At 67.1% G+C, this 226,570-nt stretch carries 213 protein-coding genes, 8 tRNA genes, 6 pseudogenes and 2 riboswitches (2 of these 229 only partly in view); of the genes and pseudogenes, 107 read left to right on the plus strand and 120 right to left on the minus strand.

The genetic code is table 11. The features are described from left to right. On the plus strand, positions 1-43 hold the 3' portion of the coding sequence (locus ACM608_RS13925) for a hypothetical protein (protein WP_419683959.1). The gene continues 218 nt to the left of window position 1, outside the view; the window shows 43 of its 261 coding nt (coding positions 219-261); its start codon lies beyond the left edge, outside the window; its stop codon occupies positions 41-43. A 72-nt stretch (positions 44-115) separates the two neighbouring features. On the opposite strand, the gene ACM608_RS13930 is transcribed toward ACM608_RS13925, so the two are convergent. From ACM608_RS13930 to hisS, 4 genes are all read right to left on the minus strand, one after another. Continuing rightward, positions 116-988, minus strand: a complete 873-nt coding sequence (locus tag ACM608_RS13930; protein ID WP_419685218.1) for a DUF4167 domain-containing protein — start codon at positions 986-988, stop codon at positions 116-118. Positions 989-1,263: 275 nt separating this feature from the next. Further along, positions 1,264-2,100 carry a peptide chain release factor N(5)-glutamine methyltransferase gene (prmC, locus tag ACM608_RS13935; RefSeq protein ID WP_419683960.1) on the minus strand — a complete coding sequence of 279 codons (837 nt, stop codon included), beginning with the start codon at positions 2,098-2,100 and terminating at the stop codon, positions 1,264-1,266. Between the two features lie 239 nt (positions 2,101-2,339). After that, on the minus strand, positions 2,340-3,419 hold the full coding sequence (gene prfA, locus ACM608_RS13940) for a peptide chain release factor 1 (RefSeq protein WP_419683961.1): 1,080 nt from the start codon (positions 3,417-3,419) through the stop codon (positions 2,340-2,342). 169 nt (positions 3,420-3,588) lie between these two features. Further along, complete coding sequence (hisS, locus tag ACM608_RS13945) at positions 3,589-4,818, minus strand: histidine--tRNA ligase (RefSeq protein ID WP_419683963.1); 1,230 nt, start codon at positions 4,816-4,818, stop codon at positions 3,589-3,591. Between the two features lie 89 nt (positions 4,819-4,907). Between hisS and ppa the strand changes: the two genes are divergently transcribed. After that, positions 4,908-5,477 carry an inorganic diphosphatase gene (gene ppa, locus ACM608_RS13950; protein ID WP_419683965.1) on the plus strand — a complete coding sequence of 190 codons (570 nt, stop codon included), beginning with the start codon at positions 4,908-4,910 and terminating at the stop codon, positions 5,475-5,477. Positions 5,478-5,631: 154 nt separating this feature from the next. Here ppa and ACM608_RS13955 read toward each other — a convergent pair whose 3' ends face one another. Beyond that, complete coding sequence (locus ACM608_RS13955) at positions 5,632-6,411, minus strand: hypothetical protein (RefSeq protein ID WP_419683966.1); 780 nt, start codon at positions 6,409-6,411, stop codon at positions 5,632-5,634. Positions 6,412-6,625: 214 nt separating this feature from the next. Here ACM608_RS13955 and ACM608_RS13960 point away from each other — a divergent pair, with 214 nt between their 5' ends. Continuing rightward, positions 6,626-8,554, plus strand: coding sequence for a M61 family metallopeptidase (locus ACM608_RS13960; protein WP_419683968.1), 1,929 nt, complete (start codon positions 6,626-6,628; stop codon positions 8,552-8,554). A 96-nt stretch (positions 8,555-8,650) separates the two neighbouring features. On the opposite strand, the gene ACM608_RS13965 is transcribed toward ACM608_RS13960, so the two are convergent. From ACM608_RS13965 to ispG, 3 genes are all read right to left on the minus strand, one after another. After that, entirely contained in the window at positions 8,651-9,139 is a 489-nt protein-coding gene (locus ACM608_RS13965) for an N-acetyltransferase family protein (protein WP_419683969.1), read from the minus strand. Continuing rightward, positions 9,136-10,029 (minus strand): DMT family transporter, encoded by an 894-nt coding sequence (locus ACM608_RS13970; protein ID WP_419683970.1) that lies wholly within the window; start codon positions 10,027-10,029, stop codon positions 9,136-9,138. The genes ACM608_RS13965 and ACM608_RS13970 overlap by 4 nt, the downstream gene beginning before the upstream one ends. A 363-nt stretch (positions 10,030-10,392) precedes the next feature. After that, entirely contained in the window at positions 10,393-11,517 is a 1,125-nt protein-coding gene (gene ispG / locus ACM608_RS13975; RefSeq protein ID WP_419683972.1) for a flavodoxin-dependent (E)-4-hydroxy-3-methylbut-2-enyl-diphosphate synthase, read from the minus strand. 364 nt (positions 11,518-11,881) lie between these two features. On the opposite strand from ispG, the gene ACM608_RS13980 reads away from it, so the two are divergent. Next, positions 11,882-12,796 carry an isoaspartyl peptidase/L-asparaginase family protein gene (locus tag ACM608_RS13980; RefSeq protein WP_419683974.1) on the plus strand — a complete coding sequence of 305 codons (915 nt, stop codon included), beginning with the start codon at positions 11,882-11,884 and terminating at the stop codon, positions 12,794-12,796. A gap of 56 nt (positions 12,797-12,852) precedes the next feature. On the opposite strand, the gene pal is transcribed toward ACM608_RS13980, so the two are convergent. The 8 genes from pal to pyk form a co-directional block, all read right to left on the minus strand. Further along, the gene (gene pal / locus ACM608_RS13985; protein ID WP_419683975.1) at positions 12,853-13,374 is read right to left on the minus strand and encodes a peptidoglycan-associated lipoprotein Pal; all 522 of its coding nucleotides are present in this window, start codon (positions 13,372-13,374) and stop codon (positions 12,853-12,855) included. 92 nt (positions 13,375-13,466) lie between these two features. Next, the gene (tolB, locus tag ACM608_RS13990; RefSeq protein ID WP_419683976.1) at positions 13,467-14,843 is read right to left on the minus strand and encodes a Tol-Pal system beta propeller repeat protein TolB; all 1,377 of its coding nucleotides are present in this window, start codon (positions 14,841-14,843) and stop codon (positions 13,467-13,469) included. Positions 14,844-14,854: 11 nt separating this feature from the next. After that, a complete protein-coding gene (locus tag ACM608_RS13995) occupies positions 14,855-15,748 on the minus strand; it encodes a hypothetical protein (RefSeq protein WP_419683978.1) in 894 nt (297 codons plus the stop codon). 92 nt (positions 15,749-15,840) lie between these two features. Beyond that, positions 15,841-16,281 (minus strand): ExbD/TolR family protein, encoded by a 441-nt coding sequence (locus ACM608_RS14000; protein ID WP_419683980.1) that lies wholly within the window; start codon positions 16,279-16,281, stop codon positions 15,841-15,843. After that, complete coding sequence (gene tolQ, locus ACM608_RS14005; RefSeq protein ID WP_419683981.1) at positions 16,281-16,979, minus strand: protein TolQ; 699 nt, start codon at positions 16,977-16,979, stop codon at positions 16,281-16,283. The genes ACM608_RS14000 and tolQ overlap by 1 nt, the downstream gene beginning before the upstream one ends. A gap of 10 nt (positions 16,980-16,989) precedes the next feature. After that, positions 16,990-17,430, minus strand: coding sequence for a YbgC/FadM family acyl-CoA thioesterase (locus tag ACM608_RS14010; RefSeq protein ID WP_419683982.1), 441 nt, complete (start codon positions 17,428-17,430; stop codon positions 16,990-16,992). A 110-nt stretch (positions 17,431-17,540) separates the two neighbouring features. Beyond that, positions 17,541-18,566: a Holliday junction branch migration DNA helicase RuvB gene (gene ruvB, locus ACM608_RS14015; RefSeq protein WP_419683984.1), complete on the minus strand. Its 1,026-nt coding sequence runs from the start codon at positions 18,564-18,566 to the stop codon at positions 17,541-17,543. A 188-nt stretch (positions 18,567-18,754) separates the two neighbouring features. Next, positions 18,755-20,212, minus strand: a complete 1,458-nt coding sequence (gene pyk / locus ACM608_RS14020) for a pyruvate kinase (RefSeq protein ID WP_419683986.1) — start codon at positions 20,210-20,212, stop codon at positions 18,755-18,757. A gap of 69 nt (positions 20,213-20,281) precedes the next feature. On the opposite strand from pyk, the gene ACM608_RS14025 reads away from it, so the two are divergent. From ACM608_RS14025 to ruvA, 6 genes are all read left to right on the plus strand, one after another. Then, positions 20,282-20,617, plus strand: coding sequence for a DUF1244 domain-containing protein (locus ACM608_RS14025; RefSeq protein ID WP_419683988.1), 336 nt, complete (start codon positions 20,282-20,284; stop codon positions 20,615-20,617). A gap of 69 nt (positions 20,618-20,686) precedes the next feature. Further along, the gene (locus ACM608_RS14030; RefSeq protein WP_419683990.1) at positions 20,687-20,929 is read left to right on the plus strand and encodes a DUF2312 domain-containing protein; all 243 of its coding nucleotides are present in this window, start codon (positions 20,687-20,689) and stop codon (positions 20,927-20,929) included. A gap of 4 nt (positions 20,930-20,933) precedes the next feature. Further along, positions 20,934-21,638, plus strand: coding sequence for a hypothetical protein (locus tag ACM608_RS14035; RefSeq protein ID WP_419683992.1), 705 nt, complete (start codon positions 20,934-20,936; stop codon positions 21,636-21,638). Positions 21,639-21,709: 71 nt separating this feature from the next. Beyond that, positions 21,710-22,453 (plus strand): YebC/PmpR family DNA-binding transcriptional regulator, encoded by a 744-nt coding sequence (locus tag ACM608_RS14040; RefSeq protein WP_419683993.1) that lies wholly within the window; start codon positions 21,710-21,712, stop codon positions 22,451-22,453. A gap of 223 nt (positions 22,454-22,676) precedes the next feature. Continuing rightward, complete coding sequence (gene ruvC / locus ACM608_RS14045) at positions 22,677-23,168, plus strand: crossover junction endodeoxyribonuclease RuvC (protein WP_419683994.1); 492 nt, start codon at positions 22,677-22,679, stop codon at positions 23,166-23,168. 108 nt (positions 23,169-23,276) lie between these two features. Beyond that, positions 23,277-23,876 (plus strand): Holliday junction branch migration protein RuvA, encoded by a 600-nt coding sequence (ruvA, locus tag ACM608_RS14050; RefSeq protein WP_419685220.1) that lies wholly within the window; start codon positions 23,277-23,279, stop codon positions 23,874-23,876. 66 nt (positions 23,877-23,942) lie between these two features. Here the strand turns inward: ruvA and ykgO are convergent, their stop codons facing one another. After that, positions 23,943-24,068 (minus strand): type B 50S ribosomal protein L36, encoded by a 126-nt coding sequence (ykgO, locus tag ACM608_RS14055; RefSeq protein WP_003046794.1) that lies wholly within the window; start codon positions 24,066-24,068, stop codon positions 23,943-23,945. Between the two features lie 121 nt (positions 24,069-24,189). On the opposite strand from ykgO, the gene ACM608_RS14060 reads away from it, so the two are divergent. The 4 genes from ACM608_RS14060 to ACM608_RS14075 all read left to right on the plus strand — a co-directional run bounded on the left by ACM608_RS14060 (position 24,190) and on the right by ACM608_RS14075 (position 29,061). After that, a complete protein-coding gene (locus tag ACM608_RS14060) occupies positions 24,190-24,951 on the plus strand; it encodes a metallophosphoesterase family protein (RefSeq protein ID WP_419683996.1) in 762 nt (253 codons plus the stop codon). A 63-nt stretch (positions 24,952-25,014) separates the two neighbouring features. Then, positions 25,015-25,635, plus strand: a complete 621-nt coding sequence (locus ACM608_RS14065; RefSeq protein WP_419683997.1) for a DUF4136 domain-containing protein — start codon at positions 25,015-25,017, stop codon at positions 25,633-25,635. Next, complete coding sequence (locus tag ACM608_RS14070) at positions 25,632-26,753, plus strand: M14 family metallopeptidase (RefSeq protein WP_419683998.1); 1,122 nt, start codon at positions 25,632-25,634, stop codon at positions 26,751-26,753. Before ACM608_RS14065 ends, ACM608_RS14070 begins: the two co-directional genes overlap by 4 nt. A gap of 79 nt (positions 26,754-26,832) precedes the next feature. Continuing rightward, on the plus strand, positions 26,833-29,061 hold the full coding sequence (locus tag ACM608_RS14075; RefSeq protein ID WP_419683999.1) for a hypothetical protein: 2,229 nt from the start codon (positions 26,833-26,835) through the stop codon (positions 29,059-29,061). On the opposite strand, the gene ACM608_RS14080 is transcribed toward ACM608_RS14075, so the two are convergent. Then, entirely contained in the window at positions 29,058-29,771 is a 714-nt protein-coding gene (locus tag ACM608_RS14080) for a dienelactone hydrolase family protein (protein ID WP_419684000.1), read from the minus strand. The two genes, ACM608_RS14075 and ACM608_RS14080, sit on opposite strands and share 4 nt — an antisense overlap. Positions 29,772-29,861: 90 nt before the next feature. On the opposite strand from ACM608_RS14080, the gene gpmA reads away from it, so the two are divergent. The 3 genes from gpmA (at position 29,862) to ACM608_RS14095 (ending at position 32,369) form a co-directional block, all read left to right on the plus strand. Further along, entirely contained in the window at positions 29,862-30,548 is a 687-nt protein-coding gene (gene gpmA / locus ACM608_RS14085) for a 2,3-diphosphoglycerate-dependent phosphoglycerate mutase (RefSeq protein WP_419684001.1), read from the plus strand. A gap of 271 nt (positions 30,549-30,819) precedes the next feature. Then, complete coding sequence (purE, locus tag ACM608_RS14090; protein ID WP_419684002.1) at positions 30,820-31,308, plus strand: 5-(carboxyamino)imidazole ribonucleotide mutase; 489 nt, start codon at positions 30,820-30,822, stop codon at positions 31,306-31,308. Next, positions 31,305-32,369, plus strand: coding sequence for a 5-(carboxyamino)imidazole ribonucleotide synthase (locus tag ACM608_RS14095; RefSeq protein ID WP_419684003.1), 1,065 nt, complete (start codon positions 31,305-31,307; stop codon positions 32,367-32,369). The genes purE and ACM608_RS14095 overlap by 4 nt, the downstream gene beginning before the upstream one ends. A 325-nt stretch (positions 32,370-32,694) precedes the next feature. On the opposite strand, the gene ACM608_RS14100 is transcribed toward ACM608_RS14095, so the two are convergent. Beyond that, complete coding sequence (locus ACM608_RS14100) at positions 32,695-32,997, minus strand: hypothetical protein (protein ID WP_419684004.1); 303 nt, start codon at positions 32,995-32,997, stop codon at positions 32,695-32,697. Then, positions 32,997-35,828 (minus strand): M16 family metallopeptidase, encoded by a 2,832-nt coding sequence (locus ACM608_RS14105; protein ID WP_419684005.1) that lies wholly within the window; start codon positions 35,826-35,828, stop codon positions 32,997-32,999. Before ACM608_RS14105 ends, ACM608_RS14100 begins: the two co-directional genes overlap by 1 nt. 128 nt (positions 35,829-35,956) lie before the next feature. Here ACM608_RS14105 and ACM608_RS14110 point away from each other — a divergent pair, with 128 nt between their 5' ends. The 3 genes and pseudogenes from ACM608_RS14110 to ACM608_RS14120 all read left to right on the plus strand — a co-directional run. Beyond that, on the plus strand, positions 35,957-37,594 hold the full coding sequence (locus ACM608_RS14110) for a M28 family metallopeptidase (protein WP_419684006.1): 1,638 nt from the start codon (positions 35,957-35,959) through the stop codon (positions 37,592-37,594). Positions 37,595-37,760: 166 nt separating this feature from the next. Then, complete coding sequence (gene clpB, locus ACM608_RS14115) at positions 37,761-40,340, plus strand: ATP-dependent chaperone ClpB (RefSeq protein ID WP_419684007.1); 2,580 nt, start codon at positions 37,761-37,763, stop codon at positions 40,338-40,340. A gap of 679 nt (positions 40,341-41,019) precedes the next feature. After that, a pseudogene (locus tag ACM608_RS14120) lies at positions 41,020-41,127 on the plus strand (PEPxxWA-CTERM sorting domain-containing protein); the annotation flags it as partial. Between the two features lie 1,426 nt (positions 41,128-42,553). Here ACM608_RS14120 and thiS read toward each other — a convergent pair. Next, complete coding sequence (gene thiS / locus ACM608_RS14125) at positions 42,554-43,558, minus strand: sulfur carrier protein ThiS (protein WP_419684008.1); 1,005 nt, start codon at positions 43,556-43,558, stop codon at positions 42,554-42,556. Between the two features lie 71 nt (positions 43,559-43,629). Here thiS and aroQ point away from each other — a divergent pair, with 71 nt between their 5' ends. The 7 genes from aroQ (at position 43,630) to aat (ending at position 48,324) form a co-directional block, all read left to right on the plus strand. Then, positions 43,630-44,070 (plus strand): type II 3-dehydroquinate dehydratase, encoded by a 441-nt coding sequence (gene aroQ / locus ACM608_RS14130; protein ID WP_419684009.1) that lies wholly within the window; start codon positions 43,630-43,632, stop codon positions 44,068-44,070. A 55-nt stretch (positions 44,071-44,125) separates the two neighbouring features. Then, positions 44,126-44,599 (plus strand): acetyl-CoA carboxylase biotin carboxyl carrier protein, encoded by a 474-nt coding sequence (gene accB, locus ACM608_RS14135; RefSeq protein WP_419684010.1) that lies wholly within the window; start codon positions 44,126-44,128, stop codon positions 44,597-44,599. Positions 44,600-44,602: 3 nt separating this feature from the next. After that, the gene (gene accC, locus ACM608_RS14140) at positions 44,603-45,955 is read left to right on the plus strand and encodes an acetyl-CoA carboxylase biotin carboxylase subunit (protein WP_419684011.1); all 1,353 of its coding nucleotides are present in this window, start codon (positions 44,603-44,605) and stop codon (positions 45,953-45,955) included. A gap of 29 nt (positions 45,956-45,984) precedes the next feature. Next, entirely contained in the window at positions 45,985-46,323 is a 339-nt protein-coding gene (gene arsC, locus ACM608_RS14145; protein ID WP_419684012.1) for an arsenate reductase (glutaredoxin), read from the plus strand. A 10-nt stretch (positions 46,324-46,333) separates the two neighbouring features. Next, the gene (locus ACM608_RS14150) at positions 46,334-47,062 is read left to right on the plus strand and encodes a ParA family protein (RefSeq protein ID WP_419684013.1); all 729 of its coding nucleotides are present in this window, start codon (positions 46,334-46,336) and stop codon (positions 47,060-47,062) included. 168 nt (positions 47,063-47,230) lie between these two features. Continuing rightward, the gene (locus tag ACM608_RS14155) at positions 47,231-47,479 is read left to right on the plus strand and encodes a GIY-YIG nuclease family protein (protein ID WP_419684014.1); all 249 of its coding nucleotides are present in this window, start codon (positions 47,231-47,233) and stop codon (positions 47,477-47,479) included. Positions 47,480-47,601: 122 nt separating this feature from the next. Next, the gene (gene aat, locus ACM608_RS14160; RefSeq protein WP_419685222.1) at positions 47,602-48,324 is read left to right on the plus strand and encodes a leucyl/phenylalanyl-tRNA--protein transferase; all 723 of its coding nucleotides are present in this window, start codon (positions 47,602-47,604) and stop codon (positions 48,322-48,324) included. A gap of 35 nt (positions 48,325-48,359) precedes the next feature. Here the strand turns inward: aat and ACM608_RS14165 are convergent. From ACM608_RS14165 to ACM608_RS14190, 6 genes and pseudogenes are all read right to left on the minus strand, one after another. Then, positions 48,360-48,593 (minus strand): annotated as a pseudogene (locus ACM608_RS14165) (DUF2155 domain-containing protein); the annotation flags it as partial. A gap of 167 nt (positions 48,594-48,760) precedes the next feature. Next, complete coding sequence (mlaD, locus tag ACM608_RS14170) at positions 48,761-49,258, minus strand: outer membrane lipid asymmetry maintenance protein MlaD (protein WP_419684015.1); 498 nt, start codon at positions 49,256-49,258, stop codon at positions 48,761-48,763. 2 nt (positions 49,259-49,260) lie between these two features. Then, the gene (locus ACM608_RS14175) at positions 49,261-49,653 is read right to left on the minus strand and encodes an NADH:ubiquinone oxidoreductase subunit NDUFA12 (protein ID WP_419684017.1); all 393 of its coding nucleotides are present in this window, start codon (positions 49,651-49,653) and stop codon (positions 49,261-49,263) included. 41 nt (positions 49,654-49,694) lie between these two features. After that, entirely contained in the window at positions 49,695-50,165 is a 471-nt protein-coding gene (locus ACM608_RS14180) for a DUF192 domain-containing protein (protein ID WP_419684018.1), read from the minus strand. 52 nt (positions 50,166-50,217) lie between these two features. After that, positions 50,218-50,823 (minus strand): cold-shock protein, encoded by a 606-nt coding sequence (locus tag ACM608_RS14185; RefSeq protein ID WP_419684020.1) that lies wholly within the window; start codon positions 50,821-50,823, stop codon positions 50,218-50,220. Between the two features lie 52 nt (positions 50,824-50,875). Beyond that, positions 50,876-51,439 (minus strand): RecX family transcriptional regulator, encoded by a 564-nt coding sequence (locus ACM608_RS14190; protein ID WP_419684022.1) that lies wholly within the window; start codon positions 51,437-51,439, stop codon positions 50,876-50,878. Positions 51,440-51,613: 174 nt separating this feature from the next. Between ACM608_RS14190 and ACM608_RS14195 the strand changes: the two genes are divergently transcribed. The 10 genes from ACM608_RS14195 to rplL all read left to right on the plus strand — a co-directional run bounded on the left by ACM608_RS14195 (position 51,614) and on the right by rplL (position 57,950). Then, entirely contained in the window at positions 51,614-53,362 is a 1,749-nt protein-coding gene (locus tag ACM608_RS14195; RefSeq protein ID WP_419684023.1) for a fatty acyl-AMP ligase, read from the plus strand. 96 nt (positions 53,363-53,458) lie between these two features. Further along, positions 53,459-53,815 (plus strand): DUF559 domain-containing protein, encoded by a 357-nt coding sequence (locus ACM608_RS14200; protein WP_419684025.1) that lies wholly within the window; start codon positions 53,459-53,461, stop codon positions 53,813-53,815. Continuing rightward, on the plus strand, positions 53,812-54,258 hold the full coding sequence (locus ACM608_RS14205; protein ID WP_419684027.1) for a hypothetical protein: 447 nt from the start codon (positions 53,812-53,814) through the stop codon (positions 54,256-54,258). Before ACM608_RS14200 ends, ACM608_RS14205 begins: the two co-directional genes overlap by 4 nt. A 129-nt stretch (positions 54,259-54,387) precedes the next feature. Next, positions 54,388-54,463, plus strand: a tRNA-Trp gene (locus ACM608_RS14210). 117 nt (positions 54,464-54,580) lie between these two features. Further along, on the plus strand, positions 54,581-54,781 hold the full coding sequence (gene secE / locus ACM608_RS14215) for a preprotein translocase subunit SecE (RefSeq protein WP_419684028.1): 201 nt from the start codon (positions 54,581-54,583) through the stop codon (positions 54,779-54,781). Positions 54,782-54,803: 22 nt separating this feature from the next. Then, a complete protein-coding gene (gene nusG / locus ACM608_RS14220; protein WP_419684029.1) occupies positions 54,804-55,343 on the plus strand; it encodes a transcription termination/antitermination protein NusG in 540 nt (179 codons plus the stop codon). A gap of 208 nt (positions 55,344-55,551) precedes the next feature. Next, positions 55,552-55,983 carry a 50S ribosomal protein L11 gene (gene rplK, locus ACM608_RS14225; RefSeq protein WP_419684030.1) on the plus strand — a complete coding sequence of 144 codons (432 nt, stop codon included), beginning with the start codon at positions 55,552-55,554 and terminating at the stop codon, positions 55,981-55,983. A 3-nt stretch (positions 55,984-55,986) separates the two neighbouring features. Beyond that, a complete protein-coding gene (gene rplA / locus ACM608_RS14230; RefSeq protein WP_419684031.1) occupies positions 55,987-56,694 on the plus strand; it encodes a 50S ribosomal protein L1 in 708 nt (235 codons plus the stop codon). 299 nt (positions 56,695-56,993) lie between these two features. Beyond that, entirely contained in the window at positions 56,994-57,509 is a 516-nt protein-coding gene (gene rplJ, locus ACM608_RS14235; RefSeq protein ID WP_419684033.1) for a 50S ribosomal protein L10, read from the plus strand. Positions 57,510-57,569: 60 nt separating this feature from the next. Continuing rightward, entirely contained in the window at positions 57,570-57,950 is a 381-nt protein-coding gene (rplL, locus tag ACM608_RS14240) for a 50S ribosomal protein L7/L12 (protein ID WP_419684035.1), read from the plus strand. Between the two features lie 63 nt (positions 57,951-58,013). Here the strand turns inward: rplL and ACM608_RS14245 are convergent, their stop codons facing one another. The 4 genes and pseudogenes from ACM608_RS14245 to ACM608_RS14260 form a co-directional block, all read right to left on the minus strand. Then, positions 58,014-58,670: a glutathione S-transferase family protein gene (locus ACM608_RS14245; RefSeq protein WP_419684036.1), complete on the minus strand. Its 657-nt coding sequence runs from the start codon at positions 58,668-58,670 to the stop codon at positions 58,014-58,016. A gap of 13 nt (positions 58,671-58,683) precedes the next feature. Further along, positions 58,684-59,367 (minus strand): PEPxxWA-CTERM sorting domain-containing protein, encoded by a 684-nt coding sequence (locus ACM608_RS14250; RefSeq protein WP_419684038.1) that lies wholly within the window; start codon positions 59,365-59,367, stop codon positions 58,684-58,686. A 102-nt stretch (positions 59,368-59,469) separates the two neighbouring features. After that, positions 59,470-61,601: pseudogene (gene ligA / locus ACM608_RS14255) on the minus strand (NAD-dependent DNA ligase LigA). Positions 61,602-62,018: 417 nt separating this feature from the next. Beyond that, positions 62,019-62,975: a L,D-transpeptidase gene (locus ACM608_RS14260; RefSeq protein ID WP_419684039.1), complete on the minus strand. Its 957-nt coding sequence runs from the start codon at positions 62,973-62,975 to the stop codon at positions 62,019-62,021. A 73-nt stretch (positions 62,976-63,048) separates the two neighbouring features. Here ACM608_RS14260 and ACM608_RS14265 point away from each other — a divergent pair, with 73 nt between their 5' ends. Next, entirely contained in the window at positions 63,049-63,438 is a 390-nt protein-coding gene (locus tag ACM608_RS14265) for a hypothetical protein (RefSeq protein ID WP_419684041.1), read from the plus strand. A gap of 121 nt (positions 63,439-63,559) precedes the next feature. Then, complete coding sequence (locus ACM608_RS14270) at positions 63,560-65,554, plus strand: TonB-dependent receptor family protein (protein WP_419684043.1); 1,995 nt, start codon at positions 63,560-63,562, stop codon at positions 65,552-65,554. On the opposite strand, the gene ACM608_RS14275 is transcribed toward ACM608_RS14270, so the two are convergent. The 3 genes from ACM608_RS14275 to ACM608_RS14285 form a co-directional block, all read right to left on the minus strand. Further along, positions 65,551-66,414 carry a PEP-CTERM sorting domain-containing protein gene (locus ACM608_RS14275; RefSeq protein WP_419684045.1) on the minus strand — a complete coding sequence of 288 codons (864 nt, stop codon included), beginning with the start codon at positions 66,412-66,414 and terminating at the stop codon, positions 65,551-65,553. The two genes, ACM608_RS14270 and ACM608_RS14275, sit on opposite strands and share 4 nt — an antisense overlap. Positions 66,415-66,494: 80 nt before the next feature. Continuing rightward, positions 66,495-68,150 carry a DNA repair protein RecN gene (gene recN, locus ACM608_RS14280; RefSeq protein ID WP_419684046.1) on the minus strand — a complete coding sequence of 552 codons (1,656 nt, stop codon included), beginning with the start codon at positions 68,148-68,150 and terminating at the stop codon, positions 66,495-66,497. Between the two features lie 199 nt (positions 68,151-68,349). Continuing rightward, positions 68,350-68,568: a hypothetical protein gene (locus ACM608_RS14285; RefSeq protein ID WP_419684047.1), complete on the minus strand. Its 219-nt coding sequence runs from the start codon at positions 68,566-68,568 to the stop codon at positions 68,350-68,352. A 163-nt stretch (positions 68,569-68,731) separates the two neighbouring features. Between ACM608_RS14285 and ACM608_RS14290 the strand changes: the two genes are divergently transcribed. The 5 genes from ACM608_RS14290 to gcvPB all read left to right on the plus strand — a co-directional run bounded on the left by ACM608_RS14290 (position 68,732) and on the right by gcvPB (position 74,306). Then, entirely contained in the window at positions 68,732-69,178 is a 447-nt protein-coding gene (locus ACM608_RS14290) for a hypothetical protein (RefSeq protein ID WP_419684048.1), read from the plus strand. Positions 69,179-69,372: 194 nt separating this feature from the next. Continuing rightward, positions 69,373-69,461: riboswitch (glycine riboswitch) on the plus strand. A 2-nt stretch (positions 69,462-69,463) separates the two neighbouring features. Further along, a riboswitch (glycine riboswitch) is annotated at positions 69,464-69,572 on the plus strand. Positions 69,573-69,629: 57 nt separating this feature from the next. Beyond that, positions 69,630-70,787, plus strand: coding sequence for a glycine cleavage system aminomethyltransferase GcvT (gcvT, locus tag ACM608_RS14295; RefSeq protein WP_419684049.1), 1,158 nt, complete (start codon positions 69,630-69,632; stop codon positions 70,785-70,787). Continuing rightward, complete coding sequence (gene gcvH, locus ACM608_RS14300) at positions 70,784-71,155, plus strand: glycine cleavage system protein GcvH (RefSeq protein ID WP_419684050.1); 372 nt, start codon at positions 70,784-70,786, stop codon at positions 71,153-71,155. Before gcvT ends, gcvH begins: the two co-directional genes overlap by 4 nt. A gap of 113 nt (positions 71,156-71,268) precedes the next feature. Beyond that, positions 71,269-72,636 (plus strand): aminomethyl-transferring glycine dehydrogenase subunit GcvPA, encoded by a 1,368-nt coding sequence (gene gcvPA, locus ACM608_RS14305; protein WP_419684051.1) that lies wholly within the window; start codon positions 71,269-71,271, stop codon positions 72,634-72,636. Beyond that, positions 72,633-74,306, plus strand: coding sequence for an aminomethyl-transferring glycine dehydrogenase subunit GcvPB (gene gcvPB / locus ACM608_RS14310; RefSeq protein ID WP_419684052.1), 1,674 nt, complete (start codon positions 72,633-72,635; stop codon positions 74,304-74,306). Before gcvPA ends, gcvPB begins: the two co-directional genes overlap by 4 nt. A gap of 228 nt (positions 74,307-74,534) precedes the next feature. Here gcvPB and ACM608_RS14315 read toward each other — a convergent pair whose 3' ends face one another. Next, a complete protein-coding gene (locus tag ACM608_RS14315; protein WP_419684053.1) occupies positions 74,535-74,852 on the minus strand; it encodes an endonuclease domain-containing protein in 318 nt (105 codons plus the stop codon). A gap of 253 nt (positions 74,853-75,105) precedes the next feature. Between ACM608_RS14315 and metK the strand changes: the two genes are divergently transcribed. The 3 genes from metK (at position 75,106) to ACM608_RS14330 (ending at position 78,818) form a co-directional block, all read left to right on the plus strand. Further along, positions 75,106-76,314: a methionine adenosyltransferase gene (gene metK / locus ACM608_RS14320; RefSeq protein ID WP_419684054.1), complete on the plus strand. Its 1,209-nt coding sequence runs from the start codon at positions 75,106-75,108 to the stop codon at positions 76,312-76,314. Positions 76,315-76,350: 36 nt separating this feature from the next. Beyond that, positions 76,351-77,769 carry an adenosylhomocysteinase gene (ahcY, locus tag ACM608_RS14325; protein ID WP_419684055.1) on the plus strand — a complete coding sequence of 473 codons (1,419 nt, stop codon included), beginning with the start codon at positions 76,351-76,353 and terminating at the stop codon, positions 77,767-77,769. Positions 77,770-77,846: 77 nt separating this feature from the next. Further along, positions 77,847-78,818, plus strand: coding sequence for an adenosine kinase (locus tag ACM608_RS14330; protein ID WP_419684056.1), 972 nt, complete (start codon positions 77,847-77,849; stop codon positions 78,816-78,818). Positions 78,819-79,017: 199 nt separating this feature from the next. On the opposite strand, the gene ACM608_RS14335 is transcribed toward ACM608_RS14330, so the two are convergent. From ACM608_RS14335 to ACM608_RS14360, 6 genes are all read right to left on the minus strand, one after another. Next, positions 79,018-79,094, minus strand: a tRNA-Asp gene (locus ACM608_RS14335). A gap of 57 nt (positions 79,095-79,151) precedes the next feature. Further along, positions 79,152-80,237, minus strand: a complete 1,086-nt coding sequence (locus ACM608_RS14340; protein WP_419685223.1) for an AI-2E family transporter — start codon at positions 80,235-80,237, stop codon at positions 79,152-79,154. Between the two features lie 288 nt (positions 80,238-80,525). Further along, complete coding sequence (locus ACM608_RS14345; RefSeq protein WP_419684057.1) at positions 80,526-82,022, minus strand: Ppx/GppA family phosphatase; 1,497 nt, start codon at positions 82,020-82,022, stop codon at positions 80,526-80,528. A gap of 202 nt (positions 82,023-82,224) precedes the next feature. Further along, on the minus strand, positions 82,225-84,399 hold the full coding sequence (locus ACM608_RS14350) for an RNA degradosome polyphosphate kinase (RefSeq protein WP_419684058.1): 2,175 nt from the start codon (positions 84,397-84,399) through the stop codon (positions 82,225-82,227). Positions 84,400-84,626: 227 nt separating this feature from the next. Next, entirely contained in the window at positions 84,627-85,232 is a 606-nt protein-coding gene (locus ACM608_RS14355; RefSeq protein WP_419684059.1) for an HdaA/DnaA family protein, read from the minus strand. Beyond that, positions 85,229-86,494, minus strand: a complete 1,266-nt coding sequence (locus tag ACM608_RS14360; protein WP_419684061.1) for a heavy-metal-associated domain-containing protein — start codon at positions 86,492-86,494, stop codon at positions 85,229-85,231. The genes ACM608_RS14355 and ACM608_RS14360 overlap by 4 nt, the downstream gene beginning before the upstream one ends. 60 nt (positions 86,495-86,554) lie before the next feature. On the opposite strand from ACM608_RS14360, the gene purM reads away from it, so the two are divergent. The 3 genes and pseudogenes from purM (at position 86,555) to ACM608_RS14375 (ending at position 89,184) form a co-directional block, all read left to right on the plus strand. After that, positions 86,555-87,646: a phosphoribosylformylglycinamidine cyclo-ligase gene (gene purM, locus ACM608_RS14365; protein WP_419684062.1), complete on the plus strand. Its 1,092-nt coding sequence runs from the start codon at positions 86,555-86,557 to the stop codon at positions 87,644-87,646. Then, positions 87,639-88,573 (plus strand): annotated as a pseudogene (purN, locus tag ACM608_RS14370) (phosphoribosylglycinamide formyltransferase). The gene purM and the pseudogene purN overlap by 8 nt, the downstream one beginning before the upstream one ends. After that, positions 88,570-89,184, plus strand: a complete 615-nt coding sequence (locus ACM608_RS14375; protein ID WP_419684064.1) for a hypothetical protein — start codon at positions 88,570-88,572, stop codon at positions 89,182-89,184. Before purN ends, ACM608_RS14375 begins: the two are co-directional and overlap by 4 nt. Before the next feature lie 181 nt (positions 89,185-89,365). Here the strand turns inward: ACM608_RS14375 and ndk are convergent, their stop codons facing one another. From ndk to ACM608_RS14400, 5 genes are all read right to left on the minus strand, one after another. Beyond that, positions 89,366-89,788: a nucleoside-diphosphate kinase gene (gene ndk, locus ACM608_RS14380; RefSeq protein ID WP_419684065.1), complete on the minus strand. Its 423-nt coding sequence runs from the start codon at positions 89,786-89,788 to the stop codon at positions 89,366-89,368. 80 nt (positions 89,789-89,868) lie between these two features. Then, entirely contained in the window at positions 89,869-90,321 is a 453-nt protein-coding gene (locus ACM608_RS14385) for a hypothetical protein (protein WP_419684067.1), read from the minus strand. Between the two features lie 41 nt (positions 90,322-90,362). After that, the gene (locus ACM608_RS14390; RefSeq protein ID WP_419685224.1) at positions 90,363-90,821 is read right to left on the minus strand and encodes a GNAT family N-acetyltransferase; all 459 of its coding nucleotides are present in this window, start codon (positions 90,819-90,821) and stop codon (positions 90,363-90,365) included. Next, positions 90,818-91,249: a DNA polymerase III subunit chi gene (locus ACM608_RS14395; RefSeq protein ID WP_419684068.1), complete on the minus strand. Its 432-nt coding sequence runs from the start codon at positions 91,247-91,249 to the stop codon at positions 90,818-90,820. Before ACM608_RS14395 ends, ACM608_RS14390 begins: the two co-directional genes overlap by 4 nt. Positions 91,250-91,352: 103 nt before the next feature. Further along, complete coding sequence (locus tag ACM608_RS14400; RefSeq protein ID WP_419684069.1) at positions 91,353-92,792, minus strand: leucyl aminopeptidase; 1,440 nt, start codon at positions 92,790-92,792, stop codon at positions 91,353-91,355. Positions 92,793-92,939: 147 nt separating this feature from the next. Between ACM608_RS14400 and ACM608_RS14405 the strand changes: the two genes are divergently transcribed. From ACM608_RS14405 to ACM608_RS14425, 5 genes are all read left to right on the plus strand, one after another. Further along, complete coding sequence (locus ACM608_RS14405) at positions 92,940-95,183, plus strand: LPS-assembly protein LptD (protein WP_419684071.1); 2,244 nt, start codon at positions 92,940-92,942, stop codon at positions 95,181-95,183. Between the two features lie 125 nt (positions 95,184-95,308). Further along, on the plus strand, positions 95,309-96,643 hold the full coding sequence (locus ACM608_RS14410) for a peptidylprolyl isomerase (protein WP_419684073.1): 1,335 nt from the start codon (positions 95,309-95,311) through the stop codon (positions 96,641-96,643). A 7-nt stretch (positions 96,644-96,650) separates the two neighbouring features. Next, on the plus strand, positions 96,651-97,634 hold the full coding sequence (gene pdxA, locus ACM608_RS14415; RefSeq protein ID WP_419684075.1) for a 4-hydroxythreonine-4-phosphate dehydrogenase PdxA: 984 nt from the start codon (positions 96,651-96,653) through the stop codon (positions 97,632-97,634). Then, positions 97,604-98,485: a 16S rRNA (adenine(1518)-N(6)/adenine(1519)-N(6))-dimethyltransferase RsmA gene (gene rsmA, locus ACM608_RS14420; protein ID WP_419684076.1), complete on the plus strand. Its 882-nt coding sequence runs from the start codon at positions 97,604-97,606 to the stop codon at positions 98,483-98,485. The genes pdxA and rsmA overlap by 31 nt, the downstream gene beginning before the upstream one ends. A gap of 12 nt (positions 98,486-98,497) precedes the next feature. Further along, positions 98,498-98,587, plus strand: a tRNA-Ser gene (locus tag ACM608_RS14425). A 7-nt stretch (positions 98,588-98,594) separates the two neighbouring features. On the opposite strand, the gene ACM608_RS14430 is transcribed toward ACM608_RS14425, so the two are convergent. From ACM608_RS14430 to ACM608_RS14450, 5 genes are read right to left on the minus strand one after another with little or no spacing between them, the layout of a single operon-like run. Further along, positions 98,595-99,470, minus strand: coding sequence for an oxygenase MpaB family protein (locus tag ACM608_RS14430; RefSeq protein WP_419684078.1), 876 nt, complete (start codon positions 99,468-99,470; stop codon positions 98,595-98,597). A gap of 58 nt (positions 99,471-99,528) precedes the next feature. Beyond that, positions 99,529-100,380: a sulfurtransferase gene (locus ACM608_RS14435; RefSeq protein WP_419684080.1), complete on the minus strand. Its 852-nt coding sequence runs from the start codon at positions 100,378-100,380 to the stop codon at positions 99,529-99,531. Continuing rightward, complete coding sequence (locus tag ACM608_RS14440; RefSeq protein WP_419684082.1) at positions 100,377-101,834, minus strand: ATP-binding protein; 1,458 nt, start codon at positions 101,832-101,834, stop codon at positions 100,377-100,379. Before ACM608_RS14440 ends, ACM608_RS14435 begins: the two co-directional genes overlap by 4 nt. 46 nt (positions 101,835-101,880) lie before the next feature. Continuing rightward, a complete protein-coding gene (locus ACM608_RS14445) occupies positions 101,881-102,270 on the minus strand; it encodes a four-helix bundle copper-binding protein (RefSeq protein WP_419684084.1) in 390 nt (129 codons plus the stop codon). 36 nt (positions 102,271-102,306) lie between these two features. Next, positions 102,307-103,059 (minus strand): hypothetical protein, encoded by a 753-nt coding sequence (locus ACM608_RS14450; protein WP_419684085.1) that lies wholly within the window; start codon positions 103,057-103,059, stop codon positions 102,307-102,309. Positions 103,060-103,167: 108 nt separating this feature from the next. On the opposite strand from ACM608_RS14450, the gene ACM608_RS14455 reads away from it, so the two are divergent. Continuing rightward, the gene (locus tag ACM608_RS14455; protein ID WP_419684087.1) at positions 103,168-103,737 is read left to right on the plus strand and encodes a ClpP family protease; all 570 of its coding nucleotides are present in this window, start codon (positions 103,168-103,170) and stop codon (positions 103,735-103,737) included. Here the strand turns inward: ACM608_RS14455 and ACM608_RS14460 are convergent. From ACM608_RS14460 to ACM608_RS14470, 3 genes are read right to left on the minus strand one after another with little or no spacing between them, the layout of a single operon-like run. Beyond that, positions 103,734-104,012: a DUF3325 domain-containing protein gene (locus ACM608_RS14460; RefSeq protein WP_419684089.1), complete on the minus strand. Its 279-nt coding sequence runs from the start codon at positions 104,010-104,012 to the stop codon at positions 103,734-103,736. The two genes, ACM608_RS14455 and ACM608_RS14460, sit on opposite strands and share 4 nt — an antisense overlap. Then, positions 104,009-105,550: a PepSY-associated TM helix domain-containing protein gene (locus tag ACM608_RS14465; protein ID WP_419684091.1), complete on the minus strand. Its 1,542-nt coding sequence runs from the start codon at positions 105,548-105,550 to the stop codon at positions 104,009-104,011. Before ACM608_RS14465 ends, ACM608_RS14460 begins: the two co-directional genes overlap by 4 nt. Further along, positions 105,547-105,912 (minus strand): hypothetical protein, encoded by a 366-nt coding sequence (locus ACM608_RS14470; protein WP_419684093.1) that lies wholly within the window; start codon positions 105,910-105,912, stop codon positions 105,547-105,549. The genes ACM608_RS14465 and ACM608_RS14470 overlap by 4 nt, the downstream gene beginning before the upstream one ends. 111 nt (positions 105,913-106,023) lie before the next feature. Here ACM608_RS14470 and ACM608_RS14475 point away from each other — a divergent pair, with 111 nt between their 5' ends. Continuing rightward, positions 106,024-106,203 (plus strand): hypothetical protein, encoded by a 180-nt coding sequence (locus ACM608_RS14475; protein WP_419684095.1) that lies wholly within the window; start codon positions 106,024-106,026, stop codon positions 106,201-106,203. A 4-nt stretch (positions 106,204-106,207) separates the two neighbouring features. Here ACM608_RS14475 and ACM608_RS14480 read toward each other — a convergent pair whose 3' ends face one another. Further along, on the minus strand, positions 106,208-106,393 hold the full coding sequence (locus tag ACM608_RS14480) for a hypothetical protein (protein ID WP_419684097.1): 186 nt from the start codon (positions 106,391-106,393) through the stop codon (positions 106,208-106,210). 664 nt (positions 106,394-107,057) lie between these two features. Here ACM608_RS14480 and ACM608_RS14485 point away from each other — a divergent pair. The 4 genes from ACM608_RS14485 to ACM608_RS14500 all read left to right on the plus strand — a co-directional run bounded on the left by ACM608_RS14485 (position 107,058) and on the right by ACM608_RS14500 (position 114,363). Next, positions 107,058-109,421, plus strand: a complete 2,364-nt coding sequence (locus tag ACM608_RS14485; RefSeq protein WP_419684099.1) for a GH12 family glycosyl hydrolase domain-containing protein — start codon at positions 107,058-107,060, stop codon at positions 109,419-109,421. A 123-nt stretch (positions 109,422-109,544) separates the two neighbouring features. Then, on the plus strand, positions 109,545-110,642 hold the full coding sequence (locus ACM608_RS14490; RefSeq protein ID WP_419684101.1) for a glycosyltransferase family 2 protein: 1,098 nt from the start codon (positions 109,545-109,547) through the stop codon (positions 110,640-110,642). A gap of 67 nt (positions 110,643-110,709) precedes the next feature. Continuing rightward, complete coding sequence (locus ACM608_RS14495) at positions 110,710-113,025, plus strand: WD40/YVTN/BNR-like repeat-containing protein (protein ID WP_419684103.1); 2,316 nt, start codon at positions 110,710-110,712, stop codon at positions 113,023-113,025. Between the two features lie 99 nt (positions 113,026-113,124). Continuing rightward, complete coding sequence (locus ACM608_RS14500) at positions 113,125-114,363, plus strand: O-antigen ligase family protein (RefSeq protein ID WP_419684104.1); 1,239 nt, start codon at positions 113,125-113,127, stop codon at positions 114,361-114,363. A gap of 5 nt (positions 114,364-114,368) precedes the next feature. Here the strand turns inward: ACM608_RS14500 and ACM608_RS14505 are convergent, their stop codons facing one another. Continuing rightward, a complete protein-coding gene (locus ACM608_RS14505) occupies positions 114,369-115,454 on the minus strand; it encodes an acyltransferase family protein (protein WP_419684106.1) in 1,086 nt (361 codons plus the stop codon). A gap of 204 nt (positions 115,455-115,658) precedes the next feature. Between ACM608_RS14505 and ACM608_RS14510 the strand changes: the two genes are divergently transcribed. Continuing rightward, positions 115,659-116,741, plus strand: a complete 1,083-nt coding sequence (locus ACM608_RS14510; RefSeq protein WP_419684108.1) for an acyltransferase family protein — start codon at positions 115,659-115,661, stop codon at positions 116,739-116,741. Between the two features lie 100 nt (positions 116,742-116,841). Next, positions 116,842-118,443: a glycosyltransferase family 39 protein gene (locus ACM608_RS14515; protein WP_419684110.1), complete on the plus strand. Its 1,602-nt coding sequence runs from the start codon at positions 116,842-116,844 to the stop codon at positions 118,441-118,443. Between the two features lie 64 nt (positions 118,444-118,507). Here ACM608_RS14515 and ACM608_RS14520 read toward each other — a convergent pair whose 3' ends face one another. From ACM608_RS14520 to ACM608_RS14530, 3 genes are read right to left on the minus strand one after another with little or no spacing between them, the layout of a single operon-like run. Beyond that, positions 118,508-120,616: a GumC family protein gene (locus ACM608_RS14520; RefSeq protein WP_419684111.1), complete on the minus strand. Its 2,109-nt coding sequence runs from the start codon at positions 120,614-120,616 to the stop codon at positions 118,508-118,510. A gap of 56 nt (positions 120,617-120,672) precedes the next feature. Continuing rightward, positions 120,673-122,028 (minus strand): outer membrane beta-barrel protein, encoded by a 1,356-nt coding sequence (locus tag ACM608_RS14525; RefSeq protein WP_419684112.1) that lies wholly within the window; start codon positions 122,026-122,028, stop codon positions 120,673-120,675. A 2-nt stretch (positions 122,029-122,030) separates the two neighbouring features. Next, entirely contained in the window at positions 122,031-122,603 is a 573-nt protein-coding gene (locus tag ACM608_RS14530) for a polysaccharide biosynthesis/export family protein (RefSeq protein WP_419685225.1), read from the minus strand. A gap of 203 nt (positions 122,604-122,806) precedes the next feature. Here ACM608_RS14530 and ACM608_RS14535 point away from each other — a divergent pair, with 203 nt between their 5' ends. Continuing rightward, entirely contained in the window at positions 122,807-123,937 is a 1,131-nt protein-coding gene (locus ACM608_RS14535) for an acyltransferase family protein (RefSeq protein WP_419684113.1), read from the plus strand. A gap of 22 nt (positions 123,938-123,959) precedes the next feature. Here ACM608_RS14535 and ACM608_RS14540 read toward each other — a convergent pair whose 3' ends face one another. The 3 genes from ACM608_RS14540 to ACM608_RS14550 are packed head-to-tail and all read right to left on the minus strand — an operon-like array spanning position 123,960 to position 126,003. Further along, positions 123,960-125,024 carry an acyltransferase family protein gene (locus ACM608_RS14540; RefSeq protein ID WP_419684115.1) on the minus strand — a complete coding sequence of 355 codons (1,065 nt, stop codon included), beginning with the start codon at positions 125,022-125,024 and terminating at the stop codon, positions 123,960-123,962. Next, the gene (locus ACM608_RS14545) at positions 125,018-125,560 is read right to left on the minus strand and encodes a glycosyltransferase (protein WP_419684117.1); all 543 of its coding nucleotides are present in this window, start codon (positions 125,558-125,560) and stop codon (positions 125,018-125,020) included. The genes ACM608_RS14540 and ACM608_RS14545 overlap by 7 nt, the downstream gene beginning before the upstream one ends. Continuing rightward, a complete protein-coding gene (locus ACM608_RS14550) occupies positions 125,548-126,003 on the minus strand; it encodes a UDP-N-acetylglucosamine--LPS N-acetylglucosamine transferase (protein WP_419684119.1) in 456 nt (151 codons plus the stop codon). Before ACM608_RS14550 ends, ACM608_RS14545 begins: the two co-directional genes overlap by 13 nt. Positions 126,004-126,239: 236 nt before the next feature. Between ACM608_RS14550 and ACM608_RS14555 the strand changes: the two genes are divergently transcribed. The 7 genes from ACM608_RS14555 to ACM608_RS14585 are packed head-to-tail and all read left to right on the plus strand — an operon-like array spanning position 126,240 to position 136,108. Next, positions 126,240-128,171, plus strand: a complete 1,932-nt coding sequence (locus ACM608_RS14555; RefSeq protein WP_419684121.1) for an acyltransferase family protein — start codon at positions 126,240-126,242, stop codon at positions 128,169-128,171. Further along, positions 128,168-129,292 carry a glycosyltransferase gene (locus ACM608_RS14560; RefSeq protein ID WP_419684123.1) on the plus strand — a complete coding sequence of 375 codons (1,125 nt, stop codon included), beginning with the start codon at positions 128,168-128,170 and terminating at the stop codon, positions 129,290-129,292. Before ACM608_RS14555 ends, ACM608_RS14560 begins: the two co-directional genes overlap by 4 nt. Further along, on the plus strand, positions 129,289-130,413 hold the full coding sequence (locus tag ACM608_RS14565; protein WP_419684125.1) for an acyltransferase family protein: 1,125 nt from the start codon (positions 129,289-129,291) through the stop codon (positions 130,411-130,413). The genes ACM608_RS14560 and ACM608_RS14565 overlap by 4 nt, the downstream gene beginning before the upstream one ends. After that, the gene (locus ACM608_RS14570; RefSeq protein ID WP_419684127.1) at positions 130,410-131,711 is read left to right on the plus strand and encodes an O-antigen ligase family protein; all 1,302 of its coding nucleotides are present in this window, start codon (positions 130,410-130,412) and stop codon (positions 131,709-131,711) included. Before ACM608_RS14565 ends, ACM608_RS14570 begins: the two co-directional genes overlap by 4 nt. Continuing rightward, positions 131,704-133,011 carry a hypothetical protein gene (locus tag ACM608_RS14575; RefSeq protein WP_419684129.1) on the plus strand — a complete coding sequence of 436 codons (1,308 nt, stop codon included), beginning with the start codon at positions 131,704-131,706 and terminating at the stop codon, positions 133,009-133,011. The genes ACM608_RS14570 and ACM608_RS14575 overlap by 8 nt, the downstream gene beginning before the upstream one ends. Continuing rightward, positions 133,008-134,000, plus strand: coding sequence for a glycosyltransferase family 2 protein (locus ACM608_RS14580; protein ID WP_419684130.1), 993 nt, complete (start codon positions 133,008-133,010; stop codon positions 133,998-134,000). Before ACM608_RS14575 ends, ACM608_RS14580 begins: the two co-directional genes overlap by 4 nt. Further along, a complete protein-coding gene (locus ACM608_RS14585; protein ID WP_419684131.1) occupies positions 134,000-136,108 on the plus strand; it encodes an acyltransferase family protein in 2,109 nt (702 codons plus the stop codon). Before ACM608_RS14580 ends, ACM608_RS14585 begins: the two co-directional genes overlap by 1 nt. 33 nt (positions 136,109-136,141) lie before the next feature. Here the strand turns inward: ACM608_RS14585 and ACM608_RS14590 are convergent, their stop codons facing one another. The 3 genes from ACM608_RS14590 to ACM608_RS14600 all read right to left on the minus strand — a co-directional run bounded on the left by ACM608_RS14590 (position 136,142) and on the right by ACM608_RS14600 (position 138,538). After that, a complete protein-coding gene (locus ACM608_RS14590; RefSeq protein ID WP_419684132.1) occupies positions 136,142-137,464 on the minus strand; it encodes a hypothetical protein in 1,323 nt (440 codons plus the stop codon). A gap of 1 nt (position 137,465) precedes the next feature. Then, complete coding sequence (locus ACM608_RS14595) at positions 137,466-137,729, minus strand: spike base protein, RCAP_Rcc01079 family (protein WP_419684133.1); 264 nt, start codon at positions 137,727-137,729, stop codon at positions 137,466-137,468. An 86-nt stretch (positions 137,730-137,815) separates the two neighbouring features. Then, positions 137,816-138,538: a WecB/TagA/CpsF family glycosyltransferase gene (locus ACM608_RS14600; RefSeq protein WP_419684134.1), complete on the minus strand. Its 723-nt coding sequence runs from the start codon at positions 138,536-138,538 to the stop codon at positions 137,816-137,818. 246 nt (positions 138,539-138,784) lie between these two features. Between ACM608_RS14600 and ACM608_RS14605 the strand changes: the two genes are divergently transcribed. Next, positions 138,785-141,358 carry a GH12 family glycosyl hydrolase domain-containing protein gene (locus ACM608_RS14605; RefSeq protein ID WP_419684135.1) on the plus strand — a complete coding sequence of 858 codons (2,574 nt, stop codon included), beginning with the start codon at positions 138,785-138,787 and terminating at the stop codon, positions 141,356-141,358. Positions 141,359-141,401: 43 nt separating this feature from the next. Here the strand turns inward: ACM608_RS14605 and ACM608_RS14610 are convergent, their stop codons facing one another. The 7 genes from ACM608_RS14610 to ACM608_RS14640 form a co-directional block, all read right to left on the minus strand. Next, positions 141,402-142,370 carry a UDP-glucuronic acid decarboxylase family protein gene (locus ACM608_RS14610; protein ID WP_419684136.1) on the minus strand — a complete coding sequence of 323 codons (969 nt, stop codon included), beginning with the start codon at positions 142,368-142,370 and terminating at the stop codon, positions 141,402-141,404. Positions 142,371-142,505: 135 nt separating this feature from the next. After that, positions 142,506-143,516, minus strand: a complete 1,011-nt coding sequence (locus tag ACM608_RS14615; RefSeq protein WP_419684138.1) for an LLM class flavin-dependent oxidoreductase — start codon at positions 143,514-143,516, stop codon at positions 142,506-142,508. Between the two features lie 111 nt (positions 143,517-143,627). Next, complete coding sequence (locus ACM608_RS14620; RefSeq protein ID WP_419684140.1) at positions 143,628-145,478, minus strand: phosphoenolpyruvate carboxykinase (GTP); 1,851 nt, start codon at positions 145,476-145,478, stop codon at positions 143,628-143,630. A gap of 304 nt (positions 145,479-145,782) precedes the next feature. Beyond that, on the minus strand, positions 145,783-146,808 hold the full coding sequence (gene queA / locus ACM608_RS14625) for a tRNA preQ1(34) S-adenosylmethionine ribosyltransferase-isomerase QueA (protein ID WP_419684142.1): 1,026 nt from the start codon (positions 146,806-146,808) through the stop codon (positions 145,783-145,785). 18 nt (positions 146,809-146,826) lie between these two features. Continuing rightward, positions 146,827-146,902: transfer RNA gene (locus tag ACM608_RS14630), tRNA-Thr, on the minus strand. Between the two features lie 44 nt (positions 146,903-146,946). Then, positions 146,947-147,273, minus strand: coding sequence for a hypothetical protein (locus ACM608_RS14635; protein ID WP_419684144.1), 327 nt, complete (start codon positions 147,271-147,273; stop codon positions 146,947-146,949). Continuing rightward, positions 147,270-148,583 carry a replication-associated recombination protein A gene (locus tag ACM608_RS14640; RefSeq protein ID WP_419684146.1) on the minus strand — a complete coding sequence of 438 codons (1,314 nt, stop codon included), beginning with the start codon at positions 148,581-148,583 and terminating at the stop codon, positions 147,270-147,272. The genes ACM608_RS14635 and ACM608_RS14640 overlap by 4 nt, the downstream gene beginning before the upstream one ends. Before the next feature lie 276 nt (positions 148,584-148,859). On the opposite strand from ACM608_RS14640, the gene ACM608_RS14645 reads away from it, so the two are divergent. Continuing rightward, a complete protein-coding gene (locus ACM608_RS14645; protein ID WP_419684148.1) occupies positions 148,860-149,462 on the plus strand; it encodes a PadR family transcriptional regulator in 603 nt (200 codons plus the stop codon). Beyond that, entirely contained in the window at positions 149,459-149,782 is a 324-nt protein-coding gene (locus ACM608_RS14650) for a DUF2218 domain-containing protein (protein ID WP_419684150.1), read from the plus strand. The genes ACM608_RS14645 and ACM608_RS14650 overlap by 4 nt, the downstream gene beginning before the upstream one ends. 465 nt (positions 149,783-150,247) lie before the next feature. Here the strand turns inward: ACM608_RS14650 and ACM608_RS14655 are convergent, their stop codons facing one another. Continuing rightward, on the minus strand, positions 150,248-150,817 hold the full coding sequence (locus tag ACM608_RS14655) for a TlpA family protein disulfide reductase (RefSeq protein WP_419684152.1): 570 nt from the start codon (positions 150,815-150,817) through the stop codon (positions 150,248-150,250). Positions 150,818-150,833: 16 nt separating this feature from the next. On the opposite strand from ACM608_RS14655, the gene argH reads away from it, so the two are divergent. The 9 genes from argH to ACM608_RS14700 all read left to right on the plus strand — a co-directional run bounded on the left by argH (position 150,834) and on the right by ACM608_RS14700 (position 157,594). Then, positions 150,834-152,201 carry an argininosuccinate lyase gene (argH, locus tag ACM608_RS14660; protein ID WP_419685227.1) on the plus strand — a complete coding sequence of 456 codons (1,368 nt, stop codon included), beginning with the start codon at positions 150,834-150,836 and terminating at the stop codon, positions 152,199-152,201. Then, the gene (locus ACM608_RS14665; protein ID WP_419684154.1) at positions 152,198-152,437 is read left to right on the plus strand and encodes a hypothetical protein; all 240 of its coding nucleotides are present in this window, start codon (positions 152,198-152,200) and stop codon (positions 152,435-152,437) included. Before argH ends, ACM608_RS14665 begins: the two co-directional genes overlap by 4 nt. Before the next feature lie 174 nt (positions 152,438-152,611). Beyond that, the gene (lysA, locus tag ACM608_RS14670; RefSeq protein ID WP_419684156.1) at positions 152,612-153,889 is read left to right on the plus strand and encodes a diaminopimelate decarboxylase; all 1,278 of its coding nucleotides are present in this window, start codon (positions 152,612-152,614) and stop codon (positions 153,887-153,889) included. A 139-nt stretch (positions 153,890-154,028) separates the two neighbouring features. Beyond that, positions 154,029-154,895, plus strand: coding sequence for a UTP--glucose-1-phosphate uridylyltransferase GalU (gene galU / locus ACM608_RS14675; RefSeq protein WP_419684158.1), 867 nt, complete (start codon positions 154,029-154,031; stop codon positions 154,893-154,895). 322 nt (positions 154,896-155,217) lie between these two features. Further along, positions 155,218-155,826, plus strand: coding sequence for an alpha/beta fold hydrolase (locus ACM608_RS14680; RefSeq protein WP_419684160.1), 609 nt, complete (start codon positions 155,218-155,220; stop codon positions 155,824-155,826). Positions 155,827-155,845: 19 nt separating this feature from the next. Further along, entirely contained in the window at positions 155,846-156,010 is a 165-nt protein-coding gene (locus ACM608_RS14685) for a hypothetical protein (protein ID WP_419684161.1), read from the plus strand. Between the two features lie 20 nt (positions 156,011-156,030). Beyond that, on the plus strand, positions 156,031-156,216 hold the full coding sequence (locus tag ACM608_RS14690) for an excisionase family DNA-binding protein (RefSeq protein WP_419684162.1): 186 nt from the start codon (positions 156,031-156,033) through the stop codon (positions 156,214-156,216). A gap of 113 nt (positions 156,217-156,329) precedes the next feature. After that, a protein-coding gene (locus ACM608_RS14695; RefSeq protein WP_419684163.1) for an IS630 family transposase occupies positions 156,330-157,276 on the plus strand; the annotation gives its coding sequence in 2 pieces (ribosomal slippage) (positions 156,330-156,666 and positions 156,666-157,276; 948 coding nt in all). A 144-nt stretch (positions 157,277-157,420) separates the two neighbouring features. Then, positions 157,421-157,594, plus strand: coding sequence for a YjzC family protein (locus tag ACM608_RS14700; RefSeq protein WP_419684165.1), 174 nt, complete (start codon positions 157,421-157,423; stop codon positions 157,592-157,594). A gap of 438 nt (positions 157,595-158,032) precedes the next feature. Here ACM608_RS14700 and ACM608_RS14705 read toward each other — a convergent pair whose 3' ends face one another. The 3 genes from ACM608_RS14705 to ACM608_RS14715 form a co-directional block, all read right to left on the minus strand. After that, positions 158,033-158,374 (minus strand): DUF6538 domain-containing protein, encoded by a 342-nt coding sequence (locus ACM608_RS14705; protein ID WP_419684166.1) that lies wholly within the window; start codon positions 158,372-158,374, stop codon positions 158,033-158,035. Between the two features lie 90 nt (positions 158,375-158,464). Next, positions 158,465-158,540, minus strand: a tRNA-Ala gene (locus ACM608_RS14710). 108 nt (positions 158,541-158,648) lie between these two features. Beyond that, on the minus strand, positions 158,649-158,963 hold the full coding sequence (locus ACM608_RS14715; RefSeq protein ID WP_419684168.1) for a TIGR02300 family protein: 315 nt from the start codon (positions 158,961-158,963) through the stop codon (positions 158,649-158,651). Positions 158,964-159,107: 144 nt separating this feature from the next. Here ACM608_RS14715 and aroA point away from each other — a divergent pair, with 144 nt between their 5' ends. From aroA to ACM608_RS14730, 3 genes are all read left to right on the plus strand, one after another. Continuing rightward, a complete protein-coding gene (gene aroA / locus ACM608_RS14720; protein WP_419684169.1) occupies positions 159,108-160,451 on the plus strand; it encodes a 3-phosphoshikimate 1-carboxyvinyltransferase in 1,344 nt (447 codons plus the stop codon). A gap of 179 nt (positions 160,452-160,630) precedes the next feature. Continuing rightward, entirely contained in the window at positions 160,631-161,527 is an 897-nt protein-coding gene (locus ACM608_RS14725; RefSeq protein ID WP_419684172.1) for a proline iminopeptidase-family hydrolase, read from the plus strand. A 2-nt stretch (positions 161,528-161,529) separates the two neighbouring features. Beyond that, positions 161,530-162,141 carry a (d)CMP kinase gene (locus ACM608_RS14730; RefSeq protein ID WP_419685228.1) on the plus strand — a complete coding sequence of 204 codons (612 nt, stop codon included), beginning with the start codon at positions 161,530-161,532 and terminating at the stop codon, positions 162,139-162,141. On the opposite strand, the gene ACM608_RS14735 is transcribed toward ACM608_RS14730, so the two are convergent. Continuing rightward, complete coding sequence (locus ACM608_RS14735) at positions 162,138-162,851, minus strand: GDSL-type esterase/lipase family protein (protein ID WP_419684173.1); 714 nt, start codon at positions 162,849-162,851, stop codon at positions 162,138-162,140. The genes ACM608_RS14730 and ACM608_RS14735 overlap by 4 nt on opposite strands. 554 nt (positions 162,852-163,405) lie before the next feature. On the opposite strand from ACM608_RS14735, the gene rpsA reads away from it, so the two are divergent. From rpsA to ACM608_RS14750, 3 genes are all read left to right on the plus strand, one after another. Continuing rightward, entirely contained in the window at positions 163,406-165,115 is a 1,710-nt protein-coding gene (rpsA, locus tag ACM608_RS14740; protein ID WP_419684175.1) for a 30S ribosomal protein S1, read from the plus strand. A gap of 143 nt (positions 165,116-165,258) precedes the next feature. Then, entirely contained in the window at positions 165,259-165,537 is a 279-nt protein-coding gene (locus tag ACM608_RS14745; protein ID WP_419684177.1) for an integration host factor subunit beta, read from the plus strand. 24 nt (positions 165,538-165,561) lie between these two features. After that, positions 165,562-165,647, plus strand: a tRNA-Leu gene (locus ACM608_RS14750). A gap of 17 nt (positions 165,648-165,664) precedes the next feature. On the opposite strand, the gene ACM608_RS14755 is transcribed toward ACM608_RS14750, so the two are convergent. The 3 genes from ACM608_RS14755 to hisI form a co-directional block, all read right to left on the minus strand. After that, positions 165,665-166,168 (minus strand): GAF domain-containing protein, encoded by a 504-nt coding sequence (locus ACM608_RS14755; RefSeq protein ID WP_419684178.1) that lies wholly within the window; start codon positions 166,166-166,168, stop codon positions 165,665-165,667. A gap of 135 nt (positions 166,169-166,303) precedes the next feature. Further along, the gene (locus ACM608_RS14760; protein WP_419684179.1) at positions 166,304-167,014 is read right to left on the minus strand and encodes an NAD-dependent deacylase; all 711 of its coding nucleotides are present in this window, start codon (positions 167,012-167,014) and stop codon (positions 166,304-166,306) included. Between the two features lie 5 nt (positions 167,015-167,019). Then, the gene (hisI, locus tag ACM608_RS14765) at positions 167,020-167,385 is read right to left on the minus strand and encodes a phosphoribosyl-AMP cyclohydrolase (protein ID WP_419684180.1); all 366 of its coding nucleotides are present in this window, start codon (positions 167,383-167,385) and stop codon (positions 167,020-167,022) included. A 95-nt stretch (positions 167,386-167,480) separates the two neighbouring features. On the opposite strand from hisI, the gene ACM608_RS14770 reads away from it, so the two are divergent. From ACM608_RS14770 to ACM608_RS14780, 3 genes are all read left to right on the plus strand, one after another. Next, on the plus strand, positions 167,481-167,756 hold the full coding sequence (locus ACM608_RS14770) for a hypothetical protein (RefSeq protein ID WP_419684181.1): 276 nt from the start codon (positions 167,481-167,483) through the stop codon (positions 167,754-167,756). A 181-nt stretch (positions 167,757-167,937) separates the two neighbouring features. Continuing rightward, complete coding sequence (gene purF, locus ACM608_RS14775) at positions 167,938-169,440, plus strand: amidophosphoribosyltransferase (RefSeq protein ID WP_419684182.1); 1,503 nt, start codon at positions 167,938-167,940, stop codon at positions 169,438-169,440. Continuing rightward, positions 169,440-170,150 carry an SDR family NAD(P)-dependent oxidoreductase gene (locus tag ACM608_RS14780; RefSeq protein ID WP_419684183.1) on the plus strand — a complete coding sequence of 237 codons (711 nt, stop codon included), beginning with the start codon at positions 169,440-169,442 and terminating at the stop codon, positions 170,148-170,150. The genes purF and ACM608_RS14780 overlap by 1 nt, the downstream gene beginning before the upstream one ends. Before the next feature lie 317 nt (positions 170,151-170,467). On the opposite strand, the gene ACM608_RS14785 is transcribed toward ACM608_RS14780, so the two are convergent. After that, complete coding sequence (locus ACM608_RS14785) at positions 170,468-171,370, minus strand: histone deacetylase (RefSeq protein WP_419684185.1); 903 nt, start codon at positions 171,368-171,370, stop codon at positions 170,468-170,470. 79 nt (positions 171,371-171,449) lie between these two features. On the opposite strand from ACM608_RS14785, the gene ACM608_RS14790 reads away from it, so the two are divergent. From ACM608_RS14790 to ACM608_RS14810, 5 genes are all read left to right on the plus strand, one after another. Beyond that, positions 171,450-171,534, plus strand: a tRNA-Leu gene (locus ACM608_RS14790). 23 nt (positions 171,535-171,557) lie between these two features. Beyond that, entirely contained in the window at positions 171,558-172,169 is a 612-nt protein-coding gene (gene folE / locus ACM608_RS14795; RefSeq protein ID WP_419684187.1) for a GTP cyclohydrolase I FolE, read from the plus strand. Positions 172,170-172,240: 71 nt separating this feature from the next. Then, positions 172,241-172,690 (plus strand): DUF1465 family protein, encoded by a 450-nt coding sequence (locus ACM608_RS14800; protein WP_419684189.1) that lies wholly within the window; start codon positions 172,241-172,243, stop codon positions 172,688-172,690. A 141-nt stretch (positions 172,691-172,831) separates the two neighbouring features. Then, positions 172,832-173,833, plus strand: a complete 1,002-nt coding sequence (gene wecB / locus ACM608_RS14805; protein ID WP_419685229.1) for a non-hydrolyzing UDP-N-acetylglucosamine 2-epimerase — start codon at positions 172,832-172,834, stop codon at positions 173,831-173,833. Between the two features lie 34 nt (positions 173,834-173,867). Beyond that, positions 173,868-174,086, plus strand: a complete 219-nt coding sequence (locus ACM608_RS14810) for a hypothetical protein (RefSeq protein ID WP_419684191.1) — start codon at positions 173,868-173,870, stop codon at positions 174,084-174,086. Here ACM608_RS14810 and ACM608_RS14815 read toward each other — a convergent pair. The 5 genes from ACM608_RS14815 to ACM608_RS14835 form a co-directional block, all read right to left on the minus strand. Next, a complete protein-coding gene (locus tag ACM608_RS14815; RefSeq protein ID WP_419684193.1) occupies positions 174,083-174,673 on the minus strand; it encodes a CoA pyrophosphatase in 591 nt (196 codons plus the stop codon). The two genes, ACM608_RS14810 and ACM608_RS14815, sit on opposite strands and share 4 nt — an antisense overlap. Next, positions 174,670-175,224 (minus strand): DUF1285 domain-containing protein, encoded by a 555-nt coding sequence (locus ACM608_RS14820; protein ID WP_419684195.1) that lies wholly within the window; start codon positions 175,222-175,224, stop codon positions 174,670-174,672. The genes ACM608_RS14815 and ACM608_RS14820 overlap by 4 nt, the downstream gene beginning before the upstream one ends. A gap of 49 nt (positions 175,225-175,273) precedes the next feature. Then, positions 175,274-176,028 (minus strand): IS5 family transposase gene (locus ACM608_RS14825; protein ID WP_419681115.1). Its coding sequence is split into 2 segments (ribosomal slippage): positions 175,274-175,684 and positions 175,687-176,028, totalling 753 coding nucleotides; the frame shifts between segments, so codons are not numbered across the junction. 331 nt (positions 176,029-176,359) lie between these two features. Further along, positions 176,360-177,502, minus strand: a complete 1,143-nt coding sequence (gene dapE, locus ACM608_RS14830; RefSeq protein WP_419684196.1) for a succinyl-diaminopimelate desuccinylase — start codon at positions 177,500-177,502, stop codon at positions 176,360-176,362. 162 nt (positions 177,503-177,664) lie between these two features. Then, complete coding sequence (locus ACM608_RS14835) at positions 177,665-178,339, minus strand: glutathione S-transferase family protein (RefSeq protein WP_419685230.1); 675 nt, start codon at positions 178,337-178,339, stop codon at positions 177,665-177,667. Positions 178,340-178,527: 188 nt separating this feature from the next. Between ACM608_RS14835 and ACM608_RS14840 the strand changes: the two genes are divergently transcribed. After that, positions 178,528-178,857 (plus strand): UrcA family protein, encoded by a 330-nt coding sequence (locus ACM608_RS14840; RefSeq protein ID WP_419684197.1) that lies wholly within the window; start codon positions 178,528-178,530, stop codon positions 178,855-178,857. Positions 178,858-178,910: 53 nt separating this feature from the next. Here ACM608_RS14840 and yihA read toward each other — a convergent pair whose 3' ends face one another. The 5 genes from yihA to rpmH form a co-directional block, all read right to left on the minus strand. Continuing rightward, positions 178,911-179,549: a ribosome biogenesis GTP-binding protein YihA/YsxC gene (gene yihA / locus ACM608_RS14845; protein WP_419684199.1), complete on the minus strand. Its 639-nt coding sequence runs from the start codon at positions 179,547-179,549 to the stop codon at positions 178,911-178,913. A gap of 168 nt (positions 179,550-179,717) precedes the next feature. Continuing rightward, positions 179,718-181,412 carry a membrane protein insertase YidC gene (gene yidC / locus ACM608_RS14850; protein ID WP_419684201.1) on the minus strand — a complete coding sequence of 565 codons (1,695 nt, stop codon included), beginning with the start codon at positions 181,410-181,412 and terminating at the stop codon, positions 179,718-179,720. A gap of 19 nt (positions 181,413-181,431) precedes the next feature. Continuing rightward, positions 181,432-181,644 (minus strand): membrane protein insertion efficiency factor YidD, encoded by a 213-nt coding sequence (gene yidD, locus ACM608_RS14855; RefSeq protein WP_419684202.1) that lies wholly within the window; start codon positions 181,642-181,644, stop codon positions 181,432-181,434. Further along, a complete protein-coding gene (gene rnpA / locus ACM608_RS14860) occupies positions 181,641-181,985 on the minus strand; it encodes a ribonuclease P protein component (RefSeq protein WP_419685231.1) in 345 nt (114 codons plus the stop codon). The genes yidD and rnpA overlap by 4 nt, the downstream gene beginning before the upstream one ends. Continuing rightward, complete coding sequence (gene rpmH, locus ACM608_RS14865) at positions 181,982-182,116, minus strand: 50S ribosomal protein L34 (protein ID WP_419685232.1); 135 nt, start codon at positions 182,114-182,116, stop codon at positions 181,982-181,984. The genes rnpA and rpmH overlap by 4 nt, the downstream gene beginning before the upstream one ends. Positions 182,117-182,280: 164 nt before the next feature. Between rpmH and ACM608_RS14870 the strand changes: the two genes are divergently transcribed. Further along, positions 182,281-183,789, plus strand: coding sequence for a YifB family Mg chelatase-like AAA ATPase (locus tag ACM608_RS14870; protein WP_419684204.1), 1,509 nt, complete (start codon positions 182,281-182,283; stop codon positions 183,787-183,789). 156 nt (positions 183,790-183,945) lie between these two features. On the opposite strand, the gene ACM608_RS14875 is transcribed toward ACM608_RS14870, so the two are convergent. From ACM608_RS14875 to ACM608_RS14905, 7 genes are all read right to left on the minus strand, one after another. After that, a complete protein-coding gene (locus ACM608_RS14875; protein WP_419684206.1) occupies positions 183,946-185,496 on the minus strand; it encodes a hypothetical protein in 1,551 nt (516 codons plus the stop codon). Positions 185,497-185,606: 110 nt separating this feature from the next. Then, on the minus strand, positions 185,607-186,362 hold the full coding sequence (locus ACM608_RS14880) for a TIGR02186 family protein (protein WP_419684207.1): 756 nt from the start codon (positions 186,360-186,362) through the stop codon (positions 185,607-185,609). Beyond that, complete coding sequence (locus tag ACM608_RS14885) at positions 186,359-187,273, minus strand: sulfite exporter TauE/SafE family protein (protein WP_419684209.1); 915 nt, start codon at positions 187,271-187,273, stop codon at positions 186,359-186,361. Before ACM608_RS14885 ends, ACM608_RS14880 begins: the two co-directional genes overlap by 4 nt. Before the next feature lie 20 nt (positions 187,274-187,293). Continuing rightward, complete coding sequence (locus tag ACM608_RS14890) at positions 187,294-188,286, minus strand: hypothetical protein (RefSeq protein ID WP_419684211.1); 993 nt, start codon at positions 188,284-188,286, stop codon at positions 187,294-187,296. Then, positions 188,283-189,668 (minus strand): glycosyl transferase family protein, encoded by a 1,386-nt coding sequence (locus ACM608_RS14895; RefSeq protein WP_419684213.1) that lies wholly within the window; start codon positions 189,666-189,668, stop codon positions 188,283-188,285. The genes ACM608_RS14890 and ACM608_RS14895 overlap by 4 nt, the downstream gene beginning before the upstream one ends. 70 nt (positions 189,669-189,738) lie before the next feature. Then, positions 189,739-190,422: a hypothetical protein gene (locus tag ACM608_RS14900; protein ID WP_419684215.1), complete on the minus strand. Its 684-nt coding sequence runs from the start codon at positions 190,420-190,422 to the stop codon at positions 189,739-189,741. A gap of 37 nt (positions 190,423-190,459) precedes the next feature. Further along, on the minus strand, positions 190,460-191,338 hold the full coding sequence (locus ACM608_RS14905; protein WP_419684217.1) for a hypothetical protein: 879 nt from the start codon (positions 191,336-191,338) through the stop codon (positions 190,460-190,462). Between the two features lie 133 nt (positions 191,339-191,471). Between ACM608_RS14905 and ACM608_RS14910 the strand changes: the two genes are divergently transcribed. Continuing rightward, positions 191,472-191,936 carry a DUF2721 domain-containing protein gene (locus ACM608_RS14910; RefSeq protein ID WP_419684219.1) on the plus strand — a complete coding sequence of 155 codons (465 nt, stop codon included), beginning with the start codon at positions 191,472-191,474 and terminating at the stop codon, positions 191,934-191,936. Positions 191,937-191,940: 4 nt separating this feature from the next. Here ACM608_RS14910 and ACM608_RS14915 read toward each other — a convergent pair whose 3' ends face one another. From ACM608_RS14915 to ACM608_RS14950, 8 genes are all read right to left on the minus strand, one after another. After that, positions 191,941-192,099 (minus strand): hypothetical protein, encoded by a 159-nt coding sequence (locus ACM608_RS14915; RefSeq protein WP_419684221.1) that lies wholly within the window; start codon positions 192,097-192,099, stop codon positions 191,941-191,943. Between the two features lie 3 nt (positions 192,100-192,102). Then, positions 192,103-192,588, minus strand: a complete 486-nt coding sequence (locus ACM608_RS14920) for a pyridoxamine 5'-phosphate oxidase family protein (protein ID WP_419684223.1) — start codon at positions 192,586-192,588, stop codon at positions 192,103-192,105. A gap of 65 nt (positions 192,589-192,653) precedes the next feature. Next, positions 192,654-194,306, minus strand: a complete 1,653-nt coding sequence (locus ACM608_RS14925; RefSeq protein WP_419684225.1) for an MFS transporter — start codon at positions 194,304-194,306, stop codon at positions 192,654-192,656. A 59-nt stretch (positions 194,307-194,365) separates the two neighbouring features. Beyond that, positions 194,366-195,028, minus strand: coding sequence for an SDR family NAD(P)-dependent oxidoreductase (locus tag ACM608_RS14930; RefSeq protein WP_419684227.1), 663 nt, complete (start codon positions 195,026-195,028; stop codon positions 194,366-194,368). Between the two features lie 82 nt (positions 195,029-195,110). Continuing rightward, positions 195,111-196,949: a translational GTPase TypA gene (typA, locus tag ACM608_RS14935; protein WP_419685233.1), complete on the minus strand. Its 1,839-nt coding sequence runs from the start codon at positions 196,947-196,949 to the stop codon at positions 195,111-195,113. A gap of 88 nt (positions 196,950-197,037) precedes the next feature. Then, positions 197,038-197,145: a DUF2474 family protein gene (locus ACM608_RS14940; RefSeq protein ID WP_419684229.1), complete on the minus strand. Its 108-nt coding sequence runs from the start codon at positions 197,143-197,145 to the stop codon at positions 197,038-197,040. Continuing rightward, complete coding sequence (gene cydB, locus ACM608_RS14945; protein WP_419684231.1) at positions 197,135-198,151, minus strand: cytochrome d ubiquinol oxidase subunit II; 1,017 nt, start codon at positions 198,149-198,151, stop codon at positions 197,135-197,137. Before cydB ends, ACM608_RS14940 begins: the two co-directional genes overlap by 11 nt. Continuing rightward, positions 198,148-199,581, minus strand: a complete 1,434-nt coding sequence (locus ACM608_RS14950; RefSeq protein WP_419684233.1) for a cytochrome ubiquinol oxidase subunit I — start codon at positions 199,579-199,581, stop codon at positions 198,148-198,150. Before ACM608_RS14950 ends, cydB begins: the two co-directional genes overlap by 4 nt. 150 nt (positions 199,582-199,731) lie before the next feature. Here ACM608_RS14950 and ACM608_RS14955 point away from each other — a divergent pair, with 150 nt between their 5' ends. Both ACM608_RS14955 and ACM608_RS14960 read left to right on the plus strand, forming a co-directional pair. Next, positions 199,732-200,991 (plus strand): L,D-transpeptidase family protein, encoded by a 1,260-nt coding sequence (locus ACM608_RS14955; RefSeq protein WP_419684235.1) that lies wholly within the window; start codon positions 199,732-199,734, stop codon positions 200,989-200,991. Between the two features lie 141 nt (positions 200,992-201,132). Continuing rightward, positions 201,133-201,765 (plus strand): murein L,D-transpeptidase catalytic domain family protein, encoded by a 633-nt coding sequence (locus ACM608_RS14960; RefSeq protein WP_419684237.1) that lies wholly within the window; start codon positions 201,133-201,135, stop codon positions 201,763-201,765. Positions 201,766-201,904: 139 nt separating this feature from the next. On the opposite strand, the gene ACM608_RS14965 is transcribed toward ACM608_RS14960, so the two are convergent. The 3 genes and pseudogenes from ACM608_RS14965 to ACM608_RS14975 all read right to left on the minus strand — a co-directional run bounded on the left by ACM608_RS14965 (position 201,905) and on the right by ACM608_RS14975 (position 206,899). Further along, a complete protein-coding gene (locus ACM608_RS14965; RefSeq protein WP_419684239.1) occupies positions 201,905-202,639 on the minus strand; it encodes a DsbA family protein in 735 nt (244 codons plus the stop codon). Then, positions 202,636-204,001, minus strand: a pseudogene (locus tag ACM608_RS14970) (M48 family metalloprotease). Before ACM608_RS14970 ends, ACM608_RS14965 begins: the two are co-directional and overlap by 4 nt. A gap of 153 nt (positions 204,002-204,154) precedes the next feature. Continuing rightward, positions 204,155-206,899, minus strand: coding sequence for an Rne/Rng family ribonuclease (locus ACM608_RS14975; RefSeq protein WP_419684241.1), 2,745 nt, complete (start codon positions 206,897-206,899; stop codon positions 204,155-204,157). A 537-nt stretch (positions 206,900-207,436) separates the two neighbouring features. On the opposite strand from ACM608_RS14975, the pseudogene ACM608_RS14980 reads away from it, so the two are divergent. Both ACM608_RS14980 and ACM608_RS14985 read left to right on the plus strand, forming a co-directional pair. Continuing rightward, positions 207,437-208,195, plus strand: a pseudogene (locus tag ACM608_RS14980) (N-acetylmuramoyl-L-alanine amidase family protein); the annotation flags it as partial. Positions 208,196-208,335: 140 nt separating this feature from the next. Further along, the gene (locus ACM608_RS14985) at positions 208,336-210,810 is read left to right on the plus strand and encodes a penicillin-binding protein 1A (RefSeq protein ID WP_419684243.1); all 2,475 of its coding nucleotides are present in this window, start codon (positions 208,336-208,338) and stop codon (positions 210,808-210,810) included. Here the strand turns inward: ACM608_RS14985 and ACM608_RS14990 are convergent. Genes ACM608_RS14990 through ACM608_RS15000 form a run of 3 tightly spaced genes read right to left on the minus strand, consistent with a single transcriptional unit; the run spans position 210,804 to position 214,346 of the window. Beyond that, positions 210,804-211,718 carry an alpha/beta hydrolase gene (locus ACM608_RS14990; protein ID WP_419684245.1) on the minus strand — a complete coding sequence of 305 codons (915 nt, stop codon included), beginning with the start codon at positions 211,716-211,718 and terminating at the stop codon, positions 210,804-210,806. The genes ACM608_RS14985 and ACM608_RS14990 overlap by 7 nt on opposite strands. Next, on the minus strand, positions 211,715-212,791 hold the full coding sequence (recF, locus tag ACM608_RS14995) for a DNA replication/repair protein RecF (protein ID WP_419684246.1): 1,077 nt from the start codon (positions 212,789-212,791) through the stop codon (positions 211,715-211,717). Before recF ends, ACM608_RS14990 begins: the two co-directional genes overlap by 4 nt. 43 nt (positions 212,792-212,834) lie before the next feature. Then, complete coding sequence (locus tag ACM608_RS15000; RefSeq protein WP_419684247.1) at positions 212,835-214,346, minus strand: hypothetical protein; 1,512 nt, start codon at positions 214,344-214,346, stop codon at positions 212,835-212,837. Between the two features lie 116 nt (positions 214,347-214,462). On the opposite strand from ACM608_RS15000, the gene putA reads away from it, so the two are divergent. Further along, positions 214,463-218,062: a trifunctional transcriptional regulator/proline dehydrogenase/L-glutamate gamma-semialdehyde dehydrogenase gene (gene putA, locus ACM608_RS15005; RefSeq protein WP_419684249.1), complete on the plus strand. Its 3,600-nt coding sequence runs from the start codon at positions 214,463-214,465 to the stop codon at positions 218,060-218,062. A gap of 8 nt (positions 218,063-218,070) precedes the next feature. Here the strand turns inward: putA and ACM608_RS15010 are convergent, their stop codons facing one another. The 5 genes from ACM608_RS15010 to ACM608_RS15030 all read right to left on the minus strand — a co-directional run bounded on the left by ACM608_RS15010 (position 218,071) and on the right by ACM608_RS15030 (position 220,215). Continuing rightward, a complete protein-coding gene (locus ACM608_RS15010; protein WP_419684251.1) occupies positions 218,071-218,409 on the minus strand; it encodes a YciI family protein in 339 nt (112 codons plus the stop codon). A gap of 22 nt (positions 218,410-218,431) precedes the next feature. Beyond that, positions 218,432-218,522 (minus strand) — tRNA-Ser (locus tag ACM608_RS15015). Between the two features lie 50 nt (positions 218,523-218,572). Beyond that, positions 218,573-219,064 carry a peptide-methionine (R)-S-oxide reductase MsrB gene (gene msrB / locus ACM608_RS15020; RefSeq protein ID WP_419684253.1) on the minus strand — a complete coding sequence of 164 codons (492 nt, stop codon included), beginning with the start codon at positions 219,062-219,064 and terminating at the stop codon, positions 218,573-218,575. After that, positions 219,061-219,771, minus strand: a complete 711-nt coding sequence (locus tag ACM608_RS15025) for a hypothetical protein (protein ID WP_419684255.1) — start codon at positions 219,769-219,771, stop codon at positions 219,061-219,063. The genes msrB and ACM608_RS15025 overlap by 4 nt, the downstream gene beginning before the upstream one ends. 186 nt (positions 219,772-219,957) lie before the next feature. Beyond that, complete coding sequence (locus tag ACM608_RS15030) at positions 219,958-220,215, minus strand: SWIB/MDM2 domain-containing protein (protein ID WP_419684257.1); 258 nt, start codon at positions 220,213-220,215, stop codon at positions 219,958-219,960. A 470-nt stretch (positions 220,216-220,685) separates the two neighbouring features. Between ACM608_RS15030 and ACM608_RS15035 the strand changes: the two genes are divergently transcribed. After that, positions 220,686-222,014, plus strand: a complete 1,329-nt coding sequence (locus tag ACM608_RS15035; protein WP_419684259.1) for a dicarboxylate/amino acid:cation symporter — start codon at positions 220,686-220,688, stop codon at positions 222,012-222,014. Between the two features lie 27 nt (positions 222,015-222,041). Further along, positions 222,042-224,309 (plus strand): NADP-dependent malic enzyme, encoded by a 2,268-nt coding sequence (locus ACM608_RS15040; protein ID WP_419684261.1) that lies wholly within the window; start codon positions 222,042-222,044, stop codon positions 224,307-224,309. Positions 224,310-224,660: 351 nt separating this feature from the next. Here the strand turns inward: ACM608_RS15040 and ACM608_RS15045 are convergent, their stop codons facing one another. The 3 genes from ACM608_RS15045 to ptsP all read right to left on the minus strand — a co-directional run. Beyond that, a complete protein-coding gene (locus tag ACM608_RS15045; RefSeq protein WP_419684263.1) occupies positions 224,661-225,569 on the minus strand; it encodes a tetratricopeptide repeat protein in 909 nt (302 codons plus the stop codon). Positions 225,570-225,628: 59 nt separating this feature from the next. Next, the gene (locus ACM608_RS15050) at positions 225,629-226,450 is read right to left on the minus strand and encodes a helix-turn-helix domain-containing protein (protein ID WP_419684265.1); all 822 of its coding nucleotides are present in this window, start codon (positions 226,448-226,450) and stop codon (positions 225,629-225,631) included. 104 nt (positions 226,451-226,554) lie between these two features. Continuing rightward, on the minus strand, positions 226,555-226,570 hold the end of the coding sequence (gene ptsP / locus ACM608_RS15055) for a phosphoenolpyruvate--protein phosphotransferase (protein WP_419684267.1). 2,261 nt of this gene lie beyond the right edge of the window; 16 of the gene's 2,277 nt are visible here — the last part of the coding sequence; its start codon lies off the right edge, out of view; it ends in the stop codon at positions 226,555-226,557.

The raw sequence follows: 226,570 nt of genomic DNA on the forward strand, positions 1-226,570 counted from the left end.
CATGAGCGCGGGCAGCGGCCATGACGACGAGATCGGGCACTGACCCCTGAAACGAGAAAGGGCGGCGACCCGATCCGGATCGCCGCCCCTTCAGGCTAATTATCGAACGAGGGTCTCAGACCTCGGCGACCGCCGCCTCGGCGCGCGGCCGGCGGCCACGGCGCGGGCGCGGGCGCGGAGCCTCTTCGGCGACATCGGTATCGTTCGCCTGGACCGGCACTGCGGGAGCAGCAGGCGCGGCCGGCGCCTCGGTGCGGACCGCGGGCGGCAGGCGATCGGCGTCGAACCGCTCGGGTGCGGCCTCCTCCGCGTCGCGCTTGCGGGGACGGCCCCGGCGCGGGCGAACGGTCTCGGACGGGATCGGCGCGGACTGCTCGGGATAGTCGAGCTGCTGCGGCTCCATGACGACGGGCAGTTCGGCCTGCTCGCGCGGCTTGGTCTCGACCCGCTCGCGGCGCTCACGCCGTTCGCCGCGCTCCGGGCGCTCGGCGCGTTCCGGCCGCTCGGCACGCTCCTGACGTTCGGGACGGTCCTGACGCTCGGCCCGATCCGCACGCTCGACCCGCTCGGGACGATCCTGGCGCTCGGCACGCTCCGGCCGCTCGGACCAGTCGCGGCGCTCCTGCCGTTCCTGGCGCTCGGGCTGCTGCTCGGCGGTCTCACCGCGGCCGTCCTCATCGAAGAAGTCGTCACTATCCGACATGTCATCGCGGTCGAAGCGGCGCGGCTGGTTGTCCTCGAACCGCGAACGGCTGTCGGCGAGCACGCGGAAGTAATGATCGGCGAACTGGAGATAATACTCCGTCATCACGCGATCGCCCTGCATCTGCATGTCGCGGGCGAGGTTCTTGTATTTCTCGTGCAGCTGGGCGGCATTGCCGCGCGCACGATTGTCGATCCGGTTGCCCTGCTCCGGGCGATTGGAGCCATTTTGCGGCCGAGCGCCGCCACGGCCGCGACGGCGGCCGTTCTGACGATTGTTGATCAACGCTTCGCTGTCCTCGTCACTGGTGGTCGGTTTCCGCCACTCCATCGTCCGGGCCATTCCCGGTCGTCATGTTGCACAGCCCCGGCGCACGGCCCCGCACCGGCGGAACCCTCGCCCTATCGTCAGCCGCCGATGATCGACGAGTGAGCAATGTGGGGTCGGCAAACGTGGGGTTTCGAGCAATCGCTGCTGAAAATACCCCCGTCCCGACTTTGCATGTAGGGCTTTGCAGGGCCGCCGCCAAGGGGAAAACGCCGGTCGCGGAGGTCGCGCGATCAATAATGGGACGAGGATGCCACCACGCAGCGCGTAATACCGGCAAGATCCTGACGCAGATCAGTCCGCAGCCCCTCGGCGTGCAGCAACACCGCCACATTCGCCGCCTGACCCTGCCCCACCTCCAGGCAGGCGATCCCGCCGGGCGCGAGATAGCCGCGCAGCAGAGGCGCGATCCGGCGGTAATCCTCCAGCCCGTCCGCCCCCGCATAGAGCGCGCCCGCCGGCTCGAACGCCGCCACCTGGCGCGGAAGATTCTCGCCTTCGCGGATATAAGGCGGATTGCACAGGATCAGGTCGAAGAACCCCTCCGCCGCGTCCCAGCCGCCCTCCAAGAAGGCGACCCTGTCATGCAACTGCAGCGCCCGCGCATTCTCCCCCGCAATCGCCAGCGCCTCGGCGGACTGATCCACCCCCACCCCATGCGCCTGCGGCCATTCCGCCAGGGCCGCGAGCAGCAGCGCGCCCGATCCGGTGCCGAGGTCGAGCACCGTCGCCGGCCCGGCCTTTCCGAAATGCTCGACCGCCGCCTCGATCAGCGTCTCCGTATCAGGACGCGGGATCAGCACGCCGGGCGCGACCTTCAGCTCGATCGTCCAGAAGGCGCGGGTGCCGGTGATATAGGCGACCGGCTCATGCGCCAGCCGCCGGTCGAGGAGGAGCGGGAAGGCGACGGGTGCGTCCGCCTCAAGCGCATCGAGGATCATCCGGTCGCGACTGACCCCCAGCGCGTGGGCCATCAGCAGCTCGGCATCGAGTCGCGGCGTATCCGACACCCCGGCCAGCACCGCCGCCGCCTCCCGCAAGGCCTCCGGGATCGACTTGGACTCACTCACGCGCCTACTCCGCCCAATTGCGACGACCCCAAACCCTCCATGGCCGTTCGCGCTGAGCCTGTCGAAGCGCCAGCACCACGCGCATCACAGCACTTCGACAAGCTCGGTGCGAACGGGCGGGTTGAAACACGGTGTCAACTCCAAGGCCCGTTCGGGCTGAGCCTGTCGAAGCCCCAGCACACCGCGTGTCACAGCACTTCGACAAGCTCAGTGCGAACGGCCGGGTGCAGGGAAGCCCCTCACCCATCCAGATTGGCCAGCCTCTCCGCCTCATCCTGCGCGATCAGCGCGCTCACCACCTCGTCCAGCCCCGGCCCTTCCAGCACCTCAGGAAGGCGATGCAGCGTCAGGTTGATGCGGTGATCGGTCACCCGCCCCTGCGGGAAGTTGTAGGTGCGGATCCGCTCGGACCGGTCGCCCGATCCGACCATCGACTTGCGCTCGCCCGCCCGCGCATTCGCCAGCTTCTCGCGCTCGGCCTCATAAAGCCGGGTGCGGAGAACCTTCAGTGCCTTGGCCTTGTTCTTGTGCTGCGACTTCTCGTCCTGCTGGATCACCACCAGCCCCGTGGTCAGATGGGTGATCCGCACCGCGCTGTCCGTCGTGTTGACCGACTGCCCGCCCGGCCCTGAGGAGCGGTAGACGTCGATCCGCAGGTCCTTCGCCTCGTCGATCTGGATGTCGACCTCCTCCGCCTCCGGCAGCACGGCGACCGTCGCGGCGGAGGTGTGGATGCGCCCGCCGCTCTCGGTCACCGGCACGCGCTGGACGCGGTGGACGCCGCTCTCGAACTTCAGCCGGGCGAACACGCCCTGGCCCTGCACGCTGGCCACGACCTCCTTGAAGCCGCCCAGTTCGGCCGCGCTGGCGGAGATCAGCTCGAACCGCCAGCCGCGATCCTCGGCATAACGCTGGTACATGCGGAGCAGATCGCCCGCGAACAAAGCCGCCTCGTCCCCACCCGTCCCCGCACGAATTTCGAGCATCGCCGGCCGATCGTCGGCGGCATCGCGCGGCAGCAGCGAGAGCGCCAGCCTGCGCTCGGCATCGGTCAGCCGCCGCTCATTCTCGTGCAGCTCCTCCGACGCCATCTGCCGGATCTCGTCATCGGCGTCCTTGGTCATCTCGGCCAAGCTCGCGGCCTCGTCCCGCAACCGCCGCACCTCACCCGCCGCCTCGGCGACCGGCTCGACCTCGGCATATTCCTTGGACAGGCTGACCATTCGGCTGGACTCCAGATCCGGCCGCGCCATCTCCGCCTGCAACTCGTCACGCCGCGCCTCGATCTGGCGAATGCGCTCTGGGGTGATGGTTACCACTGTTCCCTCTCCCCTTGCGGGAGAGGGTGGCCGCAGGCCGGGAGAGGGGTGCGCCGACGCCGGCTCGATGCCGGCGGCGGCGCGTGTCGCGCCGCACCCCTCTCCCTCCCATGCTGCGCATGGGCCCCTCCCTCTCCCGCAAGGGGAGAGGGGCAGAGTCCAGCGCCACTCACTTGGCAGTCACCAACGCCATCACTCGATCGAGGAACCCTGCATCGCCGCGCGGCGACAGGTGCAGCACACCATCCCGCAATCCAACGCTCAGGATCATCTGCGCGGGCACCTTCGCCGCCTTGTCGAAGCGCTTGCGCGGCGAGCCGGACATGATCGCGTCGGCCGAGAGACCCGCGCGCCGCAAAGAGGCCAGTGCCCTCACCGCCTCACTGGCAACCGCATCATCCTCAACGGCGATAATCACATCCAGCAGCTCCACCACCGGCTCTTCGATCAACATCGCCAGCCGCTCGATCCCCGCCGCCCAGCCGACCGCCGGCGTATGCGGCCCGCCCAGCGTCTCGATCAGCCCATCATAGCGCCCGCCGCCGAGCACCGTACCCTGCGCACCCAGCCGGTCGGTGACGAACTCGAACGCCGTATGCCGGTAATAATCGAGGCCGCGAACCAGCCGCGCATTGCGCGTCCACGCCACGCCCGCCGCATCCAGCCCCTTGGTCACGGCCTCGAAGAACGCGCCCGCCTCCGCCGACATCGACGCATCGATATCCGGTGCGGCATCCGCGATCGGCCGGTCGCGCGGGTCCTTCGAATCGAGGATGCGCAGCGGGTTCTTATCCAGCCGCGCCACGCTCTCCTCGGACAGCTCCCCGCGATGCGCCTCGAAATGCGCGACCAAGGCCGCCCGCCAGGCATCCCGCGTCGCACTGTCGCCCAGCGTGTTGAGCTGCAGCGTCACGCCATCGCTGACCCCCAGTTCGCGCAGCAATTGATCCGCGAACACCAGCAACTCGACATCAGCCGCCGGCTCGGCCGCGCCGATCACCTCGGCGTCGAGCTGGTGGAACTGCCGGAACCGCCCCTTCTGCGGCCGCTCGTATCGGAACAGCGGCCCATGCGTACCGACCTTCAGCGGCGCATATTGCTGCCACCCCTCGGTCAGGTACGCCCGCGCGATCCCGGCGGTGAACTCCGGCCTGAGCGTCAGCGAATCGCCGCCGCGATCCTCGAAGGAATACATCTCCTTCGACACCACGTCGGTCGTCTCGCCGAGCGAGCGGGAGAACACCGCCGTCGCCTCGAACACCGGCACCTCGATCCGGCCGAATCCGTACAGCTTGCGGACGCGCTCGAAGGTGGCAACCACCGTTTCGAAGCGGCGGGCGGCATCACCGATCATGCTCTGGGTGCCGCGGATCTGCTGCGGCGTCGTGGGCTTGCTCATACTGGCCGCGCCTCTAGCGGCTGCGGGCGAAACAAAAAAGGTCCGCACCGGCTTGAGCGCGTAACAATCTGGCGATACTGCACCGCACCATGAACATCGATCTTATCCCGATCGGGGACAACCCGCCGCACGAACTCAACGTCGTCATCGAAGTCCCGACGGGCGGCGAGCCGATCAAATACGAGTTCGACAAGAAGTCGGGCGCCTTGTTCGTGGACCGCATCCTGCATACGCCGATGCGCTACCCGGCGAATTACGGCTTCGTGCCCCACACGCTTTCGCCGGACGGCGATCCGCTCGACGCGCTGGTCATCGCGCGTTCGCCGTTCGTCCCCGGCTGCGTCGTCCGCGCCCGCCCGATCGCGGTCCTGAAGCTTGAGGATGAGGCCGGCGGCGACGAGAAGCTCGTCTGCGTTCCCTCCGACAAGACCTTCCCCTATTACCACGACGTCGCGGAAAAGGACGATTTGCCCGAGATCGTGATGCAGCAGATCGAACACTTCTTCACCCATTACAAGGATTTGGAGAAGAAGAAGTGGGTCCGCATCGGCGCCTGGGGCGACACCGCCGAGGCCAAGCAGATCATCCTCGAAGCGATCGCACTCGCCGAGGCCAAGAAGGCCGCCACTGGCACCGACGCAGGCGCAAAGCAGCTTTGACCATCATCCTCCCCCGCAAGGGGGAGGTGGCAGGCGCAGCCTGACGGAGGGGGAGGACAGGGATGTCTTCCACTGACGGGCGCACCGCCGCCCGCCCCCTCCGTCGCTTGTCAGCGCCACCTCCCCCTGGCTGGGGAGGATCACAGGGAAGCGCCTACTCCGCCGCCGCCCGCTTCTCCCCATAGGTGATCTGAATGCTCACCCACTCGCCCACCAGCCGGCGGGTGCCGACGCGCGGCGGGAGCACGCGGAACTGCCACGCCGCCTCCCGCACCGCCCGCGCGAAGCCGGACCCACGCGGGCTCTCCTCTAGCTCCACGCAATCCTCCACCCGGTTGTCCGCCACCGTGCGGCAGGCGATCAGCCCCCAGCCGGTCCGCGCCCGCACCTTCGGCAGGTAGAACGCCAGCTCCGCATTGGTCGGCTCGCGATACCAGTCCGCCCCGTAGAGCGGCTCGCCGTGCGGCCCCGAATGGCCGCCGGTCCCCGCCCCGCCCCCCGACGGCGGCGCACCACCGCCATCCGCACCGCCGCCACCGCGCGGCACCGAAGGCAGCCGCGACACATCCGTCGCCGCGAAGTCCGCGCCGCTCATTTCCAGGATCCCGAGCCCTCCGCCCTGCGCCTCCGCCGCCGCACTCTCCTTCGGCGCGGGTCGCGGGGTCGGCTGCGCGGCCGCGCGCGTTTCGGCCGCCGCCTTCACCGTGGCCTTCTGCGGCGAGGCCTCCGGCGTCGCCTCCTCCGCAGGCGCCAGATCGAAGGTGATCGTACCCCGCTTCACCATCGGCACGAAATGCTTCGCCGGCGCCGCGAGCGTCAGCAGCATGAGGAGCAGCAGCAGGTTGATCCCCACCGCCACCGCGATGCCCGCCACCCGCTCCCGGAGCGGCGGCTGACCGGGGTACGATTCGAGTTGGCGATCCGCCCGGTTCATCTGAGACGGGCCGTAGCTTCGCCGAAGGAAGACGGCAATCAGGCCCACCTTTCTACGAGCACCCGTTCGTGCTGAGCGAAGTCGAAGCATGGGCAGCCAACGCCGCGCCTTTCACCCGTCCTTCGACTACGCTCAGGACGAACGGGTGCGGGCTGGACGCGCCGCCCTGTGAACGGCAAACCGCATCATCCGAACGTCAGAACGAAAGCCTCCCATGACCGGCAAGCGCATCGCCTTCCTTCTCGCCGTCCTGCCCCTCCCCGCTCTCGCGCAGATCCCCGGCAACAGCGCGCCGACCCCCCTGCCGATCACCGACACCATCCCCGCCGCTCAGGACGTCGCCTATCCCGGCACTCTCCGGCTGGAGGTGGATGCCACCGACATTCAGCGCCGCATCTTCCGCGTGCGTCAGGTGATCCCTGTGGCCCAGGCCGGCAAGCTCGTCCTGCTCTATCCGAAATGGCTCCCCGGCAATCATCAGCCGGCGGGCCAGATCAACAAGCTCACCGGCCTGAAGATCACCGCAAATGGACAGCCCGTCCCCTGGGATCGCGACAAGGTCGACGTCTTCGCCTTCCACATCGACGTGCCGCAGGGCGCGACCGAGGTCGTGGCCGAGTTCCATTTCGTCTCCCCCACCACCGACAATCAGGGCGATCGCGTGGTGATGACGCCCGAGATGCTGAACGTGCAGTGGGAACGCGTGTCGCTCTACCCCGCCGGCTACTACACCCGCCGCATCCCCGTGGACGCCTCGGTCAAGCTGCCCGCCGGCTGGAAGGGCTTCACCGCCCTCGACGCGGCGTCCGCCCCCGATGCCGCCAACACCCTCCACTACAAGACCGTGCCTTACGAGGTGCTGGTCGACAGCCCGATGTTCGCCGGCAAGCACAGCCGCGTCGAAACGCTCGGCCCCGGCGTCCGCCTCAACATCGTCGGCGACGAGCCGGCGAACCTCAAGATGACCGACGATCAGCTGAAGGCGCACAAGGGCATCTACACCCAGGCGACCAAGCTCTTCGGCGCGCAGCATTACGACCATTACGACCTGCTGCTCTCGCTCTCGGACAAGATGAGCGGCATCGGGCTGGAGCATCACCGCAGTTCCGAAAACGGCGTCGACAGCACCTATCTGACCGACTGGGACCTGAACCTCGGCGACCGCACGCTCCTCACCCACGAATACACCCATAGCTGGAACGGCAAGTTTCGCCGTGGTGCTGACCTGTGGACGCCGGACTACCGCACGCCGATGCGCAACAGCCTGCTCTGGGTCTACGAAGGTCAGACGCAGTTCTGGGGCGAGATCCTCGCCGTCCGCGCGGGCATGTTGAGCAAGGAACAGGGCCTCGGCCGCCTCGCCAACCTCGCCGCCAGCTACGATCATCAGCCCGGCCGCCAGTGGCGCTCGGTCGAGGACACCACCAACGATCCGATCATGGCCGATCGCCCCCCGCTCGCCTGGCGCAGCTGGCAGCGTTCGGAGGATTATTACAGCGAGGGGATGCTCGTCTGGCTGGAGGCGGACGCGATCATCCGCCGTGGCACCGCCGGCCGCAAGGGCCTGGACGACTTCGCCAAGGCCTTCTTCGGCATTCGTGACAGGGATTGGGGCGAGGTCACCTACACCTTCGACGACGTGGTCGCGACGCTGAACGGCGTCTACGGCTACGACTGGGCGACCTTCCTCAACGACCGCATCTACAAGCCTGGCCAGCCCACCCCGCTCGCCTGGATCGCCGCCGGCGGCTACCGCCTCGACTATGTCGACGAACCGAACCCGGCGATGATCTCGCTCGAAAAGTCCGGCAAATATGTGAACCTCAGCTATTCGGGCGGCTTCAGCGTCGGCAATGACGGCAAGGTCTCGTCCGTCATCTGGGACAGCCCGGCCTTCAACCAGGGCCTGACGGTCGGCACGCAGATCGTCGCGGTCAACGACGTGGCCTTCGACGGCGACAAGCTGAAGGAGGCGCTCAAGGCCAACAAGGGCAAGGCCAACCCGATCCGCCTCCTCACCAGATCGGGCGACGTCTACCGTACGGTCGACCTGCCCTGGAACCAGGGCCTCCGCTACCCGACGCTGGTGAAGGTGGCAAAGGGCGACGGCACCCTCGACGCGCTGCTGGCACCGGTGAAGTAACAACCGACCGCCGTCCGCGCTGAGCCCAACCCCGTTCGCGCTGAGCCTGTCGAAGCGCCAGCACAGCACTTCGACAAGCTCAGTGCGAACGGACCATCACGCCGCCGCAGCCCCCGCCAGCGCGGTCATCGCCTGCCCGGTCAGCCGCCATGGCTGCCACCCCTCCGCCCGGATCGCCCCCAGCGCCCGATAGAAGTCCATCGCCTGCCGGTTCCAGTCGAGGACCGCCCACTCCATCCGCGCGCAACCGGCATCCACCGCATTGCGCGCCAGCACCTCGAACAAGGCGCGCCCGATGCCCGCCCGCCGCTCTTCCGGATCGACGAAGAAATCCTCCAGATACAGCCCCGGCTTCCCCGTCCAGGTCGAGAAATTGAAGAACCAAAGCGCCAGCCCCACCGGCCGCCCCTCGATCTCCGCCAGATCCGCGAACACCCGGCTCGCATTCCCGAACAACGCCGCGCGCAGCGACTCCTCGGTCGCTTCTACCGCCTCCGGCTCATGCTCGTATTCGGCGAGTGCCTGGATCAGGCGCAGCACTTCGGCCTCGTCGCCGGGCACGGCGCGACGGATGGTGACGGTCATAGAACTCCTTCGATCTGCGGCTGATGGTCGATCTTCCGCCGGGTGACGATCAGGCAGCCGAGGATGATGAACGCCGCCCCGGCCAGCGTGTAGACGGTCAACCGCTCGCCGAACACAAGATAACCGAGCGCCGATCCCCAGATGAACGCGGTATACTCGCTCGCGGACAGATACCCCGCCTCCGCCCGGCCATAGGCCCAGGAGAGCAGCATGGCCGACGTCGTCGCCATCGCCGCCGCCGCGACCACCCAGCCGATCAGGCGCGGATCGATGATCCAGTCGCCCATGAACGGGATCGCCAGCGACGTGCAGATCGCAAAGGCGAGGTTCTGGAAGAACGCGACCTCGACCGGCCCGGCGACCTGCGCCTGCTGCCGCATGATGACGAGGTTGAGGCCGTACATCACCGCCGACGCGAGCACCGCGATCGCGCCCAGGAACGCCTCGTGCCCGTAATGCCCCTGCCGCTGGCCGAGCATCACCACCAGCACACCACCGAAGGCGAGGCAGGATCCGAACACCGCCGCCCGCCCGACCCGCTCCTTCAGGATCAGCGCGCCCAATGCCACCGCGACCAGCGGCGCGACAAAGGCCAAAGCCACCGCCTGCGCGATCGGCACCCGCGCCAACCCCCAGAAGAACAGGATCGCGAGCACGCTGGCCAGCACGCCTCGGATCGCATGGATCCGCAGCGCCGCGCGGGCAGGCCAGCCCGGCCTTTGTGCCGCATAGAGCACCCCGCTCAGCACCACCCCCGCATAGGCCCGCCACAGGATCACCACCATCACGCCCGCAGCCAGCACGAGATGCTTCATCACCGCGTCCATGCACGCGAACACGGCGATGCCGAGGCAGGCGGCAAGGAAGGCGGTGGCGGGGCGGGTGGACACCGGAGGGCGTTAGCAGGATGAATTCGCTCTGCCAGCCAAACAAACATCCGTTCGTGCTGAGTAGAGGCTGAGCCTGTCGAAGCCTCGTACCGAAGCACCGCCTCGAACGCATACTTCGATACGGCACTTCGACAAGCTCAGCGCCTACTTAGGACGAATGGACTGTGGTGCAGGCAAAACCTACTCCGCCTAGCTTCAACCAGGCAAATGATATGCTCAATCCTCCCCCGCCAGGGGGAGGTGGCAGGCGCAGCCTGACGGAGGGGGAGGACAGGGAAGCGGGCAGAAGCGAAGGACACCGCCGTCCGCCCTCCGTCGCCTCTGGCGCCACCTCCCCCTTGCGGGGGAGGATCATCCGCAACCCTACTCCGCCGCCTCCGCGACAACCTCCGCCGCCGCGATCTCCGCAGCCTTGGCCTCCACCAGCCGCACGATATGATCGATCATCTCGCCATCCTGAATGGTGTGACTGGTGACGCCAGACAGGTACACCATGTGCTTGCCGTTGCCGCCGCCGGTGAGCCCAATGTCGGTCTCTCGCGCCTCGCCCGGCCCGTTCACCACGCAGCCCAGCACCGACAGCGACATCGGCACGCGGATATGCTGCAACCGGCTTTCCAGCGTCTCGACCGTGCGGATCACGTCGAAGCCTTGCCGCGCGCAGGAGGGACACGACACCACCCGCACCCCGCGCTGGCGGAGACCCAGCGCCTTCAGCATCTCGAAGCCGACGCGCACCTCCTCCTCCGGCTCGGCGGAGAGCGAGACGCGGATCGTGTCGCCGATGCCTGCCCAGAGCAGCGATCCCATGCCGATCGAGGACTTCACCGTCCCGCCGATCAGCCCGCCCGCCTCGGTAATGCCAAGATGCAGCGGGCAATCCACCGCGTCCGCCAGCCCGTGATAGGCGGCGACCGCCAGGAACACGTCCGACGCCTTCACCGCGACCTTGTATTCGCGGAAGTCGTGGTCCTCCAGGATGCGGATATGGTCGAGCGCGCTCTCGACCAGCGCCTCCGGACAAGGCTCGCCGTACTTCTCCAGCAGGTCGCGCTCCAGGCTGCCGGCGTTGACGCCGATCCGGATCGAGCAGCCATTGGCCTTGGCGGCGTTCACCACCTCCCGCACCCGGTCCGCCGATCCGATATTGCCGGGGTTGATGCGCAGGCACGCCGCCCCGGCATCCGCCGCCTCCAGCGCACGCTTGTAGTGGAAGTGGATGTCCGCGACGATCGGCACCTTCGCCGCCCGCACGATCAGCGGCAGGGCCGCGGTCGATTCCTCGTCGGGGCACGACACGCGGATGATATCCGCCCCCGCCTCTTCGCAACGACGGATCTGGTCGATCGTCGCGGCGGCATCGGCGGTCGGCGTGTTGGTCATCGTCTGAACCGTGATCGGCGCATCGCCGCCCACGGGGACATTGCCGACCATGATCTGCCGGGACTTGCGGCGCGCGATATCGCGCCAGGGACGGACTGAGGACATGAGGCCGATATACAGGCGGAAGGCGACAGATAGAAGGCCACCAAAATCCTCCCCGAGCTTGCTCGGGGAGGGGGACCGCTCGGCAATAGCCGAGTGGTGGAGGGGCCGCCGCGAAGACGGCGGTTGCACCGCCGCCCCTCCACCACGCCGCTGCGCGTCGCGGTCCCCCTCCACAGCTTCACTGGGGGGGATCTCATGTCTTCCAATGTAGGATTTTCTCTGCCACCCCCTTGGCCATGCGTATCCGCTGCACGCCGACCCGCCTTGCCCCGCCCCGGCAAGCCTCGCGCGGCAGGCGTTTCCCGCCGCCACGTAGCGTCAACTTGGCAAGCTTCCGCGACCCTCAGGCGTCGCGAATCACACTATGATTTGGACCCTGATGATCCACGGCGGATCCGGCAGCATGAAGCGCGGCAAGCTGGACGCCGCCCAGGAATGCGCCGCCCGTGCTGGCCTCGCCGCAGCCCTCGAAGCGGGCCGTGCGATCCTCGCCACCGGCGGCCATGCCCTCGATGCAGTCCAGGCGGCAGTCGAAGTGCTGGAGGACGATCCCGCCTTCAACGCCGGGCGCGGCTCGGTCTTCACCCATGAAGGCCATATCGAACTCGACGCCGCGATCATGGACGGCCGCGACCGACGCGCGGGTGCGGTCTCCAGTGTCACTCGCACGCGGCACCCCGTGGCGCTCGCCCGCACGGTCATGGACAAAAGCGTCCACGTCCTGCTGAGCGGCGCTGGCGCCGACGCCTTCGCCGAAGCGCATGGCGCAGAGCTGGTCGACAACCACTGGTTCGCCATCCCCGAACGCCGCCGCCAACTGGAAGAGCTGAAGGCCAGCGGCCGCTTCGATCTCGACATGAAATACGGCACAGTGGGTGCGGTCGCGCGCGACGCCGCCGGCCATGTCGCCGCCGCCACCTCGACCGGTGGCCTCACGGCCAAGCGCTGGGGACGGATCGGCGACTCCCCCCTGATCGGCGCGGGCACCTATGCCGACGATCGCGCGGGCGCGGTCTCCTGCACCGGCGCGGGCGAGTTCTTCATCCGCGTCGGCGTCGCCCACGAAATCTGCGCCCGCCTCCGCCTCGGAGGCGAGAGGCTGCAGGATGCCGTGACCTCCGTTTTGGGAGAAGTTGTGGAGTTGGGCGGCACCGGCGGCCTCATCGCCCTTACGCCAGGCGGAGAGGCCCATTGGCGTTTCACGACGCCCGGCATGTACCGGGGTCGTGTCAGCGACAGGGAGGAAGCGATCGTCGCGGTGTTCGGCGACGAGGGATGACGAAGAAAATCTATCAAAAATGCTCCCTGCCGATCACGGCAGGGAGCATGATCGGGTCAGTTGACCAGCACGGTCACCGCCCGGCGGTTCTCTGCCCAGGCGCTCTCGTCGGAGCCCTGCGCCGCCGGGCGTTCCTTGCCGTAGCTGATGGTGGAGACGCGGCCGGCCGAAATGCCGCGCGAAACGAGATAGTTCTTCGCCGCGTTGGCGCGACGGTCGCCGAGGGCGAGGTTGTATTCGCGGGTGCCGCGCTCGTCGCAATGGCCCTCGATCGTGACGGTCTTGCCGCTGTTGGTGGTCAGCCAGGCCGCCTGCTTGTCGAGGATCGCCTTCGCCTCGTCATCGACGTCGTAGCTGTCGGTGCCGAAGTGGACGGTGTCGGTGCCGGCGGTGCGCAGGAAGTCCTCGCGCGATCCAGGGACGATCCCGGTGCCGACATCGCCGGTGCCCGTGCCGCTGGTGTCCGGCGTGGAGGTGGTCGGGGGCGGCGGGGGAAGGTCGGCGGGCTTCTTCTTCGCGCAGCCGGCGGTCGCGATCAGCGCCGCGGCCAGAGCCAGCTTCATCGTCATCTGAGCCATATCGGTCTTCTCCTCTAACATCTCACCCTGATAACTGCACTCTTCAGCGCAGCAACACGTCCGTCAAGCAGGCTGCCGCCTGAATGTTGCATTTACGGCAACAACGGCGACCAGGCCGGATCCGATCCATCGAGCGGCGTCGGAATCCGCCGCTCGTTCACGCCGGTGAGGTCGACCGACCACAGGTCAGCCCGGCCGGAGCCCTGCGCGGTGCGGAAGAACATGATGACGCGCCCGTTCGGCGACCAGCTCGGCCCCTCGTCCTGCCAGCCATTGGTCAGCACCCGCTCGCCGGAGCCATCCGGCCCGATCACGCCGACGTTGAAGCCGCCGCCGATCTTTGTGAAGGCGATCAGGTCGCCGCGCGGGCTCCACACCGGCGTCGCATAGCGCCCGCCGCCGAAGCTGATCCGCTGCTGCGCCGACCCGTCGGGGTTCATGACATAGAGCTGCTGTGTGCCCGAACGATCGCTCTCGAACACGATCTTCGACCCATCCGGCGAGAAGCTCGCCGCCGTGTCGATGCCGGGCGCGGTCGTCAGCCGCTGCGGCACGCCACCGGTCGCCCCGATCCGGTAGATGTCGGTGTTCCCCGCGACGGACATCGAGAAGATGATGAACCGCCCGTCCGGCGAGAAGCGAGGCGCGAAGGTCATGTTCGGCTGATCCACCACCAGCCGGTTCCGCCCCGATCCGATGTCGTAGACGTAGATGCGCGGCCGGTTGTTCGTATACGCCATATAGGTGATCGTCTGCTGTTCCGGCGCGAAGCGGGGGGTCAGCACGATCGACTGGCCGTTGGTCAGGAAGCGGTGGTTGGCCCCGTCCTGATCCATGATCGCCAGCCGCTTGGTCCGCCGCGTCTTCGGCCCGGTCTCGGACACGTAGACGACACGGCTGTCGAAATACGGCCCCTCACCGGTCAGCCGGGTATAGACCGTATCCGCGCATTTATGCGCCGCCCGCCGCCAGGTATCCGGCTTCACCACGAATCCCTGCCGCGCCAGTTCCGACTGCGAATAGGTATCGTAGAGGTAGCAGCCGACCGTCAGCGTGCCGTCCCCGTTCGCCTGGACGAAGCCGGTGACCAGCGCCTGCGCCCCCGCCGAGACCCATGTGCCGTAATTGGGTGCGGTGACCTCCGGGTAAGCGACCGGCTGGATGCCCGCGGGTCCGATCGGCGCGAACAGGCCCGATCCTTTCAGGTCATTGGCGACGATCTCCGCCACCTTCTGCCCCATCAGCTGCGTATTCCCGGCGGCAGTGTCCGTCGGTGCCGGCGTCGGCATGACCGGCACCGCGATCGGCATCGGCTGCGAAATGCCGCCGGTGATGTCGACGCGCAGCCGCCCGCCGGTCGCGGCGGGTGCGGCGCTGGACGCGGGAACGTTCTGCGCGGCGGCGGGTGCCGTCAGCACAAGGGCAAGAACAGCCGCAACCCCGGCCTTGAGTGCAGAAACGTGACCCATTCTCTCCATCCTCAATTCAGCTGACTGGGGATGAACCCCATCTCGATCTCTTCCCAGCCACCTTCGTACAGTTCGGCGGGCAGCTTCAAGGGCGAGCATTTCAGGACGGCGGTGCGGCTCACCTCCGCCATGCGGCGCGCATATTGCGAGTTCGCACCGTTGACGCCGGTCTGCTCGGTCACCTGCGGCTGGCCGGATACCGTCCCGTCCCGGTTGAAGCGTAGGTTGAGCACGGTAACGATCTGCATCGCAGGCGTACCGCTGAGCGAACCCAGCTCATAACACGGCTGGATCTGCCGCTTGATCGCCTGCGCCAGCCCGTTCATCGCCGCGCCGGAAACGGCCGCCCGCGCCGTCTTGCCCTTGCCGGGGCTGACGCCGATGCCCTTCAGGAAATCCTTGCCAAGCCGCGATCCGGTCGCCTTCTCCTTCTTGGCGGCGGCATTGTCGCCCTTGCCCGCGGTCTGCGCGTCCTTGATGTCCTTCAGCAGGTCGGGGCTGAGCTTCGACTTCGCGGGCGCGGGCTTGGTGGGCGGCGTCGGCTTCGCCGGGGTCGGCTTCGGCGCAGGCGCCACCGGCTCGGGTTTCGGCTTGGGGGCCGGCGCGACCGCCGGCTTGACCGCAGGCGTCGGAGGGGCGGGCGTCGGCTCGACCTTGCTGACCGGCGGCGCGGCCTCCTCGGGCGGTCCCTCTTCCGGCGCCTGCGACTCCTGCGGCGCTTCGGTGGCGGGCGTTGGGGAGGCGGATTGCAGGCCGATCTTGTCGGTCAACTGCACATCCATGACATCGCGGATTGCCGGCAGCGGCTTCGACGCGAACAGCCCAACCGAGAGCAGCACGAGTAGCGCGACATGCCCAACAAAGGCAGCACCAAGACCGACGCGTTCACTGCGATCTAGGCTCACCGCACACTCCAACGCCGTTCCCGCTGAGCCTGTCGAAGCGCCATCACCGGCCCTTCGACAAGCTCAGGGCGAACGGAACCTGCGCTCACCAGTTACTTACCCTCGTCCGGCGTGGTCACCAGCGCCACCCGGTTCAGCCCTGCGCGGTTCAGCTCCCCCATCACCCGCATCACCCGCCCGTAATCGAGCGTCGTGTCCGCACGCAGGAAGATCTGCGGCCCGCCCTCCTTGTCGCCGCCGCGGCCCCGAATCACCTCCAACCGCTGCGGCAACTCGGCATTGGCGATCCGCTCCTCGTCGATGAACACACCGCCGTTCGAATCGAGCGTCAGCTGGATCGGCTTCTGCTCCTGCTCCAGCGCACCCGCCCGGCTGTCGGGCAGCTTCACCTCGACGCCGGCGGTCAGCAGCGGTGCCGCCACCATGAAGATGATCAGCAGCACCAGCATGACGTCCACCAGAGGCGTGACGTTGATCTCCGCCATCGGCGCGCGGCCTTTGCCCCCGCGCTTCGGCATGCCGCCCATCGCCATTAAGCGTCCCCGTCCAGTTCCCGGCTGAAGGTGGTGTGGACGCCGTCGGCGAAGCGGGTCAGCTTCGCCTCGATCTTGTTCAACTGGTGCGTCAGCCGGTTATACGCGATCACCGCCGGAATGGCCGCGAACAGGCCGATGGCAGTGGCGAACAAAGCCTCCGAAATGCCGGGTGCCACCACAGCCAGGCTCGTGTTCTGCGACGCCGCGATGTCGGTGAACGATCGCATGATGCCCCAGACCGTGCCGAACAGCCCGACGAACGGCGCCACCGACCCGATCGTCGCCAGCACGTTCAGCCGGTCGGACAGCTTGTCCATCTCCGCCGCGATCGACGACGCCATGACCGCGTTCAGCCGCTGCCGCGTTCCATCCCGGTCCAGCTTGCGCCCGCCGGTCGACAGCCGCCACTCGGCCACGCCGGCGCGGAACACCTTGGCGCTCGGCAGGTCGTTGTCGGAATGCTCCTTGTGGAAGCGATCGACATCGTCGGTCTTCCAGAAGGTGCGCTCGAACTCATCGTTTTTCTTCGACAGGCCGGACAACCGGGTGCCGTGGCTGAAGATCACCATCCAGGTCCAGACGCTCGCCGCCAGCAGGCCGAGCATGACCAGCTTCACGACCAGATCGGCGTGCACGAACAGGGCGATCGGGTTGAGCGTCGCGCCGCCGGACGCGGTGGGAAGGAAAGCTTCCATCAGTCTTCGTCTACCCCTTCAAGGCCTCGAACCTGGCAACCCAGTCCGCCGGCTGCCGCGTCGCGCGACCGTTGGCCAGAAACGCAACCGTCACCTCGGCGTTCGTCAGCAACTCATGCCCGCGCATGACTCGTTGCTGAACGACGACCGCCGAAGCGCGGATCCGCGCCACCGTCGAGACAACTAGCAGGGCGTCATCCAGTTGCGCCGGCTTCCTGTAGCGGATGCTGAGGTCCGCCACGACATAGCCGCCCAGCCCGGCCTCCAGCGCCGCCCGCTGCTCGATCGCGATCAGGCGGAGCAGGTCCGACCGCGCCCGCTCCATGAAGCGAAGGTAGCTCGCATGGTAGACGATGCCGCCCGCATCCGTGTCTTCGTAGTAGACGCGCAAGGGGAAGCGGTGCTCGGTCCCGGCGATGCGACCGGATGGGGGGAGGTCCAATTCAACCATCCTCAACACACACCTAACATCCGTTCGCGCTGAGCCTGTCGAAGCGCCAGCGCCACCCGCACCTCTGGCCCTTCGACAAGCTCAGGGCGAACGGCGCCGGTGGAGTGAATTCACCCATCGAACAACCCCGCCTGCCCGCCCTCCGGCATCGGCAACCCCAGATGCGTCCACGCCCGCCCGTTCAAACACCGCCCCCGCGCCGTCCGCGCGATCAGGCCGAGCTGGATGAGGTACGGCTCGATCACCTCCTCGATCGTATCGCGCGGCTCGCTCAATCCCGCCGCCAGCGTCTCCACGCCCACCGGGCCGCCGCGATAGATGTCGGCGATCATGTGCAGATAGCGCCGGTCCATCGCATCCAGCCCGAGCGCATCCACCTCCAGCCGGTTGAGTGCCGCATCGGCAACCGTCGCGTTCACCGTCTCTGCGCCCGCAACATTCGCGAAATCACGCACCCGCCGCAGCAGCCGCCCGGCGATGCGCGGCGTCCCCCGGGAGCGCTTCGCCACCTCCGTCGCTCCATCCGGCGCGATGTCGAGCGAGAGCAGCCGCGCGGCGCGGATGATCACCCGCTCCAGTTCTTCGACGGTATAGAACTGCAGCCGGATCGGTATCCCGAACCGGTCGCGCAGAGGCGTGGTGAGCAGGCCCTGCCGTGTCGTCGCGCCGACGAGGGTAAAGCGCGGCAGATCGATCCGCACCGAGCGGGCCGACGGCCCCTCCCCGATCATCAGGTCGAGCGCGCGGTCCTCCATCGCCGGATACAGCACCTCCTCGACGGCAGGCTGAAGGCGGTGAATCTCGTCGATGAAGAGGACGTCGCCATCCTCCAGATTGGTGAGCAGCGCCGCCAGATCGCCGGACTTCGCGATCACCGGCCCGGAGGTGGCGCGGAACCCGACCCCCATCTCCCGCGCGACGATCTGCGCCAAGGTCGTCTTGCCGAGCCCCGGCGGCCCGAAGAGCAGAACATGATCGAGCGCCTCGCCCCGCCCCTTGGCTGCCTCCACGAAGATCCGCAGATTGTCGCAAGCCGCCTTCTGCCCAATGAACTCGGCCAAGGTCTTCGGACGCAACGCCGCGTCGATGTCCTCCGGTCGCCGCGCGGCGGTCAGGATGCGGTCTTCGTCGCTCACCCACGTTCCCTAGCTGTTCCCGGTCGGTGATGACAATGCCGCGCACACATCCTCCCCCGCCAGGGGGAGGTGGCGCCGAAGGCGTCGGAGGGGGAGGACAGGATAGCCAACGACACCGCCGCCCTCCCCCTCCGTCAGGCTCCGCCTGCCACCTCCCCCTGGCGGGGGAGGATCACGATGATCCCCCCTTAGCTCTTGTGGCCCTTCAGCTCGTCGCCCTGCAGGCGCACGATGTGGAGGACGTTGGTCGATCCCGGCGTGCCGAACGGAACGCCGGCGACCAGGATCAACCGATCCCCGCCCTTCGCCACGCCGGCGCGCAAGGCCATGCGCTTCGACTTCGCCACCATCTCCTCGAAGCTCGCGACATCCTTCGTGTTCACCGCATGGGCACCCCACAGCAGCCCCAACCGACGCGCGGTCTGCAGCTTCGGCGTCAGCACGAGCAGCGGCACCGACGGCCGCTCCCGCGCGATCCGCCGCGCGGTCGAACCCGAGCTGGTGAAGCAGATGATCGCCGCCGCCGAGATCGTCCGAGCGATCTGCCCCGCCGCCTCGGCAAGGGCGTCCGCCGTCGTGGGGTCGGGGATCGTCTTGGTGAAATGGACACGGTCGCCATGCGCCGGATCCTTCTCCACCGCCGTCGAGATGCGGTTCATCATCGCGACCGATTCTTCGGGCCAGGCGCCCGCCGCCAATTCGGCCGACAGCATGATCGCGTCCGCGCCGTCATAGACCGCCGTCGCCACGTCGGAGACCTCGGCGCGCGTCGGCGTCGGCGTCGAGATCATCGATTCGAGCATCTGCGTCGCGACGACCACCGGTCGCCCCAGCCGCCGCGCGCTCTCCACGATCCGCTTCTGCAGCGGCGGCACGCTTTCAGGCGGCAACTCGACGCCGAGGTCGCCGCGCGCAACCATCACCGCATCGGCCAGCTCCAGGATCTCGTCCAGCCGGTCGATCGCCGACGGCTTCTCGATCTTGGCGAGCAGCGACGCCTTGCCGCCGATCAGCCGCCGTGCCTCGGCGACATCCTCCGGCCGCTGCACGAAGGAGAGCGCGACCCAGTCGACCCCCTCCTCCAGCGCGAAGGCGAGGTCGCGGCGATCCTTCTCGGTCAGCGCCGGCAGCGGCACGACCACGTCAGGCACGTTCACGCCCTTGTTGTTCGAGATCGCACCACCGACCTCGACGCGCGTGATGACGCGGTCCGGCTCCACCTCCTCGGCACGCAGCACGATCTTGCCGTCATCGACCAGCAGGCGTGCGCCCGGCGTCAGCGCCGCGAAGATCTCCGGATGCGGCAGCTCGACGCGGCTTACGTCACCCGGGGTGGTGTCGCGGTCGAGGGTGAAGCGCTCGCCCGTCTGCAGCTGCACCTTGCCATCGGCGAAGCGGCCGACGCGCAGCTTCGGCCCCTGCAGGTCGGCAAGGATCGTGCTCGGCCGCCCGACTTCCTTTTCCAACCCCCGGATCGCGGCGATCACCTTGGCATGGGTTTCGTGCGCGCCATGGCTCATGTTGATGCGGAAGGCGTCGGCGCCCGCCAGCATCAGGCTCCGGATCATCGCCGCATCGCTGCTGGCCGGGCCGAGGGTGGCAAGCACGCGGACCTTGCGGGTGCGGGGGGCGATCGGGTTGACCACGAAGTCTCCTCGGATACTGACAGCGCTCGCATAGCCCCCTGCCGTGACAGATCAACCTTGGAGCGTGAAATGAGTGCCATCGACGATCTCGACGACCGCATCGCCGCCGACGCCTTCCGCCGCCTCGTGGCGCATCTCCGCCATCGCGAGGACGCGGCGAACATCGACCTCATGGCGCTTTCCGGTTTCTGCCGGAACTGCCTGTCGGAATGGATCGAGGACGCCTCGGCTGCCGCCGGCCAGCCGATCGGGCGGGAGGAGGCGCGCGCCCTTGTCTACGGCGAGCCGTACAAGGACTGGAAGTCGCGCCAGCCCGACGCGTCGGCCGAACAGGTCGCAGCGATGGAGGAGAGCCTGAAGCGGAACGAGAGCCGCCCCGCCTGGACGCCGTTCGCCGGGGCCTGATGCGAGGGGGTTGAGGCGCGGGGCCGCCTCCCCTAGACGCGCCTGCCTGATTTCCGAGGGGACCGAATCATGAGCGACGGCAATGTTGCGGCCGACCAGCTGCGCCTCTTCATCGAACGCATCGAGCGGCTGGAGGAAGAGAAGAAGGGCATCGCCGACGACATCAAGGACGTCTACCTGGAGGCGAAGGCAAACGGCTACGACACCAAGACGATGCGCACCATCGTCCGCCTGCGCAAGATGGAGAAGAACGCCCGCGACGAGGCGGATGCGCTGCTCGAAACCTACCGCACCGCTTTGGGCATGATCTGACCGCATGGCGGGCGTCGCGGCGATCCGGCGGGCGGTGTTGTCCGACGCCGCACCGGCGAGGCTCGGCCTCGGCTGGTGGATCGCTGCGCTTGCCGTCACAATCGGCACCAACATCCTCGACTTCCTGACCGCACCGCGGCCCGGCGAGGAACTGACGGCGGCGTTCATCCCCGCCGCCCTCGTCCGTGTCGTTCTGGTGTTCTGGATCGGCTATCTGCTCGTCAGGCGGATGATGCGCGCCACGCCCGCGCAAGGCGATCGCTGGACCTTGCCCCGCTATGTCGCGCTGACCCTCGTCCTCGCGATCGGCTACGGCATGACGCAGAAGATCGCCGACCTCTCCCTCGGGCAGGAGAACCTCGCCAACCGCTGGCTGCTGATGCTGGCCGTCTCCGCCGCTTGGACGATCATCCTGATCCGCACCACAGCGTGGAGCGCGGCCCTGGCGGCCGGGCGCCGGTTTCGCGTCCTGCCCTCGCTCTGGCGGAGCCTGTCGGGCCGGCACTTCGCCCTGTCGGTCGTGTTCGCCCAGCTGATCCTGCCGCTGATCGCGATCCACCTCGCTTTGGCGCTGCTCAGCGTCACGCTCATCCTGCCGCCGCGCGCGCTGATCGGCATGGCGGTGGTCGACGGCGTCGTCTCCGCCGGGCAGATGGTCCTCACCGCCGCCCTCCAGCAGACCGCCCTCATCCTCGCCGACCGCCCCTGACATTGCACCGATCGGTGCGCTGGGGTTAGAGAGCGCGGCACCCGAATAAGCACAAGGACGAGCGACGGCACATGGCCGGCCATTCCAAATTCAAGAACATCATGCACCGCAAGGGTGCGCAGGATAAGAAGCGTTCGGGCATGTTCTCGAAGCTCAGCCGCGAAATCACCGTCGCGGCGAAGATGGGCCTGCCCGATCCCGACATGAACCCGCGCCTGCGCGCCGCCGTCAACGCCGCCAAGGCGCAGTCGATGCCCAAGGACAACATCCAGCGGTCGATCGACAAGGCGAGCCGGGGCGATGTCGAAAACTATGAGGAGGTCCGCTACGAGGGCTTCGGCCCGGGCGGCGTGTCGCTGATCATCGAATCTCTCACCGACAACCGCAACCGCACCGCCACCAACGTGCGCACCGCCGTCTCCAAGAACGGCGGCAATCTCGGCGCGGGCGGCTCGGTCAGCCACGGCTTCGACCGCCTCGGCCTCATCAACTATCCCGCCAGCGCGGGCGACCCGGAGAAGGTGTTCGAGGCGGCGCTGGAGGCGGGGGCCGAGGACGTCACCTCCAGCGAGGACGGCCACGAGATCTGGACGGCCCAGGCCGACCTCCACGAAGTCGCCAAGGCGCTGGAGCCGGTGCTCGGCGCGGCGGAAAGCGCCAAGCTCGCCTGGCGCCCGCAGACCATGGTCTCGGTCGGCGAGGACGACGCCGCCAAGCTCTTCAAGTTGATCGACACGTTGGACGACGACGACGACGTCCAGACCGTCTGGGGCAATTACGAAGTCTCCGACGAGGTGATGGAGAAGCTGGGATAATCCGCCGCACGCGAACGCGCGTAGTCTTGATCGGGATTTTAGCTCACGCGGAGGCGCGGAGACGCGGAGGCGTTGATCCCGGCGCGAAGCGCCTCCTCCATACCGCAATGGCAGGTGCCACCCGGGACAACTCTATAGCGCTTCGCGCGCCCCAGCCCCTTCTCCGCGCCTTCGCGCCTCCGCCTGAACCATTTCCCGCGTCTTCGCGCTTCCACCCCCACCCATGATCATCCTCGGCCTCGACCCCGGCCTCGGCACCACCGGTTGGGGCGTGATCGCGGCGGATGGCAACCGCCTGTCCCACATCGCCAACGGGCACATCCGCACCGATGCCGCCACCCCCCTCCCGCAGCGGCTCGTCACCCTTCACGCCGCGCTGACCGACCTCCTCCTCCAGCACCGCCCGGACGGCGCGGCGGTCGAGGAGGTGTTCGTCAACGCCAATCCGCGATCGACGCTGAAGCTCGGCCAGGCGCGCGGCGTGGCGCTGCTTGCCGCCGCCACTTCGGGGCTGACCCTCGGCGAATACGCCCCCACCCTCGTCAAGAAGGCGGTCGTCGGCACCGGCGGGGCGGAGAAGGCCCAGGTCCATGCGATGGTCGCCCGCCTCCTGCCCGGCGCGAAGATCGCCGGCGCGGACGCCGCCGACGCGCTGGCGGTGGCGATCACCCACGCGCACCACCTGGCGAGCGCCCGGGCGCTCTCCCGGCGTTGACCGGCACCCCGGACTTGTCCCGGGGTCCACCGTCGCGCATATCCGCCCTCCGGAGGATCTGGTCCACGGTGGATGCCGGAACAGGTCCGGCATGACGGGGCAGGCATCGTGATCGCGCATCTCACCGGAACCCTGGCCACCACCGCCGCCGACCATGCGGTGATCGATGTCGGCGGCATCGGCTATCTCTTCGGCGCCTCGACCCGAACCCTCACCGCCCTCGGCGCCACGGGAGAGCGCGTCACCGTCCATACCGAGATGCTGGTCGCCGAGGATTCGATCCGCCTCGTCGGCTTCGCCTCTGCCGGGGAGCGCGACTGGTTCCGCCTGCTCACCTCCGTCCAGGGCGTCGGCGCACGCGTCGCGCTGGCGATCCTCTCGATTCTCGACCCCACCGAACTGACCCGCGCCGTCGTGGCGCAGGACAAGGCGATGGTCGCGCGCGCCAACGGCGTCGGCCCGAAGCTTGCCGAGCGCATCGTCCGCGAGCTGAAGGACAAGGCGGGCGGCGCGATCGCCGGTGCCCCTGGCCTGCCGCCGCCGCCGGCCGGCACCGCCTCGGCGGACGCGCTCTCTGCCCTCGCCAATCTCGGCTTCCGCCCTGCCGAGGCGGCGGGCGCGGTGAAGGCGGCGGAGGAGGAACTCGGCCCCGGCGCGACGCTCGACGCTCTCGTCCGCATCGCGCTCAAGAAGGCGAGCCGGGCCTAACCCGAACAGCAAAAGGCCCCGGCTTTCGCCGAGGCCCCTCACATCACCACTGGGTGCAGCCCGGGCTTAGCCCTGGCGCGCCTTGAAGCGGCGGTTGGTCTTGTTGATGACATAGGTGCGGCCACGGCGGCGGATCACGCGATTGTCGCGATGCCGGTCCTTGAGCGACTTCAGAGAATTGCGAATCTTCATGGCCGGAACGCCTGCCCTGTTCTAAACATGACTTTAAAGGAGGCGCGTCCCTATGCGGCGGCGGGACACGAGTCAACCCGGCCATTTGCATCCCTCCGCCACGCCTATAGTTTAGAGACCGATGTTCGATTTCCTCAAGCGCAAGAAGCCGGCCTTCACCGCCAGTCTCCCTCCAGGCCGGCGGGTCTATGCCATCGGCGACATCCACGGCCGGCTGGACCTCCTCCTTGAGCTGTCCGGCCTGATCGCGCAGGACAATCGGGAGCGCGGGGCGGCGGAGACCGACGTCATCCTGCTGGGCGACCTGATCGATCGCGGCCGCGATTCCGCCGGCGTCATCCGCTTCGCGCGGGAGGCGCAGCCGCCCTGGGCGCGGCTGACGGCGATCAAGGGCAATCACGAGGCGTTCTTCCTCGACATCTACAACGGGAATATCGACCGCCTTGGCCCCTGGGTTGAATATGGCGGGCGGCAGATGCTGGAGAGCTTCGGCGTCAACCCCGATCTCCTCGACGATCCGGAGGCGAACCCCAAGGCGGTCCTCGCCGCCATGCGGGCGGCGATCCCCCCGGATGTCATCACCTGGATCGAGGCGATGCCGGTCGCGGTCAGGGTTGGCGACTACCTCTTCGTCCATGCCGGCATCCGCCCCGGCGTGCCGCTGGACGAGCAGTTGGAGGAAGATGCCCTCTGGATCCGCGAGGATTTCCTCGAAAGCCAGGCGGATCACGGTGCCACCATCGTCCACGGCCACACCATCGTGCCCAAGGTAGTCAACCGCGCCAACCGCATCGGCGTTGATACCGGCGCCTACCGCAGCGACCGGCTGACCGCCGTCGGACTGGAGGGCACGGAGCGCTGGTTCCTCCAGACGAGCTATTGACCGGACCCGCGATTGGAACTTGAAGCCGGGCGTCAGGTTAGTTGCTGGCACAATGGAAGGATGATGAAGGCGATGCGCGCGAAGATCATGGGTATCGCGGTGGTTGGCGCGCTTGCGCTGTCGGGCTGCGCAACGTCCGGCGGCGGCGGTGGACGCGCCGCTCCCGCGCAGGTGACCCGCTTCCACCTCGGCCAGCCGATCGCCCCCGGCAACGTCATGATCGAGCAGCGCGGCCAGGGCGCGATCTCCCCGCTTGAGTTCAAGACATATGCCGATGCGGTCGCGCCGGAGCTGACTCGTCTCGGCTTCACCGTCACGCCGACGCTGACCACGTCCGAACTGGTCGCCGTCGTCGATGTGCGGCGCGGCACGCGAGAGCAGATGGCGCAGCGCTCGCCGCTCACCGTCGGTCTCGGCGGCGGCAGCTATGGCGGCGGGGTCGGCCTGGGCGTCGGCACCAGCTTCGGCGTCGGCAAGAAGCGCGGCGGCACCATCGTCGTGACCGAGCTGTCCGTGCAGTTGAAGCGCCGCTCCGAAGGCACCGTGATCTGGGAAGGCCGCGCCTCGACCGAGGCCACTGCCGGCGCACCCGGATCGGAACCCGGCCCCGCCGTCGCCTATCTCGCGAATGTGCTGTTCCGGGACTTCCCCGGCGAGTCGGGCAGGACGATCATCGTCAAATGACCCTGTCCGTCTCCTCCGCCTTCGACAGCGGCAACATTCGTCTCGTCTCCACCCGTGAAGACGGCTTCGATCTGGAAATCGTCACCGATCACCAGTCCGACTTCTACCAATGGTTCCACTTCCGCGTGGTCGGCGGCGCGGGCAAGGCGCTCACTCTGCGCATCGTCAACGCGGGCGGCTCCGCCTATCCGGACGGCTGGCCGAACTACAAGGCCTGCGTCAGCGAGGATCGGGAAAGCTGGTTCCGCGCCGATACCGCCTATGAGGACAAGGTACTGACCATCCGGCACACGCCAGCCTCCAACAGCGTCTGGTTCGCTTATTTCGCGCCCTATTCGATGGAGCGTCACCACGATCTCGTCGCGGCGGCGGCGGGATGCGAGGGGGTGACGGTCGCCTCGCTCGGCAAGACGCTGGACGGGCAGGACGTGGACTATCTCAGCGTCGGCGAAGGGCCGCGACAGGTCTGGATGTTCGCGCGCCAGCATCCGGGCGAGAGCATGGCGGAATGGTGGATGGAAGGCGCGATCGAGCGGCTGACCGATCCGCACGATCCCGTCGCCCGCTCGCTGCGCAAGCGCGCCACCTTCCACCTCGTGCCCAACATGAACCCCGACGGCTCCCGGCGTGGCCATCTCCGCACCAACGCCGCCGGCGTGAACCTCAACCGCGAATGGCACGCCCCCACTACGGAGAGGAGTCCCGAGGTCCTCCACGTCCGCAACAGGATGGACGAGACCGGCGTCGACTTCGCCATCGACATCCACGGCGACGAGGCGATCCCCTACGTCTTCCTCGCTGGTTTTGAGGGCATACCCTCGCTGACCGAGCAGCAGGTCGCGAACTACGACGCCTATCAGAAGGCGCTCGCCCGGCGCTCGCCCGACTTCCAGTACAAGCACGGCTATGCCCGCGCGGGGAAGGGCAAGGCCAACATGTCCATGTCCACCAACCAGCTGGCCGAACGCTTCGGCTGCGTGGCGATGACGCTCGAGATGCCGTTCAAGGATAATGACGACCTGCCCGACCCCGTCCACGGCTGGTCGCCCGAACGGTCGAAGCTCCTTGCCCATGCCTGTCTCGACGCGCTGCACGAGATCGTCGAGGATCTTCGCTAACTACCTGTCGCGTTTACCTTTCGTAAGGCACGAATGGCTTAGGTGAACCCGCCCCAGCGCGTCGGGGCGGGGAGTCAGCGTGACCATCAAAGCGACCTACACGATCACCAACGAGATCGGGGCGAGCGCCGCCACGGTCGGTCAGTTGAAGACGATCACCACCGCCGCCTTCAACGAATGGGGCAAGGTCCTCGCCGGGAACGCGAACCTGAAGGTCAAGATCGATCTGGTCGCGAGCAATGCCAGCGGCCGGGCCGAGGCAACGTCCACCAACCTTTGGGTGAACGGCGCCAGCACGATCGCGCAAGCGACGCCCGCCTATCAACTGCGCACCGGCAAGGAGAGCGGTCAGGACTGGGACGTCTCGATCAGCATCACCGAGGATTATCTGAAGCTGCTCCACCTTGGTACATCGTCCAAGGTGCCGGCCGGCATGACCGATGGCCTCAGCGTCATGATGCACGAGATCGGCCACTCTCTCGGCTTCAACGGCTACGGCACCGACGACCCGTCGTACAAGACGGTCTACGACGATCATCTGACCAAGCCGAACTCGAAGGGCGTCTATTCCTTCGACGGTCCCAATTCGAAGGCGGTCTACGGAAAGACCGTGCCGCTCACCTTCAACAACTACACGCATTACGGCAATTCGGCGGACGAGCCGCTGCCCGGCGCGGACATGGTCACCGGCCTTATGAACGGCGTCCTCCTCTACACGGGCGTCCGCTACCAGATCAGCAAGCTCGACCTCGCGATGATGGCCGACATGGGCGTCGGCACGATCTACAACGACATCTTCGACCTGCCCTATATGGACGCCTTCACCGGCGGAAAGGGCAACGATACCTACCGGATCAGCGCCTCCACCGTGCGGATCAACGAGCTGAAAGGCCAGGGAACGGACAGCGTCTTCTCCAGCGCGAACTACACCCTGTCTTCCAATGTCGAGAACCTGACCCTCACCGGCAAGGCGACGAAGGGGACCGGCAACGGCTCGGCCAACACCATCACCGGCAACTCAGCCGCCAACACGCTCTCCGGCGGGGCGGGGAACGACAAGCTGTTCGGCGGCGATGGCAACGACACGCTGGACGGCGGAACCGCCGGGGACGTCATGACCGGCGGCAAGGGCAACGACACCTACATCGTCGAGAGCACCAGGGACGTCGTTGTCGAGGCGAAGAGCGGCGGCACGGATACTGTGAAGGCGTCGGTCAGCTACACGCTCGGCTCCAACCTCGAAAACCTGACCCTGACCGGCACCGCCAAGATCAACGGCACGGGCAACAGCTCCGCCAACACCATCACCGGCAACTCAGCCGCCAACACGCTCTCCGGCGGGGCGGGGAACGACAAGCTGTTCGGCGGCGATGGCAACGACACGCTGGACGGCGGAACCGCCGGGGACGTCATGACCGGCGGCAAGGGCAACGACACCTACATCGTCGAGAGCACCAGGGACGTCGTTGTCGAGGCGAAGAGCGGCGGCACGGATACTGTGAAGGCGTCGGTCAGCTACACGCTCGGCTCCAACCTCGAAAACCTGACCCTGACCGGCACCGCCAAGATCAACGGCACGGGCAACAGCTCTGCAAACACCATCACCGGCAACTCAGCCGCCAACACGCTCTCCGGCGGGGCTGGCAACGACAAGCTGTTCGGCGGCGATGGCAACGACACGCTGGACGGCGGAACCGGCGCGGACACCATGACCGGCGGCAAGGGCAACGACACCTACAGCGTCGAGAGCACCAGGGACGTCGTTGTCGAGGCGAAGAGCGGCGGCACGGATACTGTGAAGGCGTCGGTCAGCTACACGCTCGGCTCCAACCTCGAAAACCTGACCCTGACCGGCACCGCCAAGATCAACGGCACGGGCAACAGTTCCGCCAACACCATCACCGGCAACTCAGCCGCCAACAAGCTGTCGGGTGGCGCGGGCAACGACACGCTGTTCGGCGGCGCCGGCGTGGATACGCTGACCGGGGGCAGCGGCAACGACCGCTTCGTGTTCAAGGCCGGCGACACCGGCAGCACAGCGTCAAAGGCCGACCACATCACCGACTTCACGATGGGCGCGGACAAGATCGACTTGTCCGCCATCGACGCGCGGTCCGCCAGCGCCAGCAACGACAAGTTCAGCTGGATCGGCACCCGCGCCTTCGAAGGCAAGGCCGGGCAGCTCCACTTCGAGCATGTCGGAAAGGGCACCCTGATCAGCGGCGACACCGACGGCGACAAGCTGGCCGACTTCTTCATCCACCTCGACACCCAGGTCGCGCTGACCAAGACGGATTTCGTCCTCTAGGCGAAGATCTCGTTCAGGAAGGCCGTGAGCGCCGCCCAAGAGCGCCTGTCTGCGCTCTCCGAATAGCCGAAGCCCGGTCCGAGCCCCTTGCCGGGCGTGGTGAAGCTGTGGCCGGTATGGCCATAGGCGTGAAGCTGCCAGTCCGCCCCCGCCTCGGTCAGTTCCTTCGCGAGCGCCACGAAGCTGTCGGGCGGCGTCAGCGGATCGTCCCACCCCTGGCTGATCAGCAGCTTCGCCTTGATCGGCGCGTTCGGATGCGCGGGCGCGTCGAAGATCGCGTGGAACGGCGCAACACCCGTCACCTCGGCCCCGCTGCGGGCCAGATCGAGCACGCACTTGCCGCCCATGCAGTAGCCGAGCGCCGCCGTTCTGGACCCGTCGACACCGGGCAGCGCCTTGAGGACGGCCAGCGCATTCTGGAACCGCGCCTGCGCCGCCTTCCGGTCCGCCATCAGCTCGCCCATCAGCGCGGTCGCCTCCTCGGCCGTCGCGCCGGTGCGCCCGCCGCCATAGGGATCGGCCACCAGCACGACATAGCCCGCCTCCGCCAGCCGCCGTGCCTTGTCGACCTCCAGGTCACGCAGACCCCAGAAGGTCGGCGCGATCAGGATGCCCGGCGCCGGCCCGGTCACCGCATCGTCATGCACCACGCGGCCGACGAATGGCCCGCCATCGCCCTGATATTCATAGACCTCGACCGACACCGCCATATCCGAACTCCCGTTTTCCGCACCGCAGCAGGTGACGCGGCGGCGCTCGCGTTCTAAGGCTGCCACCCAGAAATGGGGAGACCAAACCGCATGCCGACGCTCGTCCTGATCCGCCACGGCCAGTCCGCCTGGAACCTGGAGAACCGCTTCACCGGCTGGTGGGATGTCGACCTGACCGAACAGGGCCATGCCGAGGCGAAGGCGGCGGGCGAGCTGCTGGCCGCCAAGGGCCTCGATTTCGACCTGACCTTCACCAGCCTGCAGACCCGCGCGATCAAGACGCTGAACATCGCGCTGGAGGCGATGGGTCGCCTCTGGCTGCCGGTCGAAAAGGACTGGCGCCTGAACGAGCGGCATTATGGCGGGCTGACCGGCCTCAACAAGGCGGAGACCGCGGCGAAGCACGGCGAGGATCAGGTGAAGGTCTGGCGCCGCAGCTTCGACATCCCCCCGCCCCCACAGGATGCGGACAGCGACTGGGATCTGTCGAAGGACCGCCGCTATGCCGGCATCACGATCCCCAACACCGAAAGCCTCAAGGACACCATCGCCCGCGTCCTCCCCTATTGGGAAGAGCGCATCGCGCCCGAGCTGAAGGCGGGCAAGCGCGTCCTGATCTCCGCCCACGGCAATTCGCTGCGCGCGCTGGTCAAGCACCTGTCGGCGATCCCCGACGCGGACATCACCGGCCTGGAAATCCCGACCGGCCAGCCGATCGTCTACGATCTGGACGAAGCGCTGAATGCGAAGGACCGGTACTACCTGTCGGAGCGCTAACCTCCGCCCGTTCCGCCCTGCCCTCTCCCTCGGCAACGTACCGTCCTCACCCATCCTCCCCCGCCAGGGGGAGGTGGCAGGCGCAGCCTGACGGAGGGGGAGGGCGGTGGTCAGCTCTGATCTTCGCGACACCGCCGTCCTCCCCCTCCGTCGCCTGACGGCGCCACCTCCCCCCTGGCGGGGGAGGATACATCCCGCCGATAGGCACGTGGACATCCCCGTAAAACGCGCTAGGAAACGGCGCTTCACTCGCTCCATGCCACGGGGAAGCATGTCGGACGTGTCGCCGCTGGTCGGCATCATCATGGGCAGCCGATCGGACTGGGAAACCATGTCCAAGGCGGCGGAAACGCTCACCAGCCTCGGCGTGCCGCATGAGGTGAAGGTCGTCTCCGCCCACCGCACGCCCGAACGCCTCTACGACTACGCCCGCTCCGCCGTCGATCGCGGCCTCAAGGCAATCATCGCGGGCGCCGGCGGCGCGGCGCACCTGCCCGGCATGACGGCATCGATGACCCGCCTGCCCGTCCTCGGCGTACCGGTCGAAAGCAAGGCGCTGAAGGGCATGGATAGCCTGCTCTCCATCGTCCAGATGCCGGCGGGCATCCCCGTCGGGACGCTCGCCATCGGCAAAGCCGGGGCCACCAATGCCGCCCTCCTCGCCGCCGCGATGCTCGCCAATGAGGACGCGGGGCTCGCCGCCCGCCTCGACGCATGGCGCGCCCGCCAGACCGAGGCGGTCGCCGAAACGCCCGAATGATCCCGCCCGGCAGCACGATCGGCATCTTGGGCGGCGGCCAGCTCGGCCGGATGCTCGGGCAGGCGGCGGCGCAGCTCGGCTACCACGTCCATGTCTACGCGCCGGAGGGCAACCCCTCCGCCGCCGACGCGGCGCGGGCCGTCACACGCGCGGAGTACGAGGACCAGCGCGCCCTCGCGGCCTTCGCGGAATCGGTCGACATCGTGACCTTCGAGTTCGAGAACGTCCCCTGCGCGACGCTTGAGAAGCTCGCCGCCTCGGTGCCGGTCTACCCGCCCGCCGCCGCCCTGGGGGTGACGCAGGACCGGCTCGCCGAGAAGGCGTTCGTCCGCAAGCTCGGCGGCTGCACCGCACCCTATGCGCAGGTCGACAGCCGCGAAGACCTGAGCTTCGCGCTTACCTCTCTCGGCGCCCCGGCGATCCTGAAGACCCGCCGCTTCGGCTATGACGGCAAGGGCCAGGCCCGCCTCGCCTCGCCCGCCGACATCGACGCCGCTTGGGCAGCGATCGGCCAGCAATCCGCGATCCTCGAAGGCATGGTCGAGTTCGACGCGGAGTTCTCCATCCTCCTCGCCCGCGGGCAGGACGGGGCGGAACGCTGCTGGGCGGCACCGCACAACGTCCACAAGGACGGCATCCTCGACAGCTCCACCGTTCCCGCGCCCGGGCCGATCCACGATCAGGCGCCGGTCGCCGCCGATCTCGCCGGCAACATCGCCGACGCGCTCGACTATGTCGGCGTCCTCGCCTGCGAGTTCTTTGCGACGGCAAACGGTCCCGTTTTCAACGAGATGGCTCCTCGCGTTCACAATTCCGGCCATTGGACGATCGAGGGTGCCGTCACCTCGCAGTTCGAGAACCACATTCGCGCGATCTGCGGCCTGCCCCTCGGCCAGACCGCGCTCGCCGCGTCGAAGGTCACGATGCACAATCTGATCGGCGAGGATGCCGGCCGCTGGAAGGATATCCTGAGCGAGCCCGGCGCGCACCTCCACCTCTACGGCAAGGGCGAGGCGCGGCCCGGTCGCAAGATGGGTCACGTCACCCGCCTGTATCGCTAGGGTCTACGCACCGGCATGTGTGTCGATCCGGACACAACATGCCGAACAGAATCCTATTCGCTTCCAATGTAGGAAAATAAGTGCTTCCCCGGCGTCGGCTCTTTCGATCGTTTATCATGCAGTCTCGCGCACGCGCGCATGTGCGAGCGCGCGCCCACCCGTTGTGGCAGGACTTTTGAGACTTTCCGCGCTCTGACGGAGGTTTTGGCCTGACCTTGGCCCGGCCTTCCGCGTGCCCTTACGTCATCCCAGCGAAGGCTGGGATCGCGTGGAACAAACCCACCCGATGCCAGCCTTCGCTGGCATGACGCCGTTGAGTTGACGCCTACGCCTTCCTCACGCCCGTCAGCGGATAGGTGCCATACCAGCCGGCCTTCACCACTCCGTCGATGCGGTCGCCCTCGACGCTCGCCTCGCAGTCGAGCCTGACCTTCATCGGCGAACTGACCTCCATCTCCCACCGCAGATCATCGCCTTCGACCCGGCCATCGGCAATGCGCTTGGAGCCGAGCGCGCCCGACACCTCGCCGCTGAACCGATCCCCCTCGACGCGCACCGTCAGGGTGAAGTCCTGCGCGCCGACCGGTGTCTTTGCCGAGCAGGCCCAGCTGCCATCCGCCGCCGACATCAGCGCGACTTTCCCATCTCGACGGGCAGGCCAAGCCCGTCCAACTGCGGGCGGACCTTCGCCGCATCGCCCACGACGACCCAGATCATGTTCTCCGGCCGGATCACGTCGCGCGCCGCCTTGTCGAGTGCCGGCGCGGTCAGCGCGCGGTAGCGTGCGGGAAGGGTGACGTAGTAGTCGTCGGGCCGGTCGAGCGTGATGTTGGTGACGATCGCCGACATCAGCGCGTCGCTGGTCTCGAACGATCCCGGCAGCGACCGGATCTGCCCGCTGACGGTGCGGTCCAGCTCCTCCTCGTTGACACCCTTGGCGGTGAGGAACTCCTTCATGTCGGCCATGATCGCCTTGATCGACTCACCCGTCTTGTCCGCCTGCACCGGGGCCGAGGTGTAGAACGGCACCGCCTCGCGGAAGAGCGGGGTGAGCGAGAACGCCCCATAGGCCCAGCCCTTGGTCTCGCGCAGGTCCATGTTGAGGCGCGACAGGAAACTGCCGCCCAGCACCTCGTTGGCGGTGGTCAGCGCGATTGTATCATCCGTGCCCTTCAGTGGGGTCACCACACCGGCGCGGATCACCGATTGCGGGCTCTGCGGCCGGTCGATCAGGACGATGCGCGGCACGCGGGCCATGCGGTCCATGGCGAAGACCTTCTTGCCCTTCGGCGCTGTGGGCGGCGTCCAGTTGCCGAAGCGTGAGTCGAGCAGCGGCTTGATCTCGGCCAGCGTGGTGTCGCCGACCACCACGATCTCCATCATGTCGGGCCGGATCCAGCTGTCGTGGAAGGCGACGAGATCGGCGCGGGTCGCCGCCTTCACGCCCTCTTCCGTGCCGGTGCCGGTGCTCGGCACGCCATAGGGATGCGACTGACCGAACAGCAGGCCGGGCAGCGTGCGGCGGGCGATCGTGCCCGGATCGGTCTTCTCAGCCGCGATCCCGGCCAGCACCTGCCCGCGCAGCCGCTCCACCTCGCCCGCCTCGAACGCCGGGTTGCGTGCGATGTCGGAAAGGAGGTCCAGCGATGGCGCGAGGTTCGGCTTCAGCGCGAACAGGGCGATGGTCGTCTTGTCCATCGTGGCGCCCACCCCGATCTCAGCGCCCAGCCGCTCTTTCGCCTCGGCAAGCTGCACCGAGTTCATTGTCTTGGTGCCTTCGTCGAGGAGCGACCGCATCAGCGCGCCGGTGCCGAGCTTCTCCCTCACATCGCCCGAATTGCCGCCGTCGAAGACCAGCGCCACGCGCACCGTCGGCACCGTGGTGCGACGCGCGAACGTCACCTTCACGCCGTTGGCGAGCGTCGCATGCTCCAGCGTCGGGAACTCAAGGTCCTTGATCTCCGCAACCTTCGGCATGGCGACGGCGGCGGTCATGCCGGAGGCGGCCGGGGCAGCCGCACCACCGTTCGCCGGATCGACATAGTAGCGCGGGGCCGAGGTCGCGGCGTTGCCGGCCATCGCATTGTCCTGTGCCGAGCGCTCGCCCGGCACCACCGTCAGGCGGAAGGCGGGGCGGGTCAGCCACTTCTGGAGCGCCGCCGTCACCTGCGCCGGGGTCGAGGCGGCATAGGCGGCAAGGTCCTTGCGGTACTTCTCGGGATCGTTCGAATAGACCTCACCCTCGGCCAGCGTCACCGCCTTGCCCTCGAAGCCGCCGACCTGCTCCAGCCCAGCGATCGTGCCTGCGACCTCCTTCATCGCGGCGCGCTGCACCTCGTCGGCGGTCGGCCCCTTGGCGATGTAGTCGGCAAGCACCTGGTCCAGCTTCGCCGCCACCGCCTTGGCGTCCGCCCCGTCCTTCACGTCGACGGTCACCTCGGCCAGCGAGATGTTCTCGAACTCCTGGATCGATGCGGCGACGCCCACCGCCGTCTTGTCCTGCCGCACGAACAGGTTGTTGAGGCGCGAGGAAGAGAGGCCGCCCAAGACCGCCATGCCGATGTCGAGCGGCACCGTGTCCGCGTCGTTCAGGCCCGGCACCACCCAGTTGCGGTAGATCCGGGTATTCGACACCGCATCGTGCATCACCTGATCGACCGGTGCCTTCAGCGACGGCACCGGAACCGCCGGGCGCGGCGTCTCCGGCCCCCGCTTGAATGCGCCGAAATACTTCTCGATCAGCGGCCGGGCGGTCCTCGCGTCGATGTCGCCGGCCAGCACGAGCACCGCGTTGTTCGGCCCGTAATGCGCCTGGAACCAGCCTTTCACGTCATCCAGGCTGGCGCTGTCGAGGTCCTTCATCGAACCGATCGTCGAGTGCTGGTACGGGTGCCCTTCCGGGAACAGCGCCTGCAGCTGGGCATATTCGACCAGGCCGTAGGGCTTGTTATCGCCCTCGCGCTTCTCGTTCTGGACGACGCCGCGCTGGTTATCGAGCTTCGCCTGATCGATCGCGCCGAGCAGGTGGCCCATGCGATCCGCCTCCAGCCAGAGCGTCTGCTCCAGCCCGCCGACCGGCACCGTCTCGAAGTAATTGGTCCGGTCGAACCAGGTCGTGCCGTTCAGGTCGGTGGCACCCATCGCCTCCATCGGCTTGAAGAAGTCGAAATTCGCATTCTCCGACCCGTTGAACATCAGATGCTCGAACAGATGCGCGAAGCCGGTCTTGCCCGCCGGCTCGTTCTTCGAGCCGATGTGATACCAGACGGACACGGCGACGACCGGTGCCTTGCGATCGGTGTGGACGATGACCTTCAGCCCGTTCGGAAGCGTGAAGCGCTCGTAGGGAATGTCCACCGTCTTCACGAGCGCCGGCAGCGCACTTGGCGCTGGGGCCTGGGCGATGGCGGTGGTGGACAGGAGCGTGGCGGCAAGGGCTGCGGTCAGCGAACGGATCATCGAAGGTCTTTCGAACGCGCCGCCGGACAGCGGCCAAGGATGGCGGTGGTTGTAACCGGCTGGATTAGGGTTGCAACACGGTTACGCGCCGGGGCACGAGAGTGGCAACGACACATCAGGGAACCTCCATGCGCCTCCTTACCCTCCTCGCTCTCACAACTGCTCTCGCCGCACCGCTCGCCGCCGAGACGCCCGTGTTCAGCGCCGACGCCTTCCGCAGCCACGTCGCCTTCCTCTCCGACGACCTCCTCGAAGGCCGCGACACCGGATCGAAGGGCTACGACATCGCCGCCCGCTACGTCGCGACGCAGTTCGAGGGGCTGGGCCTCAAGCCCGGCGGCGAGAATGGCGGCTGGTATCAGCAGGTGACCTTCCGCAAGGCTGTGGTCGCGGAGGGCAGCACGCCCAAGGTGACGATCACCGGCCCGGCGGGCGAAAAGAGCTGGGACAGCGGCACCGAGGTTGTCGTCTCTTCCAGCCTGAAGGAGGAGGCGCAGGACGTCTCCGCCCCGGTGGTCTTCGTCGGCTACGGCATCGTCGCCCCCCGCTTCGGCATCGACGACTACAAGGGCCTCGACGTTAAGGGCAAGATCGTCGCCTATCTGTCCGGCGAACCCCGCGACCTGCCGAGCGAGATCGCCGCGCATTACGGTGACGAGAAGGCCGCAACCGCCAGCGCACATGGCGCGATCGGCACCATCTCGCTCCCGACCGAGGAGAGTGCCAAGACCTTCCCGTGGAAGACGCAGCTCCGCTACGCCAAGTCGCCGAAGTTCATGTGGCTCGACAAGGCCGGCAAGGTCCATGACGAGGCCCCGAATGTCCGTGTCGGCACGACCTTGAACGAGACTAGCGCCGCCGTCCTCTTCGCCGACGCGCCAAAGACCTACGCCGCGATCCGCAAGGCGGCGAGCGCGAAGGGCGCCAAGCCGAAGGGCTTTCCGCTCAAGACCAGCATCCGCATTGAGCGCCGGAGCAGCTTCTCCCAGCTGACCAGCCCGGAAGTCATCGGCATCCTCCCCGGCACCGACCCGACTCTGAAGGCCGAATACGTCGTCCTGATGGGTCATCTCGACCATCTCGGCCTCAAGGCGGACGCGAAGGCCGGCGAGGACAAGGTCTATAACGGCGCGCTCGACAATGCGGCGGGCGTCGCCACCATGCTGGAGGCGGCGAAGGCGTTCGTCGCGTCAGGCAAGCCGCCGCGCCGCTCGGTGATGTTCATCGCCAACACTGCCGAGGAGCGCGGCCTGCTCGGCGCGCAGTATTTCGCCAACAACCCGACCGTGCCGATCGGACAGATCGTCGGGCTGGTCGACCTCGACATGCCGCTGATCCTCTACCCCTTCACCGACGTGGTGGCCTTCGGCGCCGATCACTCGACCGTCGCCAGGGCGGTGCAGCAGGCTGGCGCTGAGATGGGGGTCAAGGTCTCCCCCGACTTCATGCCGGAGGAAGGCATCTTCACCCGCTCCGACCATTACGAGTTCGTCAAGCAGGGCGTCCCCGCCATCCTGCTCGCCACCGGCCCTGCGAATGGCGGCGACAAGGTCTGGCCCGGCTTTCTCGGCGGCAACTATCACGGGCTGAAGGATGACATGAGCCAGCCGATCCTTTGGGATCAGGGTGCCTGCTATGCGAAGCTCAACTACCTGATCAGCCGCGATCTGGCCGACGCCGAGGAGCGACCGCTGTGGTATCAGGGCGACTTCTTCGGCGACCTGTATGCGCCGGGCAAGCCGAGAGCGGCGGCGGGGAAGCAGTAAGCCTGTTGGCTCTCCCATCGCTCCAAGGCCGTTCGCCCTGAGCCTGTCGAAGGGCCAGCGGTGGCGCTTCGACAGGCTCAGCGCGAACGGCGGGGGAGGTGCAGCACCCCCTTGCGTGACATAATTGTCACACCATATCGCGGTGGACCGAACAGGGGAGCAGACCTTGAACCTCGAGAAATTCACCGACCGCGCCAAGGGCTTCCTCCAGGCGGCGCAGACCGTCGCGATCCGCAACAGCCACCAGCAGATCGCGCCCGAGCATCTTCTGAAGGCGCTGCTGGAAGACGATCAGGGCATGGCGTCCGGCCTGATCGCCAAGGCGGGCGGCAATGCGAAGCGGGCGGCGAGCGAGACCGACCTGGCGCTCTCCAAGATCCCCTCGGTCAGCGGATCCGGCGCGCAGAACACGCCGGGGCTGACCAACGATTCCGTTCGCGTGCTCGACCAGGCGGAGCAGATCGCCGACAAGGCGGGGGACAGCTTCGTCACGGTGGAGCGGCTGCTGGTCGCGCTCGCTCTCTCGCTCAACACGGCGGCGGGCAAGGCGCTCCAGGCGGCGGGCGTCAGGCCTGAGGCGCTGAACGCCGCGATCAACGAATTGCGTGGCGGGCGCACCGCCGATACCGCGTCGGCGGAGGACAGGTATGACGCGCTGAAGAAGTTCGCCCGCGATCTCACCGCCGTAGCGCGGGAGGGGAAGCTTGATCCCGTGATCGGCCGGGACGAGGAGATCCGCCGCACCATCCAGATCCTCGCCCGGCGCACAAAGAACAACCCGGTGCTGATCGGCGAACCCGGCGTCGGCAAGACCGCGATTGCCGAGGGCCTCGCGCTGCGTATCGCCAATGGCGACGTGCCGGATGGCCTCAAGGACCGCCGCCTGATGGCGCTCGACATGGGCAGCCTCATCGCCGGCGCGAAATATCGCGGTGAGTTCGAGGAGCGGCTGAAGGGCGTCCTGGACGAAGTGAAGTCCGCCGAGGGCGACATCATCCTGTTCATCGACGAGATGCACACGCTGATCGGCGCGGGCAAGTCCGAGGGCGCGATGGATGCGGGCAACCTCTTGAAGCCCGCCCTCGCTCGCGGCGAACTGCACTGCATCGGCGCCACCACGCTCGACGAGTACCGCAAATATGTCGAGAAGGACCCCGCGCTGCAGCGGCGCTTCCAACCCGTCTTCGTCGGCGAGCCGACGGTCGAGGACACGATCTCGATCCTACGCGGCTTGAAGGAGAAGTACGAGCTTCACCACGGCGTCCGCATCACCGATGGCGCGATCGTCTCGGCGGCGACGCTCAGCAACCGCTACATCACCGATCGCTTCCTCCCCGACAAGGCTATCGACCTGATGGACGAGGCGGCGTCGCGGCTCCGCATGGAGGTGGAGTCGAAGCCCGAGGAGATCGAGAACCTCGACCGCCGCATCATCCAGCTGAAGATCGAGCGGGAGGCGCTGAAGAAGGAGACCGACACAGCCTCCAAGGACCGGCTTGCCAATTTGGAGCACGACCTGTCCCAGCTTGAGGAGCAGTCGGCGGCGCTCACCACCCGCTGGCAGGCGGAGAAGGACAAGATCAACGCCGAGGCGAAGCTGAAGGAGCAGCTTGACGCCGCGCGCATCCAGCTGGAGCAGGCGCAGCGGGCGGGCGACCTCGCCAAGATGTCCGAGCTGTCCTACGGCGCAATTCCCGCGCTGGAGAAGCAGCTGGCCGAGGCGCAGGCCGCATCCGAGGGCGCGATGCTGCGTGAGGAGGTGACGGCGGAGGACATCGCCTCGGTCGTCAGCCGCTGGACCGGCGTCCCCGTCGACAAGATGCTGGAGGGCGAGCGCGAGAAGCTGCTGGCGATGGAGGAGATCGTCGGCAAGCGGGTGATCGGCCAGTCGGACGCGGTGAAGGCCGTCGCCGCCGCCGTCCGCCGCTCGCGCGCCGGGCTGCAGGACCCGAACCGGCCGCTCGGCTCGTTCCTGTTCCTGGGGCCGACCGGTGTCGGCAAGACCGAGCTGACCCGCGCGCTTGCCGGCTTCCTGTTCGACGACGACGCGGCGATGGTCCGCATCGACATGAGCGAGTTCATGGAGAAGCACGCCGTCGCCCGCCTGATCGGCGCACCGCCGGGCTATGTCGGATACGAGGAAGGCGGCGTCCTGACCGAGGCGGTCCGCCGCCGCCCCTATCAGGTGATCCTGTTCGACGAGGTCGAAAAGGCGCATCCGGACGTGTTCAACGTGCTGCTGCAGGTGCTGGACGATGGGCGGCTGACCGATGGTCAGGGGCGCACGGTGGACTTCACCAACACGCTGATCATCCTGACCTCCAACCTCGGCAGCCAGTACCTCGCCAATCTCGGCGAGGACGATCCGGTCGAGAAGGCCGAGCCACAGGTGATGGAGGTGGTCCGCAGCCACTTCCGGCCGGAGTTCCTCAACCGGCTGGACGAGATCATCCTGTTCCACCGTCTCGGCCAGGCTCACATGGGCCCGATCGTCGACATTCAGGTCGGGCGGGTTCAGCGCCTGCTGAAGGACCGCAAGATCGCCCTGTCGCTGACCGACTCAGCGCGTGCGTGGCTGGGTCGGGTCGGCTACGATCCGGTCTACGGCGCGCGGCCGTTGAAGCGGGCGGTACAGAAGTACCTGCAGGATCCGCTGGCGGATGCGATCCTTTCCGGGACGGTGCGCGACGGCCAGGTGGTCACCGTGGACGAAGGCGAGGGACACCTGACCCTGAGTCCGCGCTGATCTCGTGGATGTAAATTCCCACGATTTTCGTTGTTAATGGCGCTCCGCTTTTCTTTGGACGGAGGCGGGCGCGCCTACATTCCGCTGCGCTGATGCTTCGCCGACAGCATTCATCATCGCCAATTCGATCCACCTTGGGCGTTATACGGATGAATGTTGCGTCAACGAATTGACTACTCCTCGTTTTTAGGAGACCTTAAGAAGAGATTAACGAATCGGGGAGCGCACCATGAGCATGATGAATCGCATACTTACGACCGCTAGCCTGTTGGCCATCGCGACCGTCGCGGTACCCGCTCATGCGGTGGTTCTGATCGAAGGCACCGGCCTCTGGTCGGCAGGAACGCCGACGACCGCGTACAGCGCGGTAAACAAGTCGTTCCAGTTCTCGTTCAAGGTCCCGAACCCCCTGGACGCGAACCCCACGGCGTCGATCAGCGACTTCCGCTTCTATCTCGACTCGGTGCTGGTCGCATCGGTGCCGACGAGCGTCGAGTTCTACACCTTGGCGGAGCGCGGACAGTTCAACCTGTTCTTCCCCGACACGACCGTCAGCATCTTCGGCAGCGACATCGGTTCGAGCGGCATGTTCACGACGCCCGGTTCATATGCGATCACCGCCGGTATCGCGAACGCCAACCCTGCGACGGGTGTTGGCTTTGTCACGGTGACCGACATCACGGCGGCGGTGCCGGAACCGGCGAGCTGGGCCATGATGATCGCCGGCTTCGGCCTGGTCGGTGGCACGATGCGTCGCCGCGTTTCGCGCGTCAGCTACGCCGTCTGACGTAAGTCTCGGTTTAAGAGAAGGCCTCGGTTCCTCTGGGAGCCGGGGCCTTTTCTTTGCTGTCCTTCTGCTGCTTGTTCTGCCGGCCTCGCGGGTTGTCGGAGCCAGGGCATGGCTTGTGAACCGGCGCGTGAGCGGCTGTTTCTAAATGCGGCCCGCTGGCGGCTCGACGGTCCGCCTGTATCCGTCCGCGCATTTCTTCCGCAGGGTTGGCACGCCGCTGCACCTCCACGTCCGCTATTATCGCCGGCGGCCATGAGGATCGTACTGCGGCTCGCGGTCGCCGGCGGTCGGGTCGTGCGTCCCGCGCCGGCAAAACGCGCTCCGCGACGCTCCGGCGATATCCTGCTGACGGTGCCCCTAGCTGCATCCCCCTGGTCGAGGCAGGCGGTGACATGCTTTTTCTTCTGCCGTCACCCCGGACCTGATCGGGGATCCCGCCGCCTAGGCGCGGTGAAGAAGCAGCCCCCCCCGGCTCAAGGCAAATCTGACCGTCAGTTCGTCCTGAGTAGAGGCTGAGCCTGTCGAAGCCTCATATGGAAGCATCCGCACAGGCGCTTCGATACGCCTCTTCGACAATCCTAGTGGCTACTCAGGGCAAGCGGGTGCCCGGTGCCTCCTGCATGCCGAGCGTAGCCGAGGCACGGATCACAAGCGGCTCGCCTCTTACTACCAATCGACTTCGCTCGAACAGAACGCTGGGTGCGGTCGGCTGGTCCAAGGCTAGGACGAGACGGCTTTCGACCGCCCGAGCGACAAGCACTACCAACTACCGTTTGCGCGGAGCCTGTCGAAGCGCCGGCGCTGGCCCTTCGACAGGCTTAATGCGAACGGCGTGGATTGTGCGACGCCCTTCTCCCCGCGGGCGTGACTCAATCCTCCGTTCGTGCCGAGCGTGGGCGAGGCGCGGGTGACGAGCGATACGCCTGCTGCCCGTCCTTCGGCGTAGCCTGTCCTCGGGTTCGGCGAAGCCGAAGCCCGAGGGTTCAGGACGAGCGGGCGGGGGCGGAAGGTCAGGCTAAGGTTTGACCGAAACGGCTCTCAGCGCGCGGAAAGTCTCAAAAGTCGCCCTTCAACGGGCAGGCGCGCGCTCGCACATGCGCGCGCACGCGAGAGGGCATGATAAACAATCGAAAGAGCCAGCAGCGGCTAAGCACTTATTTTCCTACATTGGAAGGATTTCTTCGAGTTGCTACCGCTGACGTCACGGACCATCATCCGCCGATTCCGCTTCTAATCGTACTTATATTGATCAGTATCAGCGGTATAATCGCCGCATACACTGTGCCTGATCGTTTTGGCTTAGCAGGGGCGCTGGCTTGGTTGCTACTATTCTGCGCAATGGTCGCAATTGGCCTTGTTCAGCTGGCTAGAAGACGCGATTAAAACTCGGAAGCGCGTGAGCGGAAGAGGCTGGGCCGCTCTTTTAGATCAACCCCGCCAGCGGACTCGACGGGTCCGCATACATCCGCCGCCCCATCCGCCCGGCACGATAGGCCAGCCGTCCCGCTTCCACGCCCGCCTTCATCGCGGCGGCCATGAGGATCGGGTCCTTGGCTTCGGCGATGGCGGTGTTCATCAGCACGCCGTCGCAGCCGAGTTCCATTGCCGCCGCCGCCTCGCTCGCCGTGCCGACGCCGGCGTCGACCAGGACGGGGACCTTGGCGCCCTCCACGATCAGGCGGATGGTCACCTTGTTCTGGATGCCGAGGCCGGAGCCGATCGGGGCGCCCAAGGGCATCACCGCCACGGCGCCGGCATCCTCCAGCTGCTTCGCGGCGATCGGATCGTCGACGCAATAGACCATCGGCTTGAAGCCTTCGTTGGCTAGAACCTCGGTCGCGCGGATCGTTTCGACCATGTTGGGATAGAGGGTCCGTGCCTCCCCCAGCACCTCCAGCTTGACGAGGTCCCAGCCGCCCGCCTCGCGCGCCAGCCGAAGCGTGCGGATCGCGTCCTCGGCGGTGAAGCAGCCGGCGGTATTGGGGAGGTAGGTGATCTTCTTGGGATCGATATAGTCGGTCAGCATCGGCGCCTTTGGGTCGGCGATGTTGACGCGGCGGACGGCGACGGTGACGATCTCGGCTCCGCTCGCCTCGACGGCGGCGGCGTTCTGGGCGAAGTCCTTGTACTTGCCGGTGCCGACGATCAGGCGCGATCGGAAGGTGCGGCCGGCGACCGTCCAGGTGTCGGCGTTCACCGGGGCTGCGTGGTCGCCGCCGCCGACGAAGTGGACAATCTCCAGATCGTCGCCATCCTCGACCAGCACCTGCCCGAGCGTGGAGCGGGGCACGACCACCATATTGCGCTCGACCGCGACCTTTTCGGGCACCAGGCCGAGCTCGCTCGCCAGCTGGGCGATGGTGATGCCGGCGGCGATCCGCTTGTGCTCTCCGTTCACCGAGATCGAGATGGTGCCGTCTGCGTGCATCGAACAGGAAACCTTTGGGGATCAGATGCACCTGTTTATAGGAAGCGCGACCGCCAACCGAAAGGCTCCGCATGGCCGACAAGCCCGTCGTCTACGTCCTGAACGGCCCCAATCTGAACATGCTGGGGCTGCGCGAGCCCGAGATCTATGGGTCCGACACGCTGGACGACATCGCCGGGCGTCTGGAGGATCAGGCGCGCGAACTCGGCCTTGAGATCGACATGCGGCAGTCGAACCATGAGGGGCATCTGGTCGACTGGATCCAGGAGGCGAATGCGAGGCAAGCGAAGGCCGTGCTGCTGAACGCGGGCGCCTATACCCATACCTCCGTCGCGGTCCACGACGCGATCAAGGGCGTGAGCGTGCCCGTCATCGAGGTCCACCTGTCCAACCCGCATCGGCGCGAGGCCTTTCGCCACATCAGCCTGGTGGGGCAGGCGGCCAAGGGCACGATCGCGGGCTTCGGCGCGCTCTCCTACACGCTCGCGCTGGACGCGGCGGCCAAGCTCTGACATTGGGGCGCGCTTCACCGACAGGTCTAAAAACAATCCAGGGAAACAGGTCCACATGACCGAAGACCGGAACGCGGGCATGCAGGTCGACGCCGATCTCGTCCGCCAGCTCGCCGAACTGCTCAACGACACCAGCCTCACCGAGATCGAGGTGCAGGACGGCGACCGCAAGATCCGCGTCGCGCGCATGATGAGCCAGGCCGCTGCGCCCGTCGCCACCTATGCCGCGCCGATGGCCCCGGCCGCAACCGCAGCGCCAGCCGCGACCCCGCCCGCCGTCTCCACCGCCGACCACCCCGGCACGGTGAAGTCGCCGATGGTCGGCACCGCCTATCTCGCGTCCAGCCCGGAAGCGGCGAACTTCGTCAGCGTCGGCAAGGCCGTCGCGGCGGGCGACACGCTGCTGATCGTGGAAGCCATGAAGGTGATGAACCCGATCACCGCCGCCAAGGCCGGGACGGTGAAGGCCGTGCTGGTCGAGAACGGCCAGCCCGTCGAGTTCGACCAGCCGCTCGTCGTCATCGAATAAGCAATGGCGATCAGCAAAATCCTCATCGCCAATCGCGGCGAGATCGCGCTTCGCATCCACCGCGCCGCGCATGAGATGGGGATCAAGACCGTCGCGGTGCATTCGACGGCGGATGCGGACGCGATGCACGTCCGGCTGGCGGATCAGGCGATCTGCATCGGCCCGCCGCCCGCCGCCGAAAGCTACCTGAACATCCCGAACATCATCGCCGCGGCGGAGATCAGCGGGGCGGACGCGATCCACCCGGGCTACGGCTTCCTCAGCGAGAACGCGAAGTTCGCGGAGATCGTGGAGGCGCACAACATCATCTGGATCGGCCCGAAGCCCGAGCATATCCGGACGATGGGCGACAAGATCGCCGCCAAGGCGTCGGCCGCCCAGCTCGGCCTGCCGCTGGTGCCCGGCTCCGACGGGCCGATCAGCGACATCGCCGAGGCGAAGAAGGTCGCGGAGGCGATCGGCTATCCGGTGATCATCAAGGCGGCGTCCGGCGGCGGCGGGCGCGGCATGAAGGTCTGCACCGCGCCCCACCAACTCGAAACCCTGATGCAGCAGGCGGGCAGCGAGGCGAAGGCGGCGTTCGGCGACGCCACCGTCTACATGGAAAAGTATCTGGCCGACCCGCGCCATATCGAATTCCAGGTGTTCGGCGACGGCCGTGGCAACGCCATCCATGTTGGTGAGCGCGACTGTTCGCTCCAGCGGCGGCACCAGAAGGTGCTGGAGGAAGCCCCCTCCCCCGTCATCACGCCGGCCCAGCGTGCGGAGATGGGTGGCATCGTGTCCAAGGCGATGGCCGAGATGGGCTATCGCGGCGCGGGCACGATCGAGTTCCTCTACGAAGACGGCGAATTCTACTTCATCGAGATGAACACCCGCCTGCAGGTGGAGCATCCAGTGACCGAGGCGATCACCGGCCTCGACCTCGTCCGCGAACAGATCCGCGTGGCGGAAGGCCTGCCGCTCTCGGTCACCCAGGAGGACCTGGAGTTCCGCGGCCATGCCATCGAATGTCGCATCAATGCCGAGGACCCGCAGACCTTCGCGCCCAGCCCCGGCCTGATCAAGGCTTTCCACGCGCCGGGCGGCATGCACGTCCGCGTCGATAGCGGCATCTACGCCGGATACCGCATCCCGCCCTATTACGATTCGATGATCGCCAAGCTGATCGTCTACGGCCGCGACCGCGAAGGCTGCCTCCGCCGCCTCCGCCGCGCGCTGGAGGAGTTCGTGGTGGACGGGGTGAAGACGACGATCCCGCTGCACCAGAAGCTGCTGGACGACCCCGAGTTCCAGGCCGGCGAATACACGATCAAGTGGCTGGAGCAGTGGCTGGCGCGAGAAGTGGCGGACTGAACCCTGCCGTTGGACGTGAGGGGAAGAGGATGAAAGCGACGATCTACCACAACCCGCGCTGCTCCAAGTCGCGCGAGGCGCTGGCCATCCTTAACGAGACGCCGGGCGTCGAGGTCGAGGTGGTCGAGTATCTGAAGACGCCGCCGACCGCCGCGAAGCTGCGCGAGTTGTATGCCAAGGCGGGGATCAGCCCCATCGAGGGGCTGCGCAAGGGAGAGGATGCGGCCAAGCCGTTTGTCGGCGCGGTGGATGATGCGATCCTCGACGCGATGGCGGCGAACCCGATCTTGATCGAGCGGCCGCTTGTCGAGACCGAAAAGGGTGTGCGCGTTGGGCGTCCGCCGGATAGGGTGCGCGAAATCCTCTAGAGGAGCGCTGGTGGCGACAATCGCGGTCTACAGTTCGAAGGGCGGAGTTGGGAAGACCAGCATCGCGGTCAACCTCGCCTGGGCCTCCGCCAGCCTGTCATCCCGCCGCACCCTGCTCTGGGACCTCGATCCGCAGGGGGCATCCACCTACCTTCTCGGTCTCGATCCGGCGGAGAGTGCGGCGAGCGAGGGCATCTTCGCGCGCGACGTCGATCCGTTCGAGGCGGTGCGGCCGACCGACATCGCCAATCTCGACATCCTGCCCGCCGATGAAGGCCTCGGCCATCTCGACAGCTTCTTCGCCGCGCTTGGCAAGAAGCGGCGGATGGCGCGGGTGATGGAAACGCTGGCCGGCAGCTACGACCGCATCATCCTCGACTGCCCGCCCGGCCTGACCGCGATCAGCGAGCAGGTGGCGCGGGCCGCCGACCTGATCGTCGCCCCGGTGATCCCCTCCCCCCTCGCCCGCCGCGCGCTGAACGACGTGATCGCGCGCTTTGCCCGGACGAAGGTGCGCCATGCCCCGATCCTGCCGGTGTTCAACATGGTCGACCGCCGGCGCGGGCTGCATCAGGCGGCGCTCTCCGAGCATCCGCAATGGCCGGTGATCCCGATGGCGAGCGCGATCGAGGCGATGTCCGCGAAGCGCCAGCCGATCGGGTGCTATGCGGCGGCATCACCGGCTGCCGAGGTGTTCGCGCGGTTGTGGCGGGGGATCGAGCGGCGGCTGGCGGGGTGATGGCTGCGTTGCGGTCAGTACTGGCGCTTCGACAGGCTCAGCGCGAACGAGTGGGGCGTATGTGGGGGGACTTGGTGAGAAGCGGACGGTGAGCGGCGGGGTGACAGACTTGCTCATCGCAAACACCACCTCCGTTCGCGCTGAGCCTGCCGAAGCGCCAGCGCTACGGTGAAACCGTTCTTCGCCTATATGCTGCGATGCTCGGACAGGAGCTACTATGTCGGCCATACCGATGACCTGGAGAGCCGGATTGCCGCTCACCAGCACGGAGCGGTTCCTGGCTACACCTCCACTCGGCGACCCGTCTTCTTGGTATGGCAGCAAGCATTCGGCACGCGGAGCGAGGCTTTGGAGACCGAGCGGCAGGTGAAGGGTTGGGGCCGCGCCAAGAAGGAGGCGCTGATTGCAGGTGATTAGAGCGTTATCAGCTTACTCGCACGCAGTCGGGATCAGCGTGGTGCTGGCGCTTCGACAGGCTCAGCGCGAACGGGGTTGGTGAATGGTGAGGTTCGATGACCCGCTCGCGTGATGCCCAACCGATGACCGTCATCGATCCCTCTCTCCTCCTCCGCGCCTATTCGGTCGGCGTATTCCCGATGGCGGATAGCCGGGATGCGCCCGACATCTACTGGGTCGAGCCGAAGCTGCGCGGCGTGTTGCCGCTTCACGGCTTTCACCTCTCCCGCTCGCTGGCGAAGGTGATCCGGTCGGATCGGTTCACGGTTACCGCCGATCGCGACTTCGCCGGCGTGGTGCGGGCCTGCGCGGAACGGCGGGAGGATCGGCCGGAAACGTGGATCAGCCATCCGATCGAGGACGCCTATCTGCAGCTTCATGCGCAGGGCCATGCACATAGCGTGGAGGTGTGGCAGGAGGGGGCGCTGGTCGGTGGGCTGTATGGCGTGACGCTCGGCGCGGCGTTCTTCGGCGAAAGCATGTTCAGCCGGGTAACCGACGCGTCGAAGGTGGCGCTCGCCTGGCTGGTCGCGCGGCTGATCGTCGGGGGTTATCGCCTGCTCGATTGCCAGTTCATCACCGATCACCTCGCCTCGCTGGGTGCGATCGAGATCGACCGGGCGACCTATGTCGGGTTGCTCGACTCGGCGTTGGCGGCGGGCGGTGTCGTGCCGGGCGTTTCGGATGGCGCCTCGGCCTCCGGTGTCGACTTCTTCGCCCTGGATGGTGCGCCCGACGAGACCGGCACCGTATCCGGCCCCATATCGGGGTGCCGCATCGTGCAGCTCTTGGGCCAGACGTCGTAGAGCGGGCTCAGCACCACGTTCAGCGACGGGCTCTCCTTGTAGAGCCAGCCGGAGAAGGCGCGCCGCCATTGTTCGTCCCGACCGCGCAGGTCCAGCTGGACGAAGGCTCCCGTCAGCTGCTCCGGCTCCCAATCCGCCGTCGTCTCGCAGGCGCGGAGGCGGACGATGGCGTCGCCGATCCGCACCGCCTGACCGGGGCGGAGGGTGAGGTCGCGCGACAGGCCGTTGCGCTTGTTGAGGAAGCCGAGCGTCGCGACGCGCTCGGCCATCGGCGTTTCCTTCTCGATCGGCTTGGGTGCGGCGGGCTTGGGCGCGGCCGGAGCCTCGGCAACCTCTTCTTCCGCGCCGTTCCCGGCTTCGCTCTGCAGGGCCTCCGCACCCTGCCAGGCCAACACTCCCGTCGCCGCAACGATGGTGGCGACGGCCACGCGGCGCTTCACGGCTGCGGCGCTTCCCCGGTCGCGTCGGCCTTCGGCGCGTCGCCGGTCTTGTTCACGAACTGGCCGATCAGCCCCATCATGTCGACCGACCCTTGCGTGTCGAGGATGGTGTCGCCGTCCTTGAGCGGGGTCTCCTCGCCGCCTGGCACCAACGCGATGTAGGTGCCGCCCATGATCCCTTCGGAGGTGATCGCGGCACTGCTGTCGGCCGGCACCTTCACGTCCTTGTCGATAGCGAGCGTCAACTCGGCCTGGAAGGACTTGGGGTCGAGCCTCTGCGCGGTGACGGTCCCGACGTTCATGCCGGCGATGCGCACGTCGGTGCCGACGTTGACGCCCCCGGCGCTGGGGAAGAGGGCGTTGACGTGGATCGCGTTGCTCTTGCCGGAGCCGCCCGCGAGGTTCCACGCGAAGACAGCGAACCAGACGCCGACCACCACGACGAGGAGGCCGATCACCGCCTCCGCGGCATTTTCACGAAACAGGCTTCGCATCGTTAGTTGGGGCTCCACGCCTCGTAATCGCCGGTCGCGGCGGCGCGCTTGCCGCCCATCTCCAGCGCACCGGACGGACGATAGGCGGCGGCCGTGCCGGTCATGTTCGGGGCCGGCGGCTGCTGCCATTCGCGCGGCGGCGGCAGGGCCTGATCCGGCGCCTCGTCGATCTGGTGGTGCATCCAGCTGAACCATTCGGGCGGGATGCGACTGGCGTCATTGGCGCCGCTGTAGATCACCCAACGCCGTGCCGGTCCCTTGCGGCCGGCCTTGGTCTGGAAATAGACGTTGCCGAGCGCGTCGGTGCCGACCTGCTCCCCATTGCGGCGGCTGAACAGGCGGGTGCCGATCGTGGCGCCATTCCACCAGGTGAAGATGCTGCTGAGCACGGACATGGCCTAGCGCTTAGCCGCGAATCGCGGAAACAAGCAACGGCTCATGCACCCGGTCCCGTAACGCGATCGCCCGGGGCGATGCCGAGCCGCGCCGCCTCTCCGCCGGCAATCTCCAGCACGGCGGCGACCGGTTCGGCGCATTCGATCAGGTCCAGCGACTGGGGCGTCGCATCGGGCGAGATCTGCGCGATGGTTCCGTCCGCGCGGATGAAGATGAGGTCGAGCGGGATCAGCGTGTTCTTCATCCAGAAGCTCGCCGGGCGGGGCGGGCTGAAGGGGAAGAGCATGCCGTGGCCCGGACGAAGGCTTGTCCGGTACATCAGGCCGCGCGCCTGTTCCTGCGGGGTTACCGCCAGTTCGACGTTGAACGCCCGGCTCTGCGTCGCGGTGGCGATGGTGATACGCGCGGAGCGGAGCGCAGCGGACGGCGGATCGGAAGACGGCTGGGCCTGTCCCGCGCTGCAGGCAGCAAGGAGCGCGCCGCCCAGGATTATCAGAAGCCGATGGTTCACGCCCACGCCAACATCCCTTGCGAGGCCCGGTTCCCGGGACACAGGCGAGGACTTACGCCTGATCCAGCACCACCGCCATAGGGCCCTTGCCGCCATCGGCGATGCGCGCCTGCAGCAACTGATTCGGCACAAGTTCGGTCAGGCCGGCGCGGCGCACCGTCTCGATATGGACGAAAATGTCCGCATCATCGTCCTCCCGCATGACGAAGCCGTAGCCCTTCAGCCGGTTGAACCATTTGACGGTTACCGTGACGAAGGGCCCGGCCTGATCCACCAGCGTCTGCGGATCGATGCGGTTCGCGCTGCGCGCCAGGATGAGGTCGGGATCCTCGCCGGTCGCGGTGCTCAGATCGAAGGCGAGGACCTTGCGCGCCTGCAGCCCGCGTTCCCGCCGCGCCGCGAGGCAGGAGACAGTCGCCCCCTCCGGCAGGCTGCGCCGGCCATGTTCGCGCAGAAGCGAGAAGTGGACGAGCACGTCCTCCTCCCCACTGGTCATGAAGCCGAATCCGCGCGTGATGTCGAACCACTTCACGCGGCCCGACATCTCGATCAGGTCCGGATCGCCCCCGCTGTCCAGACCCGCCACCGCCGCCGCCGTCACCGGATCAACCGGTGCGGCAAGACCATCCCCTCGATCATACCCCCACGCCCCTTCCAAAACAGGAATTTAGCACAGCGCACGGGGAGCGAAAGCAGAATCTTATCTTTAATTAACCGTCTTCGACCAAGTATTCAGCGTCGGGCGTGTCCGGTTCTTCGCCGGGGAGCGCCGAAGCCAGAAGTCGCGCGAAGTCACTCCGGTGCCCTGCCCGCAACATCGCCGCGATCCATCGCCGCTGATCGTCGCGATCACCCGCCTCCCGCGCGAATGGCCCGATGCGCCGCCGCCGGGCAAAGGCCAGTGCGGCCGTCCATGCCTCGCGCCCAGCCGTCGCCTTCACGGGCCGGGCGTCCTGCTCCTCGATCCCCGCCGCCCGGAGCGCCAGGCCGACGCGCGACGCACCATAACCCCGCCGCGTCAGCGATGCGCCGCGCGCTGCCGCGAAGGCTGCATCGTCGATGTAGCCGATCTCGGCCAGCCGCTCCGCCAATGCCGCCGGGTCGGGCAAACCCTCCCCCGCCCAGCCGCGTTCGCGCAGCTTGCGGTCGAGATAGGTGCGCAGCTTGGCGCGGGTGGTGCTGTAGCGACCGACATAGTTGATCGCCATCCGCTCCAGCCGCTCGCGATCGAGCGGCGGCGGATCGCCTCGTCCTCCCCGCACTCCAGCACCCATGCGTCACCCCCGTCACGATTGTGCCACAGTCGGGCCGGATTTTGAACGCGCGCCCCACCTAGCAAAAAACCTTGGGTTCGCTCTTTCGCGGAACGCGTGTGACGTTATTGAGACGAACATGGAACCGTGCCGATCGCACCCTTGGGGGCAGCGCACCGACACAGCAGGTAATGGATGACTGAGACCGCGGATATTTCACAGGCGCCAAGGCCGACCGCGACCGAAGACACGCTGACGCGCCGCTTTTCCGACTTCGTGACCTTGAGTGAGGCGCTCGATTATGCGGCGGGCGGCGTGCGCGGATTGAACTTCCACGACGCGCGCGGACAGCTTGCGCGTGCCTATCCGTTCGCCGAGCTGCGGCTGGACGCGGTCGCCGCCGCGCGCCGGTTCATGGCGGCGGGGCTGAAGCCGGGCGATCGCATCGCGCTGGTGGCCGAGACTGCGCCCGAGTTCGCCACCTTGTTCTTCGGCGCGGTCTATGCTGGCGCCTGGCCCGTGCCGCTGCCGCTGCCCACCTCCTTCGGCGCGCGCGACAGCTATATCGACCAGCTGCGCGTCCAGCTGACCAGCAGCGACCCGGCGCTGTTCCTCTATCCGGAGGAGCTGTCCGGCATGGCCGGCATCGCCGCCGAGGGCGCCTCGGTGCGCGGCATGGCGTGGGAGGCCTTCGCCACCCTGCCGGAATCCGGCGATCCGCTGCCCCAGGCGACGCCGGACGAGATCTGCTACCTCCAGTATTCCAGCGGATCGACACGCTTCCCGCACGGCGTCGCCGTCACCCATCGTGCGCTGCTCGACAATCTCGCGGCGCATGCTCACGGCATGGCGCTGGAGCCGAAGGACCGCTGCATCTCCTGGTTGCCCTGGTATCACGACATGGGGCTGGTGGGCTGCTTCCTCTCGCCGGTCGCGAACCAGGTCTCGACCGACTATTTGAAGACCGAGGATTTCGCCCGCCGTCCGCTCGCCTGGCTGGACATGATCAGCCGCAACGAGGGCACCTCAATCAGCTATTCGCCGACCTTCGGCTACGATATCTGCGCCAGGCGGATGTCCAGCCAGACCAAGGCGTCGGACCGTTTCGACCTTTCGCGCTGGCGGCTGGCCGGGAACGGTGCGGACATGATCCGGCCTGACGTGATGCAGGCCTTCGTCGACGCCTTTGCCGAGGCGGGGTTCAAGGCGTCGGCCTTCCTGCCGAGCTACGGCCTTGCCGAGGCGACGCTCGCCGTGTCGATCATGCCGCCGGGCGAGGGCATCGTCGTCGAACTGGTCGAGGAGACGCAGCTTTCCGGCGGCGAGAGCGCGCAGGGTCGCCCGCAGCGTTTCCGCGCGGTGGTCAATTGCGGCAAGCCCGTCCTCGGTATGACCGTCGAGATTCGCGAGGAGGACGGCACGCCGCTTCCCGAGAAGGCGATCGGCAAGGTCTGGTGCAAAGGCACCTCGGTCATGGACAGCTATTTCCGCGATCCGGAGGCGACCGCCGCCTGCCTGGTCGATGGATGGCTCGATACCGGCGACATGGGCTATCTGAGCGACGGCTATGTCTACATCGTCGGCCGCGCCAAGGACATGATCATCGTCAATGGCAAGAACCACTGGCCGCAGGACATCGAATGGGCAGTGGAGCAGCTGCCGGGCTTCAAGGCGGGCGACATCGCCGCCTTCGCGATCACCGCGCCGGGTGGCGAGGAGACGCCGGCCGTCCTCGTCCAGTGCCGCACCTCGGACCCGAACGAGCGCGCCCGCCTGCGCGACGAGATCCGCGAGCGGGTGCGCGCGGTGACCGGAATGCACTGCGTAGTGGAGTTGGTCCCGCCCCGCACCCTGCCCCGCACCAGCTCCGGCAAGCTCAGCCGGGCCAAGGCGCGCAACCTGTACTTGTCGGGAGAGCTGCGGCCCTACGATATTGCGGCGTAGGTTATCCGACTGATCCTCTGGTGAGATCATCCCCCGGAAAGGGAGGAGGACCGCCGCCCGAAGGCGGTGGTGGAGGGGTAGCGCGCCACATACTGCATGGCCCGAGGACGATGCGAAAGCGTGCAGCGATGCTCCGTACAACGGTGCCCTTGCCAGAAGTCCTTCGGTGGCAGGCATTGCGTCGGCGTCGTGGGGGTGCGGTTCCGCCGGCCACATCCAGCAGGACGCTATATCCTGGATTTATACTGCTCTGCGGTTCGCTTTTGCATCGAAGTGAAGGCGCGATGTGGACGCCTGTGTGCTTCACATCGCGCGCGCCGCCCGTGGAGACTACCCCTCCACCGCCTTCAGCGGTCCCCTGCCTTTCCAGGGAGGGATAGAGGCGGCTGCAATCAGCACGCTCATTTTCCCCTGTCCTACACGTCGCCCATTGCGCCACAGACTTGTCGATGACCAATTCGCCCGATCTCGCCCCGCCGCTCGCCTTCACGCCGGTCCCCTCTGCCACCAACCGCCGCGACGGGTGGACGCCGGAACGGCAGCTGGCGTTCATCGGGACCCTGGCGGAATGCGGCGTGGTGAAGGCGGCGGCGAGGGCGGTGGGCATGTCGGCGAAGTCGGCTCATCTGCTACGCCAGCGGGAGGGGGCGGAGGAGTTCGCCGCCGCCTGGGACCATGCGATCGGAGAGGGCCGGTCGCGTGCCTTCGCCCTCGCCATCGCGCGCGGCATCCACGGCACCGTCACGCCCGTCTTCTACAACGGCAAGCAGGTGGGCGAGCGGGTCACCTACGACAATCGCCTGATCCTCGCCGCCCTCCGCATCCATGTCCGCGACCAGCACGGCGCAGGCGCGCGGCCCGCACCGCTGCCGGGACATGCGCCGTGGGACTTCTGAGACTCCGGTTCCCGCATGGACGTATGGGGAACTTGATTACCTTTGCCCCCCGATCGCCATGACACCCGGCGCGGGCACCCCTTGCCTTGCCCCGCCCCCCCGGCTATGTGCGCCGCTCTCCGGACCCGGAGGAGTGTAGCTCAGTTGGTAGAGCATCGGTCTCCAAAACCGAGGGCCGTGGGTTCGAGTCCCTCCACTCCTGCCATCCTGCTGCCAAGGCAGGACGGATTTGGGTTCCGGGAATGACGAGAGGTCGGGGCGCCGCGGCAAGCGGAGGACGCCTTTGGCCTCTTGAAGTGTTTGTGCTGGAAGGCGGTTGAACGTGGCGAAGGTTGCTCCGGGCGAATTCATCCGGCAGGTCAGGGCGGAAACCGCGAAGGTCACCTGGCCGACGCGGCGGGAGACGCTGACCACGGCGATCTTCGTGCTGATCCTGACGACGCTCTTGTCGTTCTTCTTCTTCGGCGTCGACGCCGCGTTCCACCAGATCGTGCAGTTCCTGCTGTCACTGATCGCGAAGTAAGTTTCGGGAGACGAGTTCAGGCATGTCGCGCTGGTACATCATCCACGCCTATTCGGGCTTCGAGAACAAGGTGCGCGAGGCGATCCTCGCCGACGCGACCCGCCTCGGTCTCGATTCGCTCGTCGAAGCGGTCGAGGTTCCGACCGAGAAGGTGACCGAGGTCCGCCGCGGCAAGAAGGTGACTTCCGACCGCAAGTTCTTCCCCGGCTATGTGCTGGCGAAGCTCGACATGAACGATCAGGTCTATCACCTGGTCAAGAACACGCCGAAGGTGACCGGCTTCCTCGGCTCCTCGGGCAAGCCGCAGCCGATCAGCGAGGCGGAGGCCGCCCGGATCCTTAACACCAAGGAAGAGGCGGCAACCGCGGCCCCCAAGACCAAGATCAAGGTCGATTTCGAGATCGGCGATCAGGTCAAGGTGCTCGATGGTCCCTTCGCCAGCTTCAACGGCCTGGTCGAGGAGCTCGATTTCGACCGCAGCCGCGTCAAGGTCTCGGTCTCGATCTTCGGCCGCGCGACTCCGGTCGAGCTGGAGTTCGAGCAGGTCGAACGGGTCAAGTAACCAGGATTTCGTCACCCCAGCCCCTCGACTGCCTGCAAGGCAGGCGCTCGGGATAAACTTCGATCAAAGATCGAAAGCTGGGGTCGCTTGCAGCGGGCGCGCCCTCCTGCTGCACCAGATCCCAGCCTTCGCTGGGATGACGGATATGGGGCGAAGCTGCGGGAGGCCTCCGGCCGTCAGCACCGCTAAACTTGGAAGAGAGTGAAACATGGCAAAGAAGATTACAGGTTACATCAACCTGCATGTGCCGGCGGGCGACGCGAAGCCCGCGCCGCCGATCGGCCCGGCGCTTGGTCAGCGCGGCGTGAACATCATGGAATTCTGCAAGGCGTTCAACGCCTCCACGCAGGATCAGGACAAGGGCACGCCGATCCCGACGACGATCACCGTCTATGCGGACCGGTCGTTCAGCTTCATCACCAAGACGCCGCCGGCGACCTTCCTCATCAAGAAGGCCGCCAACCTGAAGTCGGGCTCCAAGGAGCCGGGCAAGGTGTCGGCGGGCAAGATCGCGCGCTCCAAGCTGACCGAGATCGCCCAGCTGAAGATGAAGGACCTGAACGCCAACGACGTCGATGCGGCCACCCGCATCATCGAAGGCTCCGCCCGCGCGATGGGCCTCGAAGTGGTGGAGGGCTAAGACATGCTGAAGCCGAAGAAGCTCACCAAGAAGGCCCAGGTTCTGGCCGCCGCCGTCGATCGCGAGAAGCTGTACGGCGTGGATGAGGCGATCGCGCTGGCCAAGGCCAATGCAACGTCGAAGTTCGACGAGACGATCGAGCTGGCGCTTAACCTCGGCGTCGATCCGCGCCATGCCGACCAGATGGTCCGTGGCGTCGTGACCCTGCCCAAGGGCACCGGCAAGGACGTCCGCGTCGGCGTCTTCGCGCGTGGTGCCAAGGCGGACGAGGCCCGCGCCGCCGGTGCGGAAGTCGTGGGTGCCGAGGACCTGCTGGAGACCGTCCAGGGCGGCACCATCGAGTTCGACCGCTGCATCGCGACGCCGGACATGATGGGCCTGGTCGGCCGTCTCGGCAAGGTGCTGGGTCCGAAGGGCCTGATGCCGAACCCGAAGCTCGGCACGGTGACCATGAACGTCGGCGAGGCCGTGAAGGCCGCCAAGGGCGGTCAGGTCGAGTTCCGCGTCGAGAAGGCGGGCATCATCCACTCGGGCATCGGCAAGGCGTCGTTCCCGGCGGAGGATCTCCGTGCCAATTTCGACGCGTTCGTCGACGCGATCGTTCGCGCGAAGCCGGCCGGCGCCAAGGGCAAGTACGTTCGCAAGGTCGCCGTCAGCTCGACCATGGGCGCGGGCATCAAGGTCGACACGACCGAAGTCGCTGGCGCGTAAGGCCTGGCTGTAGCCTATTGAATGTCGCGGCCTCTCGGTGTAGGGGCCGCGCCTTCTCCACCTTCGGGTGGGGTTCCGTCCGAGACAGCAGGTGGGGGTGATCTGGCCCTCTTAATGTCCTGCCTAGACGGGGAAGAGATTTGGCCGAGGCGCGTGCGATGCTGCTCCGGTCTGCCTGACGGGTCCGAACACCCGATCATCCAGGCGCTCCCCTCCCCTTCGGACTTTGCCGTTCGAGCATGTCGCTCGCGCGGTTCGATACGTCCGGTGCCCGTCATCGGACGAAGTGGAGTGAGGCAATGGATCGTTCTCAGAAGTCCGAGGTCGTATCCGAGCTGAATCGCACCTTCACCGAGACCAGCGTGGTGATCGTCACCCGCAATCTCGGCCTGACCGTGAAGCAAAGCACGGATCTCAGGAACAAGATGCGTGATGCCGGCGCGACCTACAAGGTATCGAAGAACAAGCTTGCCCGCATCGCGCTCGAAGGCACGTCCTACGGCTCGATCAGCGATCTGCTGACCGGTCCGACGGCGCTCAGCACGTCCGCCGACCCGGTCGCCCCTGCAAAGGTGATCGTGGATTTCGCGAAGGCCAACGACAAGTTGGAAATCGTCGGCGGCGCGATGGGCGATACGCTTCTCGACGTGAACGGAGTGAAGGCGCTTTCCGAGCTGCCCTCGCTCGACGAGCTGCGCGCCAAGATCGTCGGCCTGGTTCAGGCCCCGGCGACCAAGGTTGTCCAGATCGTCCAGGCCCCGGCCGGGCAGCTCGCCCGCGTCTTCGGCGCCTATGCGGCCAAGGAAGACGCATAAGCGTCGGTTCCCGATACCAACATCAACTGATCGGGGCGGACGCCCCACACGGAGACTATCATGGCAGACCTGCAGAAGCTTGTTGACGACCTTTCCGCGCTGACCGTCCTTGAGGCGGCCGAGCTTTCGAAGCTTCTCGAAGAGAAGTGGGGCGTTTCCGCCGCTGCCGCCGTGGCCGTTGCGGCCCCGGCTGGCGGCGCCGGCGGTGGCGCGCCCGCCGCTGAAGAGAAGACCGAGTTCGACGTGATCCTCACCGGCGACGGTGGCAAGAAGATCAACGTCATCAAGGAAGTCCGCGCCATCACCGGCCTGGGCCTGACCGAGGCGAAGACCCTGGTCGAGTCCGCGCCGAAGGCCGTCAAGGAAGGCGTGTCGAAGGACGAGGCCGAGAAGCTCAAGAAGCAGCTCGAGGAAGCCGGCGCGACCGTCGAGCTCAAGTAAGCTTCTTCGCTTCGGCGACAGAACGGGGGCGGTCCGGCGACGGGCCGCCCTTTTTCGTCTGGGCTAATCGGCCCAGTCGGGCACGCCGAGCGGGAAGAAGTGGCGGTACGGCCGCGCCTCATCGACCGTCCGGATGATCGAGGGGCGGGCGCGGAGGCGGCGGTAATAGTCGTTGAGCGCCGGGTGCGTGCGGTGGAACGGCTCCACCCAGTCGGCGTAGAACAGCGCGGGGGCAGCAGCGATGTCGGCCAGCGAGAAGCCGACGACGCAGGCCCATTCGCGACTGGCCAGCCGCTTTTCCAGGATGTCGTAGCTGGTGCGAAGGGTGGCGCGGGCGGCGGCGACGCGGGGCGGGCTCTTCGGCTCGGTAAAGCTGTCGGCGACGATCTCCTGCATCGGCACGGCGACATAGGCGTCGAAGAAGCGATCCCAGAAGCGGACGTCGAGCGCCGCCGCCGGATCGGCGGGGATCAGGCGGGGTTCGGGGCGCTTAAGATCGAGATACTCGACGATGATGGTCGATTCGGGAATCACCTCCCCCGCATCGACCAGCACCGGGAACTTGCCGTGCGGCCACAGGGCGCGGAACGCCTCCGCAGAGGCTGAATCGCCGAGGTCCACCAGCACGCGGTCGAACGCGACGTCCTTCTCATACAACGCGATCAGCGCCTTCCAGCAGAAGGCGGCGAACGGATGATAGTGGAGGACCGGCGCGCTCATCAGGCGAGCGGCGTCAGACCGCCGACGGGGCGAAGGCCTTGCGACGGCGGAGCGAGAGGCCGGTGAGGCCGAAGCCGCCGAGCAGCATCGCCCAGCTGGCAGGCTCGGGAACGGCCGCGACGCCGGGACCGGCCACGGTATATTCGATGCTGCCGACGAAAGCGCGCGGGTTGCTGGTGCCGCCCTGGAAGCGACCGGCGCTGCCCATGCCGCGATAGAGCGTCAGGTCCGTGTTGCTGGCCGCGGTCTGGCCGATCGCCGACGGATCGTTGCCCTGCCCGAAATAGCTCAGGATCGAGCCGGTCTGATCGAACCGGGCGGAGAAGATGTAGAAGCCATAGGTGCCGTTCGCATCGACCGTGACGTCGTCGAAGTCGAAGTTCACCGGCGTCGTCGCCGAATTGGACGTGACCGTCACGCGGCCGAGCGAAGTCCATCCATCGCTCGACGTGTTGTGCCCGACAAAGGAGCCGGCGCGATAGTAGATGTCGTACATGCCGCCCGGCATGACATAGGTGTTGAGCGACGTGAGTGTAACGTCCTTCGCGCCGACGCCGATGTCGAAGAACAGGCCGAGCGAGCTGTTGTTGGCCGCGCCGTCGGCGGAAGTAATCACCGCCGCTTTGGCCGGAACGACGGAGAGAGTCGCCGTGGCGACTGAGGTCAGCAGCATCTTTCGGAACACAAGCACCCCCATCAAGCTTCGTTACGCTGCCGCACTAACACCCGCCGGGATCCGGATCATGGTTAAGTTAAGCTATTGTAAACCATCTCTGTCCCGTGTTGACACGCGCCGCAATCAGGAAGCGGCCGCCACGATCGCGGCCCAGGCGGCTTCGTCGATCACCTCGATGCCGAATTCGGACGCTTTTGCGAGCTTCGAGCCCGCACCCGGCCCCGCGACGACGAGGTCGGTCTTCTTCGATACCGAACCCGCCGTCTTCGCCCCGAGCGCCTCCGCCTGTGCCTTGGCCTCGTCGCGGCTCATGGTTTCGAGGCTGCCGGTGAAGACGATGGTCTTGCCCGACACCGCCGAGTCGCGGGTTTCGTGGACGGTATCGGCAGGGGTGAGTTGGCCAAGCAGGTCGTTCACCGCGGCGTCATTCTGCTCCTCGGCAAAGAAGTCGACGAGGGCGAGCGCCACCTCCGGCCCCACACCCGGCGTCTCGACGATGGCCGCGAGTTCCTTGGCGGTCCGGGCGAGGAGCTTGTCGTCGCTCTCCCCCACGGCGCGGAGCATGGCGTCGCGGCAATCGACGGCGCGGCCGATCATCGCGCGGAACGCATCCCAGCTGCGATAGCGGCGGGCAAGGTCGCGGGCGGTGACCTCGCCGACATGGCGGATGCCGAGCGCGAAGAGGAAGCGATCGAGCGGCGGGTTCCGCTTGGCGTCGATCGCATCGATCAGGTTCTGCGCGGAGATGTCAGCCCAGCGTTCGCGGGCGAGCAGCCGGTCCTTGGTCAGGCGGAAGATATCGGCGGGGGTGGCGATCAGGCCGTCGCGAAAGAACGCCTCGATATTGGTGATGCCGAGCCCTTCGATGTCGAGGGCGTGGCGCGAGGCGAAATGGCGGAGGCGCTCGACCCGTTGCGCCGGGCAGATCAGCCCCCCGAACAGCGCCAGTCGACCTCCCCAGGCTCCCGCTCCGCCGCCGATCCGCACTCAGGGCATTCCGTCGGGAAGCGCCATTCGTCACGCGCTTCGGCGCGTGTGAGGTTATCGACAATCTGGGGGATGACGTCGCCGGCGCGTTGCAGGACGACGCGGTCGCCAGGGCGGACGCCCAAGCGCTCGATCTCGTCGGCGTTGTGGAGGGTGGCGTTGGTGACGACGACCCCGCCGACCGTCACCGGCTCCAGCCGGGCGACGGGGGTGAGCTTGCCGGTGCGGCCGACCTGTATGTCGATGGCGTTGAGAATGGTCTGCGCCTGCTGCGCCGGGAACTTGTGGGCGATGGCCCAGCGGGGTGCGCGGGCGACCTGGCCGAGGCGCTTCTGCCAGTCGATGCGATCGACCTTGTAGACCACCCCGTCGATGTCGAAGGGGAGGTCGGCTCGGCCCGCCTCAATTGCGCGGTAGTGAGCAAGTGCCTCTTCGAGCGTTTCGGTGCGGACGAAGGCGTCGGAGAGCGGCAGGCCGAACGCCTCGATCGCCTTCATCGCGCCGTATTGGGTGTCGGCGAGATCGGCGGAGACCTCGCCCCAGCCGTGGGCCAGGAAGCGGAGCGGGCGGCTTTTCGTGACGCTCGCATCCTTCTGGCGGAGCGAGCCGGCGGCGGCGTTGCGGGGGTTGGCGAAGCGGCGGGCCTCCTTGCCGGTCTCCGCCGCTTCGGCCGCGAGGCGGTCGTTCAGGGCGGCGAAGTCGGCCTTGGACATGTAGACCTCGCCGCGCACTTCGAGGATGTCGGGGACGGCACTCGCGGGGGTTAGTTCTTGCGGAATGTCTTTGATCGTCCGCGCGTTGGCGGTGACATCTTCGCCGGTGGTGCCATCGCCGCGCGTGAGGGCCTGGACGAGCGCGCCCTTTTCATAGCGGAGCGAGCAGGACAGGCCGTCGATCTTCGGCTCGGCGGTGAGGACCACGGGTTCGCCCTCGCCAAGCTTCAGGAAGCGGCGGACGCGGGCGACGAACTCGGCGACCTCCGCATCGGCGAATGCGTTGTCGAGGCTCAGCATCGGCCGGGCGTGCTGGACCTTGGCGAGGTGACCGGCGGGCGCGGCACCGACCTGGCGCGAGGGGCTGTCGGCGCGGATCAGGTCGGGAAAGGCTGCCTCCAGCGCGGCGTTGCGGCGCATGAGGGCGTCGTATTCGGCGTCGCTGATCTCCGGCGCGTCATCGGTGTGGTAGAGCCGGTTGTGACGCGCGATCTCGGCAGCGAGCGATTCAAGCTCGGCGGCGGCTTCGACGGGGTCGGTCGGGAGGGTCCTCACGCTGCGATACCGCGTCGGAAGTTTGCCAAGTTTACGCTACGTGGCGCGCGGAATCGTCCCCCGTGCGGCCCTGTCGTGCATGGTTCGACTGCCTGAGAGGCCCTGTCGAGTGGCAGCACTTCGACAAGCTCAGTGCCAACGGGGGTGGGGGACGGTTGGAGGGCCATGTCGAGTGACATGGCAAAGGATTTCCAACATTGGTAGTGTCCTGAAGTGGTCGCGTTTGCCGAGGTGAGATGGGTTCACGCGGAGACGCGGAGGCGCTGAGAGGGTTCGCGCGAAACCGCGCCTTGCACGATTTGCTTGAAGGCGCCGAAGGCGCGATCGCCCTCTTCTTCTCCGTGCCTTTGCGCCTTCGCGTGAACATAACAGCCGCGCCGCGATAGACCCCGGATCGAGTCCGGGGTGACGACTTACTCAGTTCCCCGCGCCCTCTATCACTGTGAGCTTCGCGCCGGTGCTGCCCGCGCGGAGGCTGTCGGGGGTGACGACCACCGTCGTGCCGGGCGTCAGGATCGCGGCGACGCGGGCGCGGAAGGTTTCGGGGATGTGAAGGCGGGCGCGCTCGTCCGTCGGCAGTTCGGCCCCCGCCCCCTCCTCCGCACCCGGCAAGGCGACGCGCAGCCAGTGGAAGCCGGCCGCATCCCGGTCGCGAAAGGCGTAGGCGGCGGGTTCGGTCACCGCGCCGTCGATCCGGACGGGCGAGATGCCGATGGTGACGCCGTTCCTGAGCACCAGCATCTGTTCGTCCGCGCCGCTGATGATGATCGAGACCGGACCCTGCGCGACCCCCGATTCCTCCCAGACCGGACGGTCGCTCTCGATCGTGGGCGGCGTGGTGCCGGGCTTCAGCATGGCGGGGGTGGGTGCCACGCGCGGCACCGCCGCCTCGGGCGTGATGATGACGGTGAGGCCGAGCCGGGTGACGCCGTAGAGGAGCTTGGCGAAGGCGAGTGGCAGGCGGACGCAGCCGTGACTGGCCGGATAGCCGGGGAGGTTGCCGGCGTGGAGGGCGATGCCGTCCCAGGTCAGCCGCTGCATGTAGGGCATGGGCGCGGCATTGTAGAGGTTCGACTTGTGGTCGACATGCTTCTGCAGGATCGTGAAGACACCAGTCGGGGTCTCATGCCCGGCCTTGCCGGAGGAGATTGTCGAGGCGGCGATCAGCACGCCGTTGCGGTAGACGAAGGCGAGCTGTCGGCGGAGGCTGACCACCAGGATGATCGGGCCGGCGGGTGCGACCTGCGGCGCCCAGAGGAACTGGCCCGGCTTGAGGCCGGCGATCTGCTCCGCCATTGTGACGGCGAGGGCGGGGGTGGCGAGGATGCCGGCGGCGAGGCCGGTGAGGAGCTGGCGACGGTCAAGAACGAGCATGGGGGCAGGATGGCGCGATTTACCCGCCCCGTCACCTATCGACCTCCCCGATGAGTCGGCCTAAGCGCGGGGCATGATCCGATCCGTGGCACGTCAGCAGACCGGCGCCCTGGCGCTGCTGCTGGTCGTGCTCGCGCTCGGAATGCGGGTGCTGATCCCGGCGGGGTGGATGCCGTCTGCCGACCGCATCGGGATCGAACTCTGCACCTCGGCCGGGCCGGTGACGGTGAAGATGGCCGGCCACGCCATGCACCACGGCAAGCACAAGCCGGCGGAGCGGATGGATCACCCATGCGCCTTTGCCGGTGCGGGTGCGGTGATGGTGGCACCGTTCGAGCCGGTCGATGCGGTCGTGGCGGCGTTCGTGGCGGTGCGGCTGTTCATGCTGCCGAGCGCCGTAGCGATCGGGCGCGGGCTGGCCGCGCCACCGCCGCCGCCGACGGGGCCGCCTTCCACCTTCTGACCGGTTTCGTCGCCCCAGCGGAGGCTGGGGCCGCTATCCGTATGAGCGCCTCAGGTCAAAGCGGCCCCAGCCTGCGCTGGGGCGACGGCTTTTGGCTTGGCGCCCGATCGAAGGTTTTCCCATGTCCATTCGCATTCTCGCGCGCGGCGTTTCCGCCGTCGCGCTTACTGTTGCCGTTCCCGCTCTGGCCGATGCGCCGGAGGATATCGTCGTCACCGGCCAGAAGCTGGCCGAGCAGGCTGAGGTCGAGATCAACCGGACGCCCGGTGGCGTCGATGTGGTGTCCGCCGGTGCCTTCGCCGACAAGCTGGCCGTCTCGCTGCGCGACACGCTGGCATTTTCGCCCGGCGTCTACACGCAGCCGCGCTTCGGGCAGGAGGTCCGCATCTCGATCCGCGGATCGGGGATCAGCCGCGGCTTCCACATGCGCGGGCTGATGCTGTTCCAAGACGGCATTCCCATCAACCTGGCCGACAACAACGGCGATTTCCAGGAGTTCGATCCGCAGGTGTTCGAGCGGATCGAGGTCTATCGCGGCGGCAATGCGCTGAAGCTCGGCGGATCGACACTGGGCGGATCGATTAACGCGGTGACGCCGACCGGGCGGAGCGCGCAAGGCATCGACCTGCGGGTGGACGGCGGAAGCTACGACACCATCCGGGGCAAGGCGGCGATCGGCTTCGCCGACGGGCCGGGCGACGCCTATCTGGCGGTTACCACCGACAATTCGGACGGCGACCGGGATCATGCCCGCCGTCACGCGATCCGCTTCACCGGCAATGCCGGGCTGCAGCTGAGCCCCGCCGTCGAGACGCGCGTGTACGCCAGCGTGAACCATATCGTGCAGCGCCTGCCGGGTGCCCTCACCCGCGATCAGGCGCTGGACGATCCCCGCCTGTCGCTGCCCGGCAACATCGCGGGCGACCAGCAGCGGAACATCGATTCGATCCGTCTGCAGAGCCGGACGCGGGTGGACCTGGGGCCAGGTGCGATCGTCTTCGGCGCGTTCCTGAACGACAAGCAGCTGTCCCATCCGATCTTCCAGGTGATCGACCAGAAGTCGGTGGATTACGGCGCGTTCGGGCGGATCGACTGGGATGCGGGCTGGATCCTCGCGTCGGCGGGCAGCACTGCGCGCTTCGGCCATGTCCAGGCGCGGCAGTACGTCAATGTCGGCGGGCGCAAGGGCGCGCGGACGGCGGATGCGCGGCAATCGGCACAAACGATCGACAGCTATGGCGAGCTGCGGGTGAAGCCGGTGCCGACACTCTCCCTGATCGCGGGCGGCATCCATACGCATGGCGAGCGGGAGGTGGACAACCGGCTGAACCCGCTGCGCAGCGGGCGGGCCGAGTTCGACAGCTTCTCCCCCAAATTCGGCGTCCTGTACGAGCCGCGCGAGGACCTGCAGCTCTTCGCCAATTACAGCCGGTCGGTCGAGCTGCCGGGCTATAGCGAGCTCAACCAGACGCCGTTCGACGCGAGCGCACCGGGCTTCGTCGATGTCGATCCGCAGAAGGCGTGGACCTTCGAGATCGGGACGCGGGGGACGATCGGCATCGCGCATTGGGACCTGACGTTCTACCGCGCGCGGATCCGGGGCGAGATGCTGCAGTTCAGCGCCGGGCGGGTGGACATACCGGCGGCGACGTTCAACGCCGATCGCACCCGGCATCAGGGGATCGAGGCCGGGCTGGACCTGGCGCTCGCACCCTGGGCGCGGCTTCGGCAGGTGTACCAGTATAACGACTTCCGCTTTCGCGGCGACGCGACCTTCGGCAACAGCCGTCTGCCGGTGGTCGCCAAGCACCTCTACCGCGCCGACCTGCGGATCGGGAACGAAGGGCTGAGCATCACGCCGAATATCGAATGGGTGCCGGAGGGTGCCTGGGCGGACTATGCCAACACCGCCAAGGCACCCGGCTATACCCTGTTCGGCATCGGCGCGGAGGCCATGCTGCGCGAAGGGGTGACGGTGTTCGTCGATGCCCGCAACTTGACCAACAAGCACGCGATCGGCGACATCTCTGCGGTGGTGGCGGCAACGGACGCGGCCGCGATCTACTATCCGGTGGAGCGGCGCGCCATGTACGGCGGGGTCAGGGCCCGGTTCTAAGCCGACGCCGTAAGGGCCTGGCGGCGGCGGAGCGTTAGGCCGGTAAGCAGGAAGCCTGTCAGCAGGACCATCCAGCTTGCCGGCTCCGGCACCGCCCGTGGCGGCTCGGCATCGACGCCGCCGCTGGCCGGCGGACGGGGGATATCGGGGAAGGTGATCGGGCCGCCCCCTGGCGCGCCGGGCCCTGCCGTCCCTGGTACGCCGGTGCCGCCGGGCTCCGGACCTTCCGAGATGCCCGGCCCACCGGCCCAGCCACTGCCCCGGCGGGAAGCGCCGCCATCGAGAGCGAGTGCCGCAAGTTGCACCAGCGGGCGCGTTCCGACGCGCGGCGCAGCCGGCGGGATCACCAGGCTCGCGAGATCGGACAGCGGCGCGAACCGGACGCCTTCCTTCAGGGCGAGCTCGAACGCCAGCGGCCCCTCGGCGGGCGGATTTCCGAAGACGGCCTCCTCGTCGGTCCTGCCCTCGATGCCTTCGAGGGAGGAGGAGGTTGCGGACGACGCCCGCTCACGCATCGCTGTCAGATAGGCGAGCACGCCTCCTCCATCATCGGCGTCTCCGTCGAGACGATCCTCCAGCGCGTCGCTCAGCACCTGCGCGGGCACCACGGCCAGCAAGGGCGGCTCGGCCATGGCGGTGAGACGGAACAGCGAGGGTATGGCCATGGCCAAGCCGACGAACAGGATGACGACGAGGAAGACGCCGGCGGCATACCGGGTCTTAAGCGCCTCCGCGCCTGCCGTATCGGATTGTGCGGCAATGGCGATCTTCATGCCGGCGGCCGCCAAAAGCAACAGAACAGCGAGGCCGGCGAGGGCAAGGATGACCGGCAATCCGCCTGGCGCCAGCGTCAACTTCATTCCCCTGCATCGCGGGTATCAAGCGCCCTTTTTTCGAGGACGGAAGAAATAGCTTGGCGGCCAGGAAAGTTCCACGCGGATCAGCCGCCGGCGAGAAGGCGTGCGGCCTGGGCGCGTGCCTCGTCCGTCACCTCCGCGCCTGAAAGCATACGGGCGATCTCCTCGCGCCGTTCGCCCGCGTCGAGCGGGCGGACGCCGGTGCGACTGACCTGACCGTCGCTGCTCTTGGCGATCAGCCATTGCCGGTCGGCTCGCGCCGCCACCTGCGGGCTGTGGGTGACGACGAGGAGTTGGGCCTTGCGTGCGAGGCGCGCGAGGCGGTCGCCGATCGCGCTCGCCACCGCGCCGCCGACGCCACGATCGATCTCGTCGAAGATCATCGTCGCCGCCCCGCCCTCTTCGGCGAGCGCCACCTTGAGCGCGAGGATGAAGCGCGACAATTCGCCGCCGCTGGCGATCTTGACCAGAGGCCCGAAAGGCGCGCCGGGGTTGGTCGACACCTCGAATTCCACACGGTCGCGACCATGTGGTCCCCATTGGCTTTCCGGCAGCGGCTCGACGGCGGTGCGGAAGCGGGCGGCGTCGAGCTTCAAGGGGGCGAGTTCGGCCATGACGGCAGCGTCGAGACGCAGGGCGGCTTCGCAGCGGGTGGCGGTCAGCGCGTCGGCGGCCTCGGTATAGGCGCGGGCGGTCTCGGCGAGCGCCTTTTCGAACGCGGCGATCCCCTCCCCGCCTGCCTCGATGCGCGACAGTCGGGCGGAGAGCTCCTCGGTCAGGGCAGGCAGTTCGTCGGGCTGGACGCGGTGCTTGCGGGCGAGCGCGCGGAGATCGAACAGGCGGGTCTCGACACGCTCCAGCCGATCGGGATCATAGGCCATCGCCTGCGCGGCGCGGGCGAGATGGTCCTCCCCTTCCGAGGCCTCGATCAGGGCGCGATCGAGCGCGGTCAACGTGGCGGCGAGCGCCTCGTGATCGTCGGACAGGCGTTCGAGGCGGCGGGTCGCCTGACGCAGGGCGGGGAGCGCGCCGTCAGGGCCGTCGAGCAGCGTCTTGATGTCGGCGAGATCCTGACCGAGCTTGGCCCCGCGCTGCATGGTGGTGCGCTCTTCGGCGAGGGTCTCCTCCTCACCGGGTTCCGCGCCGAAGCCGGTGAGTTCGGCGACGGCGTGTTCCAGCCATTCGCGGTCGCGCTCCGCCGTTTCCAGCTCTGCCTGTGCCGTCTCCAGCGCCTCGGCGGCCGAGCGCCAGTCGCGATGGGCGCGGGTCACGGCGGCGGTGTCGGCGCGGGCGAAGGCGTCGAGCAGGGCGCGGTGACCGCGCGGGTTGATGAGGCCGCGATCGTCGTGCTGGCCGTGGATCTCGACCAGCATCGTCCCGAGTTCACGCAGCAGGGCCACCGATGCGGGCTGATCGTTGACGGTCGCGCGGCTACCGCCGTCGGCGCGGAGGATGCGCTTGACGATGATCGGCTCGCCCGGATCGACTGTGATGTCGCTGTCGGCGAGGTAGGCCGTGGCGGCCGGCACGAGATCGAAGGTAGCGGTGACCATCGCCCGCTCGGCCCCGTGGCGAACGAGACCGCTATCCGCCCTTTGGCCGAGCGCGAGGCCGAGGCTGTCGAGGAGGATCGACTTTCCCGCCCCCGTCTCTCCCGTCAGCGCGCCGAGGCCGGGGGTGAAATCGAGATCGAGCGCCTCGATGATCACCACGTCGCGGATGGAGAGCCCGGTCAGCATGCGGGGGGTGAGATAGAACAAATGTGGGGTGGGGGGTAGGGGGCGGAACATCCTCCCCCGCCAGGGGGAGGTGGCAGGCGTAGCCTGACGGAGGGGGAGGACGGCCACAACGTGGAATTCAGCGGACACCGCCGCCCTCCCCCTCCGTCGCCTTTGGCGCCACCTCCCCCTGGCGGGGGAGGATTGAGGGTCACGTTTTTCAGATCACCGGGCTGATCGCCAGGCGAACCACCGCGATCGCCAGCACCACGAGGTTCAGGTTCCGGCCCTCGTTCCGGCTCGATACGATGCCGATGGCGACGCCGGCGAGAGGAAGCGGCAGGATCAGCCAGTTCGCCCAGCCGAGGAACGGCAGGAAGGCGACCAGCGCCATCAGCAGCGATACGACACCAAAACCCAACGACACGATGTTCAGCACGGAAGCACTCCTTATCCGGCGAATATGGCAATGGTGTATTGCTTATACAAGACACCTGTGAAAGGATGCTCTCGCCGACCGCCCGCACCGGCGCGATCGCTGGGCGTGATTAGTCCCCACGCCCGAAGCGGTGCGGGCGGGAGGCAACCTGTGGAGAGATCGAATGCGCCACACTGCTTTGCTGCTCCTCCCCTTAGCGCTCGCCGCCTGCGGCAAGCCCGATCCGGACGTGCCCGGCAACGGCACCTTCGCGATGGATGTGCCGGGGTTCAAGGCGAGCGTGCAGGTGCCGTCCTTCGGCGACATCAACGCCGCCATGGATATCAACGGCCTGACGCTGCACGAGGGCACCAAGATCGGCGGCATCAACGTGCAGGCGGGCGAGGACGAGAAGGGCAGCGTGACGATGCAGTTCGCCGATCCGACCGCCGGGCCGGCGGCGCTGATGGACTATTATCTGAAGCAGGCGGCGGAGCACGGGTTTGCGGTGACGGTAAAAAGCCCGGACGGGCTGACGCTGACCAAGGGTGACGACACCGTGCGGTTTACCTTCGCGCCGAAGGGTGCCGGCTCGACGGGCACGATGGTGGTTATGGACGGGTCGAAGTAGGCTTCTCCGTCCTCGGAACGTCCCTCACTTCCGTTCGCGCCGAGCCTGTCGAAGCGCCAGTGAGGCGGCCCGGCGCTGGCCCTTCGACAGGCTCAGGGCGAACGGCGTCGCAGAAAACGGCGTTGGAGAAGCCGCCCTCCGTTGACACGAATCAACCCCTCGGCCACCGTCCGCTCGTCGTCGGGGGCAACCCCGGTGGCCGCGCGGGAGAAGGTGGGCTTGCCTGCCGCCGAAGGAGCAACCGCCCCGGAATCTCTCAGGTCACAAGGACCGCGCGGGCATTCGTAACGACGCTCTGGAAAGCAGGGGGCCTTTCAGGCTCGCCTCACCGAAGGGGTAACCCCGGACCACGATCCGGGGGAAAGCTCTCAGGTTCCGTGACAGAGGGGGCAGCGATGCGTTGGGCCATTCGGGCCGCGCCGTTCGCTGTCCAATGTCACTGGAGATCATCGTGAGCGAGACCGACGACCAAGGCCCGCAGGAACCGCCCCAGCCGCTGCCGCTCGATACGTGGCACCGGGATCGCGGCGCGCGGATGGTGCCGTTCGCAGGCTATTCGATGCCGATCCAGTATGAGGGCATCATCGCCGAACATAATTGGACGCGCAGCCATGCCGGGCTGTTCGACGTCAGCCATATGGGGCAGCTCGCCTTTTCGGGCGAGACGCCAGACGTCGATGTCGCGGGCGCGCTGGAGGCGCTGCTGCCCGGTAACATCAAGGGCATCAAGCCGTATCGGCAGAAGTATTCGCTGCTCCTTGACGAGGAAGGCGGCGTGCTGGACGATTTGATGATCAGCCACCGGGGCGAGGAGCATGGCGGCGACTTCTACATGGTCGTGAACGGCGCGACGAAGTGGGACGACATCGCCCATCTTCGCGAGCATCTGCCCGACGACGTGGTGATGAACTTCATGGAGGATCACGCGCTGCTCGCCCTGCAGGGGCCGGAGGCGGGCGTGGCGCTGGCGCGGCTGGTGCCCGAGACGGCGGGGCTGTTCTTCATGGAATGCGGGCCGTTTCGCTGGGAGGGCCACGACATCTGGGTCAGCCGGTCGGGCTATACCGGCGAGGACGGGTTCGAGATCAGCCTGGATGCGGAGATCGCCGAGGCCTTTGCCGATGCGCTGGCCGCCCTCCCCGAGGTGAAGCCGATCGGCCTTGGCGCGCGGGATTCGCTGCGGCTGGAGGCGGGGCTGCCGCTTTACGGGCACGACCTCGACACGCGGGTGACGCCGGTGGGCGCGGGCCTGACCTTCGCAATCCCCAAGCGGCGACGCGAAGAAGGCGGCTTCATGGGCGCGGCCCGCGTGCTGAAGGAGTTGCAGATGGGTGCGCCCGCCCGCTGGGTCGGTTTCCGCATCGACGGCAAGGCCCCGGCGCGGGAGGGGGCGCATGTCTTTTCCGGCGATCTGCAGATCGGGACGCTGACCTCCGGCGGCTTTGCGCCGACGCTGGGCGCGCCGATCGCCGCCGGTTGGATCGCCACCAATTTCGCCGAGCCGGGCACGGCGGTCGAGATCGAGGTGAGGGGCCGGCGACTGCCCGCCACGGTCTCCGCCATGCCCTTCGTCCCCCACAACTACCATCGTCGCGGAGCCGCCAAATGACCGTCTATTTCACCAAGGACCATGAATGGATCTCGGTCGAGGGATCGACCGCCACCGTCGGCATTACGGACTATGCGCAGGCGCAATTGGGCGACATCGTCTTCGCCGAAGTGCCGCCCGCCGGCACCGCCGTCGAGAAGGGCAAGGAAGCCGCGGTGGTCGAGAGCGTTAAGGCGGCGTCCGACGTCTACGCGCCGGTGTCCGGCACGGTAACCGAGGCGAATGGCGAGCTGGAGGGCGATCCGGCGCTGATCAACACCTCGCCCGAGCGCGAGGGCTGGTTCTTCCGGCTGGAGCTGTCCGATCCGTCCGAGCTCGACGGCCTGATGGATGCGGACGGCTACAAGGCGTTCGTGGACACTCTCTGATGTCGTCGCCCCAGCGAAGGCTGGGGCCGCTGTGTTGTTAGGCGCGCCCTTCACGTCGATGCGATGCCAGCCTTCGCTGGCGTGACGGACAGGGTGACAGTCGAGGATTGACGATGCGCTATTTGCCCCTTTCCGATGCCGACCGTTCGGCGATGCTCGCCACGATCGGCGCATCGTCGATCGACGATTTGTTCGTGGATGTGCCGGAGGCGGCGCGGCTGTCCGGCCCGATCGCGGGCCTCGCACCCCATGCGTCGGAGCTGGCGGTCGAGCGGCATATGTCGGCGCTGGCGCGCAAGAATCTGGCGGCAGGGGATGCGCCGTTCTTCCTCGGCTGCGGGGCTTATCGGCATCATGTACCGGCGTCCGTCGATCACCTGATCCAGCGCGGCGAGTTCCTGACCGCCTACACGCCCTATCAGCCGGAGATCGCGCAGGGGACGCTGCAGTTCCTGTTCGAATTCCAGACGCAGGTGGCCCGCCTGCTCGGCACCGATGTCGCCAACGCGTCGATGTACGACGGGTCGACCGCCTGCTGGGAGGCGATCGGGATGGCGCGGCGGATCACCAAGCGCGGCAAGGCGGTGCTGTCGGCGGGGCTGCACCCGCATTACGTGTCGGTCGCGAAGACGATGGCGAAGTTCACGGGTGACGTGCTGGATTATGCGCTGCCCACGTTGACCGGCGGCGCACCGGGTGGCGACATGGCGCGCCTGCTCGACGCCATCGACGCGGACACGAGCTGCGTCGTCGTGCAGAACCCGAACATCCTCGGCCATGTCGCCGACCTGTCGGAGCTTGCGGCGGCGGCGCATGCCAAGGGCGCGCTGCTGATCGCGGTGGTGACCGAGCCGGTGTCGCTGGGCCTCGTCCGATCGCCGGGCGAGATGGGCGCGGACATCGTCGTCGGCGAGGGGCAGTCGATCGGCGTGGGCCTGCAGTTCGGCGGGCCTTATGTCGGCCTGTTCGGGTGCAGCGAGAAGTACGTCCGCCAGATGCCGGGGCGACTCTGCGGCGAGACGGTGGATGCGGAGGGAAAGCGCGGCTTCGTGCTGACGCTCTCCACCCGCGAGCAGCATATCCGGCGCGAGAAGGCGACGTCGAACATCTGCACGAACTCGGGCCTCTGCGCCCTCGCCTTCTCCATGCACATGACGTTGCTGGGCGAGACGGGGCTGCGGACTTTGGCGGAAATCAACCATGACAAGGCGTCAGCGGCAGCGGATGTGCTTGCGGCCGTGCCGGGCGTCGAGCTGGTCAACGATACCTTCTTCAACGAGTTCACGCTGAAGCTGGCGGGCGACGCGCGGACGGTGGTGCGCAACCTTGCCGACAAGGGCATCCTCGCCGGCGTCTCGCTGGGGCGGCTCTATCCCGACGCGGATGATCTGTCGGGCGGCCTCGTCGTTGCCGTCACCGAAACCACCACCGAAGAGGACGTCGAGACCCTTGCCTCCGCGCTCCGGGAGGAACTGGCATGAGCATCAACGCGAGCGGATGGAAGCCGGAGATGGGTGCGGCGGGTAGCGATCAGGCGGCGACGTTCACGGGCAATCGCGCGCTGATGCTGGAAGAGCCGCTGATCTTCGAGCGTGAGGATTACGGGCGGACTGGCGTGGACTTCGAGGACTTCATCCTCCCTGAGCGCAGCTCGGGGAGGGGGACCGCCGCCGAAGGCGGTGGTGGAGGGGCGGCGCAGCCGTCGCTTCGCGATACCGCTCCACCGTCCTCCGGACGATCCCCCTCCCCGAGCAAGCTCAGGGAGGAGCTGCTCAGAACCAAACCCATCAACCTGCCCGGTCTGACCGAGCCGGAGGCGGTGCGGCATTACACGCGGCTTTCGCGTCAGAACTACGCCATCGACCTGGGGCTGTTCCCGCTCGGTTCCTGCACGATGAAGCACAATCCGCGCCTCAACGAGCGGATGGCGCGGCTGCCCGGCTTTGCCGACATCCACCCGCTCGCGCCGCAGTCGACGGTGCAGGGCGCGCTGGAGGTGGTGCACCAGCTCGCCCATTGGCTGATCACGCTGACCGGCATGAGCGCGGTGGCGATGAGCCCCAAGGCCGGCGCGCATGGCGAACTCTGCGGCCTGCTGGCGATCCGTGCCGCGCTGGAGGCGCGGGGTGATGCGCGCTCGGTGGTGCTGGTGCCGGAGAGCGCGCATGGCACCAACCCGGCGACAGCGGCCTTTTGCGGCTACAAGGTCGAGGATATTCCCGCGACGCCCGAGGGCCGGGTCGGCCTGGAGGCGCTGAAGGCGCGGCTTGGTCCTGATGTGGCGGCGGTGATGATCACCAACCCCAACACCTGCGGCCTGTTCGAACGCGACATGAAGACGATCGCCGACGCGGTCCATGCGGCGGGCGCTCTGGTCTATTGCGACGGCGCGAACTTCAACGCGATCGTCGGCCGGGTGCGGCCGGGCGACCTCGGTGTCGATGCCATGCACATCAACCTGCACAAGACCTTCTCCACCCCGCATGGCGGCGGCGGGCCGGGATCAGGGCCGGTGGTGCTGTCGGCGGCGCTCGCCCCCTACGCGCCCTTGCCCTTCATCGAGAAGGACGGCGACAGCTTCCGCCTGGTCGAGGAGGAGACGGCGGGCGAGCATCACGCCGGCACCTTCGGCCGGATGGTCGCCTTCCACGGGCAGATGGGCATGTTCACCCGCGCGCTCACCTACATCCTCAGCCACGGCGCGGACGGCTTGCGTCAGGTGGCGGAGGATGCGGTGCTCAACGCGAATTATGTCCTGCGATCCTTGGAGGACGTGCTCGACGCACCTTTCGGCGAGAGCGGGCCGTGCATGCACGAGGCGCTGTTCTCGGACGACGGCCTCGCCCAGGGCTTCACCACGCTCGACATCGCCAAGGGCCTGATCGACGAGGGCTTCCACCCGATGACCATGTACTTCCCGCTGGTCGTCCACGGCGCGATGCTGGTCGAACCGACCGAGACCGAAAGCAAGGCCGCGCTCGATCAGTTCATCGGCGCGTTGCGATCGGTGGCGGAACGGGCGAAGGCGGGTGACGCGGCGCTGAAGGCGGCCCCGATCCACGCGCCAAGGCGGCGGCTAGACGAGACGCTGGCCGCGCGAAAGCCGGTGCTGGTGTATAAGGAGCCGGTGCAGGCGCTCGCGGCGGAGTAGGTCTCGATAATCCTCCCCCGCCAGGGGGAGGTGTCGCCGACAAGCGACGGAGGGGGAGGTTGGCGAGCGGCCTGATCCTTACCCACCGTTTTCCGAACTACGAACCGCGCCGCCGCCCTCCCCATCCGTCAGGCTACGCCTGCCACCTCCCCCTGGCGGGGGAGGATCAGACTGCCTCCATCCTCCCCCGCCAGGGGGAGGTGGCACCGAAGGTGACGGAGGGGGAGGTCAGCGGCCCGCTCCATCCTTTCGCGCCGAAGCCACCTCCAAGATGTGCCGAACAACGCCGTCGAGGTTCGCCAACACGTCGGTCGCAGTATACCGAACCACCAACACCCCGCGAGCCGCCAGCCAAGCATCCCGCGCCTCGTCCCGCTCCGGCCGATCCCCACGCGAATGCGCCTCGCCATCGACCTCGACCGCCAGCATCGCCTTCGCACAGTAGAAATCGAGCACATAGCGCCCGGCCGGATGCTGCCGCCGGAACCGCAGGCCATGTGCGTTCCGACGCAGCGCCAGCCACAGCGCGATCTCCGGCGGGGTCATCGCCCGCCTCAACCGGCCAGCTGCCGACCGTGCGTCGTCCGATCCGTCCAGCCGCACCGCCGCCGTCCCCCTCCGTCAGGCTCCGCCTGCCACCTCCCCATTGCGGGGGAGGATTGACTTTGAACCTGCTGCTACGCCTCGATCAACAATCGGGTTTGCTGTTTCCTTTATATAACGCCGTCTTTATATGTGCCGGCCGGATCGGGCACGCCCCGCGCCTTCGACCTGTCACATCACGAGCGGAAAAGACCGAATGAGCAGAGCTTCCTACCTCTTCACCTCTGAGTCGGTGTCGGAGGGGCATCCCGACAAGGTTGCGGACCAGATCTCGGACGCGATCGTCGACCTGTTCCTGTCGAAGGACCCGGAGGCGCGGATCGCCTGCGAGACGATGACGACGACGCAGCTGGTCGTGCTGGCGGGCGAGATCCGGTGCAAGGGCGTGTACGAGAACGGCGAATGGGCGCCCGGCGCTCAGGACGAGATCGAGAAGACCGTGCGCGAGACGGTGAAGCGCATCGGTTACGAGCAGGACGGTTTCCACTGGAAGACCTTCCGCTTCGAGAACAACCTGCACGCGCAGTCCGCGCATATCGCGCAGGGGGTGGACGCCAGCGGCAACAAGGACGAGGGCGCGGGCGACCAGGGCATCATGTTCGGCTATGCGGCGAACGACACGCCGGACCTGATGCCTGCGACGCTCTATTACAGCCACAAGATCCTGGAGCAGATGGCCGCCGACCGCCACAGCGGCAAGGCACCCTTTCTGGAGCCGGACGCCAAGAGCCAGGTGACGCTCCGCTATGAGGGCAGCACCCCGGTCGCCGCGACCGCGATCGTCGTCTCGACCCAGCACGGCAAGGGCTATGACCAGGGGAGCAAGGAGGCCGAACTCCACGCCTATGTGAAGTCGGTGGTCGCCGACGTGATCCCGGCCGAACTGCTCAGCGACGAGACCGTCTACCACATCAACCCGACCGGCAGCTTCGAGATCGGCGGTCCTGACGGCGATGCGGGCCTGACCGGCCGCAAGATCATCGTCGACACCTACGGTGGTGCCTCCCCGCATGGCGGCGGCGCGTTCAGCGGCAAGGACCCGACCAAGGTCGACCGTTCGGCCGCCTACATCACCCGCTATCTCGCAAAGAACATCGTCGCCGCCGGTCTCGCCCAGCGCGTGACGATCCAGCTGTCCTACGCGATCGGCGTGGCGAAGCCGCTGTCGCTCTATGTCGACACGCACGGCACCGGCACCGTCGGCGACGACGCGATCGAGGCGGCGATCGGCAAGATCGAGAAGCTGGGTGGCCTCACCCCGCGCGGCATCCGCACCCATCTCGGCCTCAACAAGCCGATCTACCAGCGGACCGCCGCCTATGGCCATTTCGGCCGCAAGCCCGAGGGCGACTTCTTCCCCTGGGAGCGCACCGACCTGATCGAAGACCTGAAGGCGGCGCTCTGAGCGCCCCTCACCCCGACCAAGATAAGGATTGATATGATGGCCACCGCCGCAATCGAAAAGAAAGACTATGTCGTCGCCGATATCGGCCTCGCGGACTTCGGCCGCGCCGAGATCCGCATCGCCGAGACCGAGATGCCGGGCCTGATGGCGCTGCGCAGCGAGTTCGGCGCATCCCAGCCGCTGAAGGGGGCGCGGATCACCGGATCGCTGCACATGACGATCCAGACCGCCGTGCTGATCGAGACGCTGACCGCGCTCGGCGCCGACGTCCGCTGGGCGACGTGCAACATCTTCTCGACGCAGGACCATGCCGCCGCCGCGATCGCCGCGACGGGCGTGCCGGTGTTCGCGGTGAAGGGCGAGAGCCTGGCCGATTACTGGGACTATGTCGGCGACATCTTCAACTGGGGCGCGGACACCGACGGCACCACCGCCAACATCATCCTGGACGACGGCGGCGACGCGACCATGTTCGCGCTGGTCGGCGCGAAGCTGGAGGCCGGCGGTTCGCTCGGCGAGCCGGAGAATGACGAGGAAGTCGAGTTCCAGCGCGCGCTGAAGGCGTTCGTCGCCAAGTATCCGGGCTACCTGACCCAGACGGTCAAGAACCTGAAGGGCGTGTCGGAAGAGACCACCACCGGCGTCCACCGCCTGTACGAGATCGCCAAGAAGGGCGAGCTTCCCTTCCCGGCGATCAACGTCAACGACAGCGTCACCAAGTCGAAGTTCGACAACCTCTACGGCTGCAAGGAGAGCCTCGTCGACGCGATCCGCCGCGCGACCGACGTAATGCTGGCCGGCAAGGTCGCCTGCGTCGCCGGCTTCGGCGATGTCGGCAAGGGCTCGGCCCAGTCGCTCCGCAACGGCGGCGCGCGCGTGATGGTGACCGAGGTCGATCCGATCTGCGCGCTGCAGGCGGCGATGGAAGGCTTCGAGGTCGTGACGATGGAAGAGGCGGTCGAGCGCGCCGACATCTTCGTCACCGCGACGGGCAATGCCGACGTCATCACCGCCGATCACATGAAGGCGATGAAGCCGATGTCGATCGTCTGCAACATCGGCCATTTCGACAGCGAGATCCAGATCGCAGCCCTGTCGAACTACGAGTGGAACGAGGTGAAGCCGGGCACCGACCTGGTGAAGTTCCCCGATGGCAAGCAGATCATCGTGCTCGCCAAGGGCCGCCTGGTGAACCTCGGCTGCGCCACCGGCCACCCGTCCTTCGTGATGTCGGCCAGCTTCACCAACCAGACGCTGGCGCAGATCGAATTGTGGACCAAGGGCGAGCAGTACGCCAACCAGGTCTATGTGCTGCCGAAGCACCTCGACGAGAAGGTCGCGGCGCTGCACCTCGAAAAGCTCGGCGTGAAGCTGACCAAGCTGACCCACAAACAGGCGAGCTATATCGGCGTGACGCCGGAAGGTCCGTTCAAGCCGGATCACTACCGGTACTGATCCTGCCCAAGCGGGTATGACATTCAGGGCGGCCGGGCTGACGTGCTTCGGCCGCCCTTCTTTTTCAGGAGTGACGAATGGTTGACGTGGTCGGCATCGGGAACGCCATCATCAACGTGCTGAGCCATGTCGACGACGCCTTCATCGCCGAACAGGGCATGGCGCTGGGCAGCATGGCCCTGATCGATGAGGAGACGGCGGAGCGGCTCTACAGGCTGTCCGGACCGACGGTGCGGGTGTCCGGCGGGTCGGCGGGCAACACCATCGCCGGGATCGCCTCGCTGGGCGGTAGCGCGGCCTATATCGGCAAGGTTCGCGATGACGAGCTGGGCGACGCCTATCGCCACGACATGGTGTCGGCGGGCATCCGCTTCGACACGCCCGCCGCCACCGACGGCCCCGCCACCGCGCGCTGCCTGATCTTCGTGTCGGGCGACGGGCAGCGGACGATGAACACCTATCTCGGCGCCTGCGTGAACCTGACGCCGGAGGACGTGGATGCCGATCTGATCGCGTCGGCCAAGGTCACCTATCTCGAGGGCTACCTCTTCGATCCGCCCGCCGCCAAAGAGGCGTTCCGCAAGGCCGCCAAGATCGCGCGGGATGCGGGCCAGCAGGTAGCGCTATCGCTGTCGGACCTGTTCTGCGTGGCGCGCTATCGCCAGGAGTTCCTGGAACTGGTCGAGCATCATGTCGACATCCTGTTCGGCAATGACGCCGAGATCTGCGCGCTGTTCGAGACCGACGATGTGGATGCCGCGATCGAGAAGCTGAAGCCGCTGGTGAAGACTGCGGCGATTACTCTGGGTGCGAAGGGTTCGCGTATCCTGTCCGGCGGTGAGACGGTGGACGTGGCGGCGGCACCGGTCGCGCGGGTGGTGGACACGACGGGGGCGGGCGATCTCTACGCTGCCGGCTTCCTCTACGGTCTGGTCAACGGCAAGTCCCCGCGCGAGTGCGGTGAGATCGCGGCGCTGGCGGCGGCGGAGATCATCAGCCATTTCGGCGCGCGTCCCGAGACGCCGCTCAGCGCGTATGTGCGCGGATAACTTCATCCTCCCCCGCCAGGGGGAGGTGGCAGGCGCAGCCGGACGGAGGGGGAGGAAGCGACGCGTCCAATAGCGGAAGGCACCGCCGTCCTCCCCCTCCGTCGCTTGTAGCGACACCTCCCCCTGGCGGCGGAGGATGATGTGGTTACTATACGAGTTTCGCCCTTGCCTTCGACTTTCACCTTAGACGTGAAAGGAATGGCGCGAGTGACGGGGCTCGAACCCGCGACCTCCGGCGTGACAGGCCGGCGCTCTAACCAACTGAGCTACACCCGCTTGGGAAGCGTGAGGCCGCGCAGTTAAGGGACGGTCCGGAGCCTGTCAACACGGGGATTACGGCTCGTCGGAACTTTCCCCATCCACGTCCAGGCCATCGGCGAACAGCGTCCCCCGCCCGAAGAGGAAGCCGGCGATATCGGGCTTGCCGGCCGCGTCGATCACCGTCTTCATGATGATGAGCAGCGGCACGGCGAGGAGCGCGCCCGTCGTGCCCCAGACCCAGCCCCAGAAACTCAAGGCCACGAGGATCAGCAGCGGGTTGATCGTCAGCCGCCGCCCGACCAGCGAGGGCGTAATGATGTTCGCCTCGATCAGGTGGATGACGACGAACATCGCCGGGGGCACGATCGCGGTCCAGACGTCGCGATAGGTCATCAGCCCGCCCAACCCCAGCAGCGCCGCCGCGCCGATCGGCCCGAGATAGGGGATGTAGTTGAGGATGGTCACGAGGCCGCCCCACATGAACGGGCTCGGCATACCGAACGCCCAAAGCGCGCAGGCGACGGAGAGGCCGAGGGCGATGTTCACGAAGGTGATGGTGCTGAGATAGGCGGAGGTGTCGTCCACCACCTCCTGAATCACACGCGCCGTCGCCATCGCGGAGAAGAAGCTCCCTCGCGCGGTGATCGCTGCGCGACGCAGGCGCGACCAGCCGGACAGGAAGAAGAAGATGACGAGCAGGCCGAACAACATCTGGATCAGCGCGGCGGGGGCCGAGGCGGTGACGATGTCGAGCAGCGAGTTCGGCGTTTCCACCGTCACCGTGCGGCGGTGGAGCGCGTCGCGCCGCGCGATCGAGGCCATGGTGTCGTCAATGAAGTGCTGAAGATCGCGGTACATCCGCAGGATCGGGTCGAGCGTCTCGCGCACGCGGCCGAGCCGCTTGGGCAGCAAGCTGACCCATTCGGTCGCGGGCACGATGATCGCGGCGACCGCGGCGTTGATGACCAGCAAGAAGACAACGACGCAGATCAGGGCGGCGAGCGGTGAAGGCAGCCCACGCCGTTCCAGCCATTCGAGACCGGGAACGAGGGCGATCGAGATGACCAGCGCGGCGGTGACGGGCAGGAAGAACTCCGCCCCGGCCCGCAGCGCGAAGGGTGCGGCGATGCAGACGGCGGCACCGAGCAGCAGGACCATCGCGGCGAGCAGGCGTTCGCGGCGGTAGTCAGCGAGCCTACGTTCGCGGCGATCGCGCGCGCGGTCAGCCTCGTATTCGGGTGTACTCTGAGCCACGGCGCCTCCGTTGCCAGCTTGGGACAAGACGGGGGGCGGCTCAACGGGAAACGTAACGGACAGCAATCCTCCCCCGCCAGAGGCAGGCAGGCATCGCCTGACGGAGGGGAGGATTGGAAGGCCTCAAGGCATCGCCGCCCTCCCCCTCCGACGCCTACGGCGCCACCTCCCCCTTGCGGGGGAGGATTGTTGTCACACCGTCACGCAACGCGCCCGCAGCCCGAGCGACTGAGCGAGGCGCTTATGGCGGCGTTCCACGACCTCGCCGTACAGGGTGGCGTGATCGGGCTGGAGGCGGAGTTCGAGGGTGTCGCCTTGGACGACGACCGCGCTCGCCTGCAGCGTCGGGGCGGAGCCGCCGGACAGGCGCTGAGCGACGCGCAGAGCATTGCCCCAGCGCTCGGCCTGGGCGAGATCGGCAGGGGTGCAGAGCCGCACGACGATCGGATCGACCCCGGTGCCGCCGAAGCTGACCCAGAGAGCATGGCCCATCATTGCCCGGCCGCGCGCATCCACGCCGACCCAATTGCCGCGCAACGCAATGTCGAGCCCCCGCTCCGCGCGAAGGTCGGGATGCGCGCGCCAACCCACATCGGCGAGAAGCGCGACGGCATGGCGGAGGCGGGCGTCGGCCGGCCCCTCGGCGGTGAACATGGGCGCGATCCAGTCGGCGACGAGATCGCCGTGCTCCGGAAACCGCCCCTGCCGCGCGCCCTCTTCTCGGGCGGCGCAGATCAGCGGATCTGTGGCGCGCACCTCGGGCGAGAGGAGATCGTAGAGCAGCCCCTCGCGCACGCCGTAGCTGGACACGATCAGTTCGGAGGATTGCAGGCGGCCGACCAGCGCGGAGAGCAGCGAGGCTGCGTCGAGCAGGTTCGCGGCGCGGGTGGAGGAGATGCCCGGCACCTCGCGCAGCTTCTTAGGATCGAGATGCGAGAGCGTGCGGACCAGCGTCTGCGCGGCACCGGCCGGCATGGTGTACTGGTGGACGATCGGCAACGGCCAGTCCGCCTGGTACATGTGGAACCGCGCCACCGCGCGCCAGGAGCCGCCGACGAGGTATAGCGGCAGGCCCTTGTCCGGCTTTCCCCAGCCGCTCCTCGCCATGAGGTTGGTCAGGCGACGGGTGAGTGCGCCGCGTCCCTTTGCGCGAATGGCGGCGATGCGCAGTACGCCGAGCGGGAAGGATACACGGTCGCGCACTTGGCCCTTGGAGACGCGGACGAGTTCGAGGCTGCCGCCGCCCAAGTCCCCGACGATGCCGTCCGCGTCGGGAATGCCGGCGAAAGTGCCGAGCGCCGCCATCTGCGCCTCCTGCTCGCCGGAGAGCAATTCGACCTCCAGGCCGATGCGAGCGACGCGATCGAGGAACTCCTGCCCGTTGGCGGCATCGCGCGCGGCGGCGGTGGCGACGGTGCGGACGCGGGCGACGCCCATGTCGATCAGGATCGCGTGGAAGCGGGTGAGCGCGGACTCGGCGCGGAGCACCGCCTCCGGATCCAGCCGTCCGGTCTCCGCCATGCCACGGCCGAGACCGGCCATGACCTTCTCGTTGAAAAGGATCAGCGGCGCGCGGCCGGTGCCCTGATAGACGACGAGACGGATGGAGTTGGACCCGATGTCGATGATCGCCATGCGATCGCCCTCGGGATTGGCGGCGGCACGCAGAAGCGGGATTCGCAGGCTCACGAGGGGGGGCGGTAACGGGTTGCAGGCGGGGACGCCAGTGGTGTCGTCATGTCATCCTCCCTGAGCGAAGCTCGGGGAGGGGGACCAGCCGTAGGCTGGTGGAGGGGTAGGTGCAGCAATCAACACGGCGGCATTTGCGGCACCTACCCCTCCACCGCCTTCGGCGGTCCCCCTCCCCTTCCAGGGGAGGATTCCAGAATCATCAAGCCCCGCGTCGCAGACTGAGCTTCGGCACCTTGGCGCTGTGCTGGGTGGCCGCACCCCGGCCGGAAAGCGAGGGGTTGGTCATGAAGTAGCGGTGGAGGTTGAACGGCTTTCCGTCCGTGGTGTGGATACGCTGGTAGTTGCCGTCGGCATCCAGCGACCAGCTCTGTTCGGTGTCGATCAGATTGGCGACCATCACCTGATCCAGCACCTGAGCATGGACGGTGGGGTTCTCGACCGGCAGCAGATATTCGACGCGGCGGTCGAAATTGCGCGGCATCCAGTCGGCGGAGGAGATGAACACCTTCGCCTGCTTGTTCGGCAGCGCGGCACCATTGCCGAAGCACATGATGCGGCTGTGTTCGAGGAAGCGGCCGACCACCGATCGCACCCGGATGTTGTCCGACAGGCCCGGCACGCCGGGGCGCAGACAGCAGATGCCGCGGATGATCAGGTCGATCTGCACGCCGGCCGCCGAGGCGCGATACAGCTTCTCGATGATGGCGGGATCGACCAGCGAGTTGAGCTTCACCCAGATCGCGCCGGGCTTGCCGTCGCGCACGAAATCGATCTCGCGGTCGATCAGGTCGGCCAGCTTGTCGCGCATGCCGTGGGGGGAGATGGTGATCTTCGCGAGCTCGTTCGGCTCGACATAGCCGGTGATGTAGTTGAAGATCTGGGCCGCATCGCGCGCGATGTCGGGATCGGCGGTGAAGAAGCTGATGTCGGTATAGATGCGCGCCGTGATCGGGTGGTAGTTTCCCGTCCCGAAGTGACAGTAGGTGCGGAAGCCGTCCGGCTCGTTCCGGACGACCATCGACACCTTGGCATGCGTCTTCCAGTCGATGAAGCCGTAGACCACCTGGACGCCGGCGCGCTCCAGCTGGCTCGCCCACATCAGATTCTGCTCCTCGTCGAAGCGGGCTTTGAGTTCCACCACCGCCGTCACCGACTTGCCGGCTTCGGCCGCGTCGATCAGCGCGCGGATGATCGCCGACTGCTTGCCGGCGCGGTAGAGCGTCTGCTTGATCGCGACGACGTCGGGGTCCTGCGCCGCCTGCTTCAGGAAGGCGATCACCACCTCGAAGCTTTCATAAGGGTGGTGGACGACGATGTCCTTGGCCTTGATCGCGGCGAAGCAGTCGCCGTCATGCTCGCGCACGCGCTCGGGAAAGCGAGGGGTGAAGGGCGGGAACTTCAGGTCGGGGCGATCCTCGCCCACCAGCAGATCCAGGTCGGCGATGCCGAGGAAGCCGCCGGAGTTCGAGATGATCAGCTCGCCCCCTCCGAATTCCTCCCGCAGCATCAGCGCGAGTTCCTCGGGCATGGTGTCTTCCAGCCGCAGCCGGATGACGCGGCCGCGACGGCGGCGTTTGATGGCGGAGCGGAAGTAGCGGACGAGGTCCTCGGCCTCCTCCTCGATCTCGATATCGCTGTCGCGGATGATCCGGAACGCGCCGTCGCCGAGCACGACATAGCCGGGGAAGAGGAGGTGCGTGAACCGGCGCAGGATCGTCTCGATCGCGACGTAACAGGCGTCGCTGCCGGGGATGCGGACGAAGCGCGGCACGGTGGGCGGGATCATCAGGATCTCGCGGATCGGCTCGTCATCCGAAATCCGCTTCAGGTCGAAGATCAGGCTGAAGCCCTTGTTCGGGATGAAGGGGAACGGGTGCGCGGGGTCGAGCGCCAGCGGGGTCAGGATCGGAAAGATCTGCTCGCGGAAATGCTCCTCCAGCCAGGCGCCCGCATTCTCACCGATGTCCTCGTTTTCGAGGACGTGAACGCCCGCCTTGTCGAGGAGGTCGCTGAGTTCGGTCCACACAGCCTGCTGCTGCGCCATCAGCACGCCGGCGTGATCGGCGATGGCGGCGAGCTGCTGGACCGGGGTCAGACCGTCAACCGAACGCTGATCGACATCCTGCAGCTGCTGCCCCTTCAGCCCCGCCACGCGGACCATGAAGAACTCGTCGAGGTTGTTGCCGGAGATCGACAGGAAGCGGAGACGTTCGAGTAGGGGATGGGCGGGATTGGTCGCCTCCTCCAGCACGCGGCCGTTGAAGGCGAGCCAGCTCAGCTCCCGATTGAAGTATCGCTCGCGCGGCGCGATCTGCTGGGTGTCGGCAGCGCCGATCTCCTGTTCGTCGGAGCCGAGGGTCGCGTGTTCGTCCATTGGGGAAGGCTAACAGATCGAATGTGACGGGTCGATGACAGCATCGGCGGTCGGTCCGTCTCTCCACCGCTACCCGCCTTGCTCATCATCCCCGTCCCCTTCCGTCATCCCCGCGAAGGCGGGGATCGCGTCGAGCGGGCGCAACCTGACCAGAGAGGGATTGCGCTGACAGCGATCCCCGCTTTCGCGGGGATGACGACGGTTGGGGAGTGGTGATCGGGGAGGCGCTACTCTCCGCTCCGCACCAGCGGCTCCAGCACGCGCCGCGCCAGCGGCCCGGTGAGCCGCCGCCGCTCCGCCAGCATCGCCTGATCGAGTAAATCGACGATGCGGTGGATTGAGACGTAGCTGCGCTCCACGCGCGGGGCGATCCAGCGGGGCAGGTCGGCGGGGACGGCGATACCCCGGTGCAGGAACGCCTTTTCGAGCAGTGCCTGCATTAGCGCATCGTCCGGTGCGCCGATCGCGACGGAGGGCGTGGCGGCCAGACGGGAGGCGAGGTCCTTGAGCCCGATCGTCCAGGCAGGCGGGCGATCGTCGGCGACGATCAGGAGCGGGCGGCGCGCTGCCTGCGCCGCGTTCCAGGCGTGAAAGATCGCCTCCTCGTCCTTCGTCTCGGCATCGTCGATGATCGCCGCCCGCGCCTTCTTGGCGAAAAGGCGGGCCAGGAGGCTGCGGCCGGACTTGCGCGGCCCCGTCAGGATCGTCGCCATGACAGGCCAGAGCGACCAGTGATCGAGGTGATGGATCGCGGCCTGGTTGGCGGGGGAAAGGATGAAGTCCTCATCGCTCACATCGGCGGGATAGGCCAGCGGGAGCGCGATCTGGCTCATGGCTGGGCAGGCGCCGCCGGTTGCGGAGGCGGCGGGGTTACGGGCGCAGCGGCGGGCGGCGGGACAGCCGCGCGGCGGATGCGCAAGGTCGTCCCCTGCCCCTCCACCGCCCAGCCGCGCGCAGCCAGGCCGGCGCGCATCAACGCCGGATCGCCGTCAAGCGTGACCGAGAGCAGCGAGACACCACCGATCGCGATGCTGGACAGGCTCGCCCCCTTCACACCCGCTAAGCCCCGGAACGCGGCGAGCGCGGCGTTGGCGGAGACGGTGTCGGGTGTATCGACCTGGATGGTGTAGGCGGCACCACCCTCGGTGCCGATCAGGTCCTCGATCATGCTCTCGTCGAGGCTGGGTAGCGCCTCCTCTTCCTCCGCCGCCAGGGCCGCATCGGTGCGCAGCCGCCCGCCGAGGAAGTCCTGCGCATAGGCGGCGTCGATGCGGCGGATGCCCTCGTCCAGCATATTCGGCAGGCCCGCCGCGCTCTCGGTCCGCAGAGTGAAGCTTGCAACCTCCTTGGCGTCCGGCCCGTGTAGCGCGGTGAAGCGCGCGACCACCGGCCCGCCGGGCCATAGACGGGTGAGCGCCACCTTGGGCATCACCACGTCGGCCGCGCCATATTGGTCGAGGATGGTGCGCCACCAGCCGCGCCCCGGCCGCCCGGCCTGCGCGGCGGTCAACAGCACCGGGTCCGCGCCCGTCCCAGGCACACGCACATAGTCGATCGCGCTGCCGCCCGCGCGGAAGCGGGCCCAGGCCTTCTGCCACTCGGTGCGGCCCTCATAGACCATCGCCGCGCCGCCGGAGACCTGGATGGGGACAACCAGCATCGGCGGTGACCGGCGCATCCCGCCTTTCAGCCCGAGGATCTCGCCCGTCCGCGCGCGATCGAACTGGACGCCCAAGGTGGCGATGTAACGCGTGGAGCCGATCTGCTCGTTCTCGACGATGATGCCCGAGACGATCGAATCGAGAGTACCGTCCGAGAGAGCGGGTGCGGCCGTCGCGGGCACGCCGTGGGTGCGGGCGTAAAGCATCTTCCACCCGCGCCGCTGCGCCTCCCGCCATCCGCCGAGGCGCGCCTGTTCGGCCGTCTTGCCGCGCACGTCGACGGTGACGCCGGACACCTCCAAGCTTCCCGAACTGTCGATCGGCGGCACGCCGCGATCGCCCGTCTCGATCTGCGCCACCGCCAGCGCCCCCAGGCAGAGCGCCGCCACGAGAGCGATGGGCCAGCGCAGGGGCAGTCGGTCGGCAAGGGTCACGCCCGCCTTTTGGCGGCATGGGGCTGGGATTCCAAGCGCGATATGGCTAGGCCTCCGCGCATGTCCGACGACAACCGATACACCTATGCCCGGGCCGGGGTCTCCATCGATGCGGGCAATGCGCTCGTGCGCGCCATCGCCCCGCTCGCCCGCTCGACCCGCCGCCCCGGTGCCGATGCGGAACTGGGCGGCTTCGGCGGCTTCTTTGATCTGCGCGCCGCCGGGTACAAGGACCCGCTGCTGGTTGCCGCGAACGACGGCGTCGGCACCAAGCTGAAGCTGGCGATCGAACATGACGTGCATTCGGGCGTCGGCATCGATCTGGTCGCCATGTGCGCCAACGACATCATCGTGCAGGGCGCGGAGCCGTTGTTCTTCCTCGACTATTTCGCGACGGGCAAGCTCGACGCCGGGGTCGCCGAGCGGGTGGTGAGCGGCATCGCCGAGGGGTGCCGCGTGGCCGGCTGCGCGCTGATCGGCGGGGAGACTGCCGAGATGCCGGGCATGTATGCGCCGGGTGACTATGACCTCGCCGGCTTCTGCGTTGGTGCGGTCGAGCGCGATCATGTGCTGGATGCCGGCCGGGTGAAGGCGGGCGACGTGATCCTGGGCATCGCCTCCTCCGGCGTGCATTCCAACGGCTTCTCGCTGGTTCGCCGCCTCGCCGCCGACAAGGGGTGGAAGCTGAACCGGCCGGCCCTGTTCGATCAGGACGCGCTGCTGATCGACGCCCTGATGGTGCCGACCAAGATCTACGTGAAGCCGCTGCTGCCGCTGGTGCGCGGGGGCAAGATCAACGCGCTGGCGCATATCACCGGGGGCGGCCTGCTGGAGAACATCCCCCGCGTGCTGCCCGATCACCTGCACGCCGTGGTGGATGCCGACGCCTGGGAACAGCCCCGGCTGATGGCGTTCCTGCAGGCGCAGGGTCATATCGAGCCGGAGGAGATGGCGCGCACCTTCAACTGCGGCATCGGCATGGCGGCGGTGGTGTCGCCGGATGTCGCCGACGACGTCATCCGCGCGCTGGAGGAGGCAGGCGAGACCGCCTTCGCGATCGGCCGCATCGAGGCCGGCGCGCGCGGGTGCACCGTCAGGGGTTCGGCCGAGACGTGGAGCGCGCGCTCGGCCTGGTCGGCGAGCCATGCCTAGGGCGCGCGTCGGCGTCCTGATTTCGGGACGCGGGTCGAACATGGCGGCTCTGGTCGCGGGGTCGAAGTCGGCGGACTGCCCGTACGAGGTGGTGCTGGTCGCGGCGAACGACCCGGACGCGCCCGGTCTCGCCATCGCTGCGGCCGAGGGCATCGCGACCTGGGCGCAGTCGCATAGGGGCATGAAGCGGGCGGAGTTCGACATGCTCGTCGATGCGCAGCTTCGCGCCGCCGGGGTCGAGTTCGTCGCGCTGGCGGGTTATATGCGGCTGCTGTCGCCCGAGTTCGTGGCGCGCTGGAGAGGCCGGATGATCAACATCCACCCGTCGCTGCTGCCCGCCTATAAGGGCCTCGACACCCATTCCCGCGCGATCGCGGCCGGCGAGACGCGGCATGGCGCGAGCGTCCATCTCGTCACCGAGGAGCTGGACGACGGCGAGATCATCGCCCAGGCCGAGGTGCCGGTCGTGCCCGGCGACACGCCCGAGACGCTGGCGGCGCGGGTGCTGGTGGAGGAACACCGGCTCTACCCCAGGGCGCTGGCGGACCTCGTCACGCGATGAAGCCGGAGGCGCAGCTGGAGCGGGTACGCAAGCTCGCGATGGCCATGCCGAAGGCGGCGGAGAAGGTGTCGCACGGTATGCCGACCTTCTTCATCGAGAAGGGTAAGGTCTTCTGCTGGTTCCTGCGCAACGCGCATAATCCGGGGATCGAAACGGCGGTCGCGGTGAAGGCGGATGCCGAGGAGCAGGCGATGCTGATCGAGCAGGACGCCGACCTGTATTTCCGCCCCGCTTACCTCGCTTCACGCGGGTGGATCGGGATGCGCACCGACGTCGGCGGGATCGACTGGGATCACATGGCGGCGAAGATCGAACAAAGCTGGGAGCGGGTCGCGCCGGCAAAGCTGCTGAGGGAACGAGGATGAGCGATCCGGCGGGAAGGAAGCGGCGCGTGCCCCTGCGCTGGATCACGCTCGGTGAGGCGGTGGCGGTCTCCGCCGTGCTGATCTCGGGGGCTGGCCTGTGGCTGAGCTACCGCGAGCATGAGGATGCAGCGGTCGAGCGGGCGGCGGACAAGGCGCCCGCCCCGCTCGCCCCGCTTACCCTGCGCGCGGCGGCAGCGAGCAATGGCGAGCAGCTGTCCCTCGCGCCCTTGCGCGAGGCGCAGGTGATCCAGAGCCAGATCATCACCTTCCCCAAGGCACTCGGCGTCGATCCGGTGGAGACCACCGGCGACCCACGGATCGAGGCGGCCTGGTTCGACCGTGCTCTCAGGAACGCGCGGGAACAGGCGGGCAAGCCGGACGAGACCAAGGGCGACGAACGGCTGGCGGTGCTGGTCGAGACGCAGCTGATCGAGGGCGACAAGCCGTCGACGGATCGAGCGATCTACGACATCGGCTATGCGGTGCGCGAAGGCGGGTTCTTCGGCGGCAGCCACGTCGCGCTGCGCGGCGTGTCGCTGGTGGCGCGCGGTGCAGGGGTGGAACGGGCGGAAGCGCTGTGGGCGCGGCGGATGAGCAGTCCAGCCAAGTAGGTCACCGTTCGTGCTGAGTAGCGGCTGAGCCCTTCGACTGCCTGCCAAGGCAGGCGCTCAGGACAGGCTCTGTCGAAGACGCGTATCGAAGCATCCTTCGATACGGCATTTCGACAGGCTCAATGCCTACTCAGGACGAACGGAGAATATGCTAAGGGCGGCACGCTGCCACCCCCGGCAATCAGCCGACGATTTCTTCCGGCTTGAAGAAATACGCGATCTCGATCGCCGCGTTCTCGGCGCTGTCCGAACCGTGGACGCTGTTCGCCTCAATCGACTCGGCGTGGACCTTGCGGATGGTGCCCTCGTCGGCATTGGCCGGGTTGGTGGCGCCCATCACTTCGCGGTTCTTGGCGACGGCGTTCTCGCCTTCCAGGACCTGCACGACCACCGGGCCGGAAATCATGAAGCTGACGAGGTCGTTGAAGAACGGCCGCTCCTTGTGGACGGCGTAGAAGCCCTCGGCCTGATCCTTGGTCAGGTGGAGGCGCTTGGAGGCCACGACACGGAGGCCGGCGTCTTCGAGCATCTTGGTGACCGCGCCGGTCAGGTTGCGGCGGGTCGCGTCGGGCTTGATGATGGAAAAGGTGCGTTCGGTCGCCATGGCCGAGCGGTCTCCGTTATAGTGCGGGTGGAAGTTGGCGCGCCCCTAGCCGGAGGCGCGCGCCCGCGCAAGGCGGAGGTTCAATCGTGCGTGAAGCTGATACGATCGAGGGCTGATCCGAGCTTACTGGCCCAGCTCTGAACCCGCCGCCTTTGCGCTTCAGCGACCTGCCTTCCCAGAAGAAGGGCATCAGCTTCAGTTTCGGTCGGAAGCATAAGCCGGATCACCCAGTCACCATCGCGCGCAGCGAAGACCTTGACGAGGCCGTGACAGAGCCGGTCTCTGAGCGGCTTGAACCCACCATACTCCGCAAGCAACGCCACAGCCGGCGCACGCGACGGGTCTGCGGAAAGAGCGGTAAGCAGGGCCGTGATCTTGCCGCCGAGGGGTGTTCCGGCGGAAACTTTCAATCCTGACTGAGAGAGCGCCCGCACCACATGTCGCTCCGCCCATGCGAACTGCTGCAAGGTCGCGCATTGCCACCTATCTGCGCCCGCAAGCGCGTCGGGGACGATCGGGCCGACGAAGCTCATCCCACACCCATAACCCGCACGCGGTTATGAAAGCGTTGCCCCTACAGGTCGCGGTGGAGGAACTGGTTGAAGTCGGAGGCGGTGTAGTCGCCGAAGGCGGAGCCGTTCGCGAAGCCATTATGGCGGTAGAGGGCGAGCGCGGGATCGAAGGCCGCTCCGCTGCCCGTCTCCAGGCTGAGGCGGGTGATGCCCTCGGCACGCGCCTGATCGATGATGTGGAGGAGGATGGCGCGACCCACGCCCTTGCGGAGGTGGTCGGGGTGGGTGCGCATCGACTTGATCTCGGCCGTGCCGTCGCCCAGCCGCTTCATCGCGCCGACACCCGCAACGTCGCCCCCGATCCAGGCGGTCCAGACGGTGATGCCCGGCTGCTGCAGGCCGGAAAGATCGAGGGCGAAGACGCTTTCCGCCGGCGAGTTGGCCTGCATGCCGCGCAGGTGGAGGGCGAGGAGATCGCGCGTCGGCTCGCCGGACAGGTCATCTTCGCGGATCGCGATCACGCCACCTGCTTCCACTTGCCGCCCTCCTGTCGCCAGTAGCGCCGCTCGACCCCTTCGCGGCCGGCAAGATCCTTCCATGCAGCGCGGGCGGCGACAATGTTGCTTTCGTCGAACAGGTGGAAAGCGCGTGTGAAAGCGAGGGCTGAATCGCGCCACACGCCGTCGGCGATCGCGACTGCCGACGCACCGCTGCCCGGATCGACGTCCGTGGCGATCAGGACGGGCTGTGCCGCCGCATCGGGACGGTCGGCGCGGCCGTGGGGGAGGAAGCTGTCGGGGGTGTGGGTCCACAGCGCCTCGTCACATGCGTCGACTTCACCGTCGCCGACGATGACGAGCAGGCGACCGCCGTCCGCAAGGATCCGCTCTCCGATGCGCGCGACGACCGGGAAGGCGGGGCCGGAGAGGTGGTAGAAGTCGACCTGCATAGGCCGAGCTTACGCCATCCCTACGCCGTTCGCACTGAGCTTGTCGAAGTGCCAGCGCTGGGGCTTCGACAGGCTCAGCCCGAACGGCGTTGCGAGAGAGAAGTCATCCCTCGAAATTGTCCGCGATGAAGCGGTCGAGGAGGCGGACGCCGTAGCCGGTGGCGCCCTTGTCCCAGAGCGGGCCGGCCTTCGCCGCCCAGACCATGCCGGCGATGTCGAGATGCGCCCAGTCGACGCCCTCCTCCACGAAACGCTTTAGGAACTGCGCGGCGGTGATCGATCCGCCACCGCGCGGGCCGACATTCTTCATGTCGGCGATCGGCGAGTCGATCATCTTGTCGTAGGCTTCGCCCAACGGGAAGCGCCAGAGCGGTTCGCCGACCGCCGTGCCCGCTGCCGTCAGCTTGCCCGCGAGATCGTCCGAGTTCGAGAAGATGCCGCCATATTCGTTGGCCAGCGAGATGATCATCGCGCCGGTGAGCGTGGCGAGATCGACCAGGGTCTTGGGCTGGTACTTGCGCTGCACCCAAGTCATCGCATCGCAAAGAACGAGGCGGCCCTCCGCATCGGTGTTGATAACCTCGATCGTCTGGCCCGACATCGAAGTGACCACGTCCCCGGGCCGCTGCGCCCTACCCGAGGGCATGTTCTCGACCAGGCCGCAGACGCCGACGACATGCGCCTTGGCCTTGCGGCCCGCGATTGCGAGCATCGCGCCCGCGACCGCCGCCGCACCGCCCATGTCCCACTTCATGTCCTCCATGCCGGCAGCGGGCTTGATCGAGATGCCGCCGGTGTCGAAGGTGACGCCCTTGCCGACCAGGGCCACAGGCGCGCCGCCCGCGCCATCGGTGCCGTCCCAGCGCATGACGAGCAGCCGGCCGGGCCGCGCCGAGCCGCGCGCCACGCCGAGCAGCGCGCCCATGCCGAGCGCCTCCATCGCAGGATCGTCCAGCACCTCAATCTTCACGCCGGTGCCCTCGAACGCCTGACGCGCACGGTCCACGAAGCTTTCGGGATAGATGACGTTCGCCGGCTCGGTGACGAGGCTTCGCGCGAAGAACACGCCCTTGGCGAGCGCCTCGGCCTTCCCCCAACCCTCGCCCGCATCGCCGACGATCACGACTTCCCTGACCGAGGGCTTCGACTTCTCAGGGAGCTTGGTGCGGTAGAGGTCGTGCCGCCAGGCGCGGAGCGATGCGCCATGGGCGATCGCCGCCACGGCCTCGGCGTCCGCACCGCCCGCGTCAATGACGAGGCGGGTCTCGCCCGAGGTCAGCACCCGCGCGATGGCGGAGGCGCCGAGCTTCTCCCAATGCGCCGCGCTCGCATCGCTACCGACGCCCAGCAGGATCAGCCGGCGCGCGCCCTCACCTTCCGGCACATAGACCTCGGCGACGCCACCCGCCTCGCCCTCGAAGCGCTGTGCGGCGGCGGCGGCGCGCACCAGCGGCGTCGCCAAGTCACCCGACAGGGGTCCGCGCACCGGAATTGCGAGCGCATAGCTGCCCTCGGGTCGGGCGGCGGAAAAGCTGATCTGCATGGAAAATCCTTGGAACCGATCGAATACGTTATAGCCTATCTAGGCCTGCCGCTCCCCCGAGGCAAAGCATCTACGTCCCAAGCCGATTGCGGGTCCTGCGCGGGTGCGATAACCGCGTCGCGTTCAGGGTCGAAGACAAGGGTTCAGGTGGCTAAGAGCGCGTTCATCACGGCCACCGCGCTCGCGCTCATCGCGGCGCAGGCGCATGCGCAGGATTTCCAGGCGCCCGCCGCGCAGGATCTCGGCAATCCCGCGAACAGCCCCTCCTCCGATGGCATGGGCGAGGACGATGTCGCGTTCAGCGCAGCGCAGATCGACTATGACGACAACAGCGAGATCGTGACGGCGACCGGAGACGTCCGCATGCTGCGCGAAGGCAATCGCCTGCGCGCCGACAAGGTGGTGTGGAACCGCCAATCAGGCGAGGTGCAGGCGATCGGCAATGTCGCGATCACCAATCCGGGCGGCGACATCGCCTATGCGGACACCATCGAGCTGACCGACACGCTGAAGGACGGTGTCGCGGAGAACATGCTGCTGGTGCTGGAAAACGGCGGACGACTGGCGGCGCGGCATGGCGTGCGGGTAAACGGCGTCTCGACGCTGACCGACGCCGCCTACACGCCCTGCTCCGTCATCGATTCGGAGGGCTGTCCCAAGGACCCGCTCTGGCAGATCACCGCCACCAAGGTGATCGACGATCCGGCGAAGGGGCGCATCAGGTACCGCGACGCGCGTCTCCGCCTGCTCGGCGTGCCGGTCCTGTGGCTGCCCGCGCTCTCGCACCCGGACGGATCCGGTGGCAAGGGCGGTTCGGGCCTGCTCGTCCCCGACATCGGCTATTCGAGCAGCAACGGGCTGGAGCTGGAGCTTCCGTACTATTTCCGGTTCGCGCCCAACAAGGACCTGACGGTCACTCCGCATATCTACAGCAAGGTGGCGCCCGCGTTAGAGGCTCAATACCGCGCGCTTGACAGCCTGGGCGCTTACCAGATCGGCGGCTTCGTCACCTATGGCGAGCGCGTCGCGGCCTCGCAGACCTCCTCCAATCAGGGCACGAAGGACATCCGCGCCTATTTGCAAGGGTCGGGGCGCTATCAGTTCTCGCCCGAATGGAGCCTGACCGCATCGGCTCGTTGGACTACGGACAAGACCTTCCCGCGCCGATACGACATCTCGAACGACGACCGGCTGCGTTCGACCTTCGATCTCACGCGGATCGACAATGCGAGTATGCTGTCGATCTCCGGCTGGGCAGTGCAGAGCCTTCGCGCCGGGGCAGTCCAAGGGCAGCAGCCGATCGCCCTGCCGCTGATCGACTATCGCCGCCGGTTCGAGAATGTCCCGCTGGACGGTGTCGTCACGCTGACCGGCAACACGCTGGCGCTGACCCGGACGGAGGGGCAGGATACGCGGCGGGCCTTCGCCTCGGCGCAATATGAGCTGCGCCGCCTGACCGGCATGGGGCAGGAGGTGAGCTTCACCGCCTATGGCCGCTATGACGTCTACAACACGCATGACGTGACCGCGACCTCGATCGTCCCCTATCGCGGCGATCCGGGCTGGACCACGCGCGGCATCGGTGCCGTCGCGGCTGACATGCGCTGGCCGTTCGCGGGCGAGCTGTTCGGCGGCACGCAACGCATCACTCCGCGCGTCCAGATCGTCGCCTCGCCCTCGACCAAGAACCTCGACATTCCCAACGAGGACGCCCGCGCGGTCGAGCTTGAGGACTCCAACCTCTTCGCGCTCAACCGCTTTTCCGGCTACGACCGCTGGGAGGACGGCAACCGCATCACCTATGGCGGCGAATACGCCTTCGATTTGCCGCGCTTCTCGCTGCGGGCGGTGATCGGCCAGAGCTACCGCCTGACGTCCAAGCCGAGCATCCTGCCGCCGGGCACCGGCCTTTCCGACCGCTTTTCCGACATCGTCGGGCGCACGGTGCTCCGTTACGGGCAGTTCCTGTCGCTGACCCACCGCTACCGGCTCGACAAAGACAACTTCCACATCCGCCGCAACGAGGTCGATGCGACGATCGGCACCGCGGGCACTTACGTGACGCTCGGCTATCTCCGCCTCAACCGCAACATTCCCGCCATCTACGAGGATCTGCGCGATCGGGAGGAGGCGCGCGTCGGCGCCCGCGTGCAGATCGCCCGGCGCTGGTCCGTCTACGGATCGACCATCATCGATCTCACCTCCAACCACGAGGATCCGCTGTCCACCGCCGACGGCTATGAGCCGGTCCGCCATCGCCTGGGCGTGCGGTACGAGGACGAATGCCTCGACTTCAGCGTGACCTGGCGGAAGGATTACGATCCGAACGGCGATGCCTCGCGCGGCAATGCCTTCATGGTGCGGCTGGCGTTCAAGAACCTGGGCCGCTGATCCGCGAAAGCCGCCGTTCAGGCGCGCGCGGTTACTGGCGCGTTGCGGCACGGCTTCTCACTGTTTATGCGATCGTTCCGATTGCGGCCGTGCGTGCCGGCGTAAAGTGACGTGACAGACCGGGAGTGGCGGCCATTCTGAAGATCAAGCACGGGTTGCGCATCGTGGCGCTGGCCGGACTGACGGCGCTGGCGGGAGCAGCCGTCGGCCAGGCCTATGACGACGACCTGAAGATCCCCGACAACCCCACGATCTACGGCACCGGCGATCCCTATCTCCACAAGGCGACGGCCATCGTGAACGGGGAGATCATCACCGCCACCGACATCGACCAGCGCCTCGCGCTGGTGAAGGCGTCGAACGGCGGGCAGATCCCTGCCGAGGAGATGCAGCGCCTTCGCCTCCAGATCCTGCGCAACCTGATCGACGAGGATCTGCAGATCCAGGAGGCCAAGGCGAACGAGATCACGATCGCCAAGGAGGAGGTCGACCAGACGTTCAACCGCGTCGCCCGCAACTTCAAGCGGGAGCCGAAGGACTTCGAGGCCTATCTGAAGACGCAAGGCTCCTCCGCCCAATCGATGCGGCGGCAGATCGAGGCCGAACTCGCCTGGAACCGCTTGCTCAGGCGGCGCGTGCAGCCCTTCGTCAACGTCGGCGAGGACGAGGTCCGGCAGGTCATCAAGCGGTTGGAGGAGGCCAAGGGCACGCAGGAGTTCCGCATCGGCGAGATCTTCCTGTCGGCGACCCCCGCGACATCCGAGCAGGTCCTCGCCAACGCCAACCGCATCATGGACCAGCTGCGCCAGGGCGGCTCCTTCGCGGCCTATGCGCGGCAGTATTCGGAGGCGTCCACGGCGGCGGTCGGCGGCGATCTCGGCTGGGTGCGGGCGGCGCAGCTGCCGTCCGAGCTCGCGCAGATCCTGCCGCAGATGCAGCCCGGATCAATCAGCGCGCCGACTGCCGTGCCGGGCGGCTTCTCGATCATCGCCCTTGTCGATCAACGGCAGGTGCTGGGCGCCGATCCGCGCAACGCCATCCTGAACGTGAAGCAGATCACCATCAACTTCCCCGCAAACGCCACCGAAGCGTCCGCCAAGCCGAAGGTGGACGCGTTCAAGGCGTCGCTCGATACGCTGAGCGGCTGCGGCAAGGTCGAGGAACTGGCGCAGAGCATCGGCGCCGAGGTGCAGCAGAACGACAGCCTCTCCGCGCGCGAGCTGCCGCCGCAGCTTCAGCAGTTGCTGCTCAACCTCGACATCGGCCGATCGACGCCGCCCTTCGGATCGCTGAAGGACGGCGTGCGTGCGCTGGTCCTCTGCGGCCGCGACGACCCGCAGAATGCCGGCGCGCCGTCCTTCGACCAGATCTATCAGCAGATGGAGGACGAGCGGGTGAACCTGCGCGCGCGCCGCTATCTGCGCGACCTGCGGCGCGACGCCGTGATCGACTATCGCTGAGCGAACGGTGCTGGCGGTCGCACTGGGCGATCCCGCCGGGATCGGGCCGGAAACGGTTGCCAAAGCCTGGGCCGCGCGTGGGCGTGAGGCGCTGCCGCCCTTCTTCGCGGTCGGCGATCCGCGTTCGGTCCGCGCGGTTTGGGACGGGCCGGTCGAACGGATTGGCGATCCGGGCGAGGCCGCAGCCGTGTTCGCCCGCGCCCTGCCGATCCTCCAGATCGACGATGGCGAGGAGATCACCCCCGGCCAGCCCAACCCGGCAGGCGCACGTTGCGCGCTCGATGCATTGGAGGTGGCCGTTGGCCTGGCCCGGTCGGGCGTGATCGACGGCATCGTCACCGCGCCCGTTGCCAAGGCGCAGCTCTACGCCATCGGCTTCACCCATGCGGGGCAGACCGAATTCATTGCCGAACGCTGTGGTGTGGCGCGCGAGAACGTCGCGATGATGCTGGCGGGGCCGACGCTGCGCACCGTGCCGATCACCATCCACATCCCGCTGGCGAGCGTGGCGGAGAGCCTTTCGGTCGAACTGATCGCCTCGCGCGCGCGGATCACCGCGCGGGCGTTGCAGCGCGACTTCGGGATCGAGGCCCCCCGCCTCGCGATTGCGGGCCTCAACCCCCATGCCGGGGAACAGGGATCGATGGGGCAGGAGGAGATCGAGCTGGTGCAGCCCGCGATCGACCTGCTGCGCGCGGAGGGGATCGACGTGACCGGGCCACTTCCGCCCGACACCATGTTCCACGCCCGCGCCCGCGCGAATTACGACGCCGCGATCTGCCTCTACCACGATCAGGCGCTGATCCCGATCAAAACGCTCCATTTCGACGAGGGCGTGAACCTGACCCTCGGCCTGCCGATCGTCCGCGCCGCGCCTGACCACGGCACGGCTTTCGACATCGCAGGCAAGGGCGTGGCGCTAGAGACCGCGACGGTCGCCGCGATCCGGCTTGCGGCGGAATGCGCGACGCGGCGCGCGCAGCGAGCGTGAGCGAAGACAAGGCGGGCCTCGCTGCGCTGCCCCCTCTGCGTGAGGTCATCAAGCGCCACGGCCTCGCGGCCAGCAAGGCGCTCGGCCAGAACTTCCTCCTCGACGAACAGCTGCTCGACCGGATCGCGCGGGTGCCGGGCGATCTGGCGGGAGCGACGGTCTACGAAGTCGGGCCGGGACCGGGCGGGCTGACCCGCGCCCTCCTCCGCGCCGGGGCGGAGGTGGTGGCGGTGGAGCGGGACGCGCGTTGCCTCCCCGCGCTCGCCGAACTCGCGGAGGCAAGCGGGCGACTCCGCGTCATCTCCGGCGACGCGATGAAGGTGGATGAGGCGGCGGAGGCGGGTGTCGGCGCGCATATCGCCGCGAACCTGCCCTACAATGTCGGCACCGCCCTCCTCGTCCGCTGGCTGACAATCGACGCTTGGCCGCCCTGGTGGCGATCCCTGACGCTGATGTTCCAACGGGAGGTGGCCGACCGTATCGTCGCCGCGCCGGGCAGCGACGCCTATGGCCGTTTCTCCGTCCTCGCCCAGTGGCGCAGCACCGCCCGCCTCGCCATGCCGGTCCACCGCTCCGCCTTCGTGCCGCCGCCCAAGGTGATGTCGGCGGTGGTTCACATCACCCCCGCCAATCAGCCGAAGGGCGTGACGATCAGGGCGATCGAACAGCTGACCGCCGCCGCCTTCGGCCAGCGCCGCAAGATGCTGCGCCAGAGTCTGAAGGCCGTGCCCGGTGCCGTCGCGGCGGCAGAGGCAGCAGGCATCGACCCATCACGCCGGGCGGAGACGGTCAGCGTGGCGGAGTTCGTCACCCTCGCCCGGACGCTTTCAGCGGCACGCCAGGACTGCTAAGCGCGCCAGACCGGAAGAGTGGCCGAGTGGTTTAAGGCAACGGTCTTGAAAACCGTCGTGGGTGCAAGCTCACCGTGGGTTCGAATCCCACCTCTTCCGCCATCTCCCTTCAGCCGCTGAACGCCCAGCGAAGGGTTTTGGCGAGGCCGAGGGCGCCTGTCGTCACCAGCGGGCGGGCGGGGGCTGGGGTGCGGGCGAGGCCGTGCATCCGGCGCGCCCAATCCGGCAGGAGGTCGACGGCGGCCTGCATGGTCAGGTGCTGTACGGGTGCGACCAGCGGGCTTGCGGCCGGATGATTCAGGACCAGTTGCGCCACCTCCCGCGTGCGGGCGTCGGCGGCGAGTTCCGGTCGCATCGCTTCGATCAACTCGCCGGCGGCGTGGTGGGTCTTCGGGACGGGCGTCGCGCCGAGGGCCTCGCCTATGATGGCAATCTCGGCGAAATAGCGGTCAAACTCGGCGGCGGTGAGCGGGCGGTTGCCGTAGCGCTGCCAAGCCTGCGAGAAGCTCCACGCTTCGGTAACGTGGACCCAGGCGAGCAGGTGCGGGTCGGTGGCGCGATAGGGCGTTCCATCGGGCAGCACGCCGGAAATGCGGTCGTGTACGGAACGGACTCGCGCGATCGCCTGCTCCGCATCGGCCCGCGGGCCGTAGGTGGTCAGGGCGATGAACCGGGAGGTGCGCCGCAGCCGGCCGAGCATGTCCGTGCGGAAGTTGGAGTGATCCCAGACGCCGGCCAGCACCAGCGGGTGGAGCATCTGGAGGAGCAACGCCGCGATGCCGCCGATCATCATGGAGGTGACGTCGCCGTGGACGCGCCAGATCACGGAGTTGGGTGGGAACAGCGCATCGTTGCTGCGCTCGACCGGACGTTGCCCACGCGCCTCATCGTTGAAGACGCGCCGGACGCTGCGGACGAGACCTTGCCGCGCCCGATCGCGCAGGAAGGACCAAGGTCCGCCATCCCAAGCCGCCAATGCCGGCATCTTCGCTCCACTGTCCGAAGCAGCAGAAGCGGCGAGCGGCCCGCCGGTTCCCGGCCGCTCAGGTGCGTTCGATCGGCCGGCTCGGGTCGGCGACCCACTCGCTCCACGATCCGGGGTAGAGGCGCGCGCCGGACAGGCCCGCCAACTCCATCGCGAGGAGATCGTGGCAGGCGGTCACGCCGGAGCCGCAGGAGAGGATGACGTCTGAAGGCTCGACGCCATCGAGCACGACTTCATATTCTGCGCGCAGGGCCGCCGCTGGTTTGAAACGACCGTCCGCCTGCAGATTGTCCCCGAAGAAGCGATTGCGCGCTCCGGGGATGTGGCCGGCGACGGGATCGAGCGGGTTCGGCTCTCCGGCGAAGCGGCCGGGTGCGCGTGCGTCCAGCACAAGCCGCCTGCCGTCCTCGATGTTCCCAAGGATCTCCTCGGCGTTGGCGATGCTTGTGGCATTAGCGTTGCGCTCAACGAAGTCGCCCGGCCCCAGCGTGCCGGTGGGGCCGGTCTGCAACTCGTAGCCGGCCTCCGTCCAAGCCTTTCGGCCGCCATCCAGCACCGCGACCGCATCATGGCCGAGCCAGCGGAGCAGCCACCACAAGCGCGCGGCGAAGATGCCGCCGGAGCTGTCATAAGCGACGACCTGCGGCCCTCGATCGAGGCCGATCGCGCGCAGCTTGGCGGCGAGAACGGCCGGGTCGGGCAGCGGGTGACGGCCGTTTGTGCCGGTCGGCTTGCCCGAAAGGTCCTCGTCGAGGTGGAGGTACTGAGCGCCCGGGATGTGCCCTGCCTCGAACTGGCGGCGACCGGCGGCCGGATCGGCGAGGTCGAAGGTGCAATCGACGACGCGCACCCGATGGGACGCGATCAGCCCCGACAGCGCCTCCGCGTTGATCAGCGTGTTGAAGGTCATAGCAATTGGCCGATCGCCGCCGGCTGCGGCTCCTCGCTGGCGGTCGTCCAGCCGAGGGCGGGGATGGTGAAGGAGCGGCGGCCGCGCATGTCCTTGCGGACGGCGATGACGCCGCGCGCCTCAATGAACTCCAGCAGGCGGCGGATGCGGCCCAGCGACGTGGTGTTGTAGAGGCGGGCGATCTCGTCGTCCGAGGGTGCCGCCCCTCCCTTCCGCGCGCGGCTGGCGATCAGCAGGAAGACCTCCAGCATGTCCTCCGGCAGGTCCTCCGCGAGGTTGAGCGCGCGCGCCCAGGCATCGTCGATGTCGCCCTCCGACAGCAGCCCGATCCGCGCGAGGGCGAGGCGACGGGCGAAGGCGGCGATGTCCATCTCGACATGCGCCATGCCGTTCATGCGCATACGGACGCGGAAGTCCTGGTAGATCGCCGCCGTTTCACGCGATGACGGCCCCTCCTCCGCGACGATCGCGCGGAGCACCGCGACGATCACCGGCTCGCTTTCCGCCGTCGTCTCTGGAGTGGGTGTCTCCTGCACGGTCTCGGGTACCAGCGCGTCGACATCCATGCGCGACGGCCGCTCGGGCACGGCGCGCGGCGGCGGGGGCGGCGCGTCGAAGAGGTCGCCCATCAGCGATGCGGAGCTCTCGGGCAGCGGCATCAGCGCGGGCGCGGCGGCACGGCTGCCGGTCTCGACCGTGCCGATACGGACCAGCTTCGGCCGGCGGCTGATCGCGGGGCCGAGCGCCAGGAACTCGCCGCGTTCGAGGTCGCGGATCTGCTCGGCCTGTCGCCGCTCCATGCCGAGCAGGTCGGCGGCGCGGGCCATGTCGATGTCGAGGAAGGTGCGCCCCATCAGGAAGTTCGACGCCTCGGCCGCGACATTCTTGGCAAGCTTGGCCAGCCGCTGGGTGGCGATGACGCCCGCCAGCCCGCGCTTGCGGCCCCGGCACATCAGGTTGGTCATTGCCGCCAAAGCCGCGCGACGGGCGTCCTCCTGCACCTCGCCGGCCGCCGCCGGGGCGAAGAGCTGCGCCTCGTCCACCACCACCAGGACCGGATACCAGCGTTCGCGCGGGGCATCGAACAAGCCGCTCAGGAAGACGGCGGCGGTGCGCAGCTGGGCATCGACGTCCAGCCCTTCGAGGTTGAGGACGACGGACGCGCGGCGTTCGCGCACGCGCTGGGCGATCGCCGTCACCTCCGCCTCGCTATAGTCCGCCGCCTCGACCACGGCATGGCCGAAGCGTTCGGAGAGCGACACGAAGTCGCCCTCCGGATCGATCACCACCTGCTGCACCCACGGCGCGCTCTGTTCGAGCAGCCGACGAAGGAGGTGCGACTTGCCGGAGCCGGAATTGCCCTGGACGAGCAAGCGCGTCGCCAGCAGCTCCTCCAGATCCAGCGAGACGGCAGTCCCGCCGGATTCGGCCCCCATGTCGATGTCGACGCTCATCGCGCCTAGTGGGGACAGGGGGCGGCGGGCCGCAACCCCAAAAAGGTCAGTGCAGGGTAGCGAGCGCCTCACGGCAGTCATCGGCACATTCGCGGCACATCGTCGCGCAGAGGCGGCAATGCTCGTGATCGTGCTTGTCGCATTCGACCGCGCAGATGTGGCAGGCGTCCATGCAGGCGCTGAGGATCGCGCGGACCATCGCGTCGTCATCGGCCGTCTGGCGCGTCGCGACCTTGGCGGCGGCGGTGCAGACGTCGGCGCAGTCGAGGCAGGTCCGGATGCACTGACGCATGTCCATCGCCTCGGCCGAGCAGGCGTCCGCGCAGGAGGTGGCGAACAAGGCGCAGTACATCGCGTGCTTGGCGGCGAGCGCCATCGGCTCATTGGCATGGCCCTTCGCATCCGGGTGCAGCGCGATCATCTTGCGAACCGACATGGCATCCTCCCTCTCTGGTCTTCGTTCTTTAACCGGTCAGGGGCGAGCGCGTTCCAGCTTCAGCTTCGCCGAAACGATATGCCAGCGGCGCTGAGCGGCGGTGGCACCATCCACGTCGTTGACGCGACGGAGGATGTATTCGCCGGTGAAGTGCTGTCGCGTGCCGTTCGCGAGAGTGGCGTCGATGGTGACCGGCACCGGCTGATAGACGGAGCCCGCGCCTGCATCGCCGGGCGAGAGCGTGCCGATCGTGACCCGCACGGCAGCAGTCTTGGCGAAGCCCGCCTTAAAGCGGTCGAACGTCTGGCCGGGCTGGCCGTTCTCGCCCCATTGCAGCCAGGCGGTGTCGTAGTCGCGGGCGTTCAGCGCGGAATAGTAGCGGCGAACCACGTCGGCGGCGGCCTCCGCGCTCTTCGGGGCGGGCGTGCAGCCGGGCATGGGATCACCCTCTCCGTCGAACAGCGTGCAGCTTCGCGCGATCTCGCCCTCGATCATCGCGCAGCTGTTCGCGGCGTTGCAGGGCGGGTGGGTGGCGGGCGAGACGTTGCGGCACAGCTTGACGCGCGCGTCGGCGGCAGTCGCGCCGATCTCGGCCTTGCAGGAGAGGGGCTCGGCCGTTCGGGCGACGGGGACAGGCCCGGGTGCCGCGTCGACAGTTGCGTTGATCGGGGCTGCCGCCGTGCTTGCGGCCTGTTCACTGGCGACAGGCTCCGGCGCGCGCTGGCAAGCCGCCGTGCTACACAAGGCCAGCGCCACCATCGCTCGTCCGACCGTCCTCGCAAGCTGCATCCGCCTCTCCCGCTTACGCCATCAACACTCCGCTCGGCGGAACGGTGCGTGCGGCGGAACCATCGCCTATTCCACCGGTTTGCGGGGCCGAACGAGATTGGGAAGACGATGACCACAGGCATTCTGACGCCACAGGACTTCCGCGCGCCGGCCATCCTGCTTTCGGGCACGGTCGACTATGCGATGTACAACAACTTCCGCGCGCAGCTCGACAATGCGCCGCAGCAGGGGCTGGTGATCGTCGAGCTGTCCACGCTGGGCGGCGATCCGGAGGTCGCGCGGATGATGGGCGAGGACATCCGCTTCCATTCGGACATGACGCCGGAGCGGCGCTTCGTCTTCCTGGGCAAGGCGGCGATCTATTCGGCCGGCACAACCTTCATGAGCTTCTTCCACCGCTCGAACCGCTATCTGACGCGCGGTGCGCGGCTGATGATCCACGAGCGGAAGCTGACCAAGACGCTCAACATCGAAGGGCCGCTGACGACCTGCATCGCGAATGTGAAGGCGACGCTGCACGAGATCGAAAGCTCGATCGTCATCCAGAACGAGGGGTTCGAGAACCTGATCCGCGATTCGAGAGTGACGATGGACGAGGTGCTGCAGAAGGCACCGTCCAACTGGTACATCGAGGCGCAGGAAGCCAAGGCGCTGGGGCTGATCGAGGAAGTGCTCTAGCGCTTTTCCCGTTCGCAGCGAATGAGGCGGAAGGCGACGGTGAAGGCCGCACCGACCGTGAGCATGCCGAAGATCTCGACCGCTCCGTATGCGCCGAGCAGGGCGATCGAACCTGCCGCACAGAGTGCGAGGGATGCCCAGCCGGCGATCGTGATCGTCCGGCTGTGATCTGGGGCAAGGCGGCGATCGAGGAGGTCGTGCTGGTAGCGGCTATTGCCTGCACAGAGGCAATAGAAGCCGGCTGCGGCGAGCACGAGGAGCAGGAGGTGGATCATGCCGCCACCGCCTCTCGCCGGCGCACGCGCGCCGGGGTCGCGGCCAGGCGATGCCTGCCTGCCTTCCGCGCGGCATAGGCGAAGACCGCAGCAAGCGCGAACATCGTCAGCTCGAAACCGACGAACACACCGTCGCCTTCGCTGAGGCTTTGCGGGAGAGTGCGTCCTGTTTCGATCCAGCTGACCAGCGGGACGAGTGCGAACAGGGCGGCGGCAAGGGTCAGAAGCTCGGTCCAGCCGCGCCTTGCGGGACGCGCAAAGGCCCAGAGCGCCGCGACGCCCCAGGCGATGAACAGGCTGTTGACCTCCCAACGCCCGCGCCCGGCTTGCTCCGCCGGGATCAGGCGGTTGGCGAGGAAGTAGACGGCGACGCTCGCGGGGAAGCCGGCGATGGTGGCGACGTTGAGCTTCTCGACCAGCCGGAAGCCGAAATGCGGGTGAGCCGGATCGGGGAGCTTGGCACGCCGCTTCACCGTCCAGAGGATGAGGCCCGTCGCGGTCATGGCGCAGCCGCCCAGCCCCGAGATGAAGTAGAGCCAACGCAGAACCGGCTGAGCGAAACGCGCGGTGTGGAGGCCGAGCATCACGCTCTCCGTCTGGGCGGCCGCCTGACGCGGTGCCTCGCGGGCGATCTCGCGGCCGGTCACGCCGTCGAAGGTGATGCTGGTCGCGCGGGCCGACAGGCGATCCTCCGCGCTACCGCGCAGGATAACCTGCGCCGTCTTGTCACCCGCGTTCAGGATACGCGCGGAGCCGATTTCCTGACCCAGCGTGCTTTCCGCCGCCGCCGCCATCGGCGCGATCGGTGCGAGCGGTCGCGCCTCGCCGCTCTTCTCCGGCGGGGAGGGATAGGGGTAGACGGCGTCGTAGAACTTCTGCGGATCGGCGTAATTCGCGACCATGCCCCAGGGCATGTACATGGTCGCCATGGTCATGAGGCCGGTATAGGTGATCATGATGTGGAACGGGAGGACGAGCACGCCGGTCACATTATGCGCGTCGAGCCAGCTGCGCTGTCCCTTCCTCAGCCGCATCATGAAGAAGTCGGCGAAGATTTTCTTGTGAGTGATCACGCCGCTCAGGATCGCGACCAGCATCAGCATGGCGGCGATACCGACCGTCCAGCGGCCCCAGAGCCAGCTGACGCCATAAAGCTCGAAATGGAAGCGATAGAGGAACTCGCCGCCCCGCGTCTCCCGCGCGGTGATCCTGTTGCCGCCAGGGTCGAGTTGCGCCTGTTCGAAGCCGCCGTCCGCGTTCGACCAGAACAGCTCGATCGCGGCACCACGATTCCCCGGCAACGTGATCGTCCAATCGGCCGTGTCCTTCGCCTCGCGCGCGAGCCAGCGGGCGGCGTTCTCGATCATCTGCGGGCGGGAAGCGGCGGAAGCGGCGACCTCAGGCTGCATCCAGCGGGTGATCTCCTGCCGGAAGACGGCGCTGGTTCCGGTCACGAAGATCACGAAGAGCAGCCAGCCGAACAGCAGCCCCGCCCAGGTGTGGAGACAGGCCATCGACTGGCGAAGGCTCTCCTTCACAGGCGCCCTCCAGCCGCGATCAGCGCCCAGCTGGCGAGGCCCGCCACAATTCCCAGCCCGCCGATCAGCGCCCAGGCCTTGAGCGGATGGCGGACGGCGAATGCGGTCATGGCGAGGAACGCGAAGATCGTAAACGAGAGGAACGTCGCGGCGATGGAAGCCCCCGCCGTCGTACCCGGCAGGATACGCGCGAGCAGAATGACGGTGGCGGCGGTCGCGGCGTAGTTGAGCGGAACGGCGGCCAGGACACGGAACAGCACGCCCGCCCGATCCCGCGCCCGGCTGGCGCGAACCGTCGGGCCGAAGCTGCCTCTGCGCACCACGTCCATCGTCCCGCAAACCCCTGCCCGGCCGAATGCCATGCGGCGCTCAATGACAGTAATGCGACTGATTTGCAATTAGGTGGGTTACGGCCTCCGGAACCGACGCGGTGCTTCGCCGTTTTCGTGGCGAGCGGGCGATGGGAGAGCGTTATGCGAGTCCTGATCGTTGCTGCCGCGATCCTGAGCGGCGCCGGTGCCGGCACGGTGCTCGGCCAGGCCACCGTCAATGGTCTTCCCGAACCCGAGACGCAGAACTGGACTGCCGTCGAAGATGTCAGTGAGTTCCCCGAGCGATCCGGTCCGGCCTACCCGGCCGGACCGGCATGGTGATGGCTCAGCGCTTGCCGCGCAGAGTGTTCAGAAGCGCAATGCCGAGGACCCCTGCCAGCGCCGCAGAGGCGAAGGGGCGATCCTTGGCGAAGGCCTTCGCCTTTTCGAGATAAGGAGCCGCGAAGTCCGGAACGGACGCTGCGGGCTTGGCATCTTGGGTGGCGGTCGGATCGGCTGGGGCGTCTGACATGAGGCTTCCTTTGCGTTGTGATCGGATCGCCGTAACGATCGAACAGCAACGAGGTGCCCGGCATTATTGTCGCGGCGAACGTTCGACTGCCCGCCACGTGAGAAGTCAGGCAGCACGCATCGCCAAAGCGTGGTGGACACGCGACTCGTAACGGAGCGCCTTGCTTAAATGGCGTTCACGCTCGCCGAAGGACGGTGCCGAATATGCGAGCTCCCGCTCGGCCCGAGCGCGCTCCTCACAATAGAATGCGATGATGGACGTGAGCATCTCTTACCTCTTTGTTCTCTTTCTCAAGCGTGGCGCTGTCCTGCACCCGCCTCTCCCGGATCGTCAAAGCAACAAATGTAACTTAGTTCCTTGTTCCATACTTAGCGGCTCGTGACTACGGATTCGTCAACGTGTACGCTTAACGGCGTTGCTAACAGACGGCGGCAAAACTCACGGGATCGCGACGAAATCCACCAAATCCGCGACACCGTCGTTCGACCGCGTAATACTTTTTTACTAATAGGCTCGTAGTGACGCGTCGCGGCTCGGGGGAGTCGCAGAAGGACCAGCGTCGTAGCAGCTGGGGGGAACCAGCGGCCGTCAGAGACCCGCCACATGGCCGTCCGGCCGTGCGGACTTTGCGCGCGCATCTCCCCACCGTGGATTGGAGTGGCAGATGTACGTCAACGCGAAGAATCGTGCGCTCGCGCAATCCGCAGCATGGAATGCATGGCCCGGCGCCGCAAATGCGGTGGGCGCATGGCGTTATGGCACGGCGAAGAACGAGATCTTTTGGGCGGCTTCGGCAGATCGCATGGCGGGCGGCCGGGGTGATGACACCTACAGTCTTTGGTTCGACAACACGACCGTTTTGGAAAAGGGCGGCGAGGGCATCGATACCGTCAACGTCAACTTCTGGGGCAGCTATACGCTGACCGCCAATGTCGAGAACCTGTTCCTGGTCTGCGCCGGTGCGATCGGCGGGACCGGCAACGCGCTGGACAACATCATCGCCGCGGGCACCGCAGGGGCGACGCTCAACGGCAGGGGCGGCGACGACGTACTGGTTGGCGGATCGGGGGCCGACACCTTCGTGGTGAAGGCCGGAGAGGGCTCCGATGCGATCGAGAACTTCGCGCCGGGCTGGGACATCATCAAGCTGCAGGGCTACGGCATCACCGGTTGGTCGCAGATCGCCTCGCTGGCGCATCAGACCGGCGACGACCTGACGTTCCATTTCGCGAATGGCGAAAGCCTGGTCGTCCGCGACACAACCCTTGGCGACCTCACTCCCACCGACTTCGGCCTGCCCAGCATCCCGCCGCCTGCAGCGGGTGGGTCCATCGTGCTGTCGGGACCGACCAAGTCCGGCACCGCGCACGGCTGGACCGTCGTCAACAACGTCTGGAACCCCGGGCCGTTGGTGTACGGCACCGACTATACCATCAAGAGCTCGTACACAGTAGCGGACATGACCGCGAACACGATCTTTTCCTGGACATTCCCAGCCGCATCCGCGGGAAGCAACATCATCCGCGCCTATCCGGAGGTAACCTTCGGCGACTCGCCCTATCGCTCCCATGACAATCACAACGATGGCGGCCTTTTCCCGGTACAGGTCGGCAAGCTGCGTGAGTTGATCGCAGATTATTCGGTCGATTTTGGAGGAAATATCGCGGGCTTCAATGTCGCGTACGACATCTGGTTTACGGATGTGCCCGGCGGCAAGAAGAAAGACGTTTCCAACGAGATCATGGTCTGGGTCCACAAAGGCGGGGTGGTTCCATTTGGCACGCTTCTCGGCACCTACACCGACGGGGACTTCTCCGCGCAGGTCTACCACAAAGGCACCTACACGGCCTTCGTCACCGACCAGGACATGCCGTCCGGCAAACTCAACATCATGGGCCTGATCGATTACCTGAAGGGCCACGGCTACATGACGGACAGCGAGTATCTCGCGTCGGTCGAGCTTGGATCTGAGATCGTATCCGGCTCAGGATGGCTCTCAATCGAGAACCTCGACTTGAAGATGAAGGCGATCGGACACGGTGGGTCGATGATCATCGGCGACATCACCGGCTCCGGAGCGACCGTCAGCACCGTCGCTACAGAAGCGTTCGGCTACGTCATGGGCACCGAACCGCTTTACGATCTTGCGGGCACATTCGACGGCAAGACCGTGACCGACCTGGACACCGGCGGCGCGGTGCGCATCCGTCATTACGCGGCGGATGGTGCGCTGACCGGAACGGACCTGATCACCCAGAACACGGCCGGGGCAGAGGTCACCAAGCACTATGATGCGGGCGGCACCCTGCTCGGCAGCGAGATCACCAGCGTCAAGGGCGGCGTCGAGTCCGTGCTCAGCTATATGGCGTCCGGAAGTCTCGCCGGGTCCACCACTGAGCGCACGGATGCGAGCGATCGAACCGTGCTGGCCAAGTACAGCGCGTCTGGAGCGCTGATCGGCACGGACATCACGAGCACGAACGCCGCAGGTGTCACCATCACCCAGCATTTCAACGCGTCCTGGGGCGTGACGGGTGCGGACAAGCAGTGGACGGATGCCAAAGGCGTTACCACGATCACCCACGCGGCTGCGAGCGGGGTGGTCACCAGGCAGGAAGTGTTCGGCACCATCGGCGCCGACCAGTTGTCGTACACGGCCAAAGCCGCGACGGAATTCCACGGGGGCGCGGGTGCGGACACCATCCTTTGCGGTGCGGGCGCCGACCGGGTCGTGCTGGACGCTACGCTCGGATCCGGAAACGTGGACCGGATCAAGGGATACTCCGCCGTCGCCGACACCATAGTCCTCGACCATGCCGTGTTCGATCGGGTCGCGATCGGCACCTTGTCGAGCGCGGCCTTCGTCGCCGGCACCGCCGCCGCCGATGCGAACGACCGCGTCATCTACGACAAGGGAACGGGCATCATGCTCTTCGACGCTGACGGCAAGGGCGCTGGTCTGGCCGTGATGATCGCGCAGGTGGATGCCGGCACGACCCTGACCAACGCCGACTTCGTCGTCATCTGATCGGGAGCGGCGCGCGCTCTCTTTTGCTGCATCGCAGCAGGAGCTCACCCGCCTGTTCGCTTGCGCAAAAAAATGATTGGCGATACGGCTCGCGCAGCCGCACGGACGGACGGAGTGTTGTTGATGGGCTCGGCTGAGCTTGCGATTATCGTTCCGACGTTCAAGGAACGCGACAATATCGCCGGCGTGATCGAGGCGGTGGATGCCGCCCTGCCCGGCGTCGCCTGGGAAATCGTTTTCGTCGACGATGATTCGCCCGACCAGACGGCTGAGGTCGTGCGCGAGCATGCCCGTCGCGATCCGCGCGTTCGCGTGGTTCATCGCGTCGGACGGCGCGGGCTGTCCTCGGCCTGTGTCGAAGGTGTACTCGCCACCGCCGCGCCGATTATCGCCGTCATGGACGCCGATCGGCAGCATGACGAACGCGCGCTGGTGAAGATGCTGGAGGTGCTCCGCACCCAGCCTGTCGATCTGGTCGTCGGCAGCCGCTATGTCGACGGCGGCGGCATCGGCGATTGGGATAAGAAGCGGGCGGCGATGAGCCGGTTCGCGACGCAGCTGGCCAACCGCATCACCGGGACGCCGATCAGCGATCCGATGAGCGGGTTCTTCATGCTGCGGCGCGAAGCGTTCATGGCCGCATTGCCAGACCTGTCGAGCATCGGGTTCAAGATCCTGCTCGATATCGCCGCCTCCACGCCGCAGCCGCTGCGCATCGCCGAGGTGCCCTACGAGTTCCGTTCCCGCGTGCATGGCGAGAGCAAGCTCGATTCGGTCGTGCTCTGGGAATATCTGCTACTGCTGCTCGACAAGGCGATCGGCCATATCGTGCCCGTTCGCTTCATCAGCTTCGCGCTGGTGGGCGGCAGCGGCGTCTTCGTCAGCATGACGGTGCTGTTCGTCCTCTTCAAAGGGCTGCACACGACATTCCAGTTCGGCCAGACCGTTGCCACGATCGTGGCGATCACTACCAACTTCCTGCTCAATAACGCGCTGACCTATCGCGACCGCAGGCTGAAGGGTTGGAAGCTGTTCCTGGGGTGGCTCACCTTCAACCTGGTCTCCGCCGTCGGCGCGATCGGCAATGTCGGCATCGCTTCCTACGTGATGGACTATAAGCACTATCACGGGTCCTGGATCGTCTCCGCCCTGGCCGGCATCGCGGTGGGCGTGGTCTGGAACTATGCGGCTTCAGCGATCGTCACCTGGCGCAAGAAGTGATCCGGGGCGCCCCCGTCGGGGCGCGCCCGGATCACGCGCGCAGCTGACCGCCTGGCGGATCGCTCTGGTGGGGATCGTCGCCGCAATCGCCCTCGCGGCCACGCTGCTCTGGGCAGGACGCGGCCCGGCCGAGCCGCTCCGTACGCCGCCCGCCGCCTCGCCTGACGGCAAGCCGGTGAAGGACGAACGCTACCTCTGGCGCCCGGTCGCGATCGGCGCGGGCGGGTTCGTGGTCGGGCTGTCGGCGGACCGCGCGGGCAAGACCTTCGTGGCTCGCACCGACGTCTATGGGGCGTATATCTGGCAGCCGAAGGAGGACCGCTGGGACCAGCTGGTCACCGCCTCCGCCATGCCGGAACGCTTCCGCACGCAGGCCGGGCTGACCGGCGGCGTCACCGCGATTGCCGTCGCCCCTTCGGATGGCCGCAGGCTGTACATGGAAGCGGGCGGCACCGTCTTCCACTCGGAGGATCGTGGCGCGCACTGGGCAGCACCGGAAAACGGCCCCTTCCCTGTCCAGATCGGCCACATCGGTAATCTGATCCATTACGACCCGATCCTGACGATCGACCCCGCAAACCCCGACCTGGCCCTGTTTGGAACGCCGTTCGACGGCATCTGGCGGACGGCGGACGGCGGACGGACCTGGCAGCGCGCGGAGGGCATCCCTGCACCACTCGTGAAGCCCGGTGACGCGGCAAAGGGTGCGGGCACCCCGATCTGGTTCGTGCCCGGCACGGCGGAGATCTGGGCAGCGGTGCCCGGTCAAGGCCTGTTCGTCTCCCGCGACGGCGGGGCAAGCTTCACCGGCATGGGCGCGGGTCCGAAGACGCTGGCGGGTGGCGCTTTCACGAAGGACGGCAGCTTTTTTGGCGCGGATCCGGTCGCCAAAGCGCTGTGGCGGCGGCAGGGCGGCAGCTGGACCAACCTGACAGCCGAAGGCCTGCTGGACGCACGCAAATTCGGCACGGTGGCGGTGAACCCCGCCGACGGCGCCATCTTCACCTTCGATCAGGCCGGACGCGGCTGGCGTTCGACCGACCAGGGCGCAAGCTGGCAGACGCTCAGCCACAATGCGGCGGCGGGCGAAGGCGATCCCCCGTGGCTGCACGTCGCGGACCAGAGCTACTTTGCCACCTCCCAGGTGATGTTCGATCCCGTGCGGCCGAACCGCTTGTGGGTCTCGGCCGGCACGGGCGTCTTTTACGCCGATCTCGACGGATCGCGGACGATCGACTGGATCAGCCGCAGCCGGGGCATCGAGGAATTGGTGACCAACGACGTGATCCAGCCGCCGGGGCTCGCCCCGCTCTTCGCCGCATGGGACTTCGGCATTCATGTGAAGCCGGACCTCAACCGCTTCTCCACCACCTACGGCCCACGCGAACGGGTGATCATCGCCGCGCAGCAGATCGTCTTCAGCCCCGCCGACCCGAAGATCATCATCACCAACGCATCGGACACGCGGCCCTGCTGCTCCGAGGACGGCGACGCGGTGATGGCCGGGTATAGCGAGGATGGCGGGCAGAGCTGGCGCAAGTTCGCGAGCCTGCCGACGCCGCCCGGCACGCAGGCGGACGACCCCTGGCGCATGTCGTTCGGCACGATCGCCGTCTCATCCGGTGATCCCGACAACATCGTCTGGGTGCCGAGCTTCAACCGCGCGCCGTTCTACACCCGCGATCGCGGGCGCAGCTGGGAGCGGGTGAGCTTTCCCGGCGAGCGCCTGCCCTTCACCGGATCGCACCCCGCCAAGCACCTGCAGCGCAAGATCCTCGTCGCCGATCCGGTGCAGGCGGGCACCTTCTACCTCGCCCACAGCGGCAACCGCACCAACCCGCAGCTCGCCGGCCTGTGGAAGAGCGAGGATGGCGGCGCGCGCTGGACCCGCCTGTTCGAGGGCGAGATCGCGCCATCCAGCGGATGGGCGGCCAAGCTGCGCGCGGTGCCGGGCTTTGCCGGACACCTGTTCTTCACCTCCGGCGTGATGGGCAAGATGGACACCCGCCTCCGCCGCAGCATCGACGGCGGCGCGACCTGGCTGCCCCTGAACGGCATCACGGAGGTGGACGACGTCGCCTTCGGCAAGGCGGCACCGGGCGCCGCATATCCCACCATCTTCGTCTCCGCGAAGGTCGATGGCGAATACGGCATCTGGCGGTCGGTGGATGAGGCGGAGAGCTGGCAACGCGTCGGCGGTCTCCCCCTCGACCGGCTGGACCGCGTCACCGTCCTGGGCGCAGATCCCGACGTGTTCGGCCGCGTCTATATCGGCCTGATGGGCTCCAGCTGGGTCTACGGCGAACCCGCGCATTGCGCGGTGAAGCCTGTCGTGCCGTTCAGTGCGAGCTTGTGCCTCCCCGTTGTTGGGCAGCGGAACTAAGAGATGTCGCGTGGTGAGCTAGGCGCAAGAGCCGCATCCGGCGCGGGTCTGGATTACAGACGCGTTGCGACGCTGGTAGGGGCATTCCTCTTCCTGGGCATGACCACCTTCGGCGACTTCCTGCTGGGACAGGAGCCGTTTGCGACCTCAGATGGCAGCGGGAGTGGTCTCCATCAGTTGCTCGTCATCATCGGCTTCTTGGGCGCATTCGTAGGATGCGGCGGATTGAGCAGGCCACTGCGTCTGTTTGCAATGCCGCTCAGCTTGTTGATCACTCTGGCCTGGTGCTGGGCCAGCGTCATATGGTCGATCGCACCGGAGGTCTCCATCCGCCGGCTTGTCCTGGCAAGCGTCACCGTCACAACGGCCTTCATGCTCGCGCGGGAACTCGGTTACGACCGCATGGTCGCGATGCTTCGCTATTTCGTCACCGCAGCGCTCATCGCCTGCTTCCTCCGGATGATCATCTCTCCTTCGACCGGCATACAGCTGGCCAACGTAGGCATGGATGAGGGTTCTGCGGGAAGCTGGCGTGGGATCATGATGGACAAGAACACGTGCGGCAGCTTCTGCGCGGTCACGGCCCTCCTGTTCATATTCAACGGTCGATCCTTGAACACGGTTTTCCGCGTCGGCATGATTATCGCCGCCGTGTTTTTCCTGGTGAAGACCCAATCCAAGACATCGATGGGCGTTCTTGCGCTGGCGACGGTCGCGGGCCTCTGCTTCTACAAATACAATCCCACATACCGGCTTCTGCTAATCCCAGCCATGATGTGCGTTGCCGTGGCGGTCTGGATAATGGGTGGCCGTATGCTGATGCCATTCTACGCTGCGCTCTATGATCCGACTGCATTTACCGGTCGAGGTCTCATCTGGATCGCGCTTGTTCATAGCATTCGTGATCACTGGCTGCTCGGAAGCGGCTTCGGTGCGTTCTGGGGAACCGGCGCGAGCAGCCCGATCAAGCAGTACTCGACTTACGAGTGGATTCGAGACGGAGTGTCGGTCGGCCACAATGGATATTTGGACATATGGGTGCAAATCGGCCTTGTCGGCCTCGTTCTTCTCGTCCTATCGTTTATTGTGATCCCTACCGCCAAGCTGTTTTACAGGCACTTCGAAGAGAGAGGTGCTCCTAGCTTGTTGATCGCGCTGCTTGTTTTTTCTGTGGGAAACAACTTCACCGAAACCACATTCCTCAATCGCGACCTTTTCCTCAACGTAATCATGCTCTTGATTATCGCGCTTACCGATCTCGCGCCGCGTGCGGGCTCCCAGTCGACCGTAGTCGGTGGAGGCGAGAAGCGCGGACCTGCACTGCCAGGTAAGGTGTGACTGCCTCAGGCGCGGAGTGTATCAAGAGGAGCCGAGCGCCGAAGCCGAAGCCAACCCTCGATCCGTCGCCTGACCGCTTCATCGATCAGTGAGAGGGGAACAGCAACCAGTACGCATATCAGGGAGATCAGGAGAGCCTCGCTAGGTCCCGTCAGCCCACCCTTCGCCAAGAGCATGTGCAAGGGCAGGATCAAGGGATAATGTACCGCATACAGGGGGTAAGAGATGTCTCCGAGCGCGCCCAACGCCTTGGCTAGCTTACCCTCGACCCGGCATCTGATGCCGACGAGGAGCACGACCGGGAACAAAAAGATAGCGGCGAAAACGTCATAAAGCGGCCTCAGCGAGGGCGAGACCGGCGCCGACATCGCGGCGATCAACAGGAGTAGGGCACCCCCCAACCACAATGGTCGGATGCGGGGCGATGGAGGGGCTGACAACAGCCTGCCCATAAGTACGCCGATACCGAAGCCCCAGAACACCCGGGACACACCACCGAGGTACGTCTCCCATCTCACCCCGACATCAAGATCACCGGTTTGGACGGATGCGAAGATCATCCCGGCTGCTCCGGCAATACAGAGCACAACGATCGTCCGGCTCTTCGCCCGAAACAAGCCAATCGCGAAGACGAGGTTGATCATGACTTCCAATGAAAGCGACCAACTTGGGGCGTTCATCGGGAAGATGCTTGATAGCACCAGTGGCGTTGGAAGGAAGAAGAGATTGAACACCAGGGAGGTCAGTACCTCGCCGATGTCAGGTGCGCGCGGATCCTGCGTGATGATTGCCCCCGCAGCTCGCCCCAGCCCGATCAGCAAGCCGAGCAGAAAGAGTGGATAGAGCCGGACCAGTCGCACTTCGACGAACTGCCATAGGCTCATCGTGCTCCGAAGCCGCTCAGCATAGGCCCGTTGTACGACGAAGCCGCTAAGAATGAAGAAGAAGTCGACCGCGAGATATCCACCGGGAGCGAGAGGCAGCCCCAGCACCGACGCATGAAAGAACACGACCCAAATCGCTGCCACGCCCCGCATGCCATCCAGACCATAGTTCCGCTGCCGCAAACCGCCTTTTGCCGCAACTGTCATCGCCAACCTTCCCCGAGCTCTACGGGGCAGATACATGGTGCGGTGCATGGTGCATAGTTCGTCCGAGCTAAACCCCATTCTCACTCAGCTGGTGCGGTGAAGCGGTGCTAAAGTACGTCCACTTCCTAGCCCCGGGGTGCCCGCATATTGCGGGGCAGCATAGTGTAGCTCCGTTCGGCGTAATCAGGCGCCATCCGGGTTAGCATGTCCAGCAGCCATCGCCATCAGGAGATCGACGGGCTGCGCGGCATCGCAGCACTCTCCGTCATGCTCGGGCATTGGGGCGAGTTCCTGCGCAAGCAGAACGCGCCGGCCGAATGGTACGACTGGCTCGGGAAGGTCTTCCTGGAGTATTTCAGCTTCGGCCGGCTGGGGATCGTCGCCTTCTTCTGTGTCAGCGGTTTCGTCGTGCCCTTCAGCTTCAGGGGGCCGCAGCCGCTCGTCACCTTCCCGATCACGCGGTTCTTCCGGCTCTATCCCGCCTATTGGACGTCGATCTTCGTCGCCGCCGCCGTGTTCCCCCTATGCGGGCAGGAGCCGTTCACCGCGATCCGCATCCTCGTGAACATGACGATGCTGCAGATCGTGCTCGGGCAATCGCACATCATCGGCCCTTATTGGACGCTGTTCGTCGAGCTGATCTTCTACGGCGTCTGCTACGCGATGTTCGCTGCACGGCTGCTGCACAGGCCGTTCGCCAACTTCGTCGTGATGTGTATCCTCCTCGGCATTGCGCTTGCCGGCGGGTTCTACCGCTATGTCCATCCGGAGAACAATTTTGCGGTCGGCGTGCCCACCTATCTGGCGGCGATGCACTTCGGGACGATCGCGCGGCTGCACACGCTGGAGCATCAGGGCATGCCCCGCTGGCTTTACCCGGCGTCGCTCGCGATCCTGCTCGGCGCGGTCATGACCGCCAACACCGCCGCCTATTATTATGCGCAGAATGAGCTGGTGGGCTGGGTGGCGGCCGATGTCGGCTATCTGATCGGCGTCGGGCTGTTCCTGCTGGCCATCCACCGGCACTGGTTCTCCGGCCCGCGGCTCGCCTGGCTGGGGCTGATCAGCTATTCGATGTACCTGTTCCACATGATCGTGAAGCAGGTGTGCCAGGCGATCTGGCCCGCCGCCGTGCCCTGGGAGCTGGCGGCCGGAACGCTCACCCTCCTGTACTTCATGGTGACCATTCTCGTCGCGACCGTGGTGCATTCGCTGGTCGAAACACCGATGATCCGGATCGGCCGGTCGACCGAGCGGTTCGCGGAGCGGACGCTGCGCCTCGCATGATCGTGGCGAGCGGCTTGGACGACAGGCGCGGAGATCCTGAACCAGCAGGACGCCCCTGTCATCATGAAGACGGCACATCCAGGGACTGAGGTAGGGGCGTATGATCGATGTTGCGATATCCGGCCGAGCCGGCCAGCCCGCCTGGGAACCTTCCGCACGAACCGGCTGGCTGATCGCCGGCGCCATCACCCTTCTCGCCGCGATCCTCCGCTTCTATAATCTGGACGGGCAGTCGCTCTGGCTGGACGAGGTGTCGTCCTTCCGGAACTCGCGTGCCTATGGCGCGGGCGGGTTGGTCGGGCTGGCAAGGGCGGACCACATAGCCCCGCTCCATTCGATCGCCCTGTGGTACGCGACGGAGATCGGCGGCAACAACGCGGTCGCGCTGCGCATGCCGTCCACGATCGCCGGCGTCCTGACGGTTCCCGCGATCTACGTCGCGGCCGGGCGGGTGACGCGGTCGCGCACCACCGCGCTGGTCGCGGCCTTTCTGGTCGCGATCTCCCCCTTCGCCATCTGGTATTCGCAGGAGGCGCGCATGTACGCGCTCGTCCTGCTCTTCGCGACGCTCTACGTCGCAGTGGCATGGCCGGTGATCGAGCGGCCGCTGAAATGGTGGGAGCTTGCCACCCTTACAGCCGTGACCGCCATCGGTCTCGGCATGCACCACTACATGATCCTGGTCGGCGCGGCCTTCGGCTTCTACCTGCTGCTGCGCGGGCAAGCGTTCAAGGTGCGATCCTGGGCCTGGCTGGCGACGCAGGTGATCGCCTTCGCCATCTTCGCGATCTGGCTGTTCCTGACGCTCAACAAGCTGGGCAATGCGGCGGGGTGGGAGAAGCCGGCACCGCTACTGTGGACGCCATACACCTTCTACACCTTCATCGTCGGCTTCTCCTTCGGGCCGACCCTGCGGCAGCTCAGCACCGCAGCCGGAGACCCTGTCTCGCTGCTGATCCATAATGCGGAGGAGATCGCCGCAGCCGGGATCGCGACCGGCTTGATCGGCCTGCTGGGGCTGAGGCGCGCCTTGCGGACGGAATACCGCTGGGCCGGCATCTGGCTGCTGATGTGGCTTGCCGTGCCGATTACCTTGGCGGTGCTGGCGACCGTCGTCACCAACATCCAGTACAATGTTCGCTACGTCATCGTCTCCTACCCGCCGCTGATCATCCTGCTCGCCTTCGGGCTTGTCGAGGTGTGGCGACGCTGGCTGCGACCGGCGCAGGACGGGTCGCCCGTTTCACGCTGGGCCGGGCTGACGGGGGTCGCGCTGCTCGGCGGATGCCTGGGGCTCTCGCTCTGGAACAACTATCGAAACCCCGATTACGCCAAGGCGGATACGCGGAGCTTCGCGCGCTATCTCAAGGAGGGCAGGCCCGACGGCATCCTGCTGTGCGACAACAACCGTATCGTGAAAAGCCTGAACTTCTACGGCGCGCCCGTCCCCCCACTGCCGCTGCAGGTGGATTACCGCCATAGCTGGACCGACGCGGCCCATATCTGGGCGAACCTCACGAAGACACCCGCCGCCTACACAAGGCCGATCCTGCTGATCGAGTATCGGACATGGGAGGCGGACGCTCATCACGTCCTCCGAACCCAGCTCGACGCCCATGCCAAGCTGATCGACGTGCAGTCCTGGCCGGGGATCAGCCTGCGCCGGTATCAGCCGCTCCGTCCCGGCGCGCCTGCCGTCTGAACGATAGAGGGGTGCAGGTCAGGATGCCCCCGGCGGGTCCGTCGGCTCCTGACCCGCTGCCGGATCACGCCTGCTGATAGTAGGCGGCGAACTTCTTGCTATAGTACATCCCGCCACCCGCCTCGCTCAGCGGGTCGACCTTGGTGAAGACCGCGCCGATCACCTTGGCGCTCTCGGCCGAGAGCCCGGTCATGGCGCTGTCGACCGCAGAAGCCGGTGTGGAGGACCAGCTGGTGATCAGCACCACTGCATCCGCCTTGGCCGACACGGTGCGCGCATCCGCGAGACCGACGACCGGCGGCAGATCGAGCACGACATGGTCGTACCGGCCGGCCAGGCCGCTCAGCAGATTGTCGAACGCCTCGCCGCCGAAGAGGTTTTCGGAGGTGAAAGTCGGCTCCGCGACGCCGACGATGTCGAGATTGTCCACGCGGTCCGGCCGCACGACCTGATCGAAGCTGGCGGTGCCGCGCAGATATTCGACCAGACCCTGCGTCATCCGGATCTGCGCGAGCGTGGACACGGAGGCACGGCGGATGTCGCAATCGACCAGCACCGTCGTCCCTCCGTTCAGCGCCAGGACGCGTGCGAAGGACAGGGCCGTCGTCGTCTTGCCTTCTTCGGGCAGAGCCGAGGTGAAGGCGATGACGCGACGGGAAGGATCGGCGCGCTTGCCGACGATCGCCGATCGCGCGATCCGGAGCGACTCCGCCACGGCGGAGGTTGGCCGGTCGGCGACCACGTCGGCCGGCGACACGCCCTTCGGCGTCATCGGAACGGAGGCGAGAAGGGGAAGGCCGTACCTCTTGTAGAAGAAGTCGGCGTCGCGGACGCCCGTCTGCAGCAGTTCCTGCGCGATGATCACCGCGAGGCCGGCCGCGAGCGCCACGACGAGAGCGGTGATCGCCAGCATCTTGCGATTCGGGGCGCTCGGAGCGGTCGGCGCGACGGCGCGGTCGACGATCACCGCCTGAGCGATCTGGTTGCGCGCGCTCTGCTGGGTGTCGAGCGACATCTCCGCAAGCTTGTCGTAGGCGGCCCGCTTGCTGGCGGCGTCACGCTCCAGGCTCTGCGCCTCGACGCTCGCGCGGGTGTTCGCGGCCTGCTTGCCCTGCAGCCCGGAAAGATCACCGCGCAGGCTCGCCGCCCGTGCCTCGGATGCGCGTGCCGTGGCCTCCAGCGTGCCGATGGCCCGCCGCGCCTCCGCCTCGATCTGGGCATCGAGCGAGCGGAGCTGCTCGTGGACCTTCAGGCTTTCGGGGTGACGCTCGCCATAGCGCGAGTCGATCTCGCTGGCGTTGCGCGACACCTCCGCGCGCTGGGCGCGAAGGTTGGACACGACCGTGGAGTTGCGGACCTCCGACACGGCGTCGAGCCCGCCGCGCGCGATCTGCTGCCGTGCGACCGCCAGGTTCGACCGCGCCTCTGCAGCCTCGGCCTCGGCGCTGGCCAGCTGGGTCGAAAGCGGCGCCACCTGCTGGTCGGCGATGGTGCTGGCACCGGTTCCCTCAACGATGCCGGCGCGCGCGCGATACTGCGCCACCGCGTCGTCCGCGGCACGCACCTGCGCAGCGAGTTCGGCCAGTTGCTGCTGAAAGAACTTCGACTGGCGGGCGGCAGTGCCGGTGCGCGATCCGACGCGATAGTCGAGATACGCTTCCGCGAAAGTGTTCGCGATCACGGCGGACTTGACCGGCTTCAGCGACTTGTAGCCGACGTTGATGACGTAGGTCAGGCGGTCGCGCCGGACGTTCAGGCCCTTCTGCACGCGGCGGGCGATCGTGCTGAGACGATCGGCCTCTTCCAGCGGCGAGAGTGCCGGCGTTTCGAGGCCCTTGTTGAACTCAGGATCGTTCTGCAGCTTCAGCCGCTGAACCACGTCACGCGCCAGCTCCTCCGCGCCGAAGACGGTGACTTCCGTTTCGATCGCTTCCGAACCCAGGCTGAGACCCAGCTCGCGATTGGGCGCGTTGTTGCGCGCGGGATCGATCTGCACGCGCGCGGTCGCTTCGTATTTCGGGGGCAGCAGCATGACGCCGATCATGCCGATGACGAAGACGGCCAGCGACACGATCGCCATCGTCTTCCATCGCCTGCGGAGCATGACCAGGTTGCGCTTCAGCACCTCACCGGGGCTGTGGGACTGGGAAGAGGATCCCAGGGCGTAATCCATTATCGTCTCCGAGACTTTGCTGCGGTGCAGCAACCTAGAGGAAACATGCGTACATGTCAGCGCTGAAATGTGAGCGTCACTTCACCGCGCAACTCACCCAACGTGTCCCTGCCGAGCACGTCTTCTGACTTGCGGTTCGAGTACGTTCCGGCCGCCGATAGGAAGGCGCTACGCGAGACGAGATACTTCCCGCCGCCGCTGATCCGATAGATGTCGTTGGTCCGGTCGACACCCTTGTAGCTCTGGTGCGAATACTCGCCGCCCAGATTCAGGATCAGGTTGCGCAGCAATTCATGATCTACCCGCACGCCGCCGCGCGTGTCGAAGAAGGCGGAATTGCTGAAGAGCGTCGCATCCTCGATCTTGCGGCTGGCCCGAAGGGTGACGGTCGTCAGATCGGAGTAGAAGTACTCGACCTCGGCCTCTGCGGAGAGGCCCCGGACCGCGTCGTAGGCCTCGCTCTTGAAGTCGCGCACCGTGTAGCCGAGGCCGATCGTACCCCGCAGGAAGGAAGCAAGGTCAACGCTGAGGCCACCGATCGCGCGGTATCCCTGCGACGACCGCTTCGGTATGCCGGCGGCGAGCGGCACGTCGTAAGTGATATTCTCGTAATTCAGCTTCGCATAGACGGACGCGCTCGGCGACAGCGCGAAATCGACCTGACCCGTCACGTTGTCGATCGTCCGGTCGCGACTGGCCTGGCTAAAACGGGTGCCGTCAGTGAACTTGATCGGCCTAAAGCTGTAATCGTCGCGTGTGTAGCCGAGCGACAGCCGCGTGCGGCCGAGCGAATATTGCCCGCGAACGGACGCCGTCGCATAGTCGTATTTGGACAAGGCGGCGATATTCGCGTCGACCTCGCCAGAGAACGGTGTCTCGAAGACACGTCCCGCCTGCCCCTCCACGCTCAAGGTCATCGCCGTCCCGATATCGAGCCGCGTCCTGACCGATCCGCGCCAGGTGTCCTCGTTGCGCGGCGTTTCATCGAAGAAGCGCCGGAAGCCGCCGGCGGCGCTGGCGCTCAGCGAATGGCGCGACCAGTTCGACTGAGCGCGGAGTGACGGACTGACGATCCCATAAAGATCGCCGGTCTTCTTGCCTTCCGAAAGATAGACGTTGTCGCTGCCGCCGATACCGGCTTCTACCCGGGGGTAGAGCATGAAGCCGCCCGCCCGGATGCCGAGCGCATCGTAGTCGGGGCGCGGGCGATCGGCGACGGCGACATTGCGGCCCCGATCGTATCCATACGGCACGGCGGGAACGGTAATCAGCTCGCCGGCCTGCTGCGCGTGGACCGGCATCGCCACACCCACGCTCAAGCCCGCCGCAGCCAGAACAAAGCGCACGGGCACGCTTCGGGCGCCGGCGCCAAGCTTGTCGCCGTTCCCGGCGCGGGTCGCGAACCTTGCCAAGGTCAGAAGTACCGCTCACCCAGGCGCAGGGTGTCGCCCGGCAGGACCCGCAGGTCGGGCGTCAGCTTGTACGGCACCTCCTCGCTGGCGCCGTCGCGACGGATATAGACCATGTGCTGGTTGGCGCGGGGAGTGAACCCCTGCGCCGTCGCGATCGCGTTCATCGCGGTGAGGCCGTTCACGAACGGGTAGTTCCCCGGCGACTTCACCTCCCCCAGGATGTAGAAGGGACGGTAGGTCACGACTTCCATGCTCACCTTGGGATCGCGAACATAGCCGCCCGCCAGGCGCTGGCCGATATCGGCGGAGACCTCCGGCAGGGTCTTGCCGAGGGCGGGCACCGTCCCGATCAGCGGCAGGGAGAGGTTCCCGCTCGAACCGATGGTGAAGTCGCCCGAAAGCGTGTCTTCGTGGAAGACGTTGATGCGGACCTTGTCGCCCACGCCGAGCTTGTAATCCTCGGACGCCGCGCTGGCCGATGCGACCCGGTCACCCGTGGGCTGGACGGTGGCGGGGGCCGAGCAGCCCGTGAGAGCGAGCGCGCAGACGAATGCCGACCATCCTGTCGATTTCATATCAGCCACCCCGAACCGGTCTATCCTTGTGCCGCGCAGCATAGTGTTACGGCTCCGACGCGGCAAGCCTGCCACCAATGCGCCTCCGGGCCAGAAATCTCTCGTCACGTCGCACCGCAGCAACGCACTGAATGCAACGACTTGACTTTCATCGCGCCAGCACGAGAGCGTTGTTCGGCGAAGTAGTCGGGGGACTGAGCCGAATGTCGAGGGATCCAACCGGGGAGGCGGGCGCCAAGCCGCGAGGCTTACTACCGGGTATCCAGCTGCTGCGCGGCTGCGCCGCTGCACTGGTGGTTCTCGCCCACGCGAACGGCATGATGGGTCACCCGCCCTATTTCGGGGTGGATCCGTACCAGATGCCGGACGTCGGGGGTTTCGGCGTTACCGTCTTCTTCACGATCAGCGGTTTCATCATCGCAATCGTTTCGCTCGACCATGCGTGGCAGCCGACCATGACGGTCAACGAATACGCCCGCCGCCGCTTCACCCGGATCGTGCCGTTCCTGTGGCTCTGCACCATCGGCTACAACATCTTCACCTATATCGGCACGCGGGAGATGGACTGGGCCTCGATGCTCCGCGCGCTGGTGATCTGGCCAGTCGGAGAGCTGAAGCCGAACGTCCTTTGGTCGCTCCGGCACGAATTCCTTTTCTATGTGCTGTTTGCGCTGACGATGATGGGCGGCCGTCGGCATCTGGGCCTCCTCGTCGCATGGTTCGTGACGCCGCTGGTGCTTTGGACCGTCCTGCTGCCCTTCCCGTACCAGACGACACCCTGGCATCCGTACAATATCGAGCTGCTGAAGGTGGTCTTCTTCGGCAGCGAATCGGCAGCGAACCTGCAGTTGGGCGTCGGCTTCCTGCTCGGAATGCTGTGGCTGAAGGGGACGAAGGCGCTGGGCGAATGGCTGCCCGGCGGGCTGACCTTGTGCCTCATCCTGTCGATCATAGGCGCCGCGATCGTCACCTATGTTCCGTTTCCGCCCGGCCTCGCCCGCACGCTCCTGTGGACGGCCCTGGCGGCGGTGATCGTGACCACCGGGCTGGTCGCGCAGGGGAGTGACAGCTTCCTGCGCAGGGCGGGGGTCCAGCTCGGCAACGGCTCCTTCTCGATCTACCTCGTTCACAACCCGATCCTGCTCATCCTGCTGGAACTGTCGAAGGGACGGACGGAGATGATGGCGCCGATGCCGTTCCTGGTGATCTTCACGCTGGTGGCGATCGCCGGTGGCATGGCTGTCCACTATCTGGTGGAACGCCCGCTCATCGCGGCGCTGTCGGGCAAGAAGCGGTTCTTCCTGCGCGGGATTCGCGCCAAGACCCAGCCCTAAGCGACCTCTCCGATTGCGAGGTTCAGACGGTCCCGGCAGCCGCCTGTAGCGGAGCGTGATCGCGACGCAGCCTGCGGTTCAGCGGCGCTTCGATCAGGATGTAGACCGCCATGCCTACCGCCAGCCCGGCGAAGGTCGCCAGCGCCATGCCCGGGACGAGGAGACTGGGCGCAAGTCGACGTATCAGCGCTGTCACCGCCCCGACGCCGAACATGTGCCACAGGTAGATCGAATAGCTCGCATCGCCGGTGAACAGGATCAGCCTGGGAAACCGGGTCGATGACGGCAGCGTGCTCAAGATCATCGCCTGCATGGCGCAAGCGATAATCAGCGCGAGCTGCGTGAGGTCGTTCTCCTTGATCGGCTCGTAGAACCAGGCGATCACGGCGATGATCACGGCACTGGCCGCGGCCAGCGCGACCTGCGCATTGCGGTCCAGGGCACGGCCATGCCTCGCCCAGAGCGCAACCCACATCCCCGCGATGAAGGCGATCGTATCGACGCGCGTGTAGAACACCGCCGGCGCACTGCTGAACGTGAAGACCTGGCCGGCACCATAGAAGGCGAATAATACGGCGCTGACCGCCAGCGCCCGCATCTTCGCGGTCAGCGGAAAGGCGAGGGCAAAGATGAGATAAAAGAACATCTCGAAATTGAGCGTCCACCCCAGGCGGAAGAAGGGGAAGATGCGCCCATCCGAGTAGTACGGAATGAAAAACATCGATTTGAGAATATGTTCGATGTCGAAAGCCGTGGTCTTGAACGCGCGCGCTGCGACAATGGTGGTCACCGCCACGACCAGCGTGACCAGCCAATAGAGCGGCACGACCCGGCGGATGCGATGACGGAGAAATCGCGCCGGATCGAAAGGTCCGCTGCCTGTCGACGCGATCATGATGAAGCCGCTGATCACGAAGAAGAGCGTCACGCCGTAGCGTCCCAGCAGATGGGCGACGCCCGGCGCACCGGGAAACGGATGGGCGATGCCATGGGTGATCACCACCGCGACGGCAGCAAGACCCCGTCCCGCGTGGATTCCTGTCAGCCAATGACACTTCTGTGTTGGAGCTTGGGACGTGCTCACCACAAGGACCTGACCATCCTGGCGGCGCGCGAGATCAGCGAGGGGCTCCGCACATCCTGATCCACGAAGGCCTTCAGTTCCGCGACGAACTGAGGCAAGGCGCTGTCGGGCGTTGCCGCAGCCGCATCAAGCTCAGCGCTGCGGTCGAGCAACTGGCGCAACGCGACCTCGTCATAAGCGACGTAGATGCCCGCCGCACCCTCGAAACGCCGCGCGGTCGCCATCTGGTGGCCGTTGCGATGCTCGCCTCGCTCATGATCGCGCGGCATGATGATGAGGGGGGTCGAGGCCTCCATGGCGCCGAGGATCGATCCCATCCCGGCATGGGCGACGATCAGCTCCGCCTCCGCCTGCAATCGCGCGAACTCGTCCGGAGAGATCAGATCAAAGGTCTTGAGCGCCTCCGGCTTGTAGCGCGATGGGCCGATCTGCGCGACGATGTCGTCGCGGCCGGTCTCCTTCGCCCACAGGTCCACGACCCGGGTGAGGCGATCGAAGGGAAACTGGGTCCCGACCGACAGCAGGATCAAAGGACGCATCCCATATAGGTCAGGCCCGGAGCCGTCCCTGAAAGATGCTTCCACTGGGTCAGCCAGAGGCTCGCGACTCGCCCGGCAAGCTTGCCGGAGAGAGAAAGTTCCTCCGAATTGGCGACACTGTCGATCCACACCGTGCGTGCGCCGAGCAACCCGCCGACCTGCAGCGCCAACAGGCCGGGAGCGGCTCCCGTGGTGACGAGGACATGCGGGCGATAGCGGGCGATCAGGACGACCAGCCGCACCAGCAGGATCAGCAGCTTGAAGACATCGTTCCGCGATGCGTCGGGCACGATTGCGACGGGGCGATCGCTATTCGGCGCAATAGCGCCCTTCATGGTCGTGACGTACTGAACCTCATGCCCCTCGAACGCCTTGCTCAATCGGCAAAGCTGCACCCAGTGCCCTCCCGCCGAGGCAACCAGCAGGATGCGCTTTCTCGTCATGACATGTCGTCCCCGGACGCGCTCGGCTCATTTGTTCGCACGCACAAAACACGGACGCAAGCCACTGACAAGGCAATACCGGTCATTTCCCTAGCAGTTGGAGAGTTGACGCCCCAGCCCTAGACTGAAAAAAAGGCGGCCGGTGCTGCACCGCAGCAGGTACGGGAGCGGACGGACGGGTGGTCCGGTCGCGCCGGCGGACACGCGGGGGAATATTTCTGCACGGCGGCCAGGACATGAGCATGGATATCGCGCCGGATGAGCGTCGCCGCATCCACGCCGCGACTCACCCGTCGTACCGGCCCGACATCGACGGGCTCCGCGCGCTGGCGGTCGTGCCGGTCGTCCTCAACCATGCTTTGGTCATGGGCTTCCGCGGCGGCTATGTCGGAGTCGACATCTTCTATGTCATCTCGGGCTATCTGATCACCGGCATCCTGGTGCGGGACCTTGCCATCGGGCGGCACTCGATCGCCGAATTCTATCGGCGGCGCGTGCTGCGGATTTTCCCCGCCCTTTTCGTGATGATCGCCGTCTCCACGCTGTTCGCCTGCGTGGCCATGCTGCCAGAGGAGCTGGAACGCTATGCGCGCTCGGTCGCGGCGACGACGCTCTTCTCCTCCAACTTCCTGTTCTATTCGGAGACCGGCTACTTCGACGCCGCCTCCACGGTGAAGCCGCTGCTCCACACCTGGTCGCTGGCGATCGAGGAGCAGTTCTATATCGTCTGGCCGCTGATGCTGGCGGCGATCGGGGGCACACGACGGCATGGCCTCGTCATAGCGATCGTCGCGACGACGATCGTCTCCTTCGGCATATCGGTCGTCATGCTGCCGGTCGACATGAGCGCGACCTTCTACCTCCTGCCCGCAAGAGCGTGGGAGTTGAGCCTCGGCGCCACCCTGTCACTGCTGCCGGTCAACCCAATCCGGAAGCGGTGGATCAACGAGCTTCTGGGTCTCGCGGGGCTCGCCGCGATCCTCGTCTGCCTGCCTCTCTATGATGAGGGAACGCCGTTCCCCGGCCCTGCCGCCGCCCTCCCCTGCGTCGGCGCGGCATTGCTGATCCTGACCGGCGCGAGCGGAAACCTCGCGGGCCGCCTGCTGTCGCTCAAGCCGGCGGTGTTCATCGGCTGGATCTCCTACTCGCTCTATCTCTGGCACTGGCCGGTCATCGTCTTCGCCAAGATCTGGCTGTTCGTTCCGCTGGCGGACCCGGTGGCGAAAGTGGCGGAGGTGACGCTTTCGGTGCTGCTCGCCACGCTGTCCTGGCGGTTCGTCGAACGCCCCTTCCGCAGCGTGCCGGCCTGGCCGACCCCGCGCGTCTTGTGGACGGCCGCCGGCGTGATGGCCGTTTCTCTGGCAATTGCCGGCGCGCTTCTTCTCTCCGGTGGCCTCGGCTGGCGCTTCACGCCGGAGCAGCGCAAGATCGGCAGCTATCTGAGCGTCGATGGCGATCAGCTGTACCGGCGGGGAACCTGCTTCGCGGTTAGCGAGAACATGACCATCCGGCCGGAGTGCCTGGTACGAAAGACGAACCGGCCCACCGTCCTGCTGCTGGGCGACAGCCATAGCGCGCATCTCTGGCCCGGCCTTTCCCAGCATCCGCGCTTCGAGGTGCTGCAGGCCAATATGATCGGTTGCCGCCCGATCCTCGTGGAGCGGGAACGGCTGAACTGCGAGGCGTTCGAGCGCGACATGCTGCTGCGCTGGGCGCCAGCCCATAAGCCCGCTGCCGTCATCCTGGCGGGGAGCTGGCGCCTTCACGACATGGCGGCACTGGAACGAACGCTGTCCGATCCACGTATCCGCGCGCTCAATCCGATCCTGGTCGGGCCGATACCCCGCTACACGGCGCAGCTGCCGCGACTGCTGGTCTACTCGCAGCTTGGTCGCGAGCAGGCGGCACCCGCCCGCAACCACGTCTCGGAAAGCTTCGAGACGGATGCGGCGGAGCGCGAGATCGCACGGCGCCACGACGTTCCCTATGTGTCGCTGGTCCGCTTGCTGTGCCCCAAGGGTGGCGACTGCCGCACCTTGGTAGGGCCCGGCGTTCCCCTGCAATACGACACCAGTCACCTGACGGCCCCGGGGTCCATCCTGATCGCCGCCACGCTGGCCCCGATCATCGAGCGTGAGATCGCGGAAGGACAGGGAGCACGTCCTTGAACAGCGCAGTCACGCCCCCGCGAACCGCCTGGTTCATGGTCTCCCACTCCTCGGCCGGTGGGGCGCAGGAGATCTGGGCCAACCTCGCCGAGGGATTTCACCGCCAGGGCGACAAGGTCCAGCTGATGGCGCTGTACCCGATGCGCGAGACGGTACGGGAGGCGCCGCCCGAACTGCCCTGGCGCTATGTCGTACCGGTCCGTCCGACACGCCCGACGGCGCAGCTGGCAATGTTGCGCACGCTGATCGCGATGATCCGCCGCGAAAAGCCGGACGTCATCTTCACCGCGATGCCCGCCGCGAACGTCATGGCTGCACTGGCGGCGCGGATCGCCGGCGACGGGACGCGGGTCGTGCTCTCCCATCACTCGCCTGCGGAGACCCACAATCCGATGCTCAACCGGGTCGATTCTGTGGCCGGATCGCTCAGCAGCGTGTCCGCGATTGTCAGTGTTTCGGACACGGTCGGGCGTTCGCTGGACGCAAAGCCCGCCGCCTACCGGGCGAAGCGGATCACCATCCACAACGCGCTGCCTCCGTCCATCGAGAGTCTGCTCGGCGAGCTGGACAAAGGCGTCCGCAGCACCGCGCCGCAAGGCCGCAAGGTGGTGGCGACCGGACGCCTCGCGCGGCAGAAGAACTATCCTTTGCTCGTCCGGGCGGCCACGCATATGCCGGACGTCACCATCGACATCGTCGGGAACGGCCCCGATGAGGACATGCTGAAGGGGCTGGCACGTGATCTGGACGTCGATGATCGGGTGCACTTTCTCGGGCACCGGCGGCGCGAAGACGCGATGAGGATTCTGGCGGGCGCGGACGTCTTCGCTCAGGTCAGCCTGTTCGAAGGGCATAGCCTCGGCCTTATCGAGGCGGCGAAACTCGGCCTGCCGCTCGTCGTCTCGGACGTGCCCGTGCAGATCGAAGGCATCACCGCCACGGATGGGGAGCGTTGCGGCATCGCGGTCGGCGTCAATGACGAGGTCGGGCTGGCCCACGCGATCTTAGGGGTACTCGACAACGGGCACGTTCGCGCCCGCCTCTCCGGCCTCTCACGCAAGCTTGCCGAAAACGCGACGTTCGACGCCATGGTCGCCGCCTATCGCGGGCTCCTTCCATGACGCTCGCCCTCGCCAGCGCCCCGGACGAGGCACCCCCACGCGGAGACGCGCCGCGTAAGTCGCTCTTCACTGTTCAGATCCTGCGGGGGTTCGCGGCAATCGCGGTCGCGATCTACCACACCCACCTGATCCTGGCGAAACCGCAATACGGCGCCATCGATGTCTTCGGCGCGGTCACCTCGCGGGGCTGGGTCGGGGTCAACTTCTTCTTCGTGCTCAGCGGTTTCATCATCCTGTTCGCGCATACCCGCGACATCGGCCAGCCCGCCGCTGCCGGTCGCTATATCTGGCGCCGCTTCTCGCGGGTCTATCCGATCTACTGGATCTTCACGGCGCTCTACGTCATTGCCGCGCTTCTGAATCTCGGCAGCCCGGAATTCCGCTGGACGGCGGAGAACCTGATCTCCAGCGCCACGCTCATCCGTTTCGATCCAAGGCCGCTCGCGCCCCTCGCTGTCGCATGGACGCTGTTCTACGAGGTCGGGTTCTACGCGATCTTCCTGACGCTCATCCTCAATCGGCGGTTCGGCGTGGCGGTGATCGCCGCCTGGGCGGTGGGCATCTTCGTGTCCAGCCTTGTATTCGGCCGCACCAGTCCCGGCATCCTCCACATGTGGAACGTCTACTTCCTGCTCGGCATGGGCGTGTACGCGCTCTTTCGCCGCCTGCAGGCGCGCTGGGCGCTACCAATCCTGATCGGCGGATTCGTGATGCTCGCCGCGATGCTGGCCGCTGGAATGGTTCACCCGCGGATCGGCCCCGCCGGACGCGACACTGTCGAGCTGCTGCTTCTGGCGCTCTGCTTCGCAGCCATCCTGCTCGGCGCGATCCTGTATGAGCGGGATCGTGTATTCACGCCGCCGGCGCTTCTACTGCTGCTCGGCGACGCGTCGTTCTCGATCTACCTCGTGCATTCGCCGGTCCTGTCGGTGGCGGCGGCGGTCAACCACAAGCTCTTTCCGGGACTTCTGCCGCCCGAGCTTGTGTTCATCGTCACGGCCATCGTCGCCGTGGCGGCCGGGGTCCTCGCCTATCTCCTGATCGAGCGCCCGCTGCTTGCGGTCCTGAACCGCTTCGGCCCTCGCCGCCGCGTGGCGGTGCAACCGGCCATGGCGCAGTGAGCAGCGGGGTCGCCTCGGCGGCGCAGGTCACCTTGCCCGCAGATGGTGTCGTGCCGCGCAACCGCCCTCTCGCCCAGGCGGCGATCGGCGGTATCCTGATCCTGACGATCCTCGGGCCGTACATGACGATGAAGCCGGAGCCGTTCACCGGTGAAGGCAGCCCGCTCCGGCAGTTTCTTTACCTCGTCTGCGTGCTTGCCGCGATCGCCAGCACGCGCTTCTGGGCGGAGCCGAGACGCCTCCTTGCGGTGCCGTTGACGCTGGTGCTTGCGCTTGGCTGGTGCTGGCTGTCGGTGACCTGGGCGGCCGACCCGTCGATCGCGGTCCGCCGCCTCGTTCTCACCACCTTGCTGATCATCGCGATCTTCACCGCGATTCGGCAAGCGGGCTACACGGCGACGCTCTCCGCCGCGCGATGGGTGCTGATCACCACCCTGGTCGCGAACTACCTGACGGTCGCCCTGTTTCCCTCTGTCGGCATCCACCAGTACAGCGAGTTGCTGGAACCCGGACTGATCGGAAACTGGCGCGGTGTGCTTCCCCAGAAGAACTTCGCGGGTGCGATCTGCAGCTTCACCCTGCTGATCCTCATCATCGATCCCGGCCGTATTCGGGGGGCCACGCGATGGCTGCTGGTCTTCGCCACTTTGTTCTTCCTCTTGAAGACGATGTCGAAGACCTCGATGGGCATCGGCCTGCTCGGTCTGCTCGTGGCGGCCGTATACCGGTCGTACAACCCCGCCTATCGGGCGCTCCTAATCCCGGTCTTTGCCGTCGTCGCCGCCGGCGCCGCGCTGCTGACCATTGTCTATTTTGACGACATCATCGCGCCCTTGAGCGATCCGGGCGCCCTGACAGGTCGTGGGATGATCTGGCCGCCTTTGCTGGTCTTCGCCAGCGATCACCCGATCACCGGTGCCGGCTACGGCTCGTTCTGGAACATCGGCGCGGTCGCCAGCCCGATTAATCAGTACGCCAAGGGATGGGTCACCCACATCACCAGCGGGCATAACGGCTATCTCGACGTCCTCGTTCAGGTGGGCATTCCGGGATTGGCGCTGACCGTGTTCGCATTGATCGTCGTGCCGATCGTCAGGCTGTTGGCGAGCACGGCGCCGGAGCGGCAGCGCGGTGCGCTGCTGCTGGCGATGATAACCTTCTGCGCCGGTCACAACATGACCGAGAGTACCCTGATGGATCGCGACGCCATCGTGCAGGTCTTCCTGTTGACGGCGATCGCGCTCATCGGCGTGGTCGGCGATCCGCCTGAGGACGACAAGGCGCCTGCCCGTGACTGATCCCGGACGACAGACCGGCCTGCACGGCAAGATCTTCCGCTACGGCATCAGCGCGGTCGGGCCGATTGCATCGGCCGGCAGCCAGCTTCTGCTGTCGCTCATGCTGCTGAAGATGCTGCCGCCGGACGCGTTCGGCAGCTTCTCCTTTCTCTTCGTCGCCTCCGTCTTCAGTTGGGGACTGTGGAGCGCCCTGTTCTGCGCGCCCCTGCCCATTCTGATGTCGCAGGGCACTGCGGAGGACCGTGAAGCGGCCCCGCAGTGCATTCTGGCGGTCAGTCTCGTCGCCTCCGTGCTCGCACTCGCCGTGTTGTTCGGGCTCGGTCTGCTGCTGAAGGTGCCGCCGCTCGCCGCCTTCCTCTTCGCGGCATATGGCGCGGTGGCGCTGATCCGCTGGCTGGCGCGGGCCTATGGCTACGCCTCCGGCCACCCGCTCCGGACGACCGCCTCCGACGTGACGTACAGCGTCGCGCTCGTCGCCGGAGTTGGCCTGGTAATGCTGACCGGACATCCTTCGCTCGATCTTGCCTACGCCGCCCTCCTCCTTGCCGCGGCACTGGGGCTGCTGCCGTTCGGGCGCGCCTATCTGGCGAAGCAGTTCCTGCATCCGCGTGTCCGGGACGCCGCAGGCTATGCGGCCATATGGCGCCAGCATTCGGGCTGGTCGCTGCTGGGCGTGCTCACCACCGAAGCCACCGCCAATGCTCATGCCTATATCGTCACCGGCCTGCAGGGGCCGTCGGCCTTCGCGCCGCTTGCTGCCAGCGCGCTGATGATCCGGCCGATCGGCGTCGCGACCAATGCCCTGTCGGAGTTCGAGCGCGCACAGATGGCGCGGCAGATCGGCGAACGACGCTTCGCCGCCGCCATCGGCTCCGTCCGGACCTTCCGCCTGGCGCTGATCGCGGTGTGGGTGGCGACCGCCATCGCGATCGGCCTCTTGCTGGCCTTCGATCCCAGGCTCATCTTCCCAGCGCATTATCCGCTGCACTTCCTAGCGGTGGGCGCGCTCCTCTGGCTTGCGGTGGCAGGCATGCGCCTGATCCGCGCGCCGGAGAGCGCGTTGTTGCAGGCGGCGGGCCAGTTCCGCCCGCTCGCCTATGCAAGCGTGCTCTCCGCCGTCGTCTCGATCGCCACGGTCGTTCTCCTGCTCGTCACCGTCGGACCTTTATGGTCGATCGGCGGCATCTTCCTGGGTGAGGCGGTGTTCGCCTGCTGGACCTGGGTTCAGGCGCATCGCTGGCGCCAAGCGCAGGGGGACGGCGCCCCGACGCTCAACCATCCGCGAGAGGTCGTGTTATGAAGGTCACGGTCGGCATCAAGGCCCTCAACGAGGAAGCCAATATCGCCGTCGCTCTCAAAAGCGCGTTGGTGGCGGTCGCCCCCCTCGGCGGGGAGGTGGTGCTCGCCGACAGCGGCTCCACAGATCGGACGGTGGAGATCGCGCGATCCTATCCGGTGCGGATCGTCCAGCTTGCCAATCGCGACGAGCGCTGCTGCGGCGCAGGCGCGCAGCTCGCCTTCCAGCATGCGCAGGGCGAGTTCTTCTACCTGCTCGACGGCGACATGGTCCTCGATCCGGGCTTCCTCATCGCCGGCGTGGCCTATCTCGAAAACAATCCCGAGGTCGCGGCGGTGGGCGGACTGGTCTGCGAGCGGAATACCGAGGGTCAGGAGTTCCAGATCCGCGCCAACAGCGTGCGCGCGGGTCGGGACTGGCAACCGGGGGTGGTCGACCGGCTCGATTGCGGCGGGCTCTATCGCGCGAGCGCGGTGCGGGAGGTGGGGTACTTCGCCGACCGCAATCTCCACGCCTTCGAAGAGTTCGAGCTGGCGGCGCGGCTTCAGGCGCGCGGTTGGAAGCTGGCACGCATCAACGCGCCCGCCATCGATCATTTCGGTCATACGGCGGGCGGCTACAGCCTGCTGATGCGGCGGATCAGGTCGGGCTATTCGGGCGCGTCGGGCGAGGTGCTGCGCGGTGCGATCGGCCAAAGGCACCTGCCGATCGTGCTTCGGCGGCTCGGCCATATCCGCAACGGCCTCGTCGTGATCGCCTGGTGGCTGCTGCTGCTCGGCCTGCTGGTCACGGGCCATTTTCTGGTGTTCTTGGCCGTGCTCCTCGCGCCGCTCGCCTTCCTCACCATCCGGCGCGGCTCGCCGTCGCTCGGCCTCTATTCGCTTGCCGCATGGAACGTGACGGCCATGGGCCTGATCAGCGGGCTGCTGCGGCCGCGCGCCGCACCGACGCGGCCACTCGCCGCCATCGATCTGTCGCCGGGTTCTCGCTAATGCGCGCGGAAGAAAATGGCGCGGCCCCGGCCGCCTCAAGCCCCTCGCCGATGGTCCGCAAGTTCTACCGCACCGATGTCCAGGGGCTGCGCCCGATCGGCATCGCGCTGGTCGTCATCTTCCACATCTGGATCGGCAAGGTTTCCGGCGGCGTCGACGCCTTCTTCGTCATCTCCGCCTATTTCATGACGACGTCGCTCCTTTCCACCCTGGAGAAGACCGGGCGCGTGAACCCGCTCCAGTTCTGGGGCCGCATCGCCCTCCGCCTTCTGCCGGTCGCGATGCTGGTGATCGTGGCGACGATCATTGCGGGCGCCTTCCTGCTGCCGCGACCGCTCTGGAACGGCTTCGCGCTGAACGGCCTCGCCTCGACATTGCAGGTCGAGAACCTTCAGCTCATCCGTGATTCGACCGATTATCTCTCACGCGATCAGCCGGCGAGCCCGTTCCAGCAGTTCTGGGCGCTATCCACCCAGATCCAGTTCTTCGCCTTTCTGCCGATGGTGGTCTGGTTCGTCGGTCTGGTCAGCCGACGCGTCTCCGGCCGCGCATATGACAGGCGCATCCACCTGCTGGTCTTCGGCGCGTTGTTCGCCGCCTCGTTCGGCTTCGCGCTCTACATCCTCGCCCTCAACCCCGGCCCGCACTACTTCAACCCGGCGACCCGTCTCTGGGAATTCATGGTCGGCTCGATCTCCGCGGTGCTGGTGTCGACCGTGACTCTTTCCTCACGCACCGCCGCGATCGCCGCCTGGGCAGGCGTCCTGCTGCTGCTCAGCTGTGGCATCGTGGTGCCGTCCACGGCACCCTTCCCAGGTCTCGCCGCTTTGGTGCCGGTCATCGGCGTCGGACTGCTGATCGTCTCGGGCGCCCGGGGAGAACCGGCTGGGGCCGGCAAGCTCCTCTCCCACCCGTTCCTGCAGAAGGCGTCGGAGATCGCCTTCACCGTCTACCTCTGGCACTGGCCGATCCTCGTCTTCGCGCAGGAAGTGTTCGGCACCGCCCAGCTGAACCTGCCGCAGGGTCTGCTGGTCATCGCCCTTGCCGTGGTCGTCGCGATCCTGACCAAGCGCTTTGTCGAGGATCCGTCTCGCTACATCCTCGAAACGCCATTCTTCGCCCGCCGCCCGGCCTGGGTGCGGCTTGCCCTGCCCTTTGTCTTCACCGCGATCCTCGCCGTGCCGCCGCTGCTGATGCTCGCCGCCTGGAACCGCCATTTCACCGGGGAGACGCAGGCTTATGCGCGGACGCTCGACACGCTCACGCCGGCAAAGCCGCTGGCCGTCATAGATCGCCGCCTGCCTGCCGATATCGAGAGGCAGCTCGTCGCCATCCCGAGCATGCGGGTGAAGCTGTACACGAACGGCTGCAACCAAAGGCCGAAGCAGTCGCGCATCGTCGTCTGCGACTTCGGCGACACGCGTCCGGGCCGGCCGCGCGTCCTGCTAATCGGCGGTTCGCATTCAACGCAGTGGTTCCCGGCGTTCGAGAAGATCGCGATCCGCAACCATCTACACCTGATGACCATCACCAAGAGCGCCTGTTCGCTCAGCGGCCAGTATAGCGGCAAGGATGTGGTCAGCTCCTCGATCCCCGCCTGCCGGCGCTGGGCCGACGATGCGGTGAAGGAGGTCCTGCGGCTCAAGCCCGACTATGTCGTCACCACGGCGACGCGGCCGAAGGCGGAAGGCCGCGCGGCCGATGATTTCGTGCCGGGTGACTTCGTGCCGGACGACTATACCTCGCGCTGGGACAGGTTCATGGCGAAGGGTATCCCCGTGATCGCCATCCGCGACAATCCGCGACCCGGCATCTCCGCCCCGTCCTGCGTGGCCCGCCACTTGGACGATCCGGCACAATGCGATCTGAAGCGCGCGGACCATCTGTCCGATCCCAGCCCGCTCCTCGCCTACCCGACCCCGCCCAAGCTCCGGTTCATCGACCTGTCGAACTATCTCTGCGATGGAACGACATGCCCGGCGATCGCGAACGGGCTGCTCGTCTACCATGACAACAGCCACATCTCGGAAGCCTATACGATCAGCCTGATACCCGCGCTCGAGCGTGACCTGCTCCAGGCCATGTCGTCACTCCGCACCCGGAACTGATCCGCCGCCCGGCCGAGCCGGACGGCGTGACCGTCAGATCGCGTCGGCGAGCTTGACCAGGCTGATGTTGTCGAAGTCGCTGGTCTGGCCTGCCGTGCCCACAGATTGCAGCAGCATCACCCAGGATGAGGCTGCGGTTGGCACCACCACATGCGCGGTATAGCCGTCCCCGGCAAACGGCGTGGGCGGATAGGCGGCGGCCGGGGTCTGATAAGAGGCCGCGTTGTTGGTCAGCGCCAGCGACGGTGCCGCTCCAGCGGACGTCTGGTGCTCGCCGGACAGCAGATAGGCAGCGCCGGGCAGGACAGCCGCTGCTTGCGTGATGCGGTTGTCCGATCCGCTGCCCCGCGTCGCCCGCAACTTGCCAGCGTTCCAACCCACGCTGCCGCCGGACATCACCGTGTTCCACCCGGAAAGGTCAGCGGAGAAGCCACCGTTCGTCAGCAGATTCGCCCCCGGCGTGGTCGCCGGCCCGCTCCCCGCCTCGAAGCGCACGCGCCAGACGATGTTGGCCTTGCTGGCGTTCATGCCGGTGAGGCCCTCCAGATACCATTTCGTCCGCGCGGGCGTGCGAAGGACGCTGGCGCGCCGGAAGGCCGGCTGGGTCGCCGCGTTCGTGTCGATCCGGATCGCGCGGCCGGTCACGCTGTCGCGCAACCGGATACGACGCGCGGCGCCGAGATAGGTCGTCCCCGTGCCGACCGGCAGGCTGAACTCGCTCGTTCCACCGCTCAGGACCAGATCGCACTGATCATACGTGTCGCCGCTCGCGATGCCCATGCCCCAGAACGCCGGGGCGAACGCCGCAGCCGAAGCCGTTGCGGGCATGGCGAAGGAGAGGCCACCGTCACCTGGATCGATCGCGATCTCGCAGGTCAGTGTCAAATTGGCGGCCCCGCTGGTCAGCGTAACGCTATGCTCGACAGTCACCCTCGTCCCCGTCGCGGCGATAAGCGGATCCACCGGCACCCCGTCGATCCGCACCGCCTCGGACGAAAGCACCGCTCCCCCGTGATACGATCCCATGAACTTGCCGTTGGCGCTGCTCTGGAAGGCGTAATCCTGCGCGCCGACATCCTCGGAATAGACGAACCGGGCGGCGTGCGTGGGCGCCGCATCGAAGGTGGGGATTTCCGCCGTCCCGACATAGCGCCAGTTCGCCCAGGGCGCGCCGGTGTCGGTCGCCTCCGATCCGCCGCTGTTGCGCGTGAAGCGATGCGCAAAGGCGGTCCCGCGGTCGTTGCGGGCCACCACATAGAAGCCGTTAGCGTTGTCAGGCACGATCCGCTGGCGAAGTCCGCTGCGGACCAGGGTGCCGTACCCTAGCCCGATCCCGCCGGAAGGAATGAGGGCCATGTCAGACCTCCGCGATCAGGTTGGTGGCCGTGGTGCCGGTGGCGCGCACCCAGGACGCCCGCACGCGCAGGTAACTGGCGTCGGGCAGGTTCCTGTCGGTCACGTCCTCACTGGCATCTACACCGCGCAAGGTGACGTCACCGCCGCCACCGACATAGATGCCTTTCGGCACTTCCGGCAGCGGCACGCTGTCGCTGGGAATCACGGTGTAAGGCGCGCGGGCGGGCGCGATCAGGCTGTCGGTTCGAAAATCGTCGTCGGGCATTGCATCCTCCTGTGCCGAAGCGAATCGGAAGATGTTCCCCTTATGTTCGAACGACAGCTGTAGGACAGATGTTTTTCCCGCGCTGCTTAATCGCGGGTTTTCGTGAGAAGGTGATATACGGCGGAGGGATTGGTGCTGGTGTACCTCCAGCCGAGGCGACCCGGCTCATGCAGCGCGCGGAAGAGCCACTCCAGTCCGGCCTTCTGCATCCACATCGGCGCGCGCGGTATCGTGCCCGCCTGATGGTCGAACATGCCGCCGCAGGTTCTGATCCACGCCAGCCCCCGCAACTGCTCCTTGTGGGCCAAAGCGAAGGCTTCCTGCAGGGGGCTCCCCAGGCCGAGCCAGAGCACGTCAGCCCCGGACGCCCGAATCCGCGCGCAGAGGGCATCCATGTCCTTGGGATCGAAATACCCATGCTCCACGCCGACGATCTGGAGGGCGGGGAACTGCGACTGCAGCCTTTCAGCGGCACGCGCCGCGATGCCCGGCTTTGCGCCCAGGAAGTAGAAGCGGACGCCTTCCCGCTCCGCCGCCGCCGCCGCATCGATGATGAAATCGGTGGTGGCGACACGCTCGGTCAGCGGCTCGCGCCAGAAAAGGCGGGTTGCGAAGACGAGCGACTGCCCATCGGGATCGATGATGTCGGTGCTGTCCACGAGCGCGCGGAAGGACCGGTCGCGGTGGTAGGCCGCGATTACCGCGCCGTTGGACGCAATCACGACCTTAGGCGCGGCAAGCTCCCCCGCACGCGCCTTCGCGACATCCTCGATCATCAGGCTCGCCAGCTCGGCACGGCTGATCCTCATCGTCGGAATACCGCCGATGATTCCACCTACACTGCCAATCGCCGCGTCGATCCGAATCTGCCTGCCCCCGCAGCGAATATCTTCAATCTGGATTGAATGCTTCAAAGGATCAGTCTTGGCAACATTCGGCAATCTTTCCCTCCGCAAAGCGCCGCCACAATGATTACCGCGCGATTAAGCGTGACGCGAAAGCAAGAGCGAACACCTCCCGACGCATAGAAGCCACGCAATTCAGCGGAGCTTCCAATGTACATCAACGCCAGCGGCAAGACGCTCGACCTGTCCGGGAAGTCTTCCACCACCATGAGTGCGAGCACGGGCAACCAATATCGCCTCGGGACCGACCGGAACGACCTGTTCCACAGCGTCAATGGCGACATCATGGCCGGCGGCCTCGGTGACGACAGCTACAATTTCTGGTCTTCATCGGCCAAAGCCGTCGAGAATGCGGGCGAAGGCATCGACACGGCCTATGCCTATTTCTGGGGCACGGCCACGCTCGACGACAACATCGAGAACCTAGTCCTGAAGTCGGCCGGCTCGACCGCGGGCATCGGAAATTCGCTGAACAACATCCTCATGGCGGGCGATGTAGGCGCGCTGCTCGACGGCAAGGCTGGCGACGACGTGCTGGTCGGCGGGATCGGCGCCGACATCTACCGGGTCGCGGCTGGCGAGGGTTCGAACGCCATCTACAACTTCCAGTCCGGCTGGGACTCCGTCCAGCTGCAAGGCTACAAGTTCGCGAGCTTCGCAAATCTGATGAAGGGCGCGCAGCAGGTCGGCGACGACGTGGCGATTACGCTATCGAAAAACGAGACGCTGCTCATCCACGATACCGATCTCGCCGGCGTCAAGGCCGAGGATTTCGGCTTCCAGTCGGTCGCGCCGCTCGCCGCCGGCTTCAAGGCGCTTGAGGGTGCGGGCAAGGCGGTCAACTTCAATGGCTGGTACGTCCTGAACAACATCTACAATCCGGGCGCGTTGAAGCAGGGCACCGACTTCACCGTCAGCAGCAGCTACTCGCCGACGGACATGACGAAGGGCACGACCTTCAACTGGTCTTTTCCGGCGACGACGGACAAGGGTGCCACGATCAAGGGCTATCCGGAGGTGATCTTCGGCGTCCCCCCGCTCGGCGCGAACAAGGCCAATCCGACCGACAAGGCGGCCGTCTTCCCGGTGCAGCTAAAGACCCTGACTGACATCACCCTCGACCATGACGTCAGCTTCAAGGGCAACACGGGCGGCTTCAACGTCGCCTACGACATCTGGCTGACCGACAAGCCGAACGGTGGCCGCGACTCGGTGACCAACGAGGTGATGATCTGGGTCCACAAGGGTGCGGTTGCGCCCTATGGCAAGCCGGTCGGCACCTTTACCGACAACGGCGTCACCTACAGCATCTACAACAAGGACAGCTACACCGCCTTCGTCGCTGACGAGGACGTACCGAAGGGCAGCATCAACCTCGACAACTTCTTCGCGAAGATGATCGACATGGGCCTGATGAGCAGCGACGAGTATCTCGCCTCGGTGGAACTCGGCGCAGAGATCGTCGGCGGCACCGGGTCTCTCACGATCAACGATCTCGACATCTCTGTGTCCAGCCGGGGCGACGACGGCGTGATCGTCAACAAGCTGGTGACGGGTGCGGGCACCACTGTGACGCACTCGCTGCACGACGCGGACATCGGGTCGACGATGCTCTATGACGATCACGGGCTGGCGATCGGCACCAAGGTGACCAGCGCCGACGGCAAGGGTGGCCTCACCGTGGAGAGCCGCTCCGACAAGGGTATTCTCCTGTCCAGCGACAGCGTGACCGTGGACAGCGCCGGCGTGAAGAGCATCACGCATTACGATGCCGATGGTGTGAAGACCGGGCTCGATAAGATCATCACCAAGGCGAATGGTGCGGTCCACACCCAGTCCTATGACGCGGCCGGCAAGCTGATCGGGGTCGAGACGGTGTCTCAGATGACCGACAAGATCACGCAGGTGCAGCACTACGGCAGCGACTGGAAGTTCACCGGCGGCGACAACATCGTGGTGAAGGACGGGTTCAACCAGATCCAGCACTACGATGCGAACTGGAAGTTCACCGGTGGCGAGAACGTCGTGGTCAAGAACGGCGTGACCCAGACGCAGTTCTACGACGCCAAGTGGAAATTCCTGGGTGCCGACAACGTGACGGTGAAGGGCGCGGTCGCCGAGACCCAGCACTACGACACGGCATGGAAGTTCGCCGGTGCCGATCGCGTCAAGCTTGGCGCGGACGGCAGCGTCTCGACCGAGCATTTCGACAAGGCCTGGACCTTCCTCGGCCGCGAAGTGGTTACGAAGAACGCGGCCGGCTGGAGCGCGGAGGCGAGCTATGACGGCAAGTCGAAGCTGCTCGACACGCTCTACACGGGCACGACGAAGGGCGAAGTCATCAACGGCAGCAGCGCGCCGAACGAGTTCCACGGCGGGCTTGGGTCGGACACGCTGAAGGGCGGCGCCGGTGCCGACACGTTCCACTTCGACACCAAGATCGGCAATGGCGACGTGGACACGCTGCTCGGCTTCGTCACGAAGCAGGACAGCATCGTCCTCCACCAGGACATCTTCACCAAGGTCGGCCTCGGCAAGCTGGACAGCACCGCCTTCGTGGCGGGCACCCAGGCGCTCGATGCCAATGACCGCATCATCTACGACAAGGCGAGCGGCGACATCTTCTACGACGCCGATGGTGCCGGCGGGAAGGCGGCGGTCCACTTCGCGGAGGTGGCGCCCAACACCATCCTGAACGCCTCCGACTTCCTGATCGTGGCGTGACCATGCCCCGCCGGTCGCCGAATGGGCGACCGGCGGGATGCAATCAGATCGACCGCTTGCCCGCGAGAAGCTGGTCGAAATAGGCGATGGTACGCTCCAGCCCTTCGCGTAGCTGAACCGCCGGTTCCCAGCCGAGCGCCTCGCGCGCAAGGGTGATGTCGGGCTGGCGCTGCTTGGGATCATCGGTCGGGAGCGGCAGGTACACCAGCTTCGATCGGGATCCGGTCATCTCCACCGCGGCCTCGGCGAGCTGCCGGATGGTGAATTCATTGGGGTTGCCGATGTTGCAGGGTCCGATCGTGCCGCTCTGCTCCATCAGCTTCAGGAAGCCGTCGATCAGGTCGTCGACATAGCAGAACGACCGGGTCTGCGATCCGTCGCCATAGATGGTGATATCCTGCCCCTGCAGCGCCTGGATCACGAAGTTGGAGACGACGCGGCCGTCATTCGGGTGCATGCGCGGGCCGTAGGTGTTGAAGATCCGCGCGATCCGGATGTCGACGCCGTGCTGCCGATGATAGTCCATGAACAAGGTCTCGGCGGCGCGCTTGCCCTCATCATAGCAGGACCGCGGCCCGAGCGGATTGACGTGCCCCCAATAGCTTTCGAGCTGCGGATGGACGAGGGGGTCGCCATAGACCTCGCTGGTCGAGGCCTGGAAGATCTTGCCCTTGATGCGCTTGGCGAGGCCCAGCATGTTGATCGACCCGTGGACGCAGGTCTTCAGCGTCTGCACCGGATCGAACTGGTAGTGGACGGGTGATGCCGGACAGGCGAGATTGAAGATCTCGTCCACCTCGACGAACAGCGGCGCGGTGATGTCGTGTCGCAGCGCCTCGAACCGGGAATTCGCGAAGAGATGTTCGATGTTCGATCGACGGCCGGTATAGTAATTGTCGACGCAGAGGACGTCGTGACCCGCGTCCAACAGGCGCTGGCAGAGATGGGAGCCGAGGAACCCGGCGCCGCCCGTGACGAGGACACGTTTCCTGAAAAGCTGGTGTTCGGCCATCCATTCCTCAGCGTTGCCGGCATCGCCGGGAAGTTTCGAACGACGCCGGCAGGAAGCAGGCGGATGCGCAGGGCGCACCCTCCCTTAGCGCGGCGACAAGGCCGCGCAAGCGGATGACAGGTGGGTGATCGCGCGTCAGGCGGCGGCGTCGATCTCTCGATCCAGATCGCGCGCGATATTGGAGATCATGTCCAGCGATCGGAGCCGGGCATCAAGATCGTAGGTCTCCGAGACGATCATCAGTTCGTCCGCGCCGGTCGACGCTAGGAGGTCGCTCAAACCCCGCTTCACTGTCGCAGGTGACCCTACGACCGAGCAGCTCAGCATCTGCATGACCTGCGCCCGCTCGGCCGGCGACCAATAGGCCTCGATGTCGTCGATCGGCGGCTTGGCAAAGCCGCGCGTGCCGCGGAAGATCTCGGTGAAGCCCATCTGCTGCGTGGTAGCGAGCCGACGCGCCTCCTCATCGCTATCCGCGACGATGACGTTGACCCCGATCATCGCATGAGGCCTGGCGAGCGCGGACGAGGGTTGAAACCCCTGCCGGTAGGCGCGGAGTGCGGCATGAAGCGCCGCTGGGGCGAAATGCGACGCGAAGGCATAGGGAAGGCCGAGCATCGCCGCGAGCTGCGCGCCGAAGGTGCTGGAGCCAAGGATCCACAGCGGCACCTCGACCCCGGCTCCGGGATTGGCGATCAGCCGCTGGCCCTCCTGCGCTGGTGCGAGCAGAGCCTGAAGCTCCTGCACCTCCTGCGGAAACTGCTGCGACCGCATGGCATCGACGCGCATCGCTCGGCTGGCGATCTGGTCCGTGCCCGGCGCGCGACCGAGGCCGAGGTCGATCCGGCCGGGGAACAGCGCCTCCAGCGTGCCGAACTGCTCGGCGATGACGAGGGGGCTGTGGTTCGGCAGCATGATACCGCCCGCCCCTACCCGGATCGTGCTGGTCGCCGCCGCAAGATGCGCGATAACGACCGATGTGGCAGCGCTGGCCACGCTCATCATGTTGTGGTGTTCGGCGACCCAGATCCGGTTGAACCCGGCCGCCTCAGCACGGCGTGCGACGGTCGCCGCGTCTGCCAAAGCGCGGGAGACGCCGTGCCCCTCGCGAACACGGACCAGTTCAAGCAGAGAAATCGGGATCATCGGGAGCACTCCTGTCTCCCGAAGATAGGAGCCGCCCTCGACCGACGAAAGAGAGGGGCGGCGCAGATCGACTGCGCCGCCCTTAACGCTAGCTTTAATGCGGCGGCAGGATCAGGCCGTCGCCTTCTCCAGCCGCTCTTCCAGCGCCTCCTGCTCGCGCCAGAGCGCGGGCGGCAGGCGCTCGCCCAGCTTCTTGAGGTCGCGGGCGGCAAGCTCCGCCTCTTCCTTCCAGATCACCGGATCGACTTCCAGCAGCAGGTCCAGCTTCTCCTGAGCAAGGTCGAGGCCGCTCACGTCCAGCGTCCCTTCGGCGGGCACCAGTCCGATCGGCGTCTCGTTCGCCTCGGCGCGGCCTTCCAGCCGGTCGACGATCCACTTGAGCACACGGCTGTTATCACCGAAGCCCGGCCACACGAACTTGCCGCGCGCGTCCTTGCGGAACCAGTTGACCAGGTAGATGCGGGGCAGGACCTTCGGATCGGACGATGCGGCCGCCCCGACGCGCAGCCAGTGCGCGAAATAGTCGACCACGTTGTACCCGATGAAAGGCAGCATCGCGAAAGGATCGCGGCGCAGTTCGCCAACCTTGTTCTCGGCGGCGGCAGTGCCCTCGGAGGCGATATTCGCCGCCAGATATACGCCATGCTGCCAGTCGAAGGCTTCCGTCACCAGCGGCACCGCGCTCGCACGGCGTCCGCCAAAGAGAATCGCGGAGATCGGCACGCCGGCGGGATCGTCCCACTGCTCACTGATCGACGGGCACTGCGCCGCCGGAACGGTGAAGCGGGCGTTCGGGTGGGCGGCCGGGGTGCCGCTCTCCGGCGTCCAGGGGTTGCCCTTCCAGTCGGTGAGGTTCGCGGGCGGCGTGTCGGTCAGACCTTCCCACCAGACGTCGCCATCCGGCGTTGTCGCCACGTTGGTGTAGACGGCGTTGGCGAACAGCGTGTCGATCGCGTTCTTGTTGGTCGCCTGGCCGGTGCCCGGCGCCACGCCGAAGAATCCGGCCTCGGGATTGACCGCGTAAAGGCGGCCGTCCTTGCCGAACCGCATCCAGCAGATATCGTCGCCGATCGTCTCCGCCTTCCAGCCTGGGATCGTCGGCTCCAGCATCGCCATGTTGGTCTTGCCGCAGGCGCTGGGGAAAGCGGCGGCGATGTAGTGGACCTCGTTCTGCGGGCTGGTCAGCTTCAGGATCAGCATGTGCTCGGCCAGCCACCCCTCGTCGCGGGCCATGACGCTGGCGATGCGGAGCGCGAAGCACTTTTTGCCGAGCAGCGCATTGCCGCCATAGCCGGAGCCGTAGGACCAGATCTCGCGCGTCTCCGGATAGTGGACGATCCACTTCTCCTCGTTGCACGGCCACGGCACGTCGGCGACGCCCTCGTTCAGCGGCATGCCGACCGTGTGGACGCAACGGACGAAGAAGCCGTCGTCGCCCAGTTGGTCAAGCGCACCCTTGCCCATGCGGGTCATCACCCGCATCGAGATGGCGACATAGGCGCTGTCGGTGATCTCCACGCCGATCGCGCTGATCTCGGACCCGAGCGGACCCATACAGAAGGGCACGACATACATCGTGCGCCCCTTCATGCAGCCGTCGAACAGGCCGCCCAGCTTCTCCCGCATCTCGATCGGGTCGTACCAGTTGTTGGTGGGACCAGCGTCCTCCTCCGCGTCGGAGCAGATGAAGGTGCGGCTCTCGACCCGGGCGACATCGCGCGGATCGGAGCGGGCGTAGAAGGAGTTGGGTCGCAGTTCCGGATTGAGCGGGGTCAGCGTGCCGCATTCGACCAGCTTGGCGGTCAGCTGGGCATATTCCTCCTCCGAGCCGTCGCACCAGTAGATGGCGTCGGGCTTGGTCAGCGCAGCAATGCCGCCGACCCAGTCGATTAGGCCCTGATGCCGTGTCGGCGCGGCGCCAATCTCCGGGTACGCGATCACCTCTGCTGCGTTGCTGCTCATTCGATCCCTCTACGCTTGGATAGCGGTACGAAGGATTCCCTCCCCCTCGGCCCGCCTGCAGGTAAAAATGCGAATCCTTCCTAGCCGGTCGCGCCCGAAAAAGGAACCTTGCAACACCGCAGCATCCCGCGCTGCAGAAGCGGCCAGAACATCGACAACCCATGTTAAGCGTTGAACATGCCGCGGCAGCGGCCGCAATCACGCTGCGGCGCGATGATCCTGTGCTGCGACACCGCGGGTCAGGATCTCCTCGGCCACGCGCGGGGTACGGGCGTTTCGGAATCCCCGCCCGCATGTTCAGGCATCACGGGAGCAGCAGCGAGCTGTCTCCGTAGGAGTAGAACCGATAGCCGTTCTCCACGGCATGGGCATAGACCGCCTGCATCCGCGCCAGCCCCATCAGCGCCGAGACCAGCATGAAGAGGGTCGATTTCGGCAGGTGGAAGTTGGTCATCAGCCCATCGATCGCGCGGAAGCGGTAGCCGGGGGTGATGAAGATGGCGGTGTCGCCTTCGAACGGGCGGATGATGCCGTCCTCGCCTGTCGCGCTTTCTAGGAGGCGGAGGCTGGTGGTGCCGACGGCGATCAGGCGGCCGCCGCCCGCGCGCACCGCGTTGAGGCGGTCGGCGGTCGCGGCGTCGATCCGGCCCCATTCGGCGTGCATGCGGTGGTCGGCGGTGTCCTCCGCCTTGACCGGCAGGAAGGTGCCCGCACCGACATGGAGGGTTACCGTCTCGGTGGCGACGCCCGCATCCGCCAGCGCCGCCATCAACCCTGGCGTGAAGTGCAACGCGGCCGTGGGTGCCGCGACCGCTCCCTTCTCCCGCGCGAACATGGTCTGATAGTCTTCGAGGTCGCGGTCGTCCGTCGGGCGCTTGCCGGCGATATAGGGGGGCAGCGGCATGCGGCCGGCGCGTTCCAGCAGGACCTCGACCGGCTCGTCGCCCGCGAACGACAGGAGGACCGAGCCATCCTCGCCACGTTCCCGCGCCTCGGCCGAGACGCCCGCGCCGAAGTCGATGACGTCGCCGATCCGCACCCTCTTGGCGTTGCGGACGAAGGCGCGCCAGGAGCGCAGCCCTTCCCGCTTGTGCAGTGTCGCGCCGATCCGGGCATTGCCGCGCGTCCCCTCCAGCTGAGCGGGGATGACGCGGGTATCGTTGAAGACCAGGCAGTCCCCGGCACGCAGCAGCGTCGGAAGGTCGCGGACGATCCGGTCGGAAAAGCCGCCGCCATCGGCCACCAGCATCCGCGCCGCATCGCGTGGAACGGCGGGCCTCAACGCGATCAGGTCGCTCGGCAGGTCGAAATCGAACAGGTCTACGCGCATGAGGGGCCGGGATGAGGGTGGTGCCGGGTGTCGGACTCGAACCGACGACCTACCGCTTACAAGGCGGTTGCTCTACCAGCTGAGCTAACCCGGCCAGGGTGCCGCCTCCATGCGTCAGGGAGGCGCGGAGGTCCAGCGTCAACGCTTGCGCTTCCTTGCCATTGCCTGCGCGTGGGCGCGTTCGACAGTTGCGAACACCCGCTCTGGATCCGGGCTGTCGTAGCGGACGAGGACGGCGGGCCAGCCTTCGTAATGGGGCGATTGCCAGAAGGTCGCGGGATCGGTCTCCTTGAGCAGATCGACCGTCTCACGGTCGATGTGGAGGCAGAAGGAACCGTCTTCCCGGCCGGGCGTGACGATGGCGTGTGCGTTCGCCTTGACTGCCGGCCCGCCATAATAGGTCGCCCGCTCCGCACCGGGGAGGGCGGCGGCGAAGGTCTCGATCGTTTTCCAAGTGAGGCTCATTCGCCCTCCCCGCGCCGCTCCGCGCGGAGGCGGTCCCAAAAAGCGATCCGCTCGGCGAGCTTCGCCTCGAAGCCGCGCGGGCTGGGCGCGTAGTAGGTCTGGGCGGCCATCTCCTCCGGCCAGTAATCCTCGCCAGAAAAGGCGTCGTCGCGGTCGTGGTCGTAGGCATAGCCCTTGCCGTAGCCGATGTCCTTCATCAGCCGGGTGGGCGCGTTCAGGATCGACTTGGGCGGCATCAGCGATCCGGTTTCCTTTGCCGAGCGGAAGGCCGCTTTCTGCGCGACATAGGCGGCGTTCGATTTGGGCGCGGTGGCGAGGTAGAGGCAGGCTTGGACGATCGCCAGTTCCCCCTCGGGCGAGCCCAGGAATTCATAGGCGTCCTTGGCTGCGAGGCACTGGACCAGCGCCTGCGGGTCGGCGAGGCCGATATCCTCGGACGCGAAGCGGGTCAGGCGGCGGAGGACGTAGAGCGGCTCCTCCCCGGCGGTCAGCATCCGCGCCATGTAGTAGAGGGCGGCCTGCGGGTCCGATCCGCGCAGCGACTTATGCAGCGCGGAGATGAGGTTGTAGTGTCCCTCCCGATCCTTGTCGTAGACCGCGACCCGCTGCTGCAGGAAAGCGGCGAGGCCGGCCGGGTCGAGCGGCTCCTCCAGCCCCACCGAGAACAGGGTCTCCGCCTGGTTGAGGAGGAAGCGCCCGTCGCCATCGGCGCTGGCGATCAACGCCTCGCGCGCCTCTGACGTCAAGGGGAGCGGGCGTGCCTCCTCCACCTCGGCCCGGTCGAGCAGCTGGCCGAGCGCGGCGCTGTCGAGGCGGTTGAGGATGAGGACCTGCGCGCGGCTGAGCAGCGCGGCGTTGAGTTCGAAGCTCGGGTTCTCGGTCGTGGCGCCGACCAGGGTGACGGTGCCGTCCTCGACAAAGGGCAGGAAACCGTCCTGCTGCGCGCGGTTGAAGCGGTGGATCTCGTCCACGAACAGGAGGGTGCGCTGGCCCATGCGGGCGTGTTCGCGCGCCTCGGCGAAGACCTTCTTGAGGTCGGCGACACCCGAGAAGACGGCCGAGATGGCGGCGAAGCGCAGGCCGACCGCGTCGGCGAGCAGGCGGGCGATGGTGGTCTTGCCGGTGCCGGGCGGACCCCAGAGGATCATCGAGGAGAGCCGCCCGGCGGCGACCATCCGGCCGATCGCGCCCTCCGGCCCGGTGAGGTGGCCCTGCCCGACGACCTCATCGAGAGCACGGGGGCGGAGGCGGTCGGCGAGCGGGCCGACCGGAGCCGAATCACTGTCCGGTGAGGCGAAAAGGTCGGTCATGCTGATTCGGATATAAGCGCGGGGCGGCGGGATGCATCGGAGCCGAGCGCGGGCAAAGGTAACGACTTTCCCCATACGTGTCGGCAAGAAAACGATCGCCAAGAGGCGTTCTGATCGATTCTGCCACTGATGCGACCGTCTCGCTGGGCACGTCTTCCCCGATCATCCTCGTTCCCCTCCGCCCTCCTCCCGCAAATTTTCCAACTTTGGAAGCATTGAAGTTCGAGCATTACAAGATATATCTCTGACATGTTTAGACATAGGAGCGATTCGAGCATGTTTTCCCCTCACCACCATCACCATCATCGAGGTCACGGCCGTCATGGCCATGGCGAGCGCGGCCAGCATTTCGGTCCACGCGACTTCGGCGGCGGCTTTGGCCGGCGTTTCGGCGGCGACGAGGAGCGCGGCGGGCGCCGCCGGCGTGTCTTCGACGGCGGCCAGCTGAAGCTGGTCGTACTCAAGCTGATCGGCGACACGCCGCGCCACGGCTATGACGTGATCCGCGCCATCGAGGAACTGAGCGGCGGCGCCTATGCCCCCAGCCCCGGCGTCATCTACCCGACGCTCACCCTTTTGGAGGACATGGGCCATATCGCCGAGACCGAGGCCGAAGGATCGCGCCGCGCCTTCGCGATCACGCCGGAGGGCACCGCGCATCTCGACGAGCGCCGGGCCGAAGTCGACGCCCTGATCGCGCGGCTGGGCGAGATCGCAGCGGTGCGGGAGCGGACCGACGGCGCGGTGATCCGCCGCGCCATGGGCAATCTCAAGTCAGTGCTGATGCACCGCCTGAACGCCGGCGATGTCACAAAGGACACGCTGCACGACGTCGCCGCGATCATCGACGATGCGGCGCAGCGCATCGAGCGGCTGTGAGCGGGTTCACCACCACGGTCGCCGTGCCGACCGCCAATGCCAGCCGCCATCTCCAGCAGCTCTGCAAGCACTGGAGCCATAATCTGGAGGTGAGTTTCACACCCGAGACCGGCACCGTCCGCTTCCCCAAGGACGCGCGCGGGGCCGAGTGGCCGGGCGATGCGGTGGCGACCTTCGCCGCGCATGCCGACCATCTCGATATCCTCGTTGAAGCGAGTGCCGGGGGGCAGCGGGAGGCACTGAAGGGAGCCATCGCCAGCCATCTCGACCGCTTCGCCTTTCGCGAGGCGCCGCTCGCCTTCGATTGGCGCGACGGCTGACCAACGGGACGAGCGGTTGGCGGCGCGGGGCAGGCGGCCCTGTTACGGGGCGATAATCCCGAACCGGCAAGTTATCGTTCCGCGATGGACAGCAGCTCACCCCTGCGCGCCCGTATTGGGTGCATCACCCTTGTGCTGATCGTGCTGATCGCCGCCGTCGGCGCGGGCTATGCGCCGGGCTGACCGGGCTTGTTACGCCGATCTGTCACACGGAGTTCACGGTCCGGCAAGCATTCCGTGACATCACTGACGCCAGGACAAGGGGGCACCATGTCGCGTAATCCGTTCTTCGCCATTCTGGGCGCGATCTTCACCATCTGCGCGCGGGTTTGATCCCACGAATACATTCACGTCATGCCAGCGAAGGCTGGCATCGCGTTGAACGAAGCGCCTCCCGTCTCGGCGATCTCAGCCTTCGCTGGGATGACGACAAAAGATGGGCTGGGATGACCAGACAAAAGAGGTTTACGCCCCCTCCTCTACCAGAGCCTTGGCTTCCGCGCCGGCCCAGTCGAACTTGCCAACCACGCGCCAGATCTCCTTGCCCTTGGCGTCGTACATGATCGTCACCGGCAGGGTCTCCGCCTTCAGCGCCTCCATCAGCACGTTCTGCTTGTCGAGATAGGGCCTGAGCGCCTTGAACTTGTGTTCGGCGAAGAACGGATCGACCTCCTTCTTGCCGGCCATGTCCTGGCTGACGGCGATCAGCTCGAACCGCCCGCCGGCGCCCGCCGCGATGGCGTCGAGCTGCGGCATCTCCACCACGCAGGGTGCGCACCAGGTAGCCCAGAGGTTCACGATCAGCGGCTTGCCGCGAAAGCTGGCGAGGGTCGCGGGACCGCCGTCCGGGCCGGTGAAGGGGACGGCAGGTGCCTCCTCGCCCTTGTGGGTGCGATCGACCTTGGCGGCGGGGCCGGCGGAGGCCTCGGCTTTGGGTTGCGGCTGGGGCGCGTTGTTCCTATCGCAGCCGGCGATACCGAAGGCGAGCGCGAGAGCGAAGACGGGGGCGATGGCGGAAGCGAATACAGGCCGCAAGACAGGCTCCAATTCGATGTGGGGCGGGCGCTTCGCCGAAGGGCCGGCCGCGATCATGCGCGAGATAAACGCCTCGCTGCCGTTCGACAAACGGCTTTGGCGGCAGGACATCGCCGGATCGAAGGCGCATGTCGCGATGCTGGCCAAGCAGGGCATCGTTACCCAGGCGGATGCGGGCGCGATCACGGGCGGGCTCGATGCGATCGCGGCGGAATATGAGGGGGGCGACCTGCCGGGCGACCTCGCGCTCGAAGACATCCACATGGCGACCGAGAGCCGGCTGGCCGAGCGGATCGGCACGGCGGCGGGGCGGCTGCACACCGCGCGCTCGCGCAACGATCAGGTCGCGACCGACTTCCGCCTGTGGGTGCGCGATGCGATCGACGCGGTGGATGCCGGGCTGCTTGCGTTCCAGCGCGCGCTGGTGGCGCGGGCGGAGGAGCATGTCGCCTCCGTCATGCCCGGCTTCACACATCTGCAGGTGGCGCAGCCGGTGACCCTCGGCCACCATCTGATGGCGTATTACGAAATGATCCGGCGCGACCGCAGCCGCTTCGCCGATGCGCGGGCGCGGCTGAACGAGTGCCCCTTGGGCGCGGCGGCTCTGGCGGGCACGGGGTTCCCGATCGACCGGCAGGCGACGGCGGAGGCGCTCGGCTTCGCCAAGCCCACCGACAATTCGCTGGATAGCGTCAGTGACCGGGATTTCGCGCTCGATTACCTGATGGCCGCCACGCAATGCGCGATCCACCTGTCGCGGCTGGCCGAAGAGTTCGTGATCTGGGCGAGCCAGCCTTACGGCTTCGTCAAGCTGCCCGACGCCTATTCGACCGGCAGCTCGATCATGCCGCAGAAGCGCAACCCCGACGCGGCGGAGCTGGTGCGCGGCCATGCCGGGCGGATTGCCGGGTGCATGACGGCGCTGACCATCACCATGAAGGGCCTGCCGCTCGCCTATTCAAAGGACATGCAGGACGACAAGCCGCCGGTATTCGAGGCGCACGACCTGCTGGCCCTTTCGATCGCGGCGATGACGGGGATGGTGGAGACGACCGCGTTCCAGCCGGAGCGGATGCGCCGCGCGGCGGAGGCGGGCTATTCGACCGCGACCGACCTTGCCGACTGGCTGGTGCGGGTGGCCGACATCCCGTTCCGCGAGGCGCATCACATCACCGGTGCGGCGGTGAAGCGGGCGGAGAGCGACGGCGTCGCGCTCGACCAGCTGCCGATCGCGGTGCTGAAGGCGATCGACGCGCGGATCGATGATCGGGTCTATGCGCCCCTGTCGGTCGACGCCTCTGTCGCGGCGCGCAAGAGCCATGGCGGGACCGCCCCGTCGGAGGTGGCGAAGCGCATTGCCGAAGCCAAGGAGTCGCTGGCATGAAGCGTGTGTCGATCATCCTGTTCGCCGCACTGGCGCTCGCCGCCTGCGGCAAGCGGCAGGGGCTGGAGCCGGCAGCGGGCAAGACCCTGCCCGTCGCGGCGCGGGGCCTTTCCCAGCCGGCCCAGCCCGATCAGCTGATGCGCTTCAACAGCCAGGCGCGCCCGAACCGCATCGACGACCCCAACACCAATAGCGAACGCCGCGACGATCCCTTCGACCTGCCCCCGCCGGGGTGAGTTAGCAGTTCATCCTCCCCCGGAGGGGGAGGGGGACCGCCGCAGGCGGTGGAGGGGTAGGTGCCGCAGTAACAGGCCGTGGTATTCGCGGCACCTACCCCTCCACCAGCTTCGCTGGTCCCCCTCCCCTTCCAGGGGAGGATCTTTCCTAAGCACCTTCCCAGACGAGACCCGATGGACCATTTCACCCTCAAGGACGGCGTGACCCATGCCGAGGACGTGCCGCTGACGCTGATCGCCGAGGCGGTGGGCACCCCCGCTTATGTCTATTCGACCGCGACCATCGAGCGGCATGTGCGCGTGTTCCGGGAGGCGCTGGACAAGGTCGAGTCCGCCGGGCAGCCGACGCTCGTCGCCTTCGCGGTCAAGGCCAATCCCAATGCCGCCGTCCTCGCCACCCTTGCCCAGCTCGGCCTCGGCGCGGATGTCGTGTCCGAAGGCGAGTTGCTCCGCGCGCTCCACGCCGGCGTGCCCGCCGACCGCATCGTCTTCTCCGGCGTCGGCAAGACCGCCGACGAGATGGCGCGCGCGCTCAAGGCCGGCATCCTCCAGTTCAACGTCGAGTCCGAGCCGGAGGTCGAGACCCTCTCCGCCGTGGCGCAGAGCCTGGGGGTAACCGCTCGCATCGCGTTCCGCGTGAACCCGGACGTGGACGCGATGACCCACGCCAAGATCTCCACCGGCAAGGCGGAGAACAAGTTCGGCATCCCGATCGACCGCGCGCGGGCGAGCTATTTCACCGCATCGCGCCTGCCGGGGATCGAGCCGGTCGGCGTGGCTGTGCATATCGGCAGCCAGCTGACCGACCTTGGCCCGCTGGCCGACGCCTTCGCCAAGGTGGGGCAGCTGATCGTGCAGCTACGCACCGACGGCCACGTCATCCGCACCGCCGATCTCGGCGGCGGCCTGGGCGTGCCGTACGACCCCACCGTCCCGCATCCGCCCACCCCCGCCGAATACGGCGCTATGGTGGCCGAGGCGACCGCCGGCTGGAACGTGCGGCTGATCTTCGAGCCCGGGCGGCTGATTGTCGCCAATGCCGGCATCCTCCTCACCCGCGTGGTGCGGGTGAAGACGGGCGCGGCGGAGCGGTTCGTGATCGTGGACGCGGCGATGAACGACCTGTTGCGCCCCAGCCTCTACGACGCTTGGCACGACATCCGCGCGGTTGTCCCACGCGGGTCAAAAATGACCGCCAATGTCGTGGGGCCGGTCTGCGAATTGGGGGACACCTTCGCCACGCAGCGGGAGCTTGATGTGCTGGAGGAAGGCGATCTCGCGATGTTCATGACCGCCGGTGCCTATGGCGCGACGATGGCGAGCACGTACAACTCGCGCGCGTTGACTGCTGAAGTGCTGGTTAACGGTGCGGATTATGCGGTTGTTCGCCAAAGGCAACCAATCGAGGCCTTGATCGCGCTCGATAGCGTGCCAGACTGGCTTCGCCTTTGATCCGCTCACGCGGATACGGCACCGGCCCGCTCCCCCACCCGGCCTCCCAACCAGCTTATGCTACGGGAGGCCGGGTGGGGGAGCGGGCCGGTGCCGCCTCGGACCAGCGTCGCTGGACTGACAATGAAATGGGGGATTCATGAAGAAGCTTCGCAAGGCCGTCTTTCCGGTCGCCGGTTTCGGCACCCGCTTCCTGCCCGCCACCAAGGCGGTGCCGAAGGAGTTGCTGCCCGTCGTCGATCAGCCGCTGATCCAGTACGCCATCGACGAGGCACGCGCGGCGGGGATTGAGGAGTTCATCTTCGTCACCGGGCGCGGCAAGGGCGCGATCGAGGACTATCTCGACAAGGCGTTCGAGATCGAGGCTGACCTTGCGGAAAAGTCCAAGACCGCGCTGCTCGACGCGGTGAAGGCGACCAAGCTGCCCGCCGGCGCCGCCGCCTTCGTTCGCCAGCAGGAGATGGCGGGCCTAGGCCACGCCGTCTGGGTCGCACGCCACCTGGTCGGCGACGAGCCGTTTGCGGTGCTGCTGCCCGACGAGTTGCTCTGGAATCCCGCCAATCCCTGCCTGAAGCAGATGGCCGAGACCTATGAGGCGAAGGGCGGCAACGTCATCTCCGTGCTGGAGGTGCCGGAGGAGCATTGCCATCGCTACGGCATCGTCGCGCCCGGCGCGGCCGAGGGCTTCGTCACCGAGGTGAAGGGCTTCGTGGAAAAGCCGAAGGCTGGCACCGCGCCGTCGCGGTTGGCGGCGGTCGGCCGCTACATCATCCAACCCGAGGTCTTCGCGATCCTGGACGCGGGCAAGACAGGCGCGGGTGGCGAGATCCAGCTGACCGACGCGCTGGCCGAGCTGATCGACAAGCAGCCCTTCCACGCCCAGACCTTCGATGGCGTGCGTCACGATTGCGGCGACAAGGCCGGCTTCATCCAGGCGAACATCGCGCTGGCTCTGGAACGGGCGGATATCGCGGACGAGATCCGGGCGTTTATCCGGGGGCTGTGAGCGACGCTATCCTCCCCCGCCAGGGGGAGGTGGCAGGCGCAGCCTGACGGAGGGGGAGGTCAAGGAGCCCTCTCGATTGGATCGACGCCGTCCTCCCCCTCCGACGCCTTCGGCGCCACCTCCCCCTGGCGGGGGAGGATGCCAGGATACTGGCGGCAAAACTCCCCCACCCCGTTCGCCCTGAGCCTGTCGAAGGGCCAGCGCACCCGTCTCGCTGGGGCTTCGACAGGCTCAGCCCGAGCGGCCGTGGAGCTGTTCCGGACGCGAGGGCAACGCTTGCCGCCTCCCCCTCCCCGGTGCCAGCCTGCCGCAGGGGAACACCATGCAGCTATCGAGACGACAGGCGCTTGCCGGCCTGCTGACGGCACTACCCGCCACCTCCGCGATCGCGCGCGCACCGGACTGGACACCGCCCGCGCCCGATCAGGAACTCCGCGTGCCGGTGCGCGGCGGTCGGATCTACGTCCGGGTGAACGGCGATCTCACGGCGCCCCGCGCGCCGGTCGTCCTGATCCACGGCGGGCCGGGGTCGAACCACGGCTACCTCACCGCCTGCCTGCCGCTGGCCGACGAACGTGCCGTCATCGTCTACGATCAGCTTGATTGCGGGCGGTCCGACCACCCCAGCGATCCGGCCGACTGGACGGCCAAGCGCTTCGTGTCGGAGGTGGACGCGATCCGCGCCGCGCTCGATCTTCGCCGCCTGCATATCGTTGGCAATTCATGGGGCGGGACGATCGCGCTCGAATACGCCACGCCGCCCAGGCGGGCTGAAGAGCCTGACGCTCAGCCGGCGAAGCGGGAGGAATACCTGTCCCGCAACGTCACCTTGGCGGGGATGGCACGCGCCACCGCTGGCTACGTGTCGGGCGCCGGCTTGCCGGCGACGTGTACGACGTGGGAACCGTTGCCGGCGGCTGGATCGGCCTGACATCGGCGAGAGCTATGGCGTGCGCGGCCAAGGCGGTGGCAGCGTCACCGGGCTAGTCCCCGCGCTGGGCGCGGTGGACGACGCCTACAAGGCTGCGAACGGCAACCCGCACAAGCTTAAGTCCCTCATGCCGTTCGGCAACCTGCCCTACGTGCAACCGCTCCTCGCCGGCATCGGCAAGTAGCACCTACCGGAGACGCCCTCATGGAACGCGATCTACCTCCCCCGGCCTACACCGTCTCCAGCTTGGCGGAGCGGTGGGGCGTAAGCGACACGTTCGTCTACGAGGAGATCGAAGGGGGGCGTCTCCGGTATTTCAATCTCGGCAACAAGCTCATCCGTATTCGGCCGGAATGGGTGGACGAGTATGAGGTTGTAGCCGCAAGCTGAACGGTCAAGATGTGGCACGTTAGAGCGGTTTTCGGACGACCTGAATCGCTGAGGATTCACACCGAGCGGGTTTTCTGATTCAGCCTTCCTGCTGGCGAAGGAGGCCGGCGGGGATGGGTCGAGCCCTGTCACGTGATCTGCGGGAGCGTGTGGTTGCCGCTGTTGAGGGTGGACTGTCGTGCCGAGCTGCGGCCGAGCCGTTCGGTGTGAGCGCTGCGAGCGCGATCCGCTGGCGACAGCTCTCGCTTCAGCACGGCACGCCGGCCGCCAAGCCGCAGGGCGGCGATCGTCGCTCGGCCAAGATTGAGGACCATGCGGGGCTCATCCACGCCGCCATCGAGAAGCAGCCCGACATCACGCTGGACGAGTTGCGCACGATGCTGGCCGGGCACGGGGTGAGCACCAGCGTCGCGACGCTGTGGCGGTTCTTCGCCCGCCACCGGATCACGCGCAAAAAAAGACGGCCCATGCGAGCGAGCAGGACCGGGCCGACATTGTAGAGCGGCGCCGGGCCTGGTTCGAGGGTCAGCTCGATCTCGATCCCGAGCGGCTGGTGTTCATCGATGAGACTTGGGCGTCAACCAACATGGCGCGTCGCCATGGTCGATGCAGACGCGGCGAGCGGCTCCGCGCTGGCGTGCCGCACGGCCATTGGAAGACCACCACCTTTGTCGCGGGGCTCCGCCGCACCGGCATGGTGGCGCCGATGGTGCTCGACGGGCCGATCAACCGTGACGCATTCCACGCCTATGTCGAGCAGGTGCTCGTCCCCGAACTCAACCCCGGCGACGTCGTGGTCATGGACAACCTGTCGAGCCACAAGGCGCCGGCCGTGCGCGAGATGATCGAGGCCGCCGGTGCCAGCCTCCTCTATCTCCCGCCCTACAGCCCTGACTTCAACCCGATCGAGCAGGCTTTCTCCAAGCTCAAGGCTCACCTCCGCAAAGCCGCCGAGCGCACCGTCCATGGCCTCTGGAACGCCATCGGTCGCATCCTCGACCTCTACTCGCCTGCCGAGTGCGCCAACTTCTTCGCCAACTGCGGATACGATGCAGACTGATCGAAAACCGCTCTAGTCACACCGCAGCAATTATGGGCACCCTTCGACGTTTTGCCTTGGCGGGACGGTTCTGATGCTACATCTTGCTGTCAAGCGGTGCCGTACACACTACAGCTAGTGGTCCGCTTGAAAGGAGGTGATTGTATGAGCAAGCCATTCAAGCCCGGTCAGTCTGCTCCCCGTTCGGGACAGTACGAGATCGTCGGTCCTCGCGGGGGACGCACGGGCGAGGAGCGCACCGTCACGCGGGGCGAGCCTCTGCCCCCTACGCCGAAGCCCGGCATGGGATACGAGTTGGTCGATCCGACCAAACACTAACTATCTGCAAGCTGCCGGATGAGACACACCGCCAACTGAGTTCTTAACAAGGACGGCAATCGGAAAACAGATACACCGCTCGCCGAGACCGGTTCACAGCCAGAGGCGCTTAAGATCGAACCCGAGCCGAATGCAGAAACGCTGGGCGGTCTCTAACAGAGGCCGCCCAGTCATGCCGCTGGTTCTGGAAGGGTCAGTCCCGGCACTTTGAACAGCCGCATTCCCTCAACGAGTTGGTGAAGGCTGTAGCCACTGCCATAGCTGTCGGCCACGTCCTCGCCGCTGCGCCCCATGATTGCCGCTGCACGCCCTCCACAATGCCGGCATGGGGGGCGTAGTCCTTGAACGTGTGGCGGAAGGAGTGGAACACCAAGAGCCTGTCCGTGACGCCGCAAACGTCGCGGCGATACTTACTGAACCACTCGCCTTACTTCGCGGTTAGCTTTTCATAGGCGCCAGGCCGCAGGGCAGGGAAGATGCGCCCCTTTCCCGCCCCTCCAGCATCGCCTCGAACTCAGCCCGCTCCGCAGCTGCCCGCACGGGGTCAACACGCTGAGCGGCCCTCTCTGGCGCTGCATGAGCCAGTCTCGCGCGGGCATCGCGGAGGAGCTGATTTGTTTCAATGGTGTGTCCCGGCAGCAGCGCCTTGGCGGTCTCCCGGTCCTTCGTCTTGAGCGACCGCATGAACTCCGCAGCGCCGTTGAAGGCAGGCCGCAACTCAGCCGAGATCGCACGCCGGAAGTAGTAGGTTGCGCCGCGCTTTGCGAGGTAGGTACACATGGCTTTCGCTCCTGCTACAGATGTAACAGCTGCTCGTAAAAAGCCTTGGTTTTTCAGTATCTTCTAAGCCGATCAACGACTTAAAACGGCTGGTGGAGCCGAGGGGGATCGAACCCCTGACCTTCGCAATGCCATTGCGACGCTCTCCCAGCTGAGCTACGGCCCCACGCCTTTTCGGGCCGCCCTGGGTGGCGGCACCGTCTGTGGACGCGCCCTTTAGGTCAGGGCGCGTCGCGGCGCAAGCGGGCTTCCGCCCGATTGCGCTATTCCGAAATCAGTGTTCGTCCTCGTCGTCGCCCGTAACGACGCCCAAGTCGTCATCGCCGCCGAGATCGACCTCGTCGTCCGGGCTCTCCTCGGCGTCCTCGTCGACGTCGAGATCCTCGGCCAGGTCGCTATCGTCGTCCTTCTCCTTCTCGGCCTTCTTCGGCGCATCGAAGGGAAGCGGCTGCTTCGACTTCAGGATGGGATCCGGCTCCCAGATCGAACCGCATTCGATGCAGGTGACCGGGTCCTCCTTGCCCAGATCGTAGAAACGCTCGCCGCATTTCGGGCAGGTGCGCTTGGTGCCCCATTCAGGCTTCACCATGAGGGAAATCGCCTCCGAAAGAATCGCTTAGATGCAGGACGCGGGCAAACCGGAACCGGCTCCCCGCGGATCGGCGCGCGCCTTGCCATAGCGGCACCCCGCTGTCAAAAGCCCGCGCATCCCGCCGCTCTGAAGGACCCGCCGATGCACGCCGCCGTGCCCGCCCCGATGCGCTTCCGCAGCGCCGGCCCGCTTCGCGGTACGGTCACCGTGCCCGGCGACAAGTCGATCTCTCACCGGTCGCTGATGCTCTCGGCATTGGCGGTCGGCACCAGTCGGATCGAGGGATTGCTGGAGGGCGAGGACGTCCTCGCCACCGCCGCCGCTATGCGCGCGATGGGGGCCATGATCGAGCGGAGCGCGGACGGCATCTGGACGGTGGATGGCGTCGGTGTCGGCGGTCTGCTCCAGCCCGCGACCGCGCTCGACATGGGCAATTCCGGCACCTCCACCCGCCTGCTGATGGGGCTGATCGCCAGCCATCCGATCACCGCCACCTTCATCGGCGACGCCTCCCTTTCCAAGCGCCCAATGGGTCGGGTGACGGAGCCGCTCTCGCTGATGGGCGCGGAGATCACCGCCAGTCCCGGCGGACGCCTGCCGCTGATGCTGCGCGGGATCTGCCCGGCGGTGCCGATCGAATACCGCCTGCCCGTCGCCTCGGCGCAGGTGAAGTCGGCGGTGCTGCTCGCCGCCCTCAACACGCCGGGCATCACTCGCGTGATCGAGCCGGTGCGCACGCGCGACCATTCCGAGCGGATGCTCGCCGGCTTCGGCGCGGCCCTGACCGTCGAGGAGATAGCCGACGGCGCGCGCTTGATCTCGCTGCACGGCGAGGCGGAGTTGAAGCCGCAGCAGATCGTCGTGCCGGGCGACCCCTCCTCCGCCGCCTTCATCGTCGTCGCCGCCCTCCTCGTCCCCGGCTCCGACGTAACGGTCGCCAATGTTGGCCTGAACCCGACCCGCGCCGCGCTCTTCGACGTGCTGCGCCTGATGGGCGGCGACATCGCGTATGAGAACGCGCGCGAGGTGGGTGGCGAGCCGGTCGCCGACCTCCGCGTCCGCCATTCCGCGCTGGCCAACATCGCGGTGCCGCCGGATCTCGCGCCCAGCATGATCGACGAGTTTCCGATCCTCTTCGTCGCCCAGGCGCTCGCATCCGGCACCGGCACGACCACTGGCCTCGAAGAACTGCGCGTCAAGGAAAGCGATCGGCTGGCGACAATGGCCGAGGGCCTGCGCGCCATCGGCGTTTCGGTGGAGGAGCGCGAGGACGGGCTGGTCGTCACCGGCACCGGCGGCGATCCTCTCCCGGGCGGAACGACGATCGCGGCGAAGCTCGACCACCGCATCGCGATGAGCTTCGCGGTGGCGGGCTTGGTTTCGCGCGGGGCTGTAGTGATCGACGACATGGCCCCGGTCGCGACCAGCTTTCCGGTGTTTACGGATTTGATGACTGGGCTTGGAGCAGAGGCGATCGCAGGATGATATCCGCCGTCCCCAACGCCGTTCGCGCTGAGCCTGTCGAAGCGCCTGCACAACGGCCTTCCCCAGCCCTTCGACAGGCTCAGGGCGAACGGCCGGGGAGTTCACGCCGCGCCTTTCTCGGCGGCGCGGCAGCGGCTACCCTCCTGCCCTTCCCCCACAGGGTTGCGGCGGAGGCCGGCTTGGACCTGACACCCGACCGCGAGGAGATGGTCCCCGTCCCCGGCAGCCGTGCCTATGTCCGCATCAACGGGGACCTCGCCGGCCCCCGCCCCCCCATCGTCTTCATCCACGGCGGCCCGGGCAGCGCCCACTGGTACTTCCTGAACGCGCTGCCCCTCGCCTCCGAACGCGCCGTCATCCTCTACGATCAGCTCGACAGCGGCCGCTCTGACACGCCGAACGACCCCGCCAACTGGCACGTCAGCCGCTTCGTTGACGAGCTGGAGGCGATCCGCGCCCATCTCGGCGTCACCCGCTGGCACGTGCTGGGTGCCAGTTGGGGCGGCACGGTCGCGCTCGAATACGGCGCCCGGCGCCCGCCGCAGCTCGCCAGCCTGATCCTGCAATCGCCGCTGATCTCCACGGACCTCTGGCTGAAGGACGCCAGTATCCTGAAGGAGCGGATGCCGCCGGAGACCCGTGCGATGCTCGACCGCTGCGACGGTCCGAACCCCCCTCCCGCCGCCGGTTGCGAGGCGGCGACCGACGCCTTCTACGCGCGCCATGTTCGGATGCGCCCGCCCTCGCCTGCGATCGAGGCCTATCGCGCGGCCTTGCCCCGCAGCTTTTCTCCGGCGATCTACAACGCCATGTGGGGACGCGCCGAATTCACCGCGACCGGATCGCTGAAGGACTATGACGGACGGCCGCTGCTCGCCCGGCTCGACGGTCGCCGCACCCTGTTCGTCGCGGGCGAACATGACGAGGCGCGGCCGGAGACCGTCGCGGATTTCGCAAGAGAGGTGCCGCATGCGTCGTTCGCGATGATCCCGGACGCCGCGCACAGCATCATGAACGACAACGGGCCCGCCTTTGTAGCCCGCCTGCGCCGCTGGTTTGCCGAGGTCGAGGCGTGAGCCTGGTCATCGCCGTCGACGGCCCCGCCGCCTCCGGCAAGGGCACCATCGCCCGCGCACTCGCGCGTCATTACGGGCTGCCGCATCTCGATACCGGCCTGCTCTATCGCGCGGTCGGAATTGCCGTGCTGCGCGCCGGCGGCGATCCGTCGGACGCCGCTTTCGCGGCCGGCCGATGCGCATTCGACGAGACGCTGCTGACCGATCCGGCGCTGAAGAGCGAAGAGGCGGGCAGCGCCGCCAGCCGCGTTTCCCCTCATCCGGCGGTCCGCGCCGCGCTCCTCGAACGCCAGCGCGCCTTTGCTGCCCAGCCCGGCGGCGCGATCCTCGACGGGCGCGACATCGGCACGGTGATCGCGCCGAACGCCACGGCGAAGCTCTTCGTCACCGCCCGGCCGGAGATCCGCGCCGAGCGCCGGCACCGCGAACTTTCGGGCATGGGCCTGGACACCAGCTTCGACGCCGTCCTCGCCGACATCCGCGCCCGCGACGAACGCGACAGCAATCGCGCGGCCTCTCCGCTCATACAGGCGGAGGACGCCGTCTTGTTGGATACCAGCGACATGGGCGTGGAAGCCGCGATCGTCGCGGCCATCGCGGCGGTCGGCCGCTAGGACTTCGGCGCGGCCCCGCTCGCCGCTGTCGTGGTGCGCGGCTGCGTCGGACCGGGCATGGCGCCCAAATAGGCGTCCACGATCGTCGTCCACTTCTTGTATCCGGCCTGGTTCATGTGCAGGCCGTCACGACTGTAATATTGCGGGTCGGGCCGACCATTGGCGCCCACCAGCGCACTGCCGACATCGAGGAAGTCGAAGTCGGTCGCCTTGGCGCGGATCATGTTGTTCGCCGCCGCCATCTGCGGCCAGAGTTCGAAGCGGGACGGGCTCGGCTTCATCGACAGGTAGACGATCCGCGCCTTGGGATTGTCCTCACGGATCTTGCCGAGCAGGGTCAGGACATCCTGCGCCACCTGGTCCGGCGCGGTGCCCGCCGCGATGTCGTTCTCGCCCACGTAAACGATCACCGCATCCGCATGATACCGCTTCACCACCTCCGGGTAGAAGTGCAGCACGTCCGGCGTGGTCGCACCGCCGAAGCCGCGGTTGATCGCGCGACGGCTGGGAAAGCTCGTATCCGTGTCCCACAGGCGGATGCTGGAACTGCCGACGAAAAGCGTCCGGCCGGGCGTTTGTCTCGCCGCATCGCGCGCGGCGAAGGCGGCGATCTCGGCGGAAAACCGGTCGAAGTTCAGCACCGGTGGCGGGGCGGCGACAGCGGCGCCCGCCGACAGCGAAAGCAACAAGGCTGCGATCCGCCGGATCATCGTCAGCGGGTTCCGTTACCCTTTTCGATCCGTCAACACGGGTGATGTCCGCTCGACATCGCGGAAGTCGCGATCGGCCTCATCGATCGCGCGCAGCAGCTCGTTGAAGCAGGGCGTGGAATCGATCGGATAGGCTCGGTGAAATCCTTCTCCCAGAAGGGCGAGATCCCGGGCTGTCAGCAACCCCACTGCGATGATTTTCTCGTTTGTCACACATCAACCTCACGCCACGCCTCTCGAACGCTCTTCCGCCGCGCTGGTGCCAAGACTTTGCGATGAAAGCGCCAGTTCCGCCGACCAGCATGGACCGGACCGCCCGCCGCCTTGCCCCTCCGGCTCGCGCCTGCTAAGGGCGCGGCCGTCCGGCGGGCCAGGCTCGCGGCGGGTCGGCGCGGGATCTCGGTCCACGCGCCCTTTTCGCTTTATGGCGCATCGCCCTGCCGCAAGCCCGGTTCATCGGATGTCGCGCACCGCATGGGGCGGGTGCGACGGTTCGGCTAGAAGACCGCCGGATACAACCGGCCGGCCGGAATAGAGTTAGGATACACATCTTTATGGCCACTGCGGCAAATCCCACCCGCGACGATTTCGCGGCACTTCTCGATGAGGCTCTGGGTCAGGGCGACGGCTTCGAAGGCCGCGTCGTCACCGGCACCGTGACCGCCATCGAAAACGACATGGCGATTATCGACGTCGGGCTGAAGTCCGAAGGCCGCGTGCCGCTGCGCGAGTTCGCCGCCCCCGGTGCCAAGGCCGAGCTGTCCGTCGGCGACAAGGTCGAGGTCTTCGTCGACCGCGTCGAGAACGTGCATGGCGAAGCGATGCTGTCGCGCGACCGCGCCCGCCGCGAAGCCGCCTGGGACAAGCTTGAGGTCGAATTCACCGCCGGCAACCGTGTCGATGGCGTGATCTTCAGCCGCGTGAAGGGTGGCTTCACTGTCGACCTCGACGGTGCCGTGGCCTTCCTGCCCGGCAGCCAGGTCGACATCCGCCCGGTCCGCGACGTCACCCCGCTGATGGGCATGCCGCAGCCGTTCCAGATCCTGAAGATGGACCGCCGCCGCGGCAACATCGTCGTGTCGCGCCGCGCCGTTCTGGAAGAGACCCGCGCCGAGCAGCGCACCGGCCTGATCCAGAGCCTAGCCGAGGGTCAGATCATCGACGGCGTGGTGAAGAACATCACCGACTACGGCGCCTTTGTCGATCTCGGCGGCATCGACGGCCTGCTGCACGTCACCGATCTCAGCTACAAGCGCGTCAATCACCCGTCGGAGATGATCAACATCGGCGACACGGTGAAGGTGCAGATCATCCGCATCAACAAGGACACGCAGCGCATCTCGCTCGGCATGAAGCAGCTCGAGAGCGATCCTTGGGAGGGTGCGGAAGCCAAGTACCCGATCGGCGCGAAGTTCTCGGGCCGGGTCACCAACATCACCGAATACGGCGCCTTCGTGGAGCTGGAAGCCGGGATCGAGGGCCTCGTCCACGTCTCCGAAATGTCCTGGACCAAGAAGAACGTCCACCCGGGCAAGATCGTCTCGACCAGCCAAGAAGTCGACGTCGTCATCCTGGAGGTCGATGCCGACAAGCGTCGCATCAGCCTCGGCCTCAAGCAGGCCCAGCAGAACCCGTGGGAGGCCTTCGCCGAGCAGCACCCGGTCGGCTCGACCGTCGAGGGTGAGGTCAAGAACGCTACCGAATTCGGCCTGTTCATCGGTCTCGACGGCGATGTCGACGGCATGGTCCATATGTCGGACATCGCCTGGGGCGTGTCGGGCGAGGACGCGCTCAACCTCCACCACAAGGGCGAGACCGTCTCCGCGCAGGTCCTGGACGTCGATGTCGAGAAGGAGCGCATCTCGCTCGGCATCAAGCAGCTCGAGCGTGGCGGCGTGTCCGCGGCGACCGGCGGTGCCTCGGGCGGCCTGAACAAGAACGCGATCGTCACCGTGACGGTCATGGCCGTCACCGACGGCGGGCTTGAGGTTCAGGCCGGCGACGATGGCGCGATCGGCTTCATCAAGCGCAGCGACCTCGGCCGCGACCGCGACGAGCAGCGTCCGGAGCGCTTCCAGGTCGGGCAGAAGTTCGACGCGATGGTGTCCGGCTTCGACCGTTCCAAGAAGCCGACCTTCTCGATCAAGGCGATGCAGCTCGCCGAGGAGAAGCAGGCCGTTCAGCAGTACGGTTCGTCCGACTCGGGCGCCTCGCTCGGCGACATCCTCGGCGCCGCGCTCAACAAGGCGCGCGAAGAGCGTTAAGGGTACTGGCCCCGCCCGTTCATCGGGCGGGGCCGTTTCGCTGGCGCAATCTGTTGCAATGCCGCAAGAGCATTGATCTAGGTTTTCGATTCGCGTTATCGACAGGCATCTGCGGTGTACCGCGGACATCAAGGGGGCAAGCCGTGATCCGGTCGGAGCTGGTTCAGCTGATCGCTAAGGACAATCCTGATCTGTCGATCAAGGATGTCGAGCGGCTCGTGACGATCTTCTTCGACGCGATCATCGCCCAGCTGGCGAGCGGCGGCCGTGTCGAGCTTCGCGGCTTCGGCACTTTCACCACCCGCGCCCGTTCCGCCCGCGTCGGCCGCAATCCGCGCACCGGTGACGCCGTCGATGTCGACGCGAAGCGCGTGCCTTATTTCAAGCCCGGCAAGGAAATGCGCGCCCGCCTCAACGTCTGAGGCTATCACGTCCACGTCACTCCGGCGGGCGTGGCGAAACCGGTAGACGCAGCAGACTTAAAATCTGCTTTCCCATGGAAGTGCGGGTTCGAGTCCCGCCGCCCGCACCATTTACGACGTCAGCGACTTAGCCGTCCGGCCGCGCCAGCACCCGCTCGACCTCCAGCGCGAGCATCTGCAGGTCGTAGATCTTGTCCGCGCGCTCGCGCGGCTCGGTGTCGATGACGCAAAGCGCGCCCAGCGCATATCCAGATTGCCCGATCAGCGGCACGCCCGCGTAGAAGCGGATATGCGGCGCGCCCTCCACCAGCGGATTGTGGACGAACCGCTCGTCCTTGCACGCGTCCGGCACGATCAGCGGCTCGCCCGGCCTGTGGATCGCATGGGCGCAGAAAGAACTCGAGCGATCCGTCTCCTCGGGCTTCAGCCCGACGCGCGCCGCAAACCACTGGCGGTTCCGATCGATGATCGAGATCGCGGCGATCGGAGCCTCGAAGACGCGGGCCGCGCGGTCGACGATCCGCTGCAGGGCGGCGTCCCCGCCCCGTTCCAATACCCGCGATCCTTCGACCGCCGCCTGTCGTTCCGCCTCGTTGGCGGGAAGGGACGCTCCGCACGCTAGCTCGTACATCTTGATGTAGATTACTCTATTACGATCGGGTCAGTCTTCGCGCGGCTCAATGGCGATTTCAAGCGAATGCTGGATCGGGGCCGATCCGTTTCGGGGGGATCACGGAAAGCCGAGGATTTTTCGGATCAGCAACGATCAAGCGCCTTGCTGCCCGAGCATCTCCTCGACCCATTCCGGCACGATTTCCGTCGCCCGCCCGAGTCGCGACTCGGCGAAGAAATAGCTTCCAGCCGACGGTTCGAGGTTCAGCTCCAGCGTCTCGGCGCCATAATGCCGCGCGGTCTGCACGAAGCCTGCCGCCGGATAGACCGCGCCAGACGTGCCGATCGAGACGAACAAATCGGCCTCAGCCAGCGCCGCCTCGATCCGCTCCATCTCGTACGGCATCTCACCGAAGAACACGATGTCGGGACGAAGACTGTCCGCCGCTTCGCAAGCCCCGCATCCGGGCCGATGCCCCATCGGCCCGCTCCACGCCTGCCGATCGCCGCACGCCGCGCACAGGGCCGACAGCAGCGCGCCATGCATATGCAGGATCCGTTTCGCCCCGGCCCGCTCGTGCAGGTCATCGACGTTCTGGGTCACGATCAGCAGCCCGCCGGGCCATTCCGCATCCAGCCGCGCCAGCGCCCGATGCGCCGCATTCGGCTCCACCGTCGCCAGAGCCGCGCGCCGCGCATCGTAGAACCGATGGACTGTCTCCGGATCGCGCGCCAACGCCTCGGGCGTACACACGTCCTCGACGCGGTGGCCTTCCCACAGGCCGCCCGGTCCCCGGAAGGTTGCGAGGCCACTCTCCGCCGAAAGCCCCGCGCCGGTCAGGATGACGATGTTGCGGACCTCCACCGCGTTCAGCCCTCGTCGCGGACCAGCCGCCCGCCCTCGATCCGGCGATAGAAGCAGCTGCGCTCGCCGGTATGGCAGGCCGGCCCCGCCGGCGCGACCTTCAGCCAGATCGCGTCCTGGTCGCAGTCGATCCGCATCTCCCGCACGGACAGGACGTGGCCCGAACTCTCGCCCTTCTTCCACAGCCGCCCGCGCGATCGCGAGAAGAACCACGCCTCCCCGCTCTCGATCGTCCTGGCCAAAGCCTCTGCGTTCATATGCGCGAGCATCAGCAGCTCGCCCGTCGCATGATCCGTCGCGACCGCGGTGACGAGCCCCGCTGCGTCGAATTTCGGCTGAAGGGTCGTACCCTGCTCGCGATCGTCGGCCATGGCCCGGCCTAGCCGGATGCACCGTGTCATCCAACCGCCGAAATGACGGCTCCAATCCCCGCTCCGCTCGTTTCCCGCTTGAAAGGAGCCCTCCCATGACTGACCAGACCGAAAAGCGCCCGCACCCTGCCGAGGCCGGCGGCCCGCTCCACACCGATCGTCCCGCCGACGCGCGGACCGACACGCCGGGCCTTGGCGTCGGCGGCGCGGGCAGTGCCAACAACGTGGACGAATTCTATCCCAGCAGCGGCGACGAACCGGCAAAGCCCGAGACCGGCGGGCGCAAGACCGACCTCGACGATCCCGGCACCTTCGCGGGGACTGCGGGCACGGGCGGCGACAACAAGGTGCAGGACGACATCGTGCGCTGAGTACGCCACCTGCTCCCACGCCGTTCGGGCTGAGCCTGTCGAAGCCCTAGCGCCACCGTAGCGCTGGCCCTTCGACAGGCTCAGGGCGAACGCCGGGGACTCCCGTGCACCCTCCCCCGCCACCCACCAATATGACGGTTCGGCGACAAGGGAGGGCGACAAACCGCCATCTTGTCCCTATATGCCCGCGCATCACGACATGACCGGCGGGTGGCCCTTGCTCACGACCAATCCCTTCGATCTCGCGGATGGCGACAAGCTGCGCGAGGAATGCGGCGTTTTCGGCATCTGGGGGGCGGAAACCGCCGCTGCGATGGTGGCCCTCGGCCTCCACGCGCTCCAGCATCGGGGTCAGGAGGCAGCTGGCATCACCAGCTGGGACGGGCGGGAGTTCCACACCCATCGCGCAATGGGCCATGTCGCCGGCAATTTCGATCGGGACGAGGTGATTCGCGGCCTGCCGGGCAAGGTCGCCTGCGGCCATGTCCGCTATGCCACCACCGGCGACACCGCACTCCGCAACGTCCAGCCGCTCTTCGCCGAATTGGCGAGCGGCGGCTTCGCGGTCGCCCATAACGGCAACATCTCCAATGCGATGAAGCTGCGCCGCGACCTCAACCGGCGCGGCTCGATCTTCCAGTCGACCTCCGATACCGAGGTCATCATCCACCTCGTCGCGACATCCAACTACCGGACCCTGCTCGACAAGTTCATCGACGCGTTGAAGCAGGTCGAAGGTGCCTATTCGCTCGTCTGCATGACGTCCGAGGGGATGATCGGCTGCCGCGATCCGCTCGGCATCCGCCCGCTCGTCCTTGGCCGCGTCGGCGACGCCTATATCCTCGCCTCGGAAACCGTGGCCCTCGACGTCGTCGGCGCGACCTTCCTGCGCAATGTCGAGCCGGGCGAGATCGTCATCATCTCGCATCAGGGCCTCCGCTCGATCCGCCCCTTCTCGCAGGTGGCGCAACGCCCCTGCATCTTCGAGCATGTCTACTTCTCCCGCCCCGATTCGATCGTGGACGGCTCCTCGGTTTACTCGGTTCGCAAGCGGATCGGTGCCGAGCTGGCGAAGGAGAACCCGGTCGAGGCCGACCTCGTCGTCCCCGTGCCCGATTCCGGCACCCCCGCCGCTATCGGCTATGCGCAGGAAAGCGGCATTCCGTTCGAACTCGGCATCATCCGCTCGCATTATGTCGGCCGCACTTTCATCCAGCCGGGTGACCAGGTCCGCCATCTCGGCGTCAAGCTGAAGCACAACGCCAATCGCGCGCTGATCGACGGCAAGCGCATCGTCCTGATCGACGATTCGATCGTGCGCGGCACCACCAGCCTGAAGATCGTCGCGATGCTGAAGGAAGCGGGCGCGCGCGAGATCCACATGCGCATCGCCAGCCCGCCGACACGGCACAGCTGCTATTACGGCGTCGATACGCCCGAACGCGCCAAGCTGCTCGCCGCGCAGATGTCGGTGGCGCAGATGGCCGACTACATCAACGTCGACAGCCTCTCCTTCGTCTCAGTGGACGGCCTCTACCGTGCGCTGGGCGAGGACATGCGCGATGAAGGTCAGCCGCAATATTGCGACGCCTGCTTCACCGGCGACTACCCGACCCGCCTGACCGATCAGGAGGAAGTCGCCCCCGTCGATCAACTGATGCTCCTCTCCGAACGGGTCGCTTGATGTCCAAGTCACTGGAGGGCCGGCTGGCCCTCGTTACCGGCGCCAGCCGCGGCATCGGCGCGGCCACCGCCAGGGCGCTCGGCGCCGAGGGCGCGCACGTCATCCTCACCGCCCGGACGGCCAAGGGGCTGGAAGAAGTCGAGGAGGCGATCCACGCCGCAGGCGGCAGCGCGACGATCGCGCCGCTCGACCTAGCCGATGGCGACAGCATCGGCCGTCTGGCACAGGCGATCGGCGGGCGCTGGAAGGCGCTCGACATCCTCGTCCTCAATGCCGCCATGCTGGGCACGCTGACGCCGGTCGCGCAGATCGACGCCAAGGAGTTTTCGAAACTCCTCACCCTGAACCTCGGCGCGCAACAGGCGCTGCTGGCGGCCTTCGACAGCCTGCTGCGCGGATCGGCGGATGCGGCGGTGCTCGGCATCACCTCCTCGGTTGGTGCCTTCCCACGCGCCTATTGGGGTGCCTATGGCGCGTCCAAGGCCGCTCTCGACACCCTCCTCCTCGCCTATGCCGATGAGATGGCGGAGATCAGCAAGGTCAAGGTCGCCATCGTCGATCCCGGCGCCACCGCCACCACCATGCGCGCCAAGGCGTTCCCCGGCGAGGACCCCGCAACCCTCAAGTCCCCCGAAGCCGTCGCCGACCGCATCACCGCGATGATCGCCGAAGGCTTCAAGACCGGCACCCGCATAAGAGTAGACGCCTAAATCCTCCCCCGGGAGGGGAGGGGGACCTCCGAAGGCGGTGGAGGGGTAGGCGCCGCAAACGCACCGGATGTCATGACAGCGCCCCCCGCGCCAGCCCTCCTCAAACGCGCGCCCCCCGACCCCAAACAACTCTTCCAATGTTGGAAGATATTTGCCAGCCCGATGCCGGCTCTTTGAACCGTCCATCCTCCGCATCCGGTCACCCGACCGGCCTGCCCGTTCTTGCTCCGGGAATGGATTCCCGGCGTGACGTAGCGACAACTTAGTAAACTTCCGCGCTGCCGCGCAGTCGTTCCGGGCTGCTCTTCCGCCGCGAATCAGTAGGCTTCGTTCGCCTCGGCCATCGCGATGATCGACCGCCCATGACGCTGCGCAACGGCCAGCTTGTCCGCGCCATAACCGCCGCCCATCGTGCTCGCGATCGGCAAGCCTCGCGCCCGCACTTGCGTGACGACATATCGATCCCGCGCCGCCAGCCCGGCGTCGCTCAGCGCCAGCCGCCCCAGCCGATCCTCGACATGGGGATCCACGCCCGCCTGATAGAACACGAAATCCGGCGCGAATGCGTCCAGCACCGAAGGCAGGGTCCGTTCCAGCACCGCCATATAGCCGGCGTCGTCCACCCGGTCCTCCAGGCCGATGTCCAGCGTCGACACCGCCTTCCGCACCGGAAAGTTCTTCTCGGCATGGATCGACAGGGTGAACACGTCGTCCCGCGCGGACATCAGCGCTGCCGTCCCGTCGCCCTGATGCACGTCGAGGTCGACGATCAGCACGCGCGCCGCATCTCCCTCCGCAATCAGCCGGTGCGTCGCGACCGCAAGGTCGTTGAACACGCAATACCCGGCTCCCGTGTCGTATAGCGCATGGTGACTGCCGCCCGCCGAGTTCGCCGCGAAACCGTGCTCGATCGCCAGCTTCGCCGCCAGCCAGGTCCCTCCCGGCACCCGCGCAGCCCGCCGGGCCACGAACCGGGACACCGGATAACCGATCCGCCGCTCCTTGGCCGGCGGCACGGCGGCGGCGGCAACCTCGGCGACATAGGCCGGGTCATGCACCGCCTCCAGCCAGGCCGCCGGCATTGGGTCGGGGCTATGCACCGCCATCACCATCCCGCTGTCGAACAGCGACCGCATGACCATCGCATGCTTGTCGAAGCGGTAGGTATTGTCCGGCGCGACCGGCGCGACATAATCCGGGTGGTGGACGACGTGCAGCATCTTCGGTTGCAAGATGGCCCCTCGCGAACCCTCCGCCAAGGTTGCGACCGCCGATCCGCTCGGCTAACCGCTGACCCGTGCCCCTGTGGTGAAATTGGTAGACGCGTCCGACTCAAAATCGGATTCCGAAAGGAGTGCTGGTTCGAGCCCGGCCAGGGGCACCACCCCGACTGAAAAGGATGATCGGATGGCGGAAGGCGACAGGGACGGCGATCTGGTCGAATCCAGCCCGAAGATCCCGGTTCCGGATCATGTCGCCGCCGCCATCCGTACGCTGATCGAATGGGCCGGGGACGATCCCTCGCGTGAAGGCCTGCTCGATACCCCCGCACGCGTCGCCCGGGCGTGGAAGGAATACTGCCTCGGCTATGGCGAGGATCCGTCGCACCATCTGTCACGGACCTTCGAAGAGGTCGGTGGCTACGACAACGTCGTGCTGCTGAAGGACATCCCCTTCCAGTCGCATTGCGAGCACCACATGGCGCCGATCATTGGCAGGGCCTCGATCGCGTATCTGCCCAAGGACCGCGTCGTCGGCATTTCCAAGCTCGCCCGCGTCCTCCACGGCTTCGCCCGCCGCCTTCAGGTGCAGGAGCGGCTGACCGCCCAGATCGCCGACTGCATCTGGGATCACCTGCAGCCGCAGGGCGTCGCGGTGGTCATCGAGGCGAGCCACGCCTGCATGACCGCCCGTGGCGTGCGCACACCCGGCGTCGGCATGACGACCAGCCGGATGCTCGGGGTCTTCCGCGAGGACGAGCGCAGCCGCCGCGAGGTTCTGGCGCTGATGGGCCACTGACCTGTCCCATTGCAGGACAAGAACGTTGAATTAACCTAGCTGGTCACCGGCCGCTGTGCCATTTTGAACGGATGAACGCCGCCATCCGCCCCGACATCACCGCGCGCCTCGTGGAGACGCTCTATGCGGAGGCGCTGGTGCTCGCGGACGAGATGCGGATCGCCTTCCAGCCTGGATCAGCCGCCGACGAGGTGAAGGCGACTCCGGCGCAACGCGTTTCGCTCGCCTGCGAATCGCTAAAGACCACGACTCGGTTGATGACGGTCATCACCTGGCTTCTCGGGCAAAGGGCCCGGCTGAACGGTGAGATCGCGACCGTGTCTCCGCTCGGCGAGGTCGATCCGCAGGACGAGCGCGTCATGCCACTCCTCCCCGGTCGCGCGCAGCAGGCGGTCCGCGCTTCCGTCGAACTGTACGACCGCATCAGCCGCATCGCCATCAGCCGCCCCGTCGATCATCGGGTGCCTGTCCCGGCCAACGACGCGCGCGCGCTCTTCAGCCGGCTGGAGCGCGCTTTCTGAGGCGGATGTCCGTCTGCGCGGTCGTCGGTACACGGCCGGACGCGATCAAGATGGCGCCCGTCATCCTCGCCTTGCAGGACGACCCTTTCTTCGACGTTCGCGTCTGCAATCTCGGCCAGCACGCCGACCTCGTCCCCCCCTATCCTAGACTTCTTCGGCATCGCCGCCGACTTCGACCTGAACGTCATGCGGAAAAGGCAGCGGCTGAACGGTCTTACCGCGCGGGTTGTCAAGGCGGTGGACCGCCTGTTCCGCGATGCCCGGCCGGATCACGTCATCGTCCACGGCGATACCACGGGCGCGCTCGCCGCGGCGCAGGCCGCCTTCAATCTCGGCATACCGGTCGCCCATGTCGAGGCCGGGCTGCGTACCTACGACCTCGCGAACCCCTGGCCGGAGGAGTTCAACCGCCGCGCGATCGACCTGTTCGCCGATCCGCTTTTTCCACCGACCATCCTCGCCGCGGACAATCTGCGCCGCGAAGGCATCGGAGGCCGCGAGATGACGGTGACCGGTAACACCGTCATCGACGCCCTGTTCTGGACCCGCCGCCGCATCGCCGGCGACCGGGGCCTGCGCCACCAGATCGAGAGCCACCTGCCGCCGCTGGACCCCGGCCGCCCGCTCGTCCTCGTCACCGCGCACCGGCGGGAGAACCAGGGCAAACCGCTGCACAGGATCTGCGAGGCGGTACGAGGGCTGGCAGCCGACCGCGATCTGCAGATCGTCTTCGCCGTTCACCCGAGCCCTGCCATCCGCCGCGTCGTCCACCGGCAGTTGGATGGCGTGCGCGGTGTCACGCTTATCGACGCGCTCCCCTACCCGGCTTTCATCCACCTCATGTGCCATGCACGGCTGATCCTCAGCGATTCGGGCGGCATTCAGGAGGAGGCAACCGCCTTGGGTATCCCGGTGATCCTGATGCGCGATACCACCGAGCGCCGGGAAGGCGTAGCGGAGGGCACGGTGCACGTCGCTGGCACCGACACTGCCGACATCGTGGGACAGGCGCAGCGGGCACTCGATGGCCTCACGCCGGCACTCCCCTCCGACACGTTCGGCGATGAGCGCGCCGCCGAGCGGATCGTTACGGCCATGCGATCTTTTGCGTTGCACAGGGAGCGTGATCTGCGGCACGCTTAGACAAAGGCCGCGACCTGCGGATGGGGACTTTCAGATGATCGTATATAATGGCGGCCGGACGGACCGGCTTGCCCGCATGGCCAGGGTCAGGGCCGAACTGGCATCGTGCATCGCGGAGCTCGACGAACTGAGATTGTCCGTCGTCGCCGTGCATGCCGACTACGCCCGCGCGCTCCTTTCCGAACAGATCGCACGCGAGGCACCCGCCAGCCTGAGCGACATCCCCGTCAACGGGACGATGCTCGCCCATTAAGCCGGCACGTTGCGGAGACGAGCGGCCAGATTGACGATCATGCCAGCCGTCGCGCCCCAGACACGGTATCCGTCGATCGTGATCTCATAGAACCGGCGCATACGCCCGCCGAACTCGCTGGTCTGCGCGACGTGTACGGCGGGGTCGATCAGGCGTTCGAACGGCACCTCGAAGATCTCGGCCACCTCGCCCGCATTGGGGATGAATGAAAGGTCCGGCGGGATGATACCGATGACGGGGGTGACCGAATATCCGGTGCCCGTGCGGTAGGTGTCGCTCCGGCCGACCACCGTGACGTCCGCCGGATCAAGGGCGATTTCCTCCCAGGCTTCACGGAGGGCCGCCGCTTCCGGCGAGGAATCTTCCGGGTCGATCCTGCCGCCCGGAAAGGCGATCTGGCCGGCATGCTTGCGCAACGTGTCGGTGCGGCGTGTCAGCAAAACGGTCGGCGCCGGACGGTCGACGATCGGCACCAGCACCGCCGCCGCCGTCAGCACCGCTTCCTCAGCGAAGACGAAGTCGTCCCCCGCCACACCCGATGATGCGGGGCTGTCGAGGCTGGCGCGGAGACGCTCGGTCAGCGTCATGCGGGAACGAACGGGAAGAACGCGCCGTCGCTCCACAATCCCGGCGTGTCGCCGCCCTCGGCAATGGCGTCTTCGGCCAGCTCGTACCAGACCGGGCGATCCACGCGCGCCTCAAGTCCGCCGCGCACGACCAGGTTGAGCTGGTCGCCCGCGAGCCGCAACGGATGCTCCGGCCCGGCCACGACCACGTCGCCGGTGTTGAGGCGGAAGGCGAGACGGCGATTGCGGCCTCCGCCCTCTGACACCACCTCAGTCGCGACGAAGGGCGTGTCCTCGACTTGGATGTCCAGCTTTTCTGCCGGGGTGACGAGAACATGGCTTCCGTCCGCCTCCCGACGCAGGACCGTCGAGAACAGGCGGACGAGCGCTTCGCGGCGGATCGGCTCGCCTTCGTGGTACCAAGTGCTGTCCCGTGCGATCCGCATCTGGCTGTCGCCGCAATGAGGGGGGTCCCAACGCTCCACCGGCGGAAGCTTACGTTCAGCGGCGAGGCGCGCGATCTCCGCTATGCCGAGACCGCTCAAATCGATCGGAGGATAAGTTTCGGGCATAGCCGCTCCCTAATGACCTGACCGGCACCTCTGAATTTAGGGTCCGGACTCACAACCACCAGATGACGGTGGCGGCGAGGGCGATGGCGCCCATGAAGTTCTTGATGTTGCGATCGAAGCGGGTGGCGAGCCGCCTCCAGTCCTTGAGGCGGCAGAACATGCGCTCGATGACGTTGCGCTGTTTGTAGATGGTGCGGTCGTAGTCGTACTGGACCTTGCGGTTGCAGCGCGGCGGGATGACGGCCTGGGTGCCGCGCTGGTCGAGCCACTCGCGCAACTCCTGACTGTCATAGCCCTTGTCGGCGACGAGTTCGACGGATGGGGGCAGCGCCGCGATGCAGGTCTTGGCGACCTTGCAGTCGTGGACGTTGCCGGGCGTCAGCAGGAGGACGTGAGGGCGGCCCTTGGCGTCGCAGACGGCATGGACCTTGGTGTTCCGGCCGCCTTTGGTGCGGCCGATACCATGGGCCAAGGCCCCCCTTTTCCACCGCCTGCGCAGCGGTGGACCTTGATGCAGCTGCTATCGATGAACAGCCGGTCCGGCGCGTCGTCGGCGCCTGCCAGCGCGCTGAAAATCCCCTCCCAGATGCCGCGCTCGGACCAGCGCACGAAGCGATTGTAGAGCGTCTTCTTTGGCCCGTACACGTCCGAGCAGTCCACCCAGCGACCGCCGCAGCGGAGCGCATGCACGATCCCGCTCAGCACCCGGCGATCATCCACACGTGCCTTGCCGCGAACGTCCGTCGGCAGCAGTGGTGCGATCCGCTCCCACTGCGCATCGGAAAACCAGAAGAAATCAGCCATTCCACCGCCTCCACACCAACGCAGTGAATCACGATCCAAGCGGTAGCAAAAGCCATTATTGGGTCCGGACCCTAGTTGTGGGTGGAACCGGCAGCAGCATAGATGACAGGAATGTGAAACCTTCAGTCATGAAGTTCGTTGAATTGGGCAACGCGGAAATAATAAGTTGGAGTGGGTACCTTGACTGATCAGCCGTTTGCTCTGGATAGTGCCGCAACGATCTGTGCCTGGCCGCTGACCGAAGCTCAGGCAGAGCGCGACCCCCTCGGTAGCGCACGAGGCTTCCTGATCGCCGTTCCACTGGCGCTCGGCCTTTGGGCGGTTGCCCTCCTCACTGTTCTGTAGGCTTTCTTTCGCTTCTGACGGAGGTCAGTACACGGGCGTAAATCCGAGTCAGGATTTGCAGATCCACGATCGCCACCGCTTCATCCAGCTTGTGCATGGTCGCATTGACCAGACCGAACTCGACCGTCGGGCTTAGCGCGGACAGGAAGCGCGCGTCCGACGTGCCACCGCTGGTCGAGAGTTCTGCCTCAAGACCAGTCTCGGAGTGGATCGCTGATGCCACCAACTCGGATAACTGACCAGGAGCCGTCAGAAAGGCCTCCCCTGAAATCTTCGCGCCCAGCGTGGCGGCAGGTGCATAGCGTACGAGGTGCGCGCGCACGCGATCGACGAGATCGTCGCCACGATGCCGGTCGTTGAAGCGGATATTGAGACGGGCGGAAGCCGCCGACGGAATCACGTTGGTGGCCGGGTTGCCGACGGTGATATCCGTCACCTCCAGGTTCGATGGCTGGAACCAGTCGGTGCCCTCGTCCAGCACGTCACGCGTGATGACATCAAGAGCTGAGACGAGGCGGGTGATCGGGTTGTCGGCGAGCTGCGGATAGGCGACATGGCCCTGCGTACCGGGCACGTCGATCCACATGTTCACCGAACCGCGCCGGCCGATCTTGATCGTGTCGCCAAGGCGCTTGTTCGAGGTCGGTTCGCCGACAAGGATCATATCCGGGCGGATGTTCCGTTCTGCCATCCAGTCCATCAATGCGACGGTTCCGTGCGTCGCCGGTCCTTCCTCATCACCGGTGATGATCAGGCTGATGGTGCCGCTATCCTGTGGAACCCCCGATGCGGCGGCGATGAAGGCGGCCACTGCGCCCTTCATGTCCACCGCGCCGCGCCCGTAGAGAAGATCGCCGCGTATGATCGGTTCGAAGGGGTTGCCGGTCCACCCCGCGCCGGGTGGGACGACATCGGAATGGCCGGCGAAGGCGAGGTGCGGCCCGCCCGATCCGCGTGTCGCGAACAGGTTCGGCACCGGGCCGTCGGGCGCGCTCCCGTGCAGGAACCGATGAACCTCAAAGCCGATCGAACGCAGCGCCTGCTCTATGACGTCCTGTGCGCCACCATCCGCCGGGGTGATGCTGGGGCAGGCGATCAGCCGCGCGGTGAGATCAACAGGGTCGATCATGCGCGCGAATCGCGAGGCGGGTCCGCGCGGAAGTTTGCCAAGTTGCCACTACGTACACGCGGGAATCGCTTCCCATGGAGCGTCGAGCGGCAATGCAGGTGGAAGGGCGAGGCGAAGACCATGCCGCGTCCTTTCAGGAAAATTCCTACATTGGAAGCGCGATCATCCGGCGGCAGGCGCGGGCAACTCGAACTTCTCGATCACCCATTCCTCTTCCTGCGCGGCGGCGAGCCAGTCCTGCATGAAGGGGTGGGAGAGGACCGCGTCCATATAGGCCTGGGCGAATGGGGGCACCGGGATCGAATAGGTGCTGAAGCGGCCGACAACCGGCGCGTACATGATGTCGGCGGCGCCGAACTGGCCAAAGAGGAACGGCCCCGTGCCGCCATAGCGGGCCCGCGCCTGCGCCCAGAGCGTCAGGATGCGGTTGATGTCGCGGACCGTCTCCGGCGTGAGCGGGCGGGGCATGTAGCGTTGCCGGAAGTTGGTCGGGCATTCGCGCCGCAGGTCGGAAAAGCCGGCGTGCATCTCGGCCGCGATTGAGCGAGCCATAGCGCGCGCCCCCTCATCCTCCGGCCAGAACTTCTCGCGCCCCGCCTTGTCGGCCAACCAGTCTATGATCGCGATCGATTCCCAAACAACGGCATCGCCATCCCACAGGATCGGCACCTTGCCGCTGGAGGGCGCGAAGGCGTCCCCCTCCCGCGTTTCCACCCAGGCGTCGTCATAGAGCGGGACGACCATCTCCTCGAAAGGCAGGCCGGATTGGCGCACCGCCAGCCATCCGCGCATGGACCAGGAGGAGTAGGCCTTGTTGCCGATGATGAGCTTGAGCATGGCCGGGGCATAGCGGCAGGCGAACGCGCCAGCAATCGCGCCTTCGTCGCGCAGCGCTTCAAGTTTGTCGCGCATAGGATCGTCGGTCGCCGCCCTCGCCGCGTCCATCGCGCCGGCAATGCAGACAATCCGAGGGCCGCCTAACCGGCCGGCATGCGGCGCCGCCGCGATCCTATCGGAGATACAAGATGATCAAGACCCTGACCCGTTTCGCGGTGTCCGCCACCCTGTCCGGTGCCGCTACCTTTGCCGCCTTCTCGGTCCCGTTCATGCCGGCGACGGCGCACGCCGCCGAAACCACCTCCGTGCGGGTGAGCTATGCCGACCTGAACCTGTCCAGCAAGGCGGGGCTCCTGACGCTGGAACGCCGCCTGCGCACGGCCGCCACGCGGGTCTGCGGCACCGCGCCGATGCGCGACCTGCACGAGATCAGCGCACACCGCGCCTGCATGAACCAGGCGCTCGACGTGGAAAGCCGGAAGATGGCCAGCCGCAAGGTCACCGCCCGCCAGGGTTGAGGCGATGAACCGGGGACATAGGAGGGCGCCGGTCTGACCGACCTGCGCCCCGCCTAGCCGCCGAGCGATGCTTGGAGCACGGCCGCGCGGAGTTCGGGGATGCCCCAGCCGGTCTCGCTGGAGGTCGCCAGGATATCGGGATGCGCGGCGACATGCTTGCGCGCCTCGGCCGCAGTGGCGGCGCTGACCTTGTCGAGTTCGGTCGGCTTGATCTTGTCCGCCTTGGTGAGGACGAGGTGGTAGGAGACCGCCGCCTTGTCGAGCATGTCCATGATCTCGCGATCGACATCCTTCAGGCCATGGCGGCTGTCGACCAGCACCAGCGCACGCTTCAGCACGGCGCGGCCGCGCAGATAGTCGTTCACGACATGCTTCCATTTGCGGACCATGTCCTTCGGCGCCTTGGCAAAGCCGTAGCCTGGCATGTCGACGAGCCTGAGGGCGAGCGGTTCACCCACGTCGAAGAAGTTCAGCTCCTGCGTGCGGCCCGGCGTGTTCGATGTGCGGGCAAGGCCGTTGCGGTTGGTGAGCGCGTTGAGCAGCGAGGACTTGCCGACATTCGAGCGCCCGGCAAACGCGACCTCGGGCACCTCCGGATCGGGCAGAAAGCGGAGGTCGGGCGCCGACTTCAGGAAGGCGACCGGCCCGGCGAAGAGCTTGCGCGCGGGTTCGAGGGGATCGTCCGGGTCCATGAGCTTCCTCCAGTCCTGTACAGACCTGTTATCACGCCCGTCCTCCCCGAGCGAAGTCGAGGGGCGATAGCCGAGCGTAGTCGAGGCACTGCTCCGCCACGGAGAGCATCTCGGCTTCGCTCGATGTGCGTCCCTCGACTTCGCTCGGGATGGACGGTGATGCGATCGTCAGGCCGGCTTCTCGCCGAGCACCGGGTGGCGGCTGTAGAGCCACTTCTGCTGCGCAATGGTGAGCAGGTTCGACACCACCCAGTAGAGTTGCAGACCCGCCGCAAAGGGCGCCATGATGAACATGAAGACCCAGGGCATGATCGCGAAGACCTGCTTCTGCGCGTCGTCCATCGGCGTCGGGTTCAACTTGAACTGGAAGTACATGGTGATGCCCAGGAGGATGGCGAGCACGCCGAGGTGCAGGAAGCCCGGCGGGTCGAAGGGCAGGAGGCCGAAGAGGTTGACCGGCGTCATCGGATCGGGCGCGGACAGGTCCTTCAGCCAGAGGATGAACGGCTGGTGCCGCATCTCGATGGTCAGCATCAGCACCTTGTAGAGCGCGTAGAAGATCGGCGCCTGGAGGAAAATCGGAAGGCAGCCGGCGAGCGGATTGACCTTCTCCTCCTGGTACAGCTTCAGCATCTCCTGCTGCAGGCGCGGCTTGTCGTCCTTGTACTTCTCCTGCAGCGCCTTCATCTTCGGCTGGACGACGCGCATGCCCGCCATCGATCGGAACTGCTTCTGCGCGACCGGGAACATCAGGCCGCGCACGATGATCGTCAGCAGGATGATCGCGACGCCGAAATTGCCGGCCATGCGGAACAGCCAGTCGAGCAGGTAGAAGATCGGCTTTTCGAACCAGACGAACCAGCCCCAATCGATCGCGCGGTCGAAACGGGCGATGCCCTGCGCCTCGTAATGTTCGAGGACGCCGACTTCCTTGGCGCCCGCGAAGAAGCGGGTGGTGGTGCCGGCGACGCGGCCGGGCGGCACGATGGCGGGCGCGGTGGTCACGTCCGCCTGATAGCGGCTGTCCTGCCCGCGATAGCCGGCCTCGATCGCCTTGCCCGGCTGCGCCGCCAAGGCGGTCAGCCAGTAATGGTCGCCGAAGCCGATCCAGCCACCCGTCGACTTGTAGCGCGGCGCCTCGCCCTCATCGAGGTCGGAGAAGTTGACGTCGTATTTGGTGATGCCGTCGAACGTGCCGATGGGACCGACATGGTTGGTCCAGGTGTCCGGGTCCTTGGAGTGCCCGGCGCGGTTGATCAGCGCATAGGGGCGGACCGCGACCGGCGCGGCGCCGGCATTCGCGACACCCTGTTCGATGGTGAACATGTAGCGATCATCGACCGACAGCTTGATGGTGAAGCGCAGGCCCGAGGGGTTGGTCCAGTTCAGCGTCAGCGGCTTGCCGGGCGCGAGTTCGGTGCCGTTCGGAGTCCAGAGCGTGTCCGGGCCGGGCAGCGCGACATTGTCGCCCGACCAGCCGATCTGCGCGAAATAGGCGTCGGCAGAACCGCCCGGCGAAAGCAGGCGGATCGGCGGCGCGTTCTTGGCGATGGTTTCGCGGTATTTGGTGAGCGTCAGGTCGTCGATGCGCGCGCCCTTCAGGTTCACGGAACCGGCGAGGAGCGGCGTCCGGATAGGGATGCGCGGGCTTTCGCGCAGGACGATGGTGCGGTCGCGCAGCGCGGCGGGCGTGCTGGCACCGGGCGAGGCGCTCGGATCCGGAATGGCGACGGGCTTGCCCTTCTCGATCTTGGTCGAGGGCGGCTGCGCGGTCGGGAAATAGCGGTCGCCGATGAACGTCCAGCCCAGCAGCACGAGCGCCGACAGGATGACCGCCAGGATCAGGTTGCGCTGATTATCCACGTCCACTCTCTTTCATGACTCACGGCACCGGGTCCGGCCCGGAGCCGCCCCAGGGATGACAGCGCAGGATGCGCCGAAGCGCGAGCCAGGACCCCCGGCCCGCCCCATAGCGCCGAAGCGCCTCGATCGCATAGGCCGAACAGCTTGGCGAAAAGCGGCAGGAGGGCGGCAGGATGCGCGAGGGGCCGAGCTGCCAGGCACGGGCGATGAGGATGAGCGCGCGGGATATCACCGTTTCACCTTGGCGAGCGCCTTGCGGAGTTCGCGGGTCAGGTCGGCAAAGGGGCGCTCCACACCGCCGGCGCGGCCGATCAGGATGTGGTCCGCGCCGGGCAGCCCCTCCTGCGGCAGGATTTCACGGGCGAGCGCGCGAAAACGGCGCTTCATGCGGTTGCGGACCACCGCATTACCGATCTTCTTGGTGACGGTGATGCCGATTCGCATTGCGGGATCGGCGTCCTGGCGATCGCGGACGAGCAGGACGAAGCCCGGCATCGGCGCGCGCGCGCCGTTGTTCGCCGCAAGGAAGTCCTTGCGGGCGCCGATCGTGACCGGCGGCTCGGCTGAGCTCAGGCGGAGAGGATCTTGCGGCCGCGGGCGCGGCGGGCGGCGAGAACCTTGCGGCCGCCCGGCGTCGCGGAGCGCGAACGGAAGCCGTGACGGCGCTTGCGGACAAGGCGGCTCGGCTGGAACGTGCGCTTCATCGCTCAAAACCTCAGAATCGAAAACAGGGAAAGGGCGGCCGTCACCGGTCGCCCGTCAGGGGCGGGTCGTTAGAGACGAGCGCCGCCAAAGTCAACGGGCGACCGCCCTTCCCAAGCGGCACCGCGCTCTATAGGAACATCGCCGGAACATCTTCGGGGGACGGATGGTCGCGCATGTATCGACGGTGGCGTATCTGGGGTTGGAGGCGCGCGCAGTCGAGGTTCAGGTCCAGCTGACGCCCGGCCTGCCGAACTTCATCGTCGTGGGCCTGGGCGACAAGGCGGTGGGGGAAAGCCGGGAGCGGGTGCGCTCCGCCATTGCGGCGATCGGCCTGTCGCTGCCGCCCAAGCGGATCACGGTGAACCTGTCTCCCGCCGACATGCCAAAGGAGGGTTCGCATTACGACCTGCCGATCGCGCTCGGCCTCCTCGCGGCGATGGGCGCGGTCGATGCGGAGACGCTGGCGGGGTACGTCGTGGTGGGTGAGCTTGGGCTGGATGCGCGGATCGCGCCTTCGCCCGGCGTGCTGCTGGCGGCGCTTCATGCCTCGGAACAGGGGCTCGGTCTGATCTGCCCGGCGCGGCAGGGGCCGGAAGCGGCCTGGGCGGGCTCTGTGGAGGTGATCGCCGCGCCTGACCTCCTGACCTTGCTCAACCACTTCAAGGGTGCGACGCAGGTGCCGCAGCCTTTGCCCGGTGTTGCGGAAGCGCCGGTCGCCGGACCGGATCTGCGGCAGGTGAAAGGGCAGGAGACCGCCAAGCGCGCGCTGGAGATCGCGGCGGCGGGTGGGCACAACCTGCTGATGAGCGGCCCTCCGGGATCGGGCAAGTCGCTGCTCGCCTCCTGCCTGCCGGGCATTCTGGCCGACCTCACCCCCGCCGAGGCGCTCGAGGTGTCGATGGTCGCCTCGGTCGCGGGCGAACTGACCGACGGGCGCCTGATCCGAACCCGCCCCTTCCGCGCGCCGCATCACTCGGCGTTGATGGCGGCGCTGACCGGCGGCGGGCTGAAGGTGAAGCCGGGAGAGGTCAGTCTCGCCCATCTCCGCGTGCTGTTCCTCGACGAGCTGCCCGAGTTCCAGCGCGCGGTGCTCGATTCGCTGCGCCAGCCGCTGGAGACGGGCCGCGTGTCGGTGGCGCGGGCGAATGCGCATGTGACCTTCCCGGCGCGCGTGCAGTTGGTCGCGGCGATGAACCCGTGCCGCTGCGGGCATCTTGGCGATCCGGCGCTCGCCTGTTCGCGCGCGCCGAAATGCGCTGGGGATTACCAGGCGCGGGTCTCGGGTCCGCTGCTCGACCGTATCGACCTGCATGTCGAGGTCGCGGCGGTCAGTGCGGCGGATCTGGTGCTTCCCCCGCCCGCCGAGGGGTCGGCCGAGGTCGCCGCCCGCGTCGCGGCTGCGCGGGCGGTGCAGACGGCGCGATATGCGGGTGAAGACGCGCGGACCAATGCGGAGGCGGACGGGCCTTTGCTCGACGCGGTGGCGACACCGGATGAGGCGGGGCGCACGCTGCTGGCACAGGCGGCCGAGGCGATGAAGCTGTCGGCGCGCGGATATCATCGCGTACTGCGGGTCTCCCGAACGATCGCCGACCTGGGTGGTGCCGAAACGATAGGCCGCGTGCATGTCGCGGAGGCATTGAGTTACCGGCGGCTCATGCCGCGCGGGTGAGCCAGCCCGTCACCTCCCCCTGGCGGGATCTTTCTTCGTCATCCTGATCGAAGTCAGAACCCACTTGCGCTCAGGCACTTGGCGAGCGCGGAATGGATGGCGACCTTCGTCGGGTAGAGGTGGCTACCAGAAGCGAAATGTGATCCAGTCCAGGGTTTAGTGGCCGACGCGGTAGAGCGCGGATCCGGCGTTCTTCCAGACCAGGCTCAGGTCCGGCGCGTGGGCGGCGCCCGCCGGAAAGCCGACGGTCCAGACATAGTCGAAGGCTGAACGCGGGAACTGTGCGATCGCCTGGTCGAAGTCGGGGCGATGCTCCTTTTCCTGCATCCGCTTTGCGCAGGTGCCAACATAGATGACCTGCGACATGTCGCCCGCAAAGGGCTCGGCAGCGTTGTGGCGGATCGTCAGCAACTGCTGTCCGGCGAGCGCCCATTGGCCGTTCACGAAGGCGTCGCGGCGGACAATCGCCATGCCGCCGAGATGCTCGATGCGGTCGTCGGCCCAGGCGTTGCACTTTTCCGCCGTCAGGACGAGCACGGCCGATCCGCGCGGGATTGCGTCTACGCCTGCGAGTTCGCGACGCCATTCGCCGTCATGCGCGGCGAAGCTGGCTGTGCCGAGCGCGATGCGGAACAGGAAGAAGCCGAGCGCGAGTGCGCCGATCACCCGCGCCATGCGCCATTCTGCAGGCGGGCGGATGGCGATCAGGGCGAGCGCGACGATCGCCGGCGCCATCCGCATGTCGACATAGGCACCGCCCAGCAGACGCCAGGGAAGGACGAGGAAGACGGCCAGGGCGAGCCATGCGGGCCAGCTCACCATGGAATCGAAGCCGAGCCGCTGGTCGCGACGGGCGATATAGAGGGCGCCGAAGAGGAGGAGGACGGAGGCGAGATCGATGCCGGCCGAACTGTCACGCAGGATGGAAAGCATCCAGTTCAGCTTGGACAGCGGGTTCATCATCTGCAGCGGGACGCCGCCCGCTTTGGGTGCGACGGCCATGAACAGCAGCGGCACGGCGAGCGGCAGGCAGGCCGTGCCGGCACGGAGGAGCGCGGCCGGCCAGGCGAGGCCCGCGCGACGGCGGGCGGCCAGCTCTGCCCCGAGCACCATCAGCCCGAACATGCCCCAGCCGAACATGTGGCAGACCCACAAGGCGCAGGCGAAAGGGACGGCGAGCGCGGTGCGCAGGCGGATGCGTCCCTGCCGACCCAGCCGCAGCCAGGCGCCGAAGCCGATGAACGCGAGCCCCTGGGCCAAAGTGAAGTTCACGAAGCCGTATTGGAACGGCCAGGCGTAGACGAGCGGCAGGGCGAAGAGAGCCGTCGGCGGCACGCGCCCATGCACCTCCCGCGCGGTCCAGAGCAGACCCGCGGCGGTGAGCGGCGGGATGAGCATGACGAGGGCCTTGGTGGCCGCCTCGATCCCGATCAGATGGGCAAGGGCGGGGGCCAGAATGTCCAGCCCAAGATTGCCGACCAGCGCCCATCGGAAGCCGTAATAGCGGTCGAGCGGACCACCCTGCCCTGCCACCATCGAGATGTGCCACCGGCCCATATGCGCAGGCAGGTCGGTGAGCGGCGGGATCGCGGGCCAGAGCAGCGGGACGATGGTGAGGAGCACAAGAGTGGCGAGAACGCCCCGCCGCTCCCACCATGCTGGTGCGATCGGCTGCGCCGCTTCGACCTGGATAATCTCGTGCCGCATCGCCGCCCCCAGAAGCGCCGGGTTCGATGTCGCGGATTATGCCTAAGATGCGGTTAAGAGGTCTGAGGCAAGCTCGGAACAGACATGCGGCCTTACCTCCAGAGGTGGAATCACCGCCGCCGCCGGAAGGCGCGCGCGGCGATCCAGCCCATCAGCAGGGAGAGCGCGACCGCCGCCGCGCCATAAGCGGCCGACCAGCGATCGGCCGCCATCGCGACGAACCGCTCGAACCCCTGCTTGTCGATGTCGATGTCGCGGATCGCGCCGGCGATGACCTTGCCGTCCTGGATCAGGAAGGTCTCCGCCGTGTACGCGCCGACCGGCACGCGGGCGGGGATGTCGATGCGGGCGCGGTAGAGGACACCCTCGGTCATCTCCACGCCCTCCGATCGTTCGGAATAGAGGCCGTGGCGGCGGCGGAGATCGACGAAGCCGTCGTCGAAGCGGCGCTGCGCCTCCGGTGCCTGTCCTGCGGCAGGGGAAAGCTGCAGGCTGTCGAGGCCGAGTTCGTAGATGGCGGCGGTGCGTCGGTCGACGATGTCCCTGATCGGGCGAGATGAGGCCACCGCGTAGAAGGCGGGGGCGGAGAGGAAGCGGGTGCTTTCCGTGTTCATCCAGATGCCTGCCACCTTCTCCTTCTGGCGCACCACGACCGGCTCGGCCGGGCCCTTCACGACCACCGCGATGTCGATCGTCCCCGTCGGCGTGCGGCCGCCGGGATAGAGGATCGCGCCGAACAGCAGCAACTCCGCCCCGGTGAAGCTGTAGATGATGCGGATCTCCCGCTGTGAGACGTCGGGCACCAGCACCGGCTGCGAGGCGCCGATCAGCAGCGGGGCGGCGAGCAGGAGGGCGGCGCGCCTCACGCCGGCTCCACCGTGAAGATCTCGTCGGGTCGCCAGCCGAGGCCGAGCGCCATGCGGATCGCGACGAGGAGGACGATGATCGCCAAGCCGAGGCGCAGCCATTCGGGCTTCATCCGGGTGGCGAAGCGCGCGCCGAACTGCGCGCCCGTGACGCTGCCGATCAGCAGGAGGGCGGCGAGGACGATGTCGACCGCCTTGGTGGTGGTGGCATGGACCATCGTCGTCATCGCCGTCACGAACAGAATCTGGAGGAGCGAGGTGCCGACCACGACATTGGTCGTCATGCCGAGCAGGTAGATCATCGCCGGGACCATGACGAAGCCGCCGCCGACGCCGAGAAGGACGGTCAGCACGCCCGTCAGGAAACCAAGAGCAAGCGGGGCGAGCGGCGAGATGTAGAGGCCGGAGCGGTTGAAGCGCCAGCGGAGCGGAAGTGCTGCGATCAGCTTCCGCTTCTTGCGCGGCGCGGGCGGCGGGGTGGCGCCGTTGCGGCCGGCGAGGACGGCCTGCAGCGATTCCTTGGCCATCAGCACGCCAATCGTGCCGAGCAGGAGGACGTAGGTCAGCGCGATCACCGTATCGATCTGGCCGAGCGCCTGCAGCCAGGTGAACAGCCAGCCGCCCGCCAGCGTGCCGATCACGCCGCCTACGACCATGACGAAGCCCATCTTGAAATCGACGCCGCCGCGCGCGGTATGCGCCACCACCCCCGATACGCTGGCTCCGGTGATCTGGGTGGCGGAGGAGGCGACCGCGACCGTGGGCGGGATGCCGTAGAAGATGAGGAGCGGCGTCGTCAGGAAGCCGCCGCCGACCCCGAACATGCCGGACAGGACGCCGACCAGCCCGCCGAGACCCACGATCACCAGCGCGTTCACGGAAAGACCGGCGATGGGCAGATAAAGGTCCATGACGCCCTTGCGTAAACCGGTCAGAAGTCGGTTGCCAGTGTCAGGGACACGCCGGAGCCGGGACGCGCGTCGCCCGCCACGCGAAAGCGTCCTTCCAGCGCGGCGGTGATCCCCGCGCGGGCGACCGGCAGGCGAAGGGCGACGCTGGGGCCGATGTCGAGGCGCTCGACATTCGGCTGGGCGGCGCCGAACAGGCCTGCGCCGACGGTCAGCGATGCCTTGCCGAGTGCGAGCGGCCGGCCGACGCGGATCGCGCCGTCTCCAAAGCGATCCCCCGCGACGGTGCCGACCTGCGCATAGCCGTCTAGGCGGAGGCCACCTGGCAGGCGCCGGTCGTAGACGCCGCCCGATACGAACAGGCTCCATGCGTCGCGGCCCGCACGATCCAGGCCGATGCGTCGTTCGATGGTCAGCCGGAGCGGCAGCGCGGCGGCGGGCTGGTAGTCGATGCCGAGCGCGGCCTCGGCCCCCGCATCGCGCAGGGGTGCGGACACTCTCAATGCGGCGGCGAGCGGCACGGCGGGCTTGGGGCGGTAGGTCAGCCGCAGGCCCGCCTGCGATCCTCCGAGCTGTCCGGCCGTCGCCAGCCCGCGCCGCGACCCGCCGCGCACGAAGAACCATGCCGAGCCGCTGAGTTGTGCCGGTGTCCACGCCCCACCGGGCGGCAGGCTTGGAACGACCGGCACGGGCGGTGGCTCTCGCGTGACCGGGTCGGAGGACACCGTCGGGGTGGGCTGAACCGTCCGCAGGGCTACTGGTTTGATGGAGGGAAGCTTGGGCGACGCGAGACTCTTGCTCACAGGAGTGGCAGGTTCCCTGAAAGCATAGCGCGTGAGCTTGAGCGGAGTGTTGATCGGCGGGGGTGTCGCCTCGACCTGCGGGGCGGAGTTCGCAACGGCCGTGGGCGCCATCAGGCTGACAGGCCGATCGGAGATCAGGACATAGGCGCGTGCAAACGACCACGACATCAGCAGGAGAACGAGGAACCGCACCGGACGCGCGGCGAGGATCATCCGGCGGGCAGGATGTCAGGAAATGCGTGGACCGTCTTGTCCCACTCCACCCGGCCGCGCCGGCGCATCTCGGCATAACGCTGCACGGCGCGGAGCGAAGCGGCGATGGTGATGGCGTTGGCGATCACCATGCGGGGGAGCGAGCGCAACCCCTCGCGCCACCCATAGGCGTCGCCCACGAACGCCATCCGCATCCCGAAGCGCCAGAGCAGGATGCCGGTGTTGATCCACATGAGTGTGCCGATCAGCGGCGGGACTGCGGGCAGCGCCATGCCCCAGACGAGCCGCCAGCCGGTGAGCGCCGCCTGCAGGACGATGGCCGTATAGGCGGCGGCGAGGATCACGGCGGAGATGAGCACGCGGCGGTCGCGGAACCGCATCCAGTATTCGACCGGACCGCCCTCCCAGCCGAGGCGGTCCCAGCCAGCGAGCGCGATCCCGACCTTCCACCGCGCCTTCTGCCGGACGGCTGTCGCGAAGGTGTTCGGAAAATAAGCGCGCACGGCGACGACCGACCCTTCCGAAGTGGTCGGCAGGCGAACGAATATTCCCCGCCCGCCCGCCGCCCGGATGCGCAAGCCGAGTTCGTAGTCCTCGGTCAGGCTGCCGGGATCGAAGGGCTTGCCCCCGCTCTCCGCCTCGATGCGGTCGAGCACCGCGCGGGCAATACCGCAGCCGGTGCCCGCCAGCGGCACCGACGCGCCCAGCGCCTCGCGCACGATCAGCCCCTTGCCGTGCGATTCGGCGAACTCGTCCGCATAGGACCCCGCCACCCAGCGCGAACTCGGATCGAGGAGCGGCAGGACCGGCAGCTGGACCAGTGCTACCCGCTCGATCAGGCTGTCGACGATACGCAACTCGGCGGAATGGACCACATCCTCGGCATCGTGGAGGACGACGGCCTTGACCGGTACGCCATCGCCACGCTCGTCGGCGAGCATCTGCGTCCAGACCGCGTTGAGGTTGTCGGCCTTGGTGGTCGGCCCGTTTTCAGGATTAAGCGCGATCCGGATGCGCGGGTCACCGACGGCTTGAACCGCGGCGATGGTCGCGGGATCGTTGGGGTAGCAACCGACATAGATCCGGTAGTCCGGGTGGTCGAAGCGGGCGACGGCGTTATGCAGCATGGCGCCGATCACCTCCGCCTCATGCCAGGCAGCGACGAACACCGCGATCCTGCCCGGCCGGTCCGGCGGCACAAGGGTGACCGCACAGGCGCGATCGTGGCGGGTGTAGACGAACGATCGCCGCCACAGAGTCCGCCCGATCCAGATGCAGTCGACGAGAACATCGTCGATCCCGCCCAGCAAAAGGCCGATCGCGGCGAAGAGCGTCAGCTCATGCGCCGCCGCCTCGACAAGCGCGACCGCAGTTCCCCCCATAACGGCAGGTTATGTCCGAATTGGACGGAGACAAGAACTTTCTGGCCGCGATTAACTTATATGAGCCTGGTCAAGCCTCCGCCAGCGGAGGCGCGGCCTTCTTCATCGCACCGGTGGCGATCGGCTGTCGTTCCCCCTGGGGACGCCGCTCGAAGACGATAATGCTGTCGTAGCAGGCGATGTGATCGGTGCTGCGGGTGAAGGTGGAAACGGGCACCCGGCCACGCGTGTGAACGGCGTGAAGCTCGTCCAGCTTGTCCTTCACGAACTCGATCAGCGAACCCTCGCGGCGGAGCCCGCCACCGAACTGGTCCTTATAGGCGGTGTACATGTCTTCGATCATATAGACACCGTTCGGGTGCACGCGGTCGTAGATGAGGCCGAAACTTCCCACCATATGTTCGTTGATGTGGCTCCCGTCGTCCAGGACGATGTCGATGCGCGGATATCTGGCGAAGATCGCATCGATGACCGTGCGATCGACCTGACTGCCGATGAAGATGTCCGTGCCGGTCACTTCGTGTTTCTTGCATGCCGGATTGATGTCGAGACCGATGATCCTGGCACCTTCGCCGAGATAGTCGCGCCACATCGGCAGCGATCCGCCACCCGCGACGCCGATCTCCAGCATCACCGCGCCGCGATTGCGAAAACGCTCCAGATGACGCTCGTAGATGTCAGGGTAATGCGCCCATTTGTGGAGGCGCTTGCCACCATTGCCGAGTAGGTAGCGGTGGAAGAACCCATCGGCCATGTTTCTGTCCCGTTGATCGTGAGTGAGCGCCCGCCGGTCAGAGCTTGAAGGCGTTGCCGGGGCCGTTGAAGCGGTGATTGTCGGGTAGCACACCATCGAACCGTTCGCAGGTCACATGGTTCTTGTGGCCCCAGGGTGCAGCCTCGTCGAAGAAGCAGTCGTCGAAGCTGTTGATGCGCCGTCCGCCAAGACCCGTGCCGAGGCGGCTCTTCTCGAAATGGTTCGATCCGGGAAGGAAGTAGGACGGATCCAGGTTGAACAGCTTGTAGTGAAAGTAGGTCGGGAATGGCCGTGGCCATCGCGGACGGCTGAAAATCTTGGTCTCGCCAGCCTTTGTCCGCTCAAGAGGCTTGCCGGGCAGGTTCACCGGAGCAACCCAGCCGTTGAAGCTGCCCCACTCGGCGCCACCCTCCGGCACCCGGAACATGCGGCATTCGAGCGTCGCCTCCGGCACCTGTTCTTCGCGGGCCTCCTTGGCCCAGAAGTGATGGAGTTGCGCAACCGGATCGTAAGTTCCGCTCTCGGTGATGCTGGCGGCGATCGCCGCCTTCTCCGACCGGTGAGGCAGAATGTGGAGCGCCTGCCAGGCAACGCCCGGCGCGTCCGGGTGCGCCAAGGCGATCCTGGCCGGATCGTGATAAAAGAATTCGTCAATGTGGCATATCGTCACCCATTCGCCCGGCCGCACGAAGGGCGTGAGCAGGGCGTAGCAGGCGGCGCGCAAGGTCTGGTCGTTGATCGGTACGCCTTCCGGATCACGGGCATAGAGGACGTTCGGATAACCGAGCGCCACCTCTCGCGTGAGCGGCCCGCGCGATCCGTCGAGAACGGCCAGTTTCTCGAACAGCGGGGCGTGGCGGGCAAACCATTGGCGGACCAACATGTCGTCGTCGCGCGTGATCAGGAGACCGAACATCAATGTGCCAATGTTAACAGATATTATCGATGCGCGAAGCGCGGTCCGGCGCGATTATCCAACCGTCGCTCGCTGCGCTTGCCGCTCGGCGGGCGGGGCCTATGTTCGGCGGCCGGCAAGGAAGGATGATGGGATGCTCTGGCCGATCGAGGTGTCGTCGCGGGTCACGGAGATCGCGCATACCATCCAGCTGGCACTGGCGCCGGTGTTCCTGCTGACCGGTATCGGTCAGGTGCTGAACATGCTCGCCGGGCGGCTGTCCCGCGTGGTGGACCGCGCGCGGGCGGTGGAGGCGAGCTTCCTGCCGGAGATCGGGCCGGAGCGGGCGCGGATGGTGTGGGAACTGCGGCTGCTGGACCGGCGCATGAAGATCATCAATTCCGCGCTGTTCCTGACGACGCTGAGCGGGGTGATGATCTGCGCCGTAGTCGCGCTGATGTTCGTCGCCGATCTCGCGAATCTGCGCTACGGGCGCTGGGCGGCGGGCTTCTTTATCGCGTCGATGGTGCTGCTGATCTGCGGCCTGACGATGTTCCTCATCGAAATACAGCTTGCCCTCCGCGCCATCAGGCCACGGAGGGACCTGCTAAAGCCGTGAGGCCTCAGTCGCCCCCTTCCTTGGGGCGACCGATGCTCTCATCCTTGGCCTCCCGAAGCACCTTTCCGGATTCCTGAGGATCCTTCGACGGCGTGCCTACACGGGCATCGCGATTGACGCCCTCGATGTCGGAAGACGGCGGCGCTTCGGGCGGCTTGGCCATGGATCAGGCCAGCGACACTTCGGCGACGTTGTCCTTGTAGTCCTTCTTCGGATCGGAGCCGAACAGCGCGAGGACGCCGGCGAACAGGCTCGACCCGTCCTTCCATATCTCGGCCTTTTCAGGATCGAGGCGGAGAAGCGCCAGCTTCGGATCGTTCTTGCCCTCCTCGTACCAGGCGGCGACATGAGGGTTCCACAGGCGGTCGATCACCACCGGATCATTGTCCACCTGCAGTGTGCCGTGGACGGTCGCGAAGATGTCGTGGCCCTTGGAAGTAAAGGTCGCGATCGCGCGTCCCGGTGAGGACAGCTTCTGCGTCAGGACGTTCTCGCGCGAGGAGAAGAACCAGATAGGGCCATGATCCCCTTCGACAATCGCCGTCATCGGACGAGCATGTCCGTCCTCGACCCCGTCGAGGCCGATCATCATCGTCATGTCGCTTGCAAGCGAACTCCAGAACTTGGCTTCCAGCTCCTGTGCGGTCGGCATCACATTTCTCCCGTTGTCGGCGGGTAAACGGGCATTGCCGCGCGCATGTTCCCGTGGGGCCGGAATCAGGAGGAGCGGGTGGCGTCCGTCACCGGGTCGGCCGCGGTCTCGGCAACGATCGTCCGCATCGGGGGCAAGGCGACCGTCTGACGCTCGATCATGCGGGTGACACGCGGGCTCTCCGGTCCCTCATGCAGCGCGAGGATACGCTCGCTGTTCTCCGCATCCGCCTGGGTGCGGCGGGTGTTGTGGCGGACATAGTCGACCCAGGTCGGTACGCTGTACCGCTCAGTCCAGGACCGTTCGTCGGCGAGATCGCGCAGCAGCGTCCAGTGGCGCGCGCCGTCGCGGCGGCGGATGCGGCGGCGCTCGTCCATGACGTTCAGGAATTCCAGGATACGATCGGCCGGGATGCGGTAATCGATCGAGACGGTGATCGGCCCGCTCTGCGGCGTGACCGGCACGGTGGTATGCGGCTCCGTAAAGCGGGCGAGCGGATCGAGATTGAGGTTGTCGGCTTCCGGCAGCGGAATCCATCGGCCGGCGAGTGCCGGCACCAGCTGGAGCACGGCGGCGACGAGGAGCGCGGCCTCGACGCTTCGTTCCTCGGCGAGCACGCCGAAGCCCCAGGCACCGAGCGTCATGCCGCCGAACGCCATCATCTGATAGAGCGAGAGGCAGCGCGCGACGACCCAGCGCGGCGCGCTCATCTGCACCGTGACGTTGAAGGTGGAGAGCGCCAGCACCCAGCAGGCACCGCACAGGCCAAGCGCGGCGACGGTGACGACCATGACCGTCGACAAGGCGGTGATCGCCGCCCCCGCCCCCATCCCCAGACTGGCGCCCACGACGATGCGTTCGGCAGAAAGGCGCCGGCGAAGACGCGTGCTGAGGAGCGCACCGCCCACCGCGCCGACACCGAAGCCGCCGAGGAGCACGCCGTAGCCGAGCGCGCCGCCGCCTGTCATATGCCGCGCGACCAGTGGCATCAGCGCGTTCACCGCACTTGCCGACACGCCGAACATGGCAGCGCGCAGGAGGATAGCGCGGATGTTGGGAGACATGGCGGCGTAGCGGACACCAGCGGCCATCGCCATGCCGAGCCGCTCGCGCGGAAGGTCGCTGGGCTTGGCCGGCGGCGTCCAGCGCAACAGCACACCGATCATGCCGAGATAGCTGAAGGCGTTGACCAGGAAGGCGGCGGCGGCACCGGCCGCCGCGACGATCGCGCCACCGATCGCCGGGCCGACGGAGCGCGCAAGGTTGAAGCCCATGCTGTTCAGCGCGACGGCATTCGGCAGCATCGCGCGCGGCACCATGTCGCCCACCGAGGCCTGCCAGGAGGACAGGTTGAGCGCCGATCCGCAGCCGACCAGAAAGGTAAAGGTGAGCAGCGTCCAGGGCGTCAGCCACCCCGCCCAGGCGAACAGCGAGAGACCGATCGCGGCGGTCAGCATCGCCCCTTGTGCGGCCAGCATGACCTTCCGCCGGTCGAGATTGTCGGCGATCGCGCCGGACAGGAGCGAGAGGAGCATGATCGGCAGCGTGGTCGATGCCTGAACCAGCGCCACCAACTGCGGCGAGCTGGTGAGCGAGGTCATCAGCCAGGATGCGCCGACCGACTGGATCAGGCCGCCGAAGTTCGACAGCAGGCTGGCGAGCCAGATCGCGCGGAAGATCGGGATGTGAAGCGCTGAGCGGGGTTCGGCAGGCGGCATCACCCTGCCGATGAACCGTCAGGCCGGTCTAGGCAACCCGCGACGAGTACGGGAGAAACCTACCAGGGCAGATCCTCGCCGCGATAGTTCACGAAGGCGATACCGCCGCGCCCCGCCCGCTGTTCAAGCGTGGTGACGAGGCTGGGAATGCTCTCTTCGATCGACAGCGTCGCCTCCGGCCCGCCCATGTCGGTGCGGACCCAGCCGGGATCGACGGCGAGGTAGGTGCGACCGTCATTGCGCCGTGCGGCGATGCTGGCGAGCCCCATGTTAAGCGCCGCCTTGCTGGTGCGATAAGCCTCGTACCCGCCGCTGCCGTTCAGCCCGATGCTCCCAAGGCTGGAGGACATGGCAGCGATCGTGCCCTTGGGCGTGACGCGATCGGCGAAGCGATCAGCGATGCGCAGCGGCGCCAGCACGTTGACCATCGTCATCTCCGCAAAGGCCTGCGGATCGACCTCCCCGATCGGCACGGTGGACGGGCCGATGATCGCCGCGTTGACGAAGAGGAGGTCGAGACTGCCGACCGCGATCCGGCCGCGGAGCGCATCGACGCCCGCCCAGTCTGTCGTATCCACAGCCTCGACGGTCAGGCGGTCGGCCCCCGCGAGCACGCTTCGATCACGCACCGTGGCGGTGACATCCCAGCCACGACCGAGCAGGTCCTCCGCAATCGCGCGTCCGAGTCCGCGCGATGCGCCGACAACAAGAGCCTTGGGCATGTGAGACGTCCTTCACCAGAATAGATACCGGTCGGTATATATTCTGGTGAAGCCTGTGTTCAAGCCCGCGCGGACGGGAAGCTCAGTCCTTCGCGGCGCGGCTGGCGCGCTTGCGCTCGTTGGGGTCGAGGTGGCGCTTGCGAAGACGAATGTTCTTCGGCGTCACCTCGACCAGCTCGTCATCGTCGATATAGGCGATCGCCTGTTCCAGCGTCATCCGCTTCGGCGGGGTCAGGCGGACGGCGTCGTCCTTGCCGCCCGACGCGCGGAAGTTGGTCAGCTGCTTCGCCTTCATCGGGTTGACCTCAAGGTCGTCCGTCTTGGCGTTCTCGCCGATGATCATGCCCTCATAGAGCGCCTCGCCGTGACCAACGAAGAGGATGCCGCGATCCTCCAGTGGGCCCAGGGCGTAGGATTGCGCCTCGCCAGCACCGTTCGAGATGAGCACGCCGTTCTTTCGGCCCTCGATATTGCCCTTGTGAGGGCCGTATTTCTCGAACAGCCGGTTCATGATGCCGGTGCCGCGCGTGTCCGACAGGAACTCGCCGTGATAGCCGATCAGGCCGCGCGAGGGGGCGGAGAAGACGATGCGCGTCTTGCCGCCGCCGGACGGCTTCATCTCGGTCAGCTCGGCCTTGCGCTGGTTCATCTTGTCGACGACCGTACCGGAAAACTCGTCGTCCACATCGATGACGACGGTCTCATACGGCTCGGTGCGCTTGCCGTTCTCGTCCTCGCGGAACAGCACGCGCGGGCGGCTGATGCCGAGTTCGAAGCCTTCGCGGCGCATCGTCTCGATCAGCACGCCGAGCTGAAGCTCTCCGCGCCCCGCGACCTCGAAGCTGTCCTTGTCGGCGCTCTCGGTCACCTTCACGGCGACGTTCGATTCAGCCTCGCGCGCCAGGCGGTCGCGGATCATGCGGCTGGTCACCTTGGTGCCCTCGCGCCCCGCCATCGGCGAATCGTTGACGGCAAAGCGCATGGAGAGCGTCGGCGGATCGATCGGCTGCGCCTGGATCGGCACGCTGACCGACGTGTCGGCGATGGTGTTGGCGACGGTCGCGATCGTCAGGCCGGCGAGACTGATGATGTCCCCGGCGCGCGCCTCGTCCACCGGAACACGCTCCAGACCACGGAACGACATGACCTTCGACGCGCGGCCGGTCTCGATGACGTTGCCGTCCATATCGAGCGCGTGGATCGCTTGGTTGACCTTCACCACGCCCGAATTGACCCGGCCGGTGAGGATACGGCCGAGGAAGTTGTCGCGGTCAAGCAGGGTCACCAGGAAGGTGAAGGGCGCATCCTCGTCGAGGTTCGGCGGCGGGACATGGTCGACGATCTTCTGGAACAGCGGCTTCAGCGTGCCCTCGCGCAAGCTCGGATCCTCGTTCGCATAGCCGTTGCGGCCCGAGGCGTAGAGGACCGGGAAGTCGAGCTGCTCGTCGGTGGCGTCGAGGCTGACGAACAGGTCGAACACCTCGTCCAGCACCTCCTGGATGCGCTCGTCCGGGCGGTCGATCTTGTTGACGACGACGATGGGGCGCAGGCCGAGGGCCAGCGCCTTGCCGGTCACGAACTTGGTCTGCGGCATCGCGCCTTCGGACGAATCGACCAGCAGGATGACGCCGTCGACCATCGACAGGATGCGCTCCACCTCGCCGCCGAAATCGGCGTGGCCGGGCGTGTCGACGATGTTGATGCGGATCGGGTCGCTCTCACCCTCCGGCGTCCATTCGACCGACGTCGGCTTGGCGAGAATGGTAATCCCGCGTTCCTTTTCGAGGTCGTTCGAGTCCATCGCCCGCTCTTCGACGCGCTGGTTGTCGCGGAAGGTGCCGGACTGGCGGAAAAGCTGGTCGACGAGCGTGGTCTTGCCGTGATCGACGTGCGCGATGATGGCGACGTTGCGGAGCCGCATGACGTTTTCTGTTCCTGACAGGTAGGGGATTTCGGCCGCGCCCTTAGCCGAGATGATGGCCGCCAACAAGGCGAACCTCTCCGCGAGCTTAGAGCCGCATCACCGTCCGGATCATGAAGGCGACCGCGCCGACCGTGGCGACACCCGCCGCCCAGAGGCCGACAAACCAGGCGAGTTGCCGCAGCCTAATGGTCATCGCCATGGGCGTGGTAGCCGTCCTCCGCGATCTTGCCGCGGAACACCCAGTACGCCCAGCCGGTGTAGGCGAGGATCAGCGGCACGAGTACCGCCGTTCCCGCCAGCATGAAGGCCTGGCTGCGTTCGGGTGCGGCCGCCGCCCAGATCGACACGCGGCCGGGGATCACGTCGGGCCAGATCGAGATGGCGAGGCCGAGCATGGAGAGGCCGAAGAGCGCGAGCGTCAGCAGGAACGGCGCGCGTTCATGCCCGCGCCCGATGCTCCACCACAAAGCAAAGGCGCAGACCGCGACCAAGAGCGGCACGTTGGCGGCGGCGAGCACGCCCGGCCAGGCGAACCAGCGCTCGTAATACTTGCCCTCCAGGAACGGCGTGTAGGCGCTGACCGCCGCGATCGCGACCAGCAGCGCGATCGCCAGCGGGCGGGCGAGGCGGCGAGCGTCGTCGTGCACGGCCCCTTCCGTCTTCCACAGCAGCCAGCACGCGCCGAGCAGCGCATAGCCGGCGAGAAGACTGAGACCCGTCAGCAGGCTGAATGGCGTCAGCCAGTCCCACCAGCCGCCCCCATAGGCGCGGCCCTGAACCTCGATCCCCTGCAACAGCGCGCCGAGTGTGATCCCCTGCGCGAAGGTGGCGACGATCGATCCCGCGCAGAACGCCGCATCCCAGGCGGCGCGGTGGCCGGGATCGCGCCAGCGGAACTCGAAGGCGACTCCCCGGAAGACGAGGCCGAGCAGCATGGCGATCAGCGGCGCGTACAGAGCGGGCAGGACGATCGCATAGGCGAGCGGAAAGGCCGCCATCAGCCCGCCGCCGCCAAGCACCAGCCAGGTCTCGTTCCCATCCCAGACGGGCGCGATCGCGTTCATTGCGGCGTCGCGTTCCTTGCCGACGCGGAAGGCGGGGAAGAGGATGCCGATGCCGAGATCGAAGCCGTCCATCACCACGTACATGGCGACGGCGAAAGCGATGATCCCCGCCCAGATGACGGTCAGGTCGGTCATTCCGCCCCCTCCGTCCGGTCGGGGCGCGGATCGGTGTCGCCGTCGGTCGCGGCGGCGGGCGTGGTGCCCGCGCTGCGGATCGGTGCATCGGCGGGCTCGGTCTCGCCCGGCTCCGGCGGTTTGCCCATCAGCTTCAGGATGTAGACCGTCCCGATACCGAAGACGACGAAGTAGACGGCGGCGAAGGCGGCGAGCGAGGCGGCGACCGCCGGGGCCGCGATCGGCGCGCGGGCGTCGGCGGTGCGGAGCAGGCCGTAGACCACCCAGGGCTGCCGCCCAACCTCGGTCGTCACCCAGCCGGCGATAACCGCCACGAACCCCGCCGGTCCCATCGCCAGCGCGAACCAGTGCAGCGCCCGCCAGTCGTAGAGCCGGTGCCGCAGCCTCGCGAGCAGGCTGAACAGGCCGAGGCCGAGCATCAGGAAGCCCAAGCCGACCATGATGCGGAACGACCAGAACACGATCTCGACCGGCGGCCGATCGGCCTTGGGAATGGTGTCCAGCCCGGCGAGCGGAGCGTTGAGGTCGTGCTTCAGGATCAGCGAGGAAAGCTTCGACACCGCGATCGCGGCGTGAACGGTCTCGGCATCATCGTCGGGGAAGCCGAAGAGGATCAAAGGCGCGCCGTCCGGATGGCTCTGGAAATGGCCCTCCATCGCCATGACCTTGGCAGGCTGGTGCTCCAGCGTGTTGAGGCCGTGTTCGTCGCCCACGAAGATCTGGATGGGTGCCACGATCGCCGCCATCCACATCGCCATCGAGAACATGGTGCGGACCTGTTCGGTCGCGCGGCCGCGCAGCAGGTGCCAGGCCCCCACCCCGCCGACCACCAAAGCGGTGGTGAGATAGGCGGCAATCACCGTGTGGACGAGGCGGTAAGGAAAGCTCGGGTTGAACACGATCTCCGCCCAGCCCGCCGCCGGCACGAACTGCCCCGCCGCGTTCACCGCATAGCCGACCGGCGTCTGCATCCAGCTGTTCACCGACAGGATCCAGAAGGCGGAGATGAAGGTGCCGAGCGCCACCATGCAGGTGGCGGCGTAATGGAGGCCGCGCCCGACCCGCTTCATCCCGAACAGCATGACGCCCAGGAACCCCGCCTCGAGGAAGAAGGCGGTCAGCACCTCATAGGCCATCAAGGGGCCGATCACCGGTCCGGCACGATCGGAGAAGACCGACCAGTTGGTGCCGAACTGGTAAGACATGACGATGCCGGAGACGACGCCCATCGCGAAGGCGATCGCGAAGATCTTCACCCAGTAGCGGAACAGGTCGAGGAAGCGCTGCCTGCCCGTCCACAGCCACAGCCCCTCCAGCACGGCGAGGAAGCTCGCCAGGCCGATCGAGAAGGCGGGGAAGATGAAATGGAAGCTGACGGTGAACGCGAACTGCGCGCGGGCAAGGATCAACGCGGTCGCATCGGCGTCCATGCGCGGGTCCTTACGCCTGGTCCCGCCGTCGCGCCAGCGGCGATGTTCGTCGTGCGGTCGAACGAGGCCACAAACCGGTCGCAGTCACGCTGACGCGGATCAAACTGGCCCATAGGGCGTTTGATCTGTCAAGAGTTTTCGGAGGAAAAAATGCAGCAGCTTCGCGCGGTCGCCCCGCGTCGGAGGGCGCTCAACCGCGTCCTTTCGCGCCCCGTCCTGTTCGGTGTCCTGGCGCTTGGCCTGTTCGGTGCGGCTGCGACGCCTGCGCAAAGCCCGCAATATGTCGTCACCTCGACAGGCCAGATCGCGGTCTCGCCGTCGATGACGCCGTCCTGGTCCAAGGACGCGGTCGAGGATCTGATCGCGGCGATCGAGGATAGCGCGAAGGAGGGCCTCAACCCCGCTGATTATTCGCCCGCGACGCTGAAGCAGCTGGTCGCGGCCGACACGTTCGACCAGGTCGCGGTGGATGCGCAGGCGACGCGGATCGCCCGTCAGCTCTCCCGCGACTATTTCCTCGGCCGCGTCGCCGACAAGTCGACCATGGACTGGTACATCGAGCGTTCCGCCTATGACACGCTGGGCCTCGACGCCGCCCTCGCCAAGGCGGTGCAGGACGACAAGGTGAGGTCCTGGCTGAAGACGCTGCTGCCCGACAACCCGCAATATGCCGAAATGCGCGATCGGCTCGCCAGCACCAGCGACGGCGCTGAGCGCGACCGCCTTCGCGCCAATATGGAGCGGTGGCGGTGGATGCCGCGCCATCTGGGCGAGAGCTACGTCTATGTGAACGTGCCCTCCTACCAGCTGCAGGTGGTGGACGACGGCACGACTGCCGCGACCTATGACGTGGTGGTCGGCAAGAAGGCGACGCCGACGCCCCAGCTTGCCGCCAACGCCAGCTCGGTGGTGGTCAATCCCTGGTGGTCGCTGCCCGCCAGCATCGTGAAGGAGAAGGGCCTGTCCGCCGGCCGGCGCGGCGGTTTCGTCTACACCGGCAACGGCTTCCGCCAGGCGCCCGGGCCGAACAATGCGCTCGGCCGCGTCAAGATCGACATGCCCAACGAGCATGCGATCTACCTGCACGACACGCCCGCCAAGGCGAAGTTCGCCGAGGCCTCGCGCGGGTTCAGCCACGGCTGCATCCGGGTGAAGGGCATCGACGCGCTCGCCGAACAGCTTATGCAGATGTCGGCAGGCGACGATAGCGCCGTCACCGAGGCGCTGGGCACCACCCGCACCGCCACGCTGAAGATGCCGCAGAGCCTGCCGGTCTACATCGTCTACTTCACGACGGAGGTGGATGCGTCCGGCCGGCTGGTGAACCACGAGGACCCTTATGGCCGCGATGCACAGGTGCTGGCGGCGCTGGGCGGAGCGGCGGCCCCGACGCAGCTTGCGATGAAATGATCCATCGTTGATGCCGCCGATCCGATGGGTCGTGCGCCAGCTGCGATCAGCCGCTTCAGAGAAATCCCTAGCGTCTAAAGTTAGTTAACCGGATCTGCTATGACTGCCTCAGCGGGTTGAACCTACTGGGGCGATCATCTGATGACTTTTTCGACGGACGCGCTCTCGCGTCGTGCTGTTCTCGGCGGCGGTGTTCTGGCGGCTGGCGGTCTGATTGCCGGGCAGGCGATGGCCGCGCTTCCGGCCGTGGTCGCGCGCAAGCCGACGGTCCGGCCGGAGCTTATGCGACGTGCGCTGATGGCGCTTGAGCGGCACGGGAAGGCGATTCCGAACCGCGACGTGATCGGCGTCGCCGACTTCTCGGTCCATTCCGCCACTCCTCGCTTCCACTTCGTCAATCTCGCCAGCGGAGAGACCAAGACGATGCTGGTCAGCCACGGGCGCGGGTCGGACCCGGCGCATTCGGGCATGCTGCAGCGTTTCTCGAACGAGGTCGGATCGGCCGCCTCCTCGCAGGGTGCCTATCGCACCGACGACCTCTATGTCGGCAAGCACGGCCGCTCGCGCCGCCTGACCGGCCTCGACATCACCAACAACAATGCCGAACCGCGCGCGGTGGTCGTCCACGGGGCCTGGTACGCCAACCCCGACGTCATCGCGCAGCACGGCAAGCTCGGCCGCTCGGAAGGCTGCTTCGCCTTCGCCGAGGCGCAGATCGAAGAGGTGCTGGCGCGCCTGGGTGCCGGCCGGATGATTTACGCGGAGAAAGTCTGACCGTAATCCTCCCCCGCAAGGGGGAGGTGGCAGGCTTGCCTGACGGAGGGGGAGGACGGCGGTTACCCTCGAAGGGCCCGCTGCCCTCCCCCTCCGACGCCTTCGGCGCCACCTCCCCCTGGCGGGGGAGGATGAGCTTTCACCCCTTCTTCCGCGCAGCCTCTACCGCGGCCTTCAGCGCCTCATAGCCGACAGCCCCCGACAGCATCTGGTCTCCGATCACGAAGGCGGGCGTGCCGGACACGCCCAAAGTGCGGGCAAGCTGCAGGTTCTGGCCGAGTTCCGCGTCGATATCCGCCGCCTTCCCGGCGGCAGGATCCACCCCGACAGTCTTCGCCACCGCCGCGACTTTGGCCTCGTTCAGTTGCCCGCCGGCGTAGAACGCCTCATGCGATCTCAGATACGCGCCCTTCTTCGCGGCGAGCAGCGCGACGCGGGCGGCGGGTTCGCTCTCCGGCCCGATGATCGGCAGCTCGCGCCAGACCACCTTCAGCTTCTTGTCCTCGGCGAGCAGCCGCTGGATGTCGGGCACGCTCTTGCGACAGAAACCGCAGGCATAGTCCGTGAACTCGACCAGCACGACGTCGCCCTTCTCCGCCCCCGCCCACGCACCGGCGAAGGGGGTCTCGATCGCCTTGCGGTTGTCGGCGATGGTCTTGCCCGCCTGCTTGCGCTGCAGCCGCTCGATCCCCTCGGGCAGGATCTCGGGATGCTCGAGGATGTAGTCACGAACGATCGCCTCAATCGCGGCGCGATCGGTGGTTGAGACCGTCGGCCCTTCGATCGCGGCGGAGGCCCCCGCCCCGCCCAGCAGACCGAGGGCGAAGGCGCCGGCGGCGTAGAGCGCAGCGCGGCGGGCGGGGATCGTCTTCATTTCCGTTTCTTCTTTCCGTCGAGCGCATTGTGCCCGACCATCGAGATGTCCTGCGCGCGCAGCCAGTCCGACGTGCCGGTGGGCAGCCCCTGCAACGCGCGGTCGGCATTGACCATCGCCAATCGCTCGTTCCCTTCAAGGCTGTAGCGTTCGGCGATGGCGAGCGCAGCGCGCGCCTCGTCGCCCTCCCGCGCGTAGATCAGGCCGAGATTGTACCAGGCGAACGGGTTTTCGCGGTCCTGCGACACGGCGGTGCGGAGAACCTGCTTCGCCTCCGCCAGATCCTTCGGGTCCTCGGTCGAGACGAGCGCATGGCCGAGCGTGCCGGCGATCAGCGGCTGATCGGGCGCGAGCTTCACCGCCTGACGGAGCGGCGGGATCGCCTCACGCGGCTTGCCCGATTCGAGCAGGATCTGGCCCTTCAACTCCAGCGCATAGGCGTCATCCGGCATCTGCCGGATCAGCGCATCCGCCTCCTCCAGCGCTTTGTCGGGATATGCGCCGCGATGATAGGCGTAGGCGCGGGCGTAATGCGCGGGCGCGGTCTGGTTGGTCTCCGGGAACTTGCGCAGCACCTGCGGCGGCTCGTCGATATAGCCGACCAGCTTCGCCTGGATCAGCTTGAACCGTTGCTCCAGCTTCGGGTCGGACGGCTTGTCCCAGGCGGGACTGGCCTTCAGGTCCGCCTCCAGCGTCGCCGCACGCTCCGCCGACATCGGGTGATCCTGCATATACGGATCGACCTGCGTCATGTCGGAGATGTAGCGGTATTCGAGTTGGCGCAGCTTGCCGAAGAAGCTGAGATAGCCCTTGCCGGTGATGCCCGCGCCCTTGAGGTAGTTCGCGCCCGCCGCGTCGGCCGACGCCTCCTGCGATCGGCTGAAGGCCAGGTATTTGCCGAGGGCGGCCTGCTGGCCCATCGAACATCAGGCCCATGCCGGCCTCCCCCGCGCCCATCGCCATCGCCGCCGCGCCGACCAGCAGCGAGAGGATCGAGATGTTGCTCGCCCCGCGCGCGTTCTGGGAGGCGAGGCTGACATGGCCGCCGGTGATGTGGCCGATCTCATGGGCGATCACGCCCTGCACCTCATTGGCGTTGTCCGCCTCGATGATCGTGCCGGAGTTGATGTAGACGACCTGTCCGCCCGCGACGAAGGCGTTGATCGACCGGTCGGAGACGAGGACCACCTGCACGTTCGCGGGCGACAGGCCCGCCGCCGCGATGATGCCCTTCGACATGTCACGGAACAGCGCCTCGGTCTCGGCATCGCGCAGGACGGACTGGGCGGCGGCTGGGGGCGCGGTGAGTGCGAGGCTGACCAGTGCCACGACACACGCACGAAGCTTTGCCCATCCTCTCACGCCGACGCGCTTGCCGGATCGCGGTTGAACGAACGCTGACGCCCGTTCGCCGGCTAAACCCCCGTTCGCACTGAGCCTGTCGAAGTGCTGCGTTCCCCCAGCTGGAAAGAACGAGCCTCCGACAGGCTCAGGCTGAACGGTCATCGGGCTGGCTTAGTTACCGAACGTGCGCTGCCACCAGCCGCGACGCGGTGCTTCGCCGGACGCTTCGTCTTCGGCCGCTGTGGGCTGCTCCGTGCCCGAGGTCGGCTCGGAAGCAGCCGCTTCGGCCGGGGCCTCCGCAGATGCTTCGGGCTCGGCCTTCTTGCGGCGGGCGCGCTTCGGCTTCTCCGCCGGTGCCTCTTCCGCAGTCGGGGCGATCGCCTCCGCAACGGCTTCGAGAGGGGCGACTTCCTCGGCCACGGCGGCGACAGCCTTGCGGCGGGTGCGCTTCGGCTTGGGCGCTTCCTCCAGCACCGGCTCGCCCTGCGCCAGCGTCTCGGCCTCAACGGGTGTCGCCTCGGCCTGTGCCTCCGCGACGGCATCGGCCTTCTTGCGACGGCTGCGCTTCGGCTTCTCGGCGGGCGCGGGTTCGGCGACCGGTTCGATTGCCAGTTCCGGGGCAAGCTCGGCCGGGATCTCGTCCGGCTGCACCGCCTCGACCGCGTCCGTTACCTCGCCGCCTTCCGCCTGGGTGTCGACCTCGGCTTCGGCCTGGCCCTCACCCTCGCGGCGGCGACCGCCACGACGGCCGCGACGGCCACGACGGCGACGTCCGCCATTATCCTCGGCACCCTCGACTTCGGCCTCGACCGGCTCGGCACCGGCCTCAATGGCCTCGCCCTCGACCTCGGTCGCGTCCTCACCCTCGGCGGCTTCGCCAACATCGGCAGCGAGCTGGTCGTTGCGCTCGCCCTCCTCGTCGCGGCGGCCGCCACGGCGGCGGCGGCGGCGGCGGCGGCGTCCGCCACCCTCGCCTTCACCCTCGCCGGCCTCTTCGCCCCGGCCTTCACGACGCTCGCGCGGTTCGCGCTGGCCGCGCGGCTCACGCTCGACGCGCTCCTCTTCGATCTCCTCTTCCTCGTCCTCCTCGGGGAGGTCGCTGTCGTCTTCGACGATCGGGGTGAAGGTGATCGGCTTCGGCGGGGCGGGTGGCGGACCACCGGCCTCCACGGACATGCGCGCACCCTCGGCGCTGCCGTCGGAGATGACCTCGATCAGGACGCCGTAGCGGTCCTCCAGCTCGGCCAGCTCGCCGCGCTTGCGATTGAGGACGTAGAACGCCGCCTCCTGGCTGCAGCGGAGCAGCAGGCGCGAGCCGCGGCCACGCGCGGCCTCTTCTTCCAGCATACGCAGCGCGGTCAGGCCTGCCGACGACGCGGTGCGGACGAGACCGGTGCCCTCGCAATGCGGGCAGGTGCGGGTCGACGCTTCCAGCACGCCGGTGCGCAGGCGCTGGCGGCTCATCTCCATCAGGCCGAAGCTGCTGATCCGGCCGACCTGGATGCGGGCGCGATCATCCTTCAGCGCCTCCTTCATCGCCTTCTCGACCTTCCGGATGTTGGAGTTGTTCTCCATGTCGATGAAGTCGATGACGACGAGGCCGGCCATGTCGCGCAGGCGCAGCTGCCGGGCGATCTCGCGCGCAGCCTCCAGATTGGTCGCGGTCGCGGTCTGCTCGATATTATGCTCGCGCGTCGAGCGGCCGGAGTTGATGTCGATCGAGACCAGCGCCTCGGTCGGATTGATGACGAGGTAGCCGCCCGACTTCAGCTGCACCAGCGGCTGGTACATGGCGGACAGCTGGTCCTCGACGCCGAAGCGCTGGAACAGCGGCACCACGTCAGCATAATGCTGGATGCGCCGCGCATGGCTCGGCATCAGCAGCTTCATGAAGTTGCGGGCGGCGCGATAGCCGTCCTCACCCTCGACGATCACCTCTTCGATGTCGCGGTTGTAGATGTCGCGGATCGCCCGCTTCAAGAGGTCGCTGTCGCCGTAGATCAGCGCCGGCGCCTCCGAAGACAGCGTCTTTTCACGGATCTCGTCCCAGAGTCTCGCAAGATAGTCGAAGTCGCGCTTGATCTCGGTCTTGGTGCGCTGGAGGCCGGCGGTGCGGACGATGCAGCCCATCGTCTTCGGCAGGTCCAGCTCGGCCATGATCGACTTCAGCCGCTTGCGGTCGCCGGCATTCGAGATCTTGCGCGAGATGCCGCCGCCGTGGCTGGTATTCGGCATCAGCACGCAATAGCGGCCGGCGAGGCTCAGATAGGTGGTCAGCGCCGCGCCCTTGTTGCCGCGCTCTTCCTTGACGACCTGGACCAGCAGCACCTGCCGCCTGCGGATCACGTCCTGGATCTTGTATCGGCGGCGCAGGTTCATCCGCTTGCGGCGGATCTCCTCAACGGCGTCGTCGCCCTTGTTGCGCTGGGGCTTCGCGGCGGGACGGCCCTCGCCATCCTCCTCGTGCTCATGGTCCTCGGCGGCGTCGAGCGGCTCGTTCGCGCCATCGTCGTCGAGGCGTTCGATCGATTCAAGGTCGGGCTCGCCGCTTTCCGCAAAGCCCTCCTCGTCGTCGTAATCCTCGTCGTCGTCGTCCTGCGCGGCGCGCAGCGCCTCTTCCTCGGCGGCGTGCTCCGCCTCCTCGCGCAGCAGCGCCTCGCGATCCTCCTTGGGGATCTGGTAATAATCGGGGTGGATTTCCGAGAAGGCGAGGAAGCCGTGACGGTTCCCGCCATATTCGATGAACGCGGCCTGGAGCGACGGCTCCACGCGGGTTACCTTGGCGAGATAGATATTCCCCTTGAGCTGCTTGTGCTCTTCCGATTCGAAATCGAACTCTTCGATCCGGTTACCCTTGACGACGGCGACCCGGGTCTCTTCCCGGTGGCGCGCGTCGATGAGCATGCGCATGGTCATTGATTGATCTCCGGACGCGTCCTGGCCGCCGGCGTTCGGGCCTGGCGGCGCGCGTCATGTCTGTCGTGATGAAAAATGCCTCTGCCGCATGTCCATTTCCAGCCGCGTGGACCGGAAAAGCCGCCCGCACCCGCGCGCCGCACCCTTCGGCGGCACGATCGGATTGCGGGAAAAGATGGAGCATTCGGCGTCAACCCAAAAACCCGGCAGCCGCATCGTCGCGCTGCCGGCGTCCCGACGGGGCGCATCTGCGCGGATCGCCGGGCACGGTGTGCTAACACCCGCCGCAAGGAACGGCAAGCGGGGGTGGACAAGGCATATTTCTGTTCCTGCCATGATCATACCGCTCGTCCTGAGCGTAGTCGAAGGACGGGTTCCGGATGCCGGCTCTCCTTACCGGTGCTTCGACTTCGCTCAGCACGAACGGGGTGGAGGTAGGACGGGGGCTGCGTTATCCGCCTCGACATGATCCGGGTGGGCGCATGGTTGACGGCACTTGCCGCACTCCTCCTCACGGCCCCGGCATCTCCCCAGGGCATCACCGTCCCCCTGCGCTCCACCGGCGGCGGCCCGCTGCCCAAGGTCTCCGGTCCGAAGAGCCGCCAATACCCGCTCGTCGTCCTCGACCCCGGCCATGGCGGGCACGATCCGGGCACCATCTCGACCTACGAGCAGCGTCAGGAGAAGACCGCCGTCCTCGCCATCGCCCGCGCGGTCCGGGATGAACTGGTGAAGTCGGGCCGCATCCGCGTGGCGCTGACCCGAAGCGACGACCGCTTCCTCGCATTGCCGGAGCGGGTAGCGGTCGCCCGGCGGCTGAGCGCGGACCTGTTCATCTCGATCCACGCCGATGCCGCCGCGAACCTCCAGGCCTCCGGCGCCAGCGTCTACACCCTGTCGGAGGTCGCGTCCGACAAGGAGGCCGCGCGCCTTGCCGCCAAGGAGAACAAGGCCGACGTCATCCGCGGCGTCGATCTGGGGGCAGAGAACGCCGACATCCAGTCGATCCTGATCGATCTCGCCCGGCGCGAGACGATGAACGTCTCGGCGGGCTTCGCCAACCTCCTCCAGCGGGAGGCCGCGCCCGCCGTCCGCTTCCGCACCGTCTTCCACCGCTTCGCCAATTTCCGGGTGCTGAAGGCACCGGACACGCCCTCGGTCCTGTTCGAGACCGGCTATCTTTCCAACGACCGCGATGCGCAGTTCCTGTTCTCGGACGAGGGACGGGCGGCGATCGCCAAGGGGGTCCGCCGCGCGGTGGAGGCCCATTTCGCGCGGCGTCTGGCGAAAGGGTGAGGGAGCGGTTACACGCCGACACTCCGTTCGTCCTGAGCGCAGTCGAAGGACGGGTAACGAGGGAATCGCTTGCAACACGTGCTTCGACTTCGCTCAGCACGAACGGGTGGTGGTTGAGAGCGAGCTGAGCGACTTTGTCGATGAACGAGGACACCCCAACCCGCACCACCATCCGCGTCCACCGCGATACCCGCCTCGGCCGAGTCCTCCGCTCGCGCTGGACCAAGGCGCTCGGCGCGCTCCTCGCGCTGACCCTGATCGGCTGGGGCGCGCTCTGGTTCCTGTTCGCCCGCGACCTGCCGTCCGCCGACGAACTCCTTGCCTACCAGGCGCCGCTGCCCACCAACGTCCGCGCCTATGACGGCACGCCGGTCCATGTCTTCGCCCGCGAACGGCGCGTCGAACTCGCCTTCGACGAATACCCGAAGACGTTGGTCGAGGCGTTCATCTCGGCCGAGGACAAGACCTTCTTCACCCATCACGGCATCGACGTGACGGGCCTTGCCGGCGCGGTCTGGGACTTCGTCACCAAATACGGTTCGGGCGAGCGGGCACGCGGCGGCTCGACCATCACGCAGCAGGTGGCAAAGGGGCTGCTCAAGGATTCGAGCTACGCGGTCAGCCGCAAGGTGCGCGAGGCGATCCTCGCCTGGCGGCTGGAAACCACGCTCAGCAAGCAGCAGATCCTGGAAATCTACCTCAACCAGATCTTCCTCGGCCGGAACGCCTATGGTGTGCAGTCCGCCGCCCGCGCCTATTTCGGCAAGGATGTCGACGCGCTGACCCTGCCGGAGATCGCCTATCTCGCGATCCTGCCCAAGGCGCCCGCCAACTACACGCCCGAACGCAATGCCGAACGCGCGCTCGTCCGCCGCAACTATGTGCTCGATCAGATGGAGGCGAACGGCTTCATCACCGCCGCCCAGCGTGGGGAGGCCGCCGCCGCCCCGCTCGGCACCATCCAGCGCTACCAGATCCAGCCGGAACGTCAGGCGACCGGCTATTTCATGGAGGAGGTCCGCCGCCAGCTGATCGCGCAGTTCGGCGAGAATGCCGAGGCCGGGCCGAACAGCGTCTATGCCGGTGGGCTATGGGTGAAGACATCCTACGACCCGAAGATCCAGAAGGCGGCGGAGACGGCGCTGCGCGACGGCCTCGTCCGCTATGAGGCGGGACGCGGCTGGAGCGGGCGGATCGACAGCATCGACGTGGGCGACGGCTGGCCGCGTCGCCTCGCCAGCCTGCCGGTCGGCACGGGCTATGGCGACTGGCGCGCCGCCGTCGTCCTCTCCAAGGCGCGCGGCGCGGCGGAGATCGGCTTTGCCGATGGCACCACCGACACGCTGCCCGCCTGGGGCGCGGCGATGCCCAAGCGCGGTGTCGGCGGGGTCGCCTTCAACTTCCTGCGTGCCGGCGACGTCATCGTCGTCAAGCGCGACGGGGCCAATTGGGTGCTGCGCTCGATCCCGCGCGTGTCGGGCGGGCTGGTGGCGGAGAACCCGCATACCGGCCAGGTCCTCGCCATGCAGGGCGGGTTCGACGTGCGCGGCTCCTCCTTCAACCGCGCGACGCAGGCGCTCAGGCAGCCGGGGTCGAGCTTCAAGCCGTTCGTCTATGCCGCAGCGCTCGACGCGGGCATGACCCCTGCGTCGATCATCGTCGATGGCCCGTTTTGCGTCTGGCAGGGCGCCAATCTCGGCAACAAATGCTTCCGAAACTTCTCCGGAGGCTATGCCGGGCCGAAGACGATGCGCTGGGGCGTCGAGCAATCGCGCAACCTGATGACGGTGCGTGCCGCCAGCCAGACCGGCATGAAGAATGTCGTAAGCCTCGCCAAGCGGGCCGGGATCGGCGACTATCCGGCGGTGCTCGCCATATCGCTCGGTGCGGGCGACACGACGGTGTCGAAGCTCACCAACGCCTATGCGATCCTCGCCAATGGTGGCCGCGACCTGAAGCCGACGGTGATCGACTATGTCCAGGATCGGACAGGCAAGGTGATCTGGAAGGCGGATACGCGCCCCTGCGACGGCTGCAATGCGCGCGACTGGAACGGGCAGGCCATGCCGCGCCCGGCGCAACGGTCGAAGCAGGCGATCGACGCGATGACCGCCTATCAGACCGTCCACATCCTGGAGGGCGTGATCCAGCGCGGCACCGCCACCGTGCTGCGCGATCTCAACCGCCCGCTCTTCGGCAAGACCGGCACCTCATCCGGCCCGACCAACGTCTGGTTCGTCGGCGGATCGCAGGATCTCGTGGCGGGCGTCTATCTCGGCTACGACCAGCCCCGCCCGCTCGGCGGCTATGCGCAGGGCGGCACCGTCGCCGCACCGATCTGGAAGCAGTTCGCCAAGGTCGCGATGGATGGCATGCCCGTCGTCCCCTTCAAGGCCCCGCCCGGCATCCGCATGGTCCGCATCGACCGCGCCTCCGGCCGCCGCGTCTTCGGCGCATGGCCCGGCAACGATCCCAAGGCAGCGGTGATCTGGGAGGCGTTCAAGCCCGAGACCGAACCCCGCCGATCGATCAAGAAGCCGGAAAAGGAAGCGGCGGAGGAGCGGGTGTCGCAGGGCGACGCGGCGTTCCTCACCAAGGAAGACGGGATCTACTGACCCCGACCCTGCAATGACGAGGAGAGGAACCGGTCGATGCGCGCCATCACCGGCAGGCGCACCGCATCCGCCTCCCGCAGTAGCTCGTGTCCGACCCCAGGAAACAGCGCCAGCTCTGCCGCCGGCATCAATGCCGCCGCGCGGGCGATCGCCCGCACATCCACGATCACGTCCCGCTCGGAGGCGAGGATCAGCGCGGGCGTCGTGATCCGCCGGTAATCCCCGTCGCTCAGCCGCCCGATCGAGGCGCAGGCGGCGCGCGTCCAGCCCCAGCTCGGCCCGCCCGAGGCGATCTCGGGATGCTCGGCCTTCCACCAGAGCTTGTCCGCCTGCCGGTCGGGGCAGGAAGTCATCCGCCCGCCGACATCGCCCGCATCGCGGCGCCAGATCAGCCGCTCGCCGAGGCCGAGGCGCACCGCCGCCCCCGCGATCCGCCCGAGCGCACAGTTGCTGAGCCCGCGTACCCGGATGCCGACCATGGGCGCGGTCAGCACCACGCCGTCCACCGCCGTGCCTTCCGCCAGCAATCGCATGACGAGATGCCCGCCCATCGAGTTGGCGACGATGACATGCGGCCCTTTCGTCTCAGCCGCCCACAGGGCGACGAAAGCGCGCAGGTCGGCGAGCAGCGCGTCGAAGTCGGCGGCATGGCAGATCATCGGGTCGGCCAGCATCCGCCCCGACCCGCCTTGCCCGCGCCAGTCGAAGCCGGTCAGCCCCCAGCCCGCCTGATGCCAATGCGCCAGCGGCTCCAGGTACTTCTCGACGAAATCGCCCCGTCCGCCGAGGAACAGGATGTTGCCGCGCGCACCGTCCGCCGGCCAGTCGAAGCGGCGCATCCGCCACCCATCGGGTGCGGTCCAGTTACCGAAGCTCATGCCGGCCGGAATGACGCGGCGCGGGTTCATGCCCGCTCGACCCGCCCGTCACGCATCTCGAACCGGTCAGCCCCGTCCGCCTCAGCGAACAGCGCCGCCTCGGTCCCCGTCATCCACACCTGTCCCCCGCCTGCCGCGAGCCGATCGAACAGGGCAGCGCGGCGGAGCGGATCGAGGTGGGCGGCGACCTCGTCGAGGAGGAGGATCGGCCGCGCGCCGCGCCGTTCCGCCACCAGATCGGCATGGGCGAGGACGATGCCGAGAAGCAGCGCCTTCTGCTCGCCGGTCGAACAGAGCTGCGCCCGCTGGCCCTTGTCGAGATGGGTGACCGACAGGTCACTGCGATGTGGACCCGCCAGCGTCCGCCCCGCCGCGGCATCCCGACCGCGCCCGCCGCGCAGCTCGCCCGCGAAATCCGGCCCCGCCACCCAGCCCTCCAGCACTAGCCCCGCCCGCGCAAACGGCCCGGCCGGTTGCGCCTCCAACCGCGCCGAAAGCAGCCGCACCGCCTCAGCCCGCGCCTCAGCCAGAGCCAGCCCATGCTCGACCATCCCCGCCTCCAGCGCGGACAGCCAGGCCGGGTCGGCATTCTCCGGCTCGGCCAGCAGCTTGTTGCGCGCCCGCATCGCCGCCTCGTAACGGGCGGCGTGGCTGGCGTGCCCGGGTTCGAGCGCGAGGACGAGGCGGTCGAGGAAGCGCCGCCGCCCGCCCGCCGCCTCGCTGAACAGCCGGTCCATCGCCGGGGTCAGCCACAGCACCGAAAGCCATTCGGACAAGGCCGACACCGAAGTCGACGCCTGGTTGACCCGCACCTGCCGCCGCTCGGGCGCGGCCGCCATCGTGCCGGTGCCGATCTCGACAGGTCCGCCGGCGGTTTCGAGGCTGGCGAAGATTGCGAAATTGCCCGGCCCGCCCGCCCGCGCCATCTCCGACAAGGGCGCTTGCCTCAGGCCGCGCCCTGGCGTCAGCAGCGACACCGCTTCCAGCAGGTTGGTCTTCCCCGCCCCGTTCGGCCCGGTGATCGCGATCAAACCCTGCCCCAGCGCGATGGCGGTATCGGCGTGCGATCGGAAGTCGGTGAGGGCAAGGCGTGCAACGGGCATCCCGCCTTCTATCGCCTGCCGGGGTCAGTGTGGGAAGCCGCGCTCAGCTGCCGTTGCGCTGGTAGAGGATGCGGTGCCGCTTCCCGACGGCGACCGAGAAGACCGGGTGGTAGTCGCGCCGCAGCGCCGCTTCCATGTACCGCCAGGTCCGCCAGTTCGCCTTCTTCTCCGGCGTATCCTGCGACACCACCAGCTTCGGGCGACTGGCCATGATCCGCCTGACCTCGGCAAGCGGATCGGTGCCGATCGAAAGGTCTTCCGAAATGTTGTTGAGGTGATCCGGGAACGGCCAGCGGCCGGGCAGGCAGCTGCCGGTCAGATGGTAGAGGATCGGCTCGCCCGAATAGACGAAGAGGCAGCCGTCGAGGCGGGGGCGTATCGCCTTCACCATTGCGGCCACCTGCCGCCCGTCGCCCCGCGCCTTCACGTTCTTCTTGATCGTGATGACCGAGAGGACACCCGCAAAGACGGCTACGAACAGCCAGAGCGGTACGGAGCGGAATCGCTCCCCGGAGAGGATCCCGAGACGCGCACCTGCAAAGGCCGGCGCGGCGGTGACGGCGAGAGGAAGGAGGAGCGGGAGCGCATAATGGTCGAAATAGCTGCCGAAGATCAGGACGCCGGCGACGGCCGCAAGCGACCAGCCCACGAGTATCCGTAAGATCGCCCGGTCGCTTCCCTCCTTCGGCACAGCCGCGCCCGTCCACGCGGTAAGCCCGAGCGGCGCGATCAGCAGCAGCATCTCAAGGAAGCGTCCGCCCGTCTGACCAAGCGCATTGGTGTTGCGGCCGAAGATCGAGGTGAAGTTGGCGTAGAGAAACGGCTCCGTAGCGCCATGACTTGCATACCACGCCGCCGCAGCAACCGTCGGCAGCATGGCCACGGCCGCCCAGATGACGCCGGCCGATACGAGCAGGCCCAGCTTCAAACCCCGCGTCCTTGCGAGAAAGAGCAGCGTCAGCCCGAAGAACACGCCTTCGAACACGACCGTGTACTTGATCTGGATCGCCAGTCCGATGAACGCCATCGCGCCCAGGCCGAAGAGGAACGCGCGCCTTCCGAACACAGCTTGTTCGGCCGCCTTGACCATCATCAGCGCACCGAGCGCGGTAAGCAGATTGTAGAAGACGGGCGACTGGCCGCCATCGCCGCCGAACACGCCGAGATAGAGCAGGTACACGATCCCCGCGATCAGCGGCCCCGGCCAAGGGGCCACCCGTGCGGCGATGCGCGTGATGACCCAGGCCGTCGCCGCCGCGAAGACGGTCGCGGTCAACTGGTAGGCGAGCACCCCGTCACCGCCGAAGACGCGGATGCCGGCATAGAGCAGGAACAGGCCGATCGGCTTGCGATCCCAGATGTCGACATAGGGCAGCGCGCCCTGCCACATGCGATCGCCGACCAGCAGGTAGAACTGGTCGTCCACCTGGATCGCCGGATTGCCGAACTGCGCGTAACGGCACGCGACAGCGACGATCAGGAGGATTGCTACGGTAAGCCAGGATTGAGCGCCGGCCCTGGGGGACCATCTCTGCGAGGCGGACGTCGTCGGCAATCGCTTACTCCGGAAACTTGGGGCAGCGGCCGAAATGGACGCCGGTCGAACGCAGCATAAGACGGCCGTTCAAGACGGGCGATGCGGATCGGTGGCGCACCGACTATGTATTCGGGATGACCCGCGCACCCTTCGCCGACTTCGCTCCATCGATTCGCCCGCAATCCCCGCTGCGGCAGGCAATCACCGCCGCTTACCGTCGTGACGAAGCCGAATGCCTCCAGCCTTTGCTCGATCAGGCAAGCCTGCCCGAAAATATCCGCATGGCGGCGCAGGCGACTGCGCGCACGCTCGTCACCGCGCTTCGTGCCAAGCATCGCGGCAGCGGGGTCGAGGGCCTCGTTCACGAATATTCGCTGTCGAGCCAGGAGGGCGTGGCGCTGATGTGCCTGGCGGAGGCGCTGCTCCGCATCCCCGATGACGAGACCCGCGACGCGCTGATCCGCGACAAGATCGCTGAGGGGGACTGGCGCGCGCATGTCGGCGGGGGCCGCTCTCTTTTCGTCAACGCGGCAAGCTGGGGGTTGGTCGTCACCGGCAAGCTGGTCGGCAGCGTGGACGATCGCGGCCTTGGCGCGGCGCTCACCCGGCTGATCGCGCGCGCGGGCGAGCCGGTGATCCGGCGCGGCGTCGATCTCGCCATGCGGATGATGGGCGAACAGTTCGTCACCGGCGAGACCATCGGCGAGGCGCTCCGCCGCGCGCGGGAGATGGAGGCCAAGGGCTTCTCCTACAGCTACGACATGCTGGGCGAAGCGGCGACGACGGCCAAGGATGCCGAACGCTATTACGCCGATTACGAGAACGCGATCCGCGCAATCGGCAAGGCGGCGGCGGGGCGCGGGCCGATCGCGGGGCCGGGCATCTCGATCAAGCTCTCCGCCCTCCACCCCCGCTATGTCCGCGCGCAGGCGGATCGGGTGATGGGTGAACTGCTGCCCCGCGTGAAGGCACTGGCGGTGCTCGCGCGGTCGTTCAACATCGGTTTCAACATCGACGCGGAGGAGGCCGATCGCCTCGAACTCTCGCTCGACCTCCTCGAAAGCCTCGCCGTCGACTCCGATCTCGCCGGCTGGAACGGCCTCGGCTTCGTGGTGCAGGCCTATGGCAAGCGCTGCCCCTATGTCATCGACTGGATCGTCGACCTCGCCCGCCGCGCCGGGCGGCGCATCATGGTCCGCCTCGTCAAGGGCGCCTATTGGGATGCCGAGATAAAGCGCGCGCAGGTCGACGGGCTCGCCGGCTTCCCCGTCTACACCCGCAAGATCCACACCGACGTCGCCTATCTCGCCTGCGCGCGAAAGCTGCTGGCCGCACCCGAGGCCGTGTTCCCGCAATTCGCCACCCACAACGCCCAGACGCTCGCCACCATCTACGAGATGGCGGGCGATGATTTCGCACCGGGCGCTTACGAGTTCCAGTGCCTGCACGGCATGGGCGAGCCGCTCTATGAAGAGGTCGTCGGCCCCGACAAGCTCGACCGCCCCTGCCGCATCTACGCGCCGGTCGGCACGCATGAGACGCTGCTCGCCTATCTCGTCCGCCGCCTGCTGGAGAACGGCGCGAACTCGTCCTTCGTCAACCGCATCGCCGATCCGGCCGTGCCGTTGGACGAACTGGTGGTGGACCCCGTCGAGGCGGTGCGCGCCATGCCGCATCCCGGCCGCCAGAACGACCTGATCGCGCTCCCCGCCGATCTCTACCCCAACCGCCGCAACTCCGCAGGCATCGACCTGTCAGACGAGTCCGCTTTGGCCGCGCTCGGCGAGGCGTTGGCCGAGAGCACCCGAACCGAGTGGACCGCCCGTCCGACATCCGGCGGCACCGAGCGCCCGGTCGCGAACCCGGCGGACCACCGCGATATCGTCGGCCGCGTGTTTGAACTCGGGCCGGACGACGCCGCCGCACTCGTCGCGCGCGCCGCCGCCTCGACTTGGGGCGAGACCCCGGTTGCCGAGCGCGCCGCCATCCTCGACCGCGCCGCCGATGCCATGCAGGCGCGGATGCCGATCCTGCTCGGCCTGATCGTGCGGGAGGCAGGCAAGTCGCTCCCCAACGCCATTTCCGAGGTGCGCGAGGCGATCGACTTCCTTCGATACTATGCGGCGCAGGCGCGGGAGACCTTCGGCCCGGCGCAGGTGCCGCTCGGCCCGGTCGTCTGCATCAGCCCGTGGAACTTCCCGCTGGCGATCTTCACCGGGCAGGTCGCCGCCGCCCTCGTCGCCGGCAACCCCGTCCTCGCCAAGCCCGCCGAGGAAACACCGCTGATCGCGGCCGAAAGCGTGCGCCTCCTCCACGAGGCGGGCGTGCCGGCGGATGCGCTGCAGTTCACGCCCGGCGACGGCAAGCTCGGTGCGGCTCTGGTCGCCCAGCCGCAGGTCGCGGCGGTGATGTTCACCGGATCGACCGAGGTCGCGCGCCTCATCCAGCGTCAGCTTTCCGAGCGCCTCTCTCCCAGCGGCAAGCCGATCCCCTTCATCGCCGAAACCGGTGGGCAAAACGCGATGATCGTCGACTCCTCGGCGCTTGCCGAACAGGTCGTGGCGGACGTCATCGCCTCGGCCTTCGACAGCGCGGGGCAGCGTTGCTCGGCGCTGCGCATCCTCTGCCTGCAGGACGACATCGCCGACCGCACGCTCTCCATGCTCAAGGGGGCGCTGAAGGAACTGAGCATCGGCCGCACCGACCGGCTGGCCGTCGACATCGGCCCGGTCATCACCGCCGAGGCGCAGAAGAACCTCGAACAGCACGTCGCCCACATGGCCGGCCTCGGCCGCAAGGTCGAACGACAGGCGCTCTCGGAAGAGACCGCGCACGGCACCTTCGTCGCCCCGACGATCATCGAACTGGACAGCATCGCCGATCTTGAGCGCGAGGTGTTCGGCCCCGTCCTCCACGTCATCCGCTATCGCCGCGACCGACTGGACGCGCTGATCGCCAACATCAACGCCACCGGCTACGGCCTGACCTTCGGCCTGCACACCCGGCTGGACGAGACCGTCGCCCATGTCACCGCGCGGGTGAAGGCGGGCAATCTCTACGTCAACCGCAACACCATTGGCGCGATCGTCGGCGTGCAGCCGTTCGGCGGGCGCGGCCTTTCGGGAACCGGGCCGAAGGCGGGCGGCCCGCTCTATCTCGGCCGGCTGGTCGATGTCGCGCCGGTCTTCGCGGAGCGGGCGGGGCATCTCGATACGCCGCTCCACGACTTCATCGCCTGGCTGGATGCGTCCGGAGAGGCGAAGGCGGCGGATGTCGCGCGGCGTTACTGCGACGCCTCGGCGCTGGGTGCCGGGCTGACGCTGCCGGGCCCCGTCGGCGAGATCAACCTCTACACCCTCCATCCGCGCGGCCGCGTGCTGATGCGCCCGGCGACGCGCGAAGGGCTGTTCGAACAGATTGCCGCCGTACTCGCCACCGGCAATCGCGGCACGGTCGAAGGGATGGCCCTCCCCGCCGGCCTCCCCGCCAGCGTCGCCGCAGCACTCGCCGCGACCAGCGAACCCTATGCGGCGGCCTTGGTCGAAGGCGGCGAGAAGCGCATCGCGGCGATGGCGGAAACCGTCGCGACGATGCCCGGCCCGATCGTACCCGTCCACGCCGCTGCCCCCGGCCAGCCCCTCGCCTACCAGCTCGACTGGTTGCTGGAGGAGGTCTCGACCTCGATCAACACGACGGCGGCGGGAGGCAATGCCAGCCTGATGATGATCGGGTAGAGGCGGGCCTAGCTCGCCGGATCGTACATGAAGGCCCGGACCTCCTGTGCGCACCGGCAAGCGGCGGCGATCTTGGCTGCCCAGCGGACGGCATCCTCGCGCGTCGGCAGTTCCAGCACCGCAAACCCGCCGGTCAGTCGGCTCCCCGGATAGGTTTCGGCAGCCACCGCCCCATCCCCGGAAACCATCACCGGGTCCAGTTGCTCATCGATCCCGCCGGCGAACACGTAGACCCCGGTCGCCTTCGCCTCCTCGATCACGGCACCGGACTCGACACCGGCAAGCGCCAGTTCTTCGTCGGAGAGCACCATCGCCGCGCTGGGGAGGGAGATCAGGTACTTGGTCATACCGGCGTCTCTGCTGCGGTCTTGGCGGAGCGGGTGGGATTCGAACCCACGAGGAGCTTTGGACCCCTACACACTTTCCAGGCGTGCGCCTTCGACCACTCGGCCACCGCTCCGTCCGCGGGAAGGCGTGCGCTTATCCCGCTGCCGCTCCCTGCGCAACCCGTCAGGCGGGTTTGAACGTCATGGCCGCACCGTTCATGCAGTAGCGCAGGCTCGTGGGCTTCGGCCCGTCCTCGAAGACATGGCCGAGATGGCCGCCGCAGCGCGCGCAAAGCACCTCGACCCGTTCCATCATCAGCGACCGGTCGCGCCGCTCGCCGACGGCGCCGGGCATCGGCTTCCAGAAGCTCGGCCAGCCCGTGCCGCTGTCGAACTTGATGGTGGAGAGGAACAGCGGCTGGCCGCAGCCGGCGCAAGCGAAGGTGCCGCGCCGGTGCTCGGCATTGAGCGGGCTGGAAAAAGGCCGCTCGGCGGCTGCCCGGCGCAGCACCGCATAGGCCGAGGGGCTGAGTCGCTGACGCCATTCGGCGTCGCTCAGCACGACGGGGAAGGTGGCGGGCTTGGCTCGGGTGAGGGCGGGCGCGAGCAGGGCCAGCCCGACGACCGCGCCGCCACCAACCAGGCTCCGGCGGCTGAAGGCCGGAGCGCGGATCACGGCTCCGCCTGCCTGCGCCCGCCGAGACGCGGAGCGGTCTCGCGGCGGGGTTGCGCGGGGGCTGCCCGGGGCGCGCGATCCGGGCGCGACGGGCGGACGGCGTCACCGGACGGGCCTGGTGACGGACGGCCGATGCCGCCGTTCGGGCCGGGTGCGCCCGGCGGCGGCCGATTACCGCGATCAGGTCGGCCGACACTGCCATCCTGCGACGGCCGCCCGCCATGGTGATCGGGCCGGCCGGGACGGTCGGGACGGCCCTCGCCAGGGCGATCGGGGCGTCCCCCGCCCGGACGGTCGGGCCGGCCTGCACCGGGACGATCGCCGCCCGGACGGTCCGGACGATCTGGACGACCCACATGATCCGGACGGCCCGGCCGATCGGGGCGACCGCCGTGATGACCATGCCAGTGATCGCGGTCACGATCGCGCATCCGGTGCCGCCGCCCGCCGCGATCGTAGATCCAGACGCCGCTGCCCGGATAGTAGAAGCCGTCGTACCAGCCATAGCCGGGCCCATAGGCATAGCCGGGGCCATAGCCGCCGTCATAATACGGATCGCTATAATACGGATCGGCGGGCGCGGCCGCATATCCGCCGCCGCCATAGGTCACGTCATCGTAGACGCAGCCGCCGAGCATGGCGGCAAGCGTGGCCAGCAGCGCTGCCTTGCCGCCCATCGACATCCTGCCGCCGGTGGAAATCCGCATCCTCGATCCTTCCGCTTATCTTGCGCTAAGTAATTGGCGCAAAACGGTTGAACCGGCCCTGAACCGGGACGGGTCAAGCGGATGGAAGCGTTCGTCGGGGCGGCTGGTTCCGCCAATCGGGCGTGGCCGAACCGGTATCGGCGCGTCCCGCGGGGACACAGCCCCGCGGGATCGGCACGAAAAAGCTTACTTCAGGTGGCCGGAGAAGTGCTTGTTCATCTCGAACATCGTCACCTTCTTGGTGCCGAAAACCTTCTCGAGCTTGTCGTCGGCGAGTATCTCGCGCTTGTTCTCGGGGTTCTGGAGGTTGTTCTTCTTGATGTATTCCCAGACCTTGCTGACCACGTCGGCGCGGGTCAGCGGGTCCTTGCCCACGATCGCGGCCAGCTCTGCGGACGGGGTCTGGACCTTGCTGAGGCCGCCGGACACTTTCTTCTTGAGCATAGTCCCTCCTGATAGAGAATCGCATGTGACGCCGATTGGCGCGGCCCGTCAACCGGACTTGGCCCCCGTTGCACCGGAGAGCGCGCGGCGGCAAGGCGGCGGTGGCTTTTTGTCCTCAGGGACACGACGAAATCATGGAAACGGCACGCCGGGGCATACGGCAGCCTGCAACTGTGGCATGATCGACGCGTTATCACTCCCTAACAGGCGGGAAGTCGAAGATCGTGCCGCATCAGAGATCGTCCCCTAACCCAAACCGCAGCCCCACCACCCCGATCATGGACCTTGGCGAATGCCTGCGCAGCACGTTCGGGCAAAGCACCGGAAGCTTCGACTCAGGGATAGCCGAGTTGCTGGGCAAGCTGTCTGTGATACCGGAATGTGGCGGGAACAACAGCCGGCATCGCTGAGTCTTCACGCACGGCGCTCGATCTTATAGACCCCAAAGCGCGCTATGCGGAAGGACGAGGGTGCAGCCAGCCGATCTTGAGGCGGAACCCGTTCACCGGCGCGGCGGATCGGCGGGCCAGCTTTACGTCCAGGTCCTCGTCGCCATCGTGCTCGGTATCCTTGTCGGACATTTCTGGCCTGACACCGGGGTCGCGCTCAAGCCGCTCGGCGACGGCTTCATCAAGCTGGTCAAGATGGTCATCGCGCCCGTCATCTTCCTGACGGTGGTGACCGGCATCGCCGGCATGAACGAGCTCCGCACGGTAGGACGAGTCGCCACCAAGGCCTTCGCCTATTTCCTATTCTTCTCGACGCTGGCGCTGTTCGTCGGTCTGGCGGTCGGCAACCTCACCCAGCCGGGTGCCGGGCTGAACATCGATCCGGCGACGCTCGATGCCGGCAAGGTCGCGGATTACGCGACCAAGGCGCATGAGCAGACGATCACGGGATTCCTCCTGAATGTCATCCCGGAGACCATGCCCGCGGCGCTGACTGGGGGCGACATCCTGCAGGTCCTGTTCGTCGCCATCCTCACCGGCATCGCCATGGCGCTGGTGGGGGAGCGGGCGAAGCCGCTGCTCAACATCCTCGAATCCGCCACGCATGTCGTCTTCCGTCTGGTCGCCATCCTGATGCGCGCGGCACCCTTGGGCGCGTTCGGGGCTATGGCGTTCACCGTCGGCCGCTACTCGATCGACGCGCTCGCCAACCTGGCGGAGCTGGTCGCCACCTTCTACCTCACCTCCGCCTTGTTCGTGCTGGTGGTGCTCGGGCTGGTCGGGCGCTTTGCCGGCTTCTCGATCCTGAAGCTGATCCGCTACCTGAAGACCGAACTCCTCCTCGTCCTCGGCGCGTCCTCGTCGGAGGCGGCGCTCCCCAGCCTGATCGACAAGATGGAGAAGGCGGGCTGCCGCAAGTCGGTGGTCGGCCTCGTCGTGCCGACCGGCTATTCCTTCAATCTCGACGGCACCAACATCTACATGACGCTTGCCACCCTGTTCATCGCTCAGGCGACCGGCATCCACCTGAGCTTCGGGCAGCAGGCGCTCCTTCTCGGGGTGGCGATGCTCAGCTCGAAGGGTGCGGCCGGCGTCACCGGCGCCGGCTTCATCACCCTTGCCGCGACGCTCTCGGTCGTGCCCGCCGTGCCGGTCGCCGGCATGGCTCTTATCCTCGGCGTCGACCGGTTCATGAGCGAGTGCCGCAGCCTCACCAACTTCATCGGCAATGCCGTCGCGACCATCGTGGTATCACGCTGGGAAGGGGCGCTGGACCTAGACCGCCTGCACGCGACCCTTGACGGGAAGGCGCTTCCAAGCGAGGCGGACCCTGACTTCAAGGCGGCATGATGCGCCGCCCCAAGCGGTAGAGAGTGTATGGACGAAGATTTCCGCAAGGCAGCGCTGGATTACCACCGCCTCGCCCCCGCCGGTAAGCTGACGGTCGAGCCGACCAAGCGCATGGCGAACCAGCGCGACCTCGCGCTCGCCTATTCGCCGGGCGTGGCCGCCGCCTGCGAGGAGATCGCCGCCAACCCGGACACCGCCCGCGAATATACCGCGCGCGGCAACCTCGTCGCCGTCATCTCGAACGGCACCGCCGTGCTCGGCCTCGGCAATATCGGCCCGCTCGCCGGCAAGCCGGTGATGGAGGGCAAGGCCGTCCTCTTCAAGAAGTTCGCCAATATCGACGTCTTCGACATCGAGGTGGCGGAGACCGATCCGAAGAAGTTCATCGAGGTCGTCGCCGCGCTGGAGCCGACCTTCGGCGGCATCAACCTTGAGGACATCAAGGCCCCCGAATGCTTCGAGATCGAGGAGACGTTGAAGGCGCGGATGAACATCCCCGTCTTCCACGACGATCAGCACGGGACCGCCATCGTCGCCTCGGCCGCGATCCTCAACGGCCTGCACCTGCAGGGCAAGAAGCTGGAGGATGTACGCCTCGTCACCTCCGGCGCGGGTGCGTCGGCTTTGTCCTGCGTTCGCCTGCTGATCCACCTCGGCCTCAATCCCGAGAACGTGATCCTCACCGATTCAAAGGGCGTCGTGCATAGCGAGCGGGAGAACCTCGCTCCCATCCTCCAGCCCTATGCCCGCACCACCAACGCCCGCACCCTCGCGGATGCGCTGCCGGGCGCGGACATCTTCCTCGGCCTGTCCGCGCCGCGCGTGTTCAACCCCGACTGGCTGCCCCTCCTCGCGGAGAAGCCGCTCGTGCTGGCGCTCGCCAATCCCGAGCCGGAGATCCTGCCGGAGCTGATCATCGCCGGCCGACCGGACGCGATCTACGCCACCGGCCGTTCGGATTATCCGAACCAAGTCAACAACGTGCTCTGTTTCCCCTACATCTTCCGCGGCGCGCTCGATGTCGGGTCGACCGCGATCAACGAGGAGATGAAGGTCGCCGCCGTCCGGGCGATCGCCGGCCTCGCCCGTGTCGAGCCGGAGGAGACGGTCGCCAACGCCTATGGCGGCGCGAGCCTGATCTTCGGCCGGGACCACATCATCCCCAAGCCGTTCGACCCGCGCCTTGCGGTCGAAGTGCCGCTCGCCGTCGCCAAGGCGGCGATGGAGACGGGTGCCGCCTCGCGCCCGATTGACCTTGAGGAATATCGCATCAGCCTGCGCGCGCTGACTCGCCGGTCGGACCGCCTGATGACCCCGGTGTTCGAGACCGCCCGGCAGGGCAAGGCCCGCATCGCCTATGGCGAGGGCGCCGATCCCCGCGTGCTCCGCGCTGCGCAGGGTGCGGTGGACGAGCGGCTGGCGCGGCCCGTGCTGATCGGTGACTGGAACAACATCACCAACAAGATCGCCGAACTCGGCCTCCGCCTTCAGGCCGGGCGGGACATCGACGTCGTGGATCTCGCCTCGGACGATGCCCTGCGCGAGCGGCTGCTGACCGGGTTTGGCGAAGTCGCCGGGCCGCGCGGCATCAGCGACGAGGAGGCCGAGCGCCTGCTCCAGGATCAGCCGACGGTAGCCGCAGCCATGCTGTTGCGCCTCGGCGAGGTGGACGGCGCGCTATGCGGCGGCGTCGGGGACTGGGGCGCGCATGTGAAGCATATCATGCCGATCGTGCCGCGCCGCGCGGACGTCAGCCGCGCCTATGCCCTCTCGGCGATGATCGTCGACAACCGCACGCTGTTCTTCTGCGACACTCATCTCAACCTCGATCCCTCCGCTCAGGAGATCGCGGAAATGACGCTGCTCGCCGCCGACGCTGTGCGCCAGTTCGGCATCACGCCGAAGGTCGCGATGCTCTCGCATTCCAACTTCGGTGCCTCGGAAGGCCCCAGCGCACGCAAGATGCGCGAGGCGCTGGCGCTGGTCCGCGCGGCGAACCCGGACTTCGTGATCGATGGCGAGATGCACGCCGATGCCGCGCTGATGGAGCCCCTGCGCGACCGGCTGACGACCGACAGCCCGCTCGAAGGCGCGGCCAACCTGATGGTGATGCCGAACCTCGACGCGGCGAACATCTCGATCACCCTGCTGGCCGGGGCCGCCAACGCGCTCGGCGTCGGCCCGCTGCTGATCGGCATGTCGAAGCCGATCCACATCCTGGTCGAAGCGGCGACCGCCCGCGCGATCATCAACATGACCGCCCTCGCGGCCGCAGAAGTCGCGCGGGCGCGGTAACCTCATCCTCCCCCGGAGGGGGAGGCGGACCGCCGCAGGCGGTGGAGGGGTAGTCGCCACAAGCGGGGCGGGTCGATCTCGTGGCTGCGCTCTCAGCAAGCTTCGAGATCTGCCGCATAACCACGGCGAATCGCAGCGGCGACTACCCTCCACCACCGCCAGTCGGCGGCGGTCCCCCTCCTCTTCCGGGGGAGTATTATCGCTTACTCGCGACAACCTCATCCTCCCCCGCAAGGGGGAGGTGGCGCCGTTAGGCGACGGAGGGGGAGGAAAGCGGCGCACTCTGAGCTCAAAGTGACGCCGCCACCCTCCCCCTCCGTCACCTCCCCCTGGCGGGGGAGGATTATAACCCTACGAACACTTCGCGTCGGCCTTGGCTTTCGCAACGCGCCCCTTCAGCGGCTCGCCGATCTTCTCGCCATAGACGTCGGTCAACTCGCCATAGACCTTGCAGGCCTCGGCCGGCTTCTTCAGCTGGGTCAGCGCCTGGCCGAGATAATACAGGCTGTCCGGCGCGCGCTCGCCGCGCGGCATCTTCTGGTAGTTGGTGTAAAACGCCTCCGCCGCCTGCGCGGGCTTCCCCTCGTCCAGGAACGACCGGCCGAGCAGGTTCTGCGCATAGCTCGCCCGCTTGTGCTTGGGATATTTGGCGACCACCTCGCGCAGCGCCGCCTCGGCCTCGGGGTACTTCTTCGCCTCCCACAGCCGGTATCCCGCCATATAGGCGTCCTCACCCGCATCACCGGTGGAAGGAGGGCCTGCGGACGCGCTGACCGGGGTCTCCGCCGCTGGCGTGGCCTTCACTGGAGCCGGGGTAGACGGACCGGTGGTGAACGGAGAGCCCGCGCCCCCCGCCGCCGGAGCCGCAATCGCCGCCGGAGCATTGCCCTCCAGCGCGGCGATACGCGCCGCATGATCCGCCTTCACCTTCGCCCAGTCGGCTTCGAGCTGGCGAACCTTGAACCCGTTCTCCTCCGACTGCGCGGTCAGGCGAGCCAATTCCTTCTCCAGCGCATCCACCCGTGCGGACAGCTCCTCAACCGCGCCGACGGACGGCGTGCCAGCAGCGACCGGGGCGACGGCCGGTGGCGCGATCTCGGCATCGAAATAGTCCGGGTTCGCGCCGGGGAAGACCTTGCGCTGCACGGCGCGCAGCTGCTTCTCGACCTTGGTCACGCGCCCTTCCAGCGCGGCATCCTGCCCCAGCGCCGTACCCGATGTAGAGGCCAGCAACAGGCCGGCGATCACCAACTTCCGCATCGCACCCCTCATTCCGATCGACTTTGGCCTTAGTGGCAGCGCATCCCTGTCGCCAGCCTTTACGGCGTCGGCGCGGCAGGCGCGGCGGGCGTGACCGGGGCGGCGGCGCGGGCGAGCAGCGCGTCGGCCTTCAGGCTGACGTCCTTCACCAGCCGCTCCGGCGGGCCGAGCGCCGGAATCGCCTGCGTGCCGACCGTGACGTTCAGCACGTTGGGCCGGCCGGTGCGGATCATCGGATCGGCGGCGGTCGGCGGCACGTCATAGCGCTGCCCGGCGGCGAGCGTCCCCATGAACAGGGTCGTCGCACCATCGGTGATCTTCACCCAGACCGGCTCGGCGGGGGTCAGCGCGACATTGCGCGCGACGGCGACCGGTGCTGCGGGTGCGACCACGGGTGCGCTCGGCCGATCCACCGGCGTCGGCGCGCCTGCGGGGTCCGGCGGGTTGAGGCCAGCCGCCGTGCGCATCGCCGCATCGGGATCGGCCCCGCCGATATCGTAGCCGCGCCACAGGCCATAGCCGCCGATCAGCAGCACCGCGATGATCAGCGCGGTGACCGCCAGCCATTTCGGCGGAATGCGCGTCGGATCGGCGGGGGCCGCCGCGATCGCCGCCGGCCGCGCCACGTCCGCGCCCGCCATCTCGGCACGGAAGGCAGCCCCGGTCTCCTGCGGATCAAGGCCGATCACGCGGGCATAGGATTTGACGAAGCCGACCGCATAAGGCGCGGCCGGAATGTTCGCGAAATCGCCGCTTTCAATCGCTTTTAGATGGCGCAGCGGGATGCGCGTCTGTTCCGCGACCTGCTCCAGCGACAAGTCGCGCGCGATGCGGGCCTCGCGGAGCCGCGCCCCGACGCCGCCTGGCTGGTCAGAATTCATGGCCTCCTCGACATCCATCAAAAGCGGCCTTTTTTTGCTGTGTTCCACCGGCGCGGTTGATTCATGTCACAAATGCCGGGGCACCTTGTCAAATCGAACCGCGCTCAGCCGACCGCGACG

This window comes from Sphingomonas sp. ID0503 (genome assembly GCF_048565625.1).
Taxonomy (GTDB): Bacteria; Pseudomonadota; Alphaproteobacteria; order Sphingomonadales; family Sphingomonadaceae; genus JBLZUR01.

Coding starts and splice junctions, on each gene's coding strand:
- ACM608_RS14680 (WP_419684160.1), top strand. CDS start 155,218: ATGCAGCTATCGAGACGACAGGCGCTTGCCGGCCTGCTGACGGCACTA.
- purM (WP_419684062.1), top strand. CDS start 86,555: ATGTCCGACGACAACCGATACACCTATGCCCGGGCCGGGGTCTCCATC.
- ACM608_RS14890 (WP_419684211.1), bottom strand. CDS start 188,286: ATGATCCTCGCCGCGCGTCCGGTGCGGTTCCTCGTTCTCCTGCTGATG.
- ACM608_RS14030 (WP_419683990.1), top strand. CDS start 20,687: ATGAGCGACGGCAATGTTGCGGCCGACCAGCTGCGCCTCTTCATCGAA.
- gpmA (WP_419684001.1), top strand. CDS start 29,862: ATGCCGACGCTCGTCCTGATCCGCCACGGCCAGTCCGCCTGGAACCTG.
- tolQ (WP_419683981.1), bottom strand. CDS start 16,979: ATGGAAGCTTTCCTTCCCACCGCGTCCGGCGGCGCGACGCTCAACCCG.
- ACM608_RS14665 (WP_419684154.1), top strand. CDS start 152,198: ATGAAGCGTGTGTCGATCATCCTGTTCGCCGCACTGGCGCTCGCCGCC.
- ACM608_RS14820 (WP_419684195.1), bottom strand. CDS start 175,224: ATGCCCGAAACTTATCCTCCGATCGATTTGAGCGGTCTCGGCATAGCG.
- ACM608_RS14340 (WP_419685223.1), bottom strand. CDS start 80,237: ATGGTCCTGCTGCTCGGTGCCGCCGTCTGCATCGCCGCACCCTTCGCG.
- ACM608_RS14715 (WP_419684168.1), bottom strand. CDS start 158,963: ATGGTGAAGCCTGAATGGGGCACCAAGCGCACCTGCCCGAAATGCGGC.
- ACM608_RS14545 (WP_419684117.1), bottom strand. CDS start 125,560: ATGCGTCCTTTGATCCTGCTGTCGGTCGGGACCCAGTTTCCCTTCGAT.
- metK (WP_419684054.1), top strand. CDS start 75,106: ATGAGCAGAGCTTCCTACCTCTTCACCTCTGAGTCGGTGTCGGAGGGG.
- gcvH (WP_419684050.1), top strand. CDS start 70,784: ATGACCGTCTATTTCACCAAGGACCATGAATGGATCTCGGTCGAGGGA.
- ACM608_RS14350 (WP_419684058.1), bottom strand. CDS start 84,399: ATGGACGAACACGCGACCCTCGGCTCCGACGAACAGGAGATCGGCGCT.
- ACM608_RS14455 (WP_419684087.1), top strand. CDS start 103,168: ATGACCACAGGCATTCTGACGCCACAGGACTTCCGCGCGCCGGCCATC.
- cydB (WP_419684231.1), bottom strand. CDS start 198,151: ATGACCGACCTGACCGTCATCTGGGCGGGGATCATCGCTTTCGCCGTC.
- ACM608_RS14400 (WP_419684069.1), bottom strand. CDS start 92,792: ATGCAGATCAGCTTTTCCGCCGCCCGACCCGAGGGCAGCTATGCGCTC.
- putA (WP_419684249.1), top strand. CDS start 214,463: ATGACCCGCGCACCCTTCGCCGACTTCGCTCCATCGATTCGCCCGCAA.
- ACM608_RS14070 (WP_419683998.1), top strand. CDS start 25,632: ATGACCCTGTCCGTCTCCTCCGCCTTCGACAGCGGCAACATTCGTCTC.
- pal (WP_419683975.1), bottom strand. CDS start 13,374: ATGGCTCAGATGACGATGAAGCTGGCTCTGGCCGCGGCGCTGATCGCG.
- ndk (WP_419684065.1), bottom strand. CDS start 89,788: ATGGCGACCGAACGCACCTTTTCCATCATCAAGCCCGACGCGACCCGC.
- ACM608_RS14965 (WP_419684239.1), bottom strand. CDS start 202,639: ATGAAGACGATCCCCGCCCGCCGCGCTGCGCTCTACGCCGCCGGCGCC.
- ACM608_RS14430 (WP_419684078.1), bottom strand. CDS start 99,470: ATGCCGGCATTGGCGGCTTGGGATGGCGGACCTTGGTCCTTCCTGCGC.
- ACM608_RS14955 (WP_419684235.1), top strand. CDS start 199,732: ATGCAGCAGCTTCGCGCGGTCGCCCCGCGTCGGAGGGCGCTCAACCGC.
- ACM608_RS14265 (WP_419684041.1), top strand. CDS start 63,049: ATGATCCGATCCGTGGCACGTCAGCAGACCGGCGCCCTGGCGCTGCTG.
- ACM608_RS14065 (WP_419683997.1), top strand. CDS start 25,015: ATGAAGGCGATGCGCGCGAAGATCATGGGTATCGCGGTGGTTGGCGCG.
- ACM608_RS14040 (WP_419683993.1), top strand. CDS start 21,710: ATGGCCGGCCATTCCAAATTCAAGAACATCATGCACCGCAAGGGTGCG.
- ACM608_RS14985 (WP_419684243.1), top strand. CDS start 208,336: ATGAACGAGGACACCCCAACCCGCACCACCATCCGCGTCCACCGCGAT.
- ACM608_RS14245 (WP_419684036.1), bottom strand. CDS start 58,670: ATGAGCGCGCCGGTCCTCCACTATCATCCGTTCGCCGCCTTCTGCTGG.
- rplL (WP_419684035.1), top strand. CDS start 57,570: ATGGCAGACCTGCAGAAGCTTGTTGACGACCTTTCCGCGCTGACCGTC.
- ACM608_RS14640 (WP_419684146.1), bottom strand. CDS start 148,583: ATGACCGACCTTTTCGCCTCACCGGACAGTGATTCGGCTCCGGTCGGC.
- ACM608_RS14555 (WP_419684121.1), top strand. CDS start 126,240: ATGAGCATGGATATCGCGCCGGATGAGCGTCGCCGCATCCACGCCGCG.
- ACM608_RS14110 (WP_419684006.1), top strand. CDS start 35,957: ATGCGCCTCCTTACCCTCCTCGCTCTCACAACTGCTCTCGCCGCACCG.
- ACM608_RS14620 (WP_419684140.1), bottom strand. CDS start 145,478: ATGAGCAGCAACGCAGCAGAGGTGATCGCGTACCCGGAGATTGGCGCC.
- hisI (WP_419684180.1), bottom strand. CDS start 167,385: ATGGCCGACGATCGCGAGCAGGGTACGACCCTTCAGCCGAAATTCGAC.
- tolB (WP_419683976.1), bottom strand. CDS start 14,843: ATGGGTCACGTTTCTGCACTCAAGGCCGGGGTTGCGGCTGTTCTTGCC.
- rplJ (WP_419684033.1), top strand. CDS start 56,994: ATGGATCGTTCTCAGAAGTCCGAGGTCGTATCCGAGCTGAATCGCACC.
- ACM608_RS14600 (WP_419684134.1), bottom strand. CDS start 138,538: ATGAGGATCAGCCGTGCCGAGCTGGCGAGCCTGATGATCGAGGATGTC.
- thiS (WP_419684008.1), bottom strand. CDS start 43,558: ATGCACGCAGACGGCACCATCTCGATCTCGGTGAACGGAGAGCACAAG.
- ACM608_RS14550 (WP_419684119.1), bottom strand. CDS start 126,003: ATGACGAGAAAGCGCATCCTGCTGGTTGCCTCGGCGGGAGGGCACTGG.
- ACM608_RS14490 (WP_419684101.1), top strand. CDS start 109,545: ATGGGCTCGGCTGAGCTTGCGATTATCGTTCCGACGTTCAAGGAACGC.
- ACM608_RS14770 (WP_419684181.1), top strand. CDS start 167,481: ATGACTGACCAGACCGAAAAGCGCCCGCACCCTGCCGAGGCCGGCGGC.
- gcvPA (WP_419684051.1), top strand. CDS start 71,269: ATGCGCTATTTGCCCCTTTCCGATGCCGACCGTTCGGCGATGCTCGCC.
- ACM608_RS14480 (WP_419684097.1), bottom strand. CDS start 106,393: ATGTCAGACGCCCCAGCCGATCCGACCGCCACCCAAGATGCCAAGCCC.
- ACM608_RS14590 (WP_419684132.1), bottom strand. CDS start 137,464: ATGGCCCTCATTCCTTCCGGCGGGATCGGGCTAGGGTACGGCACCCTG.
- ACM608_RS13980 (WP_419683974.1), top strand. CDS start 11,882: ATGATTTGGACCCTGATGATCCACGGCGGATCCGGCAGCATGAAGCGC.
- ACM608_RS13960 (WP_419683968.1), top strand. CDS start 6,626: ATGACCGGCAAGCGCATCGCCTTCCTTCTCGCCGTCCTGCCCCTCCCC.
- ACM608_RS14460 (WP_419684089.1), bottom strand. CDS start 104,012: ATGATCCACCTCCTGCTCCTCGTGCTCGCCGCAGCCGGCTTCTATTGC.
- accB (WP_419684010.1), top strand. CDS start 44,126: ATGACCGAAGACCGGAACGCGGGCATGCAGGTCGACGCCGATCTCGTC.
- ACM608_RS14920 (WP_419684223.1), bottom strand. CDS start 192,588: ATGCCGACCGCACAGGAGCTGGAAGCCAAGTTCTGGAGTTCGCTTGCA.
- ACM608_RS14875 (WP_419684206.1), bottom strand. CDS start 185,496: ATGCGGCACGAGATTATCCAGGTCGAAGCGGCGCAGCCGATCGCACCA.
- accC (WP_419684011.1), top strand. CDS start 44,603: ATGGCGATCAGCAAAATCCTCATCGCCAATCGCGGCGAGATCGCGCTT.
- rpsA (WP_419684175.1), top strand. CDS start 163,406: ATGGCCACTGCGGCAAATCCCACCCGCGACGATTTCGCGGCACTTCTC.
- ACM608_RS14100 (WP_419684004.1), bottom strand. CDS start 32,997: ATGTCGGCGGCGGATGGCAGCTGGGCCTGCTCGGCAAAGACACCGGTC.
- rpmH (WP_419685232.1), bottom strand. CDS start 182,116: ATGAAGCGCACGTTCCAGCCGAGCCGCCTTGTCCGCAAGCGCCGTCAC.
- aroQ (WP_419684009.1), top strand. CDS start 43,630: ATGGCCGACAAGCCCGTCGTCTACGTCCTGAACGGCCCCAATCTGAAC.
- ACM608_RS14615 (WP_419684138.1), bottom strand. CDS start 143,516: ATGATCCCGATTTCTCTGCTTGAACTGGTCCGTGTTCGCGAGGGGCAC.
- ACM608_RS14095 (WP_419684003.1), top strand. CDS start 31,305: ATGATCCCGCCCGGCAGCACGATCGGCATCTTGGGCGGCGGCCAGCTC.
- ruvC (WP_419683994.1), top strand. CDS start 22,677: ATGATCATCCTCGGCCTCGACCCCGGCCTCGGCACCACCGGTTGGGGC.
- ACM608_RS14915 (WP_419684221.1), bottom strand. CDS start 192,099: ATGGCCAAGCCGCCCGAAGCGCCGCCGTCTTCCGACATCGAGGGCGTC.
- ACM608_RS14190 (WP_419684022.1), bottom strand. CDS start 51,439: ATGGGTGCTGGAGTGCGGGGAGGACGAGGCGATCCGCCGCCGCTCGAT.
- ACM608_RS14930 (WP_419684227.1), bottom strand. CDS start 195,028: ATGCCCAAGGCTCTTGTTGTCGGCGCATCGCGCGGACTCGGACGCGCG.
- ACM608_RS14585 (WP_419684131.1), top strand. CDS start 134,000: ATGCGCGCGGAAGAAAATGGCGCGGCCCCGGCCGCCTCAAGCCCCTCG.
- folE (WP_419684187.1), top strand. CDS start 171,558: ATGGCGGAAGGCGACAGGGACGGCGATCTGGTCGAATCCAGCCCGAAG.
- ACM608_RS14060 (WP_419683996.1), top strand. CDS start 24,190: ATGTTCGATTTCCTCAAGCGCAAGAAGCCGGCCTTCACCGCCAGTCTC.
- ACM608_RS14290 (WP_419684048.1), top strand. CDS start 68,732: ATGCGCCACACTGCTTTGCTGCTCCTCCCCTTAGCGCTCGCCGCCTGC.
- ACM608_RS14605 (WP_419684135.1), top strand. CDS start 138,785: ATGTACATCAACGCCAGCGGCAAGACGCTCGACCTGTCCGGGAAGTCT.
- ACM608_RS14500 (WP_419684104.1), top strand. CDS start 113,125: ATGACCACCTTCGGCGACTTCCTGCTGGGACAGGAGCCGTTTGCGACC.
- ACM608_RS14205 (WP_419684027.1), top strand. CDS start 53,812: ATGACCAATTCGCCCGATCTCGCCCCGCCGCTCGCCTTCACGCCGGTC.
- ACM608_RS14445 (WP_419684084.1), bottom strand. CDS start 102,270: ATGTCGGTTCGCAAGATGATCGCGCTGCACCCGGATGCGAAGGGCCAT.
- ACM608_RS14435 (WP_419684080.1), bottom strand. CDS start 100,380: ATGACCTTCAACACGCTGATCAACGCGGAGGCGCTGTCGGGGCTGATC.
- ACM608_RS14505 (WP_419684106.1), bottom strand. CDS start 115,454: ATGACAGTTGCGGCAAAAGGCGGTTTGCGGCAGCGGAACTATGGTCTG.
- ACM608_RS15010 (WP_419684251.1), bottom strand. CDS start 218,409: ATGACCAAGTACCTGATCTCCCTCCCCAGCGCGGCGATGGTGCTCTCC.
- recN (WP_419684046.1), bottom strand. CDS start 68,150: ATGCTGACCGGGCTCTCCATCCGCGACGTGGTGATCATCGAGGCGCTC.
- ACM608_RS14315 (WP_419684053.1), bottom strand. CDS start 74,852: ATGACCCCGCCGGAGATCGCGCTGTGGCTGGCGCTGCGTCGGAACGCA.
- ACM608_RS14735 (WP_419684173.1), bottom strand. CDS start 162,851: ATGATCCGGCGGATCGCAGCCTTGTTGCTTTCGCTGTCGGCGGGCGCC.
- ACM608_RS14080 (WP_419684000.1), bottom strand. CDS start 29,771: ATGGCGGTGTCGGTCGAGGTCTATGAATATCAGGGCGATGGCGGGCCA.
- ACM608_RS14940 (WP_419684229.1), bottom strand. CDS start 197,145: ATGACCATTAGGCTGCGGCAACTCGCCTGGTTTGTCGGCCTCTGGGCG.
- ACM608_RS14580 (WP_419684130.1), top strand. CDS start 133,008: ATGAAGGTCACGGTCGGCATCAAGGCCCTCAACGAGGAAGCCAATATC.
- ACM608_RS14700 (WP_419684165.1), top strand. CDS start 157,421: ATGAGCAAGCCATTCAAGCCCGGTCAGTCTGCTCCCCGTTCGGGACAG.
- ACM608_RS14810 (WP_419684191.1), top strand. CDS start 173,868: ATGATCGTATATAATGGCGGCCGGACGGACCGGCTTGCCCGCATGGCC.
- ACM608_RS14645 (WP_419684148.1), top strand. CDS start 148,860: ATGTTTTCCCCTCACCACCATCACCATCATCGAGGTCACGGCCGTCAT.
- ACM608_RS14800 (WP_419684189.1), top strand. CDS start 172,241: ATGAACGCCGCCATCCGCCCCGACATCACCGCGCGCCTCGTGGAGACG.
- ACM608_RS14835 (WP_419685230.1), bottom strand. CDS start 178,339: ATGCTCAAGCTCATCATCGGCAACAAGGCCTACTCCTCCTGGTCCATG.
- ACM608_RS14815 (WP_419684193.1), bottom strand. CDS start 174,673: ATGACGCTGACCGAGCGTCTCCGCGCCAGCCTCGACAGCCCCGCATCA.
- ACM608_RS14785 (WP_419684185.1), bottom strand. CDS start 171,370: ATGCTGCACGTCGTCCACCACCCGGATTATGTCGCGCCGGTCGCGCCG.
- aat (WP_419685222.1), top strand. CDS start 47,602: ATGACCGTCATCGATCCCTCTCTCCTCCTCCGCGCCTATTCGGTCGGC.
- ahcY (WP_419684055.1), top strand. CDS start 76,351: ATGGCCACCGCCGCAATCGAAAAGAAAGACTATGTCGTCGCCGATATC.
- ACM608_RS14925 (WP_419684225.1), bottom strand. CDS start 194,306: ATGCCGCCTGCCGAACCCCGCTCAGCGCTTCACATCCCGATCTTCCGC.
- arsC (WP_419684012.1), top strand. CDS start 45,985: ATGAAAGCGACGATCTACCACAACCCGCGCTGCTCCAAGTCGCGCGAG.
- ACM608_RS14840 (WP_419684197.1), top strand. CDS start 178,528: ATGATCAAGACCCTGACCCGTTTCGCGGTGTCCGCCACCCTGTCCGGT.
- ykgO (WP_003046794.1), bottom strand. CDS start 24,068: ATGAAGATTCGCAATTCTCTGAAGTCGCTCAAGGACCGGCATCGCGAC.
- queA (WP_419684142.1), bottom strand. CDS start 146,808: ATGCGCGTAGACCTGTTCGATTTCGACCTGCCGAGCGACCTGATCGCG.
- ACM608_RS14690 (WP_419684162.1), top strand. CDS start 156,031: ATGGAACGCGATCTACCTCCCCCGGCCTACACCGTCTCCAGCTTGGCG.
- ACM608_RS14270 (WP_419684043.1), top strand. CDS start 63,560: ATGTCCATTCGCATTCTCGCGCGCGGCGTTTCCGCCGTCGCGCTTACT.
- ACM608_RS14780 (WP_419684183.1), top strand. CDS start 169,440: ATGTCCAAGTCACTGGAGGGCCGGCTGGCCCTCGTTACCGGCGCCAGC.
- lysA (WP_419684156.1), top strand. CDS start 152,612: ATGGACCATTTCACCCTCAAGGACGGCGTGACCCATGCCGAGGACGTG.
- ppa (WP_419683965.1), top strand. CDS start 4,908: ATGAACATCGATCTTATCCCGATCGGGGACAACCCGCCGCACGAACTC.
- purE (WP_419684002.1), top strand. CDS start 30,820: ATGTCGGACGTGTCGCCGCTGGTCGGCATCATCATGGGCAGCCGATCG.
- ACM608_RS14595 (WP_419684133.1), bottom strand. CDS start 137,729: ATGCCCGACGACGATTTTCGAACCGACAGCCTGATCGCGCCCGCCCGC.
- ACM608_RS14910 (WP_419684219.1), top strand. CDS start 191,472: ATGCTCTGGCCGATCGAGGTGTCGTCGCGGGTCACGGAGATCGCGCAT.
- dapE (WP_419684196.1), bottom strand. CDS start 177,502: ATGATCGACCCTGTTGATCTCACCGCGCGGCTGATCGCCTGCCCCAGC.
- ACM608_RS14395 (WP_419684068.1), bottom strand. CDS start 91,249: ATGCAGGTCGACTTCTACCACCTCTCCGGCCCCGCCTTCCCGGTCGTC.
- ACM608_RS14355 (WP_419684059.1), bottom strand. CDS start 85,232: ATGAGCCAGATCGCGCTCCCGCTGGCCTATCCCGCCGATGTGAGCGAT.
- typA (WP_419685233.1), bottom strand. CDS start 196,949: ATGCGGCTCCGCAACGTCGCCATCATCGCGCACGTCGATCACGGCAAG.
- ACM608_RS14105 (WP_419684005.1), bottom strand. CDS start 35,828: ATGATCCGTTCGCTGACCGCAGCCCTTGCCGCCACGCTCCTGTCCACC.
- galU (WP_419684158.1), top strand. CDS start 154,029: ATGAAGAAGCTTCGCAAGGCCGTCTTTCCGGTCGCCGGTTTCGGCACC.
- ACM608_RS15030 (WP_419684257.1), bottom strand. CDS start 220,215: ATGCTCAAGAAGAAAGTGTCCGGCGGCCTCAGCAAGGTCCAGACCCCG.
- ACM608_RS14515 (WP_419684110.1), top strand. CDS start 116,842: ATGATCGATGTTGCGATATCCGGCCGAGCCGGCCAGCCCGCCTGGGAA.
- ACM608_RS14565 (WP_419684125.1), top strand. CDS start 129,289: ATGACGCTCGCCCTCGCCAGCGCCCCGGACGAGGCACCCCCACGCGGA.
- ACM608_RS14950 (WP_419684233.1), bottom strand. CDS start 199,581: ATGGACGCCGATGCGACCGCGTTGATCCTTGCCCGCGCGCAGTTCGCG.
- purF (WP_419684182.1), top strand. CDS start 167,938: ATGCCCGCGCATCACGACATGACCGGCGGGTGGCCCTTGCTCACGACC.
- ACM608_RS14175 (WP_419684017.1), bottom strand. CDS start 49,653: ATGTCCGTGCTCAGCAGCATCTTCACCTGGTGGAATGGCGCCACGATC.
- aroA (WP_419684169.1), top strand. CDS start 159,108: ATGCACGCCGCCGTGCCCGCCCCGATGCGCTTCCGCAGCGCCGGCCCG.
- ACM608_RS14260 (WP_419684039.1), bottom strand. CDS start 62,975: ATGCTCGTTCTTGACCGTCGCCAGCTCCTCACCGGCCTCGCCGCCGGC.
- ACM608_RS14905 (WP_419684217.1), bottom strand. CDS start 191,338: ATGTTCGGTCTCCTGATCACGCGCGACGACGACATGTTGGTCCGCCAA.
- ACM608_RS14000 (WP_419683980.1), bottom strand. CDS start 16,281: ATGGCGATGGGCGGCATGCCGAAGCGCGGGGGCAAAGGCCGCGCGCCG.
- ACM608_RS15045 (WP_419684263.1), bottom strand. CDS start 225,569: ATGCGGAAGTTGGTGATCGCCGGCCTGTTGCTGGCCTCTACATCGGGT.
- ispG (WP_419683972.1), bottom strand. CDS start 11,517: ATGTCCTCAGTCCGTCCCTGGCGCGATATCGCGCGCCGCAAGTCCCGG.
- recF (WP_419684246.1), bottom strand. CDS start 212,791: ATGCCCGTTGCACGCCTTGCCCTCACCGACTTCCGATCGCACGCCGAT.
- ACM608_RS14635 (WP_419684144.1), bottom strand. CDS start 147,273: ATGAGCCTCACTTGGAAAACGATCGAGACCTTCGCCGCCGCCCTCCCC.
- ACM608_RS14470 (WP_419684093.1), bottom strand. CDS start 105,912: ATGGCATTCGGCCGGGCAGGGGTTTGCGGGACGATGGACGTGGTGCGC.
- ACM608_RS15025 (WP_419684255.1), bottom strand. CDS start 219,771: ATGCGGATTTCCACCGGCGGCAGGATGTCGATGGGCGGCAAGGCAGCG.
- rplK (WP_419684030.1), top strand. CDS start 55,552: ATGGCAAAGAAGATTACAGGTTACATCAACCTGCATGTGCCGGCGGGC.
- ACM608_RS14035 (WP_419683992.1), top strand. CDS start 20,934: ATGGCGGGCGTCGCGGCGATCCGGCGGGCGGTGTTGTCCGACGCCGCA.
- ACM608_RS14330 (WP_419684056.1), top strand. CDS start 77,847: ATGGTTGACGTGGTCGGCATCGGGAACGCCATCATCAACGTGCTGAGC.
- ACM608_RS14895 (WP_419684213.1), bottom strand. CDS start 189,668: ATGGGGGGAACTGCGGTCGCGCTTGTCGAGGCGGCGGCGCATGAGCTG.
- ACM608_RS14975 (WP_419684241.1), bottom strand. CDS start 206,899: ATGACCATGCGCATGCTCATCGACGCGCGCCACCGGGAAGAGACCCGG.
- mlaD (WP_419684015.1), bottom strand. CDS start 49,258: ATGCGAAGCCTGTTTCGTGAAAATGCCGCGGAGGCGGTGATCGGCCTC.
- ACM608_RS15050 (WP_419684265.1), bottom strand. CDS start 226,450: ATGAATTCTGACCAGCCAGGCGGCGTCGGGGCGCGGCTCCGCGAGGCC.
- gcvPB (WP_419684052.1), top strand. CDS start 72,633: ATGAGCATCAACGCGAGCGGATGGAAGCCGGAGATGGGTGCGGCGGGT.
- ACM608_RS14450 (WP_419684085.1), bottom strand. CDS start 103,059: ATGCAGCTTGCGAGGACGGTCGGACGAGCGATGGTGGCGCTGGCCTTG.
- ACM608_RS14885 (WP_419684209.1), bottom strand. CDS start 187,273: ATGGACCTTTATCTGCCCATCGCCGGTCTTTCCGTGAACGCGCTGGTG.
- ACM608_RS14200 (WP_419684025.1), top strand. CDS start 53,459: ATGGCCCGAGGACGATGCGAAAGCGTGCAGCGATGCTCCGTACAACGG.
- rsmA (WP_419684076.1), top strand. CDS start 97,604: ATGCGCGACGCGGCGCGCGCAGCGAGCGTGAGCGAAGACAAGGCGGGC.
- ACM608_RS14755 (WP_419684178.1), bottom strand. CDS start 166,168: ATGTACGAGCTAGCGTGCGGAGCGTCCCTTCCCGCCAACGAGGCGGAA.
- ACM608_RS14485 (WP_419684099.1), top strand. CDS start 107,058: ATGTACGTCAACGCGAAGAATCGTGCGCTCGCGCAATCCGCAGCATGG.
- ACM608_RS14385 (WP_419684067.1), bottom strand. CDS start 90,321: ATGAGCTTCGTCGGCCCGATCGTCCCCGACGCGCTTGCGGGCGCAGAT.
- ACM608_RS13955 (WP_419683966.1), bottom strand. CDS start 6,411: ATGAACCGGGCGGATCGCCAACTCGAATCGTACCCCGGTCAGCCGCCG.
- rplA (WP_419684031.1), top strand. CDS start 55,987: ATGCTGAAGCCGAAGAAGCTCACCAAGAAGGCCCAGGTTCTGGCCGCC.
- argH (WP_419685227.1), top strand. CDS start 150,834: ATGTGGGGCGGGCGCTTCGCCGAAGGGCCGGCCGCGATCATGCGCGAG.
- ACM608_RS14275 (WP_419684045.1), bottom strand. CDS start 66,414: ATGAAGTTGACGCTGGCGCCAGGCGGATTGCCGGTCATCCTTGCCCTC.
- ACM608_RS15040 (WP_419684261.1), top strand. CDS start 222,042: ATGGACGAAGATTTCCGCAAGGCAGCGCTGGATTACCACCGCCTCGCC.
- ACM608_RS14610 (WP_419684136.1), bottom strand. CDS start 142,370: ATGGCCGAACACCAGCTTTTCAGGAAACGTGTCCTCGTCACGGGCGGC.
- ACM608_RS14195 (WP_419684023.1), top strand. CDS start 51,614: ATGACTGAGACCGCGGATATTTCACAGGCGCCAAGGCCGACCGCGACC.
- ACM608_RS14535 (WP_419684113.1), top strand. CDS start 122,807: ATGTCGAGGGATCCAACCGGGGAGGCGGGCGCCAAGCCGCGAGGCTTA.
- ACM608_RS14990 (WP_419684245.1), bottom strand. CDS start 211,718: ATGAACCCGCGCCGCGTCATTCCGGCCGGCATGAGCTTCGGTAACTGG.
- yihA (WP_419684199.1), bottom strand. CDS start 179,549: ATGGACCCGGACGATCCCCTCGAACCCGCGCGCAAGCTCTTCGCCGGG.
- ACM608_RS14900 (WP_419684215.1), bottom strand. CDS start 190,422: ATGGCCGATGGGTTCTTCCACCGCTACCTACTCGGCAATGGTGGCAAG.
- ACM608_RS14025 (WP_419683988.1), top strand. CDS start 20,282: ATGAGTGCCATCGACGATCTCGACGACCGCATCGCCGCCGACGCCTTC.
- hisS (WP_419683963.1), bottom strand. CDS start 4,818: ATGAGCAAGCCCACGACGCCGCAGCAGATCCGCGGCACCCAGAGCATG.
- ACM608_RS14510 (WP_419684108.1), top strand. CDS start 115,659: ATGTCCAGCAGCCATCGCCATCAGGAGATCGACGGGCTGCGCGGCATC.
- nusG (WP_419684029.1), top strand. CDS start 54,804: ATGTCGCGCTGGTACATCATCCACGCCTATTCGGGCTTCGAGAACAAG.
- ACM608_RS13965 (WP_419683969.1), bottom strand. CDS start 9,139: ATGACCGTCACCATCCGTCGCGCCGTGCCCGGCGACGAGGCCGAAGTG.
- ACM608_RS14705 (WP_419684166.1), bottom strand. CDS start 158,374: ATGTGTACCTACCTCGCAAAGCGCGGCGCAACCTACTACTTCCGGCGT.
- ACM608_RS14520 (WP_419684111.1), bottom strand. CDS start 120,616: ATGGATTACGCCCTGGGATCCTCTTCCCAGTCCCACAGCCCCGGTGAG.
- ACM608_RS14530 (WP_419685225.1), bottom strand. CDS start 122,603: ATGAAATCGACAGGATGGTCGGCATTCGTCTGCGCGCTCGCTCTCACG.
- ACM608_RS14960 (WP_419684237.1), top strand. CDS start 201,133: ATGACTTTTTCGACGGACGCGCTCTCGCGTCGTGCTGTTCTCGGCGGC.
- ACM608_RS14475 (WP_419684095.1), top strand. CDS start 106,024: ATGCGAGTCCTGATCGTTGCTGCCGCGATCCTGAGCGGCGCCGGTGCC.
- ACM608_RS14870 (WP_419684204.1), top strand. CDS start 182,281: ATGGTCGCGCATGTATCGACGGTGGCGTATCTGGGGTTGGAGGCGCGC.
- ACM608_RS14375 (WP_419684064.1), top strand. CDS start 88,570: ATGAGCGATCCGGCGGGAAGGAAGCGGCGCGTGCCCCTGCGCTGGATC.
- ACM608_RS14010 (WP_419683982.1), bottom strand. CDS start 17,430: ATGGTTGAATTGGACCTCCCCCCATCCGGTCGCATCGCCGGGACCGAG.
- ACM608_RS14440 (WP_419684082.1), bottom strand. CDS start 101,834: ATGAGCGTCGACATCGACATGGGGGCCGAATCCGGCGGGACTGCCGTC.
- ACM608_RS14250 (WP_419684038.1), bottom strand. CDS start 59,367: ATGGGGGTGCTTGTGTTCCGAAAGATGCTGCTGACCTCAGTCGCCACG.